The 230,686-nt window shown below is 64.0% G+C and carries 189 protein-coding genes and 3 pseudogenes (1 of these 192 cut by a window edge); 79 read left to right on the top strand and 113 right to left on the bottom strand.

What is annotated here, in order from left to right; all coding sequences use genetic code 11:
* The 4 genes in view from K9B35_RS00960 to K9B35_RS00945 are tightly spaced (at most 5 nt apart) and all read right to left on the bottom strand, a layout consistent with a single transcriptional unit that may run on beyond the window.
* Positions 1-706: the 5' portion of an efflux transporter outer membrane subunit gene (locus tag K9B35_RS00960; RefSeq protein WP_224919936.1), read on the bottom strand. 659 nt of this gene lie to the left of the window's left edge; only the first 706 of its 1,365 coding nucleotides appear in the window; it begins with the start codon at positions 704-706; its stop codon lies off the left edge, out of view.
* Between the two features lie 5 nt (positions 707-711).
* Positions 712-1,827 (bottom strand): HlyD family secretion protein, encoded by a 1,116-nt coding sequence (locus tag K9B35_RS00955; RefSeq protein ID WP_224919935.1) that lies wholly within the window; start codon positions 1,825-1,827, stop codon positions 712-714.
* On the bottom strand, positions 1,824-3,509 hold the full coding sequence (locus K9B35_RS00950) for an MFS transporter (RefSeq protein ID WP_224919934.1): 1,686 nt from the start codon (positions 3,507-3,509) through the stop codon (positions 1,824-1,826). The genes K9B35_RS00955 and K9B35_RS00950 overlap by 4 nt, the downstream gene beginning before the upstream one ends.
* Complete coding sequence (locus tag K9B35_RS00945; protein ID WP_224919933.1) at positions 3,502-4,128, bottom strand: TetR/AcrR family transcriptional regulator; 627 nt, start codon at positions 4,126-4,128, stop codon at positions 3,502-3,504. Before K9B35_RS00945 ends, K9B35_RS00950 begins: the two co-directional genes overlap by 8 nt.
* Positions 4,129-4,378: 250 nt before the next feature.
* On the opposite strand from K9B35_RS00945, the gene K9B35_RS00940 reads away from it, so the two are divergent.
* On the top strand, positions 4,379-5,083 hold the full coding sequence (locus K9B35_RS00940) for a type 1 glutamine amidotransferase domain-containing protein (RefSeq protein ID WP_224919932.1): 705 nt from the start codon (positions 4,379-4,381) through the stop codon (positions 5,081-5,083).
* A 424-nt stretch (positions 5,084-5,507) separates the two neighbouring features.
* Here K9B35_RS00940 and K9B35_RS00935 read toward each other — a convergent pair whose 3' ends face one another.
* The gene (locus K9B35_RS00935) at positions 5,508-6,629 is read right to left on the bottom strand and encodes a hypothetical protein (RefSeq protein WP_224919931.1); all 1,122 of its coding nucleotides are present in this window, start codon (positions 6,627-6,629) and stop codon (positions 5,508-5,510) included.
* 107 nt (positions 6,630-6,736) lie between these two features.
* Between K9B35_RS00935 and K9B35_RS00930 the strand changes: the two genes are divergently transcribed.
* The 4 genes from K9B35_RS00930 (at position 6,737) to K9B35_RS00915 (ending at position 10,981) form a co-directional block, all read left to right on the top strand.
* Entirely contained in the window at positions 6,737-7,438 is a 702-nt protein-coding gene (locus K9B35_RS00930; RefSeq protein WP_318245943.1) for a response regulator, read from the top strand.
* Positions 7,439-7,554: 116 nt separating this feature from the next.
* Entirely contained in the window at positions 7,555-8,802 is a 1,248-nt protein-coding gene (locus K9B35_RS00925; protein ID WP_224919930.1) for a sensor histidine kinase, read from the top strand.
* 402 nt (positions 8,803-9,204) lie between these two features.
* Positions 9,205-10,029 carry a helix-turn-helix domain-containing protein gene (locus K9B35_RS00920; RefSeq protein WP_224919929.1) on the top strand — a complete coding sequence of 275 codons (825 nt, stop codon included), beginning with the start codon at positions 9,205-9,207 and terminating at the stop codon, positions 10,027-10,029.
* Positions 10,030-10,060: 31 nt separating this feature from the next.
* Complete coding sequence (locus tag K9B35_RS00915; protein ID WP_224919928.1) at positions 10,061-10,981, top strand: CPBP family intramembrane glutamic endopeptidase; 921 nt, start codon at positions 10,061-10,063, stop codon at positions 10,979-10,981.
* A 118-nt stretch (positions 10,982-11,099) separates the two neighbouring features.
* Here the strand turns inward: K9B35_RS00915 and K9B35_RS00910 are convergent, their stop codons facing one another.
* Positions 11,100-11,444, bottom strand: a complete 345-nt coding sequence (locus K9B35_RS00910; protein ID WP_224919927.1) for a hypothetical protein — start codon at positions 11,442-11,444, stop codon at positions 11,100-11,102.
* A gap of 150 nt (positions 11,445-11,594) precedes the next feature.
* Here K9B35_RS00910 and K9B35_RS00905 point away from each other — a divergent pair, with 150 nt between their 5' ends.
* Complete coding sequence (locus K9B35_RS00905) at positions 11,595-12,023, top strand: hypothetical protein (RefSeq protein ID WP_224919926.1); 429 nt, start codon at positions 11,595-11,597, stop codon at positions 12,021-12,023.
* A 62-nt stretch (positions 12,024-12,085) separates the two neighbouring features.
* Here the strand turns inward: K9B35_RS00905 and K9B35_RS00900 are convergent, their stop codons facing one another.
* From K9B35_RS00900 to K9B35_RS00865, 8 genes are all read right to left on the bottom strand, one after another.
* The gene (locus K9B35_RS00900) at positions 12,086-12,580 is read right to left on the bottom strand and encodes a hypothetical protein (RefSeq protein ID WP_224919925.1); all 495 of its coding nucleotides are present in this window, start codon (positions 12,578-12,580) and stop codon (positions 12,086-12,088) included.
* A gap of 739 nt (positions 12,581-13,319) precedes the next feature.
* Positions 13,320-14,669 carry an AMP-binding protein gene (locus K9B35_RS00895; RefSeq protein ID WP_224919924.1) on the bottom strand — a complete coding sequence of 450 codons (1,350 nt, stop codon included), beginning with the start codon at positions 14,667-14,669 and terminating at the stop codon, positions 13,320-13,322.
* Positions 14,666-15,226 carry a hypothetical protein gene (locus K9B35_RS00890; protein ID WP_224919923.1) on the bottom strand — a complete coding sequence of 187 codons (561 nt, stop codon included), beginning with the start codon at positions 15,224-15,226 and terminating at the stop codon, positions 14,666-14,668. Before K9B35_RS00890 ends, K9B35_RS00895 begins: the two co-directional genes overlap by 4 nt.
* A complete protein-coding gene (locus tag K9B35_RS00885) occupies positions 15,223-16,182 on the bottom strand; it encodes a radical SAM protein (RefSeq protein WP_224919922.1) in 960 nt (319 codons plus the stop codon). The genes K9B35_RS00890 and K9B35_RS00885 overlap by 4 nt, the downstream gene beginning before the upstream one ends.
* The gene (locus tag K9B35_RS00880; RefSeq protein ID WP_224919921.1) at positions 16,179-17,960 is read right to left on the bottom strand and encodes a hypothetical protein; all 1,782 of its coding nucleotides are present in this window, start codon (positions 17,958-17,960) and stop codon (positions 16,179-16,181) included. Before K9B35_RS00880 ends, K9B35_RS00885 begins: the two co-directional genes overlap by 4 nt.
* Complete coding sequence (locus K9B35_RS00875; RefSeq protein WP_224919920.1) at positions 17,948-18,883, bottom strand: hypothetical protein; 936 nt, start codon at positions 18,881-18,883, stop codon at positions 17,948-17,950. The genes K9B35_RS00880 and K9B35_RS00875 overlap by 13 nt, the downstream gene beginning before the upstream one ends.
* A complete protein-coding gene (locus K9B35_RS00870; RefSeq protein WP_224919919.1) occupies positions 18,880-20,463 on the bottom strand; it encodes an AAA family ATPase in 1,584 nt (527 codons plus the stop codon). Before K9B35_RS00870 ends, K9B35_RS00875 begins: the two co-directional genes overlap by 4 nt.
* A 523-nt stretch (positions 20,464-20,986) precedes the next feature.
* Positions 20,987-21,196 carry a helix-turn-helix transcriptional regulator gene (locus tag K9B35_RS00865; protein WP_224920484.1) on the bottom strand — a complete coding sequence of 70 codons (210 nt, stop codon included), beginning with the start codon at positions 21,194-21,196 and terminating at the stop codon, positions 20,987-20,989.
* 427 nt (positions 21,197-21,623) lie between these two features.
* Here K9B35_RS00865 and K9B35_RS00860 point away from each other — a divergent pair, with 427 nt between their 5' ends.
* The 9 genes from K9B35_RS00860 (at position 21,624) to K9B35_RS00820 (ending at position 28,985) form a co-directional block, all read left to right on the top strand.
* A complete protein-coding gene (locus K9B35_RS00860; RefSeq protein ID WP_224919918.1) occupies positions 21,624-22,082 on the top strand; it encodes an SOS response-associated peptidase family protein in 459 nt (152 codons plus the stop codon).
* Between the two features lie 182 nt (positions 22,083-22,264).
* A complete protein-coding gene (locus K9B35_RS00855) occupies positions 22,265-23,116 on the top strand; it encodes an endonuclease/exonuclease/phosphatase family protein (protein ID WP_224919917.1) in 852 nt (283 codons plus the stop codon).
* A 272-nt stretch (positions 23,117-23,388) separates the two neighbouring features.
* Positions 23,389-24,135 (top strand): LuxR family transcriptional regulator, encoded by a 747-nt coding sequence (locus tag K9B35_RS00850; RefSeq protein WP_224920483.1) that lies wholly within the window; start codon positions 23,389-23,391, stop codon positions 24,133-24,135.
* Positions 24,136-24,209: 74 nt separating this feature from the next.
* Complete coding sequence (locus tag K9B35_RS00845) at positions 24,210-24,851, top strand: acyl-homoserine-lactone synthase (RefSeq protein ID WP_224919916.1); 642 nt, start codon at positions 24,210-24,212, stop codon at positions 24,849-24,851.
* Entirely contained in the window at positions 24,848-25,729 is an 882-nt protein-coding gene (locus tag K9B35_RS00840; protein ID WP_224919915.1) for a phytanoyl-CoA dioxygenase family protein, read from the top strand. Before K9B35_RS00845 ends, K9B35_RS00840 begins: the two co-directional genes overlap by 4 nt.
* A complete protein-coding gene (locus K9B35_RS00835; protein ID WP_224919914.1) occupies positions 25,726-26,319 on the top strand; it encodes a GntR family transcriptional regulator in 594 nt (197 codons plus the stop codon). Before K9B35_RS00840 ends, K9B35_RS00835 begins: the two co-directional genes overlap by 4 nt.
* Positions 26,320-26,402: 83 nt before the next feature.
* A complete protein-coding gene (locus tag K9B35_RS00830; RefSeq protein ID WP_224919913.1) occupies positions 26,403-26,534 on the top strand; it encodes a benenodin family lasso peptide in 132 nt (43 codons plus the stop codon).
* 52 nt (positions 26,535-26,586) lie between these two features.
* Positions 26,587-27,243 carry a lasso peptide biosynthesis B2 protein gene (locus tag K9B35_RS00825; protein WP_224919912.1) on the top strand — a complete coding sequence of 219 codons (657 nt, stop codon included), beginning with the start codon at positions 26,587-26,589 and terminating at the stop codon, positions 27,241-27,243.
* Positions 27,243-28,985, top strand: coding sequence for an asparagine synthase-related protein (locus K9B35_RS00820; RefSeq protein WP_224919911.1), 1,743 nt, complete (start codon positions 27,243-27,245; stop codon positions 28,983-28,985). The genes K9B35_RS00825 and K9B35_RS00820 overlap by 1 nt, the downstream gene beginning before the upstream one ends.
* Here K9B35_RS00820 and K9B35_RS00815 read toward each other — a convergent pair whose 3' ends face one another.
* The 4 genes from K9B35_RS00815 to K9B35_RS00800 form a co-directional block, all read right to left on the bottom strand.
* Positions 28,986-31,094, bottom strand: a complete 2,109-nt coding sequence (locus K9B35_RS00815) for an Atxe2 family lasso peptide isopeptidase (protein ID WP_224919910.1) — start codon at positions 31,092-31,094, stop codon at positions 28,986-28,988.
* Entirely contained in the window at positions 31,088-34,000 is a 2,913-nt protein-coding gene (locus tag K9B35_RS00810; protein ID WP_224919909.1) for a TonB-dependent receptor plug domain-containing protein, read from the bottom strand. The genes K9B35_RS00815 and K9B35_RS00810 overlap by 7 nt, the downstream gene beginning before the upstream one ends.
* A gap of 79 nt (positions 34,001-34,079) precedes the next feature.
* Positions 34,080-35,051 carry a FecR family protein gene (locus tag K9B35_RS00805; protein WP_224919908.1) on the bottom strand — a complete coding sequence of 324 codons (972 nt, stop codon included), beginning with the start codon at positions 35,049-35,051 and terminating at the stop codon, positions 34,080-34,082.
* Complete coding sequence (locus K9B35_RS00800; protein WP_224919907.1) at positions 35,048-35,638, bottom strand: RNA polymerase sigma factor; 591 nt, start codon at positions 35,636-35,638, stop codon at positions 35,048-35,050. Before K9B35_RS00800 ends, K9B35_RS00805 begins: the two co-directional genes overlap by 4 nt.
* Positions 35,639-36,018: 380 nt before the next feature.
* On the opposite strand from K9B35_RS00800, the gene K9B35_RS00795 reads away from it, so the two are divergent.
* Positions 36,019-36,957 carry a LysR family transcriptional regulator gene (locus tag K9B35_RS00795; RefSeq protein WP_224919906.1) on the top strand — a complete coding sequence of 313 codons (939 nt, stop codon included), beginning with the start codon at positions 36,019-36,021 and terminating at the stop codon, positions 36,955-36,957.
* 54 nt (positions 36,958-37,011) lie between these two features.
* Here the strand turns inward: K9B35_RS00795 and K9B35_RS00790 are convergent, their stop codons facing one another.
* The 3 genes from K9B35_RS00790 to K9B35_RS00780 form a co-directional block, all read right to left on the bottom strand.
* Positions 37,012-39,879: a hypothetical protein gene (locus tag K9B35_RS00790; protein WP_224919905.1), complete on the bottom strand. Its 2,868-nt coding sequence runs from the start codon at positions 39,877-39,879 to the stop codon at positions 37,012-37,014.
* A 127-nt stretch (positions 39,880-40,006) separates the two neighbouring features.
* Positions 40,007-41,323 carry a CsgG/HfaB family protein gene (locus K9B35_RS00785; protein WP_224919904.1) on the bottom strand — a complete coding sequence of 439 codons (1,317 nt, stop codon included), beginning with the start codon at positions 41,321-41,323 and terminating at the stop codon, positions 40,007-40,009.
* Positions 41,323-41,814 carry a hypothetical protein gene (locus K9B35_RS00780; protein WP_224919903.1) on the bottom strand — a complete coding sequence of 164 codons (492 nt, stop codon included), beginning with the start codon at positions 41,812-41,814 and terminating at the stop codon, positions 41,323-41,325. The genes K9B35_RS00785 and K9B35_RS00780 overlap by 1 nt, the downstream gene beginning before the upstream one ends.
* Before the next feature lie 201 nt (positions 41,815-42,015).
* Here K9B35_RS00780 and K9B35_RS00775 point away from each other — a divergent pair, with 201 nt between their 5' ends.
* Positions 42,016-42,246 (top strand): hypothetical protein, encoded by a 231-nt coding sequence (locus K9B35_RS00775; RefSeq protein ID WP_224919902.1) that lies wholly within the window; start codon positions 42,016-42,018, stop codon positions 42,244-42,246.
* 119 nt (positions 42,247-42,365) lie between these two features.
* Here the strand turns inward: K9B35_RS00775 and K9B35_RS00770 are convergent, their stop codons facing one another.
* Both K9B35_RS00770 and K9B35_RS00765 read right to left on the bottom strand, forming a co-directional pair.
* A complete protein-coding gene (locus K9B35_RS00770) occupies positions 42,366-43,982 on the bottom strand; it encodes a GMC family oxidoreductase (protein ID WP_224919901.1) in 1,617 nt (538 codons plus the stop codon).
* Positions 43,983-44,083: 101 nt separating this feature from the next.
* Positions 44,084-44,755, bottom strand: coding sequence for an alpha/beta fold hydrolase (locus K9B35_RS00765; RefSeq protein WP_318245942.1), 672 nt, complete (start codon positions 44,753-44,755; stop codon positions 44,084-44,086).
* A 289-nt stretch (positions 44,756-45,044) separates the two neighbouring features.
* Between K9B35_RS00765 and K9B35_RS00760 the strand changes: the two genes are divergently transcribed.
* The 3 genes from K9B35_RS00760 to K9B35_RS00750 are packed head-to-tail and all read left to right on the top strand — an operon-like array spanning position 45,045 to position 48,175.
* Entirely contained in the window at positions 45,045-46,844 is a 1,800-nt protein-coding gene (locus K9B35_RS00760; RefSeq protein WP_224919899.1) for a YncE family protein, read from the top strand.
* 33 nt (positions 46,845-46,877) lie between these two features.
* Complete coding sequence (locus K9B35_RS00755) at positions 46,878-47,399, top strand: RNA polymerase sigma factor (protein ID WP_224920482.1); 522 nt, start codon at positions 46,878-46,880, stop codon at positions 47,397-47,399.
* The gene (locus K9B35_RS00750; RefSeq protein WP_224919898.1) at positions 47,396-48,175 is read left to right on the top strand and encodes an anti-sigma factor family protein; all 780 of its coding nucleotides are present in this window, start codon (positions 47,396-47,398) and stop codon (positions 48,173-48,175) included. Before K9B35_RS00755 ends, K9B35_RS00750 begins: the two co-directional genes overlap by 4 nt.
* 227 nt (positions 48,176-48,402) lie before the next feature.
* Here the strand turns inward: K9B35_RS00750 and K9B35_RS00745 are convergent, their stop codons facing one another.
* From K9B35_RS00745 to K9B35_RS00715, 7 genes are all read right to left on the bottom strand, one after another.
* Positions 48,403-49,965, bottom strand: coding sequence for an alkaline phosphatase D family protein (locus tag K9B35_RS00745; protein WP_224919897.1), 1,563 nt, complete (start codon positions 49,963-49,965; stop codon positions 48,403-48,405).
* A gap of 50 nt (positions 49,966-50,015) precedes the next feature.
* Positions 50,016-53,126: a TonB-dependent receptor gene (locus tag K9B35_RS00740; protein ID WP_224919896.1), complete on the bottom strand. Its 3,111-nt coding sequence runs from the start codon at positions 53,124-53,126 to the stop codon at positions 50,016-50,018.
* A 68-nt stretch (positions 53,127-53,194) separates the two neighbouring features.
* Positions 53,195-53,926, bottom strand: coding sequence for an SDR family oxidoreductase (locus K9B35_RS00735; RefSeq protein ID WP_224919895.1), 732 nt, complete (start codon positions 53,924-53,926; stop codon positions 53,195-53,197).
* Positions 53,927-53,946: 20 nt separating this feature from the next.
* On the bottom strand, positions 53,947-54,786 hold the full coding sequence (locus K9B35_RS00730) for a TIGR01459 family HAD-type hydrolase (RefSeq protein ID WP_224919894.1): 840 nt from the start codon (positions 54,784-54,786) through the stop codon (positions 53,947-53,949).
* Positions 54,783-56,060, bottom strand: a complete 1,278-nt coding sequence (locus tag K9B35_RS00725; RefSeq protein WP_224919893.1) for an FGGY-family carbohydrate kinase — start codon at positions 56,058-56,060, stop codon at positions 54,783-54,785. Before K9B35_RS00725 ends, K9B35_RS00730 begins: the two co-directional genes overlap by 4 nt.
* Positions 56,057-57,427, bottom strand: coding sequence for a hypothetical protein (locus K9B35_RS00720; protein ID WP_224919892.1), 1,371 nt, complete (start codon positions 57,425-57,427; stop codon positions 56,057-56,059). Before K9B35_RS00720 ends, K9B35_RS00725 begins: the two co-directional genes overlap by 4 nt.
* Positions 57,427-58,206 (bottom strand): DeoR/GlpR family DNA-binding transcription regulator, encoded by a 780-nt coding sequence (locus K9B35_RS00715; protein WP_224919891.1) that lies wholly within the window; start codon positions 58,204-58,206, stop codon positions 57,427-57,429. The genes K9B35_RS00720 and K9B35_RS00715 overlap by 1 nt, the downstream gene beginning before the upstream one ends.
* Before the next feature lie 170 nt (positions 58,207-58,376).
* On the opposite strand from K9B35_RS00715, the gene K9B35_RS00710 reads away from it, so the two are divergent.
* Genes K9B35_RS00710 through fsa form a run of 4 tightly spaced genes read left to right on the top strand, consistent with a single transcriptional unit; the run spans position 58,377 to position 62,767 of the window.
* Positions 58,377-59,390, top strand: coding sequence for a class II aldolase/adducin family protein (locus K9B35_RS00710; RefSeq protein WP_224919890.1), 1,014 nt, complete (start codon positions 58,377-58,379; stop codon positions 59,388-59,390).
* The gene (locus K9B35_RS00705; protein WP_224919889.1) at positions 59,387-60,640 is read left to right on the top strand and encodes an MFS transporter; all 1,254 of its coding nucleotides are present in this window, start codon (positions 59,387-59,389) and stop codon (positions 60,638-60,640) included. Before K9B35_RS00710 ends, K9B35_RS00705 begins: the two co-directional genes overlap by 4 nt.
* A 43-nt stretch (positions 60,641-60,683) precedes the next feature.
* Positions 60,684-62,117 carry an FAD-dependent oxidoreductase gene (locus tag K9B35_RS00700; protein ID WP_224919888.1) on the top strand — a complete coding sequence of 478 codons (1,434 nt, stop codon included), beginning with the start codon at positions 60,684-60,686 and terminating at the stop codon, positions 62,115-62,117.
* On the top strand, positions 62,114-62,767 hold the full coding sequence (gene fsa / locus K9B35_RS00695; protein ID WP_224919887.1) for a fructose-6-phosphate aldolase: 654 nt from the start codon (positions 62,114-62,116) through the stop codon (positions 62,765-62,767). The genes K9B35_RS00700 and fsa overlap by 4 nt, the downstream gene beginning before the upstream one ends.
* 636 nt (positions 62,768-63,403) lie before the next feature.
* On the opposite strand, the gene K9B35_RS00690 is transcribed toward fsa, so the two are convergent.
* Both K9B35_RS00690 and K9B35_RS00685 read right to left on the bottom strand, forming a co-directional pair.
* Positions 63,404-64,780 (bottom strand): methyl-accepting chemotaxis protein, encoded by a 1,377-nt coding sequence (locus K9B35_RS00690; protein ID WP_318245941.1) that lies wholly within the window; start codon positions 64,778-64,780, stop codon positions 63,404-63,406.
* Between the two features lie 442 nt (positions 64,781-65,222).
* Positions 65,223-65,423 carry a hypothetical protein gene (locus tag K9B35_RS00685; RefSeq protein ID WP_224919886.1) on the bottom strand — a complete coding sequence of 67 codons (201 nt, stop codon included), beginning with the start codon at positions 65,421-65,423 and terminating at the stop codon, positions 65,223-65,225.
* A 375-nt stretch (positions 65,424-65,798) separates the two neighbouring features.
* Between K9B35_RS00685 and K9B35_RS00680 the strand changes: the two genes are divergently transcribed.
* Positions 65,799-66,095, top strand: a complete 297-nt coding sequence (locus K9B35_RS00680; protein WP_224920480.1) for a plasmid stabilization protein — start codon at positions 65,799-65,801, stop codon at positions 66,093-66,095.
* A 525-nt stretch (positions 66,096-66,620) separates the two neighbouring features.
* Positions 66,621-67,811 (top strand): chromate efflux transporter, encoded by a 1,191-nt coding sequence (chrA, locus tag K9B35_RS00675; RefSeq protein ID WP_224919885.1) that lies wholly within the window; start codon positions 66,621-66,623, stop codon positions 67,809-67,811.
* 75 nt (positions 67,812-67,886) lie between these two features.
* Here chrA and K9B35_RS00670 read toward each other — a convergent pair.
* The 7 genes and pseudogenes from K9B35_RS00670 to K9B35_RS00640 form a co-directional block, all read right to left on the bottom strand.
* Positions 67,887-68,252, bottom strand: a pseudogene (locus K9B35_RS00670) (NAD(P)H-hydrate dehydratase); the annotation flags it as partial.
* 148 nt (positions 68,253-68,400) lie between these two features.
* Positions 68,401-69,930: an amidase gene (locus tag K9B35_RS00665; RefSeq protein WP_224919883.1), complete on the bottom strand. Its 1,530-nt coding sequence runs from the start codon at positions 69,928-69,930 to the stop codon at positions 68,401-68,403.
* Between the two features lie 27 nt (positions 69,931-69,957).
* Positions 69,958-73,158 carry an amidohydrolase family protein gene (locus tag K9B35_RS00660; RefSeq protein ID WP_224919882.1) on the bottom strand — a complete coding sequence of 1,067 codons (3,201 nt, stop codon included), beginning with the start codon at positions 73,156-73,158 and terminating at the stop codon, positions 69,958-69,960.
* Positions 73,159-73,171: 13 nt separating this feature from the next.
* The gene (locus K9B35_RS00655; RefSeq protein ID WP_224919881.1) at positions 73,172-76,153 is read right to left on the bottom strand and encodes a TonB-dependent receptor; all 2,982 of its coding nucleotides are present in this window, start codon (positions 76,151-76,153) and stop codon (positions 73,172-73,174) included.
* 118 nt (positions 76,154-76,271) lie between these two features.
* The gene (locus K9B35_RS00650) at positions 76,272-77,252 is read right to left on the bottom strand and encodes a FecR family protein (RefSeq protein WP_224919880.1); all 981 of its coding nucleotides are present in this window, start codon (positions 77,250-77,252) and stop codon (positions 76,272-76,274) included.
* A 41-nt stretch (positions 77,253-77,293) separates the two neighbouring features.
* A complete protein-coding gene (locus tag K9B35_RS00645) occupies positions 77,294-77,875 on the bottom strand; it encodes an RNA polymerase sigma factor (RefSeq protein WP_224919879.1) in 582 nt (193 codons plus the stop codon).
* A 443-nt stretch (positions 77,876-78,318) separates the two neighbouring features.
* A complete protein-coding gene (locus K9B35_RS00640) occupies positions 78,319-79,068 on the bottom strand; it encodes an SDR family oxidoreductase (protein ID WP_224919878.1) in 750 nt (249 codons plus the stop codon).
* A 41-nt stretch (positions 79,069-79,109) separates the two neighbouring features.
* On the opposite strand from K9B35_RS00640, the gene K9B35_RS00635 reads away from it, so the two are divergent.
* Entirely contained in the window at positions 79,110-80,063 is a 954-nt protein-coding gene (locus K9B35_RS00635; RefSeq protein ID WP_224919877.1) for an AraC family transcriptional regulator, read from the top strand.
* A gap of 339 nt (positions 80,064-80,402) precedes the next feature.
* On the opposite strand, the gene K9B35_RS00630 is transcribed toward K9B35_RS00635, so the two are convergent.
* Positions 80,403-81,605, bottom strand: a complete 1,203-nt coding sequence (locus K9B35_RS00630; RefSeq protein ID WP_224919876.1) for an HD-GYP domain-containing protein — start codon at positions 81,603-81,605, stop codon at positions 80,403-80,405.
* Positions 81,606-82,148: 543 nt separating this feature from the next.
* Between K9B35_RS00630 and K9B35_RS00625 the strand changes: the two genes are divergently transcribed.
* The 5 genes and pseudogenes from K9B35_RS00625 to K9B35_RS00605 all read left to right on the top strand — a co-directional run bounded on the left by K9B35_RS00625 (position 82,149) and on the right by K9B35_RS00605 (position 89,980).
* The gene (locus K9B35_RS00625) at positions 82,149-82,625 is read left to right on the top strand and encodes an RNA polymerase sigma factor (protein ID WP_224919875.1); all 477 of its coding nucleotides are present in this window, start codon (positions 82,149-82,151) and stop codon (positions 82,623-82,625) included.
* Positions 82,622-82,762: pseudogene (locus K9B35_RS20325) on the top strand (FecR/PupR family sigma factor regulator); the annotation flags it as partial. The gene K9B35_RS00625 and the pseudogene K9B35_RS20325, both read left to right, overlap by 4 nt.
* Positions 82,763-82,786: 24 nt before the next feature.
* On the top strand, positions 82,787-83,596 hold the full coding sequence (locus tag K9B35_RS00615) for a FecR family protein (protein ID WP_224920479.1): 810 nt from the start codon (positions 82,787-82,789) through the stop codon (positions 83,594-83,596).
* Positions 83,597-83,707: 111 nt separating this feature from the next.
* Positions 83,708-87,142 carry a TonB-dependent receptor gene (locus tag K9B35_RS00610; RefSeq protein WP_224919874.1) on the top strand — a complete coding sequence of 1,145 codons (3,435 nt, stop codon included), beginning with the start codon at positions 83,708-83,710 and terminating at the stop codon, positions 87,140-87,142.
* A 72-nt stretch (positions 87,143-87,214) separates the two neighbouring features.
* Positions 87,215-89,980, top strand: a complete 2,766-nt coding sequence (locus tag K9B35_RS00605) for a M16 family metallopeptidase (protein ID WP_224919873.1) — start codon at positions 87,215-87,217, stop codon at positions 89,978-89,980.
* A gap of 340 nt (positions 89,981-90,320) precedes the next feature.
* Here K9B35_RS00605 and K9B35_RS00600 read toward each other — a convergent pair whose 3' ends face one another.
* Positions 90,321-90,935: a hypothetical protein gene (locus K9B35_RS00600; RefSeq protein WP_224919872.1), complete on the bottom strand. Its 615-nt coding sequence runs from the start codon at positions 90,933-90,935 to the stop codon at positions 90,321-90,323.
* A gap of 414 nt (positions 90,936-91,349) precedes the next feature.
* On the opposite strand from K9B35_RS00600, the gene K9B35_RS00595 reads away from it, so the two are divergent.
* Entirely contained in the window at positions 91,350-91,565 is a 216-nt protein-coding gene (locus tag K9B35_RS00595; protein ID WP_263622218.1) for a PqqD family protein, read from the top strand.
* Positions 91,566-91,607: 42 nt separating this feature from the next.
* Positions 91,608-92,510, top strand: a complete 903-nt coding sequence (locus K9B35_RS00590; RefSeq protein WP_224919870.1) for a hypothetical protein — start codon at positions 91,608-91,610, stop codon at positions 92,508-92,510.
* Positions 92,511-92,535: 25 nt separating this feature from the next.
* Here K9B35_RS00590 and K9B35_RS00585 read toward each other — a convergent pair whose 3' ends face one another.
* Complete coding sequence (locus tag K9B35_RS00585; protein ID WP_224919869.1) at positions 92,536-94,380, bottom strand: asparagine synthetase B family protein; 1,845 nt, start codon at positions 94,378-94,380, stop codon at positions 92,536-92,538.
* A 151-nt stretch (positions 94,381-94,531) separates the two neighbouring features.
* Here K9B35_RS00585 and K9B35_RS00580 point away from each other — a divergent pair, with 151 nt between their 5' ends.
* A complete protein-coding gene (locus K9B35_RS00580; RefSeq protein ID WP_224919868.1) occupies positions 94,532-94,705 on the top strand; it encodes a hypothetical protein in 174 nt (57 codons plus the stop codon).
* A gap of 35 nt (positions 94,706-94,740) precedes the next feature.
* Here K9B35_RS00580 and K9B35_RS00575 read toward each other — a convergent pair whose 3' ends face one another.
* Complete coding sequence (locus tag K9B35_RS00575) at positions 94,741-95,994, bottom strand: hypothetical protein (RefSeq protein ID WP_224919867.1); 1,254 nt, start codon at positions 95,992-95,994, stop codon at positions 94,741-94,743.
* Positions 95,995-96,090: 96 nt separating this feature from the next.
* On the opposite strand from K9B35_RS00575, the gene K9B35_RS00570 reads away from it, so the two are divergent.
* From K9B35_RS00570 to K9B35_RS00560, 3 genes are read left to right on the top strand one after another with little or no spacing between them, the layout of a single operon-like run.
* A complete protein-coding gene (locus tag K9B35_RS00570) occupies positions 96,091-96,333 on the top strand; it encodes an acyl carrier protein (protein ID WP_224919866.1) in 243 nt (80 codons plus the stop codon).
* Positions 96,330-98,000, top strand: coding sequence for a fatty acyl-AMP ligase (locus tag K9B35_RS00565; RefSeq protein WP_224919865.1), 1,671 nt, complete (start codon positions 96,330-96,332; stop codon positions 97,998-98,000). Before K9B35_RS00570 ends, K9B35_RS00565 begins: the two co-directional genes overlap by 4 nt.
* A 3-nt stretch (positions 98,001-98,003) precedes the next feature.
* On the top strand, positions 98,004-99,548 hold the full coding sequence (locus K9B35_RS00560; protein WP_224919864.1) for a radical SAM protein: 1,545 nt from the start codon (positions 98,004-98,006) through the stop codon (positions 99,546-99,548).
* Between the two features lie 358 nt (positions 99,549-99,906).
* On the opposite strand, the gene K9B35_RS20240 is transcribed toward K9B35_RS00560, so the two are convergent.
* From K9B35_RS20240 to K9B35_RS00545, 3 genes are all read right to left on the bottom strand, one after another.
* The gene (locus tag K9B35_RS20240; protein WP_224919863.1) at positions 99,907-102,339 is read right to left on the bottom strand and encodes a PAS domain-containing protein; all 2,433 of its coding nucleotides are present in this window, start codon (positions 102,337-102,339) and stop codon (positions 99,907-99,909) included.
* Positions 102,340-102,793: 454 nt separating this feature from the next.
* The gene (locus tag K9B35_RS00550) at positions 102,794-105,076 is read right to left on the bottom strand and encodes a TonB-dependent receptor (protein ID WP_224919862.1); all 2,283 of its coding nucleotides are present in this window, start codon (positions 105,074-105,076) and stop codon (positions 102,794-102,796) included.
* A 2-nt stretch (positions 105,077-105,078) separates the two neighbouring features.
* Positions 105,079-105,747, bottom strand: coding sequence for a TorF family putative porin (locus tag K9B35_RS00545; RefSeq protein WP_224919861.1), 669 nt, complete (start codon positions 105,745-105,747; stop codon positions 105,079-105,081).
* Between the two features lie 125 nt (positions 105,748-105,872).
* On the opposite strand from K9B35_RS00545, the gene K9B35_RS00540 reads away from it, so the two are divergent.
* The 5 genes from K9B35_RS00540 to K9B35_RS00520 all read left to right on the top strand — a co-directional run bounded on the left by K9B35_RS00540 (position 105,873) and on the right by K9B35_RS00520 (position 112,188).
* A complete protein-coding gene (locus K9B35_RS00540) occupies positions 105,873-108,113 on the top strand; it encodes a putative bifunctional diguanylate cyclase/phosphodiesterase (protein ID WP_224919860.1) in 2,241 nt (746 codons plus the stop codon).
* 151 nt (positions 108,114-108,264) lie between these two features.
* Positions 108,265-108,642 carry a response regulator transcription factor gene (locus K9B35_RS00535; protein WP_224919859.1) on the top strand — a complete coding sequence of 126 codons (378 nt, stop codon included), beginning with the start codon at positions 108,265-108,267 and terminating at the stop codon, positions 108,640-108,642.
* Positions 108,639-109,736 (top strand): YaiO family outer membrane beta-barrel protein, encoded by a 1,098-nt coding sequence (locus tag K9B35_RS00530; RefSeq protein WP_224919858.1) that lies wholly within the window; start codon positions 108,639-108,641, stop codon positions 109,734-109,736. Before K9B35_RS00535 ends, K9B35_RS00530 begins: the two co-directional genes overlap by 4 nt.
* Entirely contained in the window at positions 109,733-110,773 is a 1,041-nt protein-coding gene (locus K9B35_RS00525; protein ID WP_224919857.1) for a HEAT repeat domain-containing protein, read from the top strand. The genes K9B35_RS00530 and K9B35_RS00525 overlap by 4 nt, the downstream gene beginning before the upstream one ends.
* Positions 110,770-112,188 carry a glycosyltransferase family 2 protein gene (locus K9B35_RS00520; RefSeq protein ID WP_224919856.1) on the top strand — a complete coding sequence of 473 codons (1,419 nt, stop codon included), beginning with the start codon at positions 110,770-110,772 and terminating at the stop codon, positions 112,186-112,188. Before K9B35_RS00525 ends, K9B35_RS00520 begins: the two co-directional genes overlap by 4 nt.
* Here K9B35_RS00520 and K9B35_RS00515 read toward each other — a convergent pair.
* From K9B35_RS00515 to K9B35_RS00485, 7 genes are all read right to left on the bottom strand, one after another.
* Positions 112,176-112,463: an Hpt domain-containing protein gene (locus K9B35_RS00515; protein ID WP_224919855.1), complete on the bottom strand. Its 288-nt coding sequence runs from the start codon at positions 112,461-112,463 to the stop codon at positions 112,176-112,178. The two genes, K9B35_RS00520 and K9B35_RS00515, sit on opposite strands and share 13 nt — an antisense overlap.
* Positions 112,456-112,824, bottom strand: coding sequence for a response regulator (locus K9B35_RS00510; RefSeq protein ID WP_224919854.1), 369 nt, complete (start codon positions 112,822-112,824; stop codon positions 112,456-112,458). Before K9B35_RS00510 ends, K9B35_RS00515 begins: the two co-directional genes overlap by 8 nt.
* A complete protein-coding gene (locus K9B35_RS00505) occupies positions 112,821-114,971 on the bottom strand; it encodes an ATP-binding protein (protein WP_224919853.1) in 2,151 nt (716 codons plus the stop codon). Before K9B35_RS00505 ends, K9B35_RS00510 begins: the two co-directional genes overlap by 4 nt.
* Positions 114,972-115,562: 591 nt before the next feature.
* Entirely contained in the window at positions 115,563-115,733 is a 171-nt protein-coding gene (locus K9B35_RS00500; RefSeq protein ID WP_224919852.1) for a hypothetical protein, read from the bottom strand.
* A gap of 82 nt (positions 115,734-115,815) precedes the next feature.
* Entirely contained in the window at positions 115,816-116,844 is a 1,029-nt protein-coding gene (locus tag K9B35_RS00495; protein ID WP_224919851.1) for a copper resistance protein B, read from the bottom strand.
* Entirely contained in the window at positions 116,841-118,610 is a 1,770-nt protein-coding gene (locus K9B35_RS00490; RefSeq protein WP_224919850.1) for a copper resistance system multicopper oxidase, read from the bottom strand. Before K9B35_RS00490 ends, K9B35_RS00495 begins: the two co-directional genes overlap by 4 nt.
* 79 nt (positions 118,611-118,689) lie before the next feature.
* Positions 118,690-119,415 (bottom strand): glutaredoxin family protein, encoded by a 726-nt coding sequence (locus K9B35_RS00485; protein WP_224920478.1) that lies wholly within the window; start codon positions 119,413-119,415, stop codon positions 118,690-118,692.
* Positions 119,416-119,584: 169 nt separating this feature from the next.
* Here K9B35_RS00485 and cueR point away from each other — a divergent pair, with 169 nt between their 5' ends.
* Entirely contained in the window at positions 119,585-119,998 is a 414-nt protein-coding gene (cueR, locus tag K9B35_RS00480; protein ID WP_224919849.1) for a Cu(I)-responsive transcriptional regulator, read from the top strand.
* On the opposite strand, the gene K9B35_RS00475 is transcribed toward cueR, so the two are convergent.
* The 3 genes from K9B35_RS00475 to K9B35_RS00465 are packed head-to-tail and all read right to left on the bottom strand — an operon-like array spanning position 119,977 to position 121,243.
* Positions 119,977-120,531 carry an RNA polymerase sigma factor gene (locus K9B35_RS00475; protein WP_224919848.1) on the bottom strand — a complete coding sequence of 185 codons (555 nt, stop codon included), beginning with the start codon at positions 120,529-120,531 and terminating at the stop codon, positions 119,977-119,979. The two genes, cueR and K9B35_RS00475, sit on opposite strands and share 22 nt — an antisense overlap.
* The gene (locus tag K9B35_RS00470; RefSeq protein WP_224919847.1) at positions 120,528-120,962 is read right to left on the bottom strand and encodes a periplasmic heavy metal sensor; all 435 of its coding nucleotides are present in this window, start codon (positions 120,960-120,962) and stop codon (positions 120,528-120,530) included. The genes K9B35_RS00475 and K9B35_RS00470 overlap by 4 nt, the downstream gene beginning before the upstream one ends.
* The gene (locus tag K9B35_RS00465) at positions 120,959-121,243 is read right to left on the bottom strand and encodes a hypothetical protein (protein WP_224919846.1); all 285 of its coding nucleotides are present in this window, start codon (positions 121,241-121,243) and stop codon (positions 120,959-120,961) included. The genes K9B35_RS00470 and K9B35_RS00465 overlap by 4 nt, the downstream gene beginning before the upstream one ends.
* 108 nt (positions 121,244-121,351) lie before the next feature.
* On the opposite strand from K9B35_RS00465, the gene copC reads away from it, so the two are divergent.
* Both copC and copD read left to right on the top strand, forming a co-directional pair.
* Positions 121,352-121,741 (top strand): copper homeostasis periplasmic binding protein CopC, encoded by a 390-nt coding sequence (gene copC, locus K9B35_RS00460; RefSeq protein WP_224919845.1) that lies wholly within the window; start codon positions 121,352-121,354, stop codon positions 121,739-121,741.
* A gap of 1 nt (position 121,742) precedes the next feature.
* The gene (gene copD / locus K9B35_RS00455; RefSeq protein WP_224919844.1) at positions 121,743-122,618 is read left to right on the top strand and encodes a copper homeostasis membrane protein CopD; all 876 of its coding nucleotides are present in this window, start codon (positions 121,743-121,745) and stop codon (positions 122,616-122,618) included.
* Here copD and K9B35_RS00450 read toward each other — a convergent pair.
* From K9B35_RS00450 to K9B35_RS00390, 13 genes are all read right to left on the bottom strand, one after another.
* Positions 122,615-123,061, bottom strand: a complete 447-nt coding sequence (locus K9B35_RS00450; protein WP_224919843.1) for a nuclear transport factor 2 family protein — start codon at positions 123,059-123,061, stop codon at positions 122,615-122,617. The two genes, copD and K9B35_RS00450, sit on opposite strands and share 4 nt — an antisense overlap.
* Positions 123,062-123,738: 677 nt before the next feature.
* Positions 123,739-124,017, bottom strand: a complete 279-nt coding sequence (locus K9B35_RS00445; protein ID WP_224919842.1) for a molybdenum cofactor guanylyltransferase — start codon at positions 124,015-124,017, stop codon at positions 123,739-123,741.
* On the bottom strand, positions 124,007-125,191 hold the full coding sequence (locus K9B35_RS00440; protein ID WP_224919841.1) for a molybdopterin molybdotransferase MoeA: 1,185 nt from the start codon (positions 125,189-125,191) through the stop codon (positions 124,007-124,009). Before K9B35_RS00440 ends, K9B35_RS00445 begins: the two co-directional genes overlap by 11 nt.
* Before the next feature lie 43 nt (positions 125,192-125,234).
* The gene (gene cobA, locus K9B35_RS00435; protein ID WP_224919840.1) at positions 125,235-126,017 is read right to left on the bottom strand and encodes a uroporphyrinogen-III C-methyltransferase; all 783 of its coding nucleotides are present in this window, start codon (positions 126,015-126,017) and stop codon (positions 125,235-125,237) included.
* Positions 126,007-128,598 carry a molybdopterin-dependent oxidoreductase gene (locus K9B35_RS00430; RefSeq protein ID WP_224919839.1) on the bottom strand — a complete coding sequence of 864 codons (2,592 nt, stop codon included), beginning with the start codon at positions 128,596-128,598 and terminating at the stop codon, positions 126,007-126,009. The genes cobA and K9B35_RS00430 overlap by 11 nt, the downstream gene beginning before the upstream one ends.
* Entirely contained in the window at positions 128,599-128,937 is a 339-nt protein-coding gene (nirD, locus tag K9B35_RS00425) for a nitrite reductase small subunit NirD (protein ID WP_224919838.1), read from the bottom strand.
* Entirely contained in the window at positions 128,934-131,414 is a 2,481-nt protein-coding gene (gene nirB / locus K9B35_RS00420) for a nitrite reductase large subunit NirB (RefSeq protein ID WP_224919837.1), read from the bottom strand. Before nirB ends, nirD begins: the two co-directional genes overlap by 4 nt.
* Entirely contained in the window at positions 131,414-132,607 is a 1,194-nt protein-coding gene (locus K9B35_RS00415; RefSeq protein WP_224919836.1) for a hypothetical protein, read from the bottom strand. The genes nirB and K9B35_RS00415 overlap by 1 nt, the downstream gene beginning before the upstream one ends.
* 4 nt (positions 132,608-132,611) lie before the next feature.
* Positions 132,612-133,850 carry a nitrate/nitrite transporter gene (locus tag K9B35_RS00410; RefSeq protein WP_224919835.1) on the bottom strand — a complete coding sequence of 413 codons (1,239 nt, stop codon included), beginning with the start codon at positions 133,848-133,850 and terminating at the stop codon, positions 132,612-132,614.
* A gap of 253 nt (positions 133,851-134,103) precedes the next feature.
* Positions 134,104-135,285, bottom strand: a complete 1,182-nt coding sequence (locus tag K9B35_RS00405) for a CmpA/NrtA family ABC transporter substrate-binding protein (RefSeq protein WP_263622246.1) — start codon at positions 135,283-135,285, stop codon at positions 134,104-134,106.
* Positions 135,286-135,296: 11 nt separating this feature from the next.
* Positions 135,297-135,878, bottom strand: a complete 582-nt coding sequence (locus K9B35_RS00400; protein WP_224920477.1) for an ANTAR domain-containing response regulator — start codon at positions 135,876-135,878, stop codon at positions 135,297-135,299.
* A 766-nt stretch (positions 135,879-136,644) separates the two neighbouring features.
* Positions 136,645-137,394, bottom strand: a complete 750-nt coding sequence (locus K9B35_RS00395) for an EAL domain-containing protein (RefSeq protein ID WP_224919833.1) — start codon at positions 137,392-137,394, stop codon at positions 136,645-136,647.
* Positions 137,391-137,948: a hypothetical protein gene (locus K9B35_RS00390; RefSeq protein WP_224919832.1), complete on the bottom strand. Its 558-nt coding sequence runs from the start codon at positions 137,946-137,948 to the stop codon at positions 137,391-137,393. Before K9B35_RS00390 ends, K9B35_RS00395 begins: the two co-directional genes overlap by 4 nt.
* A 656-nt stretch (positions 137,949-138,604) precedes the next feature.
* Here K9B35_RS00390 and K9B35_RS00385 point away from each other — a divergent pair.
* From K9B35_RS00385 to K9B35_RS00360, 6 genes are all read left to right on the top strand, one after another.
* Entirely contained in the window at positions 138,605-140,314 is a 1,710-nt protein-coding gene (locus tag K9B35_RS00385) for an alpha/beta hydrolase (RefSeq protein ID WP_224919831.1), read from the top strand.
* Positions 140,315-140,575: 261 nt separating this feature from the next.
* Positions 140,576-141,364, top strand: a complete 789-nt coding sequence (locus K9B35_RS00380; protein ID WP_224919830.1) for a hypothetical protein — start codon at positions 140,576-140,578, stop codon at positions 141,362-141,364.
* A 257-nt stretch (positions 141,365-141,621) separates the two neighbouring features.
* Entirely contained in the window at positions 141,622-142,029 is a 408-nt protein-coding gene (locus K9B35_RS00375; RefSeq protein ID WP_224919829.1) for a hypothetical protein, read from the top strand.
* 280 nt (positions 142,030-142,309) lie between these two features.
* Positions 142,310-143,308, top strand: a complete 999-nt coding sequence (locus K9B35_RS00370; RefSeq protein WP_224919828.1) for a GlxA family transcriptional regulator — start codon at positions 142,310-142,312, stop codon at positions 143,306-143,308.
* Positions 143,309-143,374: 66 nt separating this feature from the next.
* On the top strand, positions 143,375-143,737 hold the full coding sequence (locus K9B35_RS00365; protein ID WP_224919827.1) for a response regulator transcription factor: 363 nt from the start codon (positions 143,375-143,377) through the stop codon (positions 143,735-143,737).
* A gap of 49 nt (positions 143,738-143,786) precedes the next feature.
* Entirely contained in the window at positions 143,787-145,529 is a 1,743-nt protein-coding gene (locus tag K9B35_RS00360) for a bifunctional diguanylate cyclase/phosphodiesterase (protein WP_224919826.1), read from the top strand.
* Between the two features lie 348 nt (positions 145,530-145,877).
* On the opposite strand, the gene K9B35_RS00355 is transcribed toward K9B35_RS00360, so the two are convergent.
* Positions 145,878-146,951 carry an AraC family transcriptional regulator gene (locus tag K9B35_RS00355; RefSeq protein ID WP_224919825.1) on the bottom strand — a complete coding sequence of 358 codons (1,074 nt, stop codon included), beginning with the start codon at positions 146,949-146,951 and terminating at the stop codon, positions 145,878-145,880.
* Positions 146,952-147,110: 159 nt separating this feature from the next.
* Here K9B35_RS00355 and K9B35_RS00350 point away from each other — a divergent pair, with 159 nt between their 5' ends.
* The 5 genes from K9B35_RS00350 to K9B35_RS00330 all read left to right on the top strand — a co-directional run bounded on the left by K9B35_RS00350 (position 147,111) and on the right by K9B35_RS00330 (position 155,648).
* Positions 147,111-149,750 (top strand): TonB-dependent receptor plug domain-containing protein, encoded by a 2,640-nt coding sequence (locus K9B35_RS00350; protein WP_224919824.1) that lies wholly within the window; start codon positions 147,111-147,113, stop codon positions 149,748-149,750.
* Positions 149,751-149,822: 72 nt separating this feature from the next.
* Complete coding sequence (locus K9B35_RS00345; RefSeq protein WP_224919823.1) at positions 149,823-151,865, top strand: acetoacetate--CoA ligase; 2,043 nt, start codon at positions 149,823-149,825, stop codon at positions 151,863-151,865.
* Entirely contained in the window at positions 151,862-152,731 is an 870-nt protein-coding gene (locus tag K9B35_RS00340; protein ID WP_224919822.1) for a 3-hydroxyacyl-CoA dehydrogenase family protein, read from the top strand. The genes K9B35_RS00345 and K9B35_RS00340 overlap by 4 nt, the downstream gene beginning before the upstream one ends.
* Positions 152,731-154,017: a spinster family MFS transporter gene (locus K9B35_RS00335; RefSeq protein WP_224919821.1), complete on the top strand. Its 1,287-nt coding sequence runs from the start codon at positions 152,731-152,733 to the stop codon at positions 154,015-154,017. The genes K9B35_RS00340 and K9B35_RS00335 overlap by 1 nt, the downstream gene beginning before the upstream one ends.
* Before the next feature lie 2 nt (positions 154,018-154,019).
* Positions 154,020-155,648 (top strand): tannase/feruloyl esterase family alpha/beta hydrolase, encoded by a 1,629-nt coding sequence (locus tag K9B35_RS00330; RefSeq protein ID WP_224919820.1) that lies wholly within the window; start codon positions 154,020-154,022, stop codon positions 155,646-155,648.
* A gap of 299 nt (positions 155,649-155,947) precedes the next feature.
* Here the strand turns inward: K9B35_RS00330 and K9B35_RS00325 are convergent, their stop codons facing one another.
* The 3 genes from K9B35_RS00325 to K9B35_RS00315 form a co-directional block, all read right to left on the bottom strand.
* Positions 155,948-156,334 (bottom strand): nuclear transport factor 2 family protein, encoded by a 387-nt coding sequence (locus K9B35_RS00325; RefSeq protein WP_224919819.1) that lies wholly within the window; start codon positions 156,332-156,334, stop codon positions 155,948-155,950.
* A 266-nt stretch (positions 156,335-156,600) separates the two neighbouring features.
* Complete coding sequence (locus K9B35_RS00320) at positions 156,601-157,146, bottom strand: hypothetical protein (RefSeq protein ID WP_224919818.1); 546 nt, start codon at positions 157,144-157,146, stop codon at positions 156,601-156,603.
* A gap of 114 nt (positions 157,147-157,260) precedes the next feature.
* Positions 157,261-157,890 carry a hypothetical protein gene (locus K9B35_RS00315; RefSeq protein WP_224919817.1) on the bottom strand — a complete coding sequence of 210 codons (630 nt, stop codon included), beginning with the start codon at positions 157,888-157,890 and terminating at the stop codon, positions 157,261-157,263.
* A 207-nt stretch (positions 157,891-158,097) separates the two neighbouring features.
* Here K9B35_RS00315 and K9B35_RS00310 point away from each other — a divergent pair, with 207 nt between their 5' ends.
* Positions 158,098-158,511 carry a hypothetical protein gene (locus tag K9B35_RS00310; protein WP_224919816.1) on the top strand — a complete coding sequence of 138 codons (414 nt, stop codon included), beginning with the start codon at positions 158,098-158,100 and terminating at the stop codon, positions 158,509-158,511.
* 132 nt (positions 158,512-158,643) lie between these two features.
* Here the strand turns inward: K9B35_RS00310 and K9B35_RS00305 are convergent, their stop codons facing one another.
* Positions 158,644-158,895, bottom strand: a complete 252-nt coding sequence (locus tag K9B35_RS00305; protein ID WP_224919815.1) for a hypothetical protein — start codon at positions 158,893-158,895, stop codon at positions 158,644-158,646.
* A gap of 191 nt (positions 158,896-159,086) precedes the next feature.
* Here K9B35_RS00305 and K9B35_RS00300 point away from each other — a divergent pair, with 191 nt between their 5' ends.
* From K9B35_RS00300 to K9B35_RS00275, 6 genes are all read left to right on the top strand, one after another.
* On the top strand, positions 159,087-160,349 hold the full coding sequence (locus tag K9B35_RS00300) for a nucleotidyltransferase family protein (RefSeq protein ID WP_318245939.1): 1,263 nt from the start codon (positions 159,087-159,089) through the stop codon (positions 160,347-160,349).
* Between the two features lie 3 nt (positions 160,350-160,352).
* Entirely contained in the window at positions 160,353-161,342 is a 990-nt protein-coding gene (locus tag K9B35_RS00295) for a hypothetical protein (RefSeq protein ID WP_224919813.1), read from the top strand.
* Positions 161,342-162,394 carry a 50S ribosomal protein L11 methyltransferase gene (locus K9B35_RS00290; protein WP_224919812.1) on the top strand — a complete coding sequence of 351 codons (1,053 nt, stop codon included), beginning with the start codon at positions 161,342-161,344 and terminating at the stop codon, positions 162,392-162,394. The genes K9B35_RS00295 and K9B35_RS00290 overlap by 1 nt, the downstream gene beginning before the upstream one ends.
* Before the next feature lie 55 nt (positions 162,395-162,449).
* Complete coding sequence (locus K9B35_RS00285; RefSeq protein WP_224919811.1) at positions 162,450-162,596, top strand: hypothetical protein; 147 nt, start codon at positions 162,450-162,452, stop codon at positions 162,594-162,596.
* Between the two features lie 214 nt (positions 162,597-162,810).
* Positions 162,811-163,656 (top strand): Stf0 family sulfotransferase, encoded by an 846-nt coding sequence (locus K9B35_RS00280; RefSeq protein ID WP_224919810.1) that lies wholly within the window; start codon positions 162,811-162,813, stop codon positions 163,654-163,656.
* Positions 163,653-164,252 (top strand): 2OG-Fe(II) oxygenase, encoded by a 600-nt coding sequence (locus K9B35_RS00275; RefSeq protein ID WP_224919809.1) that lies wholly within the window; start codon positions 163,653-163,655, stop codon positions 164,250-164,252. Before K9B35_RS00280 ends, K9B35_RS00275 begins: the two co-directional genes overlap by 4 nt.
* Before the next feature lie 8 nt (positions 164,253-164,260).
* On the opposite strand, the gene K9B35_RS00270 is transcribed toward K9B35_RS00275, so the two are convergent.
* Genes K9B35_RS00270 through K9B35_RS00260 form a run of 3 tightly spaced genes read right to left on the bottom strand, consistent with a single transcriptional unit; the run spans position 164,261 to position 166,734 of the window.
* A complete protein-coding gene (locus K9B35_RS00270; RefSeq protein ID WP_224919808.1) occupies positions 164,261-164,551 on the bottom strand; it encodes a PqqD family protein in 291 nt (96 codons plus the stop codon).
* A gap of 11 nt (positions 164,552-164,562) precedes the next feature.
* Positions 164,563-166,467, bottom strand: coding sequence for an asparagine synthetase B family protein (locus tag K9B35_RS00265; RefSeq protein ID WP_224919807.1), 1,905 nt, complete (start codon positions 166,465-166,467; stop codon positions 164,563-164,565).
* A gap of 9 nt (positions 166,468-166,476) precedes the next feature.
* Positions 166,477-166,734, bottom strand: coding sequence for a PqqD family protein (locus K9B35_RS00260; protein ID WP_224919806.1), 258 nt, complete (start codon positions 166,732-166,734; stop codon positions 166,477-166,479).
* 91 nt (positions 166,735-166,825) lie between these two features.
* Here K9B35_RS00260 and K9B35_RS00255 point away from each other — a divergent pair, with 91 nt between their 5' ends.
* The 3 genes from K9B35_RS00255 (at position 166,826) to K9B35_RS00245 (ending at position 170,092) form a co-directional block, all read left to right on the top strand.
* A complete protein-coding gene (locus K9B35_RS00255; protein WP_224919805.1) occupies positions 166,826-168,649 on the top strand; it encodes a RiPP maturation radical SAM C-methyltransferase in 1,824 nt (607 codons plus the stop codon).
* Between the two features lie 156 nt (positions 168,650-168,805).
* The gene (locus K9B35_RS00250) at positions 168,806-169,060 is read left to right on the top strand and encodes a hypothetical protein (protein WP_224919804.1); all 255 of its coding nucleotides are present in this window, start codon (positions 168,806-168,808) and stop codon (positions 169,058-169,060) included.
* Positions 169,061-169,315: 255 nt separating this feature from the next.
* On the top strand, positions 169,316-170,092 hold the full coding sequence (locus tag K9B35_RS00245; protein WP_224919803.1) for a transglutaminase-like domain-containing protein: 777 nt from the start codon (positions 169,316-169,318) through the stop codon (positions 170,090-170,092).
* Positions 170,093-170,302: 210 nt separating this feature from the next.
* Here K9B35_RS00245 and K9B35_RS00240 read toward each other — a convergent pair whose 3' ends face one another.
* Entirely contained in the window at positions 170,303-171,373 is a 1,071-nt protein-coding gene (locus K9B35_RS00240; protein ID WP_224919802.1) for a suppressor of fused domain protein, read from the bottom strand.
* 194 nt (positions 171,374-171,567) lie between these two features.
* On the opposite strand from K9B35_RS00240, the gene K9B35_RS00235 reads away from it, so the two are divergent.
* Positions 171,568-174,222, top strand: coding sequence for a DEAD/DEAH box helicase family protein (locus tag K9B35_RS00235; protein ID WP_224920476.1), 2,655 nt, complete (start codon positions 171,568-171,570; stop codon positions 174,220-174,222).
* 319 nt (positions 174,223-174,541) lie between these two features.
* Here K9B35_RS00235 and K9B35_RS00230 read toward each other — a convergent pair whose 3' ends face one another.
* The 5 genes from K9B35_RS00230 to K9B35_RS00210 form a co-directional block, all read right to left on the bottom strand.
* The gene (locus K9B35_RS00230) at positions 174,542-175,228 is read right to left on the bottom strand and encodes a Fe2+-dependent dioxygenase (protein WP_224919801.1); all 687 of its coding nucleotides are present in this window, start codon (positions 175,226-175,228) and stop codon (positions 174,542-174,544) included.
* A gap of 17 nt (positions 175,229-175,245) precedes the next feature.
* Positions 175,246-177,432, bottom strand: coding sequence for a TonB-dependent receptor (locus tag K9B35_RS00225; protein WP_224919800.1), 2,187 nt, complete (start codon positions 177,430-177,432; stop codon positions 175,246-175,248).
* Between the two features lie 230 nt (positions 177,433-177,662).
* Entirely contained in the window at positions 177,663-179,567 is a 1,905-nt protein-coding gene (locus K9B35_RS00220; protein WP_224919799.1) for a hypothetical protein, read from the bottom strand.
* A gap of 440 nt (positions 179,568-180,007) precedes the next feature.
* On the bottom strand, positions 180,008-180,766 hold the full coding sequence (locus K9B35_RS00215; protein ID WP_224919798.1) for a hypothetical protein: 759 nt from the start codon (positions 180,764-180,766) through the stop codon (positions 180,008-180,010).
* Positions 180,767-181,420: 654 nt separating this feature from the next.
* Positions 181,421-182,443: a hypothetical protein gene (locus tag K9B35_RS00210; RefSeq protein ID WP_224919797.1), complete on the bottom strand. Its 1,023-nt coding sequence runs from the start codon at positions 182,441-182,443 to the stop codon at positions 181,421-181,423.
* 482 nt (positions 182,444-182,925) lie between these two features.
* Here K9B35_RS00210 and pgmG point away from each other — a divergent pair, with 482 nt between their 5' ends.
* Positions 182,926-184,308: a phosphoglucomutase/phosphomannomutase PgmG gene (gene pgmG / locus K9B35_RS00205; protein WP_224919796.1), complete on the top strand. Its 1,383-nt coding sequence runs from the start codon at positions 182,926-182,928 to the stop codon at positions 184,306-184,308.
* A gap of 218 nt (positions 184,309-184,526) precedes the next feature.
* On the opposite strand, the gene K9B35_RS00200 is transcribed toward pgmG, so the two are convergent.
* Positions 184,527-185,354 (bottom strand): class I mannose-6-phosphate isomerase, encoded by an 828-nt coding sequence (locus K9B35_RS00200; protein ID WP_224919795.1) that lies wholly within the window; start codon positions 185,352-185,354, stop codon positions 184,527-184,529.
* A 156-nt stretch (positions 185,355-185,510) separates the two neighbouring features.
* A complete protein-coding gene (locus tag K9B35_RS00195) occupies positions 185,511-186,368 on the bottom strand; it encodes a hypothetical protein (RefSeq protein WP_224919794.1) in 858 nt (285 codons plus the stop codon).
* Positions 186,369-186,722: 354 nt separating this feature from the next.
* Here K9B35_RS00195 and K9B35_RS00190 point away from each other — a divergent pair, with 354 nt between their 5' ends.
* Positions 186,723-188,966, top strand: a complete 2,244-nt coding sequence (locus K9B35_RS00190) for a S8 family serine peptidase (protein WP_224919793.1) — start codon at positions 186,723-186,725, stop codon at positions 188,964-188,966.
* Here K9B35_RS00190 and K9B35_RS00185 read toward each other — a convergent pair.
* Both K9B35_RS00185 and K9B35_RS00180 read right to left on the bottom strand, forming a co-directional pair.
* Entirely contained in the window at positions 188,963-189,166 is a 204-nt protein-coding gene (locus K9B35_RS00185) for a hypothetical protein (protein WP_224919792.1), read from the bottom strand. The genes K9B35_RS00190 and K9B35_RS00185 overlap by 4 nt on opposite strands.
* A gap of 66 nt (positions 189,167-189,232) precedes the next feature.
* Positions 189,233-189,571: a hypothetical protein gene (locus K9B35_RS00180; protein ID WP_224919791.1), complete on the bottom strand. Its 339-nt coding sequence runs from the start codon at positions 189,569-189,571 to the stop codon at positions 189,233-189,235.
* 576 nt (positions 189,572-190,147) lie between these two features.
* Here K9B35_RS00180 and K9B35_RS00175 point away from each other — a divergent pair.
* Positions 190,148-190,315, top strand: coding sequence for a hypothetical protein (locus tag K9B35_RS00175; protein WP_224919790.1), 168 nt, complete (start codon positions 190,148-190,150; stop codon positions 190,313-190,315).
* A 99-nt stretch (positions 190,316-190,414) separates the two neighbouring features.
* Here K9B35_RS00175 and K9B35_RS00170 read toward each other — a convergent pair whose 3' ends face one another.
* The 4 genes from K9B35_RS00170 to K9B35_RS00155 form a co-directional block, all read right to left on the bottom strand.
* On the bottom strand, positions 190,415-191,692 hold the full coding sequence (locus tag K9B35_RS00170) for a DUF1501 domain-containing protein (RefSeq protein WP_224919789.1): 1,278 nt from the start codon (positions 191,690-191,692) through the stop codon (positions 190,415-190,417).
* Positions 191,693-191,777: 85 nt separating this feature from the next.
* Positions 191,778-193,490 (bottom strand): DUF1800 domain-containing protein, encoded by a 1,713-nt coding sequence (locus tag K9B35_RS00165; protein ID WP_224919788.1) that lies wholly within the window; start codon positions 193,488-193,490, stop codon positions 191,778-191,780.
* A gap of 500 nt (positions 193,491-193,990) precedes the next feature.
* Positions 193,991-194,617, bottom strand: a complete 627-nt coding sequence (locus K9B35_RS00160; RefSeq protein WP_224919787.1) for a PilZ domain-containing protein — start codon at positions 194,615-194,617, stop codon at positions 193,991-193,993.
* Between the two features lie 423 nt (positions 194,618-195,040).
* Positions 195,041-195,406, bottom strand: a complete 366-nt coding sequence (locus K9B35_RS00155; RefSeq protein WP_224919786.1) for a Rap1a/Tai family immunity protein — start codon at positions 195,404-195,406, stop codon at positions 195,041-195,043.
* 96 nt (positions 195,407-195,502) lie between these two features.
* Here K9B35_RS00155 and K9B35_RS00150 point away from each other — a divergent pair, with 96 nt between their 5' ends.
* The gene (locus K9B35_RS00150; RefSeq protein WP_224919785.1) at positions 195,503-196,633 is read left to right on the top strand and encodes a cell wall hydrolase; all 1,131 of its coding nucleotides are present in this window, start codon (positions 195,503-195,505) and stop codon (positions 196,631-196,633) included.
* A 144-nt stretch (positions 196,634-196,777) separates the two neighbouring features.
* Here K9B35_RS00150 and K9B35_RS00145 read toward each other — a convergent pair whose 3' ends face one another.
* The 10 genes from K9B35_RS00145 to K9B35_RS00100 all read right to left on the bottom strand — a co-directional run bounded on the left by K9B35_RS00145 (position 196,778) and on the right by K9B35_RS00100 (position 207,761).
* Positions 196,778-197,953, bottom strand: coding sequence for an acyltransferase family protein (locus K9B35_RS00145; RefSeq protein WP_224919784.1), 1,176 nt, complete (start codon positions 197,951-197,953; stop codon positions 196,778-196,780).
* A complete protein-coding gene (locus K9B35_RS00140; RefSeq protein ID WP_224919783.1) occupies positions 197,950-198,246 on the bottom strand; it encodes a hypothetical protein in 297 nt (98 codons plus the stop codon). The genes K9B35_RS00145 and K9B35_RS00140 overlap by 4 nt, the downstream gene beginning before the upstream one ends.
* Positions 198,236-198,667 (bottom strand): hypothetical protein, encoded by a 432-nt coding sequence (locus K9B35_RS00135; protein ID WP_224919782.1) that lies wholly within the window; start codon positions 198,665-198,667, stop codon positions 198,236-198,238. Before K9B35_RS00135 ends, K9B35_RS00140 begins: the two co-directional genes overlap by 11 nt.
* 3 nt (positions 198,668-198,670) lie before the next feature.
* Positions 198,671-198,850, bottom strand: coding sequence for a hypothetical protein (locus K9B35_RS00130; RefSeq protein WP_224919781.1), 180 nt, complete (start codon positions 198,848-198,850; stop codon positions 198,671-198,673).
* Positions 198,847-200,220 carry an exopolysaccharide biosynthesis polyprenyl glycosylphosphotransferase gene (locus K9B35_RS00125; protein ID WP_224919780.1) on the bottom strand — a complete coding sequence of 458 codons (1,374 nt, stop codon included), beginning with the start codon at positions 200,218-200,220 and terminating at the stop codon, positions 198,847-198,849. Before K9B35_RS00125 ends, K9B35_RS00130 begins: the two co-directional genes overlap by 4 nt.
* Positions 200,221-200,835: 615 nt before the next feature.
* On the bottom strand, positions 200,836-203,037 hold the full coding sequence (locus K9B35_RS00120; protein WP_224919779.1) for a GumC family protein: 2,202 nt from the start codon (positions 203,035-203,037) through the stop codon (positions 200,836-200,838).
* Positions 203,038-203,089: 52 nt separating this feature from the next.
* Positions 203,090-203,704, bottom strand: a complete 615-nt coding sequence (locus K9B35_RS00115) for a polysaccharide biosynthesis/export family protein (RefSeq protein WP_224919778.1) — start codon at positions 203,702-203,704, stop codon at positions 203,090-203,092.
* A gap of 115 nt (positions 203,705-203,819) precedes the next feature.
* Positions 203,820-206,423 (bottom strand): O-antigen ligase family protein, encoded by a 2,604-nt coding sequence (locus tag K9B35_RS00110; RefSeq protein ID WP_224919777.1) that lies wholly within the window; start codon positions 206,421-206,423, stop codon positions 203,820-203,822.
* Positions 206,424-206,569: 146 nt separating this feature from the next.
* Positions 206,570-206,848: a hypothetical protein gene (locus tag K9B35_RS00105; RefSeq protein ID WP_224919776.1), complete on the bottom strand. Its 279-nt coding sequence runs from the start codon at positions 206,846-206,848 to the stop codon at positions 206,570-206,572.
* 160 nt (positions 206,849-207,008) lie between these two features.
* The gene (locus tag K9B35_RS00100) at positions 207,009-207,761 is read right to left on the bottom strand and encodes a metallophosphoesterase family protein (protein ID WP_224919775.1); all 753 of its coding nucleotides are present in this window, start codon (positions 207,759-207,761) and stop codon (positions 207,009-207,011) included.
* A 298-nt stretch (positions 207,762-208,059) separates the two neighbouring features.
* Here K9B35_RS00100 and K9B35_RS00095 point away from each other — a divergent pair, with 298 nt between their 5' ends.
* From K9B35_RS00095 to K9B35_RS00075, 5 genes are all read left to right on the top strand, one after another.
* Complete coding sequence (locus K9B35_RS00095; RefSeq protein WP_224920475.1) at positions 208,060-208,551, top strand: UDP-N-acetylglucosamine--LPS N-acetylglucosamine transferase; 492 nt, start codon at positions 208,060-208,062, stop codon at positions 208,549-208,551.
* Positions 208,548-209,051, top strand: a complete 504-nt coding sequence (locus K9B35_RS00090) for a glycosyltransferase (protein WP_224919774.1) — start codon at positions 208,548-208,550, stop codon at positions 209,049-209,051. Before K9B35_RS00095 ends, K9B35_RS00090 begins: the two co-directional genes overlap by 4 nt.
* A gap of 317 nt (positions 209,052-209,368) precedes the next feature.
* Positions 209,369-209,968 (top strand): polysaccharide biosynthesis/export family protein, encoded by a 600-nt coding sequence (locus tag K9B35_RS00085; RefSeq protein ID WP_224919773.1) that lies wholly within the window; start codon positions 209,369-209,371, stop codon positions 209,966-209,968.
* A gap of 52 nt (positions 209,969-210,020) precedes the next feature.
* Entirely contained in the window at positions 210,021-211,412 is a 1,392-nt protein-coding gene (locus K9B35_RS00080; RefSeq protein ID WP_224919772.1) for an outer membrane beta-barrel protein, read from the top strand.
* A gap of 61 nt (positions 211,413-211,473) precedes the next feature.
* Positions 211,474-213,597: a GumC family protein gene (locus K9B35_RS00075; protein ID WP_224919771.1), complete on the top strand. Its 2,124-nt coding sequence runs from the start codon at positions 211,474-211,476 to the stop codon at positions 213,595-213,597.
* Between the two features lie 48 nt (positions 213,598-213,645).
* Here K9B35_RS00075 and K9B35_RS00070 read toward each other — a convergent pair whose 3' ends face one another.
* The 9 genes from K9B35_RS00070 to K9B35_RS00030 form a co-directional block, all read right to left on the bottom strand.
* Complete coding sequence (locus K9B35_RS00070; RefSeq protein WP_224919770.1) at positions 213,646-214,644, bottom strand: acyltransferase family protein; 999 nt, start codon at positions 214,642-214,644, stop codon at positions 213,646-213,648.
* A 7-nt stretch (positions 214,645-214,651) separates the two neighbouring features.
* Entirely contained in the window at positions 214,652-217,060 is a 2,409-nt protein-coding gene (locus tag K9B35_RS00065; RefSeq protein ID WP_224919769.1) for a WD40/YVTN/BNR-like repeat-containing protein, read from the bottom strand.
* Between the two features lie 57 nt (positions 217,061-217,117).
* Complete coding sequence (locus K9B35_RS00060) at positions 217,118-217,975, bottom strand: WecB/TagA/CpsF family glycosyltransferase (protein ID WP_224919768.1); 858 nt, start codon at positions 217,973-217,975, stop codon at positions 217,118-217,120.
* Positions 217,976-218,074: 99 nt separating this feature from the next.
* On the bottom strand, positions 218,075-219,538 hold the full coding sequence (locus tag K9B35_RS00055; RefSeq protein WP_224919767.1) for an O-antigen ligase family protein: 1,464 nt from the start codon (positions 219,536-219,538) through the stop codon (positions 218,075-218,077).
* 8 nt (positions 219,539-219,546) lie between these two features.
* A complete protein-coding gene (locus tag K9B35_RS00050) occupies positions 219,547-220,608 on the bottom strand; it encodes a glycosyltransferase family 4 protein (RefSeq protein WP_224919766.1) in 1,062 nt (353 codons plus the stop codon).
* 71 nt (positions 220,609-220,679) lie between these two features.
* Positions 220,680-221,849: a glycosyltransferase family 4 protein gene (locus tag K9B35_RS00045; protein ID WP_224919765.1), complete on the bottom strand. Its 1,170-nt coding sequence runs from the start codon at positions 221,847-221,849 to the stop codon at positions 220,680-220,682.
* On the bottom strand, positions 221,846-223,174 hold the full coding sequence (locus K9B35_RS00040) for an oligosaccharide flippase family protein (RefSeq protein WP_224919764.1): 1,329 nt from the start codon (positions 223,172-223,174) through the stop codon (positions 221,846-221,848). Before K9B35_RS00040 ends, K9B35_RS00045 begins: the two co-directional genes overlap by 4 nt.
* 7 nt (positions 223,175-223,181) lie before the next feature.
* A complete protein-coding gene (locus K9B35_RS00035) occupies positions 223,182-224,180 on the bottom strand; it encodes a glycosyltransferase (protein WP_224919763.1) in 999 nt (332 codons plus the stop codon).
* A complete protein-coding gene (locus K9B35_RS00030; RefSeq protein WP_224919762.1) occupies positions 224,177-225,319 on the bottom strand; it encodes a glycosyltransferase family 4 protein in 1,143 nt (380 codons plus the stop codon). The genes K9B35_RS00035 and K9B35_RS00030 overlap by 4 nt, the downstream gene beginning before the upstream one ends.
* A 297-nt stretch (positions 225,320-225,616) precedes the next feature.
* On the opposite strand from K9B35_RS00030, the gene K9B35_RS00025 reads away from it, so the two are divergent.
* Entirely contained in the window at positions 225,617-225,976 is a 360-nt protein-coding gene (locus K9B35_RS00025; protein WP_224919761.1) for a hypothetical protein, read from the top strand.
* Positions 225,977-226,233: 257 nt separating this feature from the next.
* On the opposite strand, the gene K9B35_RS00020 is transcribed toward K9B35_RS00025, so the two are convergent.
* The gene (locus tag K9B35_RS00020) at positions 226,234-226,695 is read right to left on the bottom strand and encodes a MucR family transcriptional regulator (protein WP_224919760.1); all 462 of its coding nucleotides are present in this window, start codon (positions 226,693-226,695) and stop codon (positions 226,234-226,236) included.
* 321 nt (positions 226,696-227,016) lie between these two features.
* Here K9B35_RS00020 and K9B35_RS00015 point away from each other — a divergent pair, with 321 nt between their 5' ends.
* Positions 227,017-228,897 carry an acyltransferase family protein gene (locus K9B35_RS00015; RefSeq protein WP_224919759.1) on the top strand — a complete coding sequence of 627 codons (1,881 nt, stop codon included), beginning with the start codon at positions 227,017-227,019 and terminating at the stop codon, positions 228,895-228,897.
* A 47-nt stretch (positions 228,898-228,944) separates the two neighbouring features.
* Here K9B35_RS00015 and K9B35_RS00010 read toward each other — a convergent pair whose 3' ends face one another.
* Positions 228,945-230,324 (bottom strand): O-antigen ligase family protein, encoded by a 1,380-nt coding sequence (locus tag K9B35_RS00010; RefSeq protein ID WP_224919758.1) that lies wholly within the window; start codon positions 230,322-230,324, stop codon positions 228,945-228,947.
* A 116-nt stretch (positions 230,325-230,440) separates the two neighbouring features.
* Positions 230,441-230,686 (bottom strand): annotated as a pseudogene (locus K9B35_RS00005) (mannose-1-phosphate guanyltransferase); the annotation flags it as partial.

Below are 230,686 nucleotides of genomic sequence, written 5' to 3'. Positions count from 1 at the left end.
GCGCAATCTGTGCCTTCAGCTGCGGGAGCAGTTGCACCGTCGCCTGATACTCCGCCTCTGCCTGACGCAATTCGAGCTGCGAGGTGTAGCCGACCTCCGCCCGGTCGCGCGCGAACTTGAGCGCCCGCGCCCGCGCGTCGCGCGTCGCTTCCAGCACCTCGAGACGCTTGTCGAGCGCGAGCAGGATGATGTAGCCTGTCGCAGTCGCGGCGGTCACCGACAGCCTGGCCGCTTCCGCGCTTGCCGCACTCGCCGCAACGCCGGCCTTGGCGGCGTCGACCCGCGCGGCGTTCTTGCCGAACAGGTCAAGCTCGTACGAAGCGCGAAAGGTCGGCTGCGCCACAACCGACTCCTGCGCCCGCCCGAAAGGCGAAACCTCGCGCCGCACCCCGCCGTCGAGGCCCGCCCCCACCGATGGCAGCAGATAACCACGCGATCCGAGCTCGGTCGCGCGAGCCTCATCGACGCGCGCGGCGGCGATCTGGACATCGGCATTGTTCAGCCGCGCCTGCTCGACCAGCCGGGTGAGCTGCGGATCACCGAACCCGTTCCACCAATCCGCCTCGACGGGCGCCGTCACGCCAAGCGTAGTGCGCCACTCGGTCGGGGGAACGACGGCGCTGCCCGGCGGCACCTGCTGCAAGGCCGGCGCGCAGGCGGACAGGGCGAGGACGGACAATGCCGCCAATGTCATGGACTTGCGCATGATCCTCATCCCTTCGTGTGAACCGTGGCGACGACGGACATCCCCGGCCCGAGCCGACGCGCCGCGTCCTGGCCCTTGTCGAGGATGATGCGCACCGCGATCCGCTGGGGCACCTTCACGAAATTCCCCGCGCCGGTGTCGGGCTTGACCAAGCTGAACTCGCTGCTCGCGGCCGGCGCGATGCTCTGGACGCGTCCGGTGAGGCGGATCCCGCCCAGCGCGTCGATCTCCAGCGTCGCGCGCTGGCCGACCGCCATTTTCGCGGTCTGCGTTTCCTTGAAATTGGCGACCACCCATAAATCGTCCGGCACGATGTACATCAGCTGGCTTCCGGGCGTGACGAGCTGACCGACGCGCGCGGTGACTTCACTGAGCCGACCCGAGCGCGCGGCCCGGATTTCGGTGCGCGACAGTTCGAAATCGGCAAGTCCCTTGGTTGCCTGTGCCCCGGCCACCTGTGCTTCGAGCGCGCCGCGCCCCACGGTCACCGATCGCACATTCTGCGCCGCGATTGCGCGCTGCGCCTGCGCCTGTCGCACGCCCGCCTGTGCCTGTTGCAGCGCTGCACGCGCCTGATCGCGTTCGCGCAGCGAGACCGATCCTTCGTCGACCAGTTCCGCGATCCGGTACATGTCCGCCTGCGCCTTCTGCAGTCCGGCACGCGCCGCCGCGACCGCCGCATCCTGAAGGTCAAGTTGCGCCTGTGCCGAGCGCAGGCTCTGCGCACTGTTGGCAAGCGTCGCGCGCTGCGCGGCGGTGTTGGCCGCGCCCTGCTGCACCTTCTCGCGGAACGGCGTGTCGTCGATCCGGGCGAGCAGATCGCCCTTCTCGACACGCTGAAAGTCGGTCACGGGCACGTCGACCAGATAACCGCCGACCTGCGGGCTGACGATGGTCGTCCGCCCCCGGACATAGGCGTTGTTCGTCGTCTGGTTTGCGCCGTCGAACGGCGGCAGCCCCCAGGCAAAGAGCGCCACCAGCGCGCCGATGACGATCGCGACCACCGCGATTGCAATGTTGCGGCGCGACCGGCCTGGCGCCCACCCCGTCTGTTGCTCGACCGCGGGCGCTTCGTCCTCACGGACGACGGCTTCGGGTCCGCTTTCAGCTTCTTTCGTCATTGCTTCGTCCCTGTGCGCATGGCCTCCATGAAGGCCAGTTCCTTGGCGAGCGGATTGCGCCCGCGAATCTTGTTGATGAGCCACGGCACCAGCAGCGCGACGAAGGTCAGCGCGGACAGCGTACCGATCACGAAAAACACGTCGTTGAACGCGAGCACGGCGGCTTCGCGACCCACCTCAGCCGAAATGCTCGCCGACGCCGCCTGCTGCCGCAGCGCCGGATCGAGCTGCACGGGTGCAACCCGCTGCGCGGCGTTGCTCAGCGCCTGCGCCAATGGTGCATTGCCCAGCGTAAGCGTGTTGCCGGCATCGATCAGATGGGTCTTGAGCCGGATCGTATGATAGGCGGACAGCAGCGAGATCCCCGCAAGCCCGCCCAACGACTGTGACAGCGAAAAGATCGCGATGAAGCTGACCACATAATTTTGTCCCGCCGCCAGCGCACGCAGCATGCCTTCCATCAGCAGCGGCCCCATCGCGAAGACGGCGGCGAAAGCGATGGCGGCCTGCGTCAGATACAAGTCCTGTGGTCGGCTCATCACGCCGGTGCGGGTATCGGCGAATGCGGCAAAGCAGATCAGCGCAACCGCCACCAGCACCGGCCGGGTCAAGTCGCGCGGGTCGAGCCGCGCTACCGACACCATCATCCCGCCAAAGGTCGCGCCGGTCAGCACCCAGAAGTAACCGACCAGCTGGTCATTGCCGAACCCCAGCGCGGCAAACATGCCGCTCGCGCCAAAACCCTGCTCGGCCACCAGAATGCGCACGGTCGCGCCGATCAGTGCCAGCCCCAGGATCGCCCGGCTCGACAACCAGCTCAGGTCGAGCATCGGGCTTTTGCGATTGGCTTCGATCAACAGGCAGCCGCCGATGCCAAGGATCGACAGGGCGAGCGCATAGCCGAGCCAGGGCGTGTCCCACCACTCGATGCGCCCCTGGATCAGAAAGGCGCACAGCGCCGAAACGCCGATCACGAACAGCGCAATACTGGGGATGTCGAGCGGTTCGAACGTCTTCTTGCGGATACCCGGCGGCAGCCGCAGCAACGTGACCAGCCCCAGACCCAGTAGCGACAGCGCAAACTGGAACTGGAACACGCGGCTCATGTCGCCATCGACCAGCAAAGCGGGGGAGAGCGCGCGGGTCAGCGGAAACGCGACCTGCGTAAGCCCCAGCGAAATGACCAGCCCTCCGACGCGCACCGCCGCGGGCAGCCCCTGCATCAGATAATAGATCGCCAGCGCCGACAGGCCGCTCGCGGTAATCCCGGCAACCGCCCGGCCGGCAAGCTCGGGATAATAGCCGGGCTGGATCATCTGCACGAAATTGGCCGCGACCAGGCCGACCATTGCCCAGCGCACGAACATCTGGATGCCGAATTCCTGCCGGACTCGGAAAAGCATCATGCTCATGGTCGCATAGGTCGAGTAGAAGGCGACTGTCAGCCATCCTGCCTCTGACGGGGTCAGTGCCAGTTGCGCCTGCAGCGCACCGGCATTGGCCAGCAGAAACCCGTTCTGCGCGCCGCCAAGCAGGCCCATGAAGATCCCGATGCCAAGATAGGCGATGCGCCGCCCGCGCGGGTGATCCGGATTGGCGGGCGACCCGGGCAAGATCGGCATCTCGTGCGGCTTGAACCTGTAACCGGCCGCATCATCGATCAGGACGGGACGTTCACTCACAACGCAGCGCCCCTTCGACCAGCGTCGCCTCCAGCGCCGCCGCGAACGCCGCATCGTCGGCGATTCCGTCGACCAGCAGCGTCAGCCGTTCGCGACGCGCGACCGCGCTGGCTGCGGCGTAGATAAAGTTGGCAACCCGAAACTGCAGGTGATCGGGAGCTCTGCCTACGCCATTGCCCGCCGCCGCGACGGCAAGATCGTAGAAATGGGAATGCAGCGGCGAGGACAGCTCATCCAGCAGCCAGCGTGACCGAGCGCTGTCGATCGTGATGTCGCGCAGCAACAGGCGCGGCACCTCGGGCCGCTCGAGCAGATAGGCGATGAGGGTCCGCATGGCATGCCGCAACCGTTCGACCGGGGCCCGGTCCGCCTCAGCCGCCTGCAGCGCCGCGTGCAGATCGCGCGCCGCCTGCGACACGATCGCCTTCCAGAGGCCCTCCTTGCCACCAAAGCGATAGGCGACCAGCGCCACATCGACCCCCGCATCGCCCGCGATCTCGCGCAGGCTCGTCGCGTCGTAACCCTGCGCCGCAAAGCGCAGCAGCGCCGACCGCGCGATCAGCGCGCTGGTATCGGTATCGGTTTCCTTCGGCCGTCCGCGGCCACGTCGCTCGCTCATCCACTGCTCCTTGCGCGACCAGATCGGTGTCCTGCGACCTTAATTCAATATCCGTTGAATAAATTCGCAATTGCGCGCTTCTGGCGGCGGCAAGACGAAAGCGCGCCTTGCACACGCGCTGTCCGCGCACGATCTCAAACCGTCGAGGAAAAACGTTCCGGTCGCGAAACTCATTGCGCGCTGACGGGTTCCCACGCCCAGACGCGCCGACACAGTCGTGCCCTGCCCCAACGCGTAAAGGACGATCCGCATGAAGATCCTGATGATCCTGACCAGCCATGGCCAGCTCGGCGACACTGGCAAGAAGACAGGCTTCTGGCTCGAGGAATTCGCCGCCCCCTATTATGTGCTCAAGGACGCCGGCCACGACATAACGCTCGCCAGCCCGGCCGGCGGCCAGCCGCCGCTCGACCCCAAGTCCGACGAACCGGACGCGCAAACCGCAGCGACCGAACGGTTCAAGCAGGATGCCGAAGCCCAGGCACAACTCGCGTCAACGCTGCAGCTTGCCGATATCGACGTCGCCGCGTTCGACGGTGTCTTCTATCCCGGCGGTCACGGCCCGCTCTGGGATCTCGCCGAAAGTCGGACGTCCAAGGAACTGATCGAAGCCGCGCTTGCATCCGGAAAGCCGGTCGGACTGGTCTGTCATGCGCCAGCTGTTCTCAAGTCGGTTACCGCTCCCGACGGCGCGCCGATCGTAAAGGGGCGCAACGTCACCGGCTTCACCAACGCAGAAGAGGAAGCGGTCGGCCTGACCGACATCGTTCCCTACCTCCTGGAGGACAAGTTGCGCGCCCAGGGTGCCGAATTCTCAAACGGCAGCCCGTTCCAACCCAATATCGTGTCCGATGGGTTGGTGATTACCGGCCAGAACCCGGCATCGAGCGAGGGCACTGCTCATGCGCTTCTTCGGGCCCTAGGCGGCGAATCTAGTCCGCCTGCGAGCGCCTGAGCTTCGGCGGCATTGTTGAAGCCGTCGCCCTGATCGAGCCGCGCAGTCTTACGCGGTAACTGGCCAGAAAGACTGTTTTCGGGACACCAACATGCGGCGCAGACCAACTATTCTGGGTCGCCAGAAGCCGATGGCGACGACGGGCTGTAACAGCGGCTTTCTCGTGCCAACTATCTGAAATCTGCCAGGCTGCACACGGCCCGTGAGCGGCCTGTCTGGCTTCGGCGAGAGCTGCTAGTCGCGAAGGCGCCCCATCTTGTTTGTTCGCGTCGATCAACCCGCGTTCCGAAAGTCCCGTTCGTTTAGCCGACTTGCGACAGCTTCGAGGCAGGAGTTGTTTTCCTGCTACTTGTGGCACTCCCTGAAGCCGCCGGCCATCGCCGGCGCGCTGGTCAGCCGCTCGCCCCCGCTAGGGCGACAGACCTCATCCCTCGGCTTGCGGTCCGTAACGTGCTGCAAGCCAGGCCAGCCACTGCGACTGTAGCAGGGGCACGGTGGCGCCGAGACGTTTGGCCTTCCCATTGGCGGCAAGCCACTGCTCGATCGTCTCGCCACGCGAGAAGGCCTCGGCGATGCTTCCGAACACGGCCAGGTCGCCGGTGCGTTCAATCAGAAAGTCGGCAAACAGCCGGCTTTGCATGTAAAAGACGATTCCACCTCTGGCCGCACGTTGCGCTTCCTCGCCAGTTAGCGCCACCACGGTTTGACCGCCACGCGTAGCGGCGCTCTTGATCAGCGGTTGCTGGAGGCCATTCATCGGATGCTCCTGATGCAGGAAGCGATCGAGGTCGAGCAACTCCGAGACAGTGATCGCCGCCATCGGCGTATTGGCGGGTTGCTTGCCTTGATAGACCTTCGCGAAGCCTTGGCGGCGCGTGTCGGTGAACGCATCGCCTTCTGCTAGCACCGCGGCCGTCTCGTCGAGCCAGTCAGGCCCCGGCCCGCCATAATGTCCTCCCCGATCAAGCCCGACGCCGGGCCAAAAGCTGCTGACGTACCAACCATGTGCCATTTCGTGTGGCACGACGCCGGCGTCCTGGGCATGTCGCTTTTCCAGCGTGCTCGACGCGCGCCAGGCCTGCTGTGCCTTTTCGACTGCTGCCAATCTCTCCGGCCCAGCCGGCAAACCGCCCGGCCGCCCCTCGATGCCCCGCCGGATCGACGACAGCGACTGTTCCTCGAGTTCGCCGGCAGTCAGCCATGGCAAGGTTCGGACAAAGCCCGCTGCCGTCAGCGCGCGACGCTGGTCCGGTGTGATGCCCTGGCCCAGCAGATGCCGCGGCGGGGGGCGGCCGAAATGCCGCTCGAACCGAATTTCGCCCTCAGCGACCAACGCGGCGAGACGGCCAGCTTCCGCATCGCTTTCGCCGATCACCGCGCCATAACGAGTCTCCCGGCACGGCTTATCGGCAACCACGGTCGCGGCGAGTGCGCAATGCGCTATGTGCTGCCGGGACTCGTGCCGTCCCGCATCGGCGTGGCTTGGCCCGATTGCTGGCACCATCAACGCCAACGTCGCGGCAGATTTTCTCATCGTCATGCGCATATTCGCCTCCTTGTCCGCAAAGGGTGATGGGGGCGTTCCGTGTCGGGACATGTTCAGCTTCTTGTCCGGCCTGACAAAATCCTGACATCAAGCACGACGAAAAGGACGTGGTGAGCGACGCAGTTAAGCTTCTTGTTGTCGACGACGACGCCAGCATTCGCCAGGGCCTTTGCGACTATCTGTCGGCCCATGGCTTTGCAGTCGGGCTGGCCGCCAACGGCGCTGAGATGGATCGGGCGTTCGGCGCAGGCCCCATCGATTTAATCGTTCTCGACGTGATGATGCCTGGTGAAGACGGCCTGTCGATCTGCCGTCGCTTGCGATCGGGCGGCACGCCGGTGCTCATGCTCAGCGCACTGGGCGAGACGACGGACCGAATCGTCGGGCTGGAAATGGGCGCCGACGACTATCTTGCCAAGCCGTTCGAACCCCGCGAACTGCTCGCTCGCATCCGGGCACTGCTGCGGCGAAGGGAGAATCCGAATGCCGGTGGATCAGCGCGGCAATTCGCGGGCTGGAGGCTCGACATGGCGACCAGCCGGCTCACCGATCCGACTGGGACCAATGTGATCCTCACCAGCGGCGAGATGGCACTGTTGCGCGCCTTTCTCGAACGGCCGCGCCAGGTCCTCAGTCGTAACCAATTGATCGACGCCGCGCGCGGGATCAACAGTGATATCTACGACCGCGCGATCGACCTACAGGTCAGCCGCCTGCGCCGCAAGCTTGCGCCGGGCGGGGGCGAGACCCTGATCGAGACGGTCCGCGGTGAGGGCTATATCTTCACCGTGCCGGCACACCGCGAGTGAGCTACGTTCCTTCGATCCGGCTACAAGTCGCACTAGTGATCGCCGGCGGTGCGCTCGCGGCTCAGGCGATCGCGATCTGCCTGTTGTTCCTGTCTCCGCCGCCAGAAGCGCGACGAATGGCGATTGTCGATGCGATCGCTGCACTGTCGGTACCCGACACGCGGCTAGCCGAGGCTGGCTTCGTCCGCGAACGCAGCGCGCAGCCGTTCGTGAAAGACGGTTCTTCCAGCGGGTCGGATCGGCTCATCGCGGAGAGCATCGCCGAAGCGCTCCGCCTTGCGCCCAACGCGGTCGTGGTCCGCACACTTGACCGGGCAACCGGGCCCGCCAAGGTCACGATCGTGCCGGTGCGCGCGACAGGCGCGCGCATGGATGATCCCGCCGCTTCGGCCCGCTATCGAGCCCTGCTACGGTTGCATGCTGTCACCTTTCCCGCGTTCGCGGTGAGCGTGCGGCAAACGAACGGAGAGTGGATCACTCTTCAACCATCCGAGGGGCCACTCACTGCCTGGCGGGTGCGCGTGCTGACGGCATTTGCGCTGAGCCTGCTCCTGACCGCGCCGATCGGCTGGTGGAGCGCACGCGCCCTTACCCGTCCCGTTCGACTTTTCGCGCAGGCAGCGGAGCGCATCGGCATCGATTCAGGCGCCACGCCGCTCACGCCCTCCGGCCCCGCTGAAATCGTCACTGCGGCACGATCGATCAACCGGATGCAGGATCGCTTACGCCACCATATTCGTGACCGCATCGCGATGGCCACGGCGATAGCGCACGATCTGCGTACGCCCCTGACCGGACTGCGCCTCAGCGTCGAGGCGCTGCCCGCAAAGCAGCGCGACCGCATGGCGGCCGACATCCGCCGGATGGAAGCGATGATCGCTCAGTCGCTCGCTTTCGCGCGGCGCGGCAACGAGGTCGAGCCGTTCGAGCGCGTTGACCTAGCCGAAATTGTCGGCCTCTGTGTCGCCGACGCACGCGAGCGAAACCATCGCGTGACCTTGTCTGGAAGCGACTCGCTGCCGGTGATGGGCGAGCCCCTCGCGCTCAGCCGAGCGATCGACAATTTGATCGAAAACGCAGCCATCTATGCCGGTCAGGTCGATGTCGAATTCGGCTCACACGCGGGCGAAGCGCTGATCCTTGTTCGCGACAAGGGACCCGGGATTGCGGCGCAAGATCTCGATCGTGTCTTCGAGCCCTTTTACCGGCTTGAGCCTTCGCGAAGCCGCACTACTGGCGGTATCGGATTGGGACTAGCGACCTCCCGCAGCATCGCGCGCGCGCATGGGGGGGACCTCAAATTGCGCAATCGAATGGGCGGTGGCCTCGAAGCGGAGTTGTCTATCCCTCACGCCGAAGTATGAGCACGATCCGCGAGCGTCTGCTCGTATCCGTGCTTTTTTTATAGAAGTTATTAGATGCACTAGCTGACGGGGCGTTGCGCTTAGTTTAAGGCCGCGCTCCGAATGGCGGCTTTCTTTGCTGTGAAATCCAGAACCGGCCAGTCTACCCACGACCCCGAAGCGGTCGTTCGTGGCCCCGGCCAGTGTTGTTGAAAGCTGTCATCCAATCAGGGGAAGCGCCAACGGCAGGTTGTTGTAGCTTGCAGACCTGGAAGAGGCCAGTCCGACGGACTTCCAAGTGTGAAGGGAGACCACTTTTGCAGGAAAAGAAAGTATAGGCCTGAAAGTTATGCAAGCGATTTGACATCCCTATTCGAACTCGCAAGGTTTGCCTTGTTGCTCCTTACGGCCAATATACAATCGATGAATTCCGCAGCGCGCTCCTCGAACCCATCGGATTGGGCCGGCTCGTTCGAGCCGATTGAACGAGTCACAAATCGGCTGGTCGGGGCAGCGTTTTCGCCGCATCGGCACGACACTTACACCGTCGCTGTGACTATGGCTGGGGTGCAGACGTTCAACTATCGCAGGGAGATACGGTATTCGTTGGCGGGTCAGGTGCTGATTCTTCACCCCGACGAATTGCATGATGGACATTGCCATGATGAGGCCGGATTCAGCTATCGAGCGGCCTATGTTCCGCCAACTCATGTCCAGGCAGTGCTTGGAGGCGCGGAACTGCCGTTTGTCGCTAATGGCGTCTCGACAGATCCCGCCTTGATCGCGGCAGCCTTCAACCTGGTTGTCGACTGCGCGGGTGTCGAGGATCCGGGTGCCTATGAAGACGCGCTTTACGATCTGGCCCATGCCATGAACAATGCGGCTGCCAGGGTGGCAACTGTGAGGATCGCCAACCGAACAGCTGTGATGCGGGCGCGCGAATTTCTTGAAACCGCCGTCGTTGTCGGCACGCGACTTGATGAACTTGAACAAGTTTCTGGCTGCGACCGTTGGCAGCTTTCACGCGATTTCAGGGCGTTGCTTGGCACCAGCCCCTATCGCTATTTGCAGTATCGGCGAGTCGAGCTTGCCAAGCGGCTGTTACGCGAAGGCGCGAAGCTGGCTGAGGCTGCCCATGGTGCTGGCTTTGCGGATCAGAGCCACTTTGGTCGCACATTCCGCAAGACAGTTGGTCTCACGCCAAAAGAGTGGCTTCGCTCGGACCTGTTCCGCACGATCGTTCTATAGTCGTCCGCTGCCAGCGGGTAACTCAGCCGGCATGACACAGATGGTCTTTTCCGATGAGCCGGCCAAGGGCTGGATTGCGCCGAGTATCGCCGCACCCTTTATCTGCATTTTCCTTCTTGTCATCAGCATGTTGCCGGGTGATCTCGGACTCGCATATCTCGGCTTTACTGAGCCGATGGGCCCCCCGCGCGGGCCCTTCGGCTTTTTCCTGATGTTGGTTTCGTTCAGCGCCTTGGGGCTTGCGGTATCTGGTTGGGTTCGCTGGGTTGAAAAGAGAAGCCTCGCAAGTGCCGGACTTTGCGGCGAAGGGGGGCTCAAAAAGTTCCTGACCGGACTGGCCGTTGGCGTAGCGATGATGGGCGCGATCGTGACGGCGATAGCCATTTCCGGCGGGTACCGTGTCGCTGATCTGGCCCCCGCCTTTGCCACCCCTGCTGCGCTTGGCTGGATCGCGCTGTTGCTCGCCGGCTTTGCCGTGCAAGCGAGCGTGGAGGAGTATGTTTTTCGCGGCTGGCTGTTCTCAACCATCATGCGGCGTTGGAACATGACTGCTGCCTTCATATTGTCGTCCGCCGCTTTCACCTTTGCTCACCTTTCGCCTAGAGCAACGGTGCCGGATTTGGTCATGACCTTCATCTTCGCGATTTTCGCCTGCGCTTGGGTGCGTCGTTCGAATTCGATTTGGGGGGTGATGGGCTGGCACGTCGGCTGGAACTGGTTTGGGGGCACCGGTTTTGCTGTGCCGATTACGGGTTTGGACACCGGTCTGCCCGCACTGGTGGTGAAACTGGTGCCTGTCGGGCCGGCCTGGCTCAATGGTGCCGGGGAGGGACCGGAAGGGAGTGTGTTTACGCTTGCCCTGTTGACTGTGGCGAGCCTGGTCATGCTGATGCTTCCAAGGTCGCGCGAACGAAACGAAATCGGCCCACCATGTTCGCGGCACCAACCTTAGGCGCTTCTTCGCCAAAATCTGACAGTCCGAACACCACCCATCATTCGACGTTTCCGCGCTCGTGACGCCCTCCCATCAGCGGACGGGCTACAAACGACCCCAAGGGGACGTGGCCGGGTCAGTTTTGACGCATCATGAATACCCGCCGTCGGGACGATGCAGGGTCCACGATGATTGGCTCTCGAGAAACAACAACCGTCGCAGCGCAATTCGCCTCCGCTGCCCGGCTAATTCGACCCTGCAAATCCATAAGATAGCATGACATATCGTCGCAGACCTCTTCGACCATTTCGCGGTCATCGGAACGGTCCTCTGTGAGCGTTACTACGATGCTCCAACACCCACTCTCAAAGCCTAACTCGACCAACCTGAAATTCGGACTGATCGCGCCGACCAACGCCTGATGGAGCATAAGCTCCGCCCAATTCCAGTCGGACAAAGGTAGTTCGGAAGCGGCGTTCATGGGACTGGTGTAGCTCGCGTGGACCGGTCACCGCAACGACCGCTTTCCACCCAGTTTCCGCCGTTGCGGCGCTGTTACCGCCATCCCGAACGCGGACGGTCCGCAAACGACCCCATTGCGGTCATCTGACTTTCATGGCGCTATGCCCCCATGAGACGGATCGTAATTCCCATCTATGCAGGCATCACCGCGATAGCCGCCCTCCTTCTCGCGCAAACTGCCTTAATATCATTGAGACATGTTCTTGAGGGCCTTCCGCTAAGTGCTGTTCTGCTGATAGTTGCCGGGTGGTCTGCTGCGACCTTTTTTGCACCACTTCTGTCGTTCGCCATTCTAGCGCGTCGGCGCATCAGGGGGCGTCTGTTAGCCCACGCTGCATTCGTTCCCTGTGCGATATTCGTCTACGGAATGGGCGCTTGGCTGTTTTTCGCAATGACGGACACTGGAGGTGAAAATCTGCCAGCGGGATTTGCGATGGTCGCCTCCGTATCGCTGCTCTTTCTCACCCTGCTGTTTCATGCTGCAGCCATCGTTTGGATCATGACCGCAAGGCCACCTCATCCGGCTAACGGCACCTAACCACCCAGTCTCCGCCGCCAGACGCCGTCCCGGGGGCTCCCGAAAGCGGACCTGCCGCTATGTCAGGCCCTGGCTAGGACCTGCCATTCAGCAACCGGCCCAAAAGCTGCCGCGCCCGGGCCGATAAGGCCCGGATGCACGAATATGCCTAGCGCCTTCAGGAGCGCCGCGACCTGCTCGTCGGCGAGATTGGGCAGGAATTGCGCAGCATAGAACTTGGGCCCATCGAGATGACTGTTTCCGCCGATTGGCGGTTCGTCACGCCGGGAAGCCCGGGGGCTCATGGGCCGATTCGGCCGACGCCAGGTTCTGCAGACCTCAGCGATATCGGCGGCAACGTCCGGCACCGGATCCGACCAGCTTTCGTTGGAATAGGCGTCATTGAGCAGACGACTGAGCTCCTCTTCCAGCGCCCGCCGGAAAATTTCCTCGATCTGCTCTCCCGTCAGCGGGTCGCCCTGTTGCATCATCGCGTTGACCCTGATGTTCACCGTCACGAACTGGGCCGAGAGCATCGCAGCACGCTGGCGAACCGCAGCGGGATCGGCGGTCCGCAACGCGATGGTTAGGGGCTTTGAGATAATATGCCGGAAATGCACGCGGCGCCGGTACACATATGGGCCGGAAATACGCTGGGCATGGGGGATGGAGCACATGATCGGACTTCACCTTTCCAGCGGGATCCGATCCGGGTTTTGTGTACGGCTCGTGTGTACGTGCCGTGTGTCCAACCCGGAATATCGGACCGCGCAAAGTGGCCGAAATCCGTCGCTTTCGCGATAAAGTGGTCGGGGAGACACGATCGCCATCCGTCCCCTAAGCAATTGAAGGTTCAGCAATTTCTTACATCACGGGCGTTGGCCTACCAAGAAAAGAACCACTTTTGACGTGGGCTGCAGTGGCATTTTGCGGGATATTTGCGAAATTCGACAGGGCGTTCCAAAACTACGCCAGGCTTACAAACCGTGATCATTTCACCGTCCTGATGGCCACTCAAGGCACTGTCCCGTCATCCCGATCGAGCCGCTGTTCTGGGCAGCATGCGCATCAGGACCGCTAATCCCGTTCGAAGCGATCGCTCCCAATATAGCGCAAAGCGGTCTCGGCCCGCACAAGTGGCGGCCCCTGAAGGATCAGATAAGAGAATTCGACGCGATCGAGCCGATTGCGATGCCAGTCATTCTGGAGGGCTCGAAATGCGTCGTCCTGGAGCATCCCATCCTGAACGAAGGGAAAACCGTCAGGCGAGCACGATCGAGACGGTGGCGAACCCGTTGGCAACAAATTCCAGCGTGGTCATTCGACGGCGCTGCCCGCCAGGTCCGAACTATACTGCAAAACCTTGTCATCGTTCGCGATCGGCTCGACGCGGATCGGGACGTCGCCGAGCAGTCCCGTCACCGCGGCCAGTGCCACCGGGGCGTCGTCGAGTGCCTCAGGCGACAGCGCGAGCGTAACCGCGCCGTCCGCACCCTGGCGCAACGCGAATTGCGCAGCGGACAGACCGGCGAGCGCGTGGCTGACATCGATATTGTTGACCCAGGTCCCCTGTGCGGTGCGGAAACGGATCGCGCGACGGCCGCTGAAGTCGACGAGCATCGGCACGTCGCCCGCCATCGCCAGCCGCGCGGTGTCGCCTGTGCGATAGCGAACGAGGGGCAGACAGAAGTTGAACCCTCCGGTGACGCATACTTCGCCGCGTTCGCCCGGCGGCAGCGCGCGGCCGGCGGAATCGACGACCTCAACGTACAGGCGCGGCTGGAGCAACACCCGGCCGCCCGCGGTGCGATCGGCGACCGCGATCGGCCCGACCTCGTTCATCGAATAGAGATCGAGCACCGGACAGCAAAACCGTGCCTCGAGCCGATCGCGCAGGCCATCGGTGAGCATCATCGCCACCGACAGCAATGCGCGCGGCCGGATCGTCACCGGCAGAGCTAGCAGGCTGGCGAACGAGATCGGATCGCCGGCGATCACTTCGGGATCGAGATCATCGAGATAACGCCCGCGATCGTCGGGATCACGCCAGTCGTCGGGATGGAGGTTGATCTTGGCGAGCCCCGCCTCCCCCATCGTCGGGGTGACCGAGACATAGGTGAAGCAGCGTTTCTGGTGCCCGAGCAGCACGACGCCGACATCGCCGGCGCCCGCGCGCAGCGTGATCCCGAACCGCGCCAGCGCACGCTTGTGGAAAGCGAGATAGCGCGCGGCCACCACCGGATGCGAGGCGATCAGCAGCGGATGGCCGGTGGTGCCCGTGGTGCGGAAGTTGATCAACCGATCGACCGGCACGTCATCGGGCACGAACGCTGCGATATCGTGCGCGAGATCACCGCGCGCGGTGGTCGGCACATCGGCAAGGTCGCGCGGCGGCGCCCCGCGTGCGCGGAAGTGCGGCACCTTGGCATAGGTCTCGGCGAGGAACGGCGCGATCCAGTCGGGCGGCGTACCGGGACGCCAGCCGATCGGCGCCACCAGCGTCTCGGCCTCGAACGCGGCGAGCTCGGGCAGATCCCCTGCGAGCAGGCGATTACCGCTGCGGTTGCGATAGGCGGGCGCAGCCGGATGCTCGGTCATCCGGGTCAGCATCGCGCGGCCCGCGTCGCTCAGCGTCGGGTAGCGATCGGCGTCGGTTGGCTCGGTCATTCGCGGGTATATTTGTCGGCCGATTCCTCGGCCGCCTTGCGGATCAGCGCCTCGCGGACTGCGCGTGCGCGCTCCTCGGCCTCCTGGCTGGCGCGGAGCAGGCGGCGGCGCTCGACCACGCTGACCGCCGAGAGGCGGTCGGCGGCCTGCGCCTCGCTCTCGCCCGCGGGCACCAGCCCGAGCGCGGCGATCAGCGTGCGCGCCAGTTCCTCGCGCCGTTCGACATCCCCGACGAACTGATCGACACGGCCAGAGGCAGAGAGATCGCCGATCCGCTCACTCAGCAATGCGGCGAGCGTCGCGCGATCGGGCGCCGCCGCCGCGACCCACTCGTCGGCGAGAAGCCACACCGCCACTGCGGTCAGTTGCAGCCGGTTGCGATCGTGTCCGACCAGCGGGGCATCGGCCGGGGCATGGCCAAGCGCGTGGAACAGATCGCCGACCAAGGCGGCGGTGACCAGTTCGCCGGCCTCCCCGATGCGCGGCTCGGCGAGAAAATCGTCGGGCGTCTCGGCGAGCCGGCGCATGACGCGCTCGAGGGGCGGGCCGGACGTCATGCGGCGAACTTTGCAAAGGTCTGAGTCGAAGGGCAATCGTCGCACGTCGCCAGTCGCTGTGCGGCGCGCGCGGCGGCGAAGCGGGCGGGCAGCGCGTCGAGGTCGGCGACCGTGCGGAGCGCAGCGAGCGGTACGCCATAGGCCGCGCCGCTGAAGCTGCACGGCGCGGCGACGCCATGCTCGTCGATGAACAGGAAATTGCGGCCGGGGCGGCAATCGTCGACCGCCAGCGCCTCGCCCGATGCGCTGGCGCGCAGCCGGTCGAGATAGCGCGCATCACCGCACAGCGTGACGCCGCGCGCCGCAAGGCGCTGGCGCAGCGCCGGGACGAGCGTGGCGAGCGCCGTTATGTCCTCGGCGCGTAGCCGTTGCGCAGGGAAGAAAGCCGGTCGATCGCGTCCGCCCAATTGGTTGAAGGTGATCTCGTCCACACCCCACTCGGCGAGCGCCGTGCACAGATCGGCGAAATGCGCGATCGTGTCGCGCATCAGCACGATGTTCGCGCGCAGCTTGAGCGGCGTATTCCCGCGCTCGGCGGCGAGCGCGCGCAACCCGTCGCGCACCTTGTCCCACGCCCCTGCCCGGCCGCGCAGTCGATCGTGCACCGGCGCACGACCGTCGATGCTCACGGTCAGCTCGGCGAAGTGCGTGACGATGTCGGCGCGTACCGCAGGCCGATGCAGCGTGCTGCCGTTGGTGGTGGCGCTGATCGCCAGCCCTTGCCCGGCGAGCGCGGCGGAGAGCGCCCATATCGGCCGCCACAGCAAAGGTTCGCCGCCGAGCCAGCTGAGCATCACCGGAGTCGCCCGTGCGCGCGACCGGTCAGCCAGCAGCTCGCCGAACCGAAACGCCTCGTTCGCGCCAACTTCGTCGCGCGCGATATCGAGCCTACGATCATAGGCGCAGAAGCCGCAGGCGTAGTTGCATCGCGTGGTGGTGCGCCAAAGGACGATCATGCCGCGCGCTCCCGTACCGCCGCCGCGCCGCCATAGCGCCGCCGGCTGAATGCCTGTGCGAAGGCGACGAGATCCGGCATCTCGGCGATCGAATGGATATCCCAGCCTAGCTCGTCGCGCGCGCGGGTCAGTTGCTGGCCGATCGCGCTGTCCGAGCGGAACCAGCTGCCCAGGTTGAGCGCCATCGTGCCGCCGGCGCGTCCCTTGGCGAGCGCGGTGGCGGAGACGTCCCAGCCGCTGTTGCCGCGCTCGTCCTGGTCGAACATCGTGGTGATGCCGTCGTCCGAGATCATCAGGATATGCACCGGCCGGTCGCGCGGGGTGCGCTTGGCAAAGGTGTCGCGCAATTGGTGGATCGGAAAGGCGGTGGCGCCGCCATAATAGCCGACGAGGATGCCGAGGATTGCGGTTTCGTCGCGGACGAAACCCGGCGTCGCCATCCATTGCTGCTTGCCGCTCCACAAGGTCGCCTGCACCCGCGCGCCGGCCTTGAGCGCCGAGAGCGCGATCACTGCGCCGGCCAGCGTCAGGAACGACGTGAAGCGGCGCGGATCGGGCATCGACCCGGAGCTGTCTACATAGAGATCAAGGTCGATCGGCCCGGACTTGCGCGCGGCGCCGGGCTCACGACCATAGACGCGACGCACCGTGGTGACGCCGGGAATCACGACCGGCGACTGCGCGACGGTCTGCAGCCAGTCGATCTCGTCGAGCGAGTCGCCGAGCGCCCAGGGTTCGAGCCCTTCGAGCTGCGGCTCTTCCGATGCAGGTGCCTGCTGCACCGGGAACGGCACGAGCAAGGGCAGCGCGCGCTCGCGATAATAGCGGATCGCGATCTCCTCGTCGCTCAGCTTCAGCCCGGCGGCGCGGAGGATCTCTCCATATTCGAACGGCTCGCGCGCCTGGCCGGCGCCGGGACGGCCGGGCGCGGCATCGGGCTTGACGGGCGCCGCGTCCGTCTCCGGCTCCTCGCCGGTCACCAGCGGGTCGCGTGAAGGGTGGAGGACGCCGTCGGCCTCGTCGGCCTCGATCGTCTGCGCACCACTGGGTTGCGCGCCGGCAGCGGCGTCGCGCGTGTCGTGCAGCCGGCGCAGCGCGGCGTCCTTCTCGGCATCTTCAGCGAGATAGGGCAGGACGAGCGCAGCGAAGCGGCCCGCGGCGTACATCCAGTCGCGCGCGTAGACGCGGATCAGTCGCGCGCCGAGCCATGCGTCGCCTTCCATCGCCGGATCGCCCGAAGGACCACCCAGGCTGCCCTTCTCGAGCCCCCAGAGCGACTCGTACATGCCCATATAGAGCGTCCACAGCCGGCTGCGCTCGCCCGGCTCGCGCGCGTTCATCCGGTCGTACACCCCGGCGATGTCGAGGCCGGCCTGGCGCTGGAGCCGATCGTTGATCAGCAGATCGGTGTAGAGATTGGCGATCATCGGCGCATGTCGTTCGAAGGTCGGCAGCGCGGGGCGAAGCCGGGCGATCAGCCGGAAACTGTCGGTGGCGCTGGCCGGCGCGAGCACATGGTGGCCGATCTCGTGCGCGAGGATCACCGCGGCGTGATCGTCGAGTTCGAGCCGGGCGATCGCTTCGAGATCGATCACCACACGCTTGTCGACCAGGCGGATCATCGCGAACGCGCCCTGCAGCCCTTCCGACGCGGCCGCCACGCTGCTCTCGCACAGCTGCGGATCATGGAGACGGATGAAGCGGCTCCACGCGGCGAGCGCCTCGGGCCAGGCGGCTTGCCACAAGGGGACGCGCTCGGCGGGGCTCAGCTGCGCCATGGCTGGATCTCGACAAAATGGCTGCGCGGTGAGGCGAAGACGATCGTGTCGGCGGTGATCGCCGCACGCAGGTCGTCCGCAGGCAGGCCGGTCGGTACGGCCGGAGCGCGGGACGCGGCACGTGCGGCGTCGAACTCCGCAACACCCGCCGGGTGCAGCGTCGCGCCCCACGCGTCGGCCACGAGCAGCCCGATGCGCGTGCCAGAGCGAACGACCACACCCTCGGCCCCAGCGCGAATTTCGGGGGGCGTGGCGAACGGGCCACCGAACCCGGTGAAGCCGCCAAACCGCGTCCCTGCTACGCTGCCTTGCGGCGTCCACCAGCGATCGGCGGCAAGCGCGGCGCGTACCTGAGCCCAGCTGCCCTCAACGCCGATCGCGGCGAGCGCGAGCGCTTCAGGCAGCGCATCGGCGGCAGCCAGCGCGCCGTCGCGGTAATGCGCCATGCCCGCGCGCCAAGCGACGACCTGCCCCGCCCCCGCGAGCGTCTCGGCATCGACCAGCGGCGCGAGCCCCGCCATCAGCGCCATCCATTCATCAACGCGCGCGCCCGAGGTAGCGGCCAGCTTGAGCGCGGCGTTGGTGAGCATCGCGAGTGCTGGTTCGGGTCGCTCGGCCACCACTGCCGCGAGCGGCACCGCTACCTCACGCCAGACCCGGTCGACCAGCAGCCGGCGCTCGCCCGAAAGTGCATGATCGACGAGCGTGACGGACAGCGCGAAGCCCGCGTCGACCACCAATGCGGTGCGATCGGGGGCGATTGCCTCCACCGCCACCGCCAGCGGATCGAGCCGTGTAGAAACCGCATCGGCGAGCGCCGCAGTATCGAAACCGCTGCGTGCGCGCCGCGCCGTCGCCACAAGGGCGTTGAAGCGCGGCCGCGCCGCCGCGAGTTCGCGGACGAGCACCCCCGACAGCGTCATTGCCGGCCGCCGAGCCAGGCCAGGTAATTGGTGTAACGCTGGTGGAGATATTTGAGGTGGAGCAGTTCGTCGTGGAGCGGGCCATAGAGCTTGCGGCCCTGCACACGCTCGCCGACCAGCCGCTCGATCCGCGTCAGCCGCGCACGCACTTCCCGTTCGCCGAGCCCGTCGAGCCCGCTGGCGAACTCGTCGGCCAGCGCGCGCACGGGATCGTCGCGATCGAGATCGAGCCGGTCATATTCCTCGCACGACAGATCAAACAAATGGCGGAGCCAGGCGATCGCATCGGTCCGATAGGCGGCGTGCTCGGGAAGCCCGAAGAACGGCGCGTCGGGATCGGGATGCAGCTTGTCGCGCAACACGAACGGCAGCACCTGCCGCACATCGTCGAGCGACACCACGTCGCCGCCATGGAAGAACGCCATCGCCTTGGCGAAGCCGATGAGCGTCATCAGGTTGCGCACCGACAGGCCGTTGGTGGTCTGCGCGCCGATGTCCTTCAGCCGGTCGCGGCCACCATCGACCGCAGTGACCTGGACCCAGTCGACACCCGAGAGCCGCGCGGTATCCTTGCTCATATGCTCGAAGATCGCGCCGGCCGGCTCCATCAGCTCGAACTGGCTGGCGAAGAACTCGATACGGCGGCGGATCTCGGACGGCAGCGGCACCGCGCGCACCGCGGCGACGAGCTGATCGACCTCGGCCTCGTCGAACACGATCTCCCTGGGGACCACGTCCTCGGGGCGGACATTCTCCTCGATCCGTACGATCAGATCGTCGAGGAAGCGGGGGTTGAACGACAGCGCCTGGACGACGACGTCGATGCGATCGCGAAGCGCCTCGATCACCTGATAGGTGCCGCCACCTGCATCGTCATTGGCGGTCAGGTACCAGGCGGCCGACGGGCATTCGTAGATCTGGCCGAGCACTTCGGCATAATTGTCCCCCATCACCGTCAGCAGAGCGCTCTGCGTACGGGTCGGGATGCGGTTATACTCGTCGACGATCTTGACGCGCATGCCGAGCCACGGGCGCCAGGCGATGCGGATCGCGTCCACGCTTTGCGCGGCGACGAGGTCGGCGGGAAGCGGATTGCCGAGCAGGTCGGCGATCGTCATCTGCGGATGGCCGTGCTGCATCGCGCGGCGTACCTCGCGCACCGGATAGCCGGCGAGCACGCCCATCAGCAGCGCGCTGGCGGTCTTGCCGCGCCCCGGCCCGCCGATGAACAGGCATTTCGAGCGCGTGGCAAAGGCCAGCAGCGGCAGCAGGACATAGCTCGAGTAGCTCTGTGCCGAGGGCAAGGTCAGCAGCTGCCGACTATCGCCGACGCGATATTCCGGCGACGGGCCGTTCTGATACTCGATGTCGTAATGCGGGCTGATGATCGCGGTATTGACGATCCAGAAATAGGCCTGGCGCAGCTTCTCGTCGAGCCGGACCTCGCCCGGCTCCGACGGCACGGCAGCGGCAAGCGGACCTTCGTACAGATCGGCGATATCGAAGTTACGGGCAACGGGAGCTGGTTTCGGCGCCGTTGGAGCAGCGGAAACACGTTGGAAGAAAGGAAATCGGGCCACGTCGAGGTGGTATCCAGTCTTGAAACTCCTGCCAAGGCTCAGCCCCGTATTCCGTGCTACCGAGCCATTTCTGTCCACATCGTCAAAAATGCGGCGGCTATCGGCATTGAGGAAAGCGGCGAAACGGCCGGGGCGCTCTTTGCCGGTCTACTTTTGTGAGCCTGCGCCCTTCTCCGGCGCCCTCAAAATGCGCCGCCGACACTCATTGCTTCATTCGCCCTGACCCAGCCGATCTATCCCAAGAAGGCCGCTATGAGATGCCTTGGGCCGCAAATCTCCAGGTTTATCGGTCGGCTGCAGTGGGACCTTTTGGGCTTTTTCTTGCTATTCGACGGACCGACTTTCGCTGCGACGCACATGTCCCGAATGATCTGCTGGTGGGTATGATCTCCCCCATCTTCACGCGCTTTCAACAACCACCTGCGCGGAGGCTGAGGAGAGCAGAGCCCAGAGCGATCGATCTGATATTGCCCGCTCGGGTCTCGCACGGAGCAGCAATCCTGCGGTATCCAGCTCAAAGCTGTTACTGGTCTGAATTGTCGGAGTAGAACATCGGTCTTTGCAACCACGCGTCAATTGCAGACTCGCGCCAGCCCGTGCAACGCGTGCTGATCTGAATATTCTTTGGAAAACTGCCATCCTGCATTTTGCGGTACATCGTCGAGCGGCTTAAGCCGGTACGCTCAAGGACGGTCTTCAGTCGGAGTATACGGTCCGGGGTTTCGATCTGCATCGCCATCACCTCGTATCATGTGGTCAATCTTGGTGCTTCTGACGCAAGCTGGGCGAGCGATGTGTTCGGTGACAAGGGCCAGCCGGATGGCAAACTGCCATAGCGTGCACAAAGGTATTTCTGGCGTAGCGTTCCGATTTCGGATGCCAGGGTTGCGTCGGATTCGTCCGACGGAGCTAAGGCTTCGATGGGGGAGCGTCCCGGATCTTGCACCAGGGGCCGCGGCGCGTCATCCTCGCCTTTTCTGGCCAATCGAAGCGGGAGGGCCGTCACGCATGTGCAACCTCTATCGTCTGAAAGCCTCCCGCGCCGAGATCGCTGCACATTTTCGAGCGGATGACCGCTCATTCGAGGCCGTCGAGCTTGAAAAGACTATGTGTCTCCCGGCCGGGAAGGTTGGGTCATCCGGGAGCATGAAGGCAGCCCGATGCTCGACCGCCAGAATTGGGGCTGGCCCAATCCACGCGGCGGAAAGCCGGTCGTCAATGTGCGCAACTATGAGAGCCCGTTCTGGCGCTCGGCGCTGCAAAATCCTGCGCGGCGCTGCCTTGTGCCCTTCTCACAATTTCAGGAGTGGAGCACCGCGCCTGATCCAGTAACAGGCAAGAAGCGACCCCATTGGTTCAATGTACCGAGCCGGCCCGTCACCGCATTTGCCGGGATCTGGCGCCCGAGCGACACAGGCCCGATTTTCGCATTTCTCACCTGCGGCTATGGCGATGCGCCTGAAGCTGCCGCCAACCATATCGTCGGGGCCATCCACCCCAAGGCTGTCCCCGTCATTCTCCATGACGAAGACCATGGCCGCTGGCTGCGCGCGCCGCTCGACGAGGCGCTCCACCTCGCCTGCGCGTTTCCGAGCCAACTGCTCGCGGTTGAAGGATAGGGTCCGACTTGCAGGTTACGTCCTGCATCGATCGCCACACAATGTTGCTGACCACGGCCGGGATGAGCCATGAGTCTCGATCAAGGTGATTGCGGTCCGGCCACCGAGCGATACTATGCGCCATGCTCAAGACGTCGATCACCGCTTTTGCTCTTTTGGCCATGGTCAGCGGTTGCGCCGATGTGCCTCAGGCCACGGAACCAGCGCCAGCGTCAGCGCCCCTCAAGATCACCAGCTGGAATGTCGAACATCTCGCAGAGCGCAACGGCGAAGGCTGTCGACCGCGTACCGATGCCGATTACGCAGACCTGCGGCGCCATGCCGATGCCCTGGCTGCCGATGTGATCGCGCTCCAGGAAGTCGAGAGCAAGGCTGCCGCCGAACGGGTCTTCGATCCGGCGCGCTATGACGTCGTCATGTCGGCGCGTCCCAAGGGACGCCGGGGCGGCGTCTGCTATGGAAAGCCTGGCCAGACGATAGGGCATCAGGCAGTCGGCTTTGCGATCCGCAAGGGCATTCGCTGGACCCGCAATGACGATCTGTCCGCTCTTGCGCTCGGTAATCCCGACCTGCGCTGGGGCGTCGATGTGACGATCGGGTCACGCCAGCCCGTTCGGCTGCTGGCGGTCCACCTCAAGTCCGGCTGCAATTCGGGGCGCTCCCAGAGCGATCCGGACTGCCCGGTGCTGTTTGATCAGCTGCCCGTTCTTGAACGCTGGATCGACGGCCGCGCCGCCGCGGGAGAGACGTTTCTTGTTCTTGGCGACTGGAACCGGCGGATCGCTGCGCGAGGCGACGTCTTCTACGCCGAGATCGACGACAATGAGCCGGCCGGTGCTGATCTGTCGATCGCGTCGGAGGGACAAGCCGCCGGCTGCAAGGCGCGCTATCGCGAATTCATCGATCATATCGTGCTTGGATCGAAGGCGTTGACGCGGATGCTCCCAGGGTCGTTCGAAGAATATCGATATGATCAGCCTGAAGACCGGCACCCGTCCGACCATTGTCCGGTGTCGATCAGGATCAAGCCATAACCCGACGCCATGGTGAGCGGCACAGGGTGGGCAGCGCTCGGCTGTCGTTGTCGACGGGCCCATAGCGCGTTAAGCGCGCGCGATCGCAGGACGCAGCGCGCCGCCGCCTCCGATTCCCGTGCAGAGCGGTGTAGAATTTGACATAAATCTGAAATTGTTGGACGAAGAACTCGATTTGCGCATCGCGTCCGTGAGAAGCAGCGCGTGCAGATCTGATCATATCCACGCGTTTGCGGTGTGTTGGGGCACCCTCGCAACCGGCGTCATGCGGTATGGCAAGGCTACATCTGGCGGAAGCCTTCAGCACAGTTTTGAGTTCGGCAGGTGCGCTTCCAGAGCTTTTCTCCGCGCTCGAGGAATATACCGCGGCCATGGGCTTTCGTTACTTCGCCGTGGCCCATCATGTCGACTTTGCAACCGCACCCGATCTGGCGATCCGGTTGCACAATTATCCTGCCTGTTGGGAGGCGTGGTTCGATGCGCGACACCTTGGCAGGTTCGATCCCATTCACCGCGCAAGCCATGTCGCAAGCGTTGGATTTCAATGGTCGCAGGTTCCCAATCTTATCCGCATGACGACAGGGGACCGGCAGGTGCTGAGCGAAGCGCGCAGGTTCGGGATCGGCGAGGGCTTCACGATACCCGCTCATGTGCCGGGCGAGTATAATGGATCCTGCTCGTTCGCTGTGGCGAGCGGTGATGATTTTCCCGAGCACCATGTCCTGATCGCGCAACTGGTCGGGGGGCTGGCGTTCGAGACCGCACGGCGTCTCTCCCTGCCCAGCCGCGCGCCCACCCCGACCTCGCCCCTGACCGACCGGCAGCGCGACTGTGTCCTGTGGGCGGCGCGCGGCAAGACCGACTGGGAGATCGCCCGGATCCTCGGGGTCAGTCACGAGACCGTCATCCAGCATCTCAAACATGCCCGCGAGCGATATGGCGTCCAGAAGCGCGCGCACCTGGCGGTCATGGCGCTGTTTGACGGATCGATCTGCTTTTCGGACATCTTCATCCGCTAGCCCCCCCATTTGTTGGTATATCGCTCGACCGGTAATCCGCCGATCCTTGCGCCTCACACGAGGGAGGCGCCACCATGATCGCGCTGGTCGATACCAGGGTCTCGAAAGGCCCTGAGCTGGTTCTGCAACGGATGTTCGAGGCGAGGAAGGCGGTCTTTGTCGACCTGCTGGGATGGGATGTTCCAGTGCTCGAGGAGCATTATGAGGTCGATCAGTTTGACGATGCGCACGCGCGCTACCTCGTCCTGACCGACGCGGACCACAGGCACCTTGGATCCGCGCGGCTGCTGCCAACGACGCGGCCGCATATCCTCGACACGCTCTTCCCCGCCTTATGTGCAGGTCCTGTCCCGAGCGGGCCGGAGATCTTCGAAGTCACGCGCTTCTGCCTCGACCGGAGGCTGGGAGCCAGTCGCCGGCGGATCGTTCGCGATCAGCTGGTCACCGCGCTGACCCAGCATGCGCTTGCTAACAGCATTCGAACCTATACCGGCGTGGCCGAGCAGGGCTGGCTTGGACAAGTCCTGCGGTTTGGCTGGAACGCGACACGGCTCGGGCAGCCCCTGCCCGACCGGGGCACGACCCTGGGGGCGCTGCGTATCGATATCGACGCCAACACGCCCATGCGCCTCGAGCGCAGCGGCATGTGGCGACCCGCCGCCCCCCTGCTCATCGACGCGGCAACAGACTTCAGCATCGCTGGAGTTCAACCATGACGAGGCTCACGCACCGCAGATCATCCCGGGCGATCGACGCGTGCCACCAGTTGGACGCACAGGGTTGGACAATCCTGCGGGGGCTCGCCCCGCAGCGCGGCATGCGCGACCTCGCGGCGGACCTCGAGCCTGTGTTCGAGGCGACGCCCTTTTGTACGGGCGACTTCTATGGCGCGCGCACGAAGCGTTTCGGGAGCCTGCTGCGCCGGTCCGGCCATGTCAGCCCGCTCGTCCTCGCGCCTGACATTCTGGAGATCGTCGAGCATTTCCTGCTGCCCTGGTGCGACAACATCCAGCTCAATCTCGGGCAGGCCATCGCTCTCTACCCGGGCGCACCGGCGCAGTTTCCGCATCGCGACCAGGACATGTGGCAGGGGGTCAAGGGCGAGGTCGAATATCTGGTGAACATCATGTGGCCGCTCACGCCGTTCACGGCCCGGAACGGAGCCACGCTGATCTATCCTGGCACCCATCGCCGAAACGCGCTCGAAGACACGATCGCTGACGCCTCGATCTGCGCTGAATGCGAGCCTGGCGATGCGATTGTCTTCCTCGGCTCGACCCTCCATGGCGCCGGGGCCAATCGCACCGACACGGTGCGCAAGGCAGTGGTGCTGAGCTACTGCCTTGGCTGGCTCAAACCCTATGAAAACCAGTGGCTCGCCTACCCACCGAGCGTCGCACGGACCTTCCCTGCCGACCTTGCCGCCCTGGTCGGCTATCGACAGCACCGGCCCAATCTCGGCAACTTCGAAGGCGTCTGCCCATCGGTCCTGCTCCAGGACATGGTCCCGGCCCATCTTGGCGCAATCGACGCGCTCCGACCGGATCAGGCCATCGCGGTTACCGGACATCTCGCAGCGCAAGCCACTGGATGAGCCCGCTCCAGGCGATGGAGCGCAGCTACGCCGCGCTCAAGACGATCTTGCGGGAGGGGCGGCTTGCGCCTGGCCATCGGCTCGAGGCGGTTCGCCTCGCCGACGAGATCGGGGTGAGCATGACCCCGGTTCGCGATGCCCTGAACCGGCTGGTCGGCGAGCAGCTGGTCGAAGCGAGCGCGGGCGATGGCTTCCATGTTCCCCGCTACAGCGAGGCAGAGCTGCGCAATCTCTATGAATGGCATGCCGCGCTGGTCACGCTGGCGATCCGCACTGCCCGCACGCTGCCCGATCCCGATGATCTTGCCGTGGTCCTCGCCACCCGGTCGCACGCCGAGGCCGCGGCGATGGGCTTTGAGCTGCTCGCCAACACCACCGCCAACCGCGAGCTGCGCACTGCGATCCTCAACGCCGGCGACCGGCTTCACGCCTTTCGCCGCCTCGAGCATATCGCCCTTCCGCTCCCCGCCGCCGAGATCGCGGCCGCCATCACGCCCGGGCCTGACCAGCGCGCCGCGATCCGGCGCTACCATGTCGCGCGCATGCGTGCCGCGCCAAAGCTGCTCGAAGCGCGGACGAACCGCAAATAAGCCGATTATAAAATTCATATAGGCGGCGATCGGGCCGAGTCTTCCGTGGTCGCGAGTCGTGCGACGCAACACGGAGAATGAAGATGGAACGCATCAATGAAGACGCGGTCGAGCTGATCGACCTGGGCGCCGCCAGCGTCGAGACCCAGGGCCTCAACGAGGGCCTGATCGATGGCTTTGGCTATCAGGTGCCCATCGGTCTCTCGGACAACTGAGCGCCGGCGTCGGCGCGGCTCCGGCCGCGCCGACAAGGTGCCACGAGGACCTGTGGTGATCTGGACGCTCCTCCCCCATCTGACCGCCTGCCTTGCCGGCGAGGCCGTCATCCTGCTCGATCTTCGCGCCGACCGCTATTTCCGGGTCTCCGCGCGTCTTGCCCCGCACGTGCGCGACTGGTTCGCTCAGGGCGGCGGGGCAGCACCTGCCATAATCGCCGCGTTCCTGGTTCGCAGCAGGCTGGTTGAGCGATCCGATCTCAGGCAGCTCAGCGCGCGCGCCGCGCCGGTCTCCATCCCCAATGCGGTTCCCCATCAGGAGTTGGCGCACGCCCTGCCCCGCCTCGGCGCCGCGCGTCTGGCAGGCGAGGTAATTGGCACCTGGCTGGCGCTGCGGACCCGTCGGCTCGAAACCCTGCTCGGTGCGCATCGCGCACAGCGGTCAGCACTCCCGGCCGGCCCGGCCCTCGCTCCGGCGATGCTTGCGGCCTATCACCGCGCACGACGGCTGGTGCCGATCGCGAAGAACTGCCTGCTCGACTCGCTCGCGCTCGATCGCTGGCTTGGCGACACCGCCCCTCCCCGCAAGATTGTCGTTGGAGTCACCGCCGAGCCGTTTCTTGCGCATTGCTGGCTGCAGACAGACGGCCTGCTGCTCAACGATCATCCTGACCATGTCCGGCGCTATGCGCCGATCCTGGTGGTCTGATGATCATCGATCCCTATTTCGCGTTCATCCGCGATCCCGGCAGGCCATTTGCCCCGCAGCTGTCGGCAGCGTTTGAAGACCTGTCCCGCCAGGGCCTCGCGGTCCTGGTCGACACACCCCGCCTGGTTTTCCTCGGCCGCCCGTCGAGCCCCCATCTCATCCCGAATGGCGGCAATGCGATCATCTGGGGCAGGCTGTTCGACCGACGAAGCGCCAGCTTCGACGTGTCTGGCCACGACCCCGAACTGCACGCGCCGGCCGAGCGGTTCGTCACCCGCTTCTGGGGCGGCTATCTTGCGCTGCGCGCGTGCGACGATGCGGTCGAGGTCGTGCGCGATCCCTCGGCAATGGTGCCCGCTTATGCAGCGCAGGCCGACGGCATCGAGATCCTCACCTCGACCCCGGCCGCACTTGTGTCGATGGGCCTTGTATCGCCGACGATCGACTTCACCATCCTCACCCAGGCGCTCGCCTTTCGCGATCTGCGCCCGGCGCGGACCGCGCTGCGCGGGATCAGCGAAGTGCCGCCGGGCACGGCACTGCGCCTTGGTCAGGGCGCGTCCGCGACGCGGCAGATCTGGTCGCCCTGGTGCTTCACCCGTCCAGAGCTTGAGCTTGTCGACCGCGCCGAGGCGGCGCGGGCGGTGCGCGAAGCCGTGCTGCAGGCGACGCGTTCCTGGGGCCGCACCTGCGCGCGACCGATTGTCGAGCTCTCCGGCGGGCTCGATTCCTCGATTGTCACCGCGAGCCTCGCCCAGGCCGGCGCCGCTCCGACCTGCGCGACCTTTGTCCCGCTTCCTGGCGACTCGGACGAACGCAGCTATGCGCGCGCGGTCGCCACCCATCATGGCCTCGAGCTCGAAGAGCTCGACCTCGCGGTCGCCGCAGTCGATATATCCCGGTCGGATTCAGCAGCCCTGCCCTGGCCGTGCGCACGATCCTTCGCGCAGGCGCTCGACCGGCCGCTGCAGCGCCTTGCCGGCGCGATCGGCGCCGACATGTTCTTCAGTGGCGGTGGTGGCGACAATGTCTTCTGCCATCTCCAGTCAGCGCTCCCGATCGTGGATGTGATCAGACGGCATGGCCTTGGCAGGCATGCGGCGCACACGACCATGGATGTCGCAGAGATCGCGGACATTACCTTCTGGGAGGCCGCACGCTCGGCATTCGGGCGACGGTTCGAACGCGACCGCCTGCTGCCAAAGCCCCGCACCAACCGGTTCCTCGCCAGGGCCGCGCTTGCCGATCTGCCCTGGCCGGTCGGCAACCCATGGCTTGAAGCGGTTCCCGCGAGCCTGCCCGGCAAACGCCGGCATGTCTGGGCGCTGCTCAGCACTCTCAACCATATGGAGGGCTTTGGACGTCAGGCGATTGGCCCGATCTGCTCGCCGCTGCTCGCGCAGCCCGTCGTCGAGACCTGTCTGCGCATACCGACCTGGCTCTGGTTCGATCGCGGCGAGAACCGGGCGATCGCCCGCGAGGCGTTTCGCGACCTGCTACCGCGCGCGGTGATCGAGCGGCGCACCAAGGCGGCCTTTGACAGCCTTGGTGCGCGCGTGATCCGGTCCAACAGTGCTGCGCTGCGCGGCATGTTGCTCGACGGACTGCTTGTCCGGGAGGGCATCGCCGATGCCTCGCGCATCGCGGACGCGCTCGCCCAGGCCATGCCCGATGGTGAGGCGGTGGCGGACCTTCTGGCGCTGGCGGACGTCGAAGCCTGGGCCAGGGCATGGCAGTGCTGATCACGGCCGGGCGGCGGCCTTCATCTGCTCCCAGCGCGCGACCTCGGCGTCGCGGGTGCCGCGCGCCGGGCGCCGGTCCATCAGCCAGAAGCCGAACCAGTCGATCGCACGCTGGTAGATCGCGCTGCGATGCGCCGGCTGCGCCTTCACATGATGTTCGTCGGGAAACACGTACATCTCGACCGGTGCGCCATGCTGCTCGAGCGCCGATACCGCCTCGAGCGCGCCGCGATATTCGGCATCGGGCACCTGGATCAGCAACGGCGTACTCATTGCAGGTGCATTGCGGCTGAGCGACATGGGTTTCCAGAACTCACCATCGTCGCTCGACTGGCGGGGATAGCCCCAGGCCAGCAGCGCGTCGCGATAGGCAGGTCCGATTGCGAACAGCCCCGATGGTTCGTCGCAGCACGAGCTGATCGCCGCCGCCCTGAACCGCTGCGAGGTGTTGAGCGCGAACTGGGTCGTGGTGGCCCCGTCGCTCATGCCGGTCAGGCCGATCCGGGCGGGATCGACCGCGCCGCGCGCGATCGCGGCATCGATCCCGGCATGCAACGCCGCGAGAATCGCGCGGCGCCCTGCCCATTCTGCAATGTTGATCCTCTGCAGGCTGTTGAGGTCGGGTGCGGCATCGGTCGCCGCAAGCCGGGCGGGCTGCTGGAAGCTCAGCACCGCAAAGCCCTGCTCGGCCAGAAGATGGATCGGATATTCATCGCCCGTCCCGCCGCGCAGGAACCCCCTGCTTTGATACTGGACGACAATCAGCGGGCGCCGTTCGCCGGACCGATGGAACCGCGGCAGCACCAGATCGCCATAGGTCCGCGCCCCCCGACCATCGGTCCAGGCGAGCCGTGCCACCGATCCCAGCGCCACCTGTGCGAATTCGGGGTTGGGGTCGAAGATCCTGGTCACCTGGCCGTCGGCAAGCGCGATCCGGGCGAGATGACGCGGCTCGGTCGCGGTCTCGCGCGCGCAGAGCAGGGCGGCACCCTGCAGCGCGCACCCAAGCAGCGCGGCATCGCTCGAGAAGCGCAGCTGCGGCGCTCGCTCGGTGCCGACCCGCCAGCTGTACAGGCTGAGCCGTCCCTGATCTTCAGGGCCACCACCGCGCAGGATGATCAGCATGTCGCCGACCCACCAGATGCCGCCGATGCCGCGCCCGCAAAGGGCATCGGGGCAGCCAAGCGCGCGCCCGCCGACCTCGACATGAAGCCGCGCGGGTGACAGGAACCGGCGCGGGTCATCGGGCACGGTCCATGCCCTGCCCTGCCCGCCCGAAGCGAACAGCACCGCGCCGCGCGGCCGGTCCTGCGCCCCGCGTGACCGCAGCGCCTCGGCCTGCGCCGGCGACAGCGTCCGCACTGTCATGCGGTCCGGGTCGAACGCACTGAATGTGAGCGGAAGCGGCAGTGCCGGGCGCGGCCTTGCCTCGGACACGGTCCAGAAGCGCGCATCGAAATGAAAGCCGTTTCGCCCCTCACGATCGATCGCTTCGCGCGCGGCCGCAAGACTGGGGCGCGTGGCCAGCAACAGGGTCCGGCCATCGCCCGCCTGCTCGACCGAGAGGATGTCGGTGGACAGCGCGGTGACCGCCCGCCCCGCTGTGCCGTCGGGCGTGGCCCGCCACAGCCGGGTGAGCCCATGGTCGCGCCGCAGGTAGAAGAGCGCGCGACCATCGTGCGACCAGAGCGGCGCGAGCGCGACCGGCGTCCCGTTGGGAATCGCGGGCACGCCGCGGATGTCGTTGAGCGAGGGAATGAAGGCGCCGCCAACATCGACCAGCCTGACCGGAGCCGACCCGTCCAGCCGCACCAGGGCGATCCCGAAACAATAAAGGTTGGTGCGAACCTCGGCGCGCCGCAGCGCGATCGCCGCAAAGCGCCCATCGGGCGAGATCGAGAAAACCGGCGCTCCCGCGGCGCCAGTGTCGAGCCGCCCGAAGTCGCGCAGTTCGATCAGGTCGCGCCCGGTAATCGGCCGCTGGCCTGTTGCCGCCCCGGGGATGGGCGGCAACAGGCGCTCCCGGCATCCGGCCGGCGCCGCTTGGGCAGACGCGACCGGGCCGATGAGCAGCAGAACCAGCACGGCAAGGCCCAGGCGGGTCACCATGTCCTGGTGACCTGGAGCGCGATCATGCGGCCCAGCGGGCTGGCATTTTCAGCGTCGAACCCGCTGGTGTAGCTTCCAACCGTATAGGTCACATAGGGCGGGTCGCGATCGAACAGGTTGCTGGCGTTGAGCGCGACACGCACACCCGCCAGCGCGCCGCTGGTCTCGCTGAACCGATAGCTCAGATTGAGATCGAACGTCGTCCAGGAGGCGACGCGCTGCGGCACGGCGGTCGTGCGGTTCCAATAGCCATCGACATGATTGACGAACAGCGCCGCGCCAAAGCCTGATTTTTCGAAGGAGGCGCGACCGCGGACGCGCAGATCGACCGGGTTGCCGATCGTGTCGACCACATCGATCGCGGCTGCAGTTGCGGTGAGCGCCTGGCGGATATGGAAGATATGGGTCGCAACCGCCCCGATCTCGGCCTGCCCGCCGGCGATCCCGAACGCATAGCCGATATCGAGGTCGAGCCCGGACTGCCTCACCACCGACAGATTCTGCAGCCGCGCATCGGCCTCGGCGACAAAGGTGGCGGTCTGCGGGATGCCGAACAGGTCGAGATAATAAGGCGAGGCATAGACTTCCGCGATCCGCGCCGGGGTCGGATTGGGCGTCAGGATCGGGTCATAGATGTTCCGGTTGACCAGGAAATTGGCGAGATTGGGCGCGGGGCTGGCGATGCGGTCGCGATAATCGACATCGAAATAGGTCGCGCTGAACCGGAAACCCGACACGAAGCGTGGCGTGAGATCAACGCCGAGCGTCCAGCTCGTCGCGCGCTCGGGCCGCAGATTGGGATCATTGCCGCGGATGACGAGCAGGTTCGACGTGCCGGTCGGCGACTGGGGATCGGCGACGGGAAATGCGAAATAGCCGATCGAGCTCGGGTCCTGGCGCATCTCGCTGAACAGCGGCGCGCGGAACGAGGTCCCGTAGCTGCTGCGGATGCGCACGCCAGGCAGGCTTTCCCAGACGAGGCCGATCTTTGGGTTTCGCGTGCTTCCGAAATCCGAATAGTCTTCGGTGCGAATTGCCGCGGACAGGTCGAGCCGCCGGAAGCCTGGCAGGCGCGCTCCCTCCCCGAAGATCGGGATCAGCAGCTCGGCATAGGCCGCCTTGACGATCCGCGCATCGGGCAGCGGGGTTGGCGCGGTCACGCGCGGATCGAGCGTCGCGGTATAGGAGATGGTCTCGCCATCGCGATTGCGGTCGCGGCGATACTCGGCACCCACTGCGAGCCGCACCGCGCCTGCCGGAAGCGTGAACAGCGGGCCATCGGCGCGCAAGGTCGCCGACCAGGACATGCCATAGAAGCTGCGCCTCGAATAGCCGCGCACCGACTCGATCGTCGCGCGATTGGTGGTGGCGCCATCGCCGAGCAGATTATAGGCGGTCGCGGGATCAGGATCGGCGAGCGCCAGCGCGAGCCTGGCCGAGTTCACCCGGTTCAAGATGGCGTAGCGCTCGTCCTGCCGCCCCCAGGTGGCATGGGCATCGACCCGCCATGGCCCGAGCCGCGCTTCGGCACCGCCGGTCAGCCCATAGGCATTGACCTGGCCCGCGTCGCGCTCGGGTCCAAGGTCGCGCACGAAACTGTAATTGACCCCGATCGGCTGGTTGGTGCCGATCGGATCGACGTAGAAGGGATTGGTCACCGGCACCGTCCGCCGCGTGTCCCCGCTCGGCTGCACCGCGCTTGTGAAGCTGCGCCAGGTCGCGAGGCCATTGGCATAGATGCGGAGCGTGTCTCCCACATTCTGGCTGATCGCTGCGAACACCGAATGGCGGCGTTGCTGGGGCAACAGATCGGCGCCAAGCCAGCGGTCCCCGAGATTGACCGTGCCCGCGGTCAGTTGCGCGGCGGTGAGACCGACGCCGTTCTGACCGGCTGGAATGGCAAAGCTCGTCCCGCCGGCATGGATCGTACCCGGGACCGCATAAGGACCGCGCCGGTCGGGTCCGCCAAAGCGGCGCAGATCGTCGGTCGCATAAGCGCGGTCGGCCGCGGCGAGCGCGTCGCGCTGGTAGAATTCATAGGCAACCACCGCATGCCCGCTTGCCCAGCGTGTGCCGAGCAGCTGGCTCAGCTGATATTCCTGCGCGTCGCCATCGGCGGTGCCGATGCGGAAGTTGCTTTCGGCGCCATCGAAATCGCGGCGCGTGATCACATTGACCACCCCCGCGACCGCGTCGGATCCATAGATTGCCGAGGAGCCATCGGCGACAATCTCGACGCGCTCGATGACCGAGGCGGGGATGACCGACAGATCGGCAAAGGTCCCGCCAAAGCCGCCGAGCGGGGGGCGATCGCCATTGACGAGGAGCAGGGTCGAGGTCGGGCCAAGACCGCGCAGATTGACGCTCGATCCGCGCCCGGCATTGCCGTTCCCCGCCGCGGTCAGCAGCCCGGCGGTATTCTCGTTGGCGCCGCCTGCGAAATTCTGCGGGATCGACTGAACGATCTGCTGGGTGGTCGAAAAGCCCGCCTGATCGATGGCCGCACGATCGATCGTCACCACTGCCGAACCCACCGGACCATGGCCACGGATACGCGTGCCCGTCACAAGGACTTCCTCGCCCGCCATATCCTGGTCCGGCGCGTCGGCGCGCCGGATCACCAGCGTATCGCCGACCACCACTGCGCGCAGCCCGGTGCCCGCGAGCAGCGCGGCGAGCGCAGCCTCGGGGGCATAGCGCCCCTTGAGGCGGCGCGCCCGGAGACCCTGGACAAGATCGTCCGCGACAAGGATCTGCCGTCCCGACCGGGCCGCGACCTGGTTGAGCGCCCGGCCAAGATCGGTCTCGGCGATATCATAGGTCTGCGCGTCCGCCTGCCGAGCCAGCGCGTCTGGCGCAATGAGCATGGTCGATGCGCAGACCAGCGCGAACTTGAGTGTCTTCATGTCGTCCTCCCGGATTGCCGCGTCGGGCGCGGTTGGGAGGGAAGGACGAGCGAGGAGCAAAACACCCCCCGAAAAAAATTCAGGGACGCGCGAGAATGAGGTTACCGTCCTCTCCTTGCCGCACCTCGAGGTCGAACGCGGCGGCGAGCGCGCGGGCAAGCCCCTCGACCGGCAGCGGCCGGAAGGATCCGGTCACCCCGAGCGCGCCGAGCGCGGGCTGATCGAGCAGGATCTGCCGCTGCGAATAGCGATTGGTCTGCGCCAGCACCTGCGCGAGCGGCGCGCGCTCGAACACCAGCATCCCCGCGACCCATTGCGCGCTCCCCTTCCCGGCCGGTACCGGCGCGGCACGCGGCTGGCCCGACGGGCCGACCAGCACCCTCTGCTGCGACGCCAGCTGGAACGCCGCGCCCCCCGGGCCGCCGGCCACGGGCCGCACATCAAGGCCGCCGCGCAGGCTCGTGAGGCACAGCCCGTCGGCACGGATCTGCGCATCGAACTGCGCATCGCGGGCCCCGATCGCAACGCCCGCCGCCTGAGCGACGAAGTTCCGCGCAGGATCGGGCCGCACCTCGAACCGTGCCCGTCCCTTGAGCAGTTCGACGCGGCGCGTGGTCGCATCGAAGCGCACCGCGACCGCGCTGTCGGTGTCGAGCGTGATCCTCGAGCCATCGGGCAGGCGATGCGTGCGGACCTCCCCCACCGCCGAGCGCAGCGTGAGCAGCTGCGCCGTCCCTGTTTGCTGCAGCGCGCCCTGCGGCCACAAGAGGAACAAGGCGAGAAGCAGCGCGCACGCCGTCGCAGCCAGCCCGACCGCAGGCGCCTGCGGCATCCAGCGCGGCCGGTGGCGCCTCAGCGTGCGCGCGCGCCCGAGATCGCTCGCGCCAAGCGCCGCCGCGGCCTCCCACGCCTGTTCGACGCGCGCATATTCGCGGCGGTGCGCTGCATCGGCGTCCAGCCAGGCTTCGAACGCGGCGCGGCGCGCCGAGGCGTCCGGGCCGCGCATCGCGCTCCACCAGGCCGCCGCAGCCGCGCGCACATCGCCGCTCATGCGTCGCGATCCATTGCACGCCGGATCTGGGCGATCGCCCTCGTCATCTGCTTTTCCACACCCTTCACGCTCAATCCGGTCGCCTGCGCGATCTGCGCATAGCTCATGCCATCGAGACGGTGCGCGAGAAAGATCTCGCGGGTTTTGGGCTTGAGCTGCAGCATCGCGGCCTCGATCCGCCGCAGGCTATCGCGCGCCTCGAGGCGGCAAAGCTCATCTGCGTCCGAAACGGCATGATCGGTAACCTCGCTGTCGACCGTCACCAGGCGGGTTGCCGGCGCGCGGGCGCGGTCGCGGATCAGGTTGCGACCGATCTGCCGAAGATAGGAGCCGGGCTGCTCGACCGGACCGCTTGCAGTTCGCGCACGCGCAAAGCGCAGGAACGTTTCCTGTGCCAGATCCTCGGCATCGCCCGCATCCTTGCGACCGCGCATGAACAGCGCAAGCAGCGATGGACGCTGCGCGCGATAGAGCAGATCCAGCCCGTGGCGCTCGGCATCGCCAAGAATTCCCTGCCCAGCTGGGAGCACCCCGGAGTCCCCGGGATCGACACTGTGGGGACTGCCCCGGGCATCGCGCGCACGCATCATCCGTCTCCGCAAGCGAGACGGATCCGGCGGCAGGCCGGGTGTTGAGAACATGTATGGGAACATGCGCCGACGCCTTTAGCCGCAAGGCCTGGACATGCGCGTTGGCCACCCGGCCGCAAGGCCATGTGAAGATCACCCACACGAGGTTCTCACGCCTCGGTGCCATGGTCACGGCACCGGGCAAGTCTAGCCGCCCGCAAAAGCGCAAGGCAAGGCCGGGCACCCAAGATGATCCGGAATGGAGGCATCGGACGCCGTGTCCGACCTTCGGTGCGCAGGCGCGACCCACCATTTCTGGTAGTTGAAAGCTTTGTCCTCCCTTTCCACTCTGCCCGCTGCGCGCCGCCATACCGGGGCAAGACGGACAGGGATGCGCCATGATCGAGGTTCATCTGCTGCGCTATGCGCTGGCGGCTGCGGAGACCGGCAGCTTCAGCCAGGCTGCCGAGCGGTTCTGCGTCAAGCAATCGACGCTGAGCAAGCGCATCGCCTATCTCGAGCAGCGCATCGGGATCGCGCTCTTTTCCCGCTCGACCCAGGGTGTCGCCCCGACCGCGGGGGGGCTTCACTTTCTTCAAAAAGCCCGCGGGATCGTCGATGACCTTGAACGCCTCGCGCGCGAGTCACAGGCGCTTGCGTGCGGCAGACGCGGGACGTTGAGGATCGGCTTTCACGCCTCGCTCGCCGGGGGTGACCTGCGCGCCATTCTCGATGCCTATCGCGAGGCATTTCCGCAGGTCGCGCTCGAGGCGATCGAGGACGGGCGCGCGCAGCTGCTCGACGCGCTCGACCGCGACCGGCTCGACCTCGCGATCATCGCGGGGGAAGGCGACCCGGGCGCGCGCTGCGCGTTGACGGTGTGGAGCGAGCCGTTGATGATCGCGCTGCCGGTCGGTCATCGGCTCGCCAGCAGCGAGCGGCTCTACTGGACCGATTTTCGCGGCATGTCGTTCCTTGTGACCAGGGCCGATCCAGGCAGTCTCATCGCCGCGATGATCGCCGCGCGCATGACCGGCCCCGGGACAATCGCGAAGATCGCGATCCAGGCGGTCAGCCGCGACAACCTGCCCATTCTTGCGGGCGAAACCCGTGTCGCGGTGCTCGCCGGCGCAGCGCCAGCGACGCCAAAGATCCTGTGGCGCGAGGTGCATGATGCGTTCGGTGCGACCCGGCTCGACCAGTGCATGCAATGGCACAGCGCCAACCCCAACCCGGCGCTGGCGCAGTTCCTCGCGCTGATCGAGCAGCGCTATCGCCCGAACCGGCCGGTCATCGTCACGACAGGTAGAAAGGCCGCCACGCGAGGGGGAGCGTGACGGCCTTCCCCCGCAGCGGGTGGCCCGGAGGGGGTACAGACCCCCGCTACGGAACTAGCGCATGTCGCTCATGACGCTGGAGGCGACATTGCCGGTTGCAGTTGCGGTGAGGCTGGTATTGCTGATCCTGACCGAGCCGGAGTGGGCCGCGCCCGGAGCAAGGCCCCCGACGGCGCCGGTGACCTGCGCAAGGACGGGCCCGTGATTGGTCTGATGGCTGACCAGCGATGCGCCGGCGCTGGCCGGGGACAGCGCGACGCGATTGGCCGCGCCATTGCCAAAGGCGGTCGCCGTCAGGCTGTTGCCCTCGATCCGTGCAGAGCTCGCCGCCATGACCGAGCCGGCATGATTGAGCAGGACCACCGGCCCTGAGCCACTGACAGACGCGGTGATCGAACCCGTGTTGACCTGGTTGCTGACCAGTGCCGAGCGGCCCTGCGTCGCGCGCCCTGCCCCGTCGATTTCGATGCTGTTGTCGGCGACATTGCCGCGCGCAAGCGCGGCGCCGCTATTGCCCTCGAACCGCATCGTGGCATTGGCCAGCCCGACACCAGTTTGCGGCACTTCGAGCAAGGCGCTGGCGGTCGTATAGGCCCCGACCGAGGCGGCATTGGTCTGGCTCGACACCAGCCCGGCCGAAGCGGACGCATCGAACACGACCGCATTGAGCGCGCGGTTTCCGGCCGCCTCGGACAGGGTCGCATTGCCGCCGACCAGAACGCTTGCGCCAGCACCGCCCGGATGCGTTGCATTGCCGCCCGATGCCCCCTCAAGCGTCGTGATCGCACGCGCCATCGCGGTTCCCGCCGCGAACTGGGCGCTGGCAAGGACATGATCGCCTGCAATCGCTGCATCCGTGACCGCATCCACCACCGCGGCGGACGCTTCTGAGCCGGCTCCCGATCCGGTTGCGCTCAGGCGGTTGTCGAGCGTGTTGATCGTCGCGATTGCCTGGTTGCGGTTGCCGCTGATCGCAACGCGCGAGTCCATGGCCATGGCAGGCGCCAGCAACCGCATCGTCGTATTCGCAAGCACGGTCGCTTCGCCATATTGTGAAGCCGCGAGCGCGCTCGTTGCAGTGCCGGCTGCCGCCTGCCCCAGCGCATTGGCCGCGCTGTTCGCCGTTGCGGTCGCTTGCTGGGCGTTGTCGGCAATCTCGATTTCCGCGCGCTCGATAACGCCCGCCACCGTGACCGCGAACCGGCCGGTCGCGTCGCTCTGGACGAGCGGTCGATAGCCCGGGCTTCCGGTCCGCTGCACCGCGGTCAGCGCAAGGCTGGCCGAGGCGCCAAAGCCGGTGTCCAGCGCGCCGGCGCGTGCGCGATCAGATGCGGTCGCGTCACCCACCGATCCCGCAACGAGCAAGAGCGCGGTGTCGGCGCGGTTGCCGGTCGCACGCGACGCGACCCCATTGTCACGCAAGCGGATCTGCGCGTCGCGCAGCGAGGAACCGATCGCGACGCTCGCGCCGGCCGGCGCAGCGATCGTGCCATTGGTCGCGAGCAGATCTGCGTCATTGTCCTGGGCGCTGAGCAGGGCGGCGCCATCCTCGAACCGCGCCGCATCGACCGCAACCTCCGCCGCTGCGGCATTGCCCAGCGCCTCGGACGTCTGGCGATTGTCCGACATGGTCACCAGCGATGCGTCGAGCCCGTCGGCAACCGCGACCAGGCTCGCAGCGTCAGTGACACGTGCGGTGATACTGGAACGCCCGGTGCGTTGATCGAGCTGGATCGCATGGCGCGCGCTGGTGCTGTGGGTGCCGTCCTGCCCGACCAGCGCGACTGCAGCGGGAGCCGCGCCGGGATGGAGCGCAGCTGCCCCGGCTGCGCCAGAAACGCGCAACCCGATCTCGGCGAGATTGCCGGCCGACCGCGCCGCGATATCATTTTCGAAAACCGCGACCGACGATGTGTCGACGCGCCCCAGCGAACCAACATGCTCGCCTCCCGCAACGCTCGCCAGCACCTGCCCGTCCGACTGCTGCGCACTCAGCACCGCAGACGCCGCTTTTCCGTCAACGTCCAGCGCGGTGCGCAGATCATTGGCTGTGCCGAGCGCGGTGCGGCGATTGCGACCGATCGCAGCCGCGCTTCGCGCCAGCGATCCGGTCTGGAGCCGCGTTCCCGCCGGAAGCCCCGCTTGACCCGACATCGCAAGGGCGAGGCCTTCAGATCGCTGGCTCGACACGATCGCAGCGCCCGCGCGTGCCTCGGCTCCATGCGGATCAAGACGCGTCGTCGCGGCGCCCGGAGCGGCCATGTCGGCCCCTGTCGATGCGGCGAGCGCGAGGCTGGCGCTACTGGTGGTCGCCACGCTCTCCTGCGCGTTGCCCGAGAGTGTGAGCCGGCTCGATACGGTATCATCGGCGATCAGCGACACCGCATGCGTCAGCGTCGCGCGGACGCTGGTTGCCGCATCGCTGTCCTGCTGGCTGGCGACCACCCCGGACCCGTGCACATCGAGACGTGCACGATGATCATTGCCTTGCCCGTCGGCACGCTGGGTTGTGTCGGCAAGAACGACAATGCTGGCGTCGACCGGGCCGAGCAGCGCGGTGGGCGCGGCGTTCGCCCGCGCAAATAGTTCAATCTCGCGCACGCGTTGCGAACCGGACAGGACAACAGCGCCCCCGGCGTCGATCCCGCCCGAACCGATCGTGGCGTGCGCGAAATGGGGTTCGCGCGCATTCCCTTCGTCATCGATCAGTGTTTCGAGCACATTGGCGCTGGCGCGCGCCCGCGCAGCAATGCCCAGGACGCGCAGATCGGCCCCAATCAGCGCGTCGGCGGCAAGTACCGGGGTTAAAGGCAGCGTTTGACTGGAGATGTCGGAATGCGCGCTCAGCTGGCGATGTGCGCTGACGCGATCGGTATCGGTCGTGACCGGCCCCGACTGGGCGGACACGCTGACCGGTACCATGCTCGCCCCGATCAGGAGCGCTGGAATCCCGGCGAGAAGGCGCTGCCGGGGACGAGACCGAAAAACTGGGTGCATGGGAGTGTTCCTGTGATGTGAGGGAAAAGATCAGGCGCAGCGGCGGTCGTGATCACCTCCCTTCAGACTGGCGGTCGGCTGCAGCGACGCGCAGCCGTGCGATGCGCTGGTCGCCAGCGCCTTCGCGATAGATCTGCGCGTCGCTTGCAGCGGGACGCCAGGTCAGGCGGATCATGTCGTCCGCCACGCCGATCCCGCGCAGCAGCGAGACGACTGCGGCAATGCGACGATCGGCGAGCGCATGGCGCCGGGCGGGATCGGCGGGTTCACTCGCGCGGGCAGTGAGCAGCAGCTCGACCGGGCCCAGCCGACGTGCAGCGCTGACCCGGGCGCCAAGCGCGCCTGCTGCCGCGACGAAGCGCTCGGACTGCGCCTCGAAGAGGATTGGAAGCGGCGGCGCCGCAGCCGGCGCCAGTGCGTTGACCGCACCGTCTGCTGAATGCGCGGCAGCGGACATGGCGGGGCCCGCGCCAACCCAACCGGCCGGCGCGGCACTGCCAACACCGGTCGCCAGGCACAGTGCCGGATCGCGTGTCGTAGCCGCGCCGACCAGCCGCAGCGTCGCTTCCTCAAGCGCAGTGCGGATGCCAAGCTGGAGGGGCTCCTGCGCCTTTGCGCCGAGATTGATGTCGAACAGCTCGGAGCCGAAGAAGCGGAAGATATTGAAGCCCACCTCATAGCCCGAGAATTGCTTGGTGAGGCTCAGTGCATGGACGACCAGCAGCGAGCGGGTATCGACGATGCGCAGGTCGATCGCGACCGACTGGGTATAGGTGCGCGCCTTCGGCCCGGTCTGCCCGATCCGAAACTCCCCGCCGCCCGATCGGATATTGTAGTTGAGCTCGGTGATGCCGCCGACAATGTAGAAGTCCGAGGCGGCGATCGACCCGCCATAATAGGGCAGCCAGGCGACCTTGCTGCCCTCCCCGCCCGCTACCGAGTGGACCTGCCCGTCGCCGAGCTGGCGGCGCTCGACATAGCCAAGCTCGCGCTCGCCAATCGTCGGATCGAAGCGTTCGGCCATGACGATGGCCCCGCCAAGCTTGCCAAGTGCCGAGGCCACCATGAGCGCCCCGCCCTGGGTGATCGCCGTGCCTTCGTTGACGGAATATTTGCCGGTATAGTCGCGCACATCGCCGACCGCGATCACCGGCCGTCGCGACGGCAACCGGGCAAGGTCCGACGCAAAACAGGCAAAGGCGCCGTCCAGCGGAGTGCGGTTGTCGCGCACCGGCGGCCCGACCAGGGTCGGCACCTCGAGCGGCGCGGCACGGATGCCCTGCAGCCGGACACAGCCGGAAAGCGCAAGGCCGATCGCCAGCAGCGCGCCGCCGCGCACCCCAAGCGGACGCCATCCATCGCGACGCATCAGTTGAGCGCCCCGAAGCCGCAGGCAGTGCTGCCCGAGACCGACGCATTCTGGTTGCCGCTATTGCGCTGATCGGAATTCAATGCCTGCCACGCAGGACCATTCACCACAGCGCCGGTATCCCCGCTGGCCAAAGCGCCGACCGCACCGCCATTGCGCTGATCGACATCGACATCGACATCGGCGCCCGCGCTATCGCCACTGCCCGAGCTGGTCGCCAGATTGCCGGTCGCATTGGCGCTCGTGCCGGTAACGCTCGGCGAATTGGCCAGAGCGCTTTGTGCGCCGTGATTGCCGGTGGCGGTTGCGCCGACAGAGCAATTATACTGGCGATCGATGGTCGTATTGTAGACCGGCGCTGCATAGACGCCGGCACGCTGCTTCATGATCAGGTCGAGCGCGGCGGTCCGCGCGGCAAGATCCTGGGGCGTTGCAAACTGCCAGTTGCGGTTCTCGCTGACATCCTGCGCATGGGCTGCAAACACAGCCATGCTGAGACCCAGTGCCGAAGCGATCAGGCCGCGACGAAGCCTGCGCCGCCTCGCCAGTTTGATGCGATTGTCCATGTGCCAACTCCCGTCGCCGCGGCGGAAGCCCGGCGTCGGGAACAGCAAGAAAAGCGGAAATCCCCGTGCTGCAACAGCTATTGGCGTTCAGCCAAGCGCAGCGCAGAAATGGAAACAAGCGGATAGATGCCCACCCTCGCCGCCTTCAAACCCCTGCCTGCTGCGCGCCTCGAATTCACAGACACATCGGGCCTGATTCGCTGCAGGCAGCCCATATGGGCACGGCCCGGCATCTTCAGCTGGACAAGGCACGCGGTGAAGGCCGAGCCTCGCTGCAGTCTGATCGACCAAATGGTCGACGGCATTCCCGCCGCGCGTCTCGACGCGACGGGCGTTCCCGCCAGCAACGGTAATTAAGCTCAATCGCAAACGAGACCCCCGAGCGCAGCGCGCAGGAGCGACATCGCCCCAGTTGCGATACAGCCTGGCGATCGGCGGCGACCTCGGTGAGGGCGGTCGCGCACCGGCCGCCGCCGTCACAAGCGATAGGCATCGCGGATGATCTGTGCGGCGCGCTCGCCGACGATGGCGCACGGTGCCTGAATATTGCCAGTGGGGACGGTCGGGAAGATCGATCCGTCGGCGACCCGCAGGCCTTCCACGCCCCGCACCTTGAGGGTCGAGTCGACCACCGCCAGGTCATCGCGGCCCATGCGTGCGGTGCCGCTCTGGTGCCAATAGGTCACCGCCGCATCGCGCAAAAAGCGATAGTCGGTCGGATTGCCCGCGCCGGGGATCACCTCGCGCGTCACGAACGGCGTGAAGGATGCCGCTGCGCCCAGGTCGCGGCACAGGTTGACGCATGCCCGCGCCGCCGCGACGTCGGCCGGATCGGACAGCATCCTGGGATCGACCACCGGCGCTGCATGCGGATCGCTCGATGCGAGCCGCACATCGCCGCGGCTTTGCGGATGGGCAAGCCCGCCGAACATCGTCCAGCCATGCTCGGGCACGCCGAGCGCGGTAGTGCGCTCGCTCGGCACCGGGAATTCCACCTGGCACAACAGCAGGTCGGGCGCGGTCAGTTCGGGCCGCGACTTCCAGTAGAGCGTCGCCTCGCTCCCGTTGTTGCGCGGGGCAAGCGGCTGGCGATATTCCCAGGTGCAGCAAAAGGCGACATGATCCTGCAGATTCTGGCCGACGCCGGTAATGTGCTCGACCAGCGGGATGTCGAAGCGCGCGAGGTCCCGGCGCTTGCCCAGACCCGACAGCATGAGCAGCCTGGGCGTGTTGATCGCGCCGGTCGACACGATCACCTCGCTGCCGACGCCGATCGACCGGATTTCGCCCGCCCGCTCGATCTCGACACCGGTTGCGCGGCGTCCGGTGAACAGGATGCGCCGGACGAGCGTATCGGTGAGGATGGTCAGGTTGGGGCGGTCGGCAAAGGGCCGCAGATAGGCGCGGTAGAGCGAGTGGCGGCGCCCGTCGCGCACCAGCATGTCGGAAATCGCGGCACCGCCAGCGCCCGCCATCATCCGCCCATTGGGGCTGTCGAAGCGCGGGATGCCGAGTTCCTGTGCGGCATCGAGCAGGGCGCCGGCAAGCGGGCTGGGATCGGCGGCAGGCTGCACCCAGACGGGGCCGCCGCTGCCGCGATGATCCGGGTCAGGCACACCCTGCCAGTTCTCGATCCGGCGATAGATCGCCTGGACCGCATCGGCGCCCCAGGCCGGATCGCCGGATTCAGCGGCATAATGGTCCCAGTCGCTGCGATGGCCATGCGCCCAGACCATGACGTTGACGCTCGATCCGCCGCCAAGCCCCTTGCCCATCGCCATCGACAGCGCGCGGCCGTCGAGATGCGGGCTCGGCACGGCCTGAAAGCCCCAGTCGCGCGCGCTGCCCAGATTGGTCGGCCACAGCGCCGGGTCGAGCACGCTTTCGGCCGCATCATCGCCCCCTGCTTCGATCAGCAGCACGTGGCAGTCGGCATTCTCGGCAAGGCGCCGGGCGATAACGCAGCCGGAGGATCCGCCGCCGCAGACGATGAAATCATAGGATGGTTTCAGATTGGCGGTGAGCCGCATCTGGTTCTCGCGTGCGCGGCGCTCGAAATCGGCGATTTGGGCAGGACTGGCGTGATTGGTCATGAGATTGTCTTTCGATCGGACACGGCTCCGCCATTGCGCGACTGGTGGAAACGCCACCGCACGCGCATCGGAAATCCGGGTCGGGGTTGAAACCGGGGTGGTTAGGTACTTGCCGCCGAGACCTGACGGGCAGCGTCGTCGATGACATCGGCGACGACCTTTGGCTGGGTCATGAAGACCGCATGGCTCGCAGGAACTTGGGTGACCTTGGCGCCGATGCGACGGGCCATATCGTGGAGCATGCGCGGATCGAATGCGCGATCGTGAGTTGCGATCACCGCCCAGCTCGGCTTTGCGCGCCAGGCGGCATGTTTGAGCACCGTACCAAAGGCCGCCATGTTGATCGGCACCTGCGAGTCGCGCAAAAAGGCCGCATCCGCCGGGGAGGCATCGGCGGCGAAGCCCGCGCGAAAATTCTCGGCCCTGATAAAACCGAACCCGTCGGCGTGCGTGTCGATCACGAATTCGGGCGGCGTGGTATAGCCCTTGTAGAGCTGCGCAGTGGTCTGCCCGGCATCGGGCGACAGCGCGGAAACATAGACGAGCGCGCTGACCTTTGGATGCACGCCCGCTTCGGTGATCACCGTCCCGCCCCAGCTATGCCCGACCAGCACGGCCGGGCCATCCTGTCGGTCAAGGGCACGGCGGGTCGCCGCGACATCATCCGCCAGCGAGGTGAGCGGGTTCTGGACAATGGTCACGCGATAGCCGCGCGCGATCAGGTCATCATAGACCCGCCGCCAGCCCGATCCGTCGGCAAAGGCGCCGTGCACGAGAACGACGTTGCGCGTCGGCCTCTGTGCTGTTCCTGATTTGGGGTCCGGTGTCGATTGCGCGGTCGCCGAAGCGGAAAGCGCAAACAAGGCCGCGATGGCCGCTCTGGCTACCATGATCAAAGTCCCTCGTGGTTGTGATCCACGAAAGACAATCGATGCGGAGTATTATTCCCGACGCCGAATAGAAAATTCGCGGACCCGCCAATCGGGATAAAATTTCGACGGCGGGAATAATCGGCTTGCGCGACTGTCTACCGATCATCGCGAATGGCGGAGGGATGGTGACATGAAAAGTGCAAGACATGCAGGTGTAGCGTTCGCGATCGGTATCGCGGCGATCGCGCTCGCTCCGGCCTCGGCGCAGCATGCCCATCACCACGCCGGGTCGGCGGACCGGCCGAGCACGAAATTCTCGCCCGAGGCCGCCGCCTTCCTGGCCGAGAACGACGTGGCGATGGAGCGTATGATGGCGGACATGCACGTCGCGCCGACCGGCGATATCGACAAGGATTTCGTCACCATGATGATCCCGCATCATCAGGGCGCGATCGATATGGCCCGCGCCGTGCTGCGGTCGAGCCGTAACGTCGCGGTCAGACGGCTCGCGCAGGAAATCATCGTCACCCAGGAAGACGAAATCCGGGCGATGCGGCTGGCAGTCGGGATCGACGCAACGCCAGCCGCGTCGCGTGCCGGCCAACCGTCGCAGCCCGTCCCAGCGGCGGAAACGCGGATCAGCTCGAACGACCGGGTTTATGCCGCCGACCAATTCTCGAATACGGTATCGGTCATCGAGCCAGCGACGAACCGCCTGCTCGGCGTCATCCGGCTGGGCGATCCGCAGCCCGCCAGTCTCAGCCCGCTCTATCGCGGCCAGTTGCTCGTCCACGGCCTTGGCTTTGCGCCGGATGGCAAGACGCTCGCGGTCGTGTCGATCGGCTCCAATTCGGTGACCTTCATCGACACCGCGACCAACACGGTGAAGGCGACGACATATGTCGGGCGGTCGCCACACGAGGCCTTCTTCACGCCCGATGGCCGCGAGCTATGGGTTACGGTCCGCGGCGAAGACTATATCGCAGTGCTCGATACCACGACATTTGCCGAGACGAAGCGCATTCGGGTGACCGCCGGGCCGGGCATGCAGATCTTCTCCCCGGACGGCGTCTATGGCTATGTCTGCTCGTCCTTCACCGCGCAGACGGTCGCGATCCGGCTGGCCGATCATCAGATCGTCGGGCGGATCAAGCAGGACTCGCCCTTCTGTCCGAACATTGCGGCGAGCCCCGACGGAACGCAGGTCTGGTTGACGCTGAAGGACATCGGGCGCGTGATGGTCTTTGACGCGCGCCCGCCCTTTGGCATCATCCGCACGATCGACACCGGGCCGCTGACCAACCATGTCAATTTCGCCCGAACGGCGGCCGGCACCTTCGCCTATGTCACGATCGGGGGGCTCAATGTCGTGAAGGTGTTTCGTACGGACAGCTTCGCGCACGTCGCGACGATCCCCGTCGGCCAGCTGCCCCACGGACTCTGGCCTTCGGGGGACGGCAGCCGTATTTATGTCGGCCTGGAGAATGCCGACATGATCGCCGCGATCGACACGACAAGCCAGCGCGTGGTCGCGCAGATCCCGGTCGGTCAGGCGCCGCAAGCCGTCGTCTATGTACCCAATGCGGTCCCCTCCGGCAGCGGAACCACCGGGCTCACACCGCTCGGCCTCGCGTCGCAGGCTGTCCAGCTCACGCTGGACCCGGTCGGCCCGTCATCGGGTTCAACTGCGACCAGCGTCGCGCTGTTCGACCAGGGGTTGACGCAGGTGCTGCAGGCGGCGGTCGCCGGACTGGAACCACGCAAGCCTTATGTACTCGCACTGGCGGCCCGGCCCGATGGCGGCGGCGCGATCGAGCCGTTGGCGGGCTTCATGACGAACCCGGCTGGCGCGGCGGTTGTCACCGCGGTGGGACCGATCCGACAGGTCGTGCGCGATGCGACGGGCGATCGCGCGCGGTTCCTCGTGATCATGCCGGGTACCACGAGCGCCTATGGACCGCCGGTTCAGGTGCAATCGCGCGCGTCGTGACGACGATGCGTCCGGGAGAAGAGCGTGCAGGACATGATGGCGCTGGTCGAACCGTTGATCCCTGCGCTGCGCCGCTATGCGCGCAGTCTGCTGCGCGACCAGAGCGCCGCCGACGATCTGGTGCAGGATTGCCTGGAGCGCGTCATCAGCCGCTGGCACCAGCGCCGGTCTGACGGCAACGCGCGGACATGGGTCTTCACCATCCTGCACAATCTGGCGATCAACCGGCTGAAGCAGACCGCCCGTCGCGGGGTCCATGTCACGGTCGAGGACGTGGATGAAGCCGCGTTCGCGACGGCTCCTGCGCAGGAACACCGGCTTCATCATCGCGGAATTCTCGATGCGCTTGCATGGCTGCCCGACGACCAGCGCAGCGTGTTGCTGCTCGTCTCGGTCGAGGAGCTTTCCTATGCGGAAACGGCGGTGGTGCTTGGCATTCCGGTCGGAACGGTGATGTCCCGGCTCTCGCGGGCGCGACATCGGCTGGCGCAGTTGCTCGACAATGGCCCTGATCGGTTGGCGGCGACTGGAACTGTGCTTAGGAGGGTCAAATGAGCCGTCCGATCTCAGAAGACGATCTTCACGCGCTTGTCGACGGGGCGTTGCCCGATGACCGCCGGTTGGAGGTGGAAACCTATCTTGAGAGCAATCCCGAGATCGCCGAGCGCTATGCGCGGTTCGGCGCTCTGGGCGAGGCACTGCGCGCCGAGCTCGGGCCGATCGCGGCCGAGCCTGTGCCGCTGAAGCTTGATCTGGGCCACCTTGTGGCGGCTCGCCGCCGGTCGCACTGGACCGGCTGGCGGGCGGCTGCGGCGGCTTGCCTTCTCCTTGTCGCCGGGGGCGGCGGTGGCTGGATGCTGCGCGGTATCGGCATGGATCACCCCGCCGGTATCGACGCGCTCGCTCAGGAGGCGTCCTATGCCTATGCGGTGTTCGGTCCGGATGGTGGCCACCCCGTCGAGATCGCGGCGGCGGACAGCGACGCCCTTGTACGCTGGGTCGAGCAACGTCTCGCAATGCCGATTTCGTTGCCGGACCTGTCGGGATCGGGCTATCGCCTCATGGGCGGGCGTGTCGTAGCCACCCGGAACGGACCGGCTGGCCTGCTCATGTACGATGACGCAAAGGGGGGGCGCATCGCCATGTTGATGCGGCCGATGAAGCAGCGCGACGAGAATGCACCGATGGCCAGACATCGTGACGGCGAGGTCGTCGGATATGTCTGGGCCGACAATGGCATGGGCTATGGCATGGTCGGCGGGCCAGAGGCAGCCGACCTGCTGCATCCGATCGCCGACGAAGCGCGTCGTCAAATCCGTAAAAGAACCTGATCGAGCAGGCGGCGTGCATCGGAATGTGAATTCACGCTGATGCACGCGAGGCGGCAGGTTCCATCCGGCGTGCTGCCGCAGACGTCCTCCTGAGTGTTCCGGGGGCCCTGGTTGCCACAGCCCGGCAGCAGCTTCGTTCAGCTGATCAGTTGCGAATTTCCTTACAGCCTGCGGCAACTGCGCGGTGAAGCTTGAGTCGTGCGCCTCAATGCAGGGGGCGCGCTCACTCAAGCCTTGTGGAGCTTGGCCCGATCCGGCGTCACGGCGAAGCGCGCAATGGTCGATAGCTTGCCATCGGGCCGGCTGACCTGGTCCACCCCCTTGATCTCGGTGAGCCAGCGGTCTTTGGTGATGTCGAAAATCTGGTAGCCGCGCCGGTCCTCGAACAGCGCGACGTGCGGATTGTTGCGCATCAGCGTGCCGTGGCCTGCGATTGGCCCACCGTCACCATTGGTCGAAATGGACGTCGCGAGAAATTCGGTCGCCACCATGTCCCCGTCGAGATCGTCTTCGCGCAGCGGCACGGTGCCGGCAAAATGCTTGTGATAGTCCCCCGAGGCGATGACGACGTTCGACAGTCGATGTCGGCGAATGCTGTCGATCAGGCGCGCGCGCGCCGGGCGATAGCCGTCCCAGGTATCGGTCGCGAGGTTGGGGTCGTTCTGGTCGGCCTTGCGCCGGTCGAACGGCATGACCAGAATTTGCTGGGCCAGCAGGTTCCACCGCGCCTTGCCGCCCAGCCCCTCGTCCAGCCACTTTTCCTGCCCCTCGCCGAGCACCGTGGCGCCATCGTGAGCGGCAGGGGGACAGGGCTTGCGCTTGCCATCCTCGCAGACCTGATCGCTGCGATTGCTTCGGGTATCGAGCACATGGATGCGGAGCAGGCCGCCATAATCCAGCCGCCGATAGGCGAGCATGTCGCGCGCGCGTGGGAACTGCGATCGGCGGACCGGCATGTGCTCATACCATGCCTGCATCGCTGCAAAACGGCGCAACAGGAAGACGGTGCGCGGCGTACCGGTCTCGTCGAAAAAGCCTACCCAGTTATTGTCGACTTCATGGTCGTCAAAGGTCGAGAGAAACGCGACCGAGCGGTGCGCCGCCTGGAGATCCGGATCGGACTTGTACTGCGCATAACGGCGGCGATAATCGTCGAGCGAATAGGTTTCATCGCCGATATGTTCACGCACGCACACCGGCTTGCCGTCGGTCTTCGGGCAGACGCGCTGCGCCCAATGTTCGTAGATATAGTCGCCATAGTGGAACACGGCGTCGAGCTCAGGTTCCTGCGCCAGATGCTGGAAGGCGGTGTAATAGCCACCTTCCCAATGCTGACATCCCGCAACCGCGATCCGGACGCGATCGACCGGTGCGCCGGCCGGCGGGGCGGTACGAACCGTCCCCGTCTGGCTCATCGCGGTGCCGACACGAAAGCGGTACCAATATCGACGTCCGGGCTTCAGGCCGGCGACCTCGACATGGACGCTGTGGCCGAGTTCGGGGCGGGCATAGGCTTCTCCGGTCTGCGCGATCTTCGCGAAGCGCGCATCCTCGGCCACGTCCCAGCTGACCGCCACTGCCTTCATCGGCATGCCACCGCCACGCTCCATCGGCTTTGGTGCCAGGCGTGTCCACAGGACGAACCCGTCGGGCCAGGGGTCGCCTGACGCCACGCCAAGCGTGAACGGATCGCCCTCGAGCGGCGCGGCCCAAAGTCCCTGCGGTGAAAAGCCCGCCAGCAGGACCAGCCCGCTGGCCGTCTGGATCATGGTCCGGCGGTCGAAGTGCATTGTGACGGATCCTTTGCGCAATCAGGTCGTGTTAGCGGTCGATGCGCGCGCTAGAAGCGCGCGCGCACGCCAAATGTGCCGCTGCGGCCATTGTGGATGTAGATTGCACTATGGTCGCCCACGGTGCCCGTCGTGGCGAGGCTGCCCGGCACGATCACGTTGATCGGCTCGTTCAGCAGGTTGCGGAGCGAGAAGAACGCCTCCCAGCCTTTCGCGAAAGCGTAGCTGCCCGACAGGTTCATATCGATCCGTTCTTCGAACCAGGTCGGCGTGGTGCTGCGATATTTGTCGCCGGTCCACACGCTGTTGAGGAAGAGCTTGAGCGGTCCCTTGCTGTAGGTCAGCGAGAAGGACGCGACCTGGTCGGCGACCCGCACGATCGGCACCTCGGGATGGTTGTACATGTAGGAACCGCGGATCGACAAGCCATCGAGCGGTGACGGGAGGTAGGTGAGCGCATGGTTGAACTCGAACTCGATGCCGCGGATGTTCACCGCATCCCCGCTCACCGTCGTCGTCGTTACGAAGGTGTAGTTCGCATATTCGGTGCCGGTGTAGCCGAACTCCTCGGCGGTCAGCTCCTGTTCCTGGAACAGGCCCTTCACCTTGTTCTGGTAGAAATTGATCGCGACGATGCCCACGGGCTCGAAATAGCGGGCAAGGCGCGCCGAGAAATTGTCCGAGATCGCCGGCTCAAGACTGGGATTGGGCGCGGTGATGATGTTATCGACTTCATCGATCGTCCATGCACCAGAAAGTGCCCTGACCGGCGGCCGCAAAATGGTTCGGCTGTAGCCGAGCTGCAGCTCGGTGCTGCGGCCGAACAGGTATTTCGCCGACGCGCTCGGAAAGAAGAAGTCATACCGCCCCTTTCGATCCACGCGCGGGTTGGTGAGATACTGGTATTCGAGCCCTTCGATCGTCGTCGCGCGACCCGTGCTGGCGGAAACCGCGTAGCCGGCAGCCTGCACTGCCGCCGCCGAGAGCGGATCGAACGCGCGGGACCGGGTGCGGGTCTGCTCCCAGCGTAGCCCGGCGCGCAGGCGAAGCTGCTCGAACGGCGTCGCCGTAGCCATGCCGTATACCGCCGCCGTTGTCTCCCGGTAGCGTGCGTTGTTTTCCACATTGGCGCTGTACCAGTTGGCGGCGGTAAAGCTGCGCTGCCAGTCCTGCGGATTTTGCGAGAACAGGTCATACACCCGGCCCATGCTGGGCAGATAGATGTCGGTGCTGCCCGACAGCGACCGGACGCTGGCACCGGCGTCAGAGAAGGACAGCTGGTTGTTGCTGCGGATCGCCGACAGGAACTCCGCGTTCGTCATCGCGCCGACATAGGTATACTGGTTCGCCGCCGAGCGGTTGTCGAACGCATATTCGGCGTCCTGGACCTTGAAGCCGGTCTTGAACACCACCGGGATACCGGCGACTTCGGTGTCGTAGGTGATGTTCATCGCGCCGGACTTGAGCGAGACTTCGGACGTTGCACCATTGGTTGTCCGCAGCGTCGGCCGGCCGGTCAGCGTGAAGGACGCGGCATCGCCCCAGTCGGGACCGCTGAGCTGCGCGATCGTCCAGTCTGCGTCCAGAATGTTGCCGCGACTGGCCGAGAAATTGCCCGTCGAGCCGATTGCGCTGGTCAGCGACGTGACCTGCCCCTTGGCCGGGCTGTCGTAGCGGCTGGTCGCGCGCGAATAGGATGCAAAGCCGTCGATGCGCAGCCCCTCATGCTCCCACTCGAAGCCGGGCGTGATGGCGAAGGTCTTGTTGATCTTGTACTGGACCGCACCTGCAACCGCGAGCGTGCGGGTGCTTGCTGACTGGTTCGTGGTAAAATCGAGCGCGGCATCGCCGGTCACGCCAGCGGTTCGCGCGCCGGTGGTCAGCGTCGGAGTCAGTTCCTGCTGGTAGATGGTGCCGCGGTTGAGGTTGGTCGCGAGCGACAGGATCAGCCGATCGGTCGCGCGGAAATCGAGGTTCAGCGTCGCTGCGAGGCGCGAGGTCTCGCGCGCCTGGGTCTGCAGGGCAAGCGACGTGATTGCCAGCGGGTCAGAACTGCGCGCCGTCGGCACATAGTTGCGGCTGGCGGTGATTTCCTCACGCTCGATATAGGTGTCGGTATAGCCAAGGCTCGCGAGCACGCCGAGCCGCTTGCCGAACAGGCTTTCCGAATAGAGGATATCGGCGTTGGGCAGGAAGCGGGCACCGCCAAAGCCGCCCTCGTCCGGGCCGGTCCGCGTGCGGCTGTCGAACAGATCGGCATGCGTCGCGCCGCTCAGCCGCACCTGCAACAGTCGCTTGCGCCGGTCGAACGCCCGTTTGGTGCGGATGTTGATCGTACCGGCCGGCGCGTTCGCATCAACGTCGGCGCTCGTCGTCTTGGAGATCTCGATCGAATCGATCCCGGCCAGCGACATCGACTCAAAGCTGAAGACGCGCGCCGAGCCGGCGCCGGTATTCGCGTCAGCGGTGGCCAGCCCAGCCCCGTTGAGCGTCACCTGCGTATAATCGGCCGGCATGCCGCGCAGGAACGCGTTGACCGCCGTGCCGTTCGACCCGTCGGTGTCCACGCCTGGCATGAACTTGAGGAACTCGGCCGGATTCCCGTCATCGATATCGCCATAGCTTTCGGCCGACAGGACGTTCTTGATATCCATCGACTGGCGCTGGTTCATGATTGCGCGTGCATCGCCCTCGCGCACGCTGCCAACCACAACGATCTCGTCGCCGTCGGCACTCTGCGGCCCGGTCGGCTGCATGTCGACGTTGAGCTCCGTTGCGCTGCCCGCGGCGATCCGCACGGTCTGGACCAAGGTCGCATAGCCGGTGAAGACGACGCGCACCATCGTGTCACCAGCGGGAAGATCCCGGACCTCGTAGCGGCCAGCGTCTCCCGACGTTGCGGTACGGCGCTTGCCCGCGGCATCGACGATTTCGATGATCGCATTGCGCAGATACTCGCCGGTAGCGGTATTCTGGATCTGGCCCGACAACGTCCCCTCACCAGCGGTGCTCGTCGCGCCCGGGGACGCCGGTTGCGGACCTGCGTCAGGCGCTTGAGCATTGCCCGAGCTGGCGGGCGACTGGGACTGCGCGATCGCGGCGGGCGCGAGCAGCACTGCGACGGCGGCAGCAGCGCTACCGCTCAGATATCGGAACTTCATGCTTCCCCCTTTGAAAGGCGTAGGATGATTGAGGCTGTTGTTGGATCAGAGAGCGCGACGCTGCGGCGTCACACGTCGAATGCGTGCGGCAGGATGACGAGATCACGAACGATCACGCCGGTGCGCCGGGTCACCATGAACAGGATGGCGTCGGCCACGTCGGCTGGCTCCATCAGCGCGCCCGAAGCGATTTCGTCCTTCAACCGCTGGGGATCCCAATCCTTGAGCAAGGGCGTGTGAACCGGACCGGGCAGCACCGCCGCGACACGCACGCCATGCGGAGCGACCTGACGGCGCACGGTGTGGACGAACGCCTGCACGGCGTGTTTCGAGGCGGTGTAGATCGGCTCAGCCACGATCGGGATGGCGCCTGCGATCGAGCTGGTGACGATGACATCGCCGCTGCCCTGGTTCATCATCGCGGGTAGCACCGCGCGGACCGACTGAAAGGTCGCGTTGATGTTGAGGTTCAACATCGCATCCCAGCGGCTTGCGTCGCCTTCCCACACCTTGCCGCCGACATAGCTGCCGGCGTTGGCGTGGAGGATGTCGATCCGGCCGTGCGCAGCGACGATCGCGTCGATCGCCTGCTGAACGGCGGGATAGTCGAACAGGTCGACCACCACCGACCGGCACTGCGATCCGAGCTCGGCCACCGCTGCATCCAGCGCGGCCTGGTCGCGGTCCAGCAAATGGACGACCGCCCCCGCCGCAATCAGCGCACGTGCGGTTTCCAGCCCGATGCCGGATGCGCCTCCGGTGATTGCGGCGATCTTGCCGTCGAGCGACTGGGTCTGCATGTTCGTCTCCTGGGGCATGGTCACCACCGCAATTGGGATAGGATGAAGTCAGGTCTGGCGTCGGCCTGCGCGAACTGCGTTTCGAGTTCGGCGTCAGTGGCGTCGGCGATGATGCCGGTGCGCACGAGACAGCTGGCGATGCCCGCCTGCGCCGCGCCGCCGATATCGTGTTCGATGCTGTCGCCGATGCACAGGATGCGGTCGGCGGGGATGTCGGGGACCAGCGCGCGCGCCGCGGCGTAGATGGCCGGATAGGGCTTGCCGATCCAGGTCACCGCTCCCCCCAATTCGACATAGCTCGACGCAATCGCTCCCGCGCCGAAGCGCAGCCCGTTTGGCGTCAGCATCTGGTTATCGGGATTGGTGCAATAGGCCGGCACCCCGCGCCGTGCGGCGGGCGCGAGCAGCGCGCGATACGCATCGATCGTCATGCGATCGCCCTCGCTCCCCGCGATCAGGACGATGTCGCACTCGGCGGCGTCGTCCACCAGCGTGATCGGCAGGCCATCGATCGCCATCCGGTCGCCATCGCGCGCGATGAGCAGGCAGCGTTGGCCGGGGTCCAGGTCACGCAGGATCGACCAGCCGACCTCGCCTGACGTCACGATCCCCGAATACAGGCTGGCGGGGATACCGAGGCGGTCGAGCCGCGCGACATTGCTCGCCGATCGTTTGCCCGAATTGGACAGCAGCACGACCCGCTTTCCGCAATCGGCCAGCGCAGCGAGGGTGTCGACCGCGCCGTGATAGGGCGCGGAGCCGTCGTGCAACACGCCGAACTGGTCGATAAAGACTGCGTCGTAGCGATCGACAAGGCTGGCCAGGCCCGCGACCGGCTTCAGGGTACACGGCGCGGTCATGCCGGGACCCCCAAGCCGATGCCCTGCAATGCGAGCCGCGCGACGCCACTTGCCGCCTCGACCGATCGCGCGGGAAGGAAGGGCGCGCCGAGCAGCCGCTGGCGCATCAGCGTCCAGTTCGGGTTGGCAGCGCCTCCGCCCACACTGCGAACCGAGCGCAGCATTGGCGCGCCAAGTTGCGTCAGGCGCGAATAACCCTCCGCCTCGATTGCCGCGATCCCTGCGAGCAGTTCGTGCAGGAAATCGGTCTCGTTTACCGGACGCGGCGACAGGCGCGGCGACAGGCCAGGATCGGCGAACGGAAACCGCTCGCCCACAGCCAGGAGCGGATAATAGTCAAACCGCGCTTCGCGGTCGGGATCGATATGTTCGGACAATTCGGCGAGCCGATCGCGATCAAAATAGGCGGCGAGAACCCGGCCGCCGGTATTGGATGCGCCGCCTGCGAGCCAGCCACCGGCAATACGGTGGCTGTAGATGCCATGTTCTGGCGAGCAGATCGGTCGATCCGCAAGCACCTTGAGCGTGAGCGAGGATCCAAGCGCAGTCACGCCGTCGCCGATCTCACGCGCGCCGGTCGCGAGAAACGAGGCGCAGCCATCGGTCGTGCCGGCGACGATGGTCACCTGCCTGCTCAACCCGAACCGGTCCGCCAGCACGGGCAGGATGGGTGCGATCGGCGTGCCGGCAGGGACGATGCGCGGCAGCAAGTTTTCGCGCAATCCGGATTCGCCTATCCACGCGCCCCAACACCCGGTCACACAATCATATCCGGTCTTCAGCGCGTTGTTCTCGTCGCCCACATCCCATTCGCCGGTCAGGCGCGCGGCCAGCCAGTCGGCCTGATGCAACAGGCGGACAACGCCCGATGTCGCCTGAAGGACGATCGCCTTGGCCAGCCCGGATGTGGGGCCGTGCGCGGCGCTGGCGGCCGGCGCGATCGCTGCGATCCGCCGGACGATGGCCGCGTCAGCCACGGCATCATTGTACATCAGCGGCGGTGCCAGCGGCCTGCCCTGCGCATCGATCGCCAGCAACGAACCGGAGGTCCCGTCGATCGCGATGCCCTGCACGGCGTCACGGTCGATCTGCAACAGCACGTCCGCCAGCGTCCGGTCGACCAGCACCGCCCAGCCCAGCGGATCGCGCGAGTTGATCTGCCGGTCGACGAACCTGTGCGAGGCCGCCGCGATCGGCTCCCCGGCGGCGTCCATCGCCACGCAACGGATGCCCGACGTTCCGACGTCGATCCCCAGAACCACTGCCCTGCTCATGCAGCGCACTCGGCCAGTTCACCATCGATCGACGGCAGACCGGCGCGCCACTGGCGCCGATAGTCATCAAGACCGACGAACGCGGCCGGCGCGACCGGCTGCGGGCGCGCAAGCGCCATGCTGGTCCCATGCGCGGCGAAGGCCAATGCTGCAGCGCCCGCTGCAGTGCCCTCGCTCAGCTTGGCTTGCTTCACCATCTGCCCGGGCCGCAGTTGCGCCAGCAATTCCGCCAGCACACCCCCGGCGGCGAGCCCGCCATCGATCACGAGATCGTTGCGCGACTGGATCGAATCCAGGCAGAAGTCGGTCATCAGCGCGACGTAGAGCATCGCAACGGCAGCCCGCTCGGCGGCATCGGCCATGGCTGGCAGGTCCGGCGTCGGGACGTGTCCAAACGGGCCGGCGGCGGCAAACGCCGGAAAGGCCATGATGCGCGCGTCGATCGCCCGCTGAATGCGCGCGCGCTCCACCGCGACGACGGTTTCGCCCGCAATCACGTCGAACTCGCGCCCGCCCATGAACCCGATCGTAGGCACCGGAGCGCCGTTCACATCGACGTTGCAGTAATGATCGCACCGCGCGTCAAGTGCGTCGAGCGGACAGTCCGGGTTGAAGATGACCACCCAGGTACCGCTGGAAATCAGCGTGAACGGCGCATCCGACACGCTGCGATAGGCATGAAGCGCGGCATTGCTGTCGTGAACGCCATTGTGCACCGCGATCGATCGACCGGCGAGCGGATGCTCCCCGATCACGCTTCCCGCCGGGGCGAAATCGGGCATCTTCTCGCGCCAGCCATTCGCGGACACGACCGACGCGTAATCGCGCTGGGCAGGCGCCCAGATATGCGAGTGGCACCCCATATAGCTGTATTCTGCAACCTGCCGGCCGCCGAGGCGCCAGCTCCAATATTGCGGATAGCCGAGGATCGCGGTGGTCCGGGCCAGCGCTTGCGGCTCGAGATGCTGGAGCCACAAAAGATGCCGGCCGTAGTTGAACCCCTGCGGCCGGGGCGGCGCAAAGGTTTCGGCGTAGGGCGGCAAGCCCGCCCGGACCGCGCTGGCGAATGGACCGGGCAGCTCCTGCTCATAGTCCAGGATGGGACGCACCAGGCCGTCGGCATCGGTCAGCGCGAATGTGCAGCCATGGGCCGCGACCATCACCCCCTGGATCTGGCCGGGATGTGCCGCATCGGCGGTAACCAGCGCCGCATTCGCCCACTGCGCCAGCGCATCGGCGTCGAGGACGGATATGCCGTCGACAGCGCGCCAAACTGGACGCGTGCGCGCACTGAAGCTGATCTGACCGTCGGCCGTAAAGACGAGCAACTTCGAGTTGGTCTTGCCGAAGTCGAGAACGGCGATCATCACGCCTCGCCCGAACCCGTGGCGACGATCCGCAGTTCGACGCCCATATCCTCCAGCATCTTGCGATGCTCGGACGACAGGCCATCATCGACGATGATCGTGTCGATCCGGCTCCACGGCAGCGACACCTGCCGCGCGCCCACCACGAATTTCGAACTGGCGACCAGCGCGACGATACGATCGGCGCAAGCTGCGTAGCGCGCCGCGACATCGACCAGCAGCGGATGCGATTCGAGCAACCCGCGCTCGTCGGCGCCCTGCGCGCTCAGGAAGAATTTCGAGGCAAAGAACGGCTCGGCACTGCCCGCGCCATGCAGGATCAGCGGCTCGCGGTGCAACTCGCCGCCGGCTATGGTCAGCGCGCACGTGCCGGTTTCACCGATCACCGCGGCGAGCGGCATTGAATTCGTGAACAGCCGGATGTTGCGTCGGGCGAGGCGCTCGCCCAGCCGGAAGCACGTCGACCCGCCATGGACGATCACGGCATCGCCGTCCTGCACCATGGTCGCAGCCTCAGCGGCAATCGCGTCCTTGACGGTGACATCGACGGCGCTGCGCTCGGCATAGGTGCGCGCAAACACGCCATGTGCAGTGGCACCGTCGATCGCGGAAATGCCGCCATAGACCTTCCGGGCGAGACCTTGCTCATCCAGTTTGTCGATGTCGCGGCGTACCGTGGCGACGGAGACCTGGAGATTTTCGGAAAGGTCGCGCGCCGAAGCGAATGGCGAAGACCGCAATAACTCCAGGATCCGATGATGTCGATCCGAATCGCTCAACTTCGCCTCCCCACCCCTGTTGTGATCGAACTACGCCACATAATGACGTTATTCAATCTTAAAATGATTGTATTCGATCATCTGTTGACGCAAATACGTCATATGTGGCAGCTAAGCGACCCGGTCGAAGAACCGGCGCTGTGACACGTCGATGCGGGAGAGGATTGATGATGGTCGATGACAATCTGTCCGCTCTGCGCGCCAGCGCGGCGGAGTGGGGACGCGACCCGACCCTCGTGCAGGGCGCTGGTGGAAACGTTTCGATCAAGCTCGATGATGTCATGTGGATCAAGGCGTCGGGCACCTGGCTCGCCGACGCGGCTGGGCAAGACATCCTCGTTCCCGTCGCCTTGCCGGTCGGGGACGTGCCGCGGGTTAAGGACGGATACGCGACCGCCCTGCGCCCCTCGATCGAGACTCTGGTCCATGCAGCGCTGCCGCACCGCGTCGTCGTTCATGTTCACAGCGTCGACGCGATCGCCCATGCCGTCCGCTGCGATGCCGAGGCGGTTCTGTCGCAACGCCTGTCGGGGCTTGCCTGGGTCTTCGTTCCCTATTGCAAGCCCGGCCCAAAACTCGCAGCGGCGGTGCAGCACGCGCACGCCGCAACCTCGGTTGACATTTTCATCCTCGCCAACCATGGCCTCATCGTCGCCGCCGACGATGTGGGACAGGCTGACACGCTGTTGCGCGAAGTCGTCTCACGGCTATCGATCGGCCCCCGTCCCCCTGTCGCGCCGCCGGGGACGCCATCCGCAACGTCAATCGCCGGTTTCCGTGCAGTGTCCGATCCGCACGTGATCAGCCTGGCAGTCGACCCCACCAGCCTCGCCGTCGTAACCGGTGGGCCGCTATACCCAGACCATGTCGTCTTTCTCGGTCGGGCACCGCTGGTGGTCGATTCCCATGACGAGATCGACGCCGCGCTTGCAGATGTGTGCCGGAATCACCGCTCACCGATCCGCTGGATCATCGTGCGTGGCAGCGCGGTGCTGCTTGCGCACGATGCGTTGCGCGGGAGCGAAGCGATGCTGCGCTGCCTCGCCGACGTGGCCACGCGCATCCCGCCGGGCGCGCCGATCGCACCGCTGTGCGCGGCGGACGTCGACGCGCTGATCGACTGGGACGCAGAACGCTATCGCCAGGCAATGGCGACGCCGGCCCCACGGAGCACCATGCTATGATCCTCACTCCGGAACGCCGCCGCTGGCTGATCGTCGCCGTCATTTTCGTGGCGCTCGTCTTCAACTATCTCGACCGCCAGATCGTGGCGATCCTCAAGCCCGTGCTGAAGAGCGAGTATCAGCTCGATGACAGCGGCTATGCGATGCTGCTCAACCTGTTCACCATCAGCTATGCAGTGATGTACCCGATCGGGGGCTGGCTGGTCGATCGTTTCGGGCCGCGCAACGTCATGGGCATCGGCATCATCGGCTGGTCGCTCGCGTGCATCGGCGGCGGCATGGCGCGCACGATCGGGATGTTCGGCCTCTCACGCGCGATGCTCGGAGCCGCCGAGCCCACCAATTATCCCGCGCAGCTCAAGGTCGTCGCAATCTGGTTCCCGGGACGCCTGCGTGCGACCGCCAACAGCCTGTGCGTTGCCGGCGGGTCGATCGGCGCGATCATCGCGCCGCCGCTGATCGCCTGGGTCGCCATCTCTTTTGGCTGGCGCAACGTGTTCTTCATCGCCGGCGCGATCGGCCTGATGATCGCTCTCGCCTGGTGGCTGGTCTATCGCGACCCGCCGGAGTCGATCCGACGCGATGTGGAAGCGTCAGCCGCGAAAACCGGCGACGGCGCCAAGTTCACCTGGCCACAGCTGTGGCGCACGCGCAGCCTGTGGGGCATCTTGCTCATCCGCTTCGTCAGCGATCCCGTATGGTATTTCTGCCTGTTCTGGCTCCCCGGCTATCTGCAGGAGGATTCCGGCCTGACGCTGCAACAGGTCGGCATGGTGGGCTGGATCCCGTTCCTTGCGGCCGATATCGGCGCGATCGCCACGGCGGCATGGTCCGACCGGATGGTCCGGCGCGGCGGCACTCCATTGCTCAGCCGCAAGCGGATGCTGACGGTCGTCGGCTTGCTCGCCCCGCTGTGCGCGCTGACACCGTATCTGCCCAGTGCATTCACGACATTGCTGGTGTTCAGTCTGGTCGCTGTCGCGGCACTCAGCTGGCTGTTCACGATCAGCGTCGTCATTGCTGAATCCTTCCCGGTCGCCAATGCCGCGAGCGTGCTCGGCATCGCCGGCGGCTGCGGCGCGGCGGGCGCGGTGGTATTCAACTATTTCGTCGGCCAGCTCATCGGCAGCGTCGGCGCGCATCAGATCTTCCTCGTCATGGCGCTGCTCCATCCGATTGCGATCGTCATCTTGTGGACCATGGTCCGCGAGGAGCGCGTGCCACAGTCACCCGCACGCGCCCTCTCATAATCACTCCGACACCTTACCCCTTCAACATCAGGACAAACCCATCATGTCAGCGCAGTTCGTCAGCACCATTCAGGAACCCGCCCGCACCCTGGCGGTCACGGCGAACTACGAGGTTCTCGTCGTCGGTGGCGGTCCGTCGGGGCTGACCGCAGCGCTGGCGGCGGCTGAAGACGGCCTGAGCGTCGGGTTGATCGAGAGCCGCAGCTTCGTGGGCGGCAATATGACGATCGGTCTGCCGGTGCTCGGCTTCCTCGGCCAGAAGGGCAATCAGATCATCGATGGCCTGCCACAGAAGTTCATCGAGCGGCTGCGCCGCGAACGCGACGGCGCGAGCGAGCATCGTCCCTGCCCGCTGCACATGGGGATTACGCTGGTCGAACCCGAAGCCGTCAAGACCGTCGCGCTCGAAATGCTGACCGAGGCGGGGGTCGACATCCTGTTCTACACGTTCCTTGCCGGGACCCTCGTCGAGGACGGCACGATCCGCGGCGTCATCACCGAGAGCAAGAGCGGGCGCAGCGCAATCCTCGCCAAGGTCGTGATCGATTGCACCGGAGACGCCGATGTCGCGTTCCAGGCCGGTGTGCCGACCGAGAAAGGCAATAGCGAAGGCGGGATGCAGCCGCCAACGCTGATGTTCTGCCTCGCTGGCGTGGATACCGACAAATTGCGCAATACCATTGCTGAATCCCCGCCGGCGGCGCGTACCTATCTGACGGACTTCATTCCAGCCGAGTATTTCGGCCAGAATCACCAGTTCATCGTCGTCGGCCTGCGTGAACTGATCGCCAAGGCGCGCGAGGAGCGCGGGCTGGAAATCCCGAACGAGCGCACGATCATCATCACCGGCCTGAAAAAGGGTGAGGTGTGGATCAACATGACGCGCGTCAAAGGCACCGACGGCACCGACGCGCGCAGTCTTACCGAAGGCGAGATCGAGGGGCGCCGCCAGATCGACGACATCGTCACCTATCTCACCAACTATGTTGCCGGGTTCGAGAACGCCTATTTCACCAAGACCGCCCCGTTCCTCGGCATACGTGAGACGCGACGCATTGTCGGGCAGTACGTCATGGACCAGGACGACGTGCTGTCGTGCCGTCATTTCGACGATGCGATTGCAGTGGCGAGCTATCCGATTGACATCCATCGGCCGGGCGATGAGGATTGCACGCTGATCTGGTGCGGCGACTGCTACGACATTCCCTATCGCTCGCTGGTACCACAGGGAGTCAGCAACCTGCTGGTCGCGGGCCGCAGCATTTCCTGCACCCACGAGGCCATGGGTGCCATCCGGGTGATGGCCACGTGCATGGCGATGGGCGAGGCCGCCGGCCGCGCTGCGAAGATATCGGTGCGCGGCAATCGCGCGCCGGCCGATATCGATGTCGCCGAATTGCGCCGCCAGCAGCTTGAGCACGGCGTCTATCTGCGCAATCCCGATGGATCGCGCATGACTAAGGCCCAAGCCGCGTGAAGTTCTTTGCCGACACCGCCGACACCAACGATATTCGCGAGCTGGCGGATGCCGGGCTGCTGGATGGCGTGACAACCAACCCGTCGTTGATCCACAAGGCGGGGCGCAACTTCCTCGAGGTGGTCGCCGAAATCTGCGGCATCGTCGATGGTCCGGTGTCGGCCGAAGTCGTCGCGCTCGACTATGACGGCATGATGCGCGAGGCGGAGATCGTGCGGAAGATCGCCGACAATGTCGCGGTCAAGCTGCCGCTGACGATCGAGGGGCTCAAGGCGTGCAAGGCGCTGACCAGCGACGGGACGATGGTCAATGTGACCTTGTGCTTCTCGGCCAATCAGGCACTGCTCGCGGCGAAGGCTGGGGCGACCTTCATCTCGCCGTTCGTTGGGCGGCATGACGATATCGGCTTTGATGGTATGGACCTGATCGGCGACATCCGCCTGATCTATGACAATTATGCGTTCGAGACCGAGATCCTGGTCGCCAGCGTGCGTCACCCGATCCACATCCTTGAGGCGGCGAAGCTCGGGGCGGACGTGATGACCGCGCCGCCTTCGGTGATCCGCCAGCTGGTCAAGCATCCGCTGACCGACAAGGGGATCGAGGGGTTCATGGCCGACTGGGCGAAGACGGGGCAGACGATCGCCTGATGATCCGCGGTCGCTGACTGACGACGACCAAGAGCGCCTCAGGCGAAACCGGGACTTCACCGACCGTTTTCTGGAGAGCAAAATGCTCCACGCCGCTCAGCCCTATGCTCGATAATCCTGCACATCGTGTTGCTGATAACCGGCGCTGCATGCGAAGATCGCGCAGGCTTTCTGTTCCCGGGTGAATTCGACGTTGCAAGGGTGCTGGAGGCGACACCGCGCCGCAGCGATGCGCGACATGACGCGAATCTTCCGGTCGACCTGCGCGCCACAACACGCCTGTGTGGACGCTCGCCGTCCCTGACGTCGATACAGATGCGGCCGCCATGATGCGCAAATTCGGTTACGCCGCAGCTCGCCGAGCCTGGCCGGCGGACGAGCCGCGACACCTTCGGCCAGATCTCGATTGCGAAGAAGTCATTTGCGCGGGCTCGACCATTCACGATCAATCGCGGCGTGATCTATCAGCGCGTCGAGGCGCTGATCGACCGTCAGTACAATTGCATCAGCTACGATCTTCCGTCCAGGGATCCGACGCTGGATTGGAGCTGGACCTTGGTGCTAACGGCAGCGTTTCCGGACAGGGCCCGGCAGATATTCGCGCGGGGGCGTGGCCACACGAATATCCAGGGTCGCCTAGAACCCAACCACACTGGGAACCATCCGAACCGGCGGTCGGGCAGCAGACACCTGGAGGCTGTTCTGGCGAGGCTTGTTCGATGACTTTAAGCTCGGGCCGCCGCGCGCAGAAGACTCCGTGACCTTGAACTGCTCGGCCTGGCCAGCCAGCGTCGCCACTTCGGTTGAAAGGCTGCGTGCAGCGGCGGACGTTTCCTCGACCATCGCCGCATTTTGCTGGGTCGACTGATCCATCGCGGCGATCGCGGCACTGATCTGACTGATTGCCGAAGATTGGGCGTCGTTCGCGCTGGCCATATCCGCGAGCAAGACATGGACCTCGCCCACATCACCAGCGATGTCGCTGAACGCGGTATCGACCTTCTGCACCATCTCCACTGCCGCAACCACGTCAGTCTGCGTGGCCGTCAACTGGTCCCGCGCTCGCCCCGCCTCTTCCTCGGCGCGCATGGCGAGAGCGGAGACCAGGTCCGCCACGACGGCGAACCCGCGCCCGGACTCCCCGGCGCGGCCTGCCTCAACCGCTGCGTTCATGGCGAGAACGCGCGTCTGGAATGCGATCTTGTCGAGGCCTTCGATCACTGAATCGATGCCCTTGGCGCTGTCGCTGACGCGGGTCATCGCTTCCACAGCCTCGCCCGTGGTGATCCGGCCAGACGCGACGCTCTGGATTGCGCCATCTGCGCGCGAGACGGTGCGCTCGGCAGCTTCGGCGTTCGTCTTCAGTCGGCCTTCGATCTGCGAGACGGCCGCGGTAGTCTCTTCCAAGCTCGCCGCATTGGCCTCGGTGCGGCGAGCGAGATCTTCGGACGCCTGCGCGATTTCCACTGATCCGTTTGTGATTGTCCCGGTGCTCTCCAGGACCGAACCGATCAGGTGACGCAGCGCGGTCAGCGCAGAGTTGAAATTGGTCTTGAGCTCGGCATAGGCGGGCGGGAACTCCGCCTTGATCTCCTGAGTGAAATCCCCCTGGGTCAACGAATTCAGGCCCGTACGAAGCTCCGCTACCACCTCTTCCTGCTCACGGGCGGCACGCAGCTGTTCCTGGGCGGTGTCACGGAACGTGAACATCGCCTTCGTCATCCGGCCGACGCAATCCTTGTACTCGGTGTATGCAATCGGAGCGTCAAGATCGCCTGCGGCCAGCGCCTCCATGCGAACCACCGTGTTGACATAGGGATCGCAGATCGCGGTTCGGAACCGGAAGCTGAGCGCTGCGCCAACCGCCGCCGACACCGCGCATACCGCAGCGGTGACCCACGCGCCCAGAACCAACCCAACGAGCGCATTGATGATCATCAGGCAGACGAGCGCGCCAAAAGCGACCAGCGTCTTTTGTCTGATAGGCGCCTCCGCCTCGAACCACTTCATCATCCCCATGTCCTCCAAGCCGGTTGGCCACACTGCGCTAAGAGACTTATAGGATCGAAATTGACCGGTTATCCGACGCACAGGCAACAAATTCTGGCCATGCCGAAGCGGACTTATCCTTCTCGAAAATAACTCAACTACAACAACAGTTTAACAGGCATTTTCCCGGGCGTTGGTATATGGCGCATCGCTAAGAAGCATGTTTTGTGAACGATCCTGGCGGAATGGGGAGCATTGCGCTGACGAGTGTTCACCGGGCAGCCAGATCACCGCGCCGCTCGGCGTGATGATGTCGGCAAGACCAGCACCGTCAGCCTGCTCCCGGGCCGACCCGATCCCCGGAACATCCAATGCGCCTTCCCCAACGCTCTATGCCTCGCTGGATCTGCCCAAAATCGCGAGGCTAACCGATGCCGAAAGGAGATGGTCCGTTCTCACGCCGAAGTTACCGATCGATGCTTTTGCGGCGTGACGTTTCGACCCGGCGCGCGACCTGAGCAATCTGTATCCAACGTTTGGCTGCATCCAGATGAATGGTGACGCGGGCGGGAAGCTCGGACAGCTCAGCAAGGCGGATCTGGTCCCTTGCCTGATCCAGATAGAATGCTGCGGACTGGGAAGTGGCTTCGTCGATCGAGTGGGACAATGGCGCTACTCCGCTATTCTGCCCCAGATTCTTTAAGCATTCACGCACACTCCGGCATTAGCCTATGTTAGCGCCCGGTCACGGAACACGTCCTGCTCGCAATGGCCCAAAACGATCTTGGCGGGCCGCACAACGCGCGAGCGTTAGTGTCACCATGCCCGACGCTAATCGTGCTTTGAGCGTGGGACAGCCGATATTCTTTCTCTGTCGCTTGCTTGAGATATCTTCGTTGCTCAATTCGCGCCAACGCCGATACCCCAAACTCGGCTGCAACGACTATTGCCCGGCGCCCCGCTTGTGCTGCCGAGGGCTGAACCGGAAACCTTGAGCTTGTTCGTCGGTTTTTTCTGCGCGAGCCGTAGCAGGAGAACGATGATGCCGCGAGGTGACAAAGACACGTATACGGAAAAGCAAAAGCGCAAGGCTGAGCACATCGAGGAAGGCTATGAACAGCGCGGGGTGTCCAAAAAGGAGGCCGAAAGCCGAGCTTGGGCGACCGTGAACAAGGACTCGGGTGGTGGAAACAAGTCTGGTTCAGGTCGGGAAAGTAAAGACAGTCACGACAGCGCGCGGACAGGCGGCCGAAAGAGCAGCTCGAGCAGGAGTGCCGCGGATCGTTCAGCAGCAGCAAAGAAGGGCTGGGAAACGCGGCGAAAACGCGCCGCGCGTTAATGGGGCCAAACGACACGCAACTTCGCGCAAAGATGCGGGGTCTAAAGCGTGCGCGCCTTCGACTTTCAGGCGTCAGTTTCGCTCAAGATCCGCAGCAATGCGTCGTATAAGCCCCTAACCGCCCCCACCCGCTGCGGGCCGAGATCACGCGCAGCGACCCCATCGGCGCGATGGTGAATTTACAAATGGGTAGCACCCGTTTCAGGCTTCTGGACAGAAGTGAGCATGATCGAAAAACGCCGGCTGTTTTATCCACCATCCAGCGGGGGGAAAACGCCGGCGAAGGATGAGAAAGGAAGTTCGCCCAGACAGCGGGAACGGTCCGAGGGACAAACAGCGTCGGAATCGATTTTGCGATTGAGAAAGGCCCCGAAAAGCATGACACTTGCGACGAGAGCTCGTTCCCTATCGTCCGGCGAATATTTGGATGTGCATGCCGATCTCCGACGCGCTGTATCGATGGTGTTGCGCCGCATGCGGCCAAACGCTTGACTGGACCGCACATGTTCCGCAGGGCGGACGCGCATGATCGGACCAGACGGCACCAGCCCGCCGCCGCTCACTCTCGCCGCCCTGTTCTTCAAATTCCTGCGGTTCGGTGCGCTCGCTTTTGGCGGTCCGGTGGCACAGATCGCCATGCTGCGGCAGGCGCTGGTCGAGCAGGAGCGCTGGATCGATTCCGCGCGGTTCAACCGGCTTCTTGCTGTGCTGCAGGTGTTGCCCGGTCCCGAGGCGCATGAACTGTGCGTCCATCTCGGCATGATCGCGCGGGGGCGCATCGGAGGCCTGCTCGCGGGGCTGGGTTTCATGCTGCCCGGCCTCTTGCTGATGCTGGCGGCTGGCTGGCTCTATGTGAACTGGGTCGCCGGCAATCCCGGTCTGTCGGGCGCCTTGTTGGGTGTTCAGGTCGTGGTGCTCGCAATCATCGTGCGCGCAGTTGTCAGGATCGGCGAGCACATCCTCGAAACCTGGCTGCTTGGCGGGATCGCGCTCGTCAGCCTTGTCGCGACACTTGTCGGGGTTCCCTTCTGGATTCCGCTGGTGGCCGGCGGGTTGGGCTACGCGCTCGCACACCGTCCGGTGGCTGCATGGGGCACCGTGATCGTTGCGGTCCTTACCGTGATTGGCACTCAATACGTCGACATGTCCGCAGTCGCACCCCCGGATCTGACGCGGGACCCGGTAACGCTCACCGCCCTGTTCATCGCCGGTCTCAAGGGCGGGCTTTTGACCTTTGGCGGCGCCTACACCGCAATCCCCTATGTCCGGGCGGATACCGTGGGGCGCGGCTGGATCAGTGACGCGACCTTCCTCGACGGGGTCGCGCTGGCGGGTGTGTTGCCCGCCCCGCTCGTGATCTTCGCAACCTTTATCGGCTTTGTGGCCGGCGGTCTGGGCGGGGCACTGGCGATCACCGCAGGCATGTTCCTGCCCGCGTTTGCATTCTCGCTCGTCCTGTTCGAGCGCCTCGAAGCGCTGGTTGAAAATCCGGCGCTGCACATGCTGCTCGCAGGTGTCGCCGCCGCGGTGGTCGGTGTAATCGCCGCTACCTGCATCGACCTGGGGGTGGCGACCGCTGCCCGCATCACCAATCCCGCCCTGCCCGCGATCCTGTTCGGCGGTGCACTGCTCGTCGTATGGCGCGTCAAGAGCAGTTGGGTCACGCCAGCGGTCATTGCGGCGGGAGCAGCCATCGGCCTGCTGCTTCACTTCTAGGGGATAAAGCTTGCAGGTGTCGCGTACTGAGGTCGGCCGGGGCTAGGTCTCAGCACGATCGATGGGACGTGCCCGCTACTCGTAGCTCAGCAGTGAAGAAACCGGTGGAAGAACTTCGCGCGCCAGGAATCCGACCACGCCAACGTCGCCGGCAAGTTTGCGGCCCGTTTCCCCATGAAGCCATACGCCCCAAGCAGCGGCTTCGTACGCCGGCACGTTTCGCGCGAGCAGGCCACCAACGGCCCCGGCCAGAAAATCGACCGATCCCGCGCTGGCAAGACGGGAACTACGCTCGTTGTATAGTAGGCTGGGCTGGCCCGACATCGCGATCCAGGTGCATGACGATTTCAGCACAACCGTGGCGTCAAACCGCGCTGCGGCGGCTCCTGCCAATGTGCAGCATAGATCTTCCCACGCGCAGCTCATTAGCGATGCCGTCCCGCCCGGATGCGGGTCAGACCCTTCGGACCGCTATAAGCTGCCATCTCATCACTGGCTTGGGGAAGGAAATGCAACATTGCAGCATCGAGCATGAGGCAACGTACCTGTCAGGGTTACGTGCCAGCGCGCCCGTTGATTGCAAAGCAAGTCAAATCCCGCGTTCAATCGGCAAGGCACGTTTGATCCAGGGCGAGGCAAGCTCATAGGCATGGCCGACTTGCAGAACGGCAAGATCAGCGTGCGCCGGCCCAATGATCTGCATCCCGATCGGTAATCCGTCGCGCCCGCCAAAGCCCGCTGGCACTGACAGCGCAGGCAATCCAGCCATCGTTACAGGCAACGTGACTTCCATCCACCGATGATAGCTGTCCATTGTCCGTCCGGCGATCTCAGTCGGCCATCGCTGCTCGACGCTGAACGGAAAAACCTGCGCGGTGGGAAGGATGAGGAAATCGAACGTTGCAAACGCCTTGCGGAACGCCTCATAGATGCGCGTGCGGCCCATCTGGGCCTGTGTGATCTGGATCGCGGTCAGTTTGCGATACCCGTCGACCTCCCAAAGCGCTTCCGGCTTCATCTGCGCGCGGTGCTCGGGCCGCTCGGCAAAGGCAATCAGATCGGGGCCGACGGAGCCATAGCGCAACGTCACAGCGGTACGCCACATTGCATCGGCGGGCTCGTCCAGCTTCGCCGCGTCGACCCGCATCCCGATTGCCCGGAACGCCGCCAGCGCCTTCTCGCACGTTTCAAGCACACCCGCCTCCATCGGCAAGGCACCCTGCAGGTCGCCCAGCCAGCCGATCCGCTTGCCCGTCCATTCGCGCTCGAGCGACTTCGCGAAGATCGCGGGATCCTCCCTGAGGGAGAAGGGCGCCCGTGGATCTGCTCCCGCCTGAACAGAGAGCAACAGCGCAGTGTCGCGCACCGTGCGTGCCATTGGCCCCGAGGTCGCAAAGGTCTGGCCAAACACGTCGCTTGAGGGCGCCGACGGCACCCGTCCAAATGATGGGCGGAAGCCAAAGACGTTGTTCCACGCCGCCGGATTGCGTAGCGAACCGCCAAAATCACTGCCGTCGGCCAGCGGCATCATGCGCAGCGCCAGCGCGACCGCGGCGCCGCCTGAACTGCCCCCCGCCGACCTGCTCGGGTCGTAGGCGTTCCGCGTGACGCCGAACACCGGGTTGAAACTGTGCGAGCCGAGCGCAAATTCCGGTACATTGGTCTTGCCCGTGAAGATCGCTCCAGCCGCGCGCATCCGTCCGACCACCAGCGAGTCCGCCACTGCGATGTTGTCGCGCAGCAGAGGCGAGCCCTGTGTGTGCGCGATCCCTCTCGCTGGCGCTGTGTCCTTCACGGCATGTGGAAAGCCATGCAATGGGCCGCGGAACGTGCCCTTTGCCGCGTCCTCGTCCTGCGCTGCCGCTTCGCGCAACAGCTGTTCGCGGTCAACGCGCGAGACGATGGCGTTGAAGCGCGGATTGAGCGCGTCGACGCGGGCCAGATGCGCGGTCATCACCTCGCGACTCGACACGTCGCGCCGCCGGATCGCCGCCGCCAGATCAACGGCCGTCATTGCAAGGATTTCGCTCCCGGTCTCGGCCGCACCGGCGTGGCGAGCCGATAGCTGGCTTGCAATTGTTGCTGCCGGAGCGGCGGATAAGAGCGTACGCCGGGTCATCTTCATCTCTCGTCTATCCTCACGCGTTCAGTTGCGCCGTGCCTTGGTGAACCAGCGATCCGGAAGTGCCTTCTTGCGCGGCCATAGTTCGGTGAGCGTCCCCGCGTCATAGATGCGACCGTTTTTCACCACTTTGTCGATCGCCGCCGCGTTCTCGATCGCCTCCAGCGGATTTGCGCTCAGGATCAGGATGTCGGCATATTTGCCCGGCGCGAGGCTGCCGATCTGCGCCTTGCGACCGATCACCTCGGCGCTGTCGAGCGTCGCCGCGCGGAGCACCTCATGGGGCGTCGCGCCGCCCTGCGCATAGGCGCGCATCTCGTAATGATAGCCAAGACCCTGGATGACCGCGTGGCTGCCCATTCCGACCAGTCCGCCGGCGTTGCGGATCCGCAATGCGTCGGCGGCGAACGAAGCGGAGGACCGGTCGATTGCCGGCGTCCACACGCGGTTTCGCAATTTGCCCTCGATGATGCCTGGAGGAACGAAGCGCGCAAGCTTGGCATCCTGGTCGATCGCCCCCGCGATCACCTGGCCATCATAGGGCGCAAATCCGCCATAGAGCACTCCGAAGGTCGGCGAGTATCCGATCCGTGACGATGCATAGAGCTTCACGACATCCTCGCGCAGCGGCGTCAGCGGCAGATTATGTTCATTGCCTGCCATGCCATCGATCGCATGGGTCAGATTGAGGTTGAAGTCGCTGGCGCCCTCGGTCGTCGCCATCATCCCCATCTTGCCCGATGCCTCGACCACCAGCTTGCGCTGCGTCCGGTTGCCGACAAGATACGCCTTCAGATTGTGCGTGCGATAATAGTCGCGATAGCGGGTCAGCACAGCTTCGGCCTCCGCCTCCGAATTGATCTCGCTGTTCACGAAGATGCCCGGTCCGGTCGAGAAAGCGCGCGGCCCCACCATGATGCCGGCGTCGATCATGTCCTGATAGCCGAACACATCGACGGTGAATGGCTGCACGTCGAGCCCGCTGGTCACGCCATAAGCGAGATTGGCGAGCAGGCTCCAATGATTCGCCTCGAGCACCTGGCGCGGCAGTTCGAACCAGTGGGCATGCGTATCGACGAAGCCAGGCGTGAGATATTTGCCGGTCGCATCGACGATCGTGGCGCCGGGCGGCACGGCCACTTCACCCGTCTTGCCGACCGCGATGATGCGATTGCCGGTCACTACCACATCGGCGCCCGCGATCGTTTCGTCGCCGCGCATCGTGATCGCAGTGCCGCCGCGCAGTACCACACTGCCCTGGGGCACGTCGCGCGGCAGCTCCACCCGCGCCTCGATCCGTGCCGCCTGCTTCTCGGCGACGCCCTTTGCCAGGCCTGCCGCCTGCGCCACATCGATCGTGCGTATGGTCGCCCCGAGCGACCACATCACGGTCCTCCCATCGCGCGACCAGTCGACATAATCGGCGCCGATATCGGTCAACCGCACCCCGCCCACAGCGGGCCGTGCAAGCTCGAGCGTTGGCGGATCGGCGGAGAAGGTTGGCGGCACGTCGAGCAGCCAGGCCTGGGATGCCGCCTTGACCAGCATCCGCGTCCCATCCGGGCTCAGTCGGATATCTTCCGGCGGGGTCTGGATGTTGTTGAAATAGCGATTGGCGTTGGGCACGCGCAGGTCGAAGATGCGTCGCAGCGCGCCGCTTTGCACCGCCACCGCCTCGACCGACGGCCCGCTCATATAGCGCAGCCATCCGCCCGTCGCATCAAACGACAGCGCCTTCATGCCCGATTTGCTGGCAACCACCCGCCCCTCGCCGCCCGCCATCGGGAGCAGCACGATGTCGGTCGGCCGACTGGCCTGAAGGTCGGACGCAGATTGCAGGCGCTCGATACTGGTTGCGCGCAGCACCGCTACCGACTTCCCATCGGGCGATACGCTCGGCTCGCTGTAATAGGCAGGAGCCTGCGATAGCCGCCGCGGCTTGCCCCCTGATGCCGGGATCGCCCATAGCGCGCCCCCGCCAGCGCCCTCGCCGCTCCAGGTCACATACACCAACGTCCGGCCGTCGGGCGACCAGGCCGGCTGAAAGGCCATGCCCTCGACGCCCGCCACCGCACGCGGCATGCCGCCTGCGCGATCCTGTATGTAGAGCGTGCCGAGCGCCCCAAACGCGATCAACCGGCCATCCGGCGACAGACGCGGGGCCTGGATCACACGCACCCGCACCGGCCCGGTCTCGTCCGGCACCTCGACCCGCGTGTTCGGGCGCACCGCAAGATCGACTGGCGCCGTGAACGGCACTGCCGTTCGCACACCATCGGCGACGCGGATGCGCGTCAATCTGCCATCGATCGCTGTCAGAACTTCCTTGTCGCCAGGCAGAAACGCGACGCGCGGGACGAGGTCGTTATAGTAACCGCCCATCTGGCTGTCCGGATCAATCGGAAAGCTCAGCCAGCGATCCGCTCCGGTAACGAGGTCGCGGATGCGCAATCCGGTCTGTGCGCCCGAGCGACTGGCATAAACGATCTGCTTGCCGTCATGTGACAAAGCAGGCCGCATTGCCGCGCCAGGCGAGGTAATGATGCGGTCCTCCACTCCGGTCGCGAGCGTGCGCCGCACGATCTCCCAATGCGGTAACACTTTGTCCGACCACAACCCGCCGATCTTGCGCGCGTAATAGAGATAGCTTCCCTCGGGCGACGCCACCGCGCCCAACGTATTGACGCGGTCGGCATGGCTCTCGGTTCCGGTCGGTCGCGCTTGCGTGACCTTGATCCCCGATCCGCCCTGCGCGCCATAGGCATAGAGTTCGAACGCCAGAATATTGTGGACCGTGCGCGAGACATAGATGAAGCGTCCGTCCGGCGACCAGGCTGGCGAGGAATAGATCGCCGGATCGGTGTCGCTCGACAATCTGCGCGCGTTGCTCCCGTCGGCATTGGCTACCCACAGATTTGCCGCCCCCGACTTGTCGGAAATAAAGGCGATCTGCCGGCCATCGGGTGAAAACACCGGCTGGGTCTCGAGCGCATCGCCGGTCAGCAGCGGCCGCGCCGCACCGCCGGCGGCGTCGAGCGCATAGATGTCGCCGAGCACGTCGAACAGGATCGTGCGCCCGTCGGGCGACACATCCGGCGCCATCCATGTCGCCTCGCGTGCTTCGAACTGCAGTCGCTCGACCGGCTGCCCCTGGACCATGCCCGGGGCGGCGGCGGCGGCCGCCATCCCGGCGATGGCCGTGTAAATCCACAAACGGCGCTTCATCGCTCTGGCCCCCTTAAAGCCGGATACGGGCGCCGACCGTGACGAACCGGCCCACCGTATCGTAGAAGGGCGAAAACAGTGAGGCGATCGGCGGATCCTTGTCGAGCAGGTTCGACACGTTGGCGTAGATATCCAGCTCGCGCCCGCCCGCCTTGATCGTCTGGCTCAACTGCAGATCGACATAGGCATAGGCTGGAACCTGGTTGTTCGTGATGTTCTGGTTCCGGTTGTAATAGCCCGGGGCGATATAGCGACCGCGCACCACGGCGTTGAAGCCGTTGTCGGCATAGCCGATGCTGCCGTTGATCCGCCAATCGGGCATGCCGGTGACGAAGGCGTAGCTGGTGTTCTTCACATATTCGAGCGAGGTAATGCCGTCATCGATCGTGAGGCTGTTTACCCATGTGCCGACGAGCCGAAAGCTTAGCCTTTTGCCCGGATCGCCGCCCAGCGCGGTGGTGTAGGCGATGTCGCCGTCGACGCCGTTGGTCTGGTATTGCTGAAGGTTGGCCGGGACCGCCCGCACCTCGATCAGGTTTCCGCCGGCATCGCGGCTGATGCGCGCGCACAAATCCTGGTTTCCGGCACGGCAGCGATTGATCACGTCCTGGGCCCCCACCGACGCAATCACGCCATTGATCGTGATGTCGAAGTAATCGAGCGACGCGGTCAGGCCGCGCAGCGGCGAGGTGGTAATGCCCGCCGTCCAGGTGTCAGCCGCCTCGGGCAGCAGATTGGCGTTTCCGCCACCAATGACCTGCGCGGTCACGCTCTGGCTTACGCCCGTCACCGGATTTACATCGACCACGCCGACATAGCTCTGCGTCCGGGTGGTGTAGAGGTCGCTCAGGCCGGGCGCCCGAATATCGCGCGAGCGCGTCACGCGGCCGATTACGCCGGGCAGGAATTCGTTCGTGGCGCCCAGCTTCCACGACCAGATGCCGCCGCTGTTGCGATAGTCCGAATAACGGGCGGCGCCATTGAACTCGAGCTTGTTGAACAAGGGCACGTTCTTGAGGATCGGGATCACGACCTCGCCGAATGCTTCCTTGACCGAATCCTTGCCGGACAGGTCGCCGAACTGGAATGTCGCGAATGCGCGCTGGCGGTCCAATGCGCCGGCGAACGAGTCGATCGATTCCCAACGGCCTTCCACGCCCACGGCGATCGACACCGGCCCCGCGGGCAGCTCGATCGGCTCGCCGCGCAAGTCGGCGCCGACCGTGTGCATCCGCGTGGTGGAACGCAGGCTCGGCGTACCCGTGACATAGGCGATGGCGGCGGCCGACGGCGCGCCTTCGCCGAACAGATTCAGCGGCACGCAACTGGTCGCGGGATTGGTCAGCGCGATCCGGCAGACGGGCGTTCCGCCCGGCCCGATCACCGAGTCAACCGCATTGGCAAATTCAACCGTCTTGCGGAAGCCGGGCGTGTCGATGTCGTTGCGGTATTCGCCATAGCTGTAATAGGCGCCGTAGCGCCACTTGCCACCGCCCAAGCTGCCATCCAGCGCGATCGTGCCCTGATACGCCTCACGTGCGACGTCGATCGAGGTGTACGACAGGTCCGAATTATACCGGCCCATCGTAAAGCTCGTCTGGCCCGCAGCATCGAGCTGCGCGCGAATTTCGGGACGCAGGAATGCGTTGTCCCGCTGGATCGTGATGTTGCCGCGGTTATGGTCACCAAACCACGTATAATTGCCCCAATAGCGCGAATAGCGCCCCTCGACCGTCAGCGTTGCATTGTCGAAGACTTCGTAGGAGACATTGGCGAGCGCGGCGATCCGCTTCTGCGGCGTGGCGAGCGGGCTGTAATTGTCGTCAGAGGGCGATTCACCGCCGATCATATTGGCGCCGATGGCGACACCGAGCGAGGGGGTGCGCAGGCTGCCGTCGGGATTGAACCCCCTGTCCTTGAGCACGCCGGACGTGATGATCCCGCCGATAAAGGCGTTGGCGTAGCCGACATTGGGCGTAAGCGTGGACGCGCCATTTTGAGTGAGCAGCACCCAGCGGCCGGTATTCTCGCGCGCCGTCTTGGTCATCAGGCCGTCATTTTCGAGATATTCGCCACCGACCATGAAGTGACCACGACCGCCGTCGAATTCGGTCCCGAACGCGGCTTCCAGTCGACGCTGCCCCGCATCGCCATAGGTGGAGATGCCGGCTTCCGCGCCGAGCTTCACCCCGTCAAAGTCATGGTCGAGCAGAACGTTGACCACGCCAGCAACCGCGCCCGAACCCCAGGCGGCCGATGCGCCGCCGGTCACGATGTCGACATCCTTCACCAGCACCGAGGGAATGGTGCTGAGATCATTATCACTCGCAAACCGGCGTCCGTCGAGCAGGACCAGCGTGCGCGCCGCGCCCAAGCCGCGCAAGTCCACCGGCATCCGCCCGGCCTGGGCGTTGGTGCCCGAGGTCTGGGGCGACTGCCCCGCCTTGAACTGCGGCAAGTCCGCAAGCGCTGCACCGACATTGGCGCGACTTGCGACGCTCAACTCCTGGGCACTGACGCGGGTAAGCGGGGTGGGAGATTCAAATCCCGGACGGTCGATGCGTGAGCCCGAGATGACGATCTCGGTATCGCGGATTTCGGCCTCGCTCGCCGCCTCCTGTTGTTGGGCCGTGTCACCCGGCGTACGCCCGCCCGAGGGCTGCGTCGACACGGGCGAGATAGTTGCATCTGCCTTCTGGATCACCAGAACCCGCCCCGCGCGGCGAACGGTCAGGCCGCTGCCGCGCAGCAGAATACCCAACCCTCCATCGACACTGTACGCGCCATGCAAGGGCACACTGCGGAGTCCCCGCACGGTCACGCCGCTGAAGGAAACCTGCTGCCGAGAGGTTTGCGCAAACTGTCGCAACGCGGAAGCCAGATCCTGCGCGGGAATGTTGAAGCTATAGGTCTGAACCTGCGCGACCGCTGCCACAGGCAGAGCCAGCGCGATCGCCGCAATCGAGCAGATTGCCGGCTTGATGGTGCGTGTCATGGTCATTGCAAGTCCCCCTGAACCGGCATCGTGGTGCGCCTGGGGGGATAAGACGCGCCATGCTGGAATTCCCGCCCGGGCCAATCCAAGAAAAGCGAACGGGCCAAAAAACGCAGCGCTATTGCGGTGTGATCGTCACGACATCGCGTTCGCGAATGACGCGCACGGGCAACGTTTCCTCGACCCCGGTAGCAAAGGCCTCGACATCACCGGTGTTGAATACCCCGTTCACGCGCATCCAGCCGGTTGCGCCCTTGAGCACGATGCGTCGCGTCGAGTATCGGTTGATCCGGTTTACGGCGAGGCTCAGCGGTTCATCCTCGAACACCAGCTGCCCCCCCTCCCAGGACAGTGAGCGGACCGGGTCCGCCCTGGTCAAACGCGATTTCGACCGACCCGCGATGTCCACCACCAACTCGCGACCCGGGGTCAAGGCCATCAGTTCATCGACATCGCGCGACGCGGGCGCCACCGCGACGGGAAACTCCGCCCCCATCGGACGGTCGAGCACGACGACCCTGCCTTCATAAAGAATGACGCGGAGCTTGCCGCCTACGATCTCCACGCTGAAAGACGTACCCGTGGCCACGACCAGCTTGTCCCCTACCCGCACGCTGAACGGCTTCAAGGGGTCCTTTGCGACGTCGAACTTGGCCCGCCCGGCTACCAGGTGCAGCTCGCGCTGGTCGCCACGCATCCGCACATCCACTTCGGTTGCTGCATCCAGCGACGCGCGCGATCCGTCGTCAAGCATCACCACGCGGCGCTCGCCAACGCCGGTTCGGTAGATTTCCGGAACGCTCTGCCACCACCACCCGATGCCGCTCAGTGCAATCAGCATCGCAAGTGCAGCTGTGATCACCCGACCGGCAACCGGTTGCCGTGCCCAGCGCCACTGGTTGCGGCGGCGGAATGTTGCCAGCGCGCGCTGACGCGCGTCCGCCAGCTCGGGTGAAGACGCTGCCGCGCCCATCTGCTGCCAAAGAACCGTTGACCGCTCGAATGCGGTCAGGTTGTCGGGGTTAGCGGCCAACCATTCGTCAAACGCGCGCTGCCGCTCATCCGACAATGGCCCTTCCGCCAACGCCAGGCACCACACCGCAGCGGCTTCGAACCGTTCGGGCGAAGGTCCGCGCGGGCTCAAAGTGCATCCCCCATCTGTATCGTCAGCCGCGCCAATGCCTTGGCCAAGTGCTTCTCGACGGTTCGCACGCTAATCCCGAACCTCTCCGCGATCACGTCCTTGCTCATATATTCCAGTCGATACAGAACGAAAATCGCCGATGTCGTCGGATCGAGTTCATCCAGCGCAGTGCGCAGCATCGCGATCGAGCCGCGCGCTGCGGTGACGCGGAACGGATCGATCAGTTCGATCGCCTCGCCGTCGATCTGCCCGAGGGTTTCACGGTAGTTGCGCCGCACTTGCTGACGCCGCGCGCGATCGCGCAACAGGTTCGCTGCAACCTGAAACAGGTAGGCGCTGCCCGACCGCATCGCCACGTCCGGCTGGGCCGCGATCCGCGAGAACACTTCCTGCGTCAGGTCCTCGGCCTCGGCATGATCGTGCACGCGCCGCAGAAAGAACGCCATCAGCGCAGGACGAAGTTCCCGGCTGAGCTCAACCACATCCTTTCCATACGCAGCGGCCACACAACCTCTCATCGCTATCCCGTGGGCCATTAGACGCACGGCATCGAGTTCTCCGCCCTTCTTTTGCAGCAATTTGAGGGTTGGCGCGATTAAGCAGCTTCCTCGATCGTGCGACACACCTCCCCATTGCCCCCACCGGACCCGCACAGGGCCTGACAGAGCCAGAAACCGCTTCGGGCCCACGTGCGAGCGTTGCCTAAGGCCCTTGGCGACCTGCCGCGCCGCAACAGCGACATGGCTGCCTCCACACAGGCGGCGCGCTGCCCGCCGGAACGAGCGTGATCAAGGCGCCGTGCACAGCGGCGGATTGTGCCGAGGCGGCTCGGGAGCGCTTTGAGCACCAGCAAGCAGTTTGATTCGACGCGCCGATTGTGCGCGAGGGGCCGTTCAGCTGCGCAAGCGGCTGCGCGTCACCATAGACGTGCAACCCGCTGCGCGATTGATCTGAGAGCGGACGTTGCGGACAGGACGGGCACGGAAGAATGATTTCGTGCCCCCTGAGCCGAGGCCAGCCCTCACCGCCCTTTCGCGAGCGCCACAGCGTCAGGCCCTGCGGGAAACCTGAGCCGTGCTTCTGAATCGTGCACAGCATTCCAGACGCCCTTGGCCACGTCGAGCTCGCGGGTCGTCAGCGCCGGCTTGGCAAAGGCTTCCATGATTGGCCTGGCGAAGTCGGCATACTCCACCGGGAGCAGTTGATCGAACGGTATGATTGCGTTCGTGCCGAACCTGGTGGTCGGCGCATAGCCGGGCTCGACCAGCTTCACAGAGATATCGAAATAGGCGAGCTCGTGGGCAAGCGAACCAGTAAAGCCTTCGATCGCCTGCTTGCTTGCGGTATAGGCTGCGGCCAGCGGAAAGGCGCCCAACGTGACGCTCGAGGTCACATTGACAATAATGCCCGAACGGCGCGCACGCATCTGTGGGATGACCGCCTGGCACATCGCCATCACGCCAATCGTATTGGTCTCGAGCAACTTGCGCACCAGCGACATCGGCGTCACCTCAAAGGCGCCAACCGCGCCGATGCCGGCATTGTTCACCAACACATCGATCGGACCAGCGGTCTCAAACAACGCGGCAATGCTCGCTTCGTCGGTGACGTCGAGCGGCAGAACGCGCAGACGGCGGGTGTCTCCAGCGAAAGCGCCCGCCTCGGGCCGCCGCATCGTGGCAATCACGTCCCAGCCCTGCGAAAGGAAATGCTCGGCGATCGCCTTGCCATAGCCCGACGAGGTCCCGGTAATGAGAATGGTTTTGGTCATGTCAGTCTCCATGTGTTGAAGGCCTGGAGATAGACAGCTCCTTGCATACGATATATAATCGATCATCCATTCCTATTTACAGATCGTCCAGGATCATGGATCCTCTCAGTGATGTTATTACCTTGCTGCGTCCGCGTGCCGCAGTGTCGAAGCCCATTTCGGGACGCGGGCATTGGGCTGTCGCCTATGACGCATATGACGCGCCGGGCTTTACGTTCATCATCACGGGAGAGGCGTGGCTGACCCTTGACGGCGAAGACCCGCTGCGCCTCGCTCAGGGTGATTTTCTGCTATTGCCGACAACGCCCGCCTTCTCGCTGGGGAGCGAGCCTCATCGTCGCGGTACGCGGGCAACGCCACGTGCCGATGCCGTCCGGCACGGCGACCCCGATGGTGCGCCGCAATTTGCGGCGCTGGGTGGAAGCTTCGACTTCGAGCGGGTCAACCGCCCGTTGCTGATGTCGCTTCTACCCTCGCGTATCCATATCCCGGCCTCAGAGGGGCGCTCGACGCGGTTTGGACGCTTTATCGGTCTGCTGGCCGAGGAGTGCGCTACCGACTATCCCGGCAAAGAGCTGATCATTCAGCGCATGCTGGAGGCCTTGCTGGTCGAGGCGCTCCGCTGGCGCGCCTTTGCCACCGATGCGGTTACGGCAGGCCTGTTGAGCGGCATGCAGGACCCGGTGATCGCGCGCGTGCTGCAGGCGATCCATTCCGATGTCAGCGCCAGATGGACGGTGGCGGGACTGGCGCGCATTGCGGGCATGTCCCGCTCTGCCTTCTCGGCCCGGTTCGGCGAGGTGCTGGGATGTGCTCCAATCGAGTATCTGGCACGCTGGCGCATGGCGATCGCCAAGGATGCGCTGGCTCGTGGTAACAAGACGCATGATCGGATCGCAGAAGAAATCGGCTATGAATCAGCCAGCGCGTTCAGCACGGCGTTTCGTAGACGCCTGGGATATCCGCCAGGAAAGTTCGCTCGCGCATTAGCCTAACCAGTAGCAGGCCAATGGCAGCTCGGGCGAATCCGAGCAGAGCTTTGAGGACCGCAATCGGGCACGCAGTCGCTTCCGGCCCGATCGCTGGCGGGCCGCAGATGAAAGCGCACGAATTGCGAAAACTGGGCGGTTGGCAGAGCGACTGCCTTTAGCGGCTGGCGGGCGAGCAGCGGACGTCAAGCCAGCATCACTCCGCGACGATAGCGGGAACAGCGATCAGGTCACCACCGCCAGGCAGAACGCCTCGGGCGAGCATTGCAATAGCGAAACGGACCCGGCCGATTGCCTTTCGAACCACGGCATATTTGGGTGGACCTCCGCCACCTTATTCGGGGGTCAGTTTGGTCTGACAGGGCGTTCACCCGCCATGATGCGCGCCGCCATCATGGGCCAAGATTCGGAGAACCAACTGCCGGGATCTTCGGCAATAACCGTGGTCCCTTCGCCGAGGCAATCGCTCAGTATCACATCGCGGTGGTGGAGGAAGCGCGTCTCGACCGTCGAGTAAAAGGTGCGAAAGACCGGATCCATGCCTTGACCCTTGTGCGGCAACGTCACTGCGAGCCGATCGCCCAGGATGCGGACAAGCTTGCCCGCCGGATAGACGCCGATGCTGCCCATGAAGTGAAACAGCAACGCGCGGTCGAACTGTCCGTCGGCCGCCTCCATCTGTGTGACGGCTTCCAATGGCGATTTGCCAGCGGCATGGGGGCGGATCGACGTCATGGCATCGTAGGCGTCGCAGATGCTGGCCATTCGCGTCGCTATGCTGATAGCCTCGCCTTTTAGGCCAAACGGATATCCCGATCCGTCAAGGCGCTCGTGATGATGCAGGCAGACGTCCAGCGCCACTGCGGGCACCCCGGTGGTAGCCGAGAGAATGGCGTGGCCCTGACCCGGATGTCGGCGCATCTCGATCGTCTCCGCCTCATTTAACGGGCCGGCCTTGAGCAGGATGTCCGGAGGGATTGTCGACTTGCCGATGTCGTGAAGTAGCCCCGCCATACCAAGGTCCCGCGCGGCCTCGGCAGTACAACCGATCTCGCGGGCCAGGTTGATCATCAAGGCGCAGACGGCAACCGAGTGCGTATAAGTCTGGTCGTCCTGCGCTTTCAGGCGCGTGACGCTGATAAAGGCCGCCATATTGTTGAGCGAGCTTGCAATGTCCTCGACAACCGCCAGAATCTCGGTGGTGGGCACACCCTTGCCAAGTCGGCAGTCGGCAAACATCGCGTCGACGATGGTTTTTGAGCGCTGCGCGAGTTCGGACGCTCGCACCTTATCCGCCCGGCCGAAGCGCCCGGAAGCCCGCATGGGCGCAGGGCTGACCGATGCACGGATGGAAGGGGGCGGCGGGATATCCCGCCCCTTTGACGTATCGATGATGATCTCGCAATTGCTGGAGCGGATCCGCGCAAGGTCCCGCTCCGACGATATCAGAAGCCGCGATCGCCACAGGGGGTGTGAAAGCCAGCCGCCGGAGAATGAGTGGACGTACATCCCAAGGACAGCCTGCTCCGACCTGATTGATTTAAGCAAGGATGTTCTCCGACGGCAGGAGAATGGAACTGACAGTGGCGCATCGCTCTAGACACATCATCACACCCGACGTCGCAACCTGGTCTATTATGGATACCGGTGCCGATACCTGCTTTTTTCCGGCGCCCAAATGTGGGCGATTTTCATTATAGACGAGCAGGATCCTATGCAGCGCGATTGAACGGTAATTATTGGGATCGGGGCACGATCGAACGAACGACCAACGCGGGGGCGTTTGCGGTCGGGCCGCAATTGGCGAGGCGGCTCAGGTGCGCAATGACCGAAACCAGGTGGTTCGCTGCCGTGAGCCTGGAGGCTGCCACGGCATACCCGCTAGCCAACTATGACCACAAGAAGCGCCAAGCGCCACGCCAAACACCAGTTTGACGACCATCGCGCGCGACCCGTCAGGCGGGATGCCCGCTTGCATCCTGTTCAAGCGACGTCACTATGTCGGTGTGTTCGAGTCATTACCCGCTACCGCGATACAGGATGTCGGATTTCGCCTGCTCGGTCGTCTGAGTAGCTGAGGGCGTCTGGTCGATGCCGACATTGGCAGAGATGATGGCAAAGGCCCGGCGCGCCGTGCTGCGGCAGGGCATCTCAGATCAGGACGCCGACGAATTGGTTCAAGACGCATTTCTCAAGGTGGAGCAGTATCAGCAAACGACTGTCGGGCGCTCGCAGGAAGCGCTGCTGATCACTGCCGCGGTCAACCTGTCGATCGACCGCCATCGCCGTAATGCGCGCGCGCCCTTTGCGCATCGCGACGATCTCCACGCTATCGCAGACAGCGCGCCCGGTCCGGCGGAGATCGTCGAGGAGCAGGCGCGGCTGCGTCATGTTGCGCGCGGGCTGGAACGGCTTCCTGAACGCACGCGCCGCATTCTGCTGAGCCGGCGGCTGGACAATATGAGCTATGCCGATATCGCCAGGGCAGAGCAGATGAGCGTGGCCGCCGTGGAGAAACAGGTCGCTCGCGCTACGCTGCAATTGATGGACTGGATGGCGAGCTGGTGAGCGGAAAAATCCACCCCGCGTCGATCGACGCTGAAGCTGCGGCGTGGGTTGCGCGTCTCCAAGGCGAGCGGACCAACGGTATCGAGCGCGGACTACACGCCTGGCTCGAGGCCGATCCGGCACATTGCGCTGCCTTTGAGCGTGCAACCGAAATATGGACGATGCTGCCGGGCGCGGTGCAGTGCATGGACGCAGAACGCAGCATGCACGCGCGCGCGCCGGAAGGCCCGGCCCGGCGGTCGCTGACGCGCCGTTCGGCGCTGGCGCTCGCAGCGTCGGTGCTGGTTGCGTTCGGCATCGGCACGATCTGGATGTCGCTCGCCCCCGAGCAAGGCTATGCGACCGCAGTCGGCGAGCAGAAGGTCGCGGTGCTGGAGGACGGCAGCCGCATTGCGCTCAATACCAATAGCCGGGTCGACATCGAATTCACGCCGGGAACGCGCACCATCCGCCTCGACCATGGCGAGGCAATGTTCGAAGTTGCTCATAACGCCGCGCGGCCTTTCATCGTCACGGCAGGCGACAAGCAGGTGCGCGCGCTTGGAACGGTGTTCCTCGTCCGACGCGAGGGGGATTTAGTCACCGTCACGCTGATTGACGGCAAGGTTTCGGTTACGGAATTGTCGCCCCGGACCGGCACGGCGGCAAAAGCGAGCGCGATCCTCGCGCCGGGCGAGCGGTTCACTGCATCGGGAGCGAGACAGCCCGTCATCGACACCGAATCTGCAGAAGTCGCCACAGCGTGGCGGCGCGGGCAGGCGATTTTCCGCGATACGCCGATGGTCGAGGCGGTTGCCGAGCTCAATCGCTATGGTGGTGCAAAGCTCGAGGTCACGGACCCAAGGTTGGCGGCACTTCCCATCTCCGGCGTTTTCGCCACCAACGAGACGCGCGATTTCGCCGAGGCAATGGCAGCGCTCCATGGACTTCATGTCCGGAAAGAGGGCGAAACGCTACAAATCGTACCCTGAACTGGCCGACATTGCATTTTTATAACGATGCGATGTCGGTTTTGCGCTGCAGCATCGTCTACCTGATCGGAGCATCATGGGGGTCGCTCCGGATTGGGGGGAATTTTGCAGGTGTCCAAACTGACTATCGCCGTGCTTGCCGTGGCCACGAGCGCGCTGACCATTCCCGTCGCTCAGGCGCAGGCCCGTTACAATTTCGACCTTCCAGCCCAGTCGCTCGAGATCTCGTTGCGCGCAGTCGCGGCGCGCACCAATACGAACATCGTCTTTTCGGGCGATGCGGTGCGCAATCACAAGGCAGTGGCACTGCGCGGAGCCCATACCGCACGGTCCGCCTATGAGGCGCTGATCAGCGGTACCGGCCTGTCGCTGACCGTCACCGGTGGCGGTTCCTTTGTCGTTGCCGCCGCGCCTGCACCGGCACGGGCGGCGCAAGCGGGCGACGGCGCCCTTAGTGGCCATGTCACCGGGCCCGACGGCACCTCGCCCATCACTGGCGCCCTGGTCCGGATCGTCGAGACCGGTGAGACGACCCGCGTCGACGATTTTGGCAATTTCCGGTTCCCGGCGATCCGCGCCGGCTCCTACACATTGGAAATCACCTATCTGGGCTATGCCCCCCTGACCCGCACCGTAACCGTGACTGGCGGTGATCGCGCCCAGCTTACGCTCGCGCTCGCCGAGGCAGTCGACGATAGCGATGCGCCGATCGTAATCTACGGATCGCGCAGCGCACGCGCCACCGCGCTCAACATCCAGCGGACAGCAGAGAACAGCGCCGATGTGATCTCGGCTGACGATCTCGGCAATTTCACCGGAACCACCTTTTCCGAGGCACTGCGACGCGCACCCGGCATCTCGTTCGAGCGCAACACCGTGACGGGCGACGGCACGAACGTGATCGTCCGCGGCATGGAGCCGGACATGAACGCAGTGAAGCTCAACGGGCTCAATCTCCCGGTCGGCAACGGCGTAGGGCGTTCGGCCGACCTGTCCAACCTGCTCGCAGATTCAGTCAGTCGCATCACCATCCACAAGTCGCTGATGCCTAGCCAGGACAGCTCAGGCACCGGTGGCCTGATCGAGATCGAGACGATGTCACCACTGGATCGCCCCAAGCGCTATGCGAACCTCCTGGTCGAAGGCGGCGGCATCCCGCAGGATTTCGGCACGGACTTTCTCGCCTCGGGAACGGTGTCGGCCAGGTTGACCGACAATTTCGGCATCAGCGCCTCAGGACAATATCGGCGTCACAATACGCGCTCGATCGCGTATGATGCGGGTAGCAATGGCGGTCGGATGAACTTCGGGCGTTATCTGCCGGTCGGTCCCGGCGGCGTCCCTGCGCTGACGGAGGAAGCGGTCGACCCCCTGCTCGACTTCCCATTCGTTGCGGGATCCGACCAATATTATCCCAGCGGCCTGGCGACGAAATTCTATCATAATGAGAATGAAGTGTTCGCGGCGACGCTCTCGGCCGAATGGCGCCTTGGCGACCACACCAACCTGAAGTTCGATGCCCAGCACTCGGAATCGATCAACAGCTTCTTCTCGCTCACTGACACCTTTGCCACGGCCGCTGAATATTCGGTTATCCCGGGCGGCTCCCCGAACGCCGAATTGAACCTCGACCTCACGCCCGGCAACCAGGGCATTTTCCGGTCGCAGACCTATTCGTACAATCCGGACTCCAAAAAGGTCACTGACACCTACAGCCTGAACGGCAAGACGCGGCTCGGTGCGATCGAGATCAAGTATCTGGCCGGCTATGCCAGGGGAACCGAACGGAGCCCGCGCAGCTTTACGACCGAGTTGCGCATGGCGGACAGCGATGCGAGCGCGGCGCTGTTCCTGCCCGAGGCGGTCGACCCGTTGACCGGCCGGATCGTCACCGGGTTCGCGCCGCGCGCGGGCAGCGGCATCCCCTTGCCGCTGTTGAGCGCGGCCGGCTGGGCGTTGATCAACGATCCCAGCAACTTCACGATCGACAACGCCAGCGGCCAGATCGACGACGCGATGGGTAGCAACGACCGCTACACCGCGAGCGGCAGCGTCCGCTGGGACGCAAATGCCGGCCCGCTTTCCTATGTCGAACTTGGCGCTTATTACGAGCGGACGTCGTTCCAGAGCGATGTCAGGCGGACGCAAATCGGGGGCAATGTGCCGGCGGAGTCTGTTGGCCTGGAGTTCGCGCCGTCGGATCTGACGCGCATCGGAATTCGCAATCCGGGCCTGACGGTGATCAGCGAAGCATCACTGCGCAACTTCGTTGCGAACATCACGACACTGGCCAATACGACCGGTCTGACGCTCAGCCCGATCGCTCCGATCCCTGGCCAGGACGAGGAGAACACAAAGGAAACCAACTTTGCTGCATATCTGCAGAGCAAGCTGCAGTTCGGCAAGCTGGAGGTGATCGGCGGCGTTCGCTACAATCGCACGAAGCTGGCCGCGACCAATCTCAATTTTCCAAGCTATATCGGCCCGATGCTGAACGGGATGATTGGCAACGACACCGATTTTCAGGCGCAATTCTCAAAGCTTGTGACAAACAGCGCGGTGGCAGAGGATTTTCTCCCCCGTATCCTGTTCAATTATCGCGAGAGCGACGACCTGATCTTCCGCGGTGGCTATTTCCTGTCGGTCGCGCGTCCCTCGATCGGCCAGCTTTCGAGCGAGACGCGGATCGCCTTCATCAACTTCCCGATACCAGGACCCGAAGGCGTCAAGCCGATCCTGCAGATCAACAGCGGCAACCCCGACCTGAAGCCTGCAATCACCCATAATTTCGACCTCAGCGCCGAATATTATTCTGGGATCGGGATCTTCAAACTGAGCGGTTTTTACAAGCGGACCAACAATCTGCTGCAGACCAACATCACCAATGGCCCGGCGGCACTCGAAGCGGTCACGCTTCCTGATCATCCCTATTTTCAGGGAGCACCCTATTTCGACCCCGCCAATCCCGGGGCGGTCTTTGTCACCGGTGGCACGCCGGCGAACAGCGACGCTCCCGCGACATTGTGGGGGATCGAAGCGCAGGCCGAGCGGCGTCTGGACTTCTTGCCGGGGATCTTGAGCGGCTTTGGCGTCTTTCTGAACTATACCTACACGCACAGCTCGCGAACCGACCGGTATAAATGGAACTACGATCCCGATCCCGATCACGTCTTCGAGTTTCCGGGCCTCGCCTATACTCAGCAGCCCAGGCATTCGGGTACGGCGGCGCTGACCTACAACAAATATGATATCGACGCGACGCTGACCTATGGCTTCCAGTCGCGCTCGCTTGCCCAGTTCCGCCCCCGTGCGCTCAGCGTCTATAACGAAGGGGTGCAGACGCTGGACCTGCGCGCTGAATATTATCTCCGCCCGAAATTCGGGAAGTTCCGGATCTATATCGAGGGCACCGATCTCCTCAACGGGACGCGCGACCCCGATGTCGAGCAGACATTCGGCGGCGAGCGCGGGTCGCCCAAGGTGTTCACTCAGGCCACCTATCTTGGTGGCCGCGGTTTCAAGATCGGCGCTTCTGCCAATTTCTGATCGTCCTTGATGTCCGACCGGCCGGCGCAGCGATGGCGCGTCGGCCGGTCCTGTTCTGGAAAGTTCTCCAACATGACCTTGCCCAAGTTTCTGCTCGCTTCGACGGCGGCGGCGCTCATCATGCCGACGGCCACCGCGCAGACCATGCCGAAGCAGAAGGCCGGGGTGACAGCAGTATCCCCGGTGGCGAGCGCATCGATCCCCTACCAGACCTTCACCCTGCCCAATGGTCTGCGCGTCGTGGTGCACGAGGATCATTCGGTGCCGAAGGTCGCGGTTGCCGTCTGGTATCGCGTGGGATCGATGAACGAGCCGGCGGGCAAGAGTGGCTTCGCGCATCTGTTTGAGCATCTGATGTTCAACGGATCGGAACATCATGACGAGGAATATATGCCGCCGCTGCAGGAGATCGGCGTGTCCAGCGTCAACGGCGCCACATCCCTTGACCAGACCTATTATTACGAGGTCGTACCCACCGGCGGGCTTGAACGCGTGTTGTGGCTCGAAAGCGACCGGATGGGCTATCTGCTCGGCGCAGTGACCCAGGCCAAGCTCGACGAGCAGCGTGGCGTCGTGAAGAACGAGAAGCGCACTTATGAAAACCAGCCCTATTCGATGATCCCGGAAATGCGGGCACGCGGGCTGTTCCCGGCAAACCACCCCTATTACCATCCGATTATCGGATCGATGGCCGATCTTGACGCCGCCAAGCTCGACGACGTCAAGGAATGGTTCCGCAGCTATTATGGCGCGACCAACGCCGTGGTGACGATCGCGGGCGATGTGACGCTCGATCAGGCGCGCGCGATGGTCACCAAATATTTCGGCAGCGTGCCCGAAGGCCGCCCGGTATCGCGCGTCCAGGCCTGGGTTCCCACGCTCGATCGCGTGCGAACTGAAACGGTACAGGACAATGTCCCCCAAACCGCGTTGTCATGGACCTGGGCAGTTCCGGGCAATGACGCGCCGGAAAGCGCCGCGCTGCGCATGGCAGCAATGGTGCTGGGGCGCGGACGGTTGTCGCGGCTCAATCAGGCGCTGGTGATCGACCATCCCTATGCCACCAATGTGGACGTCAATTATCAGGGTGCGGCGATTGCCGGCATGTTCACGATCGACATGCGGCTGAAGCCCGGCGTCGATCGCGCCGAAGCCGAGGCTGCGCTCCAGCGCGAGCTCGACCACTTCATTGCAAAGGGTCCGACCCCGGCGGAACTCAAGCGCTACAAGATGATCGCCTATGGCGACAATGTCCGCTCACGCGAGTCATTGTTCATCCGCGCCATGATGCTGTCGGGCGGAATGATCTTCAACAACGATCCCGGTCGCTACGCCGCCTCGGAAGCGGAGTTTGCCGCGCTGACCGCCGCCAGGGTGCAGGGCGCGGCGCAGGAGTGGGTCACGCGGCCTAATCACCGGCTGACGGTCGAGCCGTTCGGCCAGTATCGCTCGATCGCCGACGGCGCCGATCGCAGCAAGCTGCCTGCGCTCGCCGACATGACCTCCTTCACCCTGCCAGAGCGGCGCGAGGCCAGGCTCTCCAATGGCATGCGCGTCGTCTTCTCGCACAAAAAGGGCACGCCGACGGTCGAGCTGGTCGCGACCTTCGACGCGGGCGGTGCTGCCGATCTGACCGCCAAGCCGGGGTTGCAGGGCTTCACGCTCGATGTGATGGGCGACGGCACGCAGGCGCTGACAGGCAGTCAGTTCGCCGAGCGCAGCGAAATGCTGGGCGCGCGGATCTATGCCCATGGCGATTCGGATACGAGCAATTTCGCAGCCTCGGCGCTGGTTCCCGCGCTCGACGAAACCATCTCCCTATGGGCCGACATGATCGCAAGCCCAGGCTTTCGCGACACCGACCTCGAACGCGACCGACAGAACGCGCTCAACGGGCTTCAACAGGCCAAGGCCGACCCCGGCAGCATTGCTGCGAACATCTACCGATATGCGATGTACGGTCCTGACCATGCCTATGGCATCCGCCTTGCCGGTCGTGCCGACACGATCGCGTCGTACAGCCGCGCGGATCTCACCGCCTTTCACGACCGCTGGATCCGTCCTGACAACGGCACGATCTACGCTTCGGGCGATGTCGACTTCGACACGCTGGTCGCGACGCTGGAACGGCACATCGGTACCTGGAAAGCGCATGCATCGGCCAAGGGCAGCAAGACACTCGTCCCGCTGCCCGCGCAGACCGCCCCGCGCGTTGTGCTGGTCGACAAGCCCGGTGCGATCCAGTCGGTGATCCGCGTCGGGCAGATCATGCCCAACGGTCTCGATCCCGCCAATTTCGATCTGGAGGCATTGAACGGGGTGCTGGGAGGCGGCTTCACCGCGCGGCTCAACATGAACCTGCGGGAGGACAAGGGCTGGACCTATGGCGCAGGCAGCGGGATTGGCGGCGGGGTCGGCCCGCAAACCTTTACCGTCAATACCAGCGTGCAGACGGACCAGACCGCGCCTGCATTGTCGGAGATCGCCAAGGAATTGCAGGCTATCACCGGCACGCGACCGGCGACTGCGCAGGAGCTCAACCTGTTTGTGCGCGGCCAGGTGCTGACGCTACCCGACCAGTTCGAAACGAACAATGCGATGGTCGGCTATCTGCGCTGGGTCGACCAGTACAATCGGCCCTATGACTGGCTGACCACCCTGCCCCAGCGCTACACCGCGCTGACGCCGGAGACGTTGGCGGACACTGCAAAAATGCTGAACCCCGATGCGATGACATGGGTCGTCGTCGGAGACCTCTCGAAGATCGAGACTGGGGTTCGCGCCCTCAACCTCGGGCCAGTCGAAGTCTGGGATTCTGACGGCAAAAGGCTGCGCTGAACCGGTCATCCACCGCCGGGGGTGCGCGCCAGTTGCGTAACGAACTACAGATGAAACGACGGCGACAGACTAATTCAACTGGCCGATTTGAGCATTTTTTTCGGGTCTTGAACTGATAACCACCACAGCGCGGCAGCTTTTGGACCGGTTGCTGAATGACAGGTCCTCGCCAGAAATGCGGGAAAGTCGCAGGTCGGCTTTCAGATAGCCCCCGCAGAACGCTCGATGACTGTAGCTGGGTGGAAAGCTGACTGGCCCGTGTAGTGTACAAGTTTCCGTGGTAAATTCTCACCGCTCAAGTCGCGCATGCTGCCGGGCCCGTCCAGGACCGGTTTACCTGTTATTCGCCGAGCTCCATCGAAAAGCTTCCAGTTCCCAGACTATCCGCAGGTGAGTTATCCACCCCAAATCGGTTACCCGCGAAAGTCTTATTCCGATAGCCGCCAATCCATCCCAACTTCTTCTCGATTCCGGTGGTTATGTCCTCGTCCGTCACCCGCAATGTGACGCCGCGCAGCGCATAGCCGGGCCCGAATACGGAAGCGAAATCCGCAGGGCTAACCCTCTGAAACGATTTCGGATCGGTGCCGTCACGGAAGATCAAGAGGATCGGATAGTCCGACGGACTTAATTCGACTGCAAGCGTCTGCTCCCGCGCCCACCGTCGGAACGTTTTTCCGCAGAGCCTAGGGTCGGGTCGAGCCGTGGGCCGGCCCTTTCTGCACGCAGCGCGCTGCATCAGGCCGGCGTGATAGGCTCCAGCATCGCCGCCCTTTTCTGGCGCCGGCACTGCAAACAGCATTCTGCCGCTCGGCAGGGGCACGGCCACGGCTTCGCCCCTAAGACGATACGCGATCCCGCTGGCATCGCCGAAGCCCGGACCGGCGGTGATCGTAGATGCGATCACGTTCGATCCGCTTCGGAGACCGTCGGGGGTGTTGATATCAACGGTCATGCGATAGCGGATGGTCTCGCTCGGGTAAGACAGACCGCAGCCAGCTAGCGCCAACAGGCCGGCGACGAGTCCGATTCCCACAACCCGTCTCTGCGGGCATCATGCTGCGACCTCTTCCATGCAGCCCGTTGTGAGCAAGAAGCTGGGACGCGGACTGTGTCGCGACTTCCCTACCAAATGATCTTCACGGCTTGAATTGGCGATGGCCACGTAGTCTCTCTAAACAACGACGAGATGATGGTCGGCAGTCGGTTACCTAGGGTGGTTCTGGTGCCAGATCGTCATTGATCGCCACCGAGGTGAGCATCTATGGCGTTGCTAGTAGCGGAGGTTCGCGTGCTTAATGAATCTGGACGCAGGTCGAAACATTGGATTCGGGCTGAAGGACTAATTACCGCCTCGATGGACGGCGAAATGCTGATGCTCGACGCAGAGAGGGGTGTCTATTACGGGCTTGACCCCATCGGGGCGCGGATTTGGGAGTATCTCGCATCGCCAGTGACAGTCCCTGACTTGGTAAAGCGGCTCGAAAGGCATTACGAGGTCGATGCCGAACGCTGCGCGCGCGACGTCGCGACCCTCATCGAGCAGCTTTCTGTGCGAAAAATGGTCAGAATGATCGATGCTTAGCTCAACCTTGCGTACCCGAGCAACCGGGTGCCGTCGCCGCTCATGACGACGCATGTCTATCGCGTGTTCGGCCTCACGCTCAGCTCTGAAATCGAGCTTCCCGAGCTTCGCTCCTCACTTGAGGAAACGCGGCCTGACGTCACGGTCAGTTGGGGACACGTGCCCCCGGCGGTCGCCACAAAAGATCCCTATGGGTTATCCGTGACCGAGTACGGAGCCACCGTTTCGGTCAAATCGGTGGCTCGGTTTCAAGTGTCTGGGGGCACGCAGATCCGGATCGATCCGGATCCCTCAGCTGACGAGGCCACAATCCGTCTTTTTCTCATGGGCACAGCCATGGGGGCAATATTCTGCCAACGCAGGATGTTCCCGCTTCACGCCAATGCGATTGTTATCGAGGGTCAGGCCGTTGCATTCGCCGGGCCGTCACGGGCCGGAAAATCGACGCTAGCCGCTGCATTTCTGGACCGAGGTCATGCAATTCTGAGCGACGACATCTGCGTGATCAGCAGCGGCATCGACGGGGCGTTTGTCGCCCAGCCGGGCATTCCACGCGTGCGACTGTGGAGCGATGCAATCGAGCGCTCCGGGCGCGATGCCTCTACCTTGAGGCGCGTGCGGAGCGGCATGGACAAGTTCGTTGTGCCGACCCGCGCCTCCCAGCCCGAACATGCCTTGCCTCTAAGGGGGATCTTCGTGATTGGTTCAGATGGGCCTGATGTCTGCGCGTGTTCGCTGCACGGCTTCAGCGCAGTTGAGGCGCTCGCCGCCAATACCTATCGCGCCAGTTTCCTGCCGGTAATCGGCGACCCATCGCTTCATTTTCAAACCTGCCTAAAGCTCGCACAACATGTTCCGATTTTCGAGCTTCAGCGCCCTTGGGACAGTCGCCGTATTGATGAAACGGCTGATCGGATCGTCACGCAACTCGCCGCGCTTGGGTAATCTCGTAGAGTTTGCAGGACCTGATCTAGCGGTTCCCTCCGCTCGCCCGGCGAATAAAGTGACCGGCGGAAATTCCCCGCAGCAGCGCGTGACGATATTGCGCGAAAACCTCAGGATCTCGCCAATCTCCCGGACTCTCGTTCAGAATCCGGCGTAGCCGGTCGATGCCCACCATCCCTGCCGCCTCCTCATGATCGGCAATCGCATCAAGCTGATGGTGCAGCCAGTCCCGATGCGCCGCGACCTGCTCGTACCAATCGGCCGATTGGAGCCCCTTGCGCCGTTCGGTCAGTGCCTCGGGCGCGATCCAGCCAACGGCTGCGGCCTTGATTAACGCACGTTCGACGCCCCCCGTTCGAAACATTGCGAGCGGCACCGAGGCGACATAGTCCATCAGGTCGCGATCGGTACTGGGGTCACGGATGTCGATCCCCCATTTGCCCCATGTTCCCTTGTGCATATTGCCTCGATCAGCTCGCGCGACCGATCGCATCAGAATATCGCGATAGGTCGGTTCAAGGACGATGTCCGCAAACGGCTCACTTCCAGGGAAATAGGTCCAGCTCTTCCCCACCCGTCCCGGCCTGAAGCGGCGCCTGAGAGAGTCGCGGGCCATGCGCGCAAAGGCGCGCGCGACGCCGATCGGCGCGTGAAGCTCCCCCAGAATGTTCTTCGCAAGCTGCCCCCAGTCTTGCTGTGCAATCGGGTCCGAGAAGATATGTTCACCGCCGTAGCTCAATGCGAGATTTCCAAGCGTCGCGGGCATCAGAACGCGCAACCCGCGGGCCTGAGCGTCTGCGTTGATTTGTTCGTTCCAGCCCAGGTTGCAGATATTGGTCGTCGGCGCCTGCCAATATTCAAAGACAGTCTCGATCGCGGAGGTCGCCCAGTCGGGCCCCGGGCGCACGACTACATGTTCGACATTGGAATGAAGTCGGGCGGTCGCCGCCGCCAGCGTCGTTTCATCCTCGATGCGCGTCCCGTTGTGTGCGGCGAATCCTTCTCGCGGACCGGCGGTAAACGCAATCACACGCCCGTGATCGCGAAGAATGCTCGCCGCCGCACCAGTGACGGAGCCGCTATCGAGGCCCGCGCTCAAATGCGTAGCAACGTTCAGCTCTCCGCGCAGACGTCGCGAAACTGCTCGTTCGACCTGTTCCTTCAAGCCTTCCACATAGTCGTCGAAGCTCGTGCCAAGACTGCGCAGTTGAGGCGGGTACCAGTAACGCTCCTGTTTCAGACCATCGGAATCGAGATAACCAAAATGACCCGGTAGCACCCTCCCGATGCCATCCCAGAAACTTGAGGCGTCGAACATGCCACCCGCGCGGATCGCATTGGTAATAAACGCGGTATCCGCCCGGCGCGGAACCGTCTCGATCGCATGGAGCGCGCGCGGCATTGATGCGAGCGCAACGACGCCATCGCGCGCATGAAAGAAGAGGGGGGCACAACCGGCCGGATCGCGTGCGACGATAAATCGGCGATCGGTTCGGTCCCAGATCGCGATTGCAAAATCGCCGCGTAGACGGTCGAAACTTGCAACGCCCCAGGTCTCGAAGGCATGTGCGATGATCGCCGCGTCGCTCAGGCGCGCTGCCGCGCCGCCCAGGGACAGAGCCGCGATCAGATCCGAACGATTGTCGACCCGGCAATCCGCAACCAGCGTGTATCGCCCTCCCGCAAGGTCAATCGGCTGGCGATCAAACCGGTCCTCCGGCGTGCGGCGCGCATAGACGACGCCCATTGCGGCCGCGTCCAGGTCCGCACACGATTCCCCATCCGCCCCATATAGACGCAGCCCGGCCAAGATCCGCCGACACAAATTGCCCGTCGATCCACCACCCGATGTTGCCGCGATCGACGTCATCGCGAGCCGGCCTCGCGCAGCAGCCGACGCTTAGCCGATTGCTTCATGAACCACCCCTTCACTCTATCGGCGCGGCCACTCAAAGCCATTGCCCAGCCCTTTTGCTATTGAGATTGCAATGACTTTGTGTCCATAGCTGACATATCCGCCGATGGCGGAAAAAATCAGCAGGATGACGACCATGTCTCAGAGTAGCCAAGTTCGCGATATCGCTTCGGAAAAAGAGGCATGGACGGCCCCGGTGCTGCAGGAGCTTGATCTGCGCGAGACCGCAAATTTCACGAGCGTTCCGGGATCCAATGACGGCCAGGTCGATTGCAGCTGAGATCGGCCAGGCCAGTCGATCGCGACTGTCCCAGCCTAGGTTTCGTCAAGGCGGTTGGAGACACGGCCTAGCGGTGGCACAAGCAGCCGCTCGATCGGATCGCGCCGGTCCGGCTCGTCCAGAGGATATAGGCTGACGCGCTGAGCCGCCGCTATGCGCTGCGCATAATCGTTGTCGCGGCGATGCGCCCGGTTATAGAAAATATCAAAACTGGTGCGGTCTTGCTGCATCAATTGTGGCAGCACGTCCCGCTCATGTTCGGAAAGCGCCTCCGCCAGCCTGCGTTGGAGCACCGGCGCGCGGGCGTCTTCGCTCATCTGGCTGGTCACCATCGTCGTGACCGGGGAAATCGCTATGACACGCATGGCAGCCAGATCGAGGCCCGCCTTGATCGCGGTGAAGCCAGGGGCGCATCGCCCGAAAGTCATGATCCGTTTTGCCCCGATTTCCGCCGCACAAAGCCTAATGCCGTGGATCATCTCGCGATATCCAGCTCCGAACCGATCCGTGCCCGCAAGATGAAAGAGGGCTTTGCTATCGTAGAGATAGAGAATGTTAGGAGGCGCAGCGCCGAGTAGCGCGTGGATCGCGTTGGCCGAGACGCCAAACGTGCCGCCAGGTTGCAGGAATACGACAAGCAGCGTGTCGGAGTCCGTGCGGATCAACGCCGAACCCCGCTTCGGCGAGAACCACCCCGGAAGGGTCGAGACGGTCCCGAATCTCTCTACCAGATCCAGCGCGAGCAGTTGCACCTGTGCTTCCCACCCCAGGCGAGGGTCTGATAAGAGGCGATCGAGCCCCCGACGCGCCTCCGTCAGCTGTCCGTCAGCCGAAAGGTGGATACTGGCCTGAAACACTGTCGCTGGAGGCGTCGAGGTTTCGTCGATCAGTGCTCGCGCATCGGCAGCGACCTTGCCGCCTGGGCGCGATGAGTCGATCGACGCTTCGATCATTGGATCACGCACCCCGCGTGCTTGTGCTCGCGCGAGGATTTCTCCCTGCGCGACGAGGTCCCCCGAGAGGCGCGCCGCATTGGCACGGGCAAGCGGCCACAGGCTTGAGCCGGGCATTGCACTTTCAAGCCGTTGCCATAGCAGGTCGGCGGCCTCCGCGTCGCCGCGAGACCAATGCAACTGTGCGCGGTAGATCAAAGGAAAAAGCACCAAGGCGTAATGCGACCGGGCACACGAAATGAGCGCACTGAGCGCGCTGCGATGGTGCCGACCGAGCGTTCGGGCAACCAGCCCTAGCAGCACTCGATCGAGAAAAACTCGAATCTGGTGAACCATCATGGACGCTTATGTGGTCAGACTATATGGTCGAGCTAGCTCAAAATTTCGGTATTACAAGCTGCTGGTCAGCATCTTTGAGAGGTTACATATCCAATGACCGACATCGAACAGCGCGTCCTCGCCCTGTTCCACGAGTTGTTTCAGGACAGAAGCATCGAATTGAACGCAGATTTTTACGATCTAGGTGGTGATTCGAACATGGCTGTGACCTTCGGCCTGATGCTGGAGGACGAATTCAGGATCGAGATCCCACTCGACCTTCTGGAAGAGGTAACCAGCGCTGCAGGTCTGGCGGTGTGGATCGAGGATATCAAGGGCGGGCAACGCGCTGCATGACGATCCTTGCGGATCTCGAGCGATGGGCGGAGCAAAAGCCGAACGCCGTGGCCGTCGCGTTGCTTGACTCACGCGGTGCAGTCTCGACCACCCTCAGCTATAGTGCGTTGCGATTGGAAGCACGGCGCATTGGCGCATTGCTTGACCGCTTAGGCATGCGCGCTCGGCGCATCCTGCTTCCCGCAGAATCCTCGCCTGAATTTGCCGCTGCGCTGCTTGGGACGATGGGCGCGCACGCCGTGCCGGTTCCCGTACCGACCTCATCGCGCCCGCGCGCCATCGAGCGCCTTCGCGCAATCGTGGAGACTGCCGGAGTTGCGCACGCACTGCGCTTGTCCGGCTCGGCGGCGCTCGCCGGCGCGCTCGCTGAGCTAGACTGGTTTGATCCGACTACCGACGGTCGTCTTGGCCGCTCCGCACCGTCAGGGGAGCCGTATCGTCACGATCCCGCGGCTCTTGCACTGCTTCAATACACTTCCGGCTCGACGGCAGCGCCGAAAGGCGTGCGGGTGACCCACGCCAACCTCGTCGCAAACCTCGCCATGCTGCGAACCGCGATGAAGGTCGATGAGGACAGCCGGGTCCTCACCTGGCTGCCCATGCATCACGACATGGGTCTGGTGGGACAGTTGCTCCTTGCGATCTCGAGCGGTGCGACGCTGCTGATGATGACGCCGCTCTCCTTCGTGCGACGGCCGGAAACCTGGATCCAGGCGGTTGGCGAGCATTCAGTGACCGTGAGCGGAGCACCTAATTTCGCCTATGACCTGGTGACACGGCGTGCGGACCGGGTGGTACAGCCTTGCGACCTTTCACGCTGGCGGGTCGCCTTTTGCGGCGCCGAGAAGGTCCGGCCCGAGACCCTGCGCGCCTTTGCCACCCGCTTCGACGCGAACGGGTTCGATCCTCTATCGCTGTTCCCGTGCTATGGCCTCGCGGAAGCCACGGTCTATGTAAGCGGCGGTCCCGCAGGGTCCGGGCTTCGTGTTCGGGCCCAAGATGGCGCGGCACCCGAGGTCGCCAGTTGCGGTACACCCGGTGCGCGTGTCGAGATCGTCGACCCCTCCAGCCGGCAGCTTGTCGCGGACGGCATCGAGGGAGAAATCTGGGTCAAGGGGGAGCATGTCGCCGAGGGATACGAGTCGAGCGACGACGACCGCGACGTCTTCGCCGCTCAAATCCAAGGAGACGCCAGCGCCACCTATTTGCGCACCGGCGATCTCGGTTTCCAACTCGAGGGCGAGCTCTTCGTCACCGGCAGACTCAAGGATGTCATCGTCCATCACGGCGAGAATATTCACCCCGACGATATCGAAGTCGTAATCCGAGCGAGCAGTGGGGGATACGGCGCAATGGGTGCGGTCTTCTCGATCCAGCGCAACGGCGAAGAGACCGTGATCGCATTGTTCGAGGTTGAGCGCGGGACGTCGCGGGAGACGATGGACGAGATGATCCGGGCGGGGATGATCGCTGTAGCCGACGCCCAGGGATTGCGGCTCAATGACCTGATCCTGCTCGCCCCCGGCGCCATCCCTCGGACGACCAGCGGCAAGGTGCGAAGAGCCGCATCACGCGCAAGATTTTTGGCGGGACGCCTTGAACCCTTGTTGAGCTACCAGGCACGTCGGGACGCGGCCCGCGTCGGCTCAGCGCAAGTTGTGAGTTGAGGCATGCCGTCAATCTACATCATCAATCCTGCCGCCGAGCATGCCAGCTATTACGGGTTCGAGGTACTTGACGAGGCGGACGGCGGCTATGTGTCCGTCGCCGACCTGACCACGGCGACGCTCGCTGGTTTTGTCCCCGAGGGCTGGGATATTCGCCTGACGGACGAGGCGATCTCGCCGGTTGATCTGGACGCGCAGGTCGATTTCGTCGCGATCACAGGCAAGGTGTCGCAGCGGGGACGCATGATCGCACTGGCGGAGGGGTTCAGGGCGCGCGGTCGGACCGTACTAATCGGCGGCCCCTTCGCCTCGCTCAGCCCTCAGGACATGCGCCCTCATGCAGACATCCTGGTCACCGGAGAGATCGAGGAGATCGCAGACGAACTGTTTGCCGATCTCGCCGCGGGACGCTGGCAAAATCAGTATAACGGCGGATTTGCGGATATTCGCAAGTCGCCGATCCCGCGCTGGGACTTGTACCCCGTCGATCGCGCTCAGTCGGGAGCGCTGCAGACCACGCGAGGATGCCCGTTCAACTGCGAGTTTTGTGACGTGATTCAGTATCAGGGTCGCAAGCAGCGCCATAAGGACACCGATCAGATTCTCCGCGAACTCGATCAGCTTCATGCCGTCGGCTTCCGCAGCATCTTCATCGTCGACGATAATTTCACTGTGCACCGCAGCTGGGCGCGTGCAGTCTTGCTCGAGCTCGCCGCGTGGAACGCCGCACGTGGCGATGAGCGCGTGTCGTTCATCACCCAGGCGTCACTGGATATCGCGCGCGACACCGAGATGCTCGTTTTATGCCGCGAAGCGGGATTCAAGATGTTCTTCATGGGCGTCGAGACGATCAACGAGGCGAGCCTGCGCGAAGCGGGAAAGCGGCAGAACCTGATCCAACCGATGCACCAGGCGATCGACGCGATCGTCGGGCACGGTATCGGCGTTCACGCGGGCATTATCCTCGGCTTTGACCATGACAGTGTCGATACGTTCGAGGAAATGCGGCAATTCCTCCAGGATTCGCCTTTACCTGAAGTCGCGGTCGGCGTGCTGACCGCACCGCAGGGGACCGATCTCTACCACCGCCTGGAACGCGAAGGGCGGATCGACGGGCCGATCTGGACAAGTGCGATTCAGGGTCCGTTTGCGACCAATATCGTTCCGGCGCTCATGCCGCGGGAGGATCTCGTCGCCCGCACTGTCGAACTTGCGCGATACTGCTTTGAACCAAATTCCTTCGAACAGCGGATCATGAACTTCTTGGCGAAGTTCCCAGCTAGTCACGTGTCCACGCCACGTCGCACTGCACGCGCGCGAGACCCACGAAGCCACATGCTTCCTAAGATCCTGCGATATATCTCATCCCTTGGCGAAGCAGAAGAACTGATGGTTCGAACCGTGCTGAAAGCCGGAGCGCAGAAGCCCGGAGCCCTCCCCAGCATTCTGTACTTTCTGAGCCACTACGCTCAGTCGCGATTCTATCTGGACATGGATCGCGGCCAGCTCGCGAAACCTGGTATACTCCCCGCACCGGTTAACGCATGAATTCGTCAGGATCGGGGACATATCCTCGAAACCTCCCTGTTAGGTGCGATCGCGCTCGCGAGCCTGTTGGCGACACTGGCTGGCGTCCCCTTCTGGATTCCGCTCGCATTCGGAGGGCTTTCCTTTGCGTTGTCACGCCGCAGGCTGGCTGCATTGAGCGTGACCATCATTGCGATGGTCCTCGCGATGGGCGCCCAGCACCTCGATCTCGCCAACGCCGGCCCCGCCGGCCTGACGCCGCACTCGGTAACGCTCACAGCCCTGTTCATCGCCGGTCTCAAGGGCGAGCTTCTGACCTTTGGCGGCGCCTATACCGCAAGTCCCAATGTCCGGACGGATCCCGTGGCGCGCGGCTGGATCAGCGATGCGACTTTTCTCGACGGCCCTCGACTGAAGCATCGCGCGAGCCCTGTGCCTCTTGCAAGGCTCGGGCAAGGTCGTCGGCCGAATATGGCTTGTGGAGCAGGGGGAAACCGTGCCGCCCCTCTTCAACCAAGACATGGCTGTAACCGCTGGTGAGTACGACCCGTATATCTGGGAACCGAACCCTAACAAGCTTGCCAAATTCAATCCCGCTCATTCCAGGCATCACAACGTCGCTGAAGATGACATCGAACGCAGAATCAACCGAGAGCTTCTCCAAAGCGGCGCTGGCATTTTCAGCGAGTTCAGCTTGAAAGCCGAGGTCCTGCAGAAGGGCGAGGGCGAAGCTACCAACGTCTGCATTGTCTTCGACCACTAGGATCCGCCCCCCTGTCCGCACCGGCTCCACGCTGTAGCCCTCGGACGCGGCATGAGGCCTTTCATCGTGCGCTGGTAGTAGTAGCTGGAACTTGGTTCCGCCGCCGACCTGGCTCTCGACCCTGATTTCACCACCCGATTGTTTAATAAATCCATAGACCTGGCTAAGGCCCAATCCAGTGCCCTTTCCGACTTCCTTTGTCGTGAAGAAAGGTTCAAAGATCCGGTCGATCATTTCGGGGTCTATTCCGTGCCCCGTGTCCGCCACCTCAATGCAGACTAAGGCGGGATCGGCCTCCGCCTGCCGTCGAATGGCGATCGTCAGCTCACCCTCGCCGTCCATCGCGTCCCGGGCGTTGATCGCCATGTTGACGAGCGCCGTCTCAAATTGCGCGATATCCGCTTCCAGGAAGCAGTCCGGGCACTCCCCATGTATCGTCAGGGTTATCCTAGAGCCGAGCACGCTCCTCAGCATCTCGGCAATGGCCGTAATGCGCTGCTCCGCATCGAAGACTTCGGGCCTAAGTGCCTGACGACGCGCGAACGCCAGCAATTGTCCCGTCAGCCGGGCGGCTCGGTCCGCTGTTTCCGAGATCGCATCGATGTAGCGCTGTTTCTTCTCGTCGCTCAGCCCGTGGCGTCTGAGGACGTCGGCCGAACCGCGGATGACCGTCAACAAGTTGTTAAAGTCGTGCGCTATGCCTCCGGTCAGCTGACCGATGGCCTCCATTTTCTGACTTTGACGCAGCGCGTCGTTGGCGATCTCGAGCTCCTGTGTGCGCTCGGCGACGCGCTTCTCCAGGTTTTGTTTTGCGCGCCGGGCAGTTTCGAAGAGGCGGGCATTGTCGATGGCAACCGCCGCCTGGCCGGCGAGTCCGAGAAGAAGCCGCTCCGACTCCTCACCGAACACATCAGGATCCGGATGCCCGAAAAAGAGGCCACCGATCACCTCACCAGAACGGGACAGGACCGGGACGGCAAGGTAACTACGCACGGGGAGATGCCCGTGCGGCATCCCACGATGCGGCACGTTTCTGCCATAGCGCGGGTCTTTGGTTATGTCGGGAGAGCGGACCACACTATCACCCTTGAAGGTGGGCGCGAAGACCTCCGTTGCCCGGGGATGGCCAAAGCTGTCGAAGTCGGCTCGGTCGGCGCCCGACAGAGAATAAAGCAGGAGACTTTCGCCGACCTCGTTTGTCACATTGTAGAAGAACGACCCAAACTTGGCGCCGGTAATCTGGACGCCCGCGTCCGTCACGGTCTGGACGATGCGCTCGAGGTCAAGCTCGGCAGCAAGCGACTGCCCCGTACGATTGAGAACGTCGAACCGGGCCTGCTCGGCCTTTTCCTGCTCCACATTGCGAGCTTCTATGACCGTACCAACGGGTGCGCCATCTTCGTCCAGCAGCGGACTGGCTGTAAATGCCACGGGGTAGAAGCCGCCGTCAGGTGCAACGAAGACCTCTTCGCCTTCAGTTTGTGCACGCTTTGGAAATGCCCGATCAATTGGACATTCCTCAAGTGGATAGCGGGACCCATCGGGCTTTGTGTGATGCACGACGTCATGCAGAGGCCGACCTCGCATCTGCTCGAACGAATATCCGGTCAGTTTTTCGGCGGCGGCATTCGCATAGATGCACTGCTGCTGATGATCCATCAGGAACACAGCCATCTTCGTGTTCGCGAGGATCGCATCGAGCCGCTGGCTAGTCTCGCGCAATCGTCCCTGAGCCAGGAGCTCGGCTGTCACGTCGCGATAGAATGCCGCTACCCCGGCCTGCACTGGAACGATGCGGGACTCGAGCCAGGCGCTATGTCCCGCCTCCCACGCCTGGTAATGAACTTGCGTCACCGGTTGGCGACCTTCCATGACTTCCACGAACTGCGCTCCGAGTTCAGTTCGGTCCAGTCCGGGTGTAAGCTCCCACAATGTCCTGCCGATCAACGCCACTTTTGGTCGGCCGTCGAGAGTTAACGCAGCCCGGTTCACATCCAGCAGCCGGTACTCGCGATCCAGGAGGAAGAACGCTTCGGACATGTTTTCCAAAACGTCGCGGGCGAAATCGACGTTAATAGTTCCCTCCGGTGCTTGACTGCGTCACCTGGCGCTGATTCATGTCCGATCCCTTAGCAAAATTACAAGCTCGTCGCTGTTCAGAGACGGGTCGTTTGTTGCGCGGCATGGCCGCAGTAACGCGAAAGTTCCGAAAACGATGCAATCGCTTAGCGCATTGCTGGTTGCGTGAGAGCAACCTCACGACGACGACTGTCTCGCTTGGTCACCTATCAATCAGTTCGAGCTGATCTTATGGCGCCGCTGCGAGAAAAAGTAGACGGGGGCTCGTGCAGCGGCAGTCGACGTCCGAGCGACCGATGTGGGGACTTATAGCCGCCCGGTCGCGAGCCGGGCCAGCCCCGCGAACGATCCCTAATGTTCGCCTGACCTCTGAGAATAGTGCGACGACAATTATACCTCGAAGCAAGGCTATCGCTGATGGCCACTAGTCGCCGAGTTTGACGCGCAAATTGATTCCCCCATTGCGCGGCTGCGACCCGCCCCAAACGGATGCGGGGTCGAGGTCTCCCCCGTTGAGCGCGCCCTGATACCACAACCTATCGAACACATTCTGGACATAGATGTTAGCTTCGACCCGATCCCCCCAGCGGTAGCCGAGCAGCAGGTTGGCAACGAAAGTCGGGTCGCGCCGGACGATGCCACGAAAGTCCCAGGCTTCGCGCGACTTGCCCTGCCACATCCACTCAATCGACAGGCTCGCCTCGTCTGCACCGAACGGATGGCGGAAGGTCGCCACACCGCTCGACGCCCATTCGGGATTGGTCAGCCCGCCACAATCATCAAGGGTGCAGCCTCGATTGCCGCGTGTGCGTGTCCGTGTCCAGGTGAGCGAAGTGCGCAAGTCGAACCAGGCCGCGGGCCGCGCGGTGAGTGCCGCCTCGACTCCCCGCCCGCGCACTTCGCCGATATTGATCACCTCCTGCGCGCGGGTTTCGGTGTTGTAGAAGTTGGTCTGTAGGTTCGTGTAAAGATAGTGGAAGGCGGCGATATCAAGGTGCAACCGGCCCTGCGCGAGGCTTGCCTTGACCCCCAGCTCCTTGCTCCAGACGGTCTCGGGATCGAACGCGTCCGGCCGCGTGCCCATCGGAACCAGCCCGGAATCGTCGATCGGCGACGGTGCCTCGAGTGTGAACGTGCCGAAGCCGCCAGCCTTGTAACCGCGCGATACGCTGGCGTAGATGCTGACGCGCTCTTGGGGCTTCCAGCGCAGATACAGGCGCGGCGTGACACCCTGCCAGCTCCGCGCATCCTCGACGAACCCGTCGGTACGATAAGTGAAGGTCCAGATATTGCCGAGGCTGCTCGTCGTTTGCGGCACGTCGAGCGCAAAGCGCTTGCGATCCCAGCTGTAGCGGAGCCCGGCTCCCAGCTGCAGGCGCGGGAACACCCAGTGGTTGATGTCGCCATAGGCCGAAAATCCGGTCGCGATGTTCCGCGCATGATTGGGCTGAACGAACATGCCGTCGGCGGAAGGGGTGTAGACCATGCCGAACAGGTCCTGTGTTAGCTCGTCACAACTCGCATAGCCATAGCCGGCAAGGCAGATGTAGCGCTCGTCCGCCTCATCCGTGAAGCGGGCCTTCACCGTCTCGCGATATGCGGACAGGCCGGCCGTCCAGCTCAGCGAGCCTTTAGCGCTTGAGACCAGCCTCAGCTCGCCGCTGGCATAGGTACCCGACTGAAACTGGCGATAGATACCGAAGGGCTCGGCGGTGCCGTCATAATCCTCCTCATAGACGAAGCGGTGGCCGCGATAGCCCGCGATCCCGGTCAGCGTCGCAAAGCCCAGATCGAGATCGGCCTGCGCCGTAACGCTGCTGATATCGCCATCGTCCCGCGGGTTAAGCAGATCGCTGTCGATCGACCGTCCGTCGCCGCGTACGACGATCCGGGTTCCCAGCGCCGCATCGATCGCGTCGATGACTTCGCGGTCGGAATTGGCGGCGCGATAGGGCGTACCGTCCAGGCGCCGGTGCTCATGCTCGCCGATGACCCAGGCACTGAGTGCGCCCTGTTCGTAGCGCAAGCTGACTCGACCCGCGGCCTTGAACTGGCGCATGATCCGGTCGTGGCCCAGGGTCGCCGCATTGTCGATCCAGCCGTCGGTGTCGAGCAGATAGGCCGCCATCCGCATCGCCCAGTTCGCCCCCAGCGGTATGTTCACCGCCCCGTCGAGTTCAACCCGGTCGGGTTCGCCATGACCTGCGGTCAGGTCCCCGCTCCACCGGTTCAACTCGGGCTTGCGCGTCACGACGCTGATCGCGCCGGAGATTGCGTTGCGCCCGAACAGAAATCCCTGCGGTCCCCGCAGCGCCTCGCCGTGCTCGATATCGTAGAGCGAGGTCACCGCGGAGCCGGTGCGGCCCTGATGGATGCCGTCCTTGAAAATCCCGATCGATGGCTCGCCGCCGATGCCATAGTCGTTCGACGCAATGCCGCGTACCGCCAGATCCTCGATATAGCTGTCGTCCGAGGCTCCCGCGAAACCGGGGGCGAAGGCCACCAGGTCCTTGATGTCGTCGAGCCGGGCACGATGAACGAAGCTGCCGTCAAAGGCGCTCATCGCGATCGGCGTGTCGCCGATCGGTTCGCGACGATGCTGCGCGGTGACCACGATCTCCTCTACAGGAGCCGCTTGGGGTATCTCCTCTGGCGATGCCCCGGAAGCGGCAATCGTGAACGCCATAGAGGCAATTTCAAACTTCATCATCAAAATCCGAGCTGGAGCGCAAAGACGCCCGCCGGGGCGCGTTCTTCGGAGTTCAGCGTTTGGCCGCGCGCCTGAACGATCGCGACGCTGAGCAACAGTGGCTTCGCCTCGAATGCGGCGCGGACTTCCCAGTCGCTTTTCGGCCCATAGGCCGCGCTATCCTCGATCCCGGCCCGCCCGCTCAGCGTGAGCCCGGCCAAGGGCGACACGAACAATGTGACCGCCCCGTAGAGGTTGTCGCGAAGTCCGGCCTGCTCGGGCGCATAGCTCAGCTCCGTCACAATCTGCACGGGGCCGAGCTGCCGGCTGAATTGCCCCGTCACTTCGAGATAGGCGGGAGCCCCTCTGACGAAATAGGCGCGCGCGCCGACCTCATAACTGAAGGCACCAACCGAATCGGCTCGGCCAACATACAGATCGATCTCGCGCCCCTCCGCGTCCCCATCCGCCCGGGTGGAGCCCCACAGTTGCGCCTGCCACCCATCCTGTTCGACATCGACGCCGCCCTGGATCACGGGCATATGGTCGGACAGGCTGAGGCCGCGAAAGCGATAGTCGGTGACGATCGCAACTTCGGCGCTCACATCGCGCGCGTGACTCGGACCCGCAGCCGCGACCGGAAAAATCGCAGCGAGCCAAATGAGGGGACGAAAAGGCAGCGGGATCATGGTGCCCGGGCATGCAATCGGCCACAATAACATCACGTTAAGTTACTGCAAAACTTATAGTATCGTGCGAACACAGGGGTCCGATTTCATCCTTTGGAAAGGATAATGGCCTAGCTGTCCGGAGCATGTCCAAATCCGCGAACTTCAGGCTCGACAAGCGGCAGGACCAGTCCTTTCTGGCCCGTGTAGCCTTGCCTGCAATCGCGGCCGTTGCGACGCTCGCCATCGCCCTGACCGCCGTGGTGCTTCTTTCGGCGAGTCAGGCGAACAAGCTCGCGGGTGATCGCCAGCAAGCGCTGATCGAGACCGTATTGAAGCAGCGCTCAGCTGCCATCGCGCATGATCAGGAAGGAGTGACGATCTGGAATGAGGCGCTACGGCACGTGACCGCGCCCCGCACCGATTTCAAATGGCTCGATGATAATCTCGGGGTCTGGCTGCACAGCTATTACGGGCATGATGAGGCCTATGTTCTCGATGTCTCGGGCGAGCCGATCTACGCGATGCGCGACGGCAAGCGGATGTCGCCGGACGGATATCGTCAACGCCTCGGCGCGGTCGCAGCCCCCTTGGTTCAGAACCTTGTCCGCAAGCTCACCCGGCCCCTCCCTCACTCCATTGCTGTACCGCAGCGCACACCTGACAGCTACGCCATCGACCGCGTCGGCGGGCATCCCGCGATTGTGAGCGTAAAGGCCATCCTCGACGAAGAGGGGAGCATCACGCCGGGGATGAAGCCGCCCTTTCATGTCAGCGTGCGTCGCCTTGACGGCAGTTTCCTCAAGGAACTTGCCGAGGCCTATCAGCTGGCCGATGCGCGTTTCGCAACCGCGCTCGATCCAGTCGGATCGGACCGTGCGGCGCCGCTCGTCGATCGCACCGGAAAGACCCTCGGCTATATCGTCTGGGAACCCTTTGGTCCGGGTGCTATGATGGCACGGCGGATCGCGCCGTACGCACTTGGCGCGCTGGCGCTCATCCTGGCGATGGTTGGCTGGCTGTTACTGCGTATTCGGCGTAGTACGCTGGCGCTCGAAGCGAGCGAGGCCCAGGCGCAGCATCTCGCCTTTCACGATCCTCTCACCGGTCTCGCCAACCGCGCCCTGTTCGATGATCGGCTTGCGCATATTCTCGCCGAGGCTCAGACGAACGACGCGCAGGTCGCCCTGCTTTATTTCGACCTAGATCGGTTCAAACAGGTCAACGACACACTCGGACATCCCGCGGGGGACGAGTTGATTGTCGCAACCGCGCGGCGGCTTGTCGAAGTCACGCGCGAGACCGACGTGGTTGCTCGCATCGGCGGCGACGAGTTTGCGGTCATCCAGACCGGGGCGGTTTCTGCAGCGTCGGCTGAGATCCTGTGTCTGCGCATCATCGAGGCGGTCAGCGAGCCGTTCGACCTTGCCGGGAGCAAGGCGAGTGTCGGCGTCAGCATCGGAGTTGCCCTGTCGCCCGCAGACGCGACGACTCGGACCGAGCTCACGCGCAAGGCAGATATCGCATTGTACGAAGCAAAAGCCGCTGGCCGCGGTCGGTACATGTTCTTTCGCGAGGAGATGGACGCTGGCGTGCGGCATCGCCGCGAGACAGAGGCCGACCTGCGCGAGGCGATCAATGCAGGTGATCAGCTCCGGCTCGAATATCAACCACTCTACGCGGCGCAAAGCGGACAGATCATCGGGGCGGAGGCGTTGCTGCGCTGGCAGCATCCGGTCCGCGGCATAATGTCTCCCTCAACCTTCGTGCCGATCGCCGAGGCCTGCGGCTTGATCAACCGGATTGGCAGCTGGGTCTTGGAACAAGCCTGCCGGGACGCCGTCCGCCTGCGCCTGCCCACCATTTCGGTTAATGTCTCTGCGGTGCAGCTGCGTGACGAGGGATTGGCTGAGGAAATCCTCGCGACCCTGAAACGCACCCGGCTCGAACCTTCGCGGCTCGAGATCGAGATCACCGAAACGAGCTTTATCGAAAGCGCCAGCGCCTGCCAGGCCACACTGATCCGGCTGCGCGCGGCGGGGGTCCGGATCGCGCTTGACGATTTCGGAACGGGCTATTCTTCGTTCAGCCACCTGCGCAATTTCGAGGTCGATCGAATCAAGATCGACCAGAGCTTCGTCAACGGCATCGACATGCGGCGCGGCGGTAGCGCGATCATCCGAGCGATCGTCGATCTGGCCAAGGCAAGCGGGATGCAGATTACCGCAGAAGGCGTGGAAACGGACGAACAGCGCAACTTTCTCGCCGATGCCGGCTGCACATCGTTGCAGGGCTATCTGCTGTCTCGCCCGCTCAGCCCGGCTGCCATCGCCGCCCTCCTGTACCGGAACCCATCGCTCGAAATGCGCCGCGCTGCGGCCCAGTGACAATCAGCTGGTTAACCCGTTCTTAATCCCCGGTGATTTCTGCCGAAACGCGCCGCAGCTGCGGCATACCGAGTTTCCTGACACCTAGGTTCCGGTGGCCAAGACCCGGCTTTGACGCTACATTTTGGGTAAGTATTGTCCGGGGCGTGGCGTGGTAAACAGGACGATTCTCGTATGCGACGACAATGAGCTGCTCGTCGAGCTGCTCAGCTTTCGCCTCGAGAACAAGGGCTATCGCGTGCTGATCGCACGCGACGGAGCGCAGGCGGTGGCGCTCGCCGAACAGCATCTGCCCGACGCGATCATCCTGGATACGATGATGCCGGTGATGGACGGCCAGTTGGTGTTGCGTCGGCTGCGCAGCCAGACCGAAACCGCAGCGATCCCCGTCATCATGCTGACCGCGCGCAAGCAGCAGCGCGACATCGTCGATGCTTTTGACCTCGGCGCCAGCGACTATCTGGTCAAACCCTTCATCCCGGAGGAACTGATGATGCGACTGGCACGGCTGTTGCCGGAACTGAAATGATCAGCGCCGCAGCCCTACTTCTCGCGCTCCCCATCGCCGCGCCGCCGCAGGATCAGGCGAGCGTCGCAGACCTCTATCAGTCCGCCGTGTCGGCGCGGCTGGCCGGCGATCCCGCGCGCGCGGTGGCGCTGCTCCGGCCTGTCGTCGCGGCTAATCCCCGCAACCCCGACGCACAGGTGCAATTGGGGCTAGCCCAACTGGCGCTCGGGCAACTCGACGCCGCCGAGGCGGCGTTCCGCGCCGCGCTGACGGTCGCGCCCGACTATAATGACGCTCGGGTCGGCTTGGCCCGGATCGCGCAACGACGCGGCGATATCGCCGGGGCCCGACGCGCGCTCGAACCTGTCGATGAAACCAACGCCGATGCCGCAGAACTGCGTCGGCAGCTGGCGACCGAGCCCCTGCCCGCCCGCTGGCAGATCGACCTTGAAACCAGCCTGAGCGACCTGTCAGGACCGCAGCCCGACTGGACCGAGGCCGTCGCTCAGCTGCGCTACCGTCCAAGCCCTAGCACAGCGATCGGCGCGCGGATCGAATATGCGCGGCGGTTCGGCCGCACCGACGTTTATGGCGAAGCATTGCTGGAAGGCGCGCTTGGCGACGGGCTGCGCGGTTATCTGAGCTTTGGCGCCGCCGCCGATCCCGACTTCCGGCCTCAGTGGCAGATCGGGCTGGGCGGTTCCGCACGCGTACACAGCGGACCCTATGCGACGGTCCTGATCCTCGATGCGCGACAGGCGCGGCTCGCGCTCGGCGACGTGCAAAGCGTTTCCCCGGGGATCGAGCAGTATCTGGGCGGGCGGTTCTGGATCACGGCACGCTGGATCAATTTGTTTGACGAGGATGGGCGGCACCAATCCGGTTATCTCCTGCGCGGCGACCTGCAGGCGAGCGATCCGCTGCGGCTCTTCTTCGGCTACAGCGACGCGCCCGACACCGACGAGGGGATCGTCATTCCGGTGCGCAGCGTCTTTGGTGGTGTCAGCATTGACCTTTCACCTCGCGCGACGCTGCGACTTTCGCTGGCGCATGAGGACCGCGCAACCGGTGCCGACCGCACCCAGTTCGGCGTCGGTACCGGCTTCCGATTTTGAGTGCGCTGCTGCTGATCTGGACCGTGTCACTCGGGCTGGCGGTGGCGGCGGTCGTGGTGATGGGCGGGCTGGTGCTGTTGCGACTGGTGGCCCACTGGCGCCGCGACCGGCACCTTGCCGCACGCCGCCGACTGACCCCGCTACTGCTCGCGGGCGAGCGGATCGATCCGGCGCAGTTTCGCCATGTACCCGACCATGTCATCGCCGATCTGTCATTAAGCCTGATGCAGCTCGTCCGCGGCCCCGAGCGCACCGCATTCATCGCCAGTGCGACGCAATTCGGCGTGCCCGAGCGACTGGCGCGGCGGATGCGCGCAGGGGCCGTGCGCGACCGAATGACTGCGCTGCAGGGGGTGGCACAGTTCGACAACGCGAGCGCGCGCGCGGCGCTGCGCCGCGCGCTCGGCGACCGAGACCGAAACATCCGGCTCGCCGCCGCGCAAGCGCTCGCTGACAAAGGCGAGGCGTTCGAGCTGATCGATCTGGTGCGGCAGTTAGAATTGGGCGCGGGGCAATCCTCTCGGCTGACGGTGAGCCTGTTTGCGTCGATCGCACGCACGCGACCGAACGAGATTAAGGAGCTGGTGCTCCAGCTCGACCAGAAGAGCGAGGTGCGCGTCGCCGCAGTCGAGGCGCTGGCGGAAACCGGGGATTTCTCGCTGGTGCCGATGATCGCCGAGCTGGCGCTTGCGGCCCGCGACGGGACAGAGGAGCTGCCGCGTTATATCCACGCGCTGGGCCAGTTCGGCCACCCGAGCGGTGCGCGGGCGGTACGGCTCGCGTTGTCGAGCGAGTCGATGGCTGCCCGCGCCGCCGCCGCTCAGGCTGCGGGTCGGATCGGCATGGTCGACGCGGTGGATGGGCTGATAGTGCTTCTCGACGATCCCGAATGGTGGGTCCGGTTTCGCGCGGCAGAAGCACTCATCGTGATCGGCCCCCCCGGCATTGCGCGGCTGCGCGAAGCGGCCAAACGCGGGGACGGCGTTGCGGCTGAGGTCGCGAATGCGATCCTCGCCGAAAGGGGGATCGCGCGATGATCGTCTTTCCCGGTTGGCTCTATACTGCGGCGGAAATCGTCACTTGGTTCGTTGTCGGGGTCGGGCTGCTTCAAATTCTGTTTAACATCGTCCAACTCGGCTTTGCGGCCGTCGCACTCCATCGCCGCCCGGCACTGCAGCCGACCGAGGTGCTGTGGGATCGCTATGCCGACCTAGCGCCGCCGATCGCAATCATCGCGCCAGCTTACAACGAAGAACTCACGATCATCGAAAGCGCGGAAGCGTTGTTGGCGCTGCATTATCCCGACTTCGAAGTGATGGTGATCAATGACGGGTCGAAAGATGCGACGCTCGCCCGACTGATTGCGCATTTCAATCTGACCCCGGTGCGTCGCTATCTCGACTTGGCAGTGGAGAGCAAACCGATCCGTGGCCTCTATGCCAACCCGGCATATCCGCGTCTGCTCGTGATCGACAAGGATAATGGCGGGAAGGCGGATGCGATGAACGCGGGAATCAACGTCGCGCGTGCGCCGCTGGTTTGCGTAATTGATGCAGACACGTTGCTAGAGCCCGACGCGCTGATCCGTGTGGTCCGTCCCTTTGTGGAAGATCCGATCCGGACCGTCGCCGTCGGCGGCACAATCCGCATCGCCAATGGCTGCCGGATTGAGCATGGACGGCTGATCGAAGCCAAGTTGCCCCGCAACCTGCTCGCGCTGTTTCAGGTAGTGGAGTATCTTCGCGCTTTCCTCATGGCCAGGCTGGGGCTGAGCCAGATGCAAACGCTGATGATCATCTCCGGCGCATTCGGTCTGTTCCGGCGCAGCAGTACGATCGAGGTTGGAGGATTCAGCCAGAATACCGTCGGTGAGGATATGGAGTTAGTGGTCAAGCTCCACAGGCACATGCGCGAATGCAAACGCGACTATCGCATATCGTACATCCCCGAACCGGTCTGCTGGACCGAAGCGCCGGAGAGCCTGTCGATCCTCGCCAATCAGCGCGCGCGCTGGCAGCGCGGGTCGCTCGAAACCTATCGCAAGCATGGCGACATGCTTCTCAACCCCAAATATGGCCGGATCGGGTTTCTCGGCTTCGGGCAGGTCTGGGTCGTCGATGTGATCGGTCCGATCGTCGAGGTGGTTGGCTATGCGCTCGTGCCGCCGCTATGGCTGCTCGGGCTGATCTCGGTCGAATATCTGCTTGCCTTCATCGCCGTGGTGTTCACCTTTGGCGTGTTCATCAGTGTCGCGACTCTTGTGCTGGAGGAAATTCAGCTCCGCCGGCTCAAAAATGCTCGCGACCTAGCGACGCTGACGCTCGCCGCGATCGCCGAGAATTTCGGCTATCGCCAGCTCAACAACTTGTGGCGGCTGCGCGGCTGGTGGCAGTTCGTGCGCAAGAAACAAGGCTGGGGGACGATGGTGCGCAAGGGATTTCAGCGTCCCTGACGCAAAGCTTCCAGTTGCTGCATCAGCGGAGCGCACAATGCTTCCAGCGCATCGTCCTCCGCCCCTGCCTCGATCGCTTCCTCGACCGCGAGCGCCGCTTCGCTGATCGCCGGATAGCCGAACGTCCCCGCCGTCCCGACCAAACCGTGACAGAGGTCGCGTACCTCGGCCAGCTCTCTCTGGGCGAGATGGCTGCGGATCGAATCCCCCTCCGCAATAGCGCGCGCAACGAACCGCGCGCGCAGCGCCGCCATGCGCACCTCGAACTCATCCATCGAGCAGCGCGCGCACCTGTTCGGCGAGCGTCATCGGATCGAATGGCTTGGCTAGCACGCCACGCGCGCCGAGCTCGTGGAATCGCTGTACCTCGTGCGACTGGGTGCGAGCAGTAATGAAAACGACCGGGATCGTGGCGGTCGCAGCTTGGTCGCGCAGCCGCGCAAATGTGGTTGGGCCGTCCATGCCCGGCATCATTACATCGAGCAGAATGAGGTCGGGGTGCCACGCAGCCGCCGCCTCCAGACCTTCGGTCCCCGATGCGCAGCTGCGCACTTCGATATCGGGATCGAGTTCGAGCGCCAACTGCGCGATCTCGCGAATGTCGGCTTCATCATCGACATAGAGGATCTTAGTCATGGCTTCGCCTCCTCCCGCCGCGCGATCCGCAACATGGTTTCGTTCACCAGCACGTCGAGCGTGGCGCGAGACTTGACCAGCACCAGATCGACGCCGGTCGAGCCACATTGTTCCGCCTCTTGGGCGGTGAAGATGATGATCGGAAGGTCCGGCTGCCAGTCGCGCAGCGGCGCGACGAGATCGGTTCCGCACCCGTCGAGCAGGCCGATATCGAGGATCGCTGCGTCCACCTGCTCGCGCTTGAGCATCGCGCGCGCCTCGACGACACTCGGGGTCGAGCGCAATATCGCGCGGCCCTCGAACGCATCGGCGAGGACGTCCAACATGTCAGGATCGTCATCGACGTGGAGAATGACGGGAAGCTCAGCGGTCGCGGCGCGCTCGATCGTCGACGGGGTAGCCGGTGCCGCCTCGGCCACGATCCTTGGAGCGGTTGCTGCGGGCAAATCGACGTAGAACACCGTGCCGCGTCCCGCGCTCGATTCGAAACTGACCGACCCACCGAGCCGCTGCACGATCTCACGCACGATACTGAGGCCCAGCCCGGTCCCCCCCTTCTGCCGCGTGTCGGAGCTGTCGGCCTGTGCAAACTTGCCGAAGATGCGGTCGCGGAAGTCTTCGGGGATGCCGCTGCCTCGGTCCGTGATACCGATCCGATAGCGCCGGTCCAGCGGACGGACCTCGACCGTCACGACACCCCCGGTGGGCGAGAACTTGAGCGCGTTGGACAGTAGGTTGGCAAAGATCTGCATCAGCCGATCCTCGTCCCCAAGAACCGCCGCGCTCGAAGGCGGCGCGATCAGCTCGATTGTCACGTCAAGCTGTGCGGCGAGACCAGCGCTCTGATGCACGGCATTCTGCAACAGGATATCGAGCGGCAATGGTCGGATATCAAACTGCATCCGGCCCGCCTCGATCTTCTCGATATCGAGGATATCGTTGATCAGGCGCACAAGGCGCGCGGCGTTGCTGTGTGCGATCCCTACCAACCGAGCAACCTTTGGTGGCAGTTCGCCGGCCGCGCCCCCGTTGACGAGGCCGAGCGAGCCGGCGATCGAAGTGAGCGGCGTACGCAGCTCATGGCTGACCGTCGCGACAAATTCGGTCTTCATCTGCTCCATCTCGCGCCGCTCGCTGATGTCGCGGATAACTGCGAGGTACAGCGTGACGTCGGCGAGGCGTACCGGGCTGATCGACACTTCGAGGGGAAACGTCGTCAGATCTGCGCGGCGCGCCACGAACTCTTGCACCTGCCCATGGCCCTCTTTTCTATTTGCCCCCAGGCGCCGCAGAAAACTCTCCACCCGGCCGCGATCGGGTGCGACCTCGAACAGCACACCGATATCACGGCGCACCAGCGCCCCAGCCGGATATTGAAACAGCGCGGCCGCGGCGGGATTGAGGCTCTCGATGCTCCCGCTCGGGTTGATCACAATCATCCCGTCCTTGGCGCTTTCGAAAATAATCTCTTGTCGTGCAGCGGCGTCCTCGGCGCGGCGCAGTGCGATCTGCCGGGCAGCGCTGCTGCGCTGCACGAGCCAGACCGCGAGCGCGAGCAGCAGGATCAACGCGATCTGCAGCGCAACCGTCTGCATGCGCAACAAATCCCTGGCAGCTGCGGCGATCTCGGTCCGGTCTGCGAGCCGGGATCGCTCGCGGCGGGACAGTTCGGCGATGTCCGAGCGCAGGCGATCCATCAGGCGCTTGCCTTCGCCGCCGCGGACCAGCGCGCGTGCTGCATCACGTTCACCCCGAGCATAGAGCGCGAGAGTACGATCCACGAAGCTGCGCTTGGCATCCGAAGTGGCTTCGAGCCGTGTCAGATGCGCGCGGTCTGCAGGGTCGAGATCCGTTGACGCCAGCGTCTCGAGCGACCGGCCCACTTCACGCTGCGCATCGCGATACGGACGCAGAAACACCTCGTCGCCCGTGATCAGGTAACCGCGTTGGCCAAGTTCGAGATCTTGGTGCAGTGAAAGTACACGCTCCAGCGCGGCGCGCGTCTCGTAAGAGCGCTCGACGTCCAGGCGCAGCCGCTCGGTTTCGTCGAACCCTCGGTTCGCAAGCGTCGTGAGGACGAGGAGAATGGCCGGCACGCTCGCGGCGGCTGCGACAACACTGATGCGACCCCAGCTGACCCGGCTCATGGCTACACCTCAAACTCTAAAACATCGTGGCCGGCGACATCTTATCGGGGCGCGAGCCAGACTTCGTCAATCTTAAGGAGGGTAAACAGCTTAAAATCCAGGTGGTTTGTTGTCGCGGTTTGCCTAGGAATCGTCGAACGCACTCGAACGTCGCCGGCAGCAGCTCTCACCTGAGTTCGCTTATGTCTGCTCTCGTGAAGGCGAGAGGGCTTCGGGAGTCCGCTATTAGGGCGCAAAGCGGACCTCAATGCGCTTATCGACCGATGCCGCGGTCCCTGCCTCACCCGAAATCAATGCCGTCGTTGAATGCCAGTTCGGCATCCAGCCGCCGCCCGGTCTCAATCGATATTCCCAGTTGAGCCCTGCGACTCGCAAGTACGGATTCGATTTGTGGGTGGCGCTCAAGGCTTTGGGCTATCCCGCCAATGCGTTCTGCGCCGATTTGAGGTCCGCGAGATCACCCGCCACCTATGCGCGCTGGGTCTGGGCAGTCAGCGTCTTCCATCGCTCGACGAACTGGTCAGCGCATCGGGCTGGGCTTGATCGAAGCTCAGCTTCGCGCTGCATCGCCTGGTTGGTTCGCTTGGAGTCTCATCCCGCCGCTTCGCAGGCAAGCCACCCGTCCTTCTTGTACGCGTTTTCGAGGTCGACCGATGCGTATTCGGTGATTTCATTTATATCCTTGCGCGCCGCTCTAAGTTCATTCGCCTCCTCTGGGCTAATGGCGTTGTCCTTCTCGAACCTCTCGAAGATGCTGACCACCGCCCGATCGTGCCGCTTGACGATGTTCCTGCGCGTCTGTCGCGCTTCGTCTTCGATGGATTTAGCGCTGCCCTTCTCCCCTTCAGAACCAGGCGCGGACCCCCAAGACGAGACTGGTCGCGTGCGTATCATCGCCGGACGTACGGGTGAGGGATGCGGTTCCTCCAAACTTTCGCGCGTGGACGATGCCTACATAAGGCGCGAACTCGCGGGCGACCTCGTAGCGCAGGCGGAGTCCCACCTCGGCGCTCGAGAACCCCGCCCCGATGCCAAGCGCCGGGATGTCCTGCGCCGATAACTCGAACTCGACCTTCGGCTGGAGGATCAGGCGCTGCGTCAGACGCTGGTCATATTCCGCCGAGGCACTGGCGCGCAGTTCACCTTGGGTCGAGAGCGACAGATAGGCATCGACCTCGAACCAATAGGGCGCGAGCCCTTCGATGCCGATCACGGCATGCGTCCGGTCGGGACCGTGACCGAACTCCTGGCGCAGACCACCCTGGAGATTGAAATAGGGGCCGATCGCTCGCGAATAGAGCGCCTTGAGGTCGACGCCCTCGATCGCTTCGCCGAACGTGCCTTCGCCCTCTGTCTTCAGAGCGAGGCGGTTGATGTCGCCCCCGAACCATGCGTCGGTTTCGAAGCGATACCCTTCATGCCCTTCGGCAATGGTCAGCTCAGCCAGATCGATCGTGATCTTGCTGAACGACCCGCCACCGTGATGGCGGCGCAGGTCGTCGCGGGTCGGCTGCATCGCATCCCGACCCCAGACGCGGTCGGCATAGTTCGCAGCGACGGGCGCGGGTGCCGCGGCAGTGCCTGGCGTGAGGTCGGTGCCGACCGCGTCATCTGGGGGTGCCACGTCCTTAGGCGTGCAGTGGCCCATCTTCGCGTGTTCAGGGGGACAATCCGGGTCGCTGGCGGGTGGGCTTGCCGGTGCCTTTGCGTCGGGCATCTGGCAATGCCCCATCGCCGCATGCTCGGGCGTGCAGGCTGACGCGGCCGGGGCACTATCCTTGTGGGCGGCCATCGGCGGCATCGCCTGCCCTGTGGGCGCAAGGCCCATGGTGGACACGAAGCCGGTTCCGGCGAGAAGCAGGCAGCCGATCATGCCGCTTCCTCCTGCGGGCGCACCGTCACGACCTGCATCATCCCGGCGTGCATGTGATAGAGCATGTGGCAGTGGAACGCCCAGTCACCCACCGCGTCGGCGGTGAAGTCGAACGCGGCGGTGCCTCCGGGCTGAACGTTGACGGTGTGCTTGCGTGGCGAATGGTCGCCATGCCCCGTCACCAGCTCGAAGAAATGCCCGTGCAGGTGGATCGGGTGGGTCATCATCGTGTCGTTGACCAGCGTGACGCGGACGCGCTCGCCCTCGGTGAACGGGATCGGCGCGCGAACCTCGGACAGCTTCTCGCCGTCGAACGCCCACATATAGCGTTCCATATTGCCGGTGAGGTGGATGCGCACCTCCCGCTCCGGTCCGCGAATGTCCGGGTTGCGGTCGAGCGCAACGAGATCGCGATAACTGAGAACGCGATGGCCGACATCGTCGAGCCCCTGTCCGGGGTCGCCCATTCGGTCGACCGGCATCGGCGAGATCGACTGGACCGTCGGCGTCTTTGCGACCCCCGGCGCGACCGAGAAATCGCGCATCGAATGCTTCATCGCGGTGCCACCGCTCTTTTTCGCGCCGTCGCCGCTTGGCATCGTGCAATGGCCCATCGCCGCATGTTCAGGCGTGCAGGCGGCAGCGCCATGGCCGCCCATACCGCCCATTCCCATATCCGTCATCGTCGCCAGTGGCCGTTTGCGCAGGGGCGGCACCGCTCCGCGCATCCCCGCGCGCGGTGCCAGCGTCGCCACGCCCATGCCAGATCGATCGACCGTCTCGGCGACCAAGGTGTAGGCGCGGTCCTCGCTCGGCTCGACGATCACATCATAGGTTTCGGCGACCGCGATCTGGAACTCGTCGACGGCCACCGGCCGGACATTCATCCCGTCCGCCTGCACGATGCTGAACTTCAGCCCCGGGATTCGCAGGTTGAACGTGGTCATCGCTGACGCATTGACGAAGCGCAGCCGGACCCGCTCGCCAGGTCGAAACAGGCCGGTCCAATTCTCCTTCGGGCCGTGGCCGTTGACGAGGTAGGTATAGGTCGCGCCGGTGACGTCGGAGATATCGGTGGGGTCCATGCGCATCTTGCCCCATTCCATCCGCTCTGCGGCCGACATCGGTTCGCCGTCGGTCGCGGTCAGCTTCTGGTGGTTGAAATAACCGCCCATCTGCTTGAGCTTCTGGAAGATCCGGTGTGGGTGCATGAAGCTGTAGTCGGACAGCACGATCACATGCTCGCGATCCGACGCGATCGGATCGTCGCCTTCGGGATCGATCACGATCGGGCCGTAATGGCCCATCTGCTCCTGCAACCCTGAGTGGCTATGATACCAGTAAGTGCCGGCCTGAACGAGCGGGAACTCGTACGTGAAGGTCGTGCGTGGCTTGATCCCCGGAAAGCTGACCCCCGGCACCCCGTCCATATGAAACGGAAGGATCAGGCCATGCCAGTGGATGGAGCTGTCTTCGTCGAGAGCGTTTTCGACATGAAGCCGGACATTTTGCCCCTCGCGCAATCGGATCAGCGGTCCCGGAACGGTGCCATTGATCCCGATGGCATGACCATGGCGACCGTTAAGGTGGATCATCTGGTGCGCGATGCGCAGCCGGATGTCTTCGCCGGACACCGTCTGGAGGTCAGCAACCAGACCGGGAGAATTGCTGCGCGCCCATGCCGGCATCCATGGCGAAAGCGCAAGGGCTGCGCCCCCCATTCCGACGCCGCCGAGCAGCTGTCGTCGATCCATTGTTCGAACCATGACTTGTCGAAGCTCCGTTGAATTGCATCTGACTACGCGCCGGTGCGGGTCACCCCTCACGGCGACGCATGCTTCGGGCTCAGTGGGCGACCAACAGCGATGGCTTCGCCACCATCCACACCGCCATCGCGACCATCATTACATTCTCGGTGAGCGAAACGAAGCCCAATGGCACCTTGCTGTCGCCGCCGACACAGGCGCATTTGAGCTCCCGCCGCTCGATATAGACGGCGTAGAATACGGACACCGCGCCAATCGTGCCGATGAACAATGCGATCGGCACCGACAGCCACATCATCGTCCCGGCGACCATCAGAACGCCGGCGGCAAGCTCAGCAAAGGGATAGATGCGACCATAGGGAACCCACCGCTTAGCCAGCAGGTCGTAGTTGAGGAACATCGTTGCAAAGCTCTCGATATCCTTCAGCTTCTGGAGGGCGAGGAGACACATGGCGAACGCGATGAACCACTCGGCCGCGCGAACCGTGAACAGGCTCTGTTCGATTGCCGAGCTCGCCGACAGCGCCATCGCGGCGGCGACGCCGAACAGCGCGATGACCGGGACATAGGTCACCGCGTCCTTGTCGCGGATGCGCTTTCCCAGATAGCGGCGCAGATCGTCATAGCCGCCGATGCGCTGGCCATCGATGAAGACCTGCGGCGTGGTCGCCACGCCACGCTGTGTCTTGAAGGCATCGGTTTCGGATCGCGTCGTCAGGTGATGGTCAGCGACCGAAATGCCTTCGCGCCGGAGCAGATCGAGTGCCTTCAGGCCATAGGGGCAGGTGTGCTTGGGCATCACCATGCGAAACAATTCTGCGGTCTTTACGGTGCGTGTCACGTCGAACTCCTTGAATTTGCGGAGTCGGGGTCACTTCTAACCCCAACGTGATGGGCCAATAATCCTTCCAACCATTGGAAGGTCAAGCCGGTGCCATTATATTTTTTCCGTCGGTATCAGCGGGCGAGCAGATATGAATATAGGCACGGCGGCGCGGTTAACGGGCATCTCGGCCAAGATGATCCGCTATTATGAAGAGATCGGGCTCATCCCGCCCGCCCATCGCCGCGACTCGGGCTATCGCGACTATTCGGATGCCAACGTCCACGAGCTACGGTTTATCGGGCGCGCGCGCGACCTGGGGTTTTCGGTGGCGGAGATTTCCGAGCTGTTGGGCCTGTGGCGCGATCGCGAACGCAAAAGCGCCGATGTGAAGGCCATGGCGGCGGGCCACATCCGTAAGCTTCAGGCCAAGATCGACTCGTTGCAGGCGATGGTCGACACCCTGAGGGATCTTGCGTCGCGCTGCGCCGGGGACGATCGCCCCGACTGTCCGATCATCGCGAAGCTGAACGACCCGTCGGATCATCCGGCGTCGTGCAGATAGCGGCGCGCACGGTAGAGCCGCGTCTCGACGGCCTTCTCACTGATCCCGAGCAGTTCGGCGACCTCCGCCTGGGGCAGTTCGTCCATCGTCCGTAGCAGCAGCACTTCACGCAGGCGCGCGGGCATCCCCGCAATCTTGCGTTCGATGCGGGTAAGCTCGTTGCGATCGGCCAATTGGCGATCGGGCAAGGCAGCGTCATCGGCCACGTTCTGCCCCTCGCCGATTGGCAGCAGTGCGCGGAGTGCCGCGCGCACGCGCTCCTTGCGCCGCCAGTCCCGCGCCTTGTTGAGCGCGATCCGCGCAAGCCAACCCCGTAGCGGGCGATCGGGATCATACCGCCGAAGCGCAGCATGGGCCGACACGAACGCCTCCTGAACCAGGTCGAGCGCTTCGTCAGGATCGCCAACGAGCCGCACGACGATGGCGTAGAGATAGCGTTTATAGCGCCCGACAAGAGTGGCGAACGCGCGCTGGTCCCCCGCCAGACTGCGCGATACCAAAGCGGTGTCGCTGTCATCGTCGCCGACGCTCACTGGGGCGCTTCGACAAGCGCCTTGGTCACCGCTTCATCGAACACCCCGACCTGATCTTCCCGCAGCAATGCGCGCATTGCGAAGACGTGCGCGACAGTCGCCTTTTGCAGCTCGCCCATCGTCATATGCGTGGCATCAATCGCCGCCTCGACCGCAGGGCCGTTGCGGTGCTCCGCCTGGATCGCAGCGGCCAGCCGACGATTGTCTGCGCGCATCCGCGCCTCGAGCGACCGACGCTGCTCCGCGAAATCGCGCTCCAGAACCTCCAGCTTCTTCGCCTGCGCGGCGTCGAGGTTCAGCCGGTCGTGCAGGACGGCGTGAATATCGATCGATGGTTTGGCGGCGTCAGGGATCAGAAAATGTGCGACCAGCGCGCCGCACAACGCAGCAGCGAATGCAATCAGCGCGAGTCCGGCGCGACGGCGGATCATTCGGCCGCGCTGCCCAGCAACAGCGTGGACGGCGCCAGCGGTCCAGGCTCAACCAATCCATGCGGCTTTGCGGCCGCCGCGCGCTGGCCGGGCACGCCGCCAAAGACAGCGCCGATCAACAACGCGCCCGTCGCAAGCATCGCGGTCATGCGCGGCCCCACCGCGTCGGAACTGCGCGCATCAATGCCCCCGATGATACGGTCCTCGATGCCGTCGAGGCCGGGATGCTCGGACCAGCGCGTCTGCGTCATGTGCGCGGTATAGTCGATTTCAGTTACCATCTCTGTCGTCTCCGCCCCTCACTACGTGACTATGGGCGCGTGCCCTCGAAATTTCGAGGGGTGCAATATGTCTGCACGTATCATGCATCGAACCAACTGGAGTAGTTCATGCGCTTCCTTTCGAGATCCATGTTCGCAGCAGCGATCTTCTCGCTGCTCGCGGTGCCGGGCATCGCGCTGGCCCATCCCAAGCTGCTGTCCACGAGCCCGGCGGCGAACGCGACGGTCAAGACCGCCTCGCGTATCGTCCTCAAGTTCAGCGAGCGACTGACGCCCAAGCTGTCGGGTGCGACGCTTACCATGACGGGCATGCCTGGAATGACCGATCATCCAGACATGAAGATGAACGGCGTCAACGCCGCCGTCGGCAGCGACGGCAGCTCTATCGTGCTGACCTCGGCCAAGCCGCTCCCGGCCGGCACCTATCGGGTCGACTGGCACGTCGTCGGCGGCGACACACATCGGATTACCGGCACGCACAGCTTCACCATCGGCTGACATGATCGCGGCAATGGCGGAAGAAGGCGTGGCGATCGCGCTGCGCTTTCTCCTCTACCTCGATTTGATGGCAATCGCCGGGTTGCTCCTGTGCGCACGGCGAACCGCGCCCGCCGAGGTGCCGCTGCGTGCGATCGCCCTGCTCGCAGGGCTCGGCGTGGCGATCACTGTTGCGCATTTCGCGGCGAGCGCCGCGGCCATGGTCGGGGGTGATGCGACCCTACTCGATGCCGAAATGCTCCGCTTCATCGCGCTCGAAACGAGCCATGGGCAGGGTGCGGCGGTTCGGCTTCTGGCCCTGGGGGCGCTGACAGCTGTGCTGGTGCGATCCAAACGTTCCCCTTTTCTGCCAACAATACTGGGCGTCGTTGCGCTCGCGAGCCTCGCCTGGTCTGGCCATGCGGGGGCTGGCGACGGTGCGACTGGCGTCCTGCATAAGGCGTCCGACATCTTCCACCTGATCGCGGCCGCCATCTGGATCGGCACGCTGGTCCTTCTGCTCGTGGCACTCGGGCGGCGCGAGCCAGCGATCGAAGAGATCGTCCCGGCGTTGCGCCGCTTCGCCACCACCGGCACGGCAATCGTCGGCGTGCTGATCGTGACCGGCGTGATCAACCTCGCTATGATCGCCGATCTTGCCCGCCCCGCGCAGCTGATCGCCAGCGACTATGGCCAGACGTTGGCGGCCAAGATCGCCCTGTTCTTCGCGATGCTCGCATTCGCGGCTGCAAATCGCTGGCATTTCACCCCGCGGCTCGAACATGCCATCGGCCGCGACGCGCGCGCGATCCGCATGAGCCTGTTGCTCGAATTATCGCTCGGCATCGCTGTGGTGCTGGTGGTCGCGCTCCTTGGAACGCTCTCACCCGACGCCTAGCGCTTGGCCGCGGACGACCAGTGAATATGGACGATCTTCCACACGCCGGCGGTCCAACGCAGGATCATCGTATCGGTGCCAGTAAGGGCAAGCGCGCGCCCCTTGAAAGTGCCGGTCGTCTCGGTCTCGGTCGTGACCCTGGCAGTGTCGGCGCCGATCCAGGACGTGCGATTCACCAGCTTGCGCTGGGTCGCGCCCGCGAACTCAGCGTCTGCGTTCAAATGATGACTGGCATATTCCGCCTTGCTGCGCTCGGAGCGACCGGACTCGTAGATCAGCACATCGTCGCTTAGCGGCTTGAGCGCGGCTTCAACCTTCCCTTCGGTCAACGCCGCGTGAAACCTGTCCACCGTCGCGATTGGTGATTGGACCGCGGCGATGTCCTTTGCGGTTGTGGCAATCGCGAGTGGTGTCTCGCTCAAACCGACAAGCGCGAGCGTCATTGCGGTCAACAGCCCTGTATTCATGAGTCCCCCTATACTGGCACTGTAATACGCAAACTCCCAACTTGTCCCTCATCGGGCGCAACGCTCAGCGGTTCGTCCTTCGCGCTGATCGACAGCTTCCTATCCTTCAGCTCACGCGGTCTCCCAATCGGCAAGCCCAAAAACCCGATCGCTGTTTTGCAACTTGGCCCCGTCGCTACCAGCGAGAGCAGGCTTGTCGATATGGGCGAGGATGGTATTCTCTCCCCTCCAAATTGGAGGTCAGCGATGAACATGAGCGACTGCTGCGATAAGGACTGCCCCTGCTGCGCCAAAGAAAGAGACAAAGGCAAATGACACTCGGGCCTCGGCTTAAGCCGAGGCCCGTTCCAGTGTTGGCAGTCCATTCGACGAGGCCGATTTCGATAGGCCACTCAAGGCAAGCATAGCCGCAAGGTCGGCGCGGGTGTTGATGTTGGAGAGGCCCAGACCCGCATCGTCCACTATTCTCGCATCGGTCGCCCCGATCCAGGACCGCAGTGAACGGCAGCCGGATTTGATGTGCAGATCCAGCCGTGGACCAAGATCGGCGGGCCAGAGGCCAATCAGATGCTGGGTGGCAAACACGCAGGGGCCGGATAAGCCAAGACAACCGACAAGATCCAGCGGGAGCGGAAATACGTCGACGGGTACCGTCACAACCGCGTCGTATCCCCGCGCGCGCGCGCGTCAGCCAGCGCGGCGTTGAGCCCGCCCAGCGGCCCGAGCCCAGGCGCAGGGCGATCGGAGATCCAGCGCATCCGATTCGATGGGCGGCCACAAAGAACCAGATCATCCACCTGAGCTTCGAGTACGCCGCGCGGATGGTCGATCAGGCTGACGCCGCCGATCGTCGCCAGCGCTTTATCGCTTCCGAAGCGTCGTGAGGCGCCACCAGCGATGAGGGCCCCCAGCAGCCGCATCTCAATGGCCAAGCGCAAGAGCGGGGACCGGCGCTCCTGCGGGGAGTGCCGGGGCGTTGGCCCGGCGGCGGACGAGAAACCGGGTACGTGCAAGCAGCGCCTGTCCCGACGCCGATTGGCGGTCGAGCAAGCGGACTCGCTCGCCTTCCTCGGCTGCGCAGAGAAAGGCTTCACGCGAACCGTTGGCCGGGACCGCGTCCACAAGCGCTGCGGTGCGCCAGTCCAACGCGCTTGCAGGGGGGCGCCCGCTGAGACCGGCGAGCAATGGTGCAAGGAACAGGCGGGCGACAGTCAGCGCTGCCGTCGGGTTGCCGGGAAGGCCCATCACCGCAAGTCCGCCGAGACGCCCGAACCAGACCGGCTTGCCCGGCTTGATCGCCAGGTCGGCAAATGCGATTTCCAATCCCATCGCGGTCAATGCGGCGCGGCAGTGATCTCGGTCCCCGCGCGAAGCACCGCCAGCGATGACCAGCAGATCAGCCTTGGCGAGCGCCTCCCGCGCGGCGGCGCGGATCGCAGACGGGTCATCGGCGACACGCCGCGCTGAAACGTCGCCACCGGCCCATTCGCGCGCGAAAGCGCAAAGCGCGATCGACAGGCTGTCGGGAATGGCCTGCGCATTGCCGATCGCTGTCCCCGGTTCGACGATCTCATCCCCGGTTGCGAGGATGAGGACCCGAGGCATTCGCCATACCCGCACCACTGCGACATCGGCGGCAGCCGCGGTGACCAGCGCGAAAGGATCCAGCAGCGCGCCACGTGGCAGCAACGTCGCCCCAGCTTGAAAGTCGCTCCCGCGCAAGCGGACATGCGCGCGCTCACCGGGAGACGGATGGAGAAGGACATGGTCGCCTTGCCGTTCGCTCCGCTCGGCGACGATGACCCGATCAGCGCCACTCGGTATCGGCGCGCCTGTCATCACCCGCATCGACTCGCCCGCCGCGACCGATCCGGCATCGCACGCACCGGCGCAGCACGTACCCACAATCCGAAGCGGCGCGCCATCAAGGTCGACACTTCGCACCGCATAGCCATCCATCGCCGCGCAATCGCGCCGGGGCGAGTCGATCCGCGCAATCACCGGTTCTGCGAGAACGCGGCCGGCCGCCGACGCAAGTGCAATCTCCTCGTCGCCGAGCGGGAGAGCGTGCAAAGCGAGGATGGCCTGCGCCGCGTCGTGATCCATCGTCGCGGCACAAGGTTCGGTGAAAGCGGCAATTGGCTCGGACTTACCCATGCATCACGGTCCCACATGCGGCATTGACCCGTGCCGCATCGTCGATCCGTACCGCTTCCCCGATCAGGATCAACGTGGGCGCGTCCTCGGCGAAGGCGCGAGTTGCGATGTCCAGCAGGTCAAGGCGTGTCGAGAGCCGTTTTTCAGTTCCCAAGCTGACATTGCATGCAATCAGAACTGGGGTCGCGCGGTCGACACCCGCTGCGATCAGCCGTCGTGCAATCTCCCCCGCCGCGCCACGGCCCATATAGAAAGCGAGCGTCGCGCCGGGGGTGGCAAGCGAGGCCCAGTCGAGGTCGAGCGCCGCGCCGTTGCGGCTGTGCGCGGTCACGAACCGCACCTCGCGCGCAAGACCGCGCAGCGATAGCGACACCCCCGCCGACGCTGCGGCAGCGCTTGCCGCTGTTACGCCGGGGCAGACCTGCACGATGCACGCTGCCTCGCGCAGCGCGGTCATTTCCTCGGCCGAGCGTCCGAAAAGCGACGGATCGCCACCCTTCAGCCGCACCACGCGCCGCCCGGCGCGCGCGGCGGCGACCAGCAGCGCATCGATGCTGCCCTGATCCTTCGAATGCCGCCCGGCGCGCTTACCGACACTGACGCGTTCTACACCGACAGGGATGAGGTCAAGAACGCCCTGTCCGACCAATGCGTCATGATAAACGATGTCGGCCGCTTCGATCAGCCGCACCGCTTTGCGCGTCAGCAGGTCGGGATCGCCCGGCCCGGCGCCGACCAGCCATACGCTGCCTGCGGGAAAGTCTTCATGCGGCATCGGACGTCACCTCCGAAAGGATACGGGCGAGTGCCGGCCGGCACGATCCGCAATTGGTGCCGGCCTGCAGCGCGCCGCCGATTGCGGCGACATCGGCAAGCTGGCGGTCGCGGATCGCCGCGATGATGGTGTTGAGCCCGACATCGAAACACGCGCAGATTACCGCACCGCGATCGGGCTGCGCCCCCGGCGCACGCCCGGCGAGCAGGGTCGATGCGGCGCGTTCCTCCACCAGCTGCCCGATCAGCCAGTCGCGCGACGGCAGTTCGCCGCTGCGGGTTACGAACAGCACCGCCGCCAGCTTTCCATGATCGAGCACGGCAATCCGCCGCGTGCCGCGCGCGGCATCGATCGCCTCGACCCGCTCGCCGCGTGGCAGCAGCGCCTCGATCCGTGCAGCATCGCCATTGCCCGCGAGTTCCCACAGACTGCCCTGCGGCACCGCCACCCGCGTCGCCCATAGGCAGCGCGGCGGTGCCATCAGGTCACCTGACAGGATCAGGAACCCGCGCCATTGGGTCGCGACGGGCTCAATCTTCGCCGGAGTCGCCTTGAACCCCGGCTGACCCGAATGCGGATCGGTCAGCGGGCGCGGGAGCAGCCCGGTGCGTCCGCCGGTGGAGGTCCGATCGGTCCAATGAATCGGGGTGAACAGTTCACCGCGCCGCTGCGCATCGGTCAGGGCGACGCGGAAGATGCTGTCCCCCTGCGGCGTCGCCACCCGAGCGAGGCCGCCGTCGGCGAGGCCCAGTTCGGCGGCATCGTCGGGATGCACCTCAACCAGCGGCTCCTCGCGGTGCCGTGCCAGCTTTGGCGACAGGCCGGTGCGCGTCATGCTGTGCCACTGGTCGCGATAGCGCCCGGTGTTGAGCCTCATCGGCCAGTCGCGCAGGGGCGCGCCCAGCGGCTTTTGCGTCACGCTCACCAGCCGCGCGCGCCCGTCGGCGGTAGAATAGCGGCCATCGGCAAACGGCGTCCCGCCCCAGCGGAACGGGCTCATCGCGTCATAGGCGGCATTGCCTCCCGCCCCGCCATCCGGCAGCGCGAACAACCGCTTGCCGTCATTGCCATAGGTCGACAGCCGACAATGCTCGCGCCAGATTTCGGCCGGGCGGTCATAGGCAAAGGCGGTCTTCCATCCCATGCGCCGCGCGACCTCTTTGACGATCCACCAGTCGGGCTTGGCCTCACCGGGCAGCGGGAAGAGCGCGCGCTGGCGACTGATCGTGCGGTCGCTGTTGGTGACCGTCCCGTCCTTCTCGCCCCAGGCGGCGGCGGGCAGGCGGACATGGGCATAATCGGCGCTGTCGGTCCGCTCCATGACGTCGCTGACCACGACGAAGGGACAGGCGGCGAGTGCTTCGCGCACCCGCCCCGCGTCGGGCATCGAAACCGCCGGATTGGTCGCCATGATCCACAGCGCCTTGATCCGCCCTTCGCCGATCGACCGGAACAGGTCGACCGCCTTCAGCCCCGGCTTTTCCGCTATCGTCGGCGAGGCCCAGAAGCGCTGGACGAGGTCGCGGTTCTCCGGGGCGAAATCCATATGTGCGGCAAGCGCGGAGGCAAGCCCGCCGACCTCGCGTCCGCCCATCGCATTCGGTTGCCCGGTGATCGAAAACGGTGCCGCGCCCGGCTTGCCGATCCGGCCGGTGGCGAGGTGGACGTTGGTGATCGCATTGACCTGATCGGTACCGCTCAGCGCCTGGTTCACGCCCTGGCTGAACAGCGTCACGGTGCGCGGTGTCGCGGCGAACAACTCGTAGAAGCGCCTGAGGTCGACAAGCGCCACGTCACAGACGCGCGCCACCGACCACAGGTCACTCCCCTCTCCTACCTCGTCCCAGAATCCCTCGGGCGTTGCGACATGCGCGTTTAGATACGCCTCATCCAGCACACCCGCCTCGCGGCACCAGTGGAGCAGGCCGTTCATCAACGCGACGTCGCTGCCCGGGCGGATGGGCAGATGCAGATCGGCCTCCTCCGCGGTCTCGGTACGGCGGGGATCGATCACCACCAGCTTCGCACCCGCCTCGCACCGCGCGCGGATGCGCTGATAGACGACCGGGTGGCACCATGCGGTGTTGCTCCCCACCAGAACGATCAGGTCGGCGGCGTCGAGATCGTCATAGCTGGCCGGGACAACATCCTCGCCGAACGCGCGATTATGCCCCGCCACTGCGCTCGACATGCACAGCCGCGAATTGGTGTCGATGTTGGCAGTGCCGATGAAGCCCTTCATCAGCTTGTTGGCGACATAATAATCCTCAGTCAGCAACTGGCCCGACACATAGAAGGCGACGCTGCCCGGCCCATGCCGCGCGATCGTGTCGCGAAAACGCTTCGCAACCAGGTTGAGCGCCTTGTCCCAGCTAGCGCGCTTGAGGCCGATCATCGGATGGAGCAGCCGTCCCTCCAGACCGACGGTTTCGCCGAGATGCGTGCCCTTTGAACATAGCCGCCCGCGATTGGCGGGATGGTCGGGATCGCCCTCGATCCGCACCGCGCGCTCACCCGTGACGGTCGCGCGAATGCCGCAGCCGACGCCGCAATAGGCGCAGGTGGTGCGGACCGCAGTCACCTACGCCGCCGCCTTCAGCGTGCTGGCGCGACAGATCAGCACGCGCCCGGCGCTGATCTTGACCGGGATCGTCGGGGTGCAGCCCTTGTCCTCGCCTAGCGCCTCGCCGGTGGTGAGCGAGATGCGCCAGTTATGCAGCGGGCAGGCCACCGCGCCGCCATGGACAATCCCCTGCGACAAGCGGCCATGCTTGTGCGGACAGCGGTCACGCAAAGCGAACACCTTGTTCTCGCCGGTGCGGAAAATCGCGATGTCGTCGCCGCCCTCGACCTGCACCGTGCGGCTACCGCGCACGGGGATTTCGTTCAGCCAGCCGATATCGAGCCACTCGCCGATCATGCCATCTCTCCAACCGGGGTAAAGCGCGCCATCGGCGCATGATGCTCGCGTTCCGCGCCCTGTGCGCGGGCCGCCCAGGGATCGTCCTGCGAGAAAGTCTGCGAATGGAAGAAGCGCGCGGCGAGGTCGGCGCGGACGGCGTCGTCGTCGAGCAGCCGCGACCGCACATACTCGACCCCCACCCGCTCGATCCACGGCGCAGTGCGCTCAAGGTAGCGCGCTTCCTCGCGGTAGAGCTGGATGAAGGCGGCGCAATGCTCGATCGCATCCGCTTCGGTCGCGACCTTGCACAACAGGTCGGTGGCGCGAACACGGATGCCGCCATTGCCCCCGACGTGCAGCTCATAGCCGCCATCGACGCACACCACGCCAAAATCCTTGATCGTCGCCTCGGCGCAGTTGCGTGGACAGCCGCTGACCGCGATCTTGAACTTGTGCGGCATCCACGACCCCCAGGTCGCGCGCTCGATTCTGACGCCAAGACCCGTCGAATCTTGCGTGCCGAAGCGGCACCATTCGGAGCCGACGCACGTCTTCACCGTGCGCAGCGACTTGCCATAGGCATGGCCGCTGACCATCCCTGCGGCGTTGAGATCGGCCCAGACCGCGGGCAGATCCTCCTTCCTGATCCCGAAGATGTCGAGCCGCTGGCCGCCGGTCACCTTGACCATCGGCGCGTTGTACTTCTCCACCACGTCGGCAATCGCGCGCAGTTCGCGCGGGTTGGTCAGGCCGCCCCACATGCGCGGGACGACCGAATAGGTGCCGTCCTTCTGGATATTGGCGTGCATGCGCTCATTGACGAAGCGGCTTTGCTGGTCGTCGACATACTCGCCCGGCAGCGCGCAGAGCAGGTAATAGTTGAGCGCAGGACGGCACGAGGAACAGCCATCGGGCGTGCTCCAGTGCAGCTTCTGCATCACCTCCGGTATCGATCGCATGTTCTGTGCGACGATCTCGCGCCGGACATCGTCATGGCCAAAGCTGGTGCATTTGCACATCGTGCGGGCACCGGCCTGCACTTCATCGCCCAGCGTCAGCGCAAGGACGGTCTCGACCAGCCCGGTGCAGCTCCCGCAGCTCGCCGACGCCTTGCAGATCGCCCGCACCGTATCGAGGCTATGCGCGCCCTTGGCGATGCACGATACCACCTGCCCCTTGGTCACGCCGTTGCAGCCGCAGATTTCCGCATCATCGGAAAGCGCCGCAACGGCCGCCTTAGGGTCCGCCGCGCCCCCTCCCTGGGCGAAGGCCTGGCCGAAGATCAGCAGGTCGCGGACATCGGCAACGCTCTCCTGCTTCTTCAAAAGGCCGAAATACCAATTGCCGTCGGCGGTGTCGCCATACAGCACCGCGCCGACGATGCGATCGTCCTTGACCACCACGCGCTTGTACACCCCGCGCGCGGCGTCGCGCATCACGATGTCTTCGCACCCATCCCCGCCGGAGAAATCCCCCGCCGAGAAGACGTCGATCCCCGACACCTTGAGCTTGGTCGAGGTGACCGATCCGCGATAGCCGCTCGGGCTACCGGTCATATGGTCGGCGAGGCTGCGGCACATGTCCCACAAAGGCGCGACCAGACCATAGACGTTGCCGTCATGCTCGACGCACTCGCCGACCGCGAGCACATCGGGATCGGACGTGACCATATGGTCGTCGACCTTGATCCCGCGCCCGATCTCAAGCCCTGCCGCCCGGGCAAGCCCCGTTGAGGGGCGGATACCCACCGCCATGACCACCAGATCGGCCGCGATCCGCGTGTCATCCTTGAGTACGACGCACTCGACCTTGCCATCGCCCACGATCTCGGCGGTGTCCGCGCCAGTCAGGATCGTCTGGCCGCGCGCCTCCAGCGCCTGTTTGAGCAGCCACCCGGCGGCTTCATCGAGCTGCCGCTCCATCAGTGTCGGCATCAAGTGCAGCACGGTCACCTTCATGCCGCGCAGGCTCAGGCCATGCGCCGCCTCCAGCCCGAGCAGGCCGCCCCCGATCACCACCGCGCTCCCGCCCTTTTCAGCGGCGGCGAGCATCGTGCCGACATCGTCCATGTCGCGAAACGCGACCACGCCTGGCAGTTGGTGACCCGGCACCGGAATGATGAAGGGATCGGAGCCGGTGGCGATCAGCAGCTTGTCATAGCCGGTGGTCACCCCCGTCCGTGACGTCACGGTTTTGGCGGCGCGGTCGATGCCGACCACCGGGTCTCCCGCGATCAGGTCGATACCATGTTCGGCGTACCAATCCGCGCCGTTGATGACGATGTCCTCAAACGCCTTCTCCCCCGCAAGTACGGGCGAGAGCATGATGCGGTTGTAGTTCACGCGCGGCTCCGCGCCAAAGATCGTCACGCGATAACGGGTCGGATCGCGCGCCAGGATTTCCTCGACCGCGCGGCACCCGGCCATGCCGTTGCCGATCACCACAAGGTGCTCGCGCATGTCGTCCTTCGCAGCCGTTACGGGTTGCAGTTCCATCAAAGTGTCCAGTCCAGTTGCAGCCAGAATTTGCGCGTGTCGGTGGCAAAACCGGTCGCGCGATAGTCTGCGAAGCGGACCGATGCAGTGGTCTTGCCCAGCTTCGCCAACGCCACCAGGTTGAGTTCGTCGCCATAATGGCGGGTCAGCCGATCGCTTTCGAAGCGGTGCCACGCGGCTTGCAGTGTCACCCCCTTCGCCGGGCCGATCGCCTTCCAGACCCAGCCCGCGCTCAGATACAGGTCGCGCACGCCATCGGGCGGTGTGGCCAGATATTTGTCGGCCCAGCCCTGAAATTTGAAATTGGTGCCGAGCGGAGTCTGGAAACTGGTCAGCGCCACGCCCGTGTCGGCACCAAGCACCTCATACCCGATCCCCAGCTTCGGGCCGTTGAGGTCCACCGACACCTCCGCCAACCAATAACTGGCTGAATAGTCATTGGGGTTGCGCCCCCTATCGTTCTGACGCGCATGGCTCAGCTGATAGGCGAGCTTCGCCTTGCCGAGCATCCGCACACCTGCGAGGCGCACGCCGAAGGTCCGGCTCGACAGCCGATAGCCCTGTACCACTGCCTCATCCTGGTCGACCCAGTATCCAAAGCCAGTCAGCGTTCCAACGGGACTCGCCCAGGACAGGTTGGCAAAGACATTGTCGCCGCCCACGGCCCGCTGCCGCGCTCCTGTACCATCGATTCCCCAGATGGTCCGCACGCTCCAGGCATAGCTGAGATCGGCCTTCACGCCCTTTACCGGCGTCGCCTCGGCGCGCACTGCATCGAAGCTCTGCCCGTTCTGGCGGAACCCGACTGCGCCGACAAAGCGCTCTTCATCCAGCGTGATCCGCTGGCGCCCCGCGGTCAGCGTGACGACCGGAAGCTTGAGCGCAAGCTGTGCGCGGTGGATCGCGACAGTCTCTGGATCGGCGATCAGGGGACGCGCCGCCGATCCGGAGAGGCCGTCGAAGCGGTCATCGACGATGGCGAGATTGCCCTGCGCCTCGACCAACGCGGTCAGCGGCCCTAGGCTTCCCTGAACCCCGGCGCGGACCCGCAGCGTCACCGCTTGTGCGTCGAGAGGCAGACCGTCCTGTTCGACCTGTTCGTAGCGCAGCCGCGCGTCGATCCGAGGCTTGAGGGTTTGGCCAGTGGCGGGCGTCGCGGCCAGCAGCCCGATGAGAGGGAGCACTATCCGCATCGGATCAGATCCGCACGCCGGCAGCGGTGCCCCAGGTCGCGCGCCACTTGCTCTTGACGAGCAGCAGCCCCACCAGAGCGACAATCGCGAGCCCGGCGAAGATCAGGAAGCCGGCCGAAAAGCTGCCGGTCCACTGCTTCGCAAGGCCCAGCGACGAGGCGAGGTAAAAGCCGCCGATGCCGCCCGCCATGCCGACAAGGCCCGTCATCACGCCGATTTCCGCCGCAAACCGCTGCGGCACCAGCTGGAACACCGACCCGTTGCCGGTGCCGAGCGCCAGCATGCCGATCACGAACAGCATCAGCGCGGTGACGAAAGTGTCGGCGATGGCGACCCCCGCCAGCGCAAAGGCAGCAAGGATGAATACCCCGATCAGCGCCTTGACCCCGCCAATCGCATCGGCCAGCGCGCCGCCCACCGGTCGCACCAGCGATCCTGCAAACACGCACCCCGCGGTCGCATAGCCCGCCTGGATCGTTGTCAGCCCGAACTGGTCGGTGAAGTAGATCGGCAGGCTGGCAGCCAGCCCCACAAATCCTCCGAACGTCACCGCGTAAAAGCCCATCAGCCACCAGCTGTCGGCCGTCTTGAGCGGCTGGAAATAGTCCCGGAGCGACTTGGCCGCGGGGCGGCCCGGCGCGTCCTTGGCCATCATGACATAGGCGACCAGCACAAGGGTCAGCGGAATGCAGGCCAGGCCCAGCACGTCGTTCCAGCCAAAGATCCTGGCGAGACCCGGCGCGAACAATGCAGCAAGGACAGTGCCCGAATTGCCCATACCGGCAAGGCCCATGGCCTTGCCCTGGTGTTCGGGCGGATACCAGCGGCTGGCGAGCGGCAGCGCGATCGCGAAACTCGCGCCGGCAAAGCCGAGGATCACGCCGAGCGCAAGCGTCCCGCCAAAGCTGGTCACGCCCAGCGCCCAAGCGATGAACAGACCGGTGATGACAATGATCTGGCTGATCGTTCCGGAGTTCTTGGGCCCGATCCGGTCGACCAACAATCCGTTGACGACCCGCAGCAGCGCTCCGGCCAGCGTCGGCACTGCCACCATCAGCCCCTTTTCCGCGGGGGTCAGCGCCAGTGTCTTGGCGATTTCGGGCGCGAGGGGGCCAAGAAGCACCCACACCATGAAGGCGAGATCAAAATAGAGAAACGCGGCGATCAGTGTCGGCTTATGCCCGCTCGACCAGAACGTCGATTTTTCCACGGACGGCTGCGCGTCCAGATATGTTGTTGCCATCGTCTCAGTCCCCGAATGCGACGGGCACGAAAAAAACCGCCAGAACGGCGGCCGCATGGGCGCGTTCTGGCGGCATCGTTGCCTGTTGCGGTGAAGGAGCCTTCGCTCCGCCCTGCTACGCTTCGCTCCCCCCGTTGGCAGCGCGGCGCATCAATCTTGCCGGCCACTTCGCCAGACAGGAGCAAAGCTGCCTGATTCGTCGGCTGCGCGCAACACGAATCTTCGCAGGTGCAATATTCTTAGTTGCGGCACTTCATGGCAGGCTGGCGAGATATCCGGCGATGTCTTCGGGATCGAACGACCGCGCGTCAAAGAAGCGATCGGCGCCCAGGGTCAGCCGGCCCTGTACGGAGCCGACATCAATCGGCGCATCGAGCCCACCCTCAAGCTTTGAGCTGGCCCCAGGCAGCGGCGCGCCAGAGCCCGACAGCGCCGCGCGATACATGTCTGGGCGAAACACCTGCATCGCGGTTGCCGCATCGGCATCGGCATATGCGACACCGTCCCATCGCGTCATCTGGGCATAAAGCCACGCCGCCTGACTGCACCAGGGGAAGTTCGCCGCTTCGCGATACTGGACCATGAAGTCTGGATAATGGACCGGCTCGCCCTCGGGGGCCAGCCGCAGCCGATCGGTGATCGCACGCAAAATCGAGTCGGCCGACGAGTCGAGGTAATGGCTGCGGGCGAGAATCGCGGCATTCGCCTCGGCATTGGCGGGATCGACGAAATGGGCTGCAGCCTCATGAAGCGCGCGGATCAGGCGCAGCACTGCATCGCGCCGCTCGTCCGCGACAGCGCTGCGCAGGGCCAGCACCTTCTCTACCCCGCGGCGCCAGATCTGCGCGGTCGCAAGGGCAATCCGGCCCACCCCGCGATCGACCGCGATCGAATTCCACGGTTCGCCGACGCAGATCCCGTCGACCTCCCCCGCCGCCAGCGCATCGGCGGCGAAAGGCGGGCTTGTGACGACGATATCGATATCGACATCCGGTCGGATGCCCACCCCCGCCAGCCAGTAGCGCAGCATGTAATTGTGGCTCGAGTAGCGATGCACCACGCCGAAGCGTAGACGCCGCGCCCCGGCGACCTGCTTCAGCGCAGCCCCGATCGCAACCGGGTCGCCCAGTGTTTCACCCAGCCCAACCGCATCAGCGAGCGCGGTCGAAAAGGTCACCGCGTTGCCGTTAAGCCCCAACACGAACGGCACCGCCATCGGCACCGCCGGCCGCCCCCTGCCCAATGCAGTCGCAATGGCCAGCGGCGCGACCATGTGCGCGCCATCGGTGTGGCCATAGAGCAGCCGATCGCGCACCGTCGCCCAAGTCATGTCTCGGACCAATTCGAGCCTTAGCCCCTGCGCCTGCGCAAAGCCCAGCTCATGCGCCAGGATCGGCAGTGCCGCATCTACCAGGGGCAGGAAGCCGATCCGCATCGTTTCGTCGGTCACGGAACATCCCCCATCAGCGCTTCTGCAGTGACAATCGCCTCGGCGATCTCCACGATCCGGCGATTGGTACGCATCGCCTGTCCGCGCAGAAGCGCATAAGCGGCGGGCTCGTCGATCTCGCGCCGCTTCATCAGGATCGCCTTGGCGCGGTCGACCGTGGCGCGCTCTGCAAGCGCACTCTTTGCCTCGTTCAGTTCGCGCTGAAGCCTCGAGAACGCCTGAAACCGCCGCACCGCCAGATCGATCACCGGCTTGATTCGCTGCTTCGACAGCCCGTCTACGACATAGGCGCTCACGCCTGCATCGATTGCCGCCCCGGTCGATTCGGCGTCGCTCTGGTCGACAAACATCGCGATCGGTCGGTCGAGCGCGCGCGACATGGCAAAACAATCCTCAAGCTGGTCACGGCTCGGATTTTCAAGGTTGATTAGGACGACTTCAGGCCGTGCGGCCTCAATCTGCGCGGCGAGTGGACCGGCAGGATCGATCAGGACCAGATCGACCAATCCCGCCTCGCGCAGCCCGTCAGAAATTATCGCGGCGCGCGTTGAGCTGGTGTCGATGATCGCGATCCGCATATTGCGCTCATATTGAAGCGCGCCCGACTTCACCAGATGGTTCGCGGCGGCGGAATCCGCTACGCGTCTTGGGCCATGCAGGTTGCGATCGCTGACACGTCGGCGTCGCCGCCAGTTTAAACGCGCGTTCGGACGAGCGTGCGCCGGCGACTTCTGCGAAGTCGAACGCCGCCACGATGTCCGAGCTGGCTCGAGAGTGCGTGTTGGTTGGGCTCCGCACGAGCCGTACGCTGGGGAGCCGTATCTGTGGACGCATGGAGGCCACGACGCGGGCGGTGTTGTGTGAAAATGGGAAATTCTGCCATCCCGCCGGCGGGGACGCGGCAAATACCTGCACCCGGATTGGCTTGACGAATTTGTAACGTGGCCGCCCGATGATGTATCGAGATGATGCGCCGGGGGTACGGAACGACTTTGACTTTGCATCTCGTCTTAGAGCGGGTTTGCTGAAGCATGTGGCTGAAGGCGCTGTTCCAAACGCATCTGGACCTTTCAGTAGAGCTCTCTGCGACATACCGGGCTCATGTCTACTTCAGGCCGACAATCCGCGTTTTGGTAGACCAAAACTGACCGGGCGCATGTTGGGAAGACGCTTCAATCGCCGGGATGGTCGCTGGAAGCGCTTTCCAGTGTTGCCGTCATTGGTCTGCTTTCCGCGTGCCAACCTTTGGCCGCAAAGGCCCAGAAGCATCGTCTCGAGCAACTGACCGACTATGCGTGCAAACGCAGGGGCTACTGACGAGACCTACTTCTTTCGATCGCGCGATCAGGCGTCGATCAAGCACAACCGTGGGTGAGCCTGCACTGCCGTGGAGGGCGCGCCGAAGAGGTAGCCTTGTGCCTCGGCGCAGCCCCCGCGCATGATACAATCATATTGCGCCTCTGTTTCCACGCCCTCTGCTACAATGGGGAGGCGGAGACTCGTCCCCAACCCGACGACTGCCCGAACGATCGAGAGCGCCGCATCATCGTGCTCCATCGCTGCGATAAATCCCCGGTTGATCTTGTCGAAGGGGAAGGCCTGCAGGTTGCTGAGGGATGAATAGCCCGTCCCGAAATCGTCCATGACAATCCGGATACCGTGCGCTTTCAGTCGCTGCAGTGTCGCACGCGCCGCGCGGCTGCTATTGCCGTTGAAAATCAGCGTGGCCGTACCTGAAGAAGGCAGCTTGCCCGCGAACACGATCAGTCCGTCTATCATTTTTCCCGGTGGCACGGCGAGATCCCTCGTCGTGGTCGACGGAACCAGCGGCAGTCTCTCTCCGCTGTCGGTCAAGATGTAACTTTGCTCGTTACCAGCGTTCAACTGTATGTCTCGGTCCCGCCCGTTCAGAACCCGGATCGCGACCCCGGCACGCTCCCCTGATCGATTCAGCGACAGCACCTGAAGAACAATGGCACTGGGGTGGGTTGCCTGAGCGTCGATCGGCCTGCCCTCGCCGCCAAAGTTCACAAGTCCGCTGTCGCACGCCGCGAGGGAAAGCAAGAGTGCAGACGCGACGACACCGCGGGTCATTGGCCTGCTCCCGCTTGTCCGTCCGACACCGGCAGATCGACCCGGAAGCCCGGCGTGGTCGTGTAACGGTTATCTGCCGAACTGTTCTCGTTCAAGACCAGCACCGCGCTCTTTACCGAAGGCAGTCGGCCCAGGAATACGAGTTCTCCTTCGAACGTCTGCCCCGCCGGAATCGACAGCCGGGTATTGGTCGATGGCGGCGACAGATACAGCCTTTCGCCAGTGTCCAGCAGCAGGTAGCCATCGCGGTTACCGCTGAGACGGTTGAGATCGATGTCTTTGTCCCGACCGTTAATCACCCGCATGCCGACCACCGTATCGGTCTGGCGTGACTGCAACTTTGTCAGCTGAAGGACCGTTCCATTCGGATGCGCGACCTGAATGTCGATAGGTTTGACTTCGCCGCTGTTCCACAATTTGGGCGTGCTCTGGACGGTGAGCGCCGCGCCCGCATTGCCTGCCGCATCGCCATCGGCCTTCGACGCTCCTTCCTGCTGACAAGCCGCAAGCAGTGCTGCGAAGGTGAGCGATAGTGCAAGTTTGGGAAAGGGCATGCTGCGATCTCCATCAGAACGAACCTGGCAGCACTCAAAATGCCTCAGAAGCGCTAATGGTCCCACGATCCCTGCTCAACGCCATGTTCCAGTGTCCGAGCCAGGCTGAGGCGTGCGCTGCCGCTTTCCAACCTGCTCTGCTGCAGCGCGACTTATGGCTTGCGGCGGAGAACGACACGCGACCCCGGGAATCAGGAAAACACCGAAGAAGTGCGGCTTTCGGGGCGTTGCTGGTGGTGTCTCTGCGCGACTTGAAGACGGTCGCCGGACGGCGCTGGGCGAGCGACGGACTAGCCTTTGCCAGTGTTTGCGGCTGCGCTCGAGGGGATGGACTGACGCTCCTGCACGGGAGTTGTAAGCCGTGAGGCGGCTGAGGGCTTCTGGTCGACAATCGCGAAGCGCGGACAAGCTGGCTTGCATCGTCACGGTAGCGACAGCCTTCTGGATCAAAGAACACCGCGCGACAGCCAAGAACGCGCGTCAACTTGCCCTCCCCGCTTGCGCGCCGTCAGACGCGTCCCCCGGCACACCGAGCCACACATATCGGGTGCTAGGGCGCCTCCGACCCGCCTGGCGAACCCTTTTGGGGGGATATGCGTCAGCACCCCCAATCCCTATCTCAAGCAGTCTAGCGCGCGGGGGGCGGCCAGGCTGAAATGCACCGAGTTGACGTTATCCATCCAGACCAGGAAGCGGGCTCCGGCGGGGCATTTCTCTTTGCGCGGGATTGGCTGCTCTCACAGTTCGACAGACCCGAACTGGCTTCTGACGGCTTCTGGTTCGAGAGCTATGACGACCCGCGGTTCGGACCGACCATTGTCATCATCGGTGGTCCTGCGGCGATGCAGGGCATCCTGTTGAATGGATCGCTGATCCCGCTCGCTTCTGGTCCCGATACGCTATGCGTGCTGCGGCCTGACTGGGACCAGATCGAGAAGCGGCTATACGGTTTTGCCAGCGATTTCGGGATGCCGCCGGCGGTGACGCGGCTGGTGGTAGCGCTGTTCCAGTCGGGTGACGTTCGGGAAGCGGCCAGCCGTTCAGGGCTCGCCTATGAGACTGCGCGCGAATATCTGGACGTCGCGCGCGGGTTGGTGGGCGCTGCGAACCTGCAAAATCTCATCACGCTCCTTGGGCTTGGAATCGCCAGCACAGGCAGCAATGCCGAGGAGAGCGATGCCCTGCTCGCTTATGCATATGGTGTGTCGGAACGGCAGACGCAGATCGCGGGGTTGATTGCCAATGGAGCGGCGCGGCAGGAAGTCGCGCGCATGCTGAGCGTGTCCGATGCGCTGGTGAAGAAGGAGCTCGCCCAAGTCTTCGCCGCCGTTGACGTGGAAAACGCTGCCGGGCTCGCCCGGGCAATGGTGGAACTCCGGCTGCTGGCAATCGCGACCAACCTGCACGACGCGCGTGATCCGTTTCCTGAGGCGTTTCATCAGGATATGGTCGTGACGGCGCGCGATGGACGGTTGATCATGGCCAGCGATTACGGCCCGCGATCGGGCAAACCCGTGCTGGTGCTGCATTCCAGCATGACTAACCGCCCAGCCAATCGCGCTCTGGTCGAAGCGCTCCAGAACAATGGGTATCGGCCGGTCGCGATGGATCGTCCGGGATTTGGCGACACCCATGCCGCTCCTGAGGCATGTCGGGGCCAGGCCTATTTCGACCTCGCCGCGCGCGACATTGCCGATCTCTGCCAGGCGCGAGGATGGCCAAGCGTCAGGGTGGTATCTCGCGGAGCCGCTCAGGTCGTCCTCGCACTTCACCGGCAGCACGCGGATCTGATCGATGCGGCGGTCATCATGAATCCCGACCCCGACGCCCGCTCCAGTTCGAAAAGCACCGGCTTCCTTGCCGCGATGAAGCGCAATTTCGCCCGCCGCCCATGGGCGGTGGCGGTGATGTCGCACTGGGCGGTGCAATCGCTGACCTTCGCCCGTGTGCGTGCCAATGTAATGAGGTCAGTTGCGGGCTGTCCGGCTGATGCTCAGATCATGGCCGATCCAGCCCATATGCGGGACTATTATCGTGGCGTCACCGCCTTCCGCGACGGAAAGCTCGATGGCTTCATCCGCGAGCAAACAGCGCTGGCAACGGTGGGAATGCCCCCGCCGTTGCGCGGCACGACGGGCGTGACGCTTCTGGTGGGCGACCAGGACAGCATCCACGATCCGCACGAAACAGTACGATACTGGCGCAAGGTCCTGCCCGATGCACAGATCGAAACGGTGTCCGGTGCGGGGCGATTTATGAGCTACAGCCATCCCGAGCTTGTGGTGAAGGCCCTGGCGCGGCGCGCTGTCCTGCCGCGAAGGGACCAGGGACCCCGACCGCCCTCCCCCCAAATGGATACGCTCTAGCCCCCCGCCCCGCCTATTCTCCCCGGTAATCAGTGGTTTTGCCGAAAGGAAATTGGGGTGAAGCGTTATTTAGCAATTGCAGGGATCGCCATCGTGACATCGGGCTCGCTGGCGGTCCCCGCGCAAAGCGCTGACCCCAAGGCCGTCATCAAGGTCGACAAACCGGCGGCGATGAACGCCTCGCGCCAGCTTGTGGTCGGAAGTTTCGTCGTCGCGTTCCTGGTCGAACGGCGCGACAGCGCCAAGGCTGGCGGCGGGCTGATGGGATCGGGCTTCGGCGGCAAGTCTTCGGCGCGAAGTGCCCTTGCCGGCCTCACCGACGCCGATTTTCAAGCTGCGACCGACGCCGCCTATGCCGATTTCGAACGACAGCTGACGGCCGCGGGATATTCGGTCGCAGATCGCGGCCCGGTGCTGGCGACCGTGACAAAGGGAGGCGCCCGGGCTGAAGAAAATGGCGCGAAGAAAGACCTGATCCTCGGTCGCGATTCCAAGGCTGAAGCGCGACTATTTTCGCCCACCGGTTGGGGCGGTCCCATGATCGCGCGCGAGTATCTGGGCCTGATGGGGCCTGGCGGCTTCAACGGTGCCCGCAGCGCAATCATGATGAGCATGAAGGGGCAGGAGTTCGCCAAACAATCGGGTCAGGCGGTGGTGAATGTATTCTACGTGGTCGATTTCGCGCAGGCAGAAACCTATGGCGGCGCGTTCCGCAACAGGTCGGCGGTAACCGTCAAGGCAGGTTTGGCGGCGGTTCCGGAAGCAACAAAGCTGATCGTCTATGCGCCCAAGGGTCAGATCGGAACGGCAACGCTACGCGAGCCGATCGCCATTGGCGGCGCATTCGGCGAATTCGTCGATGCGAAAAGCGGCGGCGAGAAGGCACTGGATACTGCAGCCAATGTCATCGGCATCCTTGGAGGCGTCGGTTCGAACAAGTCGAAGAAATTCCAGATGACTGCCGATCCCGCCGCGTGGAAGGCGGGGGTGTCGGAGCTGACAAGCATCACGAGCGCCAACTTCATCACGGCAATGAACGGCGCGCGATAAGTTGCCAGCCGCTCAGCCGAGGGATGTTCGGATCCTCTATTCGCCCGCAAAGAAGCAGGCTCATGATTCATGTGTCAGCGCTCAGCGCAGGCGGGCGGCCAGGAGCGTTGGCGAGGGTGATCGCGGTCAGAAGCTCTGTCCCAGCCCCCGAACCGGCTCGCGCAGCACAACGCGCGCACTTGGCCAGGTTCGCGAGCGACAGAACATTCAGGTCGCCTATCGGAAGCGTCGCCGATCACGATTGTAAGGAGACATAGATGAAATGCAGTTTGGTAGCAGCGGTGGCAGTCTCGCTCCTAGGCGTCCAAGCCAACGCGCAATCCGTGCCCTCGCCGACTGAAGTGGCGGCGCGTTGGAAGACGTATCTGTCCGACACCAGCTTCACTTACTATCGGGGGCCGACAGTGAGCCGCGACGGATCAAACGCCACCGTGTGGAAAGTTTCGATCCCGACGCCATCAATGAGCAAGATCGGGGTTCCCGCGACCTATGAGAAAGCCACCTATGACTGCGCAGGAAAGCGCAAGAAGATCGTGGAGTTTCACGGTTTCAAGGCTGATGGATCCCCCCATTCCAATCCTGGCAACATCGTAAAGCTGGATCACTGGGCTCGGGTCCTCAGTGCATCCGATACCGCGCTGCACGCTGCGGTGTGCGCTACATAATGAGGCGACGGCTTTCGGGCTCGAGGAGCAGCCTGCTGATCGGCACTTATAGGGCGCGTTGCAGACCGGCGGCCCATGCCGGAAGAGGTCCGGCAGCTTTTGGGCCAGGAGCGGACTGTCGGCTCTAAATCGCGAGCCCCCGAATATGGTCATCCGGGTTTAACTCACCGGAGATCCGATGCACGACACACACTCGTCCTGTCGCGCTAGGTGACCAGCCCGAAAGAGCGTATCGCTAGAAGTATCGACGCCTCGGATCGCTGCGGAGGCAGCAACGGCCATGCTCATCACCCTGTTTGCACCGGTCAACACGCATTTGCTCGAAGTGGCCGGCGTGCAGGATGCGCTGTTCGAGGCGAACTGCAAGGCAGAGTCACGGCAGCCCTATCGGGTTCGTCTGGTCACCGAGCACGGCACGCCGCTGGAAAGTGCCTCGGGTCTGGTGGTCATCCCCGACGCCGGTATCGCGCAGGCGACCGAGCGCTCGGATACGCTGATCGTGGTCGGGCCCTATGGGGTGCCGCGGCCTCCCAGCGAACCGGTCGTCCGCTGGATGCGTGAACAGGCGCCGCAAGCGCGGCGTTATGGATCGACCTGCACCGGCGCATTCCTGCTGGCTGATGCCGGCCTATTGTCAGGGCGGCGGGTCACGACGCACTGGCAATATGCCGACCGCCTTGCCCTTGCCCATCCCGATGTCGAGGTCGAACCCGACCGCATTTTTGTTCGCGACGGCCCCGTGTTCAGCTCGGCGGGCGTGAGCGCAGCCATCGACCTGGCGTTCTCGTTGATCGAGGAGGATCACGGGCGTGCCCTTGCGCTCTGGGTCGCACGGCGGCTGGTGGTGTTCCTCAAGCGCCCCGGCGGTCAGTCGCAGTTCAGCTCGGCGCTGACGGCGCAAAGCGAGGCGACCAGTCCGCTCGACCGTGTCAGGCTGCATATCCTAGAAAGCCCCCGGGCACGTCTGGACCTTAACACGCTTGCCGAGATGGCCGGAACCAGTCCGCGAAATTTGTCCCGACTGTGTCAGGCCCGGCTCGGGGTCAGCGCGGCATCCTATGTCGAGCTTACGCGGGTAGACATTGCACGGCGTCTCCTCGAAGAGAGCGACGCGCCGATCAAGGCGATCGCCTTTGCCGCCGGCTTCGGCTCGACGACCACGCTCCGGCGGGCATTTCTGCGCAGGATCGGCGTCACGCCGCTGCAGTATCGCCTGCGGTTTCAGACCACTGCAGGCGATAGCGCCCGTGAAGACGAAAGCGCCGCCATTTTGTCCTGAACCGCCGCCCCATCGACGTTGAAGCACTGCCCCCTTGGCCGCATCTTGATGCTCGGAGGCCATGACATGCAAGTTCAACGCGCCGAGCGAAAATCAACGGGTTCAAGATCGGGCAGCAGCGTCGCCAAGACGCTTCAGCGGTCCGCATTGGTGCCAGGGATACCCGACCAGAGTGCAGCCTACGCCCTTCTGGCGGAGCAATGCCGCGCCCGAGTCGAGGGCCTCGCCCCGCGCCAGCGCGATGTGCTCGCCGGGCTGGCCGCGGGCCACAGCAACAAGCAGATCGCGCACACGCTGGGCCTCAGCCCCCGGACGGTCGAAATCTATCGCGCCGGAATGATGAGCCGACTCCAGGTCCGCACATCGGCGCAGGCCATGCAAATCGCCTTCGTCGCGGGCCTTGTGCCATTCGACACGATGACCCTTTGAACAGGCCGACGCGCCGGGTCTCGCACCTGCGGATGCAAGGAAAGCGACCATGAAATTCTGGAACGCGCGGCGCGCGGGTCTGCCCGTGAAGGCGCCAGAGGGCGTACCGCCGCCACCCGCGTCCGCCGCTGCCCTCGCCATCGCGCAGTGCGCGGACGGCGTCATGGTTGCCGATATGCGCATGCGCGGCCAGCCAATCGTCAAGGTAAACGCAGCGTTCGAGGCGATTACCGGCTATGCCGCCGACGAGGCGATCGGCAAGAATTGTCGCTATCTTCAGGGCAGCGACCGCTTGCAGCCCGAAATCGCCGAAATGCGCGCCGCCCTGACCGATGGCCGCCCCTGCGCGGTGACGATCCGCAACTATCGTCGGGACGGAACGATGTTCCGCAATTCCCTGCGCCTCATCCCGCTTCGCGACGATGCGGGCGAAGTGACCCATTTCGTCGGCTTGATGCGCGACGTGACGCATGACGCCGGCATCGACCGCCTTACCGGCCTGTTCGACCGCTATGGCTTGCTCGACCGCCTTGCCGACCGGTCTGCGCCGGCGACCACTGCGTTGCTGATGGTCAAGGTCGACATCGTCCGGTTCCATGAGGTGAACAACGGCTTTGGCTATGATGTCGGCGATGCGTTACTGCGCTCGGTTGCCGCACGGCTGGCGACGCTGCCGGCAACGGCCGTGGCTCGGACCGGCAGCAACAGCTTCGCGCTCGCATTCGAGCTGGACGACCCGAGCGGGGCCGCCCGCGTGGTCGACGATATCCTTGGCTTGCTCAAGCCGCGCTTCGTCCTCCCGGGTGCCTCGCTCGCGGTTCAGTTCGCTGCTGGCTTTGCCCTGGGGGCGGTCGGCGCGGATGCGCTCCAGCTCGTGCGGCAGGCCGCTGCGGCGCTTCAGCGATCGAAAGCGACGTCGGCCTATCCCCCACAGGCCTTTGTCGACGCGGACGAGCGCGACGCGCGCAACCGCATCCGGCTGGCGAGCGAACTGCAAATGGCGGCGGGCAATCAGGAACTGCTGTTCCACTACCAGCCGCAGGTCGATCTTGGCACCGGGCAACTGGTCGGTGCCGAAGCGCTTCTGCGCTGGAACCACGGCGCGTTCGGGTTGCAGCCGCCAGCCCGCTTCATCGGCGTCGCCGAGGAAACCGGGGCGATATTGGAAATTGGTGCCTGGGGCCTGCGGACGCTTGCCACCCATGCGGCAGAGATCAACCGGAGCCGCCACACGCCGATCTGCTTCTCACTGAACGTGTCGGTCATGGAGTTCATGCAGCGCGACATGGTCGCCGCAGTGCGGCGAGTGCTCGCCGAAACCGGATGTCGCGCCGAGTGGCTGACGCTTGAACTCACCGAGAATTTGATGATCACCGAACCGGCGAATATCCGCCGCGCATTCGAAAATCTGCGGAACTTGGGGGTTGGCATCTCCATCGACGATTTCGGCACCGGCTATTCAAATCTCCGCTACCTCGAGAGCTTTCCGCTGAGCGAGATCAAGGTCGATCGCAGTTTCGTGCATGACGTCGCCCACAGCGTGGCCAAGCGCGTCATCGTCGAAAGCATCATCAAGCTGGGTGCCGCGCTCGACATCCGCGTCGTTGCAGAGGGGATCGAGACCGAGGCCGAACGTGCCATCATGCGGACGCTGGGTTGCACGGTGGGCCAGGGCTATCTCTTCGCTGCCCCGCTGGACGAACCGGGATTTCGCAGGCTGCTCAACGACGGCCTGATCCTGCAGGAGGCATGGGATGCGCGGCGGTTGCTGACGATGCTCGACCGAGGATAGATTCGGGACAGAAACGTCGCTCGCCCCAGCTCTCCGCACGGCAGTTGAGGGTCCGATTTTGCCAATCTGCGGTCGCAGTCAGATTGTAAACGAATGGCGGGTTTCCAGAGCCGTCGCGGAAGGCAGGAACGGCAAGAACTGGGGCACTTTGCAGATTGGCGGCTCGCCGAAAGAGGTCCGGCAGCTTTTTGGCCAAGTCAGTCTGGACTTGATGGCCCAAGCCACGATTGCCGACACAATCCCGGGCCTATTCAACCGGCAAAGTTTCCGTTGCGCGTAGGCTCGCGGTAGCGACGCTCTTCGGCTCGGCTGCCCCCCCCCGCCTAAAGCCTTGCTCGCAGCTCAGGCCTAGGTGCTCGCGCGCAACGTGCTGATCGTCATACCTGTCCAACGCCGTACCGCGCGGCGCAGATTCGCGCTGTCGCTGAAGCCGACCTTCCACGCCACGTCATCGACGCTCATCCGCGTCGTCTGGAGATACTCGATCGCCAGCTTTCGGCGGACATCATCGACGATCGCGCCATAGCTGGTGTCTTCGGCGGCGAGGCGACGACGCAGGGTGCGTTCCTGCATTCCCAATTGCGCTGAGATCGCGGTCATCGAAGGAAACTCACTCGGTGCGTTCATCAGCAACTGATAGACTTCACCTGACAAGCCCGATGAAATGCGCGCCTGCCCGATCAGGCGGTCGCAGGTTTCCTCAAGCATCGCGCGGGTCAGTCGATTTCCGAGCTCAGGGGTCTGGTCAAGGATGCCGATCGGATAGTGGAGCTCATTGGCCGCCTCGCCATAGAAGCAGGAGCAGGACAGCGCCCGTTCATCGTCCGGCGCGAACGCATCCTCGGGCAGTGCGAACAGCGCACGGACTGGCAGATTGTCCGCGCCGGCCGTGTCGCGGATATGGGTAAAGGTCATCTTCATCTGCTGGCGGACGAGGAAGGTGCGCACGTCGCTGCTCATCACGTCGCGATAGATTTCGCCAAACTGCCAGATCGCCCGATCGCCTTCGGTTCGCCATTCGAGACGGACAGTCGGCGTGGCGAGCGGCTGATAGCGCACTGCGAAATCGAAAAAGTCGCGCATCGTCGGCGAACACATCAGCGCATAGCCATACATTCCATAGGCAGAGAGATGCAGGCGCGCGCCGATCGCAAACGCATCGGTGTAGGTCGCCCCGGCGGCAACGATATTCTCGCACGCCGTCAGATACTGGCCGATTGAGGTCATTGAGTGCGGGTCGCGCACTTCGGCCAGCGTCAGTCCGGTGCGATCCAGCACGGTCTCCGCGCGAATTCCGCGATCCGCGACCGTGTCGATTACCGTTGCGATCTTGAACGGGGCGAAGCTGCGCTGGTTGAGCGAGGGAAACCCCGCGCGCGGGTTGCGGTCCAGTGCCGCGCCGTCCGCTTCTGCCTTTGACATCGTCGCATTCTCCCGCTGCGCATGTCCGGTAAAGACATAGTGATGTCCGCCAATGCGCTTACCTCCCGATGTGTCAGACCATAAGCATGGCATCAAGTCGGCAAAGCCCGGCGGCGGCGAAGACCGCAACGCGACAACATCAAGGAGGGGATACAGGACATGTCGATCCGAACCGATCATCTTGGGCGCCGGGGACAGCTATTGGCGCGTTCGGCCCTTGCGCTCACGCTGCTGGCCGCCCCGGCAGCTGCCTATGCGCAAACCACCGAAGCTGTTGCGGAACCCGGCGCCGAAGAGCCGACCGAGGTCGTTATCACCGGGTCGAGCATCCGCGGGATCCCGCCTACCGGCTCAGGCCTGATCAGCGTGACGCGTGAGGACGCCAAGCTGATCGGCGCGGCGAGCACGCCTGAACTGCTGGCGACCGTGCCGCAGCTTAACAGCTTCAACACCGCACCGCGCGTCAGCAACAACGGCCTTGGCTCGTTCGCGCCGGGTCTGCGCGGTCTGCCAACCGCGGCGACGTTGCCGCTGATGAACGGGCACCGCCTGATCTCGGGCAGCACCCAGCAGACCAATCCCGACTATCCGTTCATTCCTGAACTTGCGATCGAGCGGGTCGAGATCGTCGCCGACGGTGCGTCGGCGATCTACGGTTCGGAAGCCGTTGCCGGCGTGGTCAACTTCATCACCCGCAAGCGCATGAAAGGCGTGGACGCGATTGTCCGCTATGGCATTGCCGACGATTACAACGCGTTCAACGCGGGGCTCGCATTCGGCGATGACTGGGGGAGCGGATCGTTCATCGCCGCCTATCAGTATCAAGACAACAGCAACATCACCGGGGCCGACCGCAGCTATCGCTCGCTCGATTTCCGCACTGTGGGTGGCATCGACACGCGCGCGGCGGTCTGCCCCGATGCGAACGTCAATCTGTTTGCTGGCACGATCTACGCCGCGCCCAGCCTCGCCCCCGGCCTGAACACCTGCGATCCGCGCGGTCCGGTCGACCTGCTGCCGCAGAACCGCACCCACAGCGCGTTCGTGTCGGCGCGACAGGAGGTGTCCGAGGCCGTCACATTGTGGGCGGACTTCCTCTATTCTGACCGTCGCGACGTGGTGCAGTCAGCGCTGCCCGGACAGACATTTGTTCTGATCACCGCCGCCAACCCTTTCTTCCGCGCGCCGCCAGGGACCGGATCGGTGTTCGGCTATTTCGATTTCCGCCCGGACCGTCTGGTCGGCGCGGATCATTTCGATCAGATTTTCCGCGTGCGCAGCGGCAATGCCACCGCTGGCGTCGACATCGATCTGCCGGGCGAGTTCAAGGCGAGCGTCTATGGGTCGTTCAACTTTTCGCGCAACGACACCTTCCAGCCGGGGATCAATACCACCGCGCTGACCGCCGCCGCTGCCGGAACCACCACCGCAACCGCGCTCGATCCGTTCGGCTATGATACAAGTCCGGCGGTGGTCGCGGCGATCCTCAACAACCCGACCACCTTCGACAATCGCCAGCGCACGCGTATCGGCGCGGTCAAGGTCGACGGACCGCTGGCGAAACTGCCGGGTGGTCAACTGAAGATCGCGGTCGGTACCGAATATCGCCGCGAAACCTATATGCAGCGTGGCCAGAGCGGCGGGGTCGGCTTCCCCGAAGATCTCGAGCGCGACGTGAAATCCGTTTACGGCGAGCTGTTCGTCCCGATCTTCGGCGAGGGCAATGCGGCACCGGGGGCGTACAGCCTCGCGCTGTCACTGTCGGGCCGCTATGATGATTACAGCGACTTCGGATCGACCAGCAATCCGAAGATCGGCCTGACCTGGGAACCGGTCGAGGGCATCAACCTGCGCGGTAGCTTCGGCAAGTCGTTCCGCGCGCCGGGTCTGCGCGATCTCGGCTCGACGGTCGGTTCCTATTACTCGGCGGCAGCGTTGGTCGATGCATTCGGTGCGCGCGATCCGTCGCGTGGCGCGGCGCAGGTCAACACGATCCTGCTGTTCGGCGGCAACCGCAACCTGACGCCGGAAACCGCGCGCACCTGGTCGGCGGGCATTGACCTGCGTCCCAAGGCGGTCCCCAACCTGACCGCCAGCGTCACTTTCTACGACATCCATTATGACAATGTGATCGGCACGCCATCGGGGCTGGGCGCGCTTCTGTTCAGCGATCCCACCTTCTCGGCGCGGGTCATCCGCAACCCGAACGCCGGTCAGGTCAGCGCGGCGATCGCCAACACCGTGCCGTTTTTCTACACCTTTGCCGCGGTGCCGACGATCGGCAACATCCTCGACCTGCGCCAGGGCAATTTCGGCGTGCGGGAAACCAACGGCATCGATTTTGACCTGCGCTATCGCCACAATGTCGGCTTCGGCACGCTTTTCGGCGGGGTCGCGGGCAACTACATCCTGAGCTACCGCAACCAGCTGTCACCGACTTCGTCGGTCAGCAATTCGCTGGATGCCGGCATCCCGCGCACGACGCTGCGCACCACGCTTGGCTTTACCGCCGGGCCGGTGACGTTCGTCAACTTCGTCAATCATCGCAGCGGCGTGACCGCATCCTACGCAACACCGACCGGTTCGGCGCTGTTCGCGGCCGAAGGCTATACGACCGTCGACCTGCGCATGTCGGTGCGGCTGCCCGACCTGCCCTTTGCCAAGGGACTGGAGCTGGGGCTGCAGGTCAATGATCTGTTCGATGCGACGCCGCCCTTCTTCCCAGGCACCGATGGCATCGGCGGCGCTTACAATCCGATTGGGCGCTACGCGGCGATGAGCCTGCGGACCTCTTTCTGATTGCTGGCGGGTGGCGTCTCGCATGGGGCGCCGCCCGCTTCCCACCTGATCGACAACAAGGTTTGGCTTTCGATGACCGGTGCCAGTGCTCGCCCCCTCCAGCCCGTGCCGCAGATCCGGCTCTACCTTGACTGGCTCGCGCAGACCCAGGGGCGCACCTTCGCGTGCTTCGAAGACCTGCACCGCTGGTCGGTGGAGGATCTGGACGCGTTCTGGCGCAGCATCTGGGAGTTTGACGGCATCGAATCGCAGACGCGGTACACGGCCGTGCTTGATGACGAGGCAATGCCGGGTGCGCGCTGGTTCGACGGCGCGCAGGTCAACTATGCGCGGCACGTGTTCCGCCATGTCGCCGCCGCGGATGCGGCGGGGCAGCCGGCGATCATCGCCATCGACGAGCGCGGTGCCAACGTCACGCTAAGCTGGGACGAGTTGCGCCGCCAGTCGGCCGCGCTTGCTCTTGCCCTGCGCGCGCGCGGGATCGCGCAGGGGGATCGCGTCGCGGCCTATCTCCCCAATACCCCCGCTGCGGTGATCGGCCTGCTCGCCTGCGCCAGCCTCGGCGCGATCTGGACTTTGTGCTCGCCCGACATGGGCACCAATGCGGTGCTCGATCGCTGGCGGCAGACCGCGCCCAAGGCGCTGATCGCGGTCGATGGTGTCTTCTATGCGGGCAAGGCGCTGGACCGCACCGCAGCCGTGCAGGAACTGCGCGCGCAGCTTCCAAGTCTTGAGAGCGTTTTCCTCATTACCAGCGGCTGCGCCACGGGCGCGGTCCCCGGTGTCATCGACTTCGCCACCACGCTCTCGCGCGACGATGCTGCGGTCACGGCGTTCGAGCCGGAATGGCTGCCGTTCGATCACCCGCTGTGGATCCTCTATTCCAGCGGAACGACCGGCCTGCCCAAGGCGATCGTTCACGGCCATGGCGGGGTGCTGGTCGCGACCGCCGCCGGGCGGCTCCATTTTGACCTTGGCCCGAGCTACGCGCCCAACAATTTCGGCGACCGCTTCCACTGGTATAGCGCCAGCGGATGGGTGATGTGGAACATCCAGGTCGGCGGCCTGCTAAGCGGAACGACGATCTGCCTGTTTGACGGCTCGCCGAGCGGGACCAAGGCGGACCCCGACTGGACGCGTTTATGGTATTTTGCGGCGCGCAGCGGCGTGACCTGGTTCGGCGCCGGCGCTGCGTTTTTCGCAAGCTGTCGCAAGGCCGGGATCGACGTCACCTGCATTCCCGGGGTGGAGCAGATGCGCGCGCTGGGCAGCACCGGTTCCCCCCTGCCGCCGGACGTGCAGCGCTGGGGCACCGCACAGTTCGCGCAGCTTGGCCGTCCCGATATCTGGTGGTGCAATGTAAGCGGCGGGACCGAGATTGCGGCTGCCTTCATGGCCGGCAACCCTGAACTGCCTGACACGCCGGGTCGGCTGCAATGCCGCCACCTGGGCGCTGCGATCGACGCATGGGACGAACAGGGCAGACCCGTGGTGGATGAGGTCGGCGAGCTGGTCTGCACGCGCCCCTTCCCCAGCATGCCGCTCTATTTCTGGGGTGATACAGACGGCAGCCGCTATCACGACTCCTACTTTGCGACCTGGCCCGGTGTGTGGCGGCATGGCGACTGGCTGACAATCGGCAGCGATGGCAGCTGCACCATTTCCGGCCGTAGCGACGCGACGATCAACCGGCATGGCGTCCGCATGGGCACGGCGGAGATCTATGCCGCGGTCGAGCAGCTCCCGCAGATTGATGACGTAATGATGATCGATCTCGAAACCGCGCAAGGGGACAGCCAGCTCATCCTGTTCGTCGTCCCGGCTGATGGGTGCGTCGTCGATGGGGCGATGGAGACCGCAATTGCCGCCGCCATTCGCACGAGCCTGTCGCCGCGCTTCGTGCCCGATCGCGTGATCGCCGCGCCGGGCATCCCGCGTACCTTGTCGGGCAAGAAGCAGGAGCTGCCGATCAAGCGCCTGTTTGCCGGCTGGCCGGTCGAGAAGGTGGTCAGCCCGGATGCTACCGCTACGCCGGAAGTGCTGCCCTGGTACATCGAACAGGCGCGGCGCTGGCGGCAGCGGATGCCTGACAATTGCGCGGGAGCGGTCGCGTGACGGCGGGGGTCGTAGGTGCCGGCCTGATGGGGGCCGAAATCGCCCTGGTGTTCGCGCTGTCGGGACATCACGTCGCGCTGCACGACCGCAGCGATGAGGCGCTCGATCGGGCGCTCGTGCGACTGCGCGGCGTGCTCGACAAGAGCGTGGCGCGCGGAGCCCATGTCGCCGACCTGGCGGAAGCGGCGCTCGCCCGGATCGCGCCGGTCACCAGCATCAACGCCATGCGCGACTGTGTCATCGTGACCGAGGCGGTGTATGAATCGCTCGAGGCCAAGGCCGATGTGCTCCGCGCGCTGGACAAGATCTGCGAGGCGTCCTGCATCTTCGCGACCAATACCTCGACGCTCCCGATCTCGACCCTCGCTGCAGTCCTGACACCCGACCGGCGCGCGCGGTTCATCGGCACGCATTACTTCTCGCCGGTGTCGCGCATGCAGCTCGTCGAAGTCATTTCAGGCTTTGCAACCGACCCGGCGATTGCGGACGAGGTCACGGCGTTGATGCGCGATATCGGGAAACAGCCGGTGCGCGTTCGCGACGTTGCCGGTTTCGCGGTCAACCGCATGCTACACGCGCTGCTGATCGAGGCGGTCAAGCTGGTCGAGGAAGGGGTGGCGACACCCGCCGACCTCGACACGGCGTGTCGCCTTGGACTTGGCCATCCGATCGGGCCGTTCGCGATGATGGATATCGTGACATCCGACCTGTGCCTGCAGGTGCAGGAAATCCTGCAGGATGCCTATGGTGAGCGGTTCCGGCCACCTGCCCTGCTCAAGCAACGCGTTGCTGCTGGGCTGGGTGGCGGGCGGAGCCGTCCTGGCTGGATCGATAAACAACCCAAGCATGAGGGGAGTGCAGGCTGATGGCGACCGACGCGACGCAAGCGGGAGGGCGCACGACAAGCGGTGGCCTGGTGCTGGGGATGCTGTGCTTCGTTTATGTCCTCAACTTCCTCGATCGCCAGCTGGTGTCGATCCTGGCCAAACCGATCCAGGACAGCCTGCAGATCAGCGATAGTCAGCTCGGCTACATCACCGGCTTCTACTTCGCGCTCTTCTATTGCTTCATCGCGATTCCCGTCGGCTGGCTCGCCGACCGCAGCAACCGAGTGAAGGTCCTGTCGCTCGCCTGCGGACTGTGGAGCGCTGCCACGGTGGCGTGCGGGATGGCGTCCAACTATGGCCAGCTTGCGATGGCGCGCATGGCGGTCGGGGTCGGCGAAGCCGGCGGCGTGCCGCCGTCCTACGCGATCATCTCAGACTCGTTTCCGCGCGAACAGCGCGGCACGGCGATGGGGATCTTCAACCTCGGCCCACCGATTGGGTCGGCGCTGGGCGTGGCGTTCGGCGCGTCGCTCGCGGCGGCGTTCGACTGGCGCGTGCCCTTCTATATCGTCGGCGCGATCGGCGTTGTGACGGCCGTCGTGGTCTATTTCCTGATCCCCGAGCCTCCGCGCGGCCGCTTTGATCCGGCACCCCCGGCTTTCGCCGCGACCGAACCGGCGCAGAGTTTTGTCCAGACGATCTTCGGCTTCTTCGGCAACAAACTGCTCGCGGTTGCCGCGCTGGCCAGCGGCGCGGCGAATTTCATCACCTATGGCCTCGCCAATTTTGCCACGCTGTTCCTGATGCGGGAAAAGGGGATGACGCTGGACCAGGTCGCGATCTGGTACGCGCTGGCGGTGGGTCTGGGCATGGGTGCGGGCATTTTCGCATCGGGCAGGCTGATCGACCGGTTCGCGGTGCGCAACAAGGCGGCCTATGCCACACTTCCGGCGCTGTCCCTGCTGCTAGCCCTGCCCTTCTTTCTCGGCTTCGTGACGGTCGACAGCTGGCAGCTCGCATTGGCGCTGCTGTTTGTGCCCTTGTTCCTCAATTCGTTCTTCCTCCCCGCGACCGTTACCTTCGTGCAGGGCGAGGTTGCGCCGGACGCGCGGGTGATCTCCGGAGCGCTACTGCTGCTGGTGATGAACCTGATCGGGCTGGGCCTTGGTCCGACCTTTGTCGGCATGATGAGCGATTTCTTCCGTCCCGATTATGGCGGGCATTCGCTGCAGATGGCGTTCTACGCGCTGGCGCCGATGTATCTGATCGCGGCGCTACTGTTCCTGTGGCTCGCCCGGCTGATCCGGCGCGCGGAGGGACGTTGACCATGCAGGGTTCCAGGAACACCCGTCTCTGGATTGCGGCGCTGATGCTCGGCGCAAGCGGCTGGATCACACCTGCGGTCGCTCAGGCCTCCGACCCCGCCGCGCGCTGCGCCGCACTGGTCACGCTGAAGCTGCGCGGTACCAGCATTTCCAGCGCCACGCTGGTCCCGGCCAAGCCAGCTGAGGTGACGGCCACTGCCGACGTGCCGGGGCATCGCAGTTTTTGCCGCGTCGTGGCGCGCGTGCAGTCTGAACCAGGATCGGACATCGGCGTCGAGCTGTGGCTCCCCACCAGCGACTGGGCGGGGGTGTTTCATGGCAATGGCAGCGGCGGGTTCGCGGGCACCTTTGCGCTCGGCTATTCGGGGATGGTTGAGGGGCTGCGGCGCGGCTTTGCCACCGCGACGACCGACGCCGGCACGTCGCCCGCCACTCCGCTGGAAGGCGACGCACTGATCGGGCAACCGCGCAAGTGGCGCGACTGGGGGCGATTGTCCGCCCATGCGATGACTGTGACGGGCAAGGCGATCACCGCCGCCTTCTACGGCCGCGCCGCGCGCCGCTCCTATTATACCGGCTGCTCGACCGGCGGGCAGATGGGGCTGATCGAAGCGCTTTATTACCCAGACGATTATGACGGCATTCTCGTCGGAGCGCCGGTGATGAACCGCACCTGGGGCCATGCCGCGGTGCTATGGAACTATGCCGCGGCCAACCGTGCACCGGGCCGGTTGCTGTCCGAATCCAAGCTCAAGCTCCTCAACCAGTCCGCGATCGCAGCGTGCTGGCGGCAAGGGCATGCGTTGGCCGGGGACCGCTTTATCTCCGACCCATTGCGTTGCATCTTCGATCCGAAGGTTCTGCAGTGCAAGGCTGGAGCGTCGGACAATTGCCTCAGCGAAGGCGAGGTCGAGACAGCGCGCGCCTTCTACTCCGGGCCGACCGATCGGAATGGCAAACCGAGCTTTTTTGGCTGGCTGCCGGGGAGCGAAACGCCCGACACGTTCGGCTGGTCCTTCCTGCAAAAGCCGATCCATGGCCAGCCTCCATTTGGCAGCTTGTTCAAATGGGTGTTCGGCGCCGACTGGGCCTGGAAGGGGTTCGATTTCGACCGCGACATGCCGGTTGTGGACACGCAGCTGGATCCGATCGTCAACGATGCGGTGCGCGGCACGCTCGCCCCATTCGCACAACGCGGCGGCAAGCTGATCGTGTTCCACGGCCTCGCCGACACGCTGGTTCCGCCGGGCCAGTCGGTCGCCTTCTTCGATCGTCACGCCGCGCAGATGGGAGGAATGGGCCGCTTGGCAGAAAGTGCACGCCTGTTCATGGCGCCGGGCATGATGCATTGCGGCGGCGGGATGGGCCCCGACGCTTTTAACGCGACGCTCGGAATTCCGCCGCGCCCGCCGTCGACGGATGCGCAGCACGACCTGCTTTCCGCCTTGATCGCCTGGACAGAACGTGGAGAAGTGCCCGACCGCATCATTGCCACCCGTTTCTTGCGCGAAGAACCGGGTCAGATCGAGATGCAACGGCCTCTCTGCGCTTATCCGCAGCGCGCGGTTTATCGCGGCGCCGGCTCGACCACCGCCGCAAGTAACTTCAGATGTGAGGCTCCTGCGGAATGAAAAGCAAAGGTTGAGGAGAAATGGCGATGGCTACCCGCGGCGAGCCGGGGTGGGCACCGGGCCATGCCGTAACAGCATCAGGGGGCGGTTCTCTGCAACACATCCTCTTCGCTGCGCGGCGCGCCCACGAATATCGGTTGGCCCATCGGGGCGGCTTCCCGCTGCTGCCGGTGCTGACGCCTATCGCGCCAGACGAACGGAATGCCATCGGCAATGTCGGTTCAAATCGCGGCGACGTCCCGGCCGACAAACACCGCACCGGTCCGACACAGCGTTGCGGTCTGCGCCGACTTCTTCATTCAACCCAGGGTAAGGTAAAGCTCCGCCTCGATCAGCCAGTCTGCGCCGACCCGCCGCCATTTGGCGGTGTAGCGCCCACGCGTCAGCAGCACGCCCTGTACGGTCATGCCCTGCCAGTCCCCATGTTCGAAAGCGATCGGTGCGATCGGTGACACGGTTATTGAGTCAGGACTGCGTCGATAGATCGCGCGGTCGGGCGACGCAAACTCGCGCTTCCATGCCATCAACTGCGCGTTGCGGCCCGCGATCAATGAACTGTCGGTGCCGGCGACGAGCACAACATCCTTCGCCAGCAAGGGCCCGATCGCAGCCAGGTCCGCATCGGCCAAAGCCTGATTAAAGCGTGCGCGCTGCATGCGGATGGCAAGTTCGGGGGGCGTGGCCATTACGGATCGCTACACCAGACCAGGGGCTTTGCCGAGTGCGTTGGTCGGGTGATCCAACGGCTGATATTGGGCGCTTGATCAAGTCGGCCGAACGACTGCAAATAAGGCTCCTTGCAGACCGGCGGCTCATGCCGGAAGAGGTCCGTCAGCTTTTGGGCCGGTTGCTGAATGGCAGGTTCTGGCTAGGAAATGGGTATAGCGGCAGGCCGACTTTCGGGCGGCCCCGGGACGGCGTCTGGCGGCGGAGACTGGGTGGAGAGCTGCCGCTAGGCGATCTCACCATTCGGTTGCATCGTTGGCACTGCATGGTTGGCTTCGGGGTCCTGCGACCATGCGAGCATGAAGTTCCATGCATGACATTGATGAGCGTGTGCAAGCCAACCTAATCGGCCTCGGTCGCTGCGATAGACCGCAATCAACTGATCCAGCGTTTCCGGGATTTCGAGCAACCGATCTGCTATCAGTCCTGCCCAGAGATCATACGGGATATCAGAGCCGTGATCAATCATAAACCTATTCAGGACCTCATCGTTGGCGGTATGATATCCCACAAACGAGTTGTAGAAAATTCCTGCTTCGAAGCCCGGCTTAAGCTTGAACAACCACTTTCTTAACGCCGGTATTTCGATACCAATGACGCCACAATAGACGAAGCCCCACGGTCGCCGATACGCAGCCTCTTCAAAGAAAGGGATGACCTCATTGTTGGGGAAAGCCCATACTTTGCGACGTTTTGGGAACAGCTTCGTCTCTTGTAGGCCCGCGTCTGCCAAGGCTCCATCCATCGATGCACGTAATTGTTTGATGTCCATGTGACGAACTCAACGCATTTTCAGAACTTCCGCAATGGGGTCGTTCGCGGCCCGTCCGCTATCGGGATGGCGGTAACAGCGCCGCAACGGCGGAAACTGGGTGGAAAGCGGACGCTACGCACGACCTTGGGTTAGGATGGCCGACAGTTCCGCAAAACCTCCCGGCGCGTCTTCCCAAAAGGCCGATAGCTCATCAGGAAATCGCTCTTTCAGGTCGATGAGGACGGGGGCCGCAAACGGCTCATTCAGGCGAATTAACCACCCGCGCAGCGGTAACCCGGCTCGCGCTGCTCCACAAAGCACGCTTTCTGCTTCCGTGCCGATCCATCCTTCGTCAGCTTCAGCTGAATCTCGAACCAAGGCCCGTTCGAACCAAGCGTCTAGAAACTCTTCGAGCACGCGCCGCTTAGGTGCAGACCACGCACGCCAGTTAGCCAATGGCAGCTTTCCGATGACGATCTCTGGATCGTTCGCATTCCCGGGATCGCTAATCGAGACATCTAGTATGCGTGGAAGCAGGTATTGAAAGTCCTCTTCACCTCCAACGGTGAGGAATGCTCCAGAAACATATCGCCATAGCTGTTGGCCTGTCAGTTCGCGGAGTGGCGTTGTAAGCAGAACATCGATTCCACGCGTCGAAATGCAACAGGGACAGCCTTCAATCACGTCGGGCCCAGGCCGCGCAAACTCGCGATAGACCGCCTCGAGTGCCCTTTCTAATCGCGAGGTGGCCGAAGTTGTCATCGCCGACATGCTGCCCCGCCGAGCCAATGTCCGCAATGGGGTCGGCACCTGAAAGTCTGCTTCCGGCGGAATGCGGGCCGTAGCCGCCTGACCGGCCTTGGGATCGCAGAGGCCCACCGGGAAGGGCTCAAATTGGGTGGACAGCGGTCGATCTGCTTTTGACCCAAATCGTTTGTAACCAGACGCTGGTAGGCATAGCCTGAAGAGATGGAGTATCCGACCCAGATCGATTGCGCTTGGCTTGCCACTGACGCCTGCGGTCGGCTGGCGGCGATGATAACTGCAGGCGAAGGCCCGATTCCCGCTGCCGTGTTGGAAAGCCGCATTGATGTGACTGACATAGAGGGAAAGCTGCTCGATTTGCCAATCATGGGTGATGCTATGGATGTCGCCAATGTGCCGAACCCGAGCTCTTTCATCGATCTTAGCCGCCGAGGGTTCTATGTGTACGACTGGACAGACGTGCATAGACCCAGCTCTCAGGCCCTTGGGGCATACGAGTTGGTGGCGTCGCCGTCTGTCTCCATCCGACTAGAGGATTTGCCCGCCGATCTGCAGGAGCTTCCTTCAAGGATAAAGAGCATAGACGCGATCGGCGGCGCTCATTTGGAAATCCGTTAGGCGGGAAAGACGTCCGCTTTAGGTGTATGCCAACTCGGCCGCTGGCGGCTGCAATGGGGTCGTGTGCGGTCAGGCCGCATTTGGGATCGCGTCACGAGCGCGGGAACCGCTGAAACTGGGTGGAAATTGGACTTAGCTTGTTCGACCTTGAAAAGCTTGTTTCAGAAGCGTGGTGGTGACCCACCCTGCCATGCCGCCGATAACGAAAGCGGCGAAGGCCGCTCCTAAAATGCGGATCTCAAGTGAAGGGCTGCAATCATCAGAAATACAATGTGCTGCAAATGAATCAAAAAATACTGAAAACATCAAGAAGCCCGCAACGACCCACACAACAAAACCTGCAATACTAACCCAACTAGGGCCGCGCGATTCAGAGTAAGCCATTGGCCTATGATATCGGCGGAGATAAACGTCCGCTAGGGGGTCGATTGCAGAACGGCAGGTGTTGATCCGCGGAGTCGGATAGCTGTCATTCGGCAGGCGCTAACGTCGCTTTTTTGTTCTGGGGTGTTTTAATCTCCCACGCCTTGGAGCGCGCTCCCCGGCGTTTTTGATCAGTGCCCAAGTGGCGAAGGATGGGGCATCGCGCTACACGTGTGTGCTTGTGCCGGGAGCAGGACTTGTTGGGTATGAAAACTCGGGTTGAGGGAGAAAACGTCGCGCCCCTTCCAGACTTTTCGCCCGAGTTGCGCTTCGTCTTTGCGGCGGCACGGTTGGCAGTCGGGGGCGATGCCGTAATGGCGCAGCTTCACTGTGCGGAAGCGGAGGTCGGCGACTGGGAGGCCGTTGCTCGGGGGATCGTCCATCATGGCTTAGTCGGGCTTGCTGCGCCGGCATTGTTGCGAGCGAAAGCCGCACCCGCAGCAACGCTCGCCGCGCTTGATGCGGAGCGCAGTCCGCATGTCGTGGGTGTGATGAGCCGGTTGTTCGAGTTGGTTCGCATTGCGCGCGCGCTCAAGGCGGCACGGATTCGCCACCTCTTCATCAAGGGCATCGCGCTGTCGATTCAGCTTTATGGTGATCCAGTCATGCGAGCTGGCCGCGACATCGATGTGCTGGTCGAGCGATCGCGCATCCGCGACGCGGAAGCAATTCTGCTCGACCTCGGCTATGAACTGCCGACTCATTGCACTGCGGCGGCCGAGCCGACTGAGGGCGAACCGCCCAAAGAAAGCGGATGGGTGCATGGCGAGAGCCGGATTCTCGTCGAACTGCACGATCGCCTGTGTGACAATCATGCGCTGCTTCCCTGGGACTTTGAGATGCTCTGGACTGAGCGAGAGACCGTGACGATCGGTGGCATGACGGTGCCGACGATGGCGCGGCGGCGGCTGCCGGTCTATCTCGCGGTCCACGGCATCCGGCATGGCTGGCAGCGGCTGTTGTGGCTGATCGACCTGGCCGCGTTGCTCGACCGGGACGCGGCATGGGACGATGCGCTCGACGATGCCGCAGCGCTGGGGCTGGAGGGGATGATGCTACATGTCGGTTGGGCGTTGCACCACTGGCTGGCGCGGCCAGTGCCAAGCGACGTGCTGGCGCGCGGCAGGCGGCGGCTCGAAGTGCGGCTGCTCAACCGGCTGGTTGCACGCTTCCATAACGGGCCGCGCTGGTATGAGATGGCACCTCGCGGCTCGGTTCGCCGCTTCATCGACGGGAGCGTGTGGAGTCGATCTATCACCTATACGATGAAGCCGACGCGCGCCTTTTGGAGCAGCCAGCTAGCCTTCGACCTCAGTTCGCCGCAAGATCGCGCGGCATTCGCGCTACCCGCACGGCTCGGCTGGATGTATCCGCTGATCCGCCCCTTTGGCTGGGCGATCCGTCGCCTGCGTTAGAGAGTGCAAAAAACCATCGTGACCCATTTCTACAGCTTTGGGGGCCTTCGGGTTCGATCCGACATCAAACTGGTGGGGCTGGTGCCTGCCGGTGAATCCGAGTTCGGCTGGGCCGGACAGCTCGACCTCCGTGTCGAGACGGGCGCGGCGGTCGCGCATGATGTCGTCAGCTATGAATGGCACAATGGCTATCGCATGCGGATCGGCGAGACGGACGGACGCTGGCTGATCCGCTCGCGCTTTGATGGCAGTTTCCTGATTGATCGTGACGGGCGCGCGATGACGCTGGTGGTGGCGACGATGCCGCCCGATCCGGCGACGATTGAGGTGCTGTTGCGCCGCGTGCTGACCCGCGTGCCGATGCTTCAGGGTGCTATCGCGGTCCATGCCGCATCGCTGGTTCAGGATGGCGGCGGGATCATGCTGATCGGGCGGTCGGGCGCGGGCAAATCGACGCTGTGTGCCGCGCTGACGGTGCAGAGCGGGTGGCAGACATTGGGCGACGACACTGCGTTGCTGTGGGAACCGCAGGCGCCGATGCTGGGTGCAGGGGCCAAGAATGTTTGCCTGTGGCCGGACTCGCGCGACGGGCTGAAGCTGTCAGTTGACGAAAGCACGCCCCTTGCCAGTGCAACCGGGAAGGGCCGTTCACCGATCGAAGCGAGCGATCCGCCGCCGCTGGTGCCGCTGCGAGCGCTGGTCTTTCTCGACCGCCGCGCAGACGTGGCCGAACCGCGCCTGGAGCGGCTGGAGATCGCCGAAGCGATGTCTTTGATCCTGCATCAGATCATTCATTTCAACCCAAGCGGGACGAGCGCGCAGGAGCGCGTTCATGCCGTGTCGGGCCTGCGCGAGGTACTCCAACGGCGCCCCACATGGCGGCTGGTCTATCCCAGCGACTATGCCGCATTGCCACAGGTCGAGGCGCGGCTCCGTCAGTTACTGGCGAACGGCCCGGTTGCACCGGCGCCCCAGTCGGCTAACGCAGGCTGATGACCGACCGCGTTGCTCTGCTCTGCGCCCTGTTGCCCAAGGTTGCCGACGACCCCCGCGCGCTGATCGCCATCGCACGCCAGATGATCGCGGCGGGTGATCGTCCCCGCGCGCTGCAACTGGCGGAGCGGGTCCATGGGATGACCGGCGGTGCCGGTGAGGCCGGGGTAATCGCCGCCGAAATTCTGAGCGATGGCGTTCATAGCTGGCACTTCGTGATCCCGCGCGATCGGGCACGCAATGACGCCTACGAACAGGCGTTACAGCGCGCGATCCGGCCGGGGTGCCGGGTGCTGGAGATCGGCACGGGCAGCGGACTGCTCGCGATGATGGCGGCGCGCGCGGGCGCGACGGTTGTGACGTGCGAGGCCGACCCGGCGATTGCTTCGGCGGCGCGTGAGGTGGTTGCGGCGAACGGCTATGCCGACCGGGTGACGGTCGTGAACAAACACTCCACCGCGCTCGACCCGGCACGCGAAATGGGCGGTCTCGCGGACATTCTGGTTTCAGAAATCGTCAGCAATGATCTGCTGAGCGAGGGCGTGCTGGCCGCGCATGAGGACGCGGTAAAGCGGCTGCTCGCCCCCAACGGCGTCGTCATCCCGCCGCGTGGGACGATCCGGGTCGCGCTGGCCCGCGATCTGCGCAACAGCGCATCACGGTTGGGCGACACCAACGGATTTGATCTGAGCCGGTTCAACCGCCTCGCCGCGCCGAACGAGATGATCCGCGTCGGGATGGAGCAGGTGGAGTTGTGCAGCGATCCGGTCGATCTGTTCAGCTTCGACTTCGCCACCGCCGAACCTCGCAAGCCCGAGCGTCGCGAATTCGACATCGCGTCGCAAGGTGGGCGGGTCGACGGGATCGTCCAGTGGATCGCGCTCGAAATGGACGCGGTCGGGTGGTACGAAAATCGCCCCGCACCGGGCGCAGCATCTTGCTGGGGCGCGCTGTTGTGGCGGTTTCCGAAGCCGCTTGAGACTCGCGCGGGCGACCCGGTCGCAGTCGGCGGGGCGCATGAAAGGGACCGCGTCAGGCTTTGGGTCATCTGATTGATTTCGTTAAGTGCCGATGGTAACAGAGCAAATCATTTGAGAGGTGCGCATCATGGAACATCGTCCCGAGGCCGAACAGACTGTTCAGCCGACTGAAACCGAAAATTGGGTCAAGCCAGAGATCACCTCATTCCTCCCGGCCAAGGCTGCCGAGGGTATTTCATACCGTCCTACTGATGGCATCCAGAACCTTACCTGATCTTTGATGCGACGGTGCTCGCCGCCAAGGCGGGCTTCGTCCGCAACTAACTAACTGGTCCAGACCGAATTCGCGCGCTTGCCCAGCCACGATTGCTGGAGGTGCTTTGGTTGTCTGTACGATACACCGGCAGTCTGACGCCCTGATTGATCCGGTGCCATGCGACCAGAAGCGGCCTGACAGGGGGGTTTTCGTTGGTCGATTGCACCGCGCGATGACGGATAGTTCCGATCGCGCCCGACGCGTTGTTCCCTATGATCTCGTATCCGCCGAGCATGACTATCCCAAATGGGACGGTCCTCCACAGCGCACTGTCCTGACCTGCACCCATCCACGATCGGGCAGCACGTTGCTTGGCGAGGCGCTCTACTTCGCAGGCGGCCTTGGCTGCCCGCTTGAGTATTTTCATGCAGGATTTCGTCCGTCCTTCGCCCGGCGCTGGAATGCACCCGGCTTTGACACGCTGAGCGACGCAGTCCGCCGCCACCGCACCGCGCCCACCGGCACGATGGGGGTAAAGCTGTTCTGGAACGATATCGAAGAGATTGCGCGCGACGCCGACCCTGACCTCGAGCGCTTCGCCAATGTCCTGCCGGCCGAAACGCCCGCAGACTATTATGTGGCGCTGGCAGGCCATGTCGCGCGGTTCTTCCCCAACCCGCAACTCGTCCATCTGTGGCGAGAGGATCGGCTGCGCCAGGCGATTTCCGCGATGCTCGCGGTGGAGACGGGGCGCTGGCGCTCAATCCCCGAGGCACACGACGACAACAACACTCGTATCGCCGCGCCCTTCGATATCGCGCGGATCGAGCAGATCATGGCCTATTCCGACTATTGCCACGGCCATTTTCGCAACCTGTTCGCGGCGATGGGTGCGATCCCGCACAGCCTGACCTATGAGGCGTTGACCGCCGATTATGCAGGGAGTGTCCGGGCGGTGCTGCGCCATCTCGACCACGATGCCGAACCGGGCGCGCCGCGCATGCGGCGACAGGCGGACGGCGCGAGTGAGGCGATGGTGCTGCGTTACCTGCGCGAGCGGGCGGTACGTGTACCATGACCGCGCCGATCCTGCCGCATCTGCGGGTCTCAAGCTTCCTCGATCCCGAAATGCACGCCGCGCTGCTCGACTGGACGCTGTCGAATGCAGCGCGGTTCGTTCCCGCGCAGCTGGCCGGCGGCATGGTCAATCCCGCAGCGCGCAGCGCGCTGGTGCTGCGCGACCTCGGTCCCCTCGCCACGCCACTTGATGCCCGGATGCGCGCGGAAACGTCTGGCTGGACAGCATCGCTGCGCGCCACGCGGTTCGAAACGAGCGAAGTCGAACTCGAACTCGCCGCGCACAATGAAGGCGCACATTTCACGTTGCATACGGACACCTATGCCAGTGCGGATGCCGCGCGCGGCGACCGCATGCTGAGCGCAGTCTATTATTTCCACCGCCAGCCCAAGGGCTTTGACGGCGGGGCGCTGCGGCTCCATCGACTGGGTGCCGCGCCCGGCGACGCAGGCGAGGATATCACGCCCGACGACAACAGCCTGGTCGTGTTCCCATCCTGGGGGCCGCATGAGGTGATGCCGGTCAGCTGCGCATCAGGTGCCTTTGCGGACTCGCGCTTTGCGGTAAATTGCTGGATCTATCGCGCCCGAAGCTGACCCCGATCCTACTCGACTTCCAGAACACCGCGCTCAACCAGATCGGCGACGAACTCGCTCACATCGCGGCGGCATTCCGCGACATCAACCTTAAAGCTGGCTGCCATATGGTCGCACAATGCGCCCAGCGTCTGCGGCTGCTCGACAAAGGTCCAGATTTTCGCTCCGGTGCGGTTGAGCTGGAAGAAATAGCCGGAATCGATGTCGAGCAAAATCGCATCATCGGCAACATCCGCGCCAACTACCGCAGCCTTGCGCCGCAGCACCGTCGTCTCGCCGATCGTCACCGCCTGCGCCATCATTTACCCCTTTACGCCTTGAGCCCGAACGCATGCTCCAGCCACATATCGGTTGCAAGCGTGAACCAGACCGGGCCCCATGCGCCCTCGGGAATCGGTCCCTGCCCGCCTTCTCGCCGCCATGCCTCGAACGGCGCATGCATCGCCGCGATCTTCTCGGGCACGACCCAGCCGAGTTTGACTGCGGTCAGTTCATGCACCGGCTTCTGGCGGAGCAATTCGCCGATCGCATCCACTTGGTGCGATACGAAATAGGATTTGGTGCGGCGCTGGCGGATCTTTTCGGGCAGCGTGCCCTTCATCGCCTCGCGCAGCAGATATTTGCGCGTGTTGAACTTGCGCAGATGTTCGCCGGCCACGCCCATGAAGAAATCGGTGAGGCGCCGGTCGTGAAGTGGGTGGCGCACCTCGACCCCATGATTCTCCGCAAAGGCGAGAACCGTGTCGGCAAACGTATAGCGGTTCCCCAGCGAAAAGACGCTGTAGCGCGCCTGCTGATCCATACCGCGCAGTCCGGTGCGCGCGATTTTCTGGTGCCAGCGATCCTCCAGCCCGATCCGCGCCGCCCACTCACCCCGCAGCCAGTCGGGCCGGTCGAGGCGCCAGTCGAGATACGGCATCAGCAGCGCCTTGCGATATTTGCGGCTGACCAGCGGCGGCAGCGTGCTGTGCAGGGTCCGCCGCATCCGGACATACCAGGGCGACTCCGGCCACAATTCCGCACCGTGGCGGAACAGCTTGCCCCAGCGCCCTGCCATGAAGCGGTCGGGCCAATGGGTGACCATCCCGTTGAGCCAGTCATCGCCGCCTTCTCCGGTCCACAGCACGCGACGACCGTCGGACTGGAGCGCCTTCAGCACCCCGCCCATCGAATCGAGGACATTGGGCCGCACCGGGAGTTGATAGGAATCCGCGCACCATTGCCGCGCGACATCGGGATCGAACTGGCGCGCGCCGACCACCTCCGCCGTGATGCCCAGATGATCTTCGACCGCGCTGCTCCATTCGGTCTCGTCATGCGGCTCGCCGGGAAAGCGCGCGGAGATTGCGCCGACCTGATGATCGAGCCGACCGGCGCGGAACAGCTCAGTCGACCGGCATACGACCGACGAGGAATCGAGCCCGCCCGACAGCTGCGCTGTCACCGGCCCGACGCTGCGGCTGGTCTCTACGAGCGACTGGTTGAACAGATGGTTGAACCGCTCGACATGCTCTTCGAGCGAGTGGTTGGACAGATCTTCAAACGGCCCGCCATGCCAGTTCCAGCGCGACACCTTGCCGTTTTCAAAACCGATCGCGCCGCCCTGTGGCACGCGCTCGATCCCCGCCCACAGCGTGTCGGTTTCCGACACGAAGCGCGCCGAGAGAAACTCGCCGAGCGCGCCCTCGTTGAGCTTGCGCTCGAACCCCATGCCCAGGATCAGCGCGCGCGGCTCGGTCGCAAAGCCAAAGGTCGTGCCGTCATACGCCCACAAAAACGGCCGCCAGCCCATCGGCGAGCGAAACAGGTCGAGTCGGCGCGTACGCGGTTGCCACGCCGCGATCGCATAGTCGCCAGCAAGGCGATGCACGAAGTCGCGGCCCTCGCGCTCGAACAGCTTGAGCGCGATCAGGCCATCGGGCGCGTTTTCGAGCCGGTCGCCATTCGACCCGAGCAGTGCGAGCAGTTCAGCGCGATTGTCGAGCCGCCCGTCGAGCAGCAGCGCGATCTGCGATTCCGCGCCTACAAAGGGCTGGACCTCGCCGCGCGCTTCAGGCGTCGTTGCGTGGGCAAAGCGAACAAAGCCCGCGCAATCGTCATGCCAGCTCTGCGTCCCGTCAAACCCGCGCCGAAAAGTCGATCCGGCGATCCGATCGAGCAGTTCCCGCCCCACCGGTCGGCCATCGGTGAAGGCGGCTCCTGCAATCCCGCTCATGCTGCGATACTACGCATCGACGAGCAGCCCCAGGTCGAGTGCGTTGGCAACAAAGGCATCGACATCGGCGCGCATCGCATCGGCGGGGATGTTATGCGCCGCAGCCAGGTCTGCCGCGATCTGCCCGACCGGACTTCCCGCCGCAATCGCCACCCAGATCGCTGCAGCGGACGGGTTCAACACATGGTAGCACCCATCGCGCGCGTCATAAATCGCCAGCTCACCCGCGACGGGTGGCCAGGAGAGTGCGGGGGCGGGTCGGATCATACCGCCTGCTCGCACGAGTGCGCTGTCCACTACAAGTGCTTCCGCGAACGGGCGGGCTGTGCCACAGGTTGAATGGAAAGGTGCAGCAAAGGTGACGACCGGCGAGAACGACCCGATTGACCTCTGCCTGTTCGTGCCGCCGTTCGCGTCGGTCAACTTTCCGCAGCTGGGCACCGCCGTGCTCAAGGCCGCGTGCCAGCAGCGCGGGATCGCGACCCGGATCGTCTATGGCAATCTGACGCTCGCTGCGCAGGTCGGGCTCGATACCTATGAGGCGGTCGAAGCGACGGCGATGCGCGCGATGGTGGCGGACCATTTGTTCCGCGACTTCGCCTATCCGCCTGACGTCGCCGCGCTGCTGCCGATGCCCGAGCCGTTGACGCCTGCGCTTCAGGCCGTGTTCGATGCCGCTGCCCCGGCGATCGGGCCGATGATCGACGCGACCGTTGATCACATCCTGGCGATCCGCCCCCGCATCCTGGGCCTGTCCTCGACCTTTCAGCAGAATATGGCGTGCTCCGCGATTGCGTGGCGTGTGAATGAACGGGCACCCCACATCCGCATCGTGTTGGGCGGAGCGAACGCGGCCTGGCCGATCTGCCTTGGCCTGTCGCGTGCCTTTCCTTGGATCGACCATGTCTTTGCCGGTGAATCCGACGTCGATTTCCCCGACTTCTGCGAACGCCTGATCCGCGACGGGGTCACGCCGCGCGAGCGGGTGATCCGCAGCGAACCGATCCGCGATATGCGCGTGGTCGCGGCCCCCGACTTCACCGATTTTTTCGCGACGCTGCGCCCGCTTCAGGCCGCCGGGTCGCTGCCCGACACGCTGCCGCGCTATATCACCGCCGAAAGCTCGCGCGGCTGCTGGTGGGGTGCCAAGAGCCACTGCACCTTTTGCGGCCTGAATGGCGAGGAGGGCATGGCGTTTCGTCACAAGCCGGCGGAGCGGATGCGGACCGAACTGGACGCGCTCGAGCAAGACGGCGTGCCGGCGATCTACATGACCGACAATATCATGCCGCGCTCCTATCTGACTGAGCTGTTGCCTGATCTGGCGGAGCGCAAGTCGCGGTTGCAGCTATTCTACGAGGTCAAATCGAACATGACCCGCGCCGAGGTGGAGGCGATGGCGCGCGGCGGGATCGCAATGATCCAGCCGGGGATCGAGTCACTCGCCAGCGGGCCGCTGCGCCTGATGCGCAAGGGCGTGTCGGCACAGCAGAATATCGCGCTGCTGCGTGACTGCGCGGCAACCGGGATCCGCGTCGCATGGGGCATCATCTACGGATTTCCGGGCGAAGAGGCGGCGGATTATGCGGCGATGGCGGAACTGATGCCGCTTCTCGCCCATCTCGATCCGCCCAATGCGATGCACCGCATCGTCATCGACCGGTTCAGCCCGTTGTATCGTGGGCATGCAACCAACGGCATCGGCGCGGTCACCCCCTATCCCGCTTATCGCGCACTCTATCCGCCCGCGATCGAGACTGCCGACATTGCCTATCATTTCGACGGTGCCTATTCGACGCAGCTGCTCGATGACGCCGACCTGCTCGACCGTCTGGGCGGGTCAATCGCGGCGTGGCGCGCAGCATCGACGCGCCAGCCGCGGCCCGTGCTTCAGCTGTTCGAGCGTGAGGGCGGCGCGGTGGTCCTCGACACGCGGGCTGTCGCGTTGCGACCGATGACACCACTGACTCCGGTGCAGCAAGCCCTGCTCGTCGCGCTCGACCGGCCGCGGTCGCGCAACACGATCGAGCCCGGACTCCGCGGCGATGCCGAGTGGCTGGTCAGCTGCAACTTCGTCGTGGATTATGAGGACAGGTTGGTCAGCATCGTCGTCCGCCCCGCGCAGGCTGCGACCGCGCAGCCCACACGCCTGGCCGCGGATTGTTTCGATCTGTTTAAATAGCCAGGCCAGACGCCTCGTAGCCTGCAGGTTCACCGCCAAGAACGGTTCGATTTGGGCCGGTTGCGGAAGAGCAACCCCTTTCCCACGGTTTGGAGAAAGGGCCAATTTCATGCGTCGGATGACGAGTTCGCATAGCGTGAGCCTAACGAATCAACAGTGAACGATCTCGCAACGCCGACCTCCAAAGCGCCGGAAGATCTAAAGTCCAAGGGCACGCCTGCGGACGCCCCCGCTCCAGCCGCAAATGGCAAGACTGCCCTGACTGACTCGTTTTTAGAGCATTTCGCAGGCGACAGCTCGCTAACCGAGAAGGCGAAAAATTTCGCGAAAGCACGGCCGTGGACCAGCGCGGCGCTGCTCGGTGTGGCAGGTCTTGCCTTGCTAAGCACGTTTCGCGGTCAGCGAAGCTAGGACGCAACCGCTTCAGCTCACATATCGCTACTTTGTTGTCTGATTTATGCGCACAGAGGCGTATGCGGTGGTTCGGGTCGCTTGGACGGCACCGCAGCGGCGCAGCGCTCCGGGCGATTCCTGGCCTTAAGTTGTTCTGAGTTCGATGGATGAAGCAATGGGTATGAACCGATCGGCGCTTGCGCCGGACCGCTGCACGGCAATGGGCAACAAAGCGCGTCGCTTGAGTGTCAGCATGCATGGCAGGGCATTGCAATGAGCCTGTCGATCCGGGCGCAGCTCGACTATTGGTTTGAACTTCCAACCGACGTGCTGCTCCAGTTCGAAGCGGCTGCCATCCCAGAGCAGGTCGTGGAGGCGACGCACCTCGACATCACGGCGACCGAGCATTTTGCGCGCGTAGTTTCGCACGACGGCATCGGCGAGCGGATCTGGGTCCGCGTTGAGGGTCAGCTACTTATCGATTACCGAGCGACCGTTCGCATCGAACGTTTGCTGGACGACTGTCAGCGCCTGCCCGTCATCGCGCCTCATCAGCTGCCAGGGGAGACGGTTCAGTATCTTATGGCGTCGCGTTATTGCCCCTCGGATCAATTCGAGTGCTTCGTTGAAGCCGAGTTCGGCAAGGTCTCGGACGGAGCCAAGGTGATCGCGATGCGAGACTGGATCGCGAGCCACGTTTCCTATGTACAGGGCGCGAGCAATTCGGAGACCACGGCACTCGACACCTTCGTCAAGCGCCAGGGGATCTGTCGCGACTACGCCCACGTCATGATCACCTTCGCGCGCGCCGCGGGCATCCCGGCGCGCATTGCCAGCGTTTACGCACTCGGCGTCGAACCGCCCGACTTCCATGCCGTGGCGGAAGTCTTTCTTGGTGGTGCATGGCACCTGATTGATGCAACGGGGATGGCCGAAGCGCACGCGATGGCCAAGATCGGCATTGGTCGCGACGCTGCCGATGTCGCCTTTCTGACAGCGTTTGGCACTGCGGAAATGAAGCGGCAAAACGTCAGCGTTACGGACGCGTAGCAACCTGCTGTCATTGGGAGAACCTCTAGATGGCAACTTTCGGGGATCTCGCAAACGCCAGCCAATGACCGATATGGGGCGGGTAGCGGTCGGTGCATTGCGGGTTACGACTGACCGCTGCGCGAAACACCAAGATGTTCGCCCGCAACCCGTTTCCGGCCTGTGACCGCGCTACCCAGTCGGCCACGTGGGAACTGAAGCTCGCCGGCATCAGCCGATTGAACGGACGATATGGCCGGACGCGTTGCGGATATTGGTCCGCTCAACCTCCCACACGATGCCAGGCAGACCGCGCACCCGATACTCGCCGACGACGGGGCGTAGCGTGGCACGCACCGCCTCAAGCGCGGTCAAGTTAAGCGACACGTGCAGATTGCCACCTTCTTCTTTTACGATCATGGACTCGCCCGGCGCAAACGCTATCGCCTGGTCAGAGCCCGCAAGGTATAGATCACGCCCGAACGGCAGGCGCATCGAGAGCGACTGAAGCAATTCCTCGACATGCCCCGCCCCCAGCCGAATTACCGTCACGGAACCCTGGAGCAGTCGTTTGCGGATCGACCAGGAAATCGCAGGCATGAACAATACCCCCATGGAGGAGCCATCTCGCGCCTTGCCTGCCTCCACTGCATCGTAAACATCGGACCGCTTCAGCAGCGACGACCGCGATAGGTCGGTCGTCCAAAGCGGCATGTACGGAAGCAGGGCGTCCAGCAGCCCGCGGGTCTGCCATTGCTTGCCAGCTTCCATTTCATCGAGCGTGAGGCCGACAATCTGGATGAAATCCACGCTGCCATGCAGCGTGTCGATCTGCGGCAACTCCGGATCTTTGATGAACGCCAACGCCATCAACTGAGTTTCAGTCTCTAGGGCTATGGGCCCGTTGGCGTTCATCCACTCACCATCGCCCAGCACATTGCCGGACTGAAAAACGTAGCGAGCCAGATTTTGCATGAGGCTGAATGCCCATGCCGGTGGATCTTCTTCTGCCTCATCGCAGCCCAGGCGAAAGGTCAGTTCAAACCCCCAGCCGCTAACCTCAGCGTTGTCGCTATCCTTGCCATAGAGCTCGCTAAGGCCGTAGCTGACAAAGTGCCAGTGAGGCACGGGATCGGTCCGTTTCCAAGCACTGATCCCGTCAAGCGGATCGGGCCCACCCAACATCCATTTGATGATGGTGCCTACATGTTTGGGCTCTTGACCAGCATAGAGCGGAGCGAGCGCTGCATCGATCGCTTGCCAGCCCGGTGCCGTATCGTCGTGAGCATCATCTTCAGTCATGGTGCGAGGCTATGGGCCTCCCCTACTCTTGTCGAGCCTTGCTGCTCTGATGATTCACCGCTTGGGGGATCTTCACACAACGGGCTGAACATCTGGATTGGGGCGATTAGCCCTCGGCACCCGATCCAGTTCGCATCGAAATCTGCATGACATTGGGTAATCGGCGTTGCTATCGATGAGGCGTGCTCAAGGATATGAACTTCAAGGGGAAATGGCGCGACTATCAGGCGCGTATCCTTGAGGAGATGGACGAGCACCTCGATGACCGGCGCCTTCATGTGGTGGCAGCTCCCGGCGCAGGCAAGACGGTCCTCGGCCTCGAGATCGCCCGGCGCCTCGGCAGGCCAGCGCTCGTCTTTGCGCCCACGATCGCAATCCGCGACCAGTGGGAGCAGCGTCTGTGTCCGATGTTCCTCGATGCGCGGCCGGCCGCAGGAGCGATCTCGTACGACCTCGCCGCCCCCTGTGAGTTGACGCTCGCGACCTATCAGGCGCTCGACAGCTTGCGCCGCAGCGATGCGCTGGACGCGCTGATCGAAACCCTGAATGGCCATGGCCCGCTCACGCTAGTGCTCGACGAGGCGCACCATCTGCGCAGGGAATGGTGGAAGTGCCTGGTCGACCTTGCGAACAGGCTCGAGGATGTTCGGCTGGTCGCGCTGACCGCGACGCCGCCCTACGACGCAAGCTTCGCAGAATGGTCGCGCTACGAGGAGCTATGCGGGCCGATCGATCTCGAAATCGGCATCCCAGAACTGGTGCGCAATGGCGACCTGTGCCCGCATCAGGACCATTTGATCCTGTCCACGCCGCACGAGGATGCGCTTGACCTCCTGGAGCGACGACGCAGGGCACATGCCGAGCTTGCAGACGACCTGCGCAACGACGACGCCCTGCTGGACTGGCTCGCCGCGCACCTCTGGCTGACCGATCCCGAGGCGAACGTCGAAGCCATTCTCGACGCGCCGGAAATGCTCTCCGCAGTGCTGGTGCTTCTGGCATCGGCCGGGCGCAAACTCCCGAAACCCCCGCTCAAGCTGCTTGGGGTCGCAGCGAGCGATGTACCCCCGCCGTCGCTGTTCTGGCTTGAACGGCTGCTCGACGGACTGATCACACAGCACGCCGCCAGCTTTCCGCTCGATCCAATGCGGCACAAGAGCCTTCGCGACAGACTGCATTGCCACGGCCTTATCGAGGGTGGACGGGTGCGGCTCCATCACACGCGCTCGGTCTTCAAGCTCATGTCCTCGAGTCTCGCCAAGCTCGACTCGATCGTGACGATAGCCCGCGCAGAGACGGAGGCACTGGGCAACGATCTGCGGATGGTCGTGCTGTCAGACCATATCCGGGCGGGCGAGCTGCCGACGCGCGCGGATGCCGACTACATTCCCGCGAAGCTGGGTGTCGTACCGATCTTCGAGACGCTCCGGCGCTCGTGCATCGACGCGCATCATCTCGGCGTGCTGACGGGCACCCTGGTCCTGATCCCGAAGGCGGCTCTGGACGCAATGAACGGGCTCGCTGCGGAGCTTGGCCTCGCCCCCGGCAATTTCCGGTGCATCGACCTGCCCGGCTGTCCGGATCATGTTGGCGTGGAATGCCGCACGGGAGGGTCGGCTGCGCTCGTGCGCGTGGTTACGGCACTGTTCGTCCGCGGCGATCTCCACATTCTGGTGGGCACCCAGTCGCTGCTTGGCGAGGGCTGGGACGCGCCAGTACTCAACAGCCTTGTGCTGGCGAGCAACACGGCCTCCTTCATGCTCTCGAACCAGATGCGTGGGCGCGCGATCCGCATCGATCCGGCACGGCCGGACAAGGTCGCCAATATCTGGCACCTCGCCACGATCGATCCCGCCGACCGCGAAAGCTGGGACATGTTGGCGACCAGCCTGAACTGGGGATTTCTCAATGACGAGGCGCCCTCAGAGGTCTCGGATCTCCACGTCGTTGCCCGCCGCTTCAAGGCGTTCGAGGGTATATCCAATGGCGCATCGACGCTGATAGAGGATGGGCTTGCGCGGCTCGGTCTTGCCAGTTCGACACCCAGCGCGACCAGCAACCTACGCACCTTTCGCATCGCCGCCGATCGCCCCGCAATTGCCGAGCGCTGGCGCGTTTCGCTCGGTCAGGGGGCACCAAGGGCCAGGGCGCGCGAGACCGCCGCCGCCAGTCATGCACCCCGCGCGCTGAGCTGGTTCGACACCCTGCACGCGCTCGGCTGGAGCGCCATTGGCGCCGGTGCGATGGCTGCGGCGAATGAGTTGCGCGCCGTCCACTCATTTGAGAATATAGGTTTGGTCGGCATGGGGATTGCCGGGGTGGCGACGCTCGCCAGCCTGCCGCGGCTCCTGAAGGCCGGGCGGTTGCTGTGGCGCAACGGCTCGCTGGAGGGATCATTGCGCGAGGTCGCATGGGTCACGCTCCGGGCGCTGGTCGACGCCGATGTCGTGAGCGGCCGGGAACTGGATCATGCTGCATTCGAAATTCGCACCAGTCTCGACGGGCGCAAGGATGTCATTCTAACCGGAGTGAGCCGGGCAGCCGAGCGCCAGGTGATGCAGGCGATCGCAGAAATTCTCGGGCCGGTGCAGAACCCGCGCTATCTGCTGGTGCGCCGGACCTGGCTTGGACCAAGAAGGCGGGTCGATTATCATGCGGTTCCGGCGGCCTTGGGTACCCGCAAGGAAGTCGCGGAACGCTTTGCCGAGCTTTGGCGTGAGCGGATCGGCTCATCCGATCTTGTCTTCGCACGCACCGTCGAAGGACGTCGGCTTCTGCTGAGGGCAAGGGCTTCATCCTTCGCCGGCGGGTTTCAGCGAAGCGTGGATCGCCGCTCGGTGTGGCTTTGAAAATGCATAAAGGATGATGCGCTGCGCGATCAGCCGTCGTGCAAGTCCATCCATGGCGATCATTTGGAGGAAGCCTCGATGAATGACCGCTCTCGCGTGTGGTATGTTGCGCGCCAACCGGCGGCTATTAGGGCGCATTGCCGACCAGCAACTTGTCCAGAAAGCTGTCCGGCAGCTCGTGGGCCGAATGCGGGCTGGCGGGATCTGCACCACAGGTGTGGGACAGCTGGCGATGATCTCCTATCTCAGCAGAGCTCAGCGCGCATGATCTGCGTTCGATTTGCGAACGGCTGCCAAAAGACGGGTCAAAGGGCTGACGTTATGCCGATCCTGCAGACCATGACCTGACCAGATTGTGATAACATCCGGTCAGCGCGATCAGTGCCGCGTCTTCGTCGCCGACACGCGCCCGCAGCGACTGAATCGCGATATCCATATCGAACAGGATATCGCGACGTCCCGTATCGGCGACCAGGCTCTCGATCCAGAAGAAGGAGGCGACCCTTGTCCCGCGGGTCACCGGTGAAACGCTGTGGAGCGAGGTCGCCGGATACAGAAACAGATGCCCGGCGGGCAGCTTCACCCGTTTGCCATCATGCCCGTCCTCGATCACCAATTCGCCGCCGTCATACTCGTTTGGATCGGACAGAAACAGGGTAGCCGACAGATCGGTCCTGATACTCGCTCCGCTTTTGCTGGGGCGCCAGGCATTGTCGATATGCGACCCAAAGCCGTGGCCAACGCCGTACCGGTTGAACAACGGGGGGAAGATGGAACGCGGCAACGCGACCGAGCGAAACACAAGATTCTGTTCCAGCGCCGCCAGAATCATGGCGCCGGCTTCGCGGGCTTCGCTGCAGTCTTCGGGAAGCTGCTCGTTGTTCTTGGCGAGTGCCGACTGATATCCCGCTGTCGCCTTGCCGTCAGTCCAGGGAGCCTGTTCGATCAGCGCGCGGATGCGGCGCACCGCATCCGCGTCCAGCAGTTTTTCCAGCTCGATCATCATGCCCGAGCTTTCGAAGATCAGTATTTGAACGTCAAGGTCAGCGTTGCAGAACGGCCCGCAGCAGGAATCGACTGCCCGCTGGCGAAGGAGTAAAAATAGGTACTATCGCCGATGTTATAGACATTGGCGCGAAGCCCGATGCGATCGGTGATGTCATATTCGGCAAAGGCGTCGAAGACGGTGTAGGCTGGCGTAACGATCACGAAATCCGATGTCGCGGTCGGCCGTATATTGCTTGTCCGGCTGGACACATGCTGAACGCCGCCGCCAATCACGAACCCCGTCGCAAGTGCATAGCTGGTCCAGATCGACGCGGAGTGCTCCGGGGTCCCGTCGAGCCGCTGTCCGATCTCGAACGCGCGATTTGATCGGGTCACCTTCCCGTCGAGATAGCTGTAACCGGCAAACAGGTTCCAGCTTGACGTGACGCGGCCGACGGCCTGGAGTTCAAAGCCCCTGACGCGCTGCTCGCCCTCCAGGACCACTGGTGGATCGCCGGGGTTGATGCCCGGCGTCCGCGCATTGTCGCGACTTATCTGGAACGCGGCACCCGACAGCTGGAGTGTGCCCTCCATCAGATCGATCTTGGCACCCGCTTCCCACGCCTTGCTCGTTTCCGAAGCAACGAAGAAGTTTGCCGCCGTGACCGGCACATTATTGTTGCCGCCCGCCAGCTGCACGACCTCCGCCCCGCTGCCCGGCTCGAACGCCGTACCATACGCGACATAGATGCTCGAATTGCTGCTGGGTTTGAATACCAGCGCGGCGTTGCCGCTCCATTCGCTGTCCCTGCGGGTGAAATCGACCACAAAACCCGGCGCGGTACCGGCATCGTCGATGCCGCGCGCGCGGGTCTTGACCCAGTCATGACGCAATCCGGCAACAATGTTCCACCGTTCGCCAAGTTCGATCGTATCGAAGATGTACAGCGACTGCGTCGTCACATCGGTCCGCGCCCGTGTCCCGTTATACGCGATCGGCGCTGCCGCCTGAAGCACTGGATCGAACAGGTTCGTCGTCGGGCCATTGGCATCGAGCCGACGCCGGTTCTCGTTCGATTCGTCGACGAACTCGCCGCCAATCACCAAAGTGTGATCGATACCGCCGGTGGCGAGTTTCGCTGTCAGGCTGGTCTGGTTGATGAACAGCCGGTCCACCTGATCGCGCGGCTTGCGATTGCCGACGGCCTGGGTGGCAGGCCCGAGCGTCGTGACATTGCCGACAAACCGGGGCGAGGAGATCAGCTGATCGTTCTGGACCCTGGCAAAGCGGGTCGTATTGCGGATCGACACGCTGTCGCTGAACCGATGTTCGAACCTTCCGGTCACCGTGTCCGTGGTGACGCTGCGATAGTCGGTCGAATAGCCATAGAAGTTGCGGCGGTCGACGGGCGCGACGCGACCTTCGAAACCCGATCCCGCCAGACTGAAATTGCGAGCGTTCGGCAAGCCGGCATCAGGCCGGTCATTCTGCTCCAGATGGAGATAATTGACGATAAAGCTGGTGTCGCCGCCCAGGCCGAAGCCGATCGAGGGTGCCACCGCCCAGCGGCGATTGTACACATGGTCGCGGCCGGGCTCGTCCGCGCTGTGCCCCATCGCGGTCAGGCGAACGGCAATGCCACTGCCCTGGTCGAGCACCTGGTTCACGTCGAACGTGCCACGGAAGAAATCGTCGGTGCCGATGCCGAGTTCGCCGGCGATCACGGCCTGCATAGCCGGTTGGCGCGTCACGATGTTGACGGTGCCGCCTACATTGCCGCGTCCGGCAAATGCAGAAGCCGGACCCTTGGTGACCTCGATCCGCTCGGCATAGAAGGGGTCGCGGAAATAATTGCCTGGATCGCGAATGCCATCGACGAACACATCGTCACGCGCGGAGAAGCCGCGCACGTTGAAGGCGTCCGATCCGCCCGGCGGATTGCCCTCGCCAGCCTGAAAACTGATGCCGGTGATGTTGCGCATCGCATCGCGCAACGTGCGACGGCCCTGCTCGGCCATCAGGTCGTCCTCAACCACGGTGATCGTTTGCGGCGTATCGACCAAGGGTTGGGTATATAGGGGAATCGAAAGACGGTCGGCCAGATACTTGCCTGTTACCACGACCTCATCATCGACAGGATCGTCCGAACCGAGCGCATGGGCCGGTGCCCCGGCAAGTGCTGCACCCGAAACGAGCGCCCCGACAAGTCTCTTGCGAATCACTAACAAGCCTCCCGCCAAATTCGCGGGCGGAATAATCGTAATGCGAATTAGTTGCAACTATCGATGTGGGCTTTCCAGATCAGTCAGCGCACGATGAGCGGCGATCTGGCGACGGACGCGCGTTCGCAAAAAAGAACGGCCGCTCTCAGCGGTCGTCGCCGGGCGAGCTGAACGACCGACTATTAGAGCGCGGATGCCCCCCCAAATTATCGGGTGTCGCAAGCGACTGCTCACGACACGTCACTGGTAAGAACTTGAACTATTTCGTCGTCCCAAGGAGATCCACGCGCCAACACCGCGAGCAATAGGTCAATTTCCGCTTTCGGACCTGAAACTCGAAACCGGTCAATGTATGCGCGCTCTTCCACGACCCAACGCGCTACATCTGCCACAGGATACTGGCGCGCTGCCTCGATCAAGCGAAGCCGACCGGGGTGAAATGAGAGGGTCTGCCATTGCTGCAGCAGAAAGAAGAGACCGAAGCGCACGGCACTTTGGTTTGAAAACCGACTAGATTGCGCAAACGCGGTCATTACTTTGGAGGCAGCAAAATCGTCGTGCCCTTGATCGACGCATAGAAACCAAGGGCGAAGAGGCGCACCGGCTTCCGGGTCGATTTCAGCTAGCAGCAATGCCGCCGGCGCGAGGGCCGTGCGCCCATCTTCGCCTCGGCTCTTCTCGCCGAGCAACAACTGCTCGTGCGCTGTCGGCCGGATGGCAAGCGCTTGCGTGCCGAATGATGCGACAATACGCCGAAGGGGCGGCACGAAAGGCCCTGGATCGAACTGACGCAGTTCCTTGAAGAATGTTGTCTCGCCGATACGCCGTCGTCCCGCCCTGAACACGAATGTCAACGCGTCACGGAAGATCAGCTTCTCGATGCCTCCCTCGATCCGCTCGGCCATTGAATTCAACGCCGCCAAGGCGCCCGGGAGTGTATCATCCGGAACGTCAACTGTGATCGTGCTGCGCTGGGTAAGATCGCTGCTGATCTTGGAAACCAGGCGCTTGGGGATCAGACGACGCTCTTGGACGGGCACGGGTTCGGTGGGACCAACTGCTCCATCAAGCCCGATTGTTCGGCGCAGGTCGACACCCGCCGGTACCAAGAGGCCGCGCGCGTCCGGGGCCCAGGAGAAATCGAAGTCTAGCAAACGCCGGAAGGGCGGATCGATCTCGCTCATCGCTTTCCGCGTGGCTTCGTCATCCAGAAGCGACGTACGAGAGAAAACCTGCCGATGCCCGTCCCAGCTAGCGTAGGGATAACGGTCGCCGAGCATGTCAATGACAGCCCGATCATTCTGCCAAGTACTTGCGGACCTGGCTCGCTGAGCCAGGTGCTTGTTGACGTCGTCCGAAGAACGCAGCGTCCCGAGCACTCGGCATTTCAAACCGCCCGTCAGGGTATCGTATATTTCATAGCCTGTCCCATAACATGGGTCCGTCTCGCCGGTGGGCCGGTCAGGCCAGTGATTGGCCGCGATCGCGGCATGAGCGCCGGGTTGCTCAAACCACCCGATCGCCGCAGACGGAAAGCGGGCAACCGAACCCAAGTGCGCCCGGGCGGCAAACCGGCCGTCGTGACTAAGGCGGACCTTACCATAGCCGCCGATGCTATCCCTGAAGCCTTCCGGAAGATCATGTTCTTCGATCTGGCCGGTATCTGGATCAATGACTGAAAAATAGTATCGAAGTTTGCGCCCGCAGAAGGCGACAATCCTTCCGTCATCGAGCGAGCTGAGGTCATTGATTCCCGCGACCGGCAGTTCGAGGTGTCGATCCAACGAGCCATTGACGTGCAGTTGCCGGATACGAACCTTCTCCGCGCTCTCGCTTGAGTGATGATCCGGGATGAATAGCGATCGTCGCGCTGAGGAGTAGGTGCGAGGCCTCGCGGCCGAGAAACGGTCGGCAGGTGCGACCAGGACCGTTTGTTCCCGGGTAGGCAAATGCACAATGGCGATCTTCCGCGCGGCCATGATCAGCAGATGCTCTTCACCGAGAAACTCTGCCAGATCGACCCGCGCGTCCTCGAAAGGCACAAAGGTAATGGGCTCCCGCCCCTCGATTTCGACGTGCAGTATGTCGAGGGAGAGGGACTCAAGCCGGTGGGTTACAATGTGGCGTTCGCTCATGTCTCATGGGATAGCTGAGCGTGCTTAACAGCCTGTATCTCCGGCGAAACAGACGTTCCATATTGCACTCCGTGCCGGATTATACGGAATGGTTGCGGCCCAAGAGCACACTGTCCAGACGCGACGAAGGGCAGCCGAAGTGGACACATCGGGCTTGACGCTGAAACATCTTCGAGCCTGCCTGGCCTCCCACCATCGTCCAAACGCAGGTTCATCCCAGCCCGCCACTGAACGCCGCGCCCCCCCCATCAGCGGCCATACCCCAAACACGCGAACGAATGGCCGCTTTCGGGAGTCTCAACCAGCGGGGGCAATGACCGATATCAGGGCGCGTCACTACCGGCATCCGGTCGGGACCCGATGGCCGCTTCAACCCCGATTGTTCGATCCTCAAATTCGTTGTCGGGCCAAAAAAAGTGTCAGTCCGGCTGACTATTGTGTCAGATCGTCTCCAGCGCCCGAGCGTTCCAATCGATGGCGTTGGTCGCGCAGCGGGTCGGCGCTTCGGCCACCAACGCGTCGAGGTCGATCCATGAGGATGCGAGATGCGATTCAATGGCGCCGCGCTGCGGCACATTAATCGGCCCCAGTCTGACGGTTCGCCCTTCTGCCACATAGCTGACCACCCAGCCGTTGTGGGTGACGAGCAGCCCCAGCGCCTCGGCATCGCGGATCATCGCCCAGTTCGACTTGAACGTCGGACCTAGCCACCGACTGTGCCCGGCAAAATCGCGTCCGAACGCCGTGCCATCGGTCGCTTCGAACCGCAGCAACCCGGCATTTGCGCGTGGGCCCTTTAATTCGACTTCGTACGACGTGGGAATTGCCGAGCCTTTGCGCTCCACATCGAGCGACGCGAAGCTCATCGACATGAACGCGATGCGGCTCGGCGCTGGAGGGTACGGGGATCCCTGCACCTGGTAGGTTCGCTCCCGACGATCCGGCTTCCGATCGGCATATTCGGGGTCTGCGGGGTTGTGAACGACCTCCTGCAAGATCGACCAGGTGTGATCGTCCCAGTCTTTCCGTACGGTGCAGGTCCAGCTTTCTATTTGGTCCCGGCTGAGGGCACGGCCCGCAGCGACCGGGTCGCGAACTTCGTCAGCCCGGCAACCCGTCAGCGCGACGAAGGCGGCGAGTGCCGTGCCAAACTGGCCAATACATATCGTCGCTCGAAGAATCATGCGCGGACCGCTCATGTGAGCCGGTTAACGGCTTTAAAGATGCGCGCTCTGAACATGCGCATGGATTTAGCCCAGGTCCTCGCATCGTCAACGTTTGTTTCCCATCCCCCCTCGGGTCGTTCCTGAACGCTTCGGCACGCCCAAAGCAGACTGGCCGCATCTGGGAAGCCGTTTCAATCGCCGGAATGATCGGATCTGGGATGCATTGCGGACCGCTCAGTTGATCGGTGACTGGCTTCCGTCCGCCCAGCCCACTCATAAGTTCAAGCCGCAGATGAAAATGCCCGCTAAGCGCAAGTCCGTCGGGAGTCTGACAGATCGAGTTCAGTGCGCATGCTCTTGCCGCACGTACGGGGGCAACGTGCCAGCAGCAAGCGCCCTGCCCCAGTTTGGCCCTGTCACCGCCTCGCCCACTGCGGCGCCAGCCCGCGTCGCTCAGATACAGCGCACAGTCCGCTAAACCCGCCGCCACGGCCGCAGGTCGACCATCAGTCGGGCAAGCGCGTACTGGCAGGGCTCTACCGCACACAGAAGCGGGTGTTGCAACGCTTGCCAGTTCGTCGCGAACAGCCGCGGCTCCTCAATGTGGGGCAAGACCTCGACGCGTGCATGGCTATTTGCCGGCGTCACGATGGAACAGTGATCTGCGCCCTGAAGCGCTTCACTCGATCACGGAAGGTAGGGATTGCGAACGCCGACCGCAGCGCTGACATAATGGCCTCGCCCGTTCTGCCCGACATGGGTGACGATGATTTCATCCGCGCTTGGTCCGACGAACAGCAGTCGGAACTCCCCCGAGGCGACTGCAACGCTCGATGAGGTGGGACCGGCAACAGCGTTTCCAGAAATAGTGCCGTTGAGCCGAGCACTGTAAATGCCACCAAATCCACCGGTGAACAGGTTGCTTCCGTTCGCGGATAGTGATCCGGTCACGCTGCCCGTCCCAAAGTCTACCGTGATCGTATCTGATTGGCTTGCGAAATACAGGTCGCTGTCACCGGCATAGTTTCCCGAGCCCATCAGGGTAAATTTGACGACACCGGACCGTGGCATCGCAGCAACCGGCGTCACCGGACCAAATGCAAAATAGTTCAACCTGGTCCGGCGCGCACCGGGATCAGCGATGCTGTGCTGCCACCCACCCACACCGCCATATCGTGGCTCGACACTGCCGGACCCGAGAATCGAGGTGGTCGTGACCTTGAACTTGTACAGGGCAAGGTAATCGACAGCCCCTGCAGCAGGTCTCGTGAACAGGACGGTGGGATGAAATGGATCGGAGGCGGTCGTGTCGCTGGTCAGTTGCGCCAGTCCGAAAATCGACCGATTGAACGAGTCAGCCAGTGAATAGCCGGTACCCACGCTGTAGCTCGCCGAGAACCCGGGAGTGTCAAGCGTGACCGAGCGATTGCTGGTGGTCCCGCCCGAGGTCTGGCCGGTGAGCTCGCTGGTGGTCCCGACTGTGGTCGTCATCTGCAACAAAGCGGCAATGAAGGTGGCGTCGGCTGAAGGCTTGAGCTCGCCGCTGGCGGCGCCAGGGCCTGGCGCAGGCGATGGCGATACGCCGGGTGACGGCGTTGGAGAGCTGCCAGTTGACGGCGCTGTAACCGTACCGCTCCCCCCGCCACCACAGGCCGACAATAACGTGATGAACGCCAGGCCCAAACTCAGGCGAGTCTTCGCGATGCGCATGCATAATCCCCTCAAACCAATCATTTGCCTGAGGCCTGATTACTGCGCAAGTCAGCTCCACAAAGTCGTGGCAGCCCCCTGCCCGCTAAATGCGCTTGAGGCGCGCGTTTCCAGTCCACACCTGACAAATGCAGCATTCGCGACCGGCCGCATTGCCGAAGTGCGGAAAAGCTCAGGCTGTCTCTCATCGTTGAAACAGATGCGTCCAGATCAGTTCGACGCCTGCGCACCTGCTGCGCAAGCGCGCTAAAGCTTGCCACGCCATGATCCTGCGTCGCGCGATCCGAGCGTTGTGGACCACAACTGGGCATGCAGCCCCAGAGCAGTGGACATGCCGCGTTGAGCTGCCTTACGAACATCTGGAAATTCGAAACATTGGAGTGGCAATTCACAACGCTTGCTTGTCATCACATAGCTGCATGGTCATGCTATTGACCAAGATTGTGTCTAGCGACCGCAATACTGTATCTTCTGGAGGCCCAATGACCCATCGTTTCGATCCGACCTCGCTGCGCGAATATGACATCCGCGGAATCGTGGGCAAGTCGCTGGGGCCGGACGATGCGCGCGCGATCGGGCGCGGCTTTGCCACGCTGCTGCGCCGCGCCGGCGGGCATCGCGTCGCGGTCAGCCGCGACGGGCGCGTGTCGTCCCCGGTACTGGAGGCGGCGCTGATCGAGGGGCTGACCGCGTCGGGCTGCGACGTGGTGCGGATCGGGCTCGGTGCAACACCGATGCTCTATTATGCCGAGGCGATCCTGGAGGTGGATGGCGGCATCCAGATAACCGGCAGCCACAATCCCGGCGACTATAACGGCTTCAAGATGGTGTTTCAGCACCGTCCGTTCTTTGGCGCTGACATTCAGACGCTGGGGCGCATGGCCGCTGACGGCGATTGGGAGGACGGCGAAGGCACGGTTTCCGACGCCGACATCCTCGATGATTATGTGGGGCGCCTGCTCGCGGGCTATTCGGGCGGTACCTTCCGCATCGGGTGGGACTGCGGCAATGGCGCTTCGGGGCCGGTGATCGAAAAGCTGGTGAAGCTCCTCCCCGGTGAGCATCACACGCTGTTCACCGAAGTGGACGGCAATTTTCCCAATCATCATCCCGATCCCACCGAAGAAAAGAATCTCGCGCACCTCAAGGCACTGGTCGCTGAGAAGAACCTCGATTTCGGACTGGCCTTCGATGGCGATGGCGACCGGATCGGCGCGATCGACGGGCAGGGCCGCGTGATCTGGGGCGACCAGCTTCTGTCCATTCTGGCTGAACCTGTGCTGCGCAAGGACCCCGGCGCGACGATCATCGCCGACGTGAAGGCCAGCCAGGCGCTGTACGACCGCATCGCCGAGCTGGGCGGCCAGCCGCTGATGTGGAAGACCGGCCACAGCCTGATCAAGACCAAGATGAAGGAAACCGGCGCACCGCTCGCGGGCGAGATGAGCGGGCACATCTTCTTCGCGCAGGATTATTACGGGTTCGACGACGCGCATTATGCCGCGGTCCAGCTGATCAACGCGGTCCACCTGATCGGCAAGTCGATGAGCGACATCCGCAGCGCGATGCCGGCGATCGTCAACACGCCCGAAATGCGCTTTCAGGTCGATGAAAGCCGCAAGTTCGCGGTGATCGACGAGGTGCTGGCGCGGCTCAAGGAATCGGGCGCGGACGTCAACGACACCGATGGCGCGCGGGTCAACACCCCCGATGGCTGGTGGCTGCTGCGCGCATCCAACACGCAGGACGTGCTGGTCGCCCGCGCCGAGGCCAAGGACCAGGCGGCGCTCGACCGACTGCTGGCGATGATCGACGCGCATCTCGCCGCCAGCGGGCTCGAGCGCGGGCCCCAGGCGGGGCATTGAACTGATTGCAGCTGGTCGAGGTATCGGCGCCTATGCGCCGATACCCAGGCTCCCGCGATCCCTGGCAGCGCCGCGTCCGCTCACCATCAAAAGGGTTCGCCTCTCATGCTAGCCTGGGCACAAGATTCGATCCGGGTACATGGCGATGGATCCCGCTGCGTCCTGACCGAGGTGCGGCGCGACATTCACGCCCCCGTGGTTGGCGCACGACCATCGCCCTAGAGCGCCTGCACACCTGGATAAGCGAGCAGAATATCGGCCTCGGGATTTGCGATGACCTCGATCTTCCCGCTGACGGCAAGGCATTCGCCGGCACGCCAGCTGACCGCGTCGACCTGTCCTTCGCCCTCGACCGGCACGAACCAGCCGGTGATGTCCGCTAGATCAATCGACCAGTCGCCGCCGCGGCGCCGCTCGATAACAAACTTCGGTCCCGCCGCCAGCAGCTCTCGCCCTGCCCCGGCAACGCCCTGGTCAGGCCGTTGCAGGAATTCAAAGGGCCGCGCATCCGAGACCTCAACGCCAAGATCGAGATGCAGCTCGCGCGCGCGACCATAGTCATAGAGGCGATAGGTCAGGTCGACATTCTGCTGGATCTCGATCAGCGTGAGCCCCGGGCCGATCGCATGCACTGTGCGAGCCGGCGCATATATGAAATCGCCCGCCTTCACAGGTTTCCAGTCGAGCTGCGCCTCGATCGACCCGTCAAGGGCAGCTTCGCGCAAGGCCTCCGGGCCAAGCGTCTTCACCGTGCCAAGCCCGATTGTTGCGCCCGGATCGGCCGCGAGCACCAGCCAGGCCTCGTCCTTGCCCCGGGGATAGCCGAGCGCGCGCGCCTGCGCATCGTCGGGGTGAACCTGGATCGACAGTCTCTCGCTGGTGAAGAGATATTTGACGAGCAGTTCGGGTTCGCTGCTGCCTGGCGACTGGAACCAGATCTCGCCGATTGGGGCATCGTCTCCGGCCGGCTCGGGGAACCCGGGCCACAGCGTTTTCCGGCCCCAGGGCTTTTCGACCCGGTGCATGGCGAGATGTTGCGCGGTCATCCAGTCGTCTCTCCCAAACAGTAAGGCGCCGCCACATGCTCTCGCGTCGGGCAGCAGAACAGTCTCTCAAATGGGTCCTGCAACACCTCATGCTGCCAAACCCGGATGTCAGCTGCGTTGCAAAGGCTAGGTGTCCCTCAAACTCAGCCCCGCCGTTCAGTGTCGCGGCGCAAATACGCTCCAGACTTCATCGAACCACGCCGCCGCCATGGCGTCAGCACCGATGTCGGCGAGGAGACGCTTGATCGCCGCTGGATGAAGCGTGTCGATCGCGGCTGCGTCGCGGGCAACAAGCGCCTGGACCAAAAGGCCAACCAGCATTTCCTGTTCGAGCAGATTTTCAAACCGGGAGCTTCCCCCGCGATTCATCCGGGCGATAAAGCGCCCGAGCATGGCCGGGCTTGATCTGGCCTGCTGGGGGAGTTCGTAGCGAAACTCGTAGAGCGTCCGCCCGAGCTGCCAGTGGAGATCGCGCGGGAGCAGCGCGTGGCAATGTGGCCATGAAATGATCGGATAGCTCTGGGCCCAGCGGCCCACCGGACGATAGCCGCCGAATGACGACGCGAAGGTTTCAAACCAGTCACGCAGTGCCGTACGCAGGCTCGGACTGCACCCGGGCATGTGCGTGTCGAAGCGGCGCCAATATTCAACGCCATCGTCATGATATGCGAGTTCGGCCGCATAGACGATCCAAGCGAGCCAATGCCGACCCGGACGGTATCTTGGCTGCCTCACCGCGGCGCGCAGATCGCGCTGGAGCCGGGCACGCTCGAGTGTCGACAAGCCATGCTCGAGCGCGAATACCGGTCGCCTGGACAGTTTGCGCTGGTCCCACAGGCTTTTGAATGTCGTCTCGAGGCGATCCTGGAGCAAAGAAAGCGCGACGTTCGCGGTTTCGTCCGCTGGATCGTTCAGTGATCGATACATAGGCCCCCCATGGACGCCAGACAGACCATCCTGCTCCATGAGTATTTTCTTGAAGACAAGACGTAACTTGTTTGCGCGAAAGATCAATCACCTGTTCGGGTCGAGTTCGCGGCAGCTTCGAGACAGTTCGAGGTCAATCGTGCGTACACGCACAGACGATCGAGGCGTTGCTTTTTTCTGATTTCCAGCTGCCCCGACTATCCCTGCGCGATCATTCCGCGCGAACACGCGTCCACCGTAAACTCGATTTTCAGACCTGCCGAGCGAACAAAACTGAAACCGCAAGAACTGGTGCTGCCTGACCTCACAAGTTTTCATTTTTGGTGTCAGCCCTGCGGGCGCATCCACTGTCACTCGCATTTTCACCAGTTCTGGACCGCATGATCGAAGAAGTTGCTAGAATGATGGCTGCGTTCATGCCGCACCGGGGGGTCGAGCACATTGCGAGGAATACTGGTATCGGTCGCAAGCGCCTGGCTGTTTCTGCTGGCAGGATGCAGCAGTGGTGCCGGTGCCGGTATGGGGACCGGCGCTCCCCCGGTCGTCGCGCCGACGCCAGGTCCGACGGCCACACCGAGCCCCTCCCCCTCACCCGCACCCGGCTATGGATCAGCGGTTCCCCCGCCGCCGGGGCACGTCGTCACGCCGAGCGCGCTTCAGCCGGTTCGATCCGCCCAGGACACACTCGAGTTCCGCCGCAACTACGACGCCAACGAGAGCGTCAACGCGCTGTTTGCGCTTGATACAGGCTTTACCGGCGCCGGCGTGACGGTCGGCATCATCGACGATGGCGCGATGAACATTGCTGGCGAACTCGATGATCGCATCGACCTTGCACTATCGCGCGACTTTGGCCGGGAGATCGTCGCAGGACAAGCTGTTGCCCGGAACCGCATCGGCGACGCGCGATCGACCCATGGCACCGCCATCGCCAACATCATCGCCGGCGCGCGCAATGGCCTTGGCGCGGCCGGCTATGCACCCGACAGTCGCCTCGCGGTGCTGCGCATCGACGACTGGGACGCAAGCAGCCAGACCAAGACCTACAGCCATTTGATCTCCGCGCTCGACTGGGCACGCGCGAACAACCTCAAGCTGGTCAACATCTCGCTCTCCACCGGTGGCAATCCGCTCTTTGGGGAAGCGATCTCCCGCTATGCGCGCACCGGCGGGCTGCTGGTGCTGGCGGCGGGAAATCAGGGTGCCAGCGACCCTGCGGACGCCGCGGCCGTCGCTGAAACGGCGCGCGCCGCGACCTTGTTCGTGGTCGCGCTTGGTCCCTCCATCTACGTGCATGAACTTGCGCCCTATTCGAACCGGGCAGGAAGCATGGCCGAGCGCACGGTCGCAGCGCCGGGCAGCAACATGACCCTGCAAGCCGACGGGACCACCGGGCTCTTTACCGGCACAAGCTCGGCCGCACCGGTGGTCACCGCGCTTGCCGCGACGATTCTCTCGCGATGGCCCCAGCTGAGCGGGCAGGATGCTGGCGAGATCATCCTCGCAACGGCCCGGGACATTGGCGCGCCCGGGACCGACCCGGTGTTCGGGCGGGGTTTGGTGGACTTCAAGGCGGCGCTTTTGCCGGTCGCGCCGATGCTGTCGAACGGACGGGTTTCGGTGGCGCTGACCCGGTCGGCCCTGGGGCTGCCTGCAGCGTTTGATCCGCGCGCGCTCGAGGCCGTACTTTCCGATGTCACGCTTGTCGATCGCTTCGGAAGGGACTTTCGTGGATCGCTCGCCGGGCTGGTCGTCGGCACGAGCCCGCCACCAGGCGCGCTCCGCACGAGGATTGCCCGGATCCATGGAAGCCTTGACGCTGCCGTGGGAACTGACGCCCTTGCGGCAAGTGTTTCGATCTTCAGGCCGGGTCTTGGTGTCACCGATCGGCCCGCCTCATTGTCTCATGCGACGCTGCGCTACAGCCTGGCCGGCGAGCAGATCGAGGCGAGCTGGAACGGGCAGCCGGGCGCCGCGTCCGACCTGGCGGGACTTTCCGCGCCAGCCGATGCCCTGCTTGCCTATGCGCCGCGGGTGCAGATGAGCGTGCGATATTCCCGCCCCTTCGGGCCTGGGCAGGTGACTGCCAGCTTTGTCGGTGGGGGCGCTGAAAACAGCGGCGCCTGGGCTGGCTCATTGGCATTGAACCAGGGTGGAACGTCCATTCGTCTCGCCCTGGTCGAAGAGCGGGGCACCGTGCTTGGCGCCCATGCCGGGCTTGGCGGTCTGCGCCTCGGGAGGGGCGCTCGCACCCTGGTCGCCGAGATGACGCGATCCTTCGCCCTGCCCGGCGACTGGATCATCTCGGGATACGCATCGCTCGGGGCGACCAGTATCGCGATCGACCGCGCCTCGCTCGTCACCGACGCAAGCCAGTTGCTCGGGACGCGGTTCGGCGCGCAGACAGCCGGCCCGTTCCTGGGGGGCGTTGTGGAGGTTGGCGTTGCGCAACCGCTGTCGATCCAATGGGGATCGATCGACATCACCCGCGCGGTCCGCTTTGACCATGCGGTAGGCGCGCTCGACCATTCGGTGTCGAGGGTGAGCATCGCAGGTGCCCGCGGCGTCCACCTGACGGCAGGCTTTGCGGCCGGCACGATCCGCTCGCGATTGCGGATCGGTGTGCTGCACGACCGGGAGGATGGTTCAACCAGCGCGCTTGCGACCTGGCGGGTGCGCCTCTAGCTGCGCGGGCGGTCGCCTCGGCTTCCGACCGGCAAGATCGGCTCAAGCGCCCAGCCGTCGCACCCGGTTTCGCCGCAGGTGCAGGCATTGGCGATCCAGTGCAGGCTGCCGATCCGGATCTGCCCTGCATCGATACTGAAATTGTCGATGCCCAGTCCCTTCAGATGGGCACTAATCGACTGGATCACGTCATCGTTCATGGCACCTTGCCTTCGCGACATGGCATCGCCCCGCACATGCACGCTGCGGCGCGCGTACCCAGGACCTCACCGGTGGGCGGCACGGGTCCATTGCGTCAAGTCTGACCAGGGGATCGGATCTTCGAACATCAGGTGGATCTGACCCTCTTCAACATTGGTCACATAAGCGATCCTGGGTTCGATTCCGTGTACGGCGACCTCCATCCGCGTGTCAGCTGCAACGCGTCCCGAGAATTCGATCGACGCATTGGTGAAACTGAGGTGGGTCAAGCGGACCGAGTGCCAGACGCGCGCATAGCGCACCCGGCATCGTGCGGCGCTCGTCTTGCGGATCTCGCCGCCCTCAGACATGCTGCACCCATTGGACAGTTGCCGCACGCGCGTCGGAGCCACCAGCCGCTCCATCAATACCCGCGCGGCAAGTCAGCGGCCCGATCGTGCAGATCGGGCGCGGCACAGGCGGGCGCGCAGCTGAATATTTCCCGTCCATATCCGGCATATGGAATCTCCCCGCACCGCCCGACAAGCAGTCCGCCTTGCATCCTCTCCTGATGTGATCGACGTCGCTCGACTCGGGACGTGCGGCTAGTCTTATCACATGTCGATCGCTTTTCCGATTCTCTGTCGAGACCTACTACTCGGTCGCAAGATTTTCCCACAGCTTTTAATTCAGTCGGTTACTGTCCCGCAAAAGACACTGGCCAAGGAGATTTTCAAAAGGTTGCGGTCCGGGCTGATCATTGGGTGCGGCACGGCGATCTTGAGCGCCGCGCATCAGATAGCGCGGTCCGGCCCAATCCTGCGACCGGCCAACAAGAACCTGCCTATCGGCAGCTATTGATCCATTTTGGATCTTGTTCTTTTCAATATTCTCGCCGAATATCTCTGCTGCGTCGCGGATTGAGAAGCTGAGGCACGCTAATCCCGGCCACTTGGGCGAAGATCATCGCCATGGGTCATTGAAGTTCGCAAAGGCGATCGATGCGCAACATGGACTCATTTTCGTCGAATGATCGCACGGACGAATTGCTGCGCGAGATCCGCGCCGCTGTCGCGCGCGAGGACCATGAGGAAGTCACGCGGCTCGATCGGACATTGCAGAGGTTGACCGACCCCTCAGACCTGTCGGGTCTGCGATCGCGCAGCTGACCGCACAGCGCGCCGTGCATGGCGCAGCCGCTGATCAGATGCGCCAGGTCGCTTTATCGGCGAACGAACCGCGGGCGCGATCAGGCGATCGCGACCCGCTCAGGCGTAAAGCGGGACTGCGCCCCGCCCCGACCATTCGCTCCAGTTGGGGAACACATAGCCCATATTGTCCGCGCCAACGCCGTGCCATTGCGCGATCGCGGCAAGATATTGCTCGCTCGACAGCGTTGGGATGAAGCGGCCCTCGCCGGTCGCGTCGTCTGCGCCGCCAAGTTCGAATGAGGGATGTGTCCCGTGAATATGGTGCCCGCGCAGTCCGCCGCCAAGCACCATCTGGACATTGCCCCAGCCATGGTCGGTTCCGCGCTGGTCGTTCGCCTTGCTCGTCCTCCCAAAGTCGCTCATCGTGAACAAAGTGACCGTATCTGCCAGTCCCATGGCCTCGATCGCGCGGTAAAATGCAGCAACTGCGGCGGCAACGTGGTGAAGCAGCACGGCATGGGTTCCGCTCGCCGAATTGCCCTCTACCTGGTTGGCATGCGTGTCGAACCCGTTTGAGCCGACAAAGAAGCTCTGGCGCGAATGGCCCAGCGTCTGGCGCATCTCGATCATCCGCGCGACGCGCAGAAGCTGGCGAGCGACACTGCTGTTGAGCAGCTGGCCGGTTGCCGGATCGATGAAGAAGCTCTGGGCAAGGCCGCCATCGGCGAGCAGCGCGTCCATACGGCTTGCCAGCCCCCGATTTGCATCGATCTGACCGTCGGTCACCGCAGCGATTTCGCCAAGGCCGTCCGCTGAATCGAACGCGGCAATCGCGCCTGCGAGTTCGGACCGCATTTCCTGGTTCAGGCGAAGCGCGCCGGCCTCGGGAAGAATGAGCGCCGAAGACTGTGCGCCGGCTACAGCAAGATTTGCGCCTGCAAAGGAGATCGTCGAGGGAACATCGCTGATGGCCGAACGGTCCGCGATACGCCCCATGAAGCCGGTGTCGCTGCTCGTTCGGGCACGCAGGCCCTGCCAGTGCGCCTCCTCGTCGGTATGGCTGAACAGCTTGGTCGGCCGCAGATCCTCGCGCGAATTGTACAGCGACTTGGTGAGCGGCGCATGCAGCGTCCCGGTATTGAGGACGAAGGAGAGCTTGCCCTGATCCCAGAACGGCGCGAGCGGCGCGAAGGACGGGTGCATCCCATACCCGACCCCGGACAAGGGGATCAGCACCTCGCGCTTGATCGCGACGGCACCGCGTGCCTCGGAATAGGCGCCATAGGCGGAGCCGTTGGGGACGAGCATGTTCCAGCCATCGTTCCCGCCAAACAGGAACAGGCCGACCATGGCACGATATCCCGAACCCGAAGCTGCGACCGCAGTGCCGCGCATGAGTGAGGCAAGCGCAGCACCGCCGGCGGTGGCGCCTGCGAGGCGGAGGAGAGAACGCCGGGAAAGCTGCATCACTGGACTCCGATTACCGATCGACAAGGAAGGCCGGGCTGGTGCCGACCACGTAGAGCATCGCCTGGGCACGGCGCCGCGCCTGGCGGCGTTCATCCGCGTCGGTGATCGCCATGGCTGCGGCCTTGAGCGCAGCGCGTTGCGCGGCAGTCATCGAGTTGGCGAGCATGAGGAGATCGATCCGCGCGATCATCGAATCGATGTCGCTCCCGAATGTCTCCCAGTTGATCCAGGCCGGCGTCGTCCCGAAAGCCCCGGGGATCCGGGCCTGAACGCGATATTCGGGGCGCTTTTCGGGATCGCCCAGGATCGTCCAGTCGTGAACGAGATTATGCCAGGTGATGCTGGTCGACACGCTCACCAGACCCGACACCGGGCTGCGATAGCCTGGCCGTCCAGGCAGGCCATTCTCGCTTGGATAGAAGCCAAACACCGAGGGAGCGTTGAACACCGGCTGGCCGAGCGCCTCATCGCGCTCCATCATCGCGCCGCCGTCGGTCTGGACGCCGACGACCCGTGCGAGACTGGTCATCAGCAAAATCGGCTCCTTGAGCTTGCCTGCAGCAGACGAGCCGGACGGGTTGCGCGCTTCGGGATCGGTCAGGACTGCGCGCAGGACAGCCTTCATGTCACCGCGCTCGCCATTCCCGTTATTGACGAATTTCTCGGCAACGCGCCGGACATAGGCGGGCGAGGGATTGGCGGTCACCAGGTGACGGATCAGGTGCCGAGACACAAAGGGCGGGGTCGAGGCATTGCGGAATGCTGCATCCACGACCGAAGCGACGCTCTGCTGGCTGCTTGCGCCACCCGCCACACTGGTGCCGAGAAAGCGCTTTTCCCCCCGGTCATACCAGTTGGTGTCGCCGATGATCATGGACTTGGTATGATCGGACGCTGCCCAGTCGAATTTCCCGGCCCCGTCCATCGGCGCGTAGAGCCATCCGGTCAGGGCGCGCGAGACGCCCTTGATGTCGTCCATCGAGTAATTCTCAAGCGGCGCGCCCGTGGCATCACGACGGACGGTCCCGTCCATCTCCAGTTGCTCTGCGCCCATGGAGAAAAGCTGAAGAAGCTCGCGCGCATAGTTTTCCGACGGCGCGGTGACCTTGCTCTCGGCCATGTCGAGATACCGGCCCATATAGCCGTTCATGGTCACCGCGTGCAGCAGATCGCGGAAATTGCCGAAGGAGTGGTCGAGCAGCAGCTGGTTGTAGCCAGCAAGGCTCGCGGTCATCAGCATCTCGTTGTTCGAGACGGTCATCATCTGGCCGAGCGCGAGGGCTACGCGCTGGCGAAGCTGGTCAGGCTGGCCGACGGCGTTGGCATAGAAGCGCGCCGCGACCGGGCCGCGCAATTTGGTCCGGAACTCGCAGGTCGCATAGTCGGACGATCCCGCGCAGTGATCCTTGCGGACGACCTGCATGAGATCACGATAGTTGCTGCTCGACAGGCCGAACTGTTCGGTAATCCATGCATCAACCCCGATCGAACCGATGCGCTCGACCGTCGCAAAGTCCGGGCCAAAGGTCGCCTGCTTGGCAAGGCGCGCCGCGTCCGCAGGTGTGGCCGAACTCGTCTTTGCAGGGGGCACGGCCTCAGGAAGCGCGACCACCCCGCCACTGCTCGATGAGCCGCCACCGCCGCCGCTGTCGCAGCCCGCGAGCGCAAGCGCGGATAGACAGGCAATCCATGCGCGCTGCGACCCAACGGCGATCGAAGACATGTCGAACTCCTCCAAAGCGCGACAGGCCACAAACACAGGCCCGTCGAATTCAGAGGAATTATAGGATGACTACGGCCTGCCGGACGGACGGAGCCGGGGAAGTTCAGCGCGAATCACAGATTAGATGGGGACGGATCAGAAATGCGCTCACAACTGCCCGGCATCATTGGCCATTTTAACCACACTGTATTTGTACGAAGATCGTTCGGGGCAAGCCCTGCTTGTTCCGCCAAGTTCAGGATCGTTAATATTTGGTATAGGACTGACGCTGTTCTTTACCGCATGTCGCAAGCGTACCGCTTGAATGATCCATCTCTCATCAGCATTGAAGAGCAGAGGCCGCACGCCAGAGCAGCGGTTGGCGGCTGCGTCGCGATGTTTTCGGGATTGCGATTGGGCACCGATCCTGTCGGCTCACCCAGGCTACCGCAGGCGGCCCGCGTGCCGAGATGACGGCTGCCAGCGATGACGCTTCAGCAGCGCGATGCAACAGCGCCCGGTCAGGATGCGGCTGGTTGCCCGCTTGCCATCTGATCAACCCACTGACCAAGATGGGCGAGGTGAACCGGCTGGAGGAAGGTGACCCCCAGACGCTCGCCCCTGATCCAGCGGACCTGACCGACGATCGGCGCAAAGCCGTCCAGATGCAGCTCCACCTCTTCGCCAAGGCTTACCGGAAGGTCGGTGATGACCTTGGCGCCCCCCTGGGAAAGGTCGAGAAGTGGAACCAGATGCCACACGGCTCCGATCCGCAAGCGACAGCGCAGGTTGACCGTGATGCGCGGGCCGCGCGGCTGATGATGCGGCAGCAGGGTGCCTCGAGATTGCAGATACTGGTCGAGCTCAATGGGCTGTTCGAAGGCGACGCCGATCCGCCGCCCCCTGGTCCAGCGCACAACGCCGGTGACCGGATCGAACACCCGCGGCTCGATCCTGACCCGGGCACCCACGGCAATCGACGAGAAGCTCTCGAGCATCATCCCGCCCGAGCCGAGATTCCGGATCAGGCAGAGATGCTGGGTGTCGGGCTCGACACACATTCGTGCGACCTGAAACACGGTGCGATGCCGTTCATCGGCGCGACGCTCGCTCGTCTCCAACGGTACTTCAAGAAATGAATAGTCCATGGCACACCTGTCATCAGGCCCGTTCTAGGGACCATGGTCAGACGCGTTTGGCCGGAAAAGCCATCCACAAGCGTGCGGGCTACCCAATTCTGAGCAAATAATGCGTTCGCGAGGATGGATAATCGGTCGTTCAGTGGAGCGGAACAGTATCCGTTCTGGTGCAAAGGCGCGTAACACCGACAATATGCGCAAGCGAACCGATGTGTCCAAGAACACTGCCCGCCCCTGTTGCTTTGCCCGGCGGCTGAAATACACAAGCACGCCGACAATAGTTCAGCCCCCGGTCGCCCGCGAAGAGCAACTCAGGGGCTCGCGTCTCCATCGATCGGAGCGCCCGGCAATCTGAATGGGCAGGCGTATCGCTTGATCACGCCAGCGTGGATGGCGATCTAAGCCTGGCAGCCCCGCCGCAGCGGTGCCTGGTCAGGGGATTTTGACCTCATCACCCGGCTTGGGCTGATCCTGACACGGGAAGCGTGTCTTGAGCGACACGACCACGACGGATGCCGCCTCACCAGCGCGATATCCGGGGTTCTCGGCGAGATAGTCGATGAATGCCTTGCGCAAGTCGGCCTGGACCAGATTGCCCGGAGCACAGAACTCGCGCATCTTGAGCCAGGATTCATAGGCGCGCACGGCGTCATAGACGCCAACGATATAGGCAAAACAAAAGGAAGCGTCGGCTGGATCTGTCGATTCGCAGCGATCCTTCAGCGCGCCTGCCGTAAACAGCGCCGGAGCCTGTGCGGGCTGCGGCTGGAGTGAGCCAAGAAGAAGCGCAAGCAGCATTGGCGAGGCGATAGGTTGCCCGGCAGCAGGGGTCAATGCAAAGGCCAGGTTCGAGGGAATGTTGCATCGCAGCGCTGTTGCAGCTAGGGCATGGACATGGTCCAGACGCGCGATCCGGCCCTTTCAACCCAGAGCGATCTTTGGAAATCCCTCGACTGGTTGCTCGAGGAACCTGCCGACCCGGCCACCGGGCGCGGTACGGTGTTCGAGCGCGTCGCGCATTCGCGCGCGGGAAGGTTTCTTCAAAGACTGGGAGCGGTTGGTTCAGCCGGTCTTGTGGCGGGTCTTGTGCTCCTGACTGGTGTTGTCGCCTGGGCGTTATGGCCTGCGCCGCAAGCGCGCGCGATCCCACAGCCCGCCTCACCTGCCCCGCCCCGCATCGAGGCCCCGTTCGCCCCTGGCGCAATGCGCACGCTCAGCCGGGACGCTGCGATCGCCCTGAACGCTGCGACCGTTGCTGGCGATGTGCCCGTGCCGAGCGCTGCGTCCTTTGTCCTCAAATCTCCCGAGCCAACCGACTATCAGCGCTCGCTGGACTGCCTCACTCAGGCAATCCACTATGAGGCGGGTTCAGAAGGCGTCGACGGGGGCAGAGCGGTTGCACAGGTCATCCTCAACCGGGTGCGTCATCCTGCCTATCCCGACACGGTATGCGGCGTGATCTATGAGGGTGCCAAGCGAGCAACCGGCTGCCAGTTCACCTTTGCCTGCGATGGCTCGCTCGCCCGCATCCCGTCACCGCGTGCGTGGCAACGCGCGCGGGCGATCGCGGTCTCGGCGCTTGCCGGCGATGTCTACGAAACGGTCGGCTGGTCGACCCATTATCATGCCAATTATGTCGTGCCTTACTGGGCCGCGAGCCTGCGCAAGACTGCGACCGTCGGCGCTCATATTTTCTATCGCTGGACTGGCAATTGGGGCGAGTCCGGCGCCTTCAACCGGCGCTATGCAGGCGCCGAACCGCTGGCCGCACTTCTGCTCGGAGCCGAGGCGGGCCTAGCTGCTGCGCAGGAGGATGCCGAAGCTGTGCAGGACGCGGACACGCCTGCGCTTCCCGAAGCAAGACCGATCCTGCTCAGCGCGCAACCCGGTGCGACAAAGTCCGATGCGACGCGTGACCCTCAGGTCAGGGAGGTCGCGCTCGGAGACCGTCAGGTGCTTATTCATCCAAAGGCCGCTGCATCCGAAGTCTCGGCAGAAGCCGGAACGGTCGACAAGACGCCGTGACGCGACCGCGCACGGGCACGCCGTGCGGCGCGATCGTGCGGGCTCCACGGATTTGACGGGTCGATCCGCAGCGCCGTTGATTGAACGCCGGCACCCCTCAGGAGTGAGTGCGCAAGGCTAAGACAGCGCAGCACAAAGCCGATGTCAGGGTGCCACCATTTCGGACGGCCGCGACCTCTTGCCGCGCAGGCGATTGGTCATGGGCACCTCGATCAAATGCCAGGTGAGCCAACCAAGGATGAAGCAGCCCGTACAGGCCATCAGCACAAGCGCCATCAGCGGTCCCGGTCCTTCTGCCGCAATAGCGCTGGTCGCGGCAGCAAAGGCGCCCAGCACGAAGCTGTGCGTGAGGTAAATGCTGTAAGAGGCATTGCCCATGGCACTTGAAAACATGGCGAACCGCCCACCGGCTTCACGATCGCGGGGCACCACCAGGACACAGACTGCCAGAGCCAGGACGATGGCGCCGAGCATGGCGCCGATAGTCTCCAGGGTCGCGGCCAGCCAGAGCGCCGCGATCGCAACGCTCGCGATGAGCGGCAGCGGCGCGCTGGGCAGCCTGTCGCCGCACCGCTCGCGAATGCGCGCCAGGATCATTCCCGCCATGAAGATCAGCATGACCGGACGCGTGAACACATAGGCGATGACTGACAGGCCCCATCGGTCCGCAGGTGCCGCGATCAGGGGTCCGAGCGCGGCCAGCAGGCCCAGAACGGCGAGCACCAGCAAGACCCCGTGGCGACGATGGATCGCGAGCCCGGCTGCGAACAGGAGGTAGAAAAACATCTCATAGTGGAGGCTCCAGCCAAGACCATAAATTGGCTGGATGAGCCCATTGGCACCACGATGGGGAATGAACAGAAAACTGCCGACCCATTCAGCAAGGGTCGGAAAGCGAAAATCGCTCAAGGTGCCCAGCCCCTGGGTTGCCCAGGCAAAGACAACGATGAGCAGGGTCGTGAGATAATAAAGCGGTGCCACCCGCAGGAACCGCGCACGAAGGAATGCGGCGCCGCTCGGCGGAGCCTGACGGTCCCGGCTGGTGATGAACACCATGATGAACCCGCTGATCGCAAAGAAGGCAAAGACGCCGGTCTGGCCCAGCTTCGCAACGAATTCGGGAAGCTCGGCCGGCAGTGCGCCGCGTTTCTCATAGCGCTGGAGCAGATGCTCCACGACGACCGCCAAGGCAGCAACGCCGCGCAGCAGCTGCAGGGCGACGATCTGTCCCTGTTCGATCCTCAGCGCGTTGTGGAGCGGGATCATGGCGCGCATCCATGCGCCAGGATTACCGCGCTGCTGACGCGCCTCACCGGTCATCCCGCGCGCAACACGACGATGGTCGCGTTGAGTGCAAAGCCAAGGGCGACGCTCTTGATCAATTCACGCGGAGTCACCGGAAGATTGGCGTTGATGATCGCAGCAAGCAGCGAAATCAGCGATGCCGAGACCAGCAACCGCCACCAGGCCGGCCAGGCGGCATCGGGCAGATTGGGCCAGCTCGCGATGAGCGGGAGCAGGACCATCAGAAAATAGCCAAAGGAGGCAGCCAGCCAATGGGCCAGAAAGCGTGGGAGGGTCTCGCCAAGCTCGAGATGCGGATCAGTGCCCATGCGGCCTACCCTGGGCGAGCGTCGTGCTCTCACGGCTGGCATGATCGACCAGCGTTCCGATCAGCATCTCGTAATAGACCGGCGAATCGCGGTCGAGCTGCTCCTCGCCCGGCGCTACCGGCGTCGCGGCGAGCCGCGCCTCTGCCGCACGAATCTGCCATTCAGCCATGTCGCGCCAGGTTGCCGCATCGCGTGCCGCAATCGCCTGCTGGGCAATCCCGATCAGCATCACAAACGAACCGAGCAGAGCCAGCGCAACCGCAACATAATAGCCATCGGCCCACAGCGCACGGATGCTGAAGCCATAGATCACGGTGGCCATGGTGGCGATCAGCATCACAAAGCAGAGCAGATCAACTGCGCGCGCCAATTTCGCGACCCAGCCGGGGCGTGCGCGCAGAGAAGGTGCCGGCTCATCCATGCATCAGCTCATGTCAAACAAGGCAAGGCCAGGCAATGACTCTGGACCGCCGGCCCGCGACGACAACGCGCCGGAGCAGGCCGATGGCTGCGCCCCCCACCCCGCGTCGGTGCCGTAGGCCAGCGCGTTGCCGAAGAACAGATGCGCATGGCCGCTCAGGACCGCGCGATCGGCGGCAATCAAAAGGCGTTCTTGTGCACGAGCACGCGGAAGGTCTGAAGGACGATCCACAGATCCCGGAACAGAGACCAGTCCCGCAGATATTCAAGATCGGCCTGAAGCCGGTTGGTCAGGTCCGACGCGTGCTCGGTCGCGCCGCGATATCCCCGGATCTGCGCAAGGCCGGTCAGACCAGGCTTTGTCGCATGCCGGTGCCAGTAGCGCCCGTCGATTTCCCAGAACAGCTTGTCGGCAGCGCGCGATGCCAGGGCGTGAGGACGCGGCCCGACAATGCTCATGTCGCCAAGCAGCACGTTCAGCAGCTGGGGCAATTCATCAAGGCTGGTGGCGCGAATGAACCGGCCAACCCGGGTGATGCGATCATCATCGCGCCCGGTCGAACGCGTGCCGCTGTGATCGAGCTGCTCGACCCGCATGCTGCGGAACTTGAGCATTCGAAACTGGCGGTTCCCCTGACCGATCCGGGTCTGGACAAAGAACACGGGCCCGCGTGTCTCGAGCCTGATGGCCAACGCGATCGTCAGGAATGCCGGCAACAGGAACAACAGCGCAAAACCCGACACGGTGACGTCAAACCCGCGCTTGGTGATCGAGTCAAACTTGCTCAGCGCGCCATTGGCGACGACGAGTGTCGGGCGGCCGCCGCAGCTGCCGATCCCCATCGGGGAGGTCTGTTCAAGTTCCGGTGCCATGATCTCGGCCTTGATCCCCAGCCCCTTGAGCAGGTGCGACCACAGGGCGCGGCGCTCGGGCGGACAGCCGACAACCACCCGGTCGGCATGTTTGAGCATCGTTGCAAGCCGGTCATACATGTCCGGGCAGTGAAGATCGGGATCGATATCCGTGCCAGCATGGATGACGAAGCTGAACTTGCTGAAATCGACAAGATGGATGCCGTCGCAGATCAGATAGGTGGAATACAGGTCGCCGCCCATCAGCTTGCGCGCATGCCGCAGCAGGAGAAGCCGGCCTGCCATCAGTGAGGCAAGGCCGAATGTGAGGCCGATTGCGACCATGCCTCGGGAATAGTCGGCGCTCGCCTTCATGAAGAAGGCGACCATGATCATGAACACTGCGGCAAACAGAAACGCGCGCGCGGAGCGCAGAACACCCAGACCATAACGATCGACCGCACCGACCGTATAGGCCCTCGCGTTGAGCGCGAGCACCACATAGAGCGGGAGAAGCGGAGCCGCGACGATGAACCAGTCGCCATTGCCGCGGTCATAGAGCAGATGCGCTGCGAAGAAGCTTCCCAGAATGCAGCAGGTATCGAGCAGCAGCAGCGAGAGATAGAAACGGTTGCGCAACGTCTCATGGCTGGGACGCTCCATCCGTGCGCCAAAGGCGAGTCGCGAATTGAACGCGTTCACATTCATTCTTGCCCCCACAAGATTCGACGGATCAACCGATTCGCAACGGTAACGCAGTCAAAACTGCGCTGCAATGCAACAATTTCCCTGATTTTTGAATTGGTATCAAAATCAGACAGTTCAGCGCAATGGGTTTATTCTGACATTTGCAGAACAAGCCGGAAACAGCGCAGCTGCGAAAGGTGTATTTTCAGATGAAACGATGCGCAACCGGAGGGGCTTTGCGTATTTCCCGCAGTTGCTGATTCTTAGTGTTACCTCGTCAGGCGCTACCCGGACCTCAGACAGGCCGGCGCGGCCAGGTCGGCGCATGATCCTGCGCTGCAGCGCACGCGCAGTGCGACAGGCAACAAGACCATCCAGATATTCCGGCCGAGCACCGGGCAACTTGCCGGCCGGTTGTACATCCAGCTGAGGCAAGGCGGAGGCCGCATCGGCCGCCCGGGTGCACGGACGAAAGCAGATCGACGCTCACGCGGCCGGTGTGCGGTCGAGAAACGCATCGCGCAACTGGCCTGACGCAATGGTGCGCGAACTCGGCCGGCATGGCCTAGCCCCGCCCTGGCTGGTCCCGGGCCGGGGGCGCTCAGCCCCCCTCACCTTGCTCTTTCCCAATCAGGTCTCGCGAGATCCGTCATAATCGTAGCGGTAATAGTTATAGGCCGCGCCATAGCCTGTGCTCTGCGGATCATATTTGGTGACGACCGCGCCGATCACATGGCCGCCGGCGCGCAGCAGGCGATCAATCGCATTGCGGGCCTGGCCGAAGTGCGAACTGCTGGCCTCGAGCACGAAGATCGTCGCCTGCGCCGCAGCCGACAATTGCGTGGCATCAGCCAGCGCGAGCACCGGAGGACCATCGAGGATCACAACGTCGTAAAGTCCGGCAAGATCGCCGAGCAAGCTGCTCATCGCGTCACCTGCAAAGAGCATGGCAGGATCGGGCGGCAGCGGGCCGCTCGTCATCACGTCGAGACCCTTGACCGCGCTCCGGCGAATAGCGGCATCCGCCGGGTACAATCGGGCAAGAACGGATGAGAGCCCCTGCTCGAGCTGCGGAAGGTCAAATGTCCGATGAAGCGAAGGCCGGCGAAGATCCGCGTCGATTACGAGAACCTTCTTGCCGATCAGCGCGAAGTCGCGGGCGAGCGCGTAGGAGGTCGTCGACTTGCCCTCCGACTTGCCACTTCCCGTCACGAGAATCGCGCGCGGGATACCCTGGTTTGAGGATAGCTGGATCGAGGTGCGGATCGAGTGATAGGCCTCGGCGATCTCCGACTTGGGATTGGTGAGCGCGTAGAGCGGCGGCTGATCGCGCACCGAGGGTACAACGCCAAGCAACGGGACATGGAGGCGTTGCTCGACATCCTGAGGGTCGCGGATCGAATCGTCGAGATAATCGCGTCCAAAAGCGTAGAGCAGCGCGAGCGCGATACCGCCGAACAGCGCGATGAACAGGTTGAGCATCGGCTTTGGCGAGGTCGGACGGACCGGCTGCTCGGCCGTATCGACAACAGTGATGTTGTTGGACGTGACGCCGGCCTCGGCGCTGACTTCCTTGAAGCGCTGAAGCATCCCGTCATAGATCTGGCGGTTGGTGTCCACTTCGCGCTGAAGGATATTGTAGCGCACACCGCGGTCCTGTTCGGACAGGGTCGCGCGCTTGAGCGCCGAAACCTGCCCGGCGATGGCACGATACTGGCGATTGGCGGTCAGATACTGGCTGCGAATCGAGTCGCGGATGCTGGTCGCAATGCGATCGATCTGCGAGTCGAGCGATTCAAGCTCCGCAACCGCACGGATGACGGTCGGATGGTCTTCCTTGAGCCGACGCCGCAACTCGTTGAGGCTGGCAACATCCTCGGCCCGCTTCTGGGACAGGCGCCCGATCGCGTCATTGCTGAGCACTTCGGGAAGCGACATCAGCGCAGTCGAGCGCGCCTGCATCCAGCGCTGGCGCGTCTTGAGATCGTTCGCCTGCGCATCGGCAAGCTCGGTGTTGAGCTGGACGAGATTGGCGGTGGTCAGCGAGCGCGGTCCCTCGGCAGCGCCGGCCTCGCGCGCGCCGCTGCGCGCGTCGATCAGCTGGGCCGAGCGGGCATAGGCGATCAGCTGACGCTCGGATTCCTCGAGCCGGGTCTTGGAGAGAGCAAGCTGGTTCTGGAGGAACTGGCGCGAGTAGCTAGAGGTCGAGAATTTGCGCTCGACATTCCCTTCGATGAAGTTGCTGGCATAGCTGTTGGCAATGACCGCCGCGAGCTTGGGATCCCGGCTCTGGAACATGATGCCGACAACCCGCGTATTGCGCGGCAGATCGACACGCAGGTTGCGCTGGAGAAGATCCAGCACAAGGGTTTGCCGCGTCGTGCCTTCTTTGAGCGGCTCGAGCTCGCCGCCGCCGCTCATCTGCTTGAGAAAGGTGTCGTTGGCGGCAAGATCGAGGCTCTCGGCCACGCGCACCGCCATCGAGCGACTTTTGAGCAGATCGACCTGCGTCTGGAGGAACCGGTCCGCATCCGATCCGATGACCTGCGGCTCGACATCCTCGGTCCCAAGGATCTTGGTGGTCTGCTGATCGACCTGAATGCTCGCCCGCGCTTCGAATGTGCGCGGCATGAGAAAGATCGAGGCGATGCCGAGCATCGCGGCGACCGCGAGAATCGCAATGATCACGAACCGGCTGCGATAGAGCGTTGCCCAGATCGCGCGGATATCGACCGCGCTCGACTGCTCTTCGCTTTGCGCGATCAAGAGCCGTTCCTGCGCTTCTGCGTCCGCCCGCTCGTCCGTGCGTGTCGCCAGCTTCGGGACATCCATATCGCCCACCGCTTTTATGCCCCTAGTTGGTACGCCCCATCGAGGGAGCGTGTCAGAATTGCGTGAAGACGTTGAGCAGCGGCGCGGCGCGGAGCACGTCGTGCCAGATCCGCTTGCTGTTCGAATGCCCCAGAATAATCACGTCCCGCGCAAGAATGGCAGGATCAGCGGCATCACCGCGCCGGATCGCCTTGAGGTCGAACACCGCACCCATCCGCTCGCCATCGACATAGCGAATGACGATCGCCTCGCGAAGCGCGGCATTCTCGGTCTCACCCTTGGCCAGCGCCACAGCGTCGAGCAGGGTTGTCGGCCCTGAAATCGGATAGATGCCAGGCTCCTCGACCTCGCCCTGGACCGTGACGCGCTGCGCCACCGAACTCAGGACCGTCACGGTCACCTGCGGGTCGACATAGAAACGCTCGGCAAGCTTGGCAGCGAGATGATCGGCCAGTTCGGTCGCAGTCTGGTCCGTGGCCTTGATCCGTCCGATCAGCGGCATCGAAATATTGCCCGCAGCATCGACTACAGTACCGGTCGAAGAGATATCCGGCTCCTGAAACACGCTGATCTGCAGCGTATCGAGCGGACCAATGCGATAATCGCGAATCGTCTGGGCGCCCGTCGGCGCGGGAATCAATGCATAGGCCTGCGCGCCTGAACGCAACGCAGGACCCACATTATTATCCGCGCAGGCGCCAAGTGCAGCCAACAGCAGCACGGCTGCGCCCGCGTGAAGTCTAACCCCCTTCATGTCCGCACTAATCCTACGCCACCCGCCATTACAGCCCCGCTGAGACCTTATCGCTCCCAATGTTGCGGCGCAATGTCCGTAGCGACACATCATCAAGAATGACTGTAGCTTTCATTTGGTCGCCTTGCGCGAGGAAAAGCGCAATTTTCTGGGACGGGCACGCGGCGGGAACTTCAAAGCGCCCGGCAAGCTGTTCCCAGCGCGAGCGCAAGGAGCCGCCACTGGGGATCGGTATACGCGCAAGCGCGCGGCCGTCCGCGCAATCGATTCGCCACTCGGCGCGATCAGATCCCGTTGCTGCATCGACGCGGACACGCGCGTCCAACATATAGGTCCCCGGCGCGAGCGCGATCGACTGCATAAGCGCGTCGCCCCCACCCATGCCAGTGGAGCTGACGCGCAAGGCGTCCCCCTTGTCTGCGCTGTCCTCTTCGAGCGCGAGCCGGATCCCGGCTATTTTCGGCCCGGCCCAGGCATAGGGCGGTGCGGTCTGGGGCAGAGGCGTCGCGAGCCCATCGAAGCTGCCGTGACCGATCAGCTCCGTGCCCGCGCTTGCATGCCAGAGCGCGCGAACCAGCGCGTAATCCTGCGCCTCGGCGGCGCGCCAGCGCATCAGGCCCGTTTCGTCCGGCTGAGCTGGAACCCCTTTCTGGCGAAGCGCCGCCAGCAACTGGAGGATAGCGCCCCCTTTCTGCGGTGTGTCCTGAGCCAGCGCATTGAGATACCCCTGGCGCCAGCCCGGCCGCTCGCCCAGTCGCGCAGCCACCGCCTCGATTCCGCCTGGCATGTCGAGCAGGGCACGCAGTTGGTCGATCAACTGGGCACTGAACAGATTGCGTCGCAGCAGCGCATCGATCCGCTCGGCGGCAACACCTGCATTGCCTGCGGCAATCGCGGCCTCGGCGAGCCAGAGCTGATGGAGGCCGTCACGCCATCCAAGGGCTGCGCCGGACAACAGCAGCCCGGCGCCGCGCTCGGGCGCACCAAGCTCGAGATCGGCCATGCCATGCGCGCGCACCGCGCCGGCGTTGAGAGGGGTGATGGCAAGCGCGCGCGCGGCTGCCTCACGCGACTGGATCATGTCTCCTTCGAGCTGGCTGCTCAGCGCACGCGCCTCCCAGGCCGATGCGGACCAGGGTGCAAGCGATGTTGCCAGCCCGGGCTGCCCTGCCCGGGCAAGCGAATCCCCGACCATCGATGCGCTGCAGATCGCGGCGAGGCCCACTGCTGATCCAAGAATGACAATCGAGGCGCCCGTACCCAAGCCATGTTCGGACGAACGCGGCGGGCGCGGGAGCGTCAACAAGCCGAGCAGCACCCCGAACAAACAGGCGATCGCATCCATGCGAAGTGGGAAATCAACGAGGGAAAAGCCAAGGATGATCGCGATCCCGCCCAGGGCCGCGAGAACAGCAGGCCTGTGCCCAGGGTCCGCGCGCATCCCCCTGAGTGCAGCAAATCCGATCGCGCCGCCCATGAACAGCAGTAGCAGGATCGCGGGAATGCCTCCTTCAAGCGCAAGTTCGAGCAGATCGTTATGCGCGTGATTGACCCGCAGCGGCCCGACCTGTCCGAGGGGCTCAACCGTCGGATAGACGACGCCGAAGCTGCCAAGTCCGGTTCCCCAGGGCAGGCTTGCCTTGAGCGCAAAGACGCTATTGTCCCAATATTGGAACCGCAGATCCTGCTGTAGCCAGGCGAAGCGCTCAAGTACGACCCGCGCGGCATCCGTCTGTGCGATCAGAAAACCCGCGACCAGATAGATGAGCGCCAGCGCTGCAAGCCATTTGCCGACCGTGCGGCCCTGCGCCATCAGCCCGGCTGAGAGCAGCAGGCAGAGCGGGAGGAGGACAAGTGCGGTCCGCGAGCGGGTTGCCAGCACGCCAAGCGCGAGCAGTCCGACAATCGCGAGCGGGGCTAGGGCTGCAAGGCCACGCATTTCGGGTTGCCGAGAGCGCGCGATGATGCCCGGCAGGCTCGCGAGAAGTATCGCAACGAGCAGCAGCACCGCATGATGGTTTCGGTTCACAAACAGTCCGACGCCAAAGCCACGATGGACTGTGTCGTAAAGGATCGGAGCGCTCTGCCCCATCGCGACCTGGATGAAGCCCAGCAATGCACTTGCAAGCGCGGTGGCGACAACCAGCTGCGCAATCCGTCTGCGCTGCGCCGCGTCGGCAAGCGCAACCAGCGCGAACGCTGCAAGCGGCACAAGCACTGCAAAACCGGCGCGCATCGTAAGATCGGGCGTCAGGCTGAGCGTGCGCCAGCGGTCCCAGCCCATCTGGGCATCGATCGTCGCGGCGATCTCCCGACCGGGCAACATCGTCCAGACACCAGGCGGCAGGGGGACAAGCTGTACAAGCGCGAGCAGCAGCGCCCCGCCAAAGCCGATCAGAAGAAATCGGGCCGGGGAATCGAGTCGGTGCCAGCCCCTGGCACGCGCGAACCGCACCAGCAGCACGATCGCAAAGAGGTGCAGGACAAGGCCAAGCAGTGGATAGCCAAGCCCGGCGCCACCGGTCAGCAGTGCGAGCAACAGAAAGGCAAGAGCGCCGCGATCTCCTGCGCCGGCAACGGCCGCGTCGGCCGATGATCGTAGCGGGCGCCGCGAAATCGAACGGGTCTTCATGATCTGAGCGGACTCTGCCTGCTGGGCCCGCGCCGCGGGCAATCGACTTGCAAGGTCCCGATCGCTGCCAGACTAGAGGCACAAACAACAACGCCCCGGCCAGCAGGGGTCGGGGCGTTTTATGACAGGTTCAGGAAAACCTAATCTCAGTTGGGGCTCGAATCCCCACCACCGCTCGCCACTGCAACGACCGTCACGGTCACTGCAACGACTGCGATCAAAGGAAGCAGGAACGCCGGGGTCGCATTGTTGCGCTTGCCAGGGCGCGTCGAGACGCGTGCATCCCGGCCAATGGCACTGATCGACTGAACGCGCTTGCTGTCGAGCTGCACGGCGGCAGGACGGACCTGCGAGGCCTGGGCCGACACCGAAGCGAATGCGAGGGTGCCAATCATGGCGAGGCTTGCTGCCGTCTTCTTGAACATTGCCGCGTCCCTTCGTTCGATCTCTTAATACGCTGCATTGCGATAAGATAAGCCCATCGGCAAGTCAATCGGCAATTGGCCCTCACCGCGCGTCGCTCTCATGGAATGTTGGGTCAAGTTCTGACACACAAGGAGCGTCCCGTTGCTGAAAAATCGCTTGTCAGGCGGGCACGCCTTCAACAACTCCCGCCAATTGCCCATCGGTCGACAGAATTTCCTGCCGGTCCCCCTCGAGATAAAGCGCGGTCAGGATGCCGGTGCGATAGGCCCCCGTGTCGATCCCGATCCGGTTGTCGCGAATAGCGACTTCGGGTTCAATCGAGTGGCCGTGCACGATCACCGCGCCATGATCGCGTGGATCGTCAAGAAAATCCCCGCGAATCCAGAGAAGATCCTCGCGCACCTGACGATGAAGCGGGGCGCCTGGCCGGATGCCGGCGTGTACAAACAAATAATCGCCTGACCGCACGCTGAGTGGCAGCCGCGCCAGCCAGCTCGTCCAGTGCGCGGGAACTGCAGAGCGCGCCCGGGCGAGATAATCGCGCAGATCCTCACCTTGAGTGCGCGGCGCGACATCGAAACTGCGCAGCGTTTCCTCGCCACCAAAAGCCAGCCAGGACCGGAACGCATTGAGGTCGCCCTTGAGGGCCTGAAGCATCGCCTCTTCGTGATTGCCAAGGAGCACGATGACACGATTGCTCTTGCGCTCGAGACTGTAGAGTAACTCGAGCACCTTGGCGCTATCGGGCCCGCGATCGATGATATCGCCCAGAAATACGAGGTGCAGCGACTTGGCGGGCGGCAATGCGGCGCTGTGCTCGCCGATCTTCTCTAGGATGCACTGCAACAGATCAAAGCGCCCATGAATATCGCCGATCGCATAGACACGATCTCCTGATTCGACGCTTGGCAAAGGTGCCTCTCCGGTTTAGCGTGATTGAAGAAAAAGGGTCGCGCTTCACTATCTTGCCCGAACAGCTCCCGTCAAATGCCGCAACGCAGCAAACGGGAACAGGACGGAAGTGCAGCGTCGGGGGTATCAATCGTGGGCACTGATTGTTGCGTGGATCAACCGGGCGGCGGACGAATTGCGCGGGCTTAGCCTCTGGCGGCGCGCGCCCTTGCCTGCCCGGCCCTGCCCTGCCGGTCGGATACCCCTTTCCTATTCATTGCCCGTGCCTTTGGACGTGAGCGGAGTTGACTTGGACCTCATGACGGACGGCGCGAAGACAGGACAGTCAGATAGCGGGCAAAGGCTGCGCATCCTGCTTGTGGCATCGGCGGGCGGGCACTGGATCGAGCTGTGCCGGATGCGGCGCGCCTTTGTCGGTCATGACTGCCAATATGTGAGCACGTCGCCCGGGCTTGTCGCGCCGAATGGCGGGCGCGAAGTGCTGGTGATTGCCGACAGCTCCCGCGATACGGTGCTGACCAGCCTCAGGACTGCGCTGGGAGTGTGGCGGATCGTGCGCCGGTTCAAGCCGGACCTCGTCGTTTCGACGGGAGCGGCGCCTGGCGCGGCTGCGCTCTATGCAGCCAAGATTTGCGGCGCAAAGACCCTCTGGATCGACAGTATCGCCAATGGTGACGAGCTCTCCTTGTCGGGCCAGCTGGTTCGACCGGTTGCGAACCTTCGGCTGACCCAGAGCGCGGAACTGGCGAAACGTTCGGGCAATATCGGCTATTTCGGCAGGGTGATGTGATCCTCGTTTCGGTGGGAACCCAGCTGCCATTCGACCGCCTCACGCGCACGGTCGATGCCTGGGCGATGCGGCATGGAATCGGCGACATCTTCGCTCAGATCGGGCCGTCCAACTATGTTCCAAGCGCAATGGAGCATGTCGATTTTCTCGAGCCCGACCTGTTTCGCAGGTTGCAGGAGCAATGCACGCTGATGGTCAGCCATGCCGGCATGGGTTCGATCATCACGGCCATGGAACTTGGCAAGCCGATCATCATCATGGCGCGCGATCATCGCCGCAAGGAGCATCGCAACGGGCATCAATTCTCGACGCTCAAGCAGTTTGCCAATGTGCCAGGCGTGTATCCGTGCACGAATGAGGATGAGTTGACCGCACTTCTCGAGCGCTCCGATTCGCTCACCGCCACGCCGAGCCTCGAGGCTGAGGCGCCCAGCGCGATGATCGATGCACTTGCGTCCTATATCGGCACGATCGCGGCAGAACGTCGCCAGCGGGACTGACAGGCGGAAATAGTAAAGAGGGGCCGCAATCGGCCCAGATTGTGCGCCGCACCATATCGCGAGACAGCCAATCCGGGCGCGCGAAAGACGATCCAAGTCGGCGTTACGGCATTGTATTTCCCCTAGCGCCCGCGTGAACAGACGCCGCCTTTTACAAGGCGCGAACGTCCCGCAAAACAACTACAAGTCTATTTGAATATTTGCGCCGGTCATTTCGCAAAAACGCATGAAATATAATTCCACGCGGACCCGATTTAAAAGCCGCGGACGGACCGCGCGTTACTTGATTACTCTTGGGTCTAGGGATATTGAAACCATTGAAGAATGCGCAGGGGGTGCGGGTGAGAGTTTCAGGTACGGCGGCGCTGCTGACGGTCGCTCTTTTGGCCGGTTGTGCAAAATCCGGGATCGAGCCGATCTCGTCGGGCGAGCGCTATGTTTCGACCGAACGCTTCGAAGAGCGTTACCTTCTGGGTCCCGGCGACCAGGTCCGGGTGATCGTGTTCAACGAACCGCAACTGAGCGGACAGTTCGCGATCGGGACCAATGGGGAAATCTCGCTGCCGCTGATCGGAAGTCTCGTCGTTGCCGGAAAGACGGTCGCGGAAGCCTCTGATCTGGTGCGTGCCGAGTTTTCGCAAGGATATCTGCGCGATCCGCGCATCAGCATGCAGATCGACACCTATCGCCCGTTCTTCATCCTGGGCGAAGTGGGACAGCCGGGCCAATATCCCTTTGCCACCGGCATGACCGCCTTGAACGCCATCGCAACAGCCAAGGGCTTCACCCCGCGCGCCAAGCGGAATGTCGTGATGATCCGCCGGTTCGGCGAACAATATGAACAGCCCTATGTGCTGACGCCCGATCTTCGGGTCTGGCCGGGCGACACGCTTCGACTGACCGAAAGGTTCTTCTGACAACGTCTGGGGATGCGCACGCATCCGGTTACGGGGGGCTTAGCGATTGTCGATGAATGCCGCCATCGACCCTTGGATGCAGGTCGGTCTGACGAAGACCGATATGCAGCGTGAACCGGGCGCAGGCGCTGCGCGTCGCTCCGGGGCACGCGTGCGCCATGCGATCGTGCTGCTTGCGGCGATCGCCGGCGCCAAGATCGGCACAGCCGGCGCCCAGACGACCGATCTGCTGATCGATCCCCCACCCCCCACCGATTATGATCGCGGGCGCAATGTCAGCGTGCAGCAACGTGCGCGCCCTGAATATGACCCGCTTGGCGTGCGCATCGGCGCGTTCATTGCGAGCCCCTCGATCACCACCGGGATCGGCGCGAGCGACAATGTCTATACCGACAACAACAACAAGCGCGCCGACGTCTATCTCAGCGTCCAGCCCTATCTTGCAGTTGCGTCCAACTGGAACGTCCATTCGACGCGGATCACCGCGGCCGGCGACATCAAGCGTTATGCCAATGAGACGCTCAAGAACCAGAACGCCTGGTATGTCTATTCGCAGACCCGGTTCGACATCGTGCGCGACGCCAGCCTGCTGATCGATGCCCAGATCGATCGTGCGTTCGAATCCCCGTATAATGACGATATCGCGGCGAACTCGCTGACCCCGTCGACGTTCCTGCGCACCCAGATCGGCGCCAAGGGCACCTATGCGCAGACCCGCACCCGGCTGATCGCAACGCTTGATCGCAACACCTACCGGTTCAGCGCAATCCGCTTTGCCGACGGCACGGTGCGCGACCAGGGCGCGCGTGATCGCTCGATCACCCGCGCGGGTCTGACCTATGAATATGGCGTGTCGCCTGACCTGTCCTTCTATGCCCAGGCGACCGGCGACCTGATCGACTATTGGAGCCCGACCTTTTTCGGCCGCCCCAATCGCGATTCAAAGGGTGGCTCGCTCGTTTTGGGCTCCAATTTCGACATTGCCGGCGTGGCGCGCGGCACCATCGGGGTCGGCTATACCTATCGTGACTATAACGCGACCGGCACCTACCGCGATGCGCAGGGCGTCTCGGTCCAGGCACGGGCCGAATGGTTCGCAACGCCGCTCACGACACTAAATGTCTCGCTCCAGCGCCGGTTGATGGATGTCAGTCTCGGCAATTCGGGTGCCTATTGGGATACGCGGGTCGGCCTGCGCGCCGATCATGAGCTGCTCTACAACCTGATCCTGTCGGCCGGGATCGAGGCGATCCGGCGTGACTATTCCGAGCTCGACACCCGCACCGATGCAAAGTTTGCCCAGATTTCAGGGCGCTATCGCGCGAACCGGGAATTCGGTCTCAACTTCCAGATTGGCTATGGCACGAGCAAGCCGAGCGGCTCGCGACTGAGCGACCCGTTCGACGAATTCCGGTTGCTCGTCGGGGTGCAGTTGCGGCGATGACGTAAGGCGCGCCCTCCAAGCCGGGGGTGCGGGTGGGTTTTGACAAGGGAATGATGCTGGCATGAAGGTCGTAAATACGGGGACATATGAGGCCCGCCTCGGCGATTTGATCCGCACCGTGCGCGACGTGGTGCGGCGGCGCATCATCATGCTCACCGCAGTGACTGCAGGCGTGTTCGCGCTTGGCGTCCTTGCGACCCTCAGCATCACGCCGACCTATCAGGGGCTGACACGGGTCCAGATCGACCCGAGCCGCAACCCGCTCGCGCGTGAGCGCGGTGAAGTTCAGGCGCAGCTTGCGACCGAAGCGATCGAGACCGAGGTCGCGCGGATCAACTCGCCCGAAATGTCGCGCGCGGTCGTGCAGAAACTCAACCTGATCAACGACCCCGAATTTGGCGGTGGCCCGGCCCAGGAAGGCGAAGCGCCGCTCACCCCGACGCAAAAGCTCGAAGTGGTGACCCGCAACGTCAATTCGAAGCTCAACGCTGGGCGCGACCGGCTGACCTATATCATCGCGATCCGGTTCAGCTCGACCGATGCGAACAAGGCCGCCAAGATCTCGAATGCCTTTGCCACCGCCTATCTCGACAGCAAGGTCGGAACCAAAATCGGTACCGCCGAGCGTCAGTCGCAATGGTATCAGAAGCGGCAGGCTGAGCTCGCGGCCGAAGTGCGCATTGCTGACGAGAAGGTCGCCGAATATCAGGCACGGGCCGGGATCGTGCGCGGATCGTCAAACCAGCAGGGGACGATTGTCGATCAGCAGATCGCGCCGCTCTCGCTGCAGATGGCCAGCGCCGAATCGATCGCCGCAGAAGCGCGCGCCAAGGAAATCTCGGCGCGCAGGCTGGTTGCAAGCAAGCAGCTTGAAGCGGTGTCGGACGTGCGCGAATCTGCGACCATTCAGAGCCTGCGCCAGCAGCGCGCAGTCCTTCTCCAGACGCTTGAGGACGTCGGCGGCCGCTATGGCGAGCGCCACCCCGATTTCGTGAAGGTCCGCCAGCAGCTTGGGGCAGTCGACGAGCAGCTGCGCATCGAGGCCAATCGCGTCATTCGCAGCCTTGCTGCGGACGCAGAGGCGGCCGAAGCGCGCGCGGAAAGCATGCGAGCAAGCATGCGTGGCCTTGAGCAGAAGCAGGCCGAGATCGCGCGCGCATCGGTGATCGCGGCAAGCCTCCAGCGCGACGCCGACGGCAAGCACCAGGCCTATGAGAAGATGTCCCAGCTCGCACTCGAATCGCGCCAGGCAGCGCAGAATTCGATCGCACAGGCCGAGATCATCGACAGCGCCAAGCCGGCGGCCGCGCCGAGCTCGCCCAACAAGCCACTTCTCTTCCTTCTGTCGCTGCTCGCAGGCCTTGGGCTTGGGTCGGCCGTGATCATCACCCAGGAACTGATGGTGTCGGGTCTGCGCTCGATCGAGGAGGCCGAGGCCGAAGTCGGTGCGCCGCTCATCGCGGCTATTCCGCACGTCAAGAACGAGCCGCGGCCGGCAGACCTGCTCATCAAGAAGCCGACCTCGCAGTTCGCCGAGGCGCTTCGCAACGCGCGCGCCTCGATCATCGGCGTGCGCAATACCGACCGCCCCAAGATCATCGCGGTGACCTCGGCGCTGCCGAGCGAGGGCAAGACGACGACGGCACTGGCGCTGGCGCGCACGATGGCGCTCAATGGCGATCGCACGCTGATCATCGATGCCGATGTGCGCCGCGCGCTGCTCGGCCGGATCACCGACACCGATGGCAAGCATCCGGGGCTCGTCGAACTGCTCCAGGGCAAGGCGCAGGCCAAGGATGTGATCCACAGCAGCGGGATCGACAATCTCGATCAGATCCTCGTGCGGGAATCCTACTTCACCTCCGAGAATCTGTTCGGCAACGATCTCATGCCCTCGCTGCTCGAGGAATTGTCCGCCAATTATGACGCGATCATCCTCGATCTGCCGCCGCTGGTCGGGCTGGCCGATGGCCGGTTCCTGGCAGCGCTCGCCGACGCGGTGGTGCTGATCGTCAAATGGGATTCGACCCCCAAGCACGCGGTCAGCTCGGCGGCGGGCTGGCTCAAGAGCGACGGCGCGAACCTCGTCGGCACCATCTTCACGATGGTCGATACGAGCTCGCAGTCGGTCGGCGCCTATTATTACTATTCGAAGCAATATTCGGGCTATTATCAGCAGGCTTGAACTGGACGGACGCGTTTCAACCGCATCCGCGCCCGTCCACCGCGGGGGTCACCGCAGGGCCCCCGCGGACCGTTTCTCAAGGCCGAGCCAGGCCGCGATTCCTGCCCGGTGTGCAATTCCAAGGGCAAGGCAGGGCAGCAGGACGCCTGCGGTCATGCCAGCTGCAAAATAGAGCAGCTCGGGAGCATCCGGCACGAATTTGAGAAGTGCGATCCGGGTCGCCGCACTGGCCAGGATATGCATCACGAAGATCGACAGCGAACGCTGGCCGATCCAGGCGAGCAGCAATGCCGCCCTCCCCTCGACATGGTGCGCAAGGCCCAGAATGGCGAGGGTACCAAGGACCGCGCAGGGCAAGGCCGCCAGCCCAAGATGCGCGAGCGGATCGCGCGGCATCACCAGCGCAAGCGCTGCAGCCCATAGCGCAGTTAAGATACCAAGCGAGATCAGCGCGGGTCGCCGCACGGAATCCAGATGCTCACCGAGCAGCGCGCCCGCGATGAAGAATGGAAGATAGAAAAGCAGGCGATTGAGCAGGCTGAGCGATTCAAGGCTCATATTGGCAGCGATCGCTGCCACCCCCAGCAGGATGAGCAGCCAGCGCTGCATGCCCGTCAGCGTGACCAGGAGCAGATAGGCCATCAGCACATAGAGGAACCAGAACTGCATGATCGGGCGCCACGGGATCTGGACGAGATCGCTCCAGCTCGCCGCGCTGTTCGCCGCGCCCGACACGAGCAACAGCAGGCCACCCTGGATCGCGGACCAGACCAGATAGGGGTGATAGACGCTCCTGACCTTGCCGATCAGAAAGGGGCCCCGCCCCCGGCGAAACGTGCGCGGCACGTTGAGCCCCGCCAGCAGCATGAACAGCGCCATGTGGAAGCTGTAGATTGCAAGGTCGATACCGGCCCAGGCCGACGCGGTCGCAACGCCTGCGCTGACAAGCCCGCGCTCGACATGGCCGGCAACCACCAGGAGGATGCCGAGGCCGCGGGCGATGTCGATCCACAGGATACGCGCGCCGCTCGCTGCCGCCGGTTCCATCGCGGTATCAGCGCACCGCGGCGCAGTGGGTGTCGGCAAGCGCTGCATAGGCGGCCGGCTTGCACGGAGCCGGTTCGCCCCAGATCCAGCCCGATCCCTTATAGCCCAGATAGACCCGGCCAAATATGTCGGGATCGGCCCCGATCACGGTAACCTGGTCGAGGGTTCCGACCGGGAACTCGGCGAGCCGGTGCCAGGCACTCCCATTGTTGACCGAACGCCAGATGCCATATTCGCCGCCGACCTGGCCCGAAATGTAAATGGCAGGATAGGACGCGCCCGGTGCCGCCTTGCCAAAGGCGATATCGTCGACCCGGGTGACATCGGGGACCAGCCGCCAGGTCGCGCCGCCATCGCTGCTGCGGCGCAGCCCCGTGTCCGAGACATGTTCGAAGGCGGAGGTGAAGAAGAGATGGCCGGCATGGCCGGGCACCGAGCGCAATTTGGCAGCCATGTTGCTGGAGGGTGCGATCTCGCCTGCAAACACGCGTATCCAGCTCGCGCCGCCATCGCGGGTTCGCCATAGCCCGACCAGCGCCCCATTGGGGGCCTCGCCACTGTGATAGAGATAGAAGGTCGCAGGCGCGCTCTTGTCTGCGGCAAGCGTCTTGCGCTGATAATAGAAGGCAGCGAAGGATCCGGGGGTATCACCGGTCGCCCCCTCGAGAATGACCGGCTTCCAGCTGCGCCCGCTGTCCATCGTGTAATAGGGCTGCCGGTTGAAGGCAGGTGCCCACACGATATTGGCGGCGTCGCTGGACGAGACGGCGATCGTGCCGAACGACATCCGCCAGGGATCATCGTCCTTGGTGCCAGGCGGAGTCGGAAGCGCCGCAAATTTGCGCCAGTCCGCGCCGCCATTGGTGCTCACCCCTGCCATCACCGCATTGCCGTCTTCAGAGCAGCATCCCATGCGGGCATCGGACGCATTGGTGACGATCACGCCCGGTTTTGCCGGGGTCCAGTCGAGCTGCTGGACCGACATCAGCGAGCGTTCGCCCGGCGCAAAGGTCGTCGAATAGGCCGCAAGGTCGGGCTTTACATGGATGCCAAAGTCCCAGCCGGCAAATAGCGGCGCGCCGCCTGGCGGATGGATCACGTCATTGGCGACGAGTTCCTCGATCCCGCGGGTCTGGCTGACCCATTCAACGCCGGTCGAGCCGGGTTCGACATCGGCGTGGAAGACGCCGACCCCCGAAGCCACCCAGAGCCGGTTCGCGCGGACCGGGTCGAAGCGGATGTCGGCAGTGGTGAAAAAGGGCTGATCGGCGACCCGCAGCCAAGGCGGGTCCCCTGCCCCGACCGAGGCCGAATGCGAGACGGTCATCCAGCGTTCGCCGCCATCGACCGAGGTGTAGCCAGCACCACCGCGATCGAAGATGAAGATCTGATCGGCGCGCGGATTGGCGGCGATCGCGGCATAATCGCGCGCGGCAAGACCAAGCTCGCTGGTCAGGTCCCGCCAGCGCCCGTCCTTGAACGACCAGATCGAGCGCGTCGCATCGTCGACCCCGAAAAAGCTGCCGCGCCGGTCAAAGCCACCGCGCTGCAGCGTCATTGGCTGCGCGCCCGATGCGAGCGGCGTGAAGGTCAGCCCACGGTCGCGCGAGACATACATGCCGCTCCCCGAAGCCAGCGCGAAGATGCGCCCGGTCGGCTTGCCACCGGCGGGCTGCTCGTACCACAGCATCGTTCCGGGCGCCTGGATATCGGGCGCGTCCTTGCGGTCCTTGCTGGTCGGGACCGATGCAACCCGCGCCCAGGTGGCACCGGCATCCTGCGAGCGCCACAGCCCGTTGGCAGGTGTGCCAAGGAGCACCAGGTCGGGATCAGCCGGATCGACCGCCATGAATGGTCCGTGCAGGCGATATTCGCTGTTGGCGTCCCAGCGGAACGGAAACGGATTGGACGCACCGGCAAGGACAAAGCTCCGACCGCGATCATCCGAGCGGAACACCCGCCCCTTGACCGCCATGTAGATGCGGTTGGGGCGCGAGGGCGCGACGACAATCTCGTAGACGCCATCGGCGATCCCGTTCTGCGCACGGAAGATGGCCGGCATCGCCGCCTCGGTCACGAGCTGCGCCCAGCGATTGGCCTGCGCATCCCAGATAAAGGCGCCATAGACATCGGCGCGCGCGACGAAGGTCTCTGCCCCCGGTGAGATCGAAAGCCCCGAGATCATGCCACCGCCGCCGATCGCGACGCGCTTCCACTGATAGGCTTCGCCCTTCACCGGGGCCCCGACAGCGGACAGAGCGGGCGGAGCTTTCGGGCGCTCGCCTGGAAAGGGGCTGCCGAGCAGCATGAAGGCAGCGACCGCGCCGGAAGCGGCAACCAGGCCGGCGGCGATCACTGAGAAAAGAATCCAGCGGCGCGAGCGCGCGGGCTTTCCGACAAAATCGGCGTAGCGCACGTCGCGTCGCGTCCGTTTGTTCGTCGCACCTTCCACGCTGTTTCCCCTGGATGCCGTCTAGTCATGGGTTCGTCGCAGCAGATAATAGACCGCGACCGGATTGGTCACGAGATATCGCCAGCCAAGCCGCAAGGGCTCGCGCGCGGCGCGATACAGCCATTCGAGGCCGAGCCGCTGCATCCACTCGGGTGCGCGCGAGACCCCGCCGCCATAATGGTCGAACAGGCCGCCACAGGTCCTGACCCAGCCAACCCCTGCAAGAAGCGGGGCTGCCTGTACCGCGATTTCCTCCTGGCGTGGACTGCCCATGCCGATCCACAGCACATCGGTCTGCGCCGCCCTGATCCGCTCGATGATGGCCGGGAGCTCGTCCGCGCTGAAAAATCCGTGCCGCGTCCCCACGACCTTCAGGCCGGGAAAGCGGCAGCGCAGATGCTCGGCGGCGCGGGCTGCAACGCCGGGCCGTGCGCCGAGGAAGAAGAACCGGATGCCGTCGCGCGCGGCGATCTGTGCGGCATCGAGCAGAAAATCGGTGGTCGAGGTGCGCTCCTCGAGGGGCCGACGACAGAACAGGCGGCTCGCAAACACGATCGGCATGCCATCGGCATCGACGATATCGGCGGCATCGATCGCCGCGCGAAACGAACGATCGCGATGATAGGCTGCTACGACACTGCCATTTGCCGAGGTGACGATGCGGGGCCGCTCCATGCGTCCTGCGCGCGCGCGCGCGACATCGCCCGCCATGCAGCGCGCCAGCTCTGCGCGGCTGAGCCGTGCAAGCCTGATTCCACCGACGGTGAGTGTCGGGATCGCCTGCTCGTCGCGCAGCGCGTCTGTGCCCGGTCCGGGGACAGGCGACGGCGGGTCGAGCGAACGCGCGTCCGAGGGCGGGGCGTGTCGATCCTGGATCACTCTTCTCCCCGACCGATCGAACAGGCAGCGGTCTCACCACCATGGAGCGGCGAGCCCGCCGAGAAATAGGCGCCAAAGCGCACCTCGGACAAGGCCTCGCTACGCGTCACGCGACACCGGTTGCTGACGCACAACGCGCGAGGTCTGCGTACCGACGCGGGCTGCAGCTGGAGGCGAGACGCCCCGTGTGCGGCCAAGTCCGAGAATACGCCGCGCACGGGCGGCGATTCGCTGATGCGCGCCCTCGCTGGCGTCGGAGTGGAAATAGATGATCGCGATCGTGAAGAGCAGGAACACCTGGACCACGGCGGCACCGTTGAGCAGCGAGGATTCGGTCAGGTTATGTCCAGCGCAGAAGGTGAGCAGCGCCAGCAGCAGCGCGCGGCGTTTCGCGCCGATCCCGAAGCTGAGCATCAGGCGCAGGCCCGGCCAGAGCAGCAGCGCGGCCACCGCCAGCGCCATCCCTGGCAATCCGATCGTCGCGGCAAGGTCGAGATAGCCATTATGGCCATGGGCGGCAAAGCGTGCGACCCAGCCCGAGGTCAGCCACCAGATCGGACTGGCATCGCCAATCTGCCAGAATGAACCAAAGCCAGCGCCGGTGAACGGCCGTTCGGCGATATATTCAAGCAGCAGCGGCCAGATCGCGGTTCGTCCGGTGAGCATGGCGGGATCGTTCAGCATGTCGCGCACCAGCGCGCTGTTGACCGACAGGAGCTGGATCCCAAGACCGACCAGGATCACGAGAAGCAGCGCGAAGATGCCCCGGAAATTTGGGCTGTAGCCGCGGGCAAGCCAGCCCAGCGCAAGCGCCAGCACGAGGATCCCCTGCGAGGTCTTGGCCTGGCTGTAGTAGAGAAAGACCAGCGCACCGACGATCACCACGGCCGAGACGAGCCTTGAGAACTGGCGATTGTCGAACACCATCAGGAGGATGGTGAAGGCGCAGGCGGCGCCGGCGATATTCTTGTGGGGAATGATCCCGCGCCAGTTGCCGGCGACGAGCGATTCATCGCCGAACACCTCCGGGTGGACCCCATAGGGGGTGAGAAACACGACCAGAAAGTTGATGACCAGCAACCCGATCAGGGCGATGCGCAGGGTGCGCAGCAGCCGCTCAGGGCCGAGCGCGAGCGTCAGGCGAAAACAGATCCACACGGTCAGGCCGGCAAGCGCGAGGCGCCGCGCCGAGATCAGCGGATCGACGGCCCACAGGATCGAGATCGCGCAATAGCCAAGGACCAGGCACAGGCCCAGCGGGATCGGAAGCAGGCCACGCCTGCTGAGACGGCCAGTGCCGAACAGCAGCAAGGCAAACAGCACCAGATAGATCAGCTGGTTGAGCAAATCGCCCGCCCCGATCGCCCCGGAAAAGGCCCATTCCTCAAATGGCGAGGTTCCGATCAGCACCACCGCCAGAAACCCCCACAGGGCAGCAAGGCAAACCGTACGCTGCCGCCGATGTGCAGGGGCTTCGTCGATCCGCGACGGCATTGCACCGGCGATCGCGCTGCGGGGCATCGGTGCAGCCGTTGCGGGCAAGGCGGAGAGGCGTGAGCGCATAAGCCCTGCTAGCGGTCCTGGGCCAGACCGAGCAAGCCTGCATAGCGCGCGATCATGGCCGCATTGGAGGCTTCCTCGGCGATACGCAGCGCGAGGGTCGACCAGGCGGTGCGCGCCCAGGGATCGGCTGCCAGTGCATTCAGCTCGCGGGCAAGCGCCTGAGGGTCGCCAAGCGGCACCACGATGCCGCAACGCGTGCCGTCCTGCGCGGTGATCGCCTCGACCTGTTCCGGCACGTCGGAGACCACGAGCGGCAGCCCGAGCCTGGCGGCCTCGATCAAGGCGAGACTGTGTCCTTCATACAGGCTGATCTGCACGAAGATGTCGGCAGCGGCGGCAATGGCAAGGGCCCGTTCGCGCGGGAGGTGACCAGAAAAGAAGATCTCTCCCGAGGGGCAGCGCATCGCCGCGCGCGTACGCAGCACGGCCTCGTCCTCGCCGCCGCCGATGATCTCGAGTTCGGCGCCCTCGACCAGCGCCATCGCATCGATCAGCTGGGGATAGTTTTTCTGCGCGGTGAGCCGGCCAAGCGCGACGATCCGCACCGGCGGCGCGCCGTCCGGGCGCGGCTTGCGCAACCGGTCGATCGCCGCCTCCACGGCTTCTGGCAATGCGTTGCGGATCGTCCGGCTCTTTGCACGATAGGCTGCCGGCTTGTGGGCAAGGCTTGCCGCCACGGCGTCGGACACCGAGACGATCGCTTCGACGCAGGCGAGACGACCGGTCCAGGAATCAAGGCGGTCGAGCTTTGGATTGTGGGTCGCGGCCGGCGAATGATGGGTGATGAACACACGGGTCGAAACCCGTGCTGCGGTGACGGCGACCGGCACGATCACGTTGCAGGCCGGCATCGATGTCACGACCGCGCGCGGCTGCGTCGCGCGCAGGTGGCGAACCAGGCCAGTAAACATCGCGCGCCAGCCCGACAGCGTGTCGGGCTTTTGTTCGACGATATGCTGCCAGGCGTCAAAATCGACCGTTTCGGCGACCGGGTCGGCGGGAGGATACAGCACAAATCGCGTACAGGGTGTGCCCGTGCGCGCAAGGCCGAGCGCGAGATCGTCCCACAATTCGCGGATACCGCCGGCGGCGCTGTGCGTCGCGGCGAACTGGATCGCTCCTTGCTGGACCGGCGCGCGCGTCATGGCGTCACGCCCGAGGCGGCGAGCGTGTGCCCGGCAAGCCAGTCGCGATCGGAAGGCTGGTCGTAGACCCAGCGGTCGATCATCTCGCCCCATTTGAGCGGCACCTGCATGCGCTGCCAGGCGGCTTCAGCGCCGGCCGAGACCCGCGCATAGAGCGCGGCATCGACAAACAGGCGGTCGATCGCGTCGGCAAGGTCGAGGGGCTGGCCGGCCCGGAAGATGATCGCACTGCGGCCATCGACGAGATGGCCTTCGAACATCGGATGATCCGAGGCGATGACCGGGGTGCGCGAGGCCAGACCCTCATACAGGGTCAGGGGCAATCCCTCGGGGAAGCTGTGCCGGCTCGGAACGATCACCGCATCGGCCTGGTGCATCATGGCCGGTATGGCATTGTTGGGAACAAGACCGAGGAATGTCACGCGATCGGCCAGGCCGAGCCGCTGAGTCAGCCGGGCAAACCGGTCGGTTTGTCCGACCCCGACGATTTTGAGGCGAACGTCGCGCCGGCCATCGAGCAGCTCGACCGCCCGGATGAGGTCACCAACTCCCTTCTTGGCGCTGATCGAGCCGACATAGATGAGATTATGGGGTGCAGGGCCCCTGTTCGACTTGACCGGATACTGGAACGGGGTGCGCGGATGCGGGAAATCCCACGCCATGACCTTGTCGGCAGCGACGCCGAGCTTGACCAGCGCGCGCGCCGCATTGACCCCATGATTGGCGACAAGGCTCACGCGCGGATCGTTGAGCAGGCGCGGCAGGGCGCGAAAGCGGATCCAGCGATAATAGGGATTGGCAAAGGAGTCGGCGAGCACGACGCCAAGCCGGACGCGGTTGGCAAGGCCCCAGCGGATCAGCGGAAGCATCGGCCCGTTGACGATGAGGTGAGTGGGCGCAAAGCGCTCGATCAGGGCGATCACCGCGGCCGGATTGCGATCGGGATTGGCGTTGGCGCCGATCACGGTCACCCCATTGGGAAGCTGCTCCCAATGGGCAGGCGCAAGGCTGCACAGGAATCCGACCTCGCCATGCGCGGCGCGCATCTGTTCGAGCGAGTCGAGCACATAGCCATGGCCATAATAGATCTCGCGGCCTTCGGCGCGGCGCAGTCGATCGGCCTCGCGATAGTCACCGGCATAGTGGACGATCAGCAGCCGCGTCATGGCATGGCTCTCCATAGTCCCGATAGCGCGCTTCCCCACCCCAGCATGTCGCGACCGGCCAGGATGCCGCAAAACACCAAAGCCGCGAGCAGCAACGCGAGCGCGTCATGCCGGAAATAATGCGCACGCACGCGCAGCAGCCCGAGCGAGATGAACCCGTAATGGAGCAGCTCGACGGCCGCGACCGCCACCACCGCGCCGGCAAAGCCGGCAATGGCAAATCCAAGCGGGAGCAATGCGGCAAGGCTGGCAAGACGCGCCAGATTGGCGAGGCTGCTATAGAGTGGCTTGCCCGCGCCAAGCAGCAGCGCCTCGTTGAGATTGGAGAGGGTTGCGAACACGCCGCCCAGCAGCAGCACCGAGAGCATCCATCCGGCGGCGGCATAGCGCGCATCATAGACCAGCGCGATGAGCAGATCGCCAATCGCTGCGCCAAACCCGAGCGCGGCACAGACGCCTGCCACAAACAGCAGGCGGGTCCGCGCGAGCCCGGCGAGCCGGTCTGCCCGGTCGTCCTGCGACATCCCGGCGAGTGCGGGAAAGATGATCTGATAGCTCATCCGCCGCGCCAGCGTCGTGGGCAGCTCGGCAATGGCGCGCGCAATGCCGTAGATGCCGACCAGCGCGAGCGATGCGACCTTGCCAAGATACAGGCGATCGAGATTGCTCGCGGCGTACATGACGAGCGAGGTCAGTGCGATCCATTTGCCATAATCGACGATGCGCAGGACGATCGCGCGATCGAAGCGCAGCCTCTGGCGCGCGAGCGGCAGCGCATAGCTCAGCGCCGAACGGATCGCGACCGCACCAAGCAGTCCAAGAACCGGCGCCCAGACCGAGCGCAACCACAGGACAAGCGCGACCTGGAGCGCGAAGGCCAGTGCCTCGCACATGAGCTCGAACAGGTTGCGCCGACGCACCTCGAGGCGTTTGACGAGAATGAAGATGGCAGTCGAATGGAGCCCGCTGATCAGCGGCGAGAGCGAGACCAGCAGGAAGATATTGAGGTCGATCGCATAGGCTGCCGACAGCGCCGGTGAAGCGGCAAGAAAGACAAGGCTGAGCAGCGCCCCGCGCAGCACCTGCAGCGTCCAGGCGGTGTCGCGGAACCGCTGGTCGAGGCCATCGGGGTGATGGACCATGTTCTGCTCGATTCCGACATCGGTCAGCAGTTCGATGCCGAGGCGCACTGCATTGACGACCAGCAGGATCCCGAGGATTTCCGGCGCCAGCAGCCAGGCGAGCACGATGTTCAGCCCGAATTTGAGCCCGGCCGAGAGACCAAAAGTGCCGGCGGTCCAGAGGAATTTGGCATGATAGGCCATTGCCGGCTCAGTCCCCTGCCCTGCTGATATCCCGGGCGGGAAGCGGCACATCGGGCGCGCGGCGGCGGCGCACGAGCCCCTGGAGAAAACCGAGCGCGATCATGTTCCAGGTCGCGAGCGAATAGAGGCCAAGGCGCAGGCTTGCACGGCGCCACACGAGAAAGCCAAGCGGAAGCAGCGCGATCCCGACCGCCGCCACCCACAATCCCGACACAAGCAGCGCCGCCAAGGTGACCCACCAGCCGATCACCGCGATGCTGTAGCGCAGCTGGGCAAAGTCGCGCAGCACCAGCGGGAAATGCGGCCTGCCCCAGGCGGCACGAATGACCTCGCCCGGGCCCCCGGCATAGCCCGAGCGCAGGCGCCGCAGCATCAGCCGGTAGCCCCCGGTGGCATGTCCATGATGATCGACGCCCGGCGCATCGATGCGCGCGAGCTTCCAGCCTACCGCGCGCAGCCGTGCGCCGAGCTCGAACTCCTCGAAGGCGTGCAGATTGCTGTCGGCAAAATGGCCGACCGCGCGCACCGCGGCGACGCGGTAAAGCCCCCCGCAATCGAGCCGGTCGACCTCGCCTGCGACCGCGCTTCCCTTGATCCGGTCGTTGCGCGCACGCAGCTCGAACTCGATGCTTGCAGTATTGACCTCGCGTACCCGCCCTCCGACCGCGGCATGATCGCGATGCGCCTCGAGAAAGGCGATGCCCTCGCACAGGAAGTCCGCATCCAGCACCATGTCGCCATCGAGCAGGTAGAAATAGTCCGCCTCGACCGACTGGAAGGCGAGCTGCGCGCCGGTGCCGCACGAGCGCAGCGCCGGGTCGGACAGCTGGACGATCCGGACCTCGCGATAGCGTTGCGCAATCGCGACGGTGGCATCGGACGACCCGCTGTCGGCGAGGATGATCTGCCCGCCGCCGACGCGGGCAAGCGCCGCGCGCGCGCTTTCGATCGCCGCAGCGATATGCGCTTCCTCGTTGAGCGCCTTGATCCCGACCGCGACCTTCACGCGCGCCCGGCTCCGGCCAGTGCCTGATAGCGTTCGGCATAGCCCTGCGCCATGGCGGCAGGGCTGAAACGCTCGGCGAGCAGCGCGCCATAGTCTGCAGCGACCACACGCGCGTGCGCCGGATCCTCGATCACCTCGACGAGCCGGGCAGCAAGACCTGTCACGTCCTGCGATCCGGCGAGGAAGGGATAATCGGCAGGGATCGCCTCATCGAGCCCGGGCGCCCGGGTGGTGACGATCGGGACCCCCGCCATCAGCACCTCGAGCGGCAGCAGCGCAAACCCCTCAAAGCGCGAGGGCAACAGGACGACATCATAGTCGCCCAGCCGGTGCGACAGGCGTTCAATCGGGGGAACGAACTGGACGGTCCAGCCCGAAAGCCGGTCGGCAAGCCCTGCGCGCACCCGCGCCTCGAGCGGGCCGGTTCCGGCGATGGTGACGATGACGTCGCGCCGCGCGGTTGCCCGCCAGGCCGCTTCGAGAATGGCCGGAAGCAGGTCCGCGCCCTTTTGATGGACGAGCCGCCCGGCAAACAGCAGCTGAAAGCGACGCCGCGCCCCGACAGGCTGGACCGGCGGCGGCGGCGCCACGCCATTGTGAAGGATATCGGCGCGAGGACGCGCGGTCCGGGTGGCAATGGCCCAATCGGCATCGGCTGCGCTGCGCGACACCGCGACCGCGTCGCCATGGGCAAGCGTTTCTGTCACCCAGGAACCGATGCGGTTCCAGTCGATCCACAGTTCGCTGTTGTGGACGGTGCGCAGCAGCGGAATGCTGCGCGTATAGCGCGACAGCCTGCAGGCGAGCGCGAGCGTCAGCTCGGGGATTTCGGTGTGGACATGGATGATATCGGGCCGCACGCGGCGGATCGTGCGGTTGAGCGCGAGCGCAGCAAGCACGACGCCGCCTGACTTGAACCGCCCGGCGACACCCGCGCTACGCGCCACGCCCCACGCATCGAGGCGCTGCGCCATGTCGATCCCAACCGCACTGAGCGCACGCTGTTCGAGCACGGCGAACAGGGAAAAGTCGAAAGATCCGCGCAGGCTGTCGATGAGTTGCATCGCGACGCCTTCGGCGCCGCCCATGTCGAGATGCGTGATGATGTGCAGGACGCGCGGGCGGGCGCGCAGGGACATCGCCCCGGCCCCCTCATTCCCGCACCGGTCTTGCACGACAGCCCCGTCCACGCGTTCCCCCGAAGCGCTGGTGATGCTGCAATGCAGCGTCCGCCATTTATCAGCGTAATTCAGTAACGTCGAGACGCAGCTTCAATAAAGCGCACAGAATTGAATGATCTGGGTGAGCCAATCGGCCTGCGTTCAACTGCGCCTCCCAAGAGAAGCCGCGCGGCGGGCGCAGACCGCAGACCTTGCCCCGCTATGGACGCGCCACGTTGCGCACGCCATGATCGCGGGCAGACCTGGTGGGGAATGATGGATCCGCAGATCAAACCATATGCCGATCACGCAGAGGCGGCGGTATCGCAACCGCGCAATCATGCGCGAAAGGTCTGGAGCACTCTGCCGACCGACCTTGCGCTGACTGGCGCGGTCATCGTTGCCGGGGCGCTCGTCCACTGGCAGTTCGAGTCGCATACGACCCTGTTTCAGGCGCTCGCCACGCCGGCAGCGCCGGTGCTTGCCGCGCTGATCCTGCTCTGGACAATCTGCGCAGCGGTCCATCTCTACCGGCGGCGCAGCGCCATCATCCTGCTGACCGCAGTGATCATCCTTGCACCAGCGCTGCTGCAGCTGCCCTATCTCTATCTCTGCAGTGAAGGGCATTGCGCCTGAAGATCGCCGACAGCCGCGCGCGAGATGACCAGGGTAGCAAGCCGTTCGGTGGAGCAAAGAGGCGCGCTCCGTCGCCACGGCCCAGGCATCACAAAATGCCCGCCTCAAGGCTGACGCGCCGATTCGCCGATCCAGCGCTCGCCCCGTTCCAGCTCCGCCGCAGCTGCCACGACTGCGTGAGGTGGATTCAGCAAAACAACTTGAATATTTGCCGCAGGTCGCAGCCCGCCGCGCGAGCATGCGACCAGCGGCGTTGATTACGAGCCGGTTTTTGGCTGACGCGTGCGGGCAGTACGGCCCTTGCTGCCAAGACCGATTTTCTTGGCCATTTCGCGGCGCTGCGCCGAATAGGACTCGGCGACCATCGGGTAATCGGCGCGAAGATTATAACGCGCGCGATATTCTTCTGGCGTCAGGCCATGCGTCGACAAGTGGCGACGCAATGTCCGATAGGGCTTGCCATCGATCATCGAAATGATGTGATCCTTCGAGGCAAGTGATTTACGCACAGAAACCGCTGCGGGATGTTCTTCCTCCGCAGGAACCTTTTCAGGCTCCGCGTCCTGAACAGATGACGAAAGATCAAGGATCGTTTCGTGCATTGTCTTGAAGAACATAGGGACATCACGCGCATCGACGCGGTTGTTCTGATTACCCAGCCACGCGATTGTCAGCTCGGCTGCGAGCTCAACCGGATTTAAGACCGATTCTTCGGACATTGTCCTCTCCACCGTATAAACGCTTTGTTTACATAAATATATCCGATATGGATTGGACTAATATGGTGTGATCACACGCTCATGTCGAGGGGCGCTGTCATCGGACTGTCGCAAATCGGAAATGCGATCCGTTCACTATCGCGAAACTGACGTATCCACGATGGTTGTTACGGGTAAGTAACGTATTTTGCAGACCGATAACGGCATGAATTTGCTCAATGATTTTTACGCTGCGATGCATGTGCATCTGCACACGATTTGCAGCGCGGGGGGCACCGTGTAGAGCAAGGTCGGGGCTCAGCGCAGAAACGAGGGGGACGCGTGTCGACACCGCAAGCCGGCCATGGCTATCGCCGCGATATTGACGGGCTGCGCGCGCTTGCGATCCTCCCGATCCTGCTGCTTCATTGCGGGGTCGAGCAGCTGCGCGGCGGCTTTGTCGGCGTCGACATCTTCTTTGTGATTTCGGGTTATCTGATCACCGGCATCCTGGTCCGCGACATCGAACAGGACCGCTTCTCGCTGATCCGCTTCTATCGCCACCGCATCGTGCGCATCCTGCCCGCACTGATGGCGATGATGGTCATCACGCTGGCGATCGGCTGTTTCGTTCTGCTTCCCAACGCCCTGCGTGACCTCGGACGCAGCGCGGCTGCGACCAGTATCTTCGGCTCGAACATCTACTTCTACTTCACCTCGGACTATTTCGCCGCTGCCTCGGACTCCAAGCCACTGATTCACACATGGTCGCTGGCGGTCGAAGAGCAATTCTATCTCGCTTACCCGCTCCTGCTGCTGGCGCTGCGTCGCCTCACCCGCCAGCAACTCGTCAAGGTCATCGGCGCGATCGCGCTCGTTTCGTTCGCGGCTGGAGGCTGGCTGGCTTTTGCCGATGCATCGGCCGGCTTCTTCCTGCTGCCGGCCCGGATCTGGGAGCTGGCGCTCGGCGCGCTGGTCGCGCTCGGTGCCTTCCCTACCCTTGCCAACCCACGACTGCGCCAGCTCCTGTGTGCAGCAGCGCTCGCGACGATCGCGGCGAGCGTCGTCATGATTGGGAGTGGCTGGCCTTTTCCGGTTCCATTCGCACTGCCACCTGCCCTCGCCACCGCGATCCTGATCGCCTATGGCGAGACCGGCGCCACCGCCCGGTTCCTGAGCCTCGCGCCGCTTCGCTGGATCGGTCTCATCTCCTACTCCGCCTATCTATGGCACCGTCCGATCATTGCGTTCCACCAGATCAACCACGGGACCGACTTCACCCTCAGTGACACGATCCTGTTGGTCGCGGCAACGCTTGGCGCCGCGGCACTGAGCTATGCGCTGGTCGAACGCCCCACACGCAAACACTGGCGGGATGGGACCGACCTGTACCTGCACGAGATGGCTGTAATCTGGATGCTTGGGCTGGCCGCAACCGGCCTGACGATTGCAAATCGCGCCGACCTCATCCGACCCTTGCCCCCCCAATTGGCGAAAATCGCTTCCTTTCAGGGCTGGGACACGACACCGGATGGGCGTGCCCAGTTCAGCACCGATCGCTGCTTCACCCTGCCGACCGGAAAACCGTTCGACCCGCAATGCCTCGTCCCCGAACCCAACAGACGCAACATCCTGCTGATGGGCGACAGTCATGCAGCGCACTACGCGCAGGCGCTCCGGCAAGCGCTTCCCGACGCTCATATCCTGCAGGCGACCGCAGCTGGCTGCCGCCCGCTGATCGAGGCCAGAGGCCTGCGCAGCTGCCGCGCGGTCATCGCCCAAGGGTTTGCCGCGATCGACCCAAACCGCACAGACACGGTGGTCCTGTCGGCACTCTGGCTCGATTTCGAGGAAGGCCAGCTGATCGACACCATAGAGCGGCTCACCAGGCGCGGCATCAAGGTGATCGTGTTCGGCTCTTCGGTCGAATATGACAATGACCTGCCGCTGATCCTGGTCCAGGCGCAGCAGCGCCCCGACCCTTCCCTGCCCAACCGGCTGCGCCGGGCCGACCGGTTCGAGACCGACCGGCGCCTCGCCCCAAAAATCCGCGCCGCAGGCGCGACCTATGTCTCGATGATCGACCTCGAATGCCCCAAGGGCAGCTGCCGCCTCGTCATGCCCGACGGCGCGCCGATGCATTTCGATCACAGCCATGTGACGCCATCGGCGGCACGCTATCTGATGGACCGCGTCGCAGCAGAGCATCTGCGCCGCCAATAAAGATCAATGCCAGGCCCCACCGTTCCCTTCCCGGCAATTCAAATGCGTCAGGGGGCCTTGCGGCGGCGGCGTTTGCGCATGGTGCGCATCACATCATCGCCAGCCGCCTTGGGATCCGTACCAAGCGCGCCAAGCTGCTCAGTCCAGTTCATCTGCGTCGTGACCTGCGCAAAGGCCGCACCAAAATAGAGAAACACGCTGACAATCACATCACGCTCGAACAACCCGCTTTCGGTGATGTTGTGCCCCATGCTGAAGATTATCATGGTCGAGATTAGCGCACCCTGCTGCGGTGAGATGCTCGAACTTGCAAGCAGTCGGATCAACGGCCAGACAATCAGCGCATAGACCATCAAGATGAGGCCAGGAAAACCAACCGCAGCCAGCTGATCGAAATAGCCCGAATGCCCCACGGTGACCTTAGTCACCCAGCCGGTGGCATAGCTGAACACAGGACTTTCCGAACCCACGTTCCAAAATGACCCGAACCCGGCACCGGTCCAGGGATGCTCCATCGCGTAGCTCGCGAGCACCGACCAAATATGCCCGCGGCCGGTAAAGGAGGTCGGGTTCAGAAAACCTTCCGAGATTGCATCGGAATAGGCACTTACCCAGGTCCATACAAAGGCTCCGAACACGACGATGAACGGGATCAGATAGGCCCGCAGCCGAACGCTCACGGTCGCAAAGATAAAACCAGCGATCGAGGCCAGCACAATCATCCCCGCCGAAGTCTTGGACTGGGTGCGATAGAGAAAATAGCTCGCCAGCACGATCACGCCCACCCGCACCAGCGGTTTGATGTGCCGACTGTCAAACAGAAACATCAGAATGCAGATCGCAGCCGCCGCACCGGCAAAGTTCTTGTGGTCGAAGATGCCTCGCCAGTTCCCTTGTATCGCAGTTGATCCTTTCGCCTCCTGGTACAAATGGACGCCAGTCTCCGGATCAATAAACACCACAATGAACCCGATAACTATTCCTACGAATAGCGACCATCGCAAAACATCACATGTCAACCTATAACCGAGATGCCGAACAATGCAAAATACGGTCCAAGCAACAAGAGTGGTTAGAAATACTCGCCGTATACTAGCATCAAAATTCAAGGCCCAAATTGTGGTCGCCCAAGACCAGCCAAGCGCGAGCGCGACCGGCGTCGAAATTGCAATGAGACTATAGCGGTCCGCTTGCGGCCAAACGGCATAAACTGCCAGTCCGGCAACGGTTAGATAAAGAACCTGCCGAAGTAAATTACCCTCACCCGTGAGCGTGAGCGCAGCATTCGTCATAACGGGGCCGAGCAGTACCAGTGCGATTAATCCGACCGCCGCCACAACCAGGATGCCGCGGCGATCCTTAGGAGGATTAAGATCGAGCTCGCCCAAGCCAAGTTGATCTGTCCATCGCCCCTGAAAATGAGACATCACTGCTCCTCGCCCGCCACGAAAAATTCAGAACTTTGATCTTCACGCATTTAAACTGATCGAGGAATTGATCGTATGGTTCCGGATAGAACACGACATCGGCCCAATAGAACACCTCAATCCTTCATCACCGCCAGTACGCGCTTGACCTCCTGGCTGCGTCCGCGCGGCAGGATCAGGACGTCGTCGCCATCGACAACGACGATCAGGTCCGACACGCCGACCAGCGCCACCTTCTTGCCCACCCCCGCACGGACCAGACAATTGGCGGTGTCGATCGCCACGACATCGCCACGGCAGGCATTGTTGTTCGCATCGCTGTCGCTGATCGCATGCAGCGCGTCCCAGCTGCCGACGTCCGA

The sequence above is a fragment of the Sphingomonas sp. R647 genome, assembly GCF_020177055.1.
Taxonomy (GTDB): Bacteria; Pseudomonadota; Alphaproteobacteria; order Sphingomonadales; family Sphingomonadaceae; genus Sphingomonas.
Note: the sequence above shows the minus strand (reverse complement) of the source record. Positions and strands in the feature narration are given on the sequence as shown.

What these genes read in the sequence shown, in the direction of transcription:
- K9B35_RS00940 (WP_224919932.1), top strand. Translation starts at nt 4,379, where the DNA reads ATGAAGATCCTGATGATCCTGACCAGCCATGGCCAGCTCGGCGACACT.
- K9B35_RS00700 (WP_224919888.1), top strand. Translation starts at nt 60,684, where the DNA reads ATGTCAGCGCAGTTCGTCAGCACCATTCAGGAACCCGCCCGCACCCTG.
- K9B35_RS00725 (WP_224919893.1), bottom strand. Translation starts at nt 56,060, where the DNA reads ATGAGCAGGGCAGTGGTTCTGGGGATCGACGTCGGAACGTCGGGCATC.
- nirD (WP_224919838.1), bottom strand. Translation starts at nt 128,937, where the DNA reads ATGATCGGCGAGTGGCTCGATATCGGCTGGCTGAACGAAATCCCCGTG.
- K9B35_RS00680 (WP_224920480.1), top strand. Translation starts at nt 65,799, where the DNA reads ATGCCGCGAGGTGACAAAGACACGTATACGGAAAAGCAAAAGCGCAAG.
- copC (WP_224919845.1), top strand. Translation starts at nt 121,352, where the DNA reads ATGCGCTTCCTTTCGAGATCCATGTTCGCAGCAGCGATCTTCTCGCTG.
- K9B35_RS00915 (WP_224919928.1), top strand. Translation starts at nt 10,061, where the DNA reads ATGACACAGATGGTCTTTTCCGATGAGCCGGCCAAGGGCTGGATTGCG.
- K9B35_RS00490 (WP_224919850.1), bottom strand. Translation starts at nt 118,610, where the DNA reads ATGGTTCGAACAATGGATCGACGACAGCTGCTCGGCGGCGTCGGAATG.
- K9B35_RS00740 (WP_224919896.1), bottom strand. Translation starts at nt 53,126, where the DNA reads ATGAAGTTCCGATATCTGAGCGGTAGCGCTGCTGCCGCCGTCGCAGTG.
- K9B35_RS00220 (WP_224919799.1), bottom strand. Translation starts at nt 179,567, where the DNA reads ATGAGCGAACGCCACATTGTAACCCACCGGCTTGAGTCCCTCTCCCTC.
- K9B35_RS00575 (WP_224919867.1), bottom strand. Translation starts at nt 95,994, where the DNA reads ATGGTTCACCAGATTCGAGTTTTTCTCGATCGAGTGCTGCTAGGGCTG.
- K9B35_RS00495 (WP_224919851.1), bottom strand. Translation starts at nt 116,844, where the DNA reads ATGATCGGCTGCCTGCTTCTCGCCGGAACCGGCTTCGTGTCCACCATG.
- K9B35_RS00590 (WP_224919870.1), top strand. Translation starts at nt 91,608, where the DNA reads ATGACGACGCATGTCTATCGCGTGTTCGGCCTCACGCTCAGCTCTGAA.
- K9B35_RS00595 (WP_263622218.1), top strand. Translation starts at nt 91,350, where the DNA reads ATGCTGATGCTCGACGCAGAGAGGGGTGTCTATTACGGGCTTGACCCC.
- K9B35_RS00070 (WP_224919770.1), bottom strand. Translation starts at nt 214,644, where the DNA reads ATGGAACCGGCGGCAGCGAGCGGCGCGCGTATCCTGTGGATCGACATC.
- K9B35_RS00790 (WP_224919905.1), bottom strand. Translation starts at nt 39,879, where the DNA reads ATGGTACCGGTCAGCGTGTCCGCCCAGTCGGGGCCGGTCACGACCGAT.
- K9B35_RS00365 (WP_224919827.1), top strand. Translation starts at nt 143,375, where the DNA reads ATGCAAGTTCAACGCGCCGAGCGAAAATCAACGGGTTCAAGATCGGGC.
- K9B35_RS00450 (WP_224919843.1), bottom strand. Translation starts at nt 123,061, where the DNA reads ATGACGCTCGCGCTTGTCGGTTTGAGCGAGACACCACTCGCGATTGCC.
- cobA (WP_224919840.1), bottom strand. Translation starts at nt 126,017, where the DNA reads ATGCCGCATGAAGACTTTCCCGCAGGCAGCGTATGGCTGGTCGGCGCC.
- K9B35_RS00775 (WP_224919902.1), top strand. Translation starts at nt 42,016, where the DNA reads ATGCCCACCCTCGCCGCCTTCAAACCCCTGCCTGCTGCGCGCCTCGAA.
- K9B35_RS00245 (WP_224919803.1), top strand. Translation starts at nt 169,316, where the DNA reads ATGAGCCTGTCGATCCGGGCGCAGCTCGACTATTGGTTTGAACTTCCA.
- K9B35_RS00885 (WP_224919922.1), bottom strand. Translation starts at nt 16,182, where the DNA reads ATGATCGTCCTTTGGCGCACCACCACGCGATGCAACTACGCCTGCGGC.
- K9B35_RS00920 (WP_224919929.1), top strand. Translation starts at nt 9,205, where the DNA reads ATGAATTCCGCAGCGCGCTCCTCGAACCCATCGGATTGGGCCGGCTCG.
- K9B35_RS00760 (WP_224919899.1), top strand. Translation starts at nt 45,045, where the DNA reads ATGAAAAGTGCAAGACATGCAGGTGTAGCGTTCGCGATCGGTATCGCG.
- K9B35_RS00895 (WP_224919924.1), bottom strand. Translation starts at nt 14,669, where the DNA reads ATGACCGAGCCAACCGACGCCGATCGCTACCCGACGCTGAGCGACGCG.
- K9B35_RS00350 (WP_224919824.1), top strand. Translation starts at nt 147,111, where the DNA reads ATGTCGATCCGAACCGATCATCTTGGGCGCCGGGGACAGCTATTGGCG.
- K9B35_RS00850 (WP_224920483.1), top strand. Translation starts at nt 23,389, where the DNA reads ATGGCAAGGCTACATCTGGCGGAAGCCTTCAGCACAGTTTTGAGTTCG.
- K9B35_RS00910 (WP_224919927.1), bottom strand. Translation starts at nt 11,444, where the DNA reads ATGAACGCCGCTTCCGAACTACCTTTGTCCGACTGGAATTGGGCGGAG.
- K9B35_RS00330 (WP_224919820.1), top strand. Translation starts at nt 154,020, where the DNA reads ATGCAGGGTTCCAGGAACACCCGTCTCTGGATTGCGGCGCTGATGCTC.
- K9B35_RS00750 (WP_224919898.1), top strand. Translation starts at nt 47,396, where the DNA reads ATGAGCCGTCCGATCTCAGAAGACGATCTTCACGCGCTTGTCGACGGG.
- K9B35_RS00810 (WP_224919909.1), bottom strand. Translation starts at nt 34,000, where the DNA reads ATGAAGACACTCAAGTTCGCGCTGGTCTGCGCATCGACCATGCTCATT.
- K9B35_RS00215 (WP_224919798.1), bottom strand. Translation starts at nt 180,766, where the DNA reads ATGAGCGGTCCGCGCATGATTCTTCGAGCGACGATATGTATTGGCCAG.
- K9B35_RS00315 (WP_224919817.1), bottom strand. Translation starts at nt 157,890, where the DNA reads ATGACAACTTCGGCCACCTCGCGATTAGAAAGGGCACTCGAGGCGGTC.
- K9B35_RS00640 (WP_224919878.1), bottom strand. Translation starts at nt 79,068, where the DNA reads ATGACCAAAACCATTCTCATTACCGGGACCTCGTCGGGCTATGGCAAG.
- K9B35_RS00440 (WP_224919841.1), bottom strand. Translation starts at nt 125,191, where the DNA reads ATGGATCACGACGCGGCGCAGGCCATCCTCGCTTTGCACGCTCTCCCG.
- K9B35_RS00840 (WP_224919915.1), top strand. Translation starts at nt 24,848, where the DNA reads ATGACGAGGCTCACGCACCGCAGATCATCCCGGGCGATCGACGCGTGC.
- K9B35_RS00780 (WP_224919903.1), bottom strand. Translation starts at nt 41,814, where the DNA reads ATGGCTGTGTTTGCAGCCCATGCGCAGGATGTCAGCGAGAACCGCAAC.
- K9B35_RS00745 (WP_224919897.1), bottom strand. Translation starts at nt 49,965, where the DNA reads ATGCACTTCGACCGCCGGACCATGATCCAGACGGCCAGCGGGCTGGTC.
- K9B35_RS00135 (WP_224919782.1), bottom strand. Translation starts at nt 198,667, where the DNA reads ATGGATGAGCCGGCACCTTCTCTGCGCGCACGCCCCGGCTGGGTCGCG.
- K9B35_RS00565 (WP_224919865.1), top strand. Translation starts at nt 96,330, where the DNA reads ATGACGATCCTTGCGGATCTCGAGCGATGGGCGGAGCAAAAGCCGAAC.
- K9B35_RS00735 (WP_224919895.1), bottom strand. Translation starts at nt 53,926, where the DNA reads ATGCAGACCCAGTCGCTCGACGGCAAGATCGCCGCAATCACCGGAGGC.
- K9B35_RS00145 (WP_224919784.1), bottom strand. Translation starts at nt 197,953, where the DNA reads ATGACCGGTGAGGCGCGTCAGCAGCGCGGTAATCCTGGCGCATGGATG.
- K9B35_RS00730 (WP_224919894.1), bottom strand. Translation starts at nt 54,786, where the DNA reads ATGACCGCGCCGTGTACCCTGAAGCCGGTCGCGGGCCTGGCCAGCCTT.
- K9B35_RS00710 (WP_224919890.1), top strand. Translation starts at nt 58,377, where the DNA reads ATGGTCGATGACAATCTGTCCGCTCTGCGCGCCAGCGCGGCGGAGTGG.
- K9B35_RS00210 (WP_224919797.1), bottom strand. Translation starts at nt 182,443, where the DNA reads ATGCGCATCGCGAAGACTCGCCTGAGTTTGGGCCTGGCGTTCATCACG.
- K9B35_RS00345 (WP_224919823.1), top strand. Translation starts at nt 149,823, where the DNA reads ATGACCGGTGCCAGTGCTCGCCCCCTCCAGCCCGTGCCGCAGATCCGG.
- K9B35_RS00805 (WP_224919908.1), bottom strand. Translation starts at nt 35,051, where the DNA reads ATGAGCGGCGATGTGCGCGCGGCTGCGGCGGCCTGGTGGAGCGCGATG.
- K9B35_RS00785 (WP_224919904.1), bottom strand. Translation starts at nt 41,323, where the DNA reads ATGCGTCGCGATGGATGGCGTCCGCTTGGGGTGCGCGGCGGCGCGCTG.
- K9B35_RS00285 (WP_224919811.1), top strand. Translation starts at nt 162,450, where the DNA reads ATGGAACATCGTCCCGAGGCCGAACAGACTGTTCAGCCGACTGAAACC.
- K9B35_RS00945 (WP_224919933.1), bottom strand. Translation starts at nt 4,128, where the DNA reads ATGAGCGAGCGACGTGGCCGCGGACGGCCGAAGGAAACCGATACCGAT.
- K9B35_RS00290 (WP_224919812.1), top strand. Translation starts at nt 161,342, where the DNA reads ATGACCGACCGCGTTGCTCTGCTCTGCGCCCTGTTGCCCAAGGTTGCC.
- K9B35_RS00865 (WP_224920484.1), bottom strand. Translation starts at nt 21,196, where the DNA reads ATGCAGATCGAAACCCCGGACCGTATACTCCGACTGAAGACCGTCCTT.
- copD (WP_224919844.1), top strand. Translation starts at nt 121,743, where the DNA reads ATGATCGCGGCAATGGCGGAAGAAGGCGTGGCGATCGCGCTGCGCTTT.
- K9B35_RS00615 (WP_224920479.1), top strand. Translation starts at nt 82,787, where the DNA reads ATGCTGCCGGGCGCGGTGCAGTGCATGGACGCAGAACGCAGCATGCAC.
- K9B35_RS00530 (WP_224919858.1), top strand. Translation starts at nt 108,639, where the DNA reads ATGATCAGCGCCGCAGCCCTACTTCTCGCGCTCCCCATCGCCGCGCCG.
- K9B35_RS00120 (WP_224919779.1), bottom strand. Translation starts at nt 203,037, where the DNA reads ATGGATGTCCCGAAGCTGGCGACACGCACGGACGAGCGGGCGGACGCA.
- K9B35_RS00370 (WP_224919828.1), top strand. Translation starts at nt 142,310, where the DNA reads ATGCTCATCACCCTGTTTGCACCGGTCAACACGCATTTGCTCGAAGTG.
- K9B35_RS00390 (WP_224919832.1), bottom strand. Translation starts at nt 137,948, where the DNA reads ATGCCCTTTCCCAAACTTGCACTATCGCTCACCTTCGCAGCACTGCTT.
- K9B35_RS00830 (WP_224919913.1), top strand. Translation starts at nt 26,403, where the DNA reads ATGGAACGCATCAATGAAGACGCGGTCGAGCTGATCGACCTGGGCGCC.
- K9B35_RS00905 (WP_224919926.1), top strand. Translation starts at nt 11,595, where the DNA reads ATGAGACGGATCGTAATTCCCATCTATGCAGGCATCACCGCGATAGCC.
- nirB (WP_224919837.1), bottom strand. Translation starts at nt 131,414, where the DNA reads ATGGAACTGCAACCCGTAACGGCTGCGAAGGACGACATGCGCGAGCAC.
- K9B35_RS00165 (WP_224919788.1), bottom strand. Translation starts at nt 193,490, where the DNA reads ATGTCTTCGATCGCCGTTGGGTCGCAGCGCGCATGGATTGCCTGTCTA.
- K9B35_RS00690 (WP_318245941.1), bottom strand. Translation starts at nt 64,780, where the DNA reads ATGATGAAGTGGTTCGAGGCGGAGGCGCCTATCAGACAAAAGACGCTG.
- K9B35_RS00045 (WP_224919765.1), bottom strand. Translation starts at nt 221,849, where the DNA reads ATGACGCGGCTGCTGATCGTCCACTATGCCGGTGACTATCGCGAGGCC.
- K9B35_RS00795 (WP_224919906.1), top strand. Translation starts at nt 36,019, where the DNA reads ATGATCGAGGTTCATCTGCTGCGCTATGCGCTGGCGGCTGCGGAGACC.
- K9B35_RS00110 (WP_224919777.1), bottom strand. Translation starts at nt 206,423, where the DNA reads ATGAAGACCCGTTCGATTTCGCGGCGCCCGCTACGATCATCGGCCGAC.
- K9B35_RS00465 (WP_224919846.1), bottom strand. Translation starts at nt 121,243, where the DNA reads ATGGTAACTGAAATCGACTATACCGCGCACATGACGCAGACGCGCTGG.
- K9B35_RS00040 (WP_224919764.1), bottom strand. Translation starts at nt 223,174, where the DNA reads ATGGCCTATCATGCCAAATTCCTCTGGACCGCCGGCACTTTTGGTCTC.
- K9B35_RS00300 (WP_318245939.1), top strand. Translation starts at nt 159,087, where the DNA reads ATGGGGCATCGCGCTACACGTGTGTGCTTGTGCCGGGAGCAGGACTTG.
- K9B35_RS00020 (WP_224919760.1), bottom strand. Translation starts at nt 226,695, where the DNA reads ATGTCCGAAGAATCGGTCTTAAATCCGGTTGAGCTCGCAGCCGAGCTG.
- K9B35_RS00545 (WP_224919861.1), bottom strand. Translation starts at nt 105,747, where the DNA reads ATGATCCCGCTGCCTTTTCGTCCCCTCATTTGGCTCGCTGCGATTTTT.
- K9B35_RS00355 (WP_224919825.1), bottom strand. Translation starts at nt 146,951, where the DNA reads ATGTCAAAGGCAGAAGCGGACGGCGCGGCACTGGACCGCAACCCGCGC.
- K9B35_RS00395 (WP_224919833.1), bottom strand. Translation starts at nt 137,394, where the DNA reads ATGACCCGCGGTGTCGTCGCGTCTGCACTCTTGCTTTCCCTCGCGGCG.
- K9B35_RS00815 (WP_224919910.1), bottom strand. Translation starts at nt 31,094, where the DNA reads ATGGTGACCCGCCTGGGCCTTGCCGTGCTGGTTCTGCTGCTCATCGGC.
- pgmG (WP_224919796.1), top strand. Translation starts at nt 182,926, where the DNA reads ATGACCCATCGTTTCGATCCGACCTCGCTGCGCGAATATGACATCCGC.
- K9B35_RS00550 (WP_224919862.1), bottom strand. Translation starts at nt 105,076, where the DNA reads ATGAAGTTTGAAATTGCCTCTATGGCGTTCACGATTGCCGCTTCCGGG.
- chrA (WP_224919885.1), top strand. Translation starts at nt 66,621, where the DNA reads ATGATCGGACCAGACGGCACCAGCCCGCCGCCGCTCACTCTCGCCGCC.
- K9B35_RS00755 (WP_224920482.1), top strand. Translation starts at nt 46,878, where the DNA reads ATGATGGCGCTGGTCGAACCGTTGATCCCTGCGCTGCGCCGCTATGCG.
- K9B35_RS00415 (WP_224919836.1), bottom strand. Translation starts at nt 132,607, where the DNA reads ATGCGGATAGTGCTCCCTCTCATCGGGCTGCTGGCCGCGACGCCCGCC.
- K9B35_RS00010 (WP_224919758.1), bottom strand. Translation starts at nt 230,324, where the DNA reads ATGTCTCATTTTCAGGGGCGATGGACAGATCAACTTGGCTTGGGCGAG.
- K9B35_RS00485 (WP_224920478.1), bottom strand. Translation starts at nt 119,415, where the DNA reads ATGGTGATGCCCAAGCACACCTGCCCCTATGGCCTGAAGGCACTCGAT.
- K9B35_RS00280 (WP_224919810.1), top strand. Translation starts at nt 162,811, where the DNA reads ATGACGGATAGTTCCGATCGCGCCCGACGCGTTGTTCCCTATGATCTC.
- K9B35_RS00955 (WP_224919935.1), bottom strand. Translation starts at nt 1,827, where the DNA reads ATGACGAAAGAAGCTGAAAGCGGACCCGAAGCCGTCGTCCGTGAGGAC.
- K9B35_RS00095 (WP_224920475.1), top strand. Translation starts at nt 208,060, where the DNA reads ATGACGGACGGCGCGAAGACAGGACAGTCAGATAGCGGGCAAAGGCTG.
- K9B35_RS00770 (WP_224919901.1), bottom strand. Translation starts at nt 43,982, where the DNA reads ATGACCAATCACGCCAGTCCTGCCCAAATCGCCGATTTCGAGCGCCGC.
- K9B35_RS00520 (WP_224919856.1), top strand. Translation starts at nt 110,770, where the DNA reads ATGATCGTCTTTCCCGGTTGGCTCTATACTGCGGCGGAAATCGTCACT.
- K9B35_RS00175 (WP_224919790.1), top strand. Translation starts at nt 190,148, where the DNA reads ATGCGCAACATGGACTCATTTTCGTCGAATGATCGCACGGACGAATTG.
- K9B35_RS00845 (WP_224919916.1), top strand. Translation starts at nt 24,210, where the DNA reads ATGATCGCGCTGGTCGATACCAGGGTCTCGAAAGGCCCTGAGCTGGTT.
- K9B35_RS00160 (WP_224919787.1), bottom strand. Translation starts at nt 194,617, where the DNA reads ATGGACTATTCATTTCTTGAAGTACCGTTGGAGACGAGCGAGCGTCGC.
- K9B35_RS00380 (WP_224919830.1), top strand. Translation starts at nt 140,576, where the DNA reads ATGGGATCGGGCTTCGGCGGCAAGTCTTCGGCGCGAAGTGCCCTTGCC.
- K9B35_RS00385 (WP_224919831.1), top strand. Translation starts at nt 138,605, where the DNA reads ATGCACCGAGTTGACGTTATCCATCCAGACCAGGAAGCGGGCTCCGGC.
- K9B35_RS00180 (WP_224919791.1), bottom strand. Translation starts at nt 189,571, where the DNA reads ATGGAGCGGCTGGTGGCTCCGACGCGCGTGCGGCAACTGTCCAATGGG.
- K9B35_RS00320 (WP_224919818.1), bottom strand. Translation starts at nt 157,146, where the DNA reads ATGGACATCAAACAATTACGTGCATCGATGGATGGAGCCTTGGCAGAC.
- K9B35_RS00305 (WP_224919815.1), bottom strand. Translation starts at nt 158,895, where the DNA reads ATGGCTTACTCTGAATCGCGCGGCCCTAGTTGGGTTAGTATTGCAGGT.
- K9B35_RS00505 (WP_224919853.1), bottom strand. Translation starts at nt 114,971, where the DNA reads ATGAGCCGGGTCAGCTGGGGTCGCATCAGTGTTGTCGCAGCCGCCGCG.
- K9B35_RS00875 (WP_224919920.1), bottom strand. Translation starts at nt 18,883, where the DNA reads ATGACGCTGTCGGGGGTGCTCGTCCGCGAACTCGCGGCGGCGCGGCCG.
- K9B35_RS00200 (WP_224919795.1), bottom strand. Translation starts at nt 185,354, where the DNA reads ATGACCGCGCAACATCTCGCCATGCACCGGGTCGAAAAGCCCTGGGGC.
- K9B35_RS00625 (WP_224919875.1), top strand. Translation starts at nt 82,149, where the DNA reads ATGCCGACATTGGCAGAGATGATGGCAAAGGCCCGGCGCGCCGTGCTG.
- K9B35_RS00155 (WP_224919786.1), bottom strand. Translation starts at nt 195,406, where the DNA reads ATGCTGCTTGCGCTTCTTCTTGGCTCACTCCAGCCGCAGCCCGCACAG.
- K9B35_RS00080 (WP_224919772.1), top strand. Translation starts at nt 210,021, where the DNA reads ATGAATGCCGCCATCGACCCTTGGATGCAGGTCGGTCTGACGAAGACC.
- K9B35_RS00375 (WP_224919829.1), top strand. Translation starts at nt 141,622, where the DNA reads ATGAAATGCAGTTTGGTAGCAGCGGTGGCAGTCTCGCTCCTAGGCGTC.
- K9B35_RS00170 (WP_224919789.1), bottom strand. Translation starts at nt 191,692, where the DNA reads ATGCGCGGCACTGCGGTCGCAGCTTCGGGTTCGGGATATCGTGCCATG.
- K9B35_RS00890 (WP_224919923.1), bottom strand. Translation starts at nt 15,226, where the DNA reads ATGACGTCCGGCCCGCCCCTCGAGCGCGTCATGCGCCGGCTCGCCGAG.
- cueR (WP_224919849.1), top strand. Translation starts at nt 119,585, where the DNA reads ATGAATATAGGCACGGCGGCGCGGTTAACGGGCATCTCGGCCAAGATG.
- K9B35_RS00605 (WP_224919873.1), top strand. Translation starts at nt 87,215, where the DNA reads ATGACCTTGCCCAAGTTTCTGCTCGCTTCGACGGCGGCGGCGCTCATC.
- K9B35_RS00265 (WP_224919807.1), bottom strand. Translation starts at nt 166,467, where the DNA reads ATGAGCGGGATTGCAGGAGCCGCCTTCACCGATGGCCGACCGGTGGGG.
- K9B35_RS00935 (WP_224919931.1), bottom strand. Translation starts at nt 6,629, where the DNA reads ATGCGCATGACGATGAGAAAATCTGCCGCGACGTTGGCGTTGATGGTG.
- K9B35_RS00275 (WP_224919809.1), top strand. Translation starts at nt 163,653, where the DNA reads ATGACCGCGCCGATCCTGCCGCATCTGCGGGTCTCAAGCTTCCTCGAT.
- K9B35_RS00230 (WP_224919801.1), bottom strand. Translation starts at nt 175,228, where the DNA reads ATGATGATCGAGCTGGAAAAACTGCTGGACGCGGATGCGGTGCGCCGC.
- K9B35_RS00405 (WP_263622246.1), bottom strand. Translation starts at nt 135,285, where the DNA reads ATGCGGATCGGCTTCCTGCCCCTGGTAGATGCGGCACTGCCGATCCTG.
- K9B35_RS00665 (WP_224919883.1), bottom strand. Translation starts at nt 69,930, where the DNA reads ATGACCCGGCGTACGCTCTTATCCGCCGCTCCGGCAGCAACAATTGCA.
- K9B35_RS00240 (WP_224919802.1), bottom strand. Translation starts at nt 171,373, where the DNA reads ATGACTGAAGATGATGCTCACGACGATACGGCACCGGGCTGGCAAGCG.
- K9B35_RS00835 (WP_224919914.1), top strand. Translation starts at nt 25,726, where the DNA reads ATGAGCCCGCTCCAGGCGATGGAGCGCAGCTACGCCGCGCTCAAGACG.
- K9B35_RS00570 (WP_224919866.1), top strand. Translation starts at nt 96,091, where the DNA reads ATGACCGACATCGAACAGCGCGTCCTCGCCCTGTTCCACGAGTTGTTT.
- K9B35_RS00185 (WP_224919792.1), bottom strand. Translation starts at nt 189,166, where the DNA reads ATGAACGATGACGTGATCCAGTCGATTAGTGCCCATCTGAAGGGACTG.
- K9B35_RS00235 (WP_224920476.1), top strand. Translation starts at nt 171,568, where the DNA reads ATGAACTTCAAGGGGAAATGGCGCGACTATCAGGCGCGTATCCTTGAG.
- K9B35_RS00360 (WP_224919826.1), top strand. Translation starts at nt 143,787, where the DNA reads ATGAAATTCTGGAACGCGCGGCGCGCGGGTCTGCCCGTGAAGGCGCCA.
- K9B35_RS00820 (WP_224919911.1), top strand. Translation starts at nt 27,243, where the DNA reads ATGATCATCGATCCCTATTTCGCGTTCATCCGCGATCCCGGCAGGCCA.
- K9B35_RS00860 (WP_224919918.1), top strand. Translation starts at nt 21,624, where the DNA reads ATGCTCGACCGCCAGAATTGGGGCTGGCCCAATCCACGCGGCGGAAAG.
- K9B35_RS00470 (WP_224919847.1), bottom strand. Translation starts at nt 120,962, where the DNA reads ATGATCCGCCGTCGCGCCGGACTCGCGCTGATTGCATTCGCTGCTGCG.
- K9B35_RS00400 (WP_224920477.1), bottom strand. Translation starts at nt 135,878, where the DNA reads ATGCGGATCGCGATCATCGACACCAGCTCAACGCGCGCCGCGATAATT.
- K9B35_RS00105 (WP_224919776.1), bottom strand. Translation starts at nt 206,848, where the DNA reads ATGTTCAAGAAGACGGCAGCAAGCCTCGCCATGATTGGCACCCTCGCA.
- K9B35_RS00720 (WP_224919892.1), bottom strand. Translation starts at nt 57,427, where the DNA reads ATGATCGCCGTTCTCGACTTCGGCAAGACCAACTCGAAGTTGCTCGTC.
- K9B35_RS00600 (WP_224919872.1), bottom strand. Translation starts at nt 90,935, where the DNA reads ATGACCGTTGATATCAACACCCCCGACGGTCTCCGAAGCGGATCGAAC.
- K9B35_RS00270 (WP_224919808.1), bottom strand. Translation starts at nt 164,551, where the DNA reads ATGGCGCAGGCGGTGACGATCGGCGAGACGACGGTGCTGCGGCGCAAG.
- K9B35_RS00150 (WP_224919785.1), top strand. Translation starts at nt 195,503, where the DNA reads ATGGTCCAGACGCGCGATCCGGCCCTTTCAACCCAGAGCGATCTTTGG.
- K9B35_RS00540 (WP_224919860.1), top strand. Translation starts at nt 105,873, where the DNA reads ATGTCCAAATCCGCGAACTTCAGGCTCGACAAGCGGCAGGACCAGTCC.
- K9B35_RS00560 (WP_224919864.1), top strand. Translation starts at nt 98,004, where the DNA reads ATGCCGTCAATCTACATCATCAATCCTGCCGCCGAGCATGCCAGCTAT.
- K9B35_RS00655 (WP_224919881.1), bottom strand. Translation starts at nt 76,153, where the DNA reads ATGACACGCACCATCAAGCCGGCAATCTGCTCGATTGCGGCGATCGCG.
- K9B35_RS00325 (WP_224919819.1), bottom strand. Translation starts at nt 156,334, where the DNA reads ATGGCCACGCCCCCCGAACTTGCCATCCGCATGCAGCGCGCACGCTTT.
- K9B35_RS00800 (WP_224919907.1), bottom strand. Translation starts at nt 35,638, where the DNA reads ATGCGTGCGCGCGATGCCCGGGGCAGTCCCCACAGTGTCGATCCCGGG.
- K9B35_RS00580 (WP_224919868.1), top strand. Translation starts at nt 94,532, where the DNA reads ATGGCGGAAAAAATCAGCAGGATGACGACCATGTCTCAGAGTAGCCAA.
- K9B35_RS00925 (WP_224919930.1), top strand. Translation starts at nt 7,555, where the DNA reads ATGGCGATTGTCGATGCGATCGCTGCACTGTCGGTACCCGACACGCGG.
- K9B35_RS00660 (WP_224919882.1), bottom strand. Translation starts at nt 73,158, where the DNA reads ATGAAGCGCCGTTTGTGGATTTACACGGCCATCGCCGGGATGGCGGCC.
- K9B35_RS00025 (WP_224919761.1), top strand. Translation starts at nt 225,617, where the DNA reads ATGGATCCGCAGATCAAACCATATGCCGATCACGCAGAGGCGGCGGTA.
- K9B35_RS00075 (WP_224919771.1), top strand. Translation starts at nt 211,474, where the DNA reads ATGAAGGTCGTAAATACGGGGACATATGAGGCCCGCCTCGGCGATTTG.
- K9B35_RS00260 (WP_224919806.1), bottom strand. Translation starts at nt 166,734, where the DNA reads ATGATCCGACCCGCCCCCGCACTCTCCTGGCCACCCGTCGCGGGTGAG.
- K9B35_RS00310 (WP_224919816.1), top strand. Translation starts at nt 158,098, where the DNA reads ATGGAGTATCCGACCCAGATCGATTGCGCTTGGCTTGCCACTGACGCC.
- K9B35_RS00030 (WP_224919762.1), bottom strand. Translation starts at nt 225,319, where the DNA reads ATGTCCCTGCGCGCCCGCCCGCGCGTCCTGCACATCATCACGCATCTC.
- K9B35_RS00410 (WP_224919835.1), bottom strand. Translation starts at nt 133,850, where the DNA reads ATGGCAACAACATATCTGGACGCGCAGCCGTCCGTGGAAAAATCGACG.
- K9B35_RS00880 (WP_224919921.1), bottom strand. Translation starts at nt 17,960, where the DNA reads ATGGCGCAGCTGAGCCCCGCCGAGCGCGTCCCCTTGTGGCAAGCCGCC.
- K9B35_RS00585 (WP_224919869.1), bottom strand. Translation starts at nt 94,380, where the DNA reads ATGACGTCGATCGCGGCAACATCGGGTGGTGGATCGACGGGCAATTTG.
- K9B35_RS00510 (WP_224919854.1), bottom strand. Translation starts at nt 112,824, where the DNA reads ATGACTAAGATCCTCTATGTCGATGATGAAGCCGACATTCGCGAGATC.
- K9B35_RS00515 (WP_224919855.1), bottom strand. Translation starts at nt 112,463, where the DNA reads ATGGATGAGTTCGAGGTGCGCATGGCGGCGCTGCGCGCGCGGTTCGTT.
- K9B35_RS00055 (WP_224919767.1), bottom strand. Translation starts at nt 219,538, where the DNA reads ATGCGCTCACGCCTCTCCGCCTTGCCCGCAACGGCTGCACCGATGCCC.
- K9B35_RS00140 (WP_224919783.1), bottom strand. Translation starts at nt 198,246, where the DNA reads ATGGGCACTGATCCGCATCTCGAGCTTGGCGAGACCCTCCCACGCTTT.
- K9B35_RS00335 (WP_224919821.1), top strand. Translation starts at nt 152,731, where the DNA reads ATGGCGACCGACGCGACGCAAGCGGGAGGGCGCACGACAAGCGGTGGC.
- K9B35_RS00705 (WP_224919889.1), top strand. Translation starts at nt 59,387, where the DNA reads ATGATCCTCACTCCGGAACGCCGCCGCTGGCTGATCGTCGCCGTCATT.